At 59.6% G+C, this 227,672-nt stretch carries 213 protein-coding genes, 2 tRNA genes and 1 riboswitch (1 of these 216 running past the window's edge); of the genes, 112 read left to right on the forward strand and 103 right to left on the reverse strand.

The features are described 5' to 3' along the window. Positions 1–84 precede the first annotated feature (84 nt). On the reverse strand, positions 85–849 hold the full coding sequence (locus AC1Q5O_RS11570; protein ID WP_223614114.1) for a DeoR/GlpR family DNA-binding transcription regulator: 765 nt from the start codon (positions 847–849) through the stop codon (positions 85–87). 259 nt (positions 850–1,108) lie between these two features. Here AC1Q5O_RS11570 and AC1Q5O_RS11575 point away from each other — a divergent pair, with 259 nt between their 5' ends. Continuing rightward, the gene (locus AC1Q5O_RS11575; protein WP_492563170.1) at positions 1,109–1,546 is read left to right on the forward strand and encodes a DoxX family protein; all 438 of its coding nucleotides are present in this window, start codon (positions 1,109–1,111) and stop codon (positions 1,544–1,546) included. A gap of 56 nt (positions 1,547–1,602) precedes the next feature. Here AC1Q5O_RS11575 and AC1Q5O_RS11580 read toward each other — a convergent pair whose 3' ends face one another. Further along, a complete protein-coding gene (locus AC1Q5O_RS11580; RefSeq protein ID WP_492563171.1) occupies positions 1,603–2,118 on the reverse strand; it encodes a DUF992 domain-containing protein in 516 nt (171 codons plus the stop codon). 213 nt (positions 2,119–2,331) lie between these two features. Between AC1Q5O_RS11580 and AC1Q5O_RS11585 the strand changes: the two genes are divergently transcribed. Beyond that, on the forward strand, positions 2,332–2,730 hold the full coding sequence (locus tag AC1Q5O_RS11585; RefSeq protein WP_492563172.1) for a GNAT family N-acetyltransferase: 399 nt from the start codon (positions 2,332–2,334) through the stop codon (positions 2,728–2,730). A gap of 57 nt (positions 2,731–2,787) precedes the next feature. On the opposite strand, the gene AC1Q5O_RS11590 is transcribed toward AC1Q5O_RS11585, so the two are convergent. Beyond that, on the reverse strand, positions 2,788–3,861 hold the full coding sequence (locus tag AC1Q5O_RS11590; RefSeq protein ID WP_492563175.1) for an NAD(P)/FAD-dependent oxidoreductase: 1,074 nt from the start codon (positions 3,859–3,861) through the stop codon (positions 2,788–2,790). 125 nt (positions 3,862–3,986) lie between these two features. Here AC1Q5O_RS11590 and AC1Q5O_RS11595 point away from each other — a divergent pair, with 125 nt between their 5' ends. After that, on the forward strand, positions 3,987–4,796 hold the full coding sequence (locus tag AC1Q5O_RS11595) for an AraC family ligand binding domain-containing protein (RefSeq protein WP_492563177.1): 810 nt from the start codon (positions 3,987–3,989) through the stop codon (positions 4,794–4,796). 80 nt (positions 4,797–4,876) lie between these two features. Next, positions 4,877–5,767 carry a DMT family transporter gene (locus tag AC1Q5O_RS11600; RefSeq protein ID WP_492563179.1) on the forward strand — a complete coding sequence of 297 codons (891 nt, stop codon included), beginning with the start codon at positions 4,877–4,879 and terminating at the stop codon, positions 5,765–5,767. A gap of 30 nt (positions 5,768–5,797) precedes the next feature. On the opposite strand, the gene AC1Q5O_RS11605 is transcribed toward AC1Q5O_RS11600, so the two are convergent. Then, positions 5,798–6,823, reverse strand: a complete 1,026-nt coding sequence (locus AC1Q5O_RS11605) for a LacI family DNA-binding transcriptional regulator (RefSeq protein ID WP_492563180.1) — start codon at positions 6,821–6,823, stop codon at positions 5,798–5,800. Positions 6,824–7,132: 309 nt separating this feature from the next. Here AC1Q5O_RS11605 and denD point away from each other — a divergent pair, with 309 nt between their 5' ends. From denD to AC1Q5O_RS11655, 10 genes are all read left to right on the forward strand, one after another. Continuing rightward, positions 7,133–8,116, forward strand: coding sequence for a D-erythronate dehydrogenase (gene denD, locus AC1Q5O_RS11610; protein WP_492563181.1), 984 nt, complete (start codon positions 7,133–7,135; stop codon positions 8,114–8,116). Beyond that, positions 8,113–8,889 carry an SDR family oxidoreductase gene (locus AC1Q5O_RS11615; RefSeq protein ID WP_472462038.1) on the forward strand — a complete coding sequence of 259 codons (777 nt, stop codon included), beginning with the start codon at positions 8,113–8,115 and terminating at the stop codon, positions 8,887–8,889. Before denD ends, AC1Q5O_RS11615 begins: the two co-directional genes overlap by 4 nt. Positions 8,890–8,948: 59 nt before the next feature. Then, the gene (locus tag AC1Q5O_RS11620; protein WP_492563182.1) at positions 8,949–10,013 is read left to right on the forward strand and encodes an ABC transporter ATP-binding protein; all 1,065 of its coding nucleotides are present in this window, start codon (positions 8,949–8,951) and stop codon (positions 10,011–10,013) included. Between the two features lie 121 nt (positions 10,014–10,134). After that, positions 10,135–11,448, forward strand: a complete 1,314-nt coding sequence (locus tag AC1Q5O_RS11625) for an ABC transporter substrate-binding protein (protein WP_492563183.1) — start codon at positions 10,135–10,137, stop codon at positions 11,446–11,448. A gap of 237 nt (positions 11,449–11,685) precedes the next feature. Continuing rightward, positions 11,686–12,612 carry a carbohydrate ABC transporter permease gene (locus AC1Q5O_RS11630; protein ID WP_223614103.1) on the forward strand — a complete coding sequence of 309 codons (927 nt, stop codon included), beginning with the start codon at positions 11,686–11,688 and terminating at the stop codon, positions 12,610–12,612. Positions 12,613–12,626: 14 nt separating this feature from the next. After that, positions 12,627–13,526 carry a carbohydrate ABC transporter permease gene (locus tag AC1Q5O_RS11635; RefSeq protein ID WP_223614102.1) on the forward strand — a complete coding sequence of 300 codons (900 nt, stop codon included), beginning with the start codon at positions 12,627–12,629 and terminating at the stop codon, positions 13,524–13,526. A 32-nt stretch (positions 13,527–13,558) separates the two neighbouring features. Next, the gene (locus tag AC1Q5O_RS11640) at positions 13,559–15,361 is read left to right on the forward strand and encodes an IlvD/Edd family dehydratase (protein ID WP_472462041.1); all 1,803 of its coding nucleotides are present in this window, start codon (positions 13,559–13,561) and stop codon (positions 15,359–15,361) included. A 22-nt stretch (positions 15,362–15,383) separates the two neighbouring features. Then, positions 15,384–16,136, forward strand: coding sequence for an SDR family NAD(P)-dependent oxidoreductase (locus AC1Q5O_RS11645; protein ID WP_492563187.1), 753 nt, complete (start codon positions 15,384–15,386; stop codon positions 16,134–16,136). Between the two features lie 27 nt (positions 16,137–16,163). Continuing rightward, positions 16,164–17,003 carry a fumarylacetoacetate hydrolase family protein gene (locus tag AC1Q5O_RS11650; RefSeq protein ID WP_472462043.1) on the forward strand — a complete coding sequence of 280 codons (840 nt, stop codon included), beginning with the start codon at positions 16,164–16,166 and terminating at the stop codon, positions 17,001–17,003. Positions 17,004–17,103: 100 nt separating this feature from the next. After that, positions 17,104–18,441 (forward strand): MFS transporter, encoded by a 1,338-nt coding sequence (locus AC1Q5O_RS11655; protein ID WP_492563188.1) that lies wholly within the window; start codon positions 17,104–17,106, stop codon positions 18,439–18,441. 39 nt (positions 18,442–18,480) lie between these two features. Here AC1Q5O_RS11655 and AC1Q5O_RS11660 read toward each other — a convergent pair whose 3' ends face one another. From AC1Q5O_RS11660 to AC1Q5O_RS11670, 3 genes are all read right to left on the reverse strand, one after another. Further along, entirely contained in the window at positions 18,481–23,085 is a 4,605-nt protein-coding gene (locus tag AC1Q5O_RS11660; protein ID WP_492563190.1) for a translocation/assembly module TamB domain-containing protein, read from the reverse strand. After that, positions 23,082–25,010, reverse strand: coding sequence for an autotransporter assembly complex protein TamA (locus tag AC1Q5O_RS11665; RefSeq protein ID WP_492563192.1), 1,929 nt, complete (start codon positions 25,008–25,010; stop codon positions 23,082–23,084). Before AC1Q5O_RS11665 ends, AC1Q5O_RS11660 begins: the two co-directional genes overlap by 4 nt. Positions 25,011–25,325: 315 nt before the next feature. Beyond that, entirely contained in the window at positions 25,326–26,600 is a 1,275-nt protein-coding gene (locus tag AC1Q5O_RS11670) for a D-amino acid dehydrogenase (protein WP_492563194.1), read from the reverse strand. 215 nt (positions 26,601–26,815) lie between these two features. Beyond that, a riboswitch (glycine riboswitch) is annotated at positions 26,816–26,902 on the reverse strand. Between the two features lie 104 nt (positions 26,903–27,006). On the opposite strand from AC1Q5O_RS11670, the gene AC1Q5O_RS11675 reads away from it, so the two are divergent. Beyond that, positions 27,007–27,243, forward strand: a complete 237-nt coding sequence (locus tag AC1Q5O_RS11675) for an Lrp/AsnC ligand binding domain-containing protein (protein WP_105733984.1) — start codon at positions 27,007–27,009, stop codon at positions 27,241–27,243. A gap of 175 nt (positions 27,244–27,418) precedes the next feature. After that, positions 27,419–29,272 carry a dihydroxy-acid dehydratase gene (gene ilvD / locus AC1Q5O_RS11680; protein ID WP_223614092.1) on the forward strand — a complete coding sequence of 618 codons (1,854 nt, stop codon included), beginning with the start codon at positions 27,419–27,421 and terminating at the stop codon, positions 29,270–29,272. Positions 29,273–29,290: 18 nt separating this feature from the next. Here ilvD and AC1Q5O_RS11685 read toward each other — a convergent pair whose 3' ends face one another. Then, a complete protein-coding gene (locus tag AC1Q5O_RS11685) occupies positions 29,291–30,922 on the reverse strand; it encodes a Na+/H+ antiporter (RefSeq protein ID WP_346305268.1) in 1,632 nt (543 codons plus the stop codon). Positions 30,923–31,187: 265 nt separating this feature from the next. Here AC1Q5O_RS11685 and AC1Q5O_RS11690 point away from each other — a divergent pair, with 265 nt between their 5' ends. Continuing rightward, on the forward strand, positions 31,188–33,266 hold the full coding sequence (locus tag AC1Q5O_RS11690; RefSeq protein WP_492563199.1) for a long-chain-fatty-acid--CoA ligase: 2,079 nt from the start codon (positions 31,188–31,190) through the stop codon (positions 33,264–33,266). Positions 33,267–33,303: 37 nt separating this feature from the next. Here AC1Q5O_RS11690 and AC1Q5O_RS11695 read toward each other — a convergent pair whose 3' ends face one another. The 6 genes from AC1Q5O_RS11695 to AC1Q5O_RS11720 all read right to left on the reverse strand — a co-directional run bounded on the left by AC1Q5O_RS11695 (position 33,304) and on the right by AC1Q5O_RS11720 (position 38,682). Next, the gene (locus AC1Q5O_RS11695) at positions 33,304–33,939 is read right to left on the reverse strand and encodes a LysE family translocator (RefSeq protein WP_492563200.1); all 636 of its coding nucleotides are present in this window, start codon (positions 33,937–33,939) and stop codon (positions 33,304–33,306) included. A 120-nt stretch (positions 33,940–34,059) separates the two neighbouring features. Next, the gene (locus AC1Q5O_RS11700; RefSeq protein ID WP_492563202.1) at positions 34,060–34,437 is read right to left on the reverse strand and encodes a glyoxalase superfamily protein; all 378 of its coding nucleotides are present in this window, start codon (positions 34,435–34,437) and stop codon (positions 34,060–34,062) included. 297 nt (positions 34,438–34,734) lie between these two features. Continuing rightward, the gene (locus AC1Q5O_RS11705; RefSeq protein WP_472462049.1) at positions 34,735–35,472 is read right to left on the reverse strand and encodes an HAD family hydrolase; all 738 of its coding nucleotides are present in this window, start codon (positions 35,470–35,472) and stop codon (positions 34,735–34,737) included. Further along, positions 35,472–36,530: a M14 family metallopeptidase gene (locus AC1Q5O_RS11710; protein WP_492563204.1), complete on the reverse strand. Its 1,059-nt coding sequence runs from the start codon at positions 36,528–36,530 to the stop codon at positions 35,472–35,474. Before AC1Q5O_RS11710 ends, AC1Q5O_RS11705 begins: the two co-directional genes overlap by 1 nt. A gap of 80 nt (positions 36,531–36,610) precedes the next feature. Next, entirely contained in the window at positions 36,611–38,239 is a 1,629-nt protein-coding gene (gene pgi / locus AC1Q5O_RS11715) for a glucose-6-phosphate isomerase (protein WP_492563919.1), read from the reverse strand. 173 nt (positions 38,240–38,412) lie between these two features. Beyond that, positions 38,413–38,682 carry a hypothetical protein gene (locus AC1Q5O_RS11720; protein WP_223614085.1) on the reverse strand — a complete coding sequence of 90 codons (270 nt, stop codon included), beginning with the start codon at positions 38,680–38,682 and terminating at the stop codon, positions 38,413–38,415. Between the two features lie 254 nt (positions 38,683–38,936). On the opposite strand from AC1Q5O_RS11720, the gene AC1Q5O_RS11725 reads away from it, so the two are divergent. The 4 genes from AC1Q5O_RS11725 to preA all read left to right on the forward strand — a co-directional run bounded on the left by AC1Q5O_RS11725 (position 38,937) and on the right by preA (position 44,124). Next, positions 38,937–39,380 carry an SRPBCC family protein gene (locus AC1Q5O_RS11725; RefSeq protein ID WP_472462050.1) on the forward strand — a complete coding sequence of 148 codons (444 nt, stop codon included), beginning with the start codon at positions 38,937–38,939 and terminating at the stop codon, positions 39,378–39,380. A 124-nt stretch (positions 39,381–39,504) separates the two neighbouring features. Beyond that, positions 39,505–41,118: a GMC family oxidoreductase gene (locus tag AC1Q5O_RS11730; protein ID WP_492563207.1), complete on the forward strand. Its 1,614-nt coding sequence runs from the start codon at positions 39,505–39,507 to the stop codon at positions 41,116–41,118. A 226-nt stretch (positions 41,119–41,344) separates the two neighbouring features. After that, positions 41,345–42,802, forward strand: a complete 1,458-nt coding sequence (locus AC1Q5O_RS11735; protein ID WP_492563209.1) for an NAD(P)-dependent oxidoreductase — start codon at positions 41,345–41,347, stop codon at positions 42,800–42,802. 11 nt (positions 42,803–42,813) lie between these two features. After that, positions 42,814–44,124, forward strand: a complete 1,311-nt coding sequence (gene preA / locus AC1Q5O_RS11740; RefSeq protein WP_346305259.1) for an NAD-dependent dihydropyrimidine dehydrogenase subunit PreA — start codon at positions 42,814–42,816, stop codon at positions 44,122–44,124. A gap of 43 nt (positions 44,125–44,167) precedes the next feature. Here the strand turns inward: preA and AC1Q5O_RS11745 are convergent, their stop codons facing one another. Beyond that, positions 44,168–44,905 (reverse strand): acetoacetate decarboxylase, encoded by a 738-nt coding sequence (locus AC1Q5O_RS11745; protein WP_492563212.1) that lies wholly within the window; start codon positions 44,903–44,905, stop codon positions 44,168–44,170. Between the two features lie 292 nt (positions 44,906–45,197). Then, a complete protein-coding gene (gene rutR / locus AC1Q5O_RS11750) occupies positions 45,198–45,851 on the reverse strand; it encodes an HTH-type transcriptional regulator RutR (RefSeq protein WP_223614079.1) in 654 nt (217 codons plus the stop codon). A gap of 210 nt (positions 45,852–46,061) precedes the next feature. On the opposite strand from rutR, the gene aptA reads away from it, so the two are divergent. From aptA to AC1Q5O_RS11790, 8 genes are all read left to right on the forward strand, one after another. Continuing rightward, positions 46,062–47,393 carry an omega-aminotransferase AptA gene (gene aptA / locus AC1Q5O_RS11755; RefSeq protein WP_492563215.1) on the forward strand — a complete coding sequence of 444 codons (1,332 nt, stop codon included), beginning with the start codon at positions 46,062–46,064 and terminating at the stop codon, positions 47,391–47,393. A 15-nt stretch (positions 47,394–47,408) separates the two neighbouring features. Further along, positions 47,409–48,656 carry a Zn-dependent hydrolase gene (locus AC1Q5O_RS11760; protein WP_492563217.1) on the forward strand — a complete coding sequence of 416 codons (1,248 nt, stop codon included), beginning with the start codon at positions 47,409–47,411 and terminating at the stop codon, positions 48,654–48,656. A gap of 62 nt (positions 48,657–48,718) precedes the next feature. Beyond that, complete coding sequence (gene hydA / locus AC1Q5O_RS11765; RefSeq protein WP_492563219.1) at positions 48,719–50,173, forward strand: dihydropyrimidinase; 1,455 nt, start codon at positions 48,719–48,721, stop codon at positions 50,171–50,173. A gap of 35 nt (positions 50,174–50,208) precedes the next feature. Continuing rightward, positions 50,209–51,003, forward strand: a complete 795-nt coding sequence (locus AC1Q5O_RS11770) for an ABC transporter ATP-binding protein (RefSeq protein ID WP_492563920.1) — start codon at positions 50,209–50,211, stop codon at positions 51,001–51,003. A gap of 9 nt (positions 51,004–51,012) precedes the next feature. After that, positions 51,013–51,474, forward strand: coding sequence for a GNAT family N-acetyltransferase (locus tag AC1Q5O_RS11775; protein WP_492563221.1), 462 nt, complete (start codon positions 51,013–51,015; stop codon positions 51,472–51,474). After that, a complete protein-coding gene (locus tag AC1Q5O_RS11780) occupies positions 51,471–52,346 on the forward strand; it encodes an ABC transporter permease (RefSeq protein ID WP_492563222.1) in 876 nt (291 codons plus the stop codon). The genes AC1Q5O_RS11775 and AC1Q5O_RS11780 overlap by 4 nt, the downstream gene beginning before the upstream one ends. Beyond that, positions 52,343–53,452: an ABC transporter permease gene (locus tag AC1Q5O_RS11785; protein ID WP_492563224.1), complete on the forward strand. Its 1,110-nt coding sequence runs from the start codon at positions 52,343–52,345 to the stop codon at positions 53,450–53,452. The genes AC1Q5O_RS11780 and AC1Q5O_RS11785 overlap by 4 nt, the downstream gene beginning before the upstream one ends. A 27-nt stretch (positions 53,453–53,479) precedes the next feature. Next, a complete protein-coding gene (locus tag AC1Q5O_RS11790) occupies positions 53,480–54,466 on the forward strand; it encodes an ABC transporter substrate-binding protein (RefSeq protein ID WP_223614071.1) in 987 nt (328 codons plus the stop codon). A 66-nt stretch (positions 54,467–54,532) separates the two neighbouring features. On the opposite strand, the gene AC1Q5O_RS11795 is transcribed toward AC1Q5O_RS11790, so the two are convergent. Both AC1Q5O_RS11795 and AC1Q5O_RS11800 read right to left on the reverse strand, forming a co-directional pair. After that, entirely contained in the window at positions 54,533–57,670 is a 3,138-nt protein-coding gene (locus AC1Q5O_RS11795; protein ID WP_492563227.1) for an efflux RND transporter permease subunit, read from the reverse strand. 8 nt (positions 57,671–57,678) lie between these two features. Then, positions 57,679–58,848 (reverse strand): efflux RND transporter periplasmic adaptor subunit, encoded by a 1,170-nt coding sequence (locus tag AC1Q5O_RS11800; protein ID WP_492563228.1) that lies wholly within the window; start codon positions 58,846–58,848, stop codon positions 57,679–57,681. A 279-nt stretch (positions 58,849–59,127) separates the two neighbouring features. On the opposite strand from AC1Q5O_RS11800, the gene pncB reads away from it, so the two are divergent. Then, complete coding sequence (pncB, locus tag AC1Q5O_RS11805; protein WP_288193704.1) at positions 59,128–60,435, forward strand: nicotinate phosphoribosyltransferase; 1,308 nt, start codon at positions 59,128–59,130, stop codon at positions 60,433–60,435. Positions 60,436–60,630: 195 nt separating this feature from the next. Here pncB and AC1Q5O_RS11810 read toward each other — a convergent pair whose 3' ends face one another. Both AC1Q5O_RS11810 and AC1Q5O_RS11815 read right to left on the reverse strand, forming a co-directional pair. Further along, positions 60,631–60,900 (reverse strand): BQ00720 family protein, encoded by a 270-nt coding sequence (locus AC1Q5O_RS11810; protein ID WP_105734008.1) that lies wholly within the window; start codon positions 60,898–60,900, stop codon positions 60,631–60,633. A gap of 44 nt (positions 60,901–60,944) precedes the next feature. After that, positions 60,945–61,367 carry an Hsp20 family protein gene (locus AC1Q5O_RS11815; protein ID WP_223614066.1) on the reverse strand — a complete coding sequence of 141 codons (423 nt, stop codon included), beginning with the start codon at positions 61,365–61,367 and terminating at the stop codon, positions 60,945–60,947. A 112-nt stretch (positions 61,368–61,479) separates the two neighbouring features. On the opposite strand from AC1Q5O_RS11815, the gene AC1Q5O_RS11820 reads away from it, so the two are divergent. Further along, positions 61,480–62,418, forward strand: coding sequence for a nucleoside hydrolase (locus AC1Q5O_RS11820; protein WP_346306162.1), 939 nt, complete (start codon positions 61,480–61,482; stop codon positions 62,416–62,418). A 156-nt stretch (positions 62,419–62,574) separates the two neighbouring features. Continuing rightward, the gene (locus AC1Q5O_RS11825) at positions 62,575–63,135 is read left to right on the forward strand and encodes a L,D-transpeptidase (protein ID WP_492563231.1); all 561 of its coding nucleotides are present in this window, start codon (positions 62,575–62,577) and stop codon (positions 63,133–63,135) included. 3 nt (positions 63,136–63,138) lie between these two features. On the opposite strand, the gene AC1Q5O_RS11830 is transcribed toward AC1Q5O_RS11825, so the two are convergent. The 7 genes from AC1Q5O_RS11830 to AC1Q5O_RS11860 form a co-directional block, all read right to left on the reverse strand. Beyond that, positions 63,139–63,672, reverse strand: a complete 534-nt coding sequence (locus tag AC1Q5O_RS11830; RefSeq protein WP_492563922.1) for a DUF934 domain-containing protein — start codon at positions 63,670–63,672, stop codon at positions 63,139–63,141. Between the two features lie 5 nt (positions 63,673–63,677). Then, complete coding sequence (locus tag AC1Q5O_RS11835; RefSeq protein WP_492563924.1) at positions 63,678–64,430, reverse strand: phosphoadenylyl-sulfate reductase; 753 nt, start codon at positions 64,428–64,430, stop codon at positions 63,678–63,680. Beyond that, positions 64,423–66,093, reverse strand: a complete 1,671-nt coding sequence (locus tag AC1Q5O_RS11840; protein ID WP_492563233.1) for a nitrite/sulfite reductase — start codon at positions 66,091–66,093, stop codon at positions 64,423–64,425. Before AC1Q5O_RS11840 ends, AC1Q5O_RS11835 begins: the two co-directional genes overlap by 8 nt. A 22-nt stretch (positions 66,094–66,115) precedes the next feature. Beyond that, complete coding sequence (locus AC1Q5O_RS11845; protein ID WP_223614062.1) at positions 66,116–66,430, reverse strand: DUF2849 domain-containing protein; 315 nt, start codon at positions 66,428–66,430, stop codon at positions 66,116–66,118. 18 nt (positions 66,431–66,448) lie between these two features. Beyond that, on the reverse strand, positions 66,449–67,903 hold the full coding sequence (gene cysG / locus AC1Q5O_RS11850; RefSeq protein ID WP_492563236.1) for a siroheme synthase CysG: 1,455 nt from the start codon (positions 67,901–67,903) through the stop codon (positions 66,449–66,451). Positions 67,904–68,196: 293 nt separating this feature from the next. Further along, on the reverse strand, positions 68,197–68,892 hold the full coding sequence (locus AC1Q5O_RS11855) for a methyltransferase family protein (protein ID WP_492563238.1): 696 nt from the start codon (positions 68,890–68,892) through the stop codon (positions 68,197–68,199). A gap of 122 nt (positions 68,893–69,014) precedes the next feature. Then, a complete protein-coding gene (locus tag AC1Q5O_RS11860) occupies positions 69,015–69,413 on the reverse strand; it encodes a chlorophyllide reductase (protein ID WP_492563240.1) in 399 nt (132 codons plus the stop codon). A gap of 147 nt (positions 69,414–69,560) precedes the next feature. Here AC1Q5O_RS11860 and AC1Q5O_RS11865 point away from each other — a divergent pair, with 147 nt between their 5' ends. After that, positions 69,561–70,100, forward strand: coding sequence for a DUF2975 domain-containing protein (locus AC1Q5O_RS11865; RefSeq protein ID WP_492563242.1), 540 nt, complete (start codon positions 69,561–69,563; stop codon positions 70,098–70,100). A 10-nt stretch (positions 70,101–70,110) separates the two neighbouring features. After that, positions 70,111–70,323, forward strand: a complete 213-nt coding sequence (locus AC1Q5O_RS11870) for a helix-turn-helix domain-containing protein (RefSeq protein WP_105734015.1) — start codon at positions 70,111–70,113, stop codon at positions 70,321–70,323. Here AC1Q5O_RS11870 and AC1Q5O_RS11875 read toward each other — a convergent pair. From AC1Q5O_RS11875 to rph, 6 genes are read right to left on the reverse strand one after another with little or no spacing between them, the layout of a single operon-like run. Then, positions 70,320–70,685: a YraN family protein gene (locus tag AC1Q5O_RS11875; RefSeq protein ID WP_492563245.1), complete on the reverse strand. Its 366-nt coding sequence runs from the start codon at positions 70,683–70,685 to the stop codon at positions 70,320–70,322. The two genes, AC1Q5O_RS11870 and AC1Q5O_RS11875, sit on opposite strands and share 4 nt — an antisense overlap. Beyond that, on the reverse strand, positions 70,682–71,581 hold the full coding sequence (rsmI, locus tag AC1Q5O_RS11880) for a 16S rRNA (cytidine(1402)-2'-O)-methyltransferase (protein WP_492563247.1): 900 nt from the start codon (positions 71,579–71,581) through the stop codon (positions 70,682–70,684). The genes AC1Q5O_RS11875 and rsmI overlap by 4 nt, the downstream gene beginning before the upstream one ends. A 9-nt stretch (positions 71,582–71,590) precedes the next feature. Continuing rightward, on the reverse strand, positions 71,591–72,763 hold the full coding sequence (gene hemW, locus AC1Q5O_RS11885) for a radical SAM family heme chaperone HemW (protein WP_492563249.1): 1,173 nt from the start codon (positions 72,761–72,763) through the stop codon (positions 71,591–71,593). Then, a complete protein-coding gene (gene rdgB, locus AC1Q5O_RS11890) occupies positions 72,763–73,407 on the reverse strand; it encodes an RdgB/HAM1 family non-canonical purine NTP pyrophosphatase (RefSeq protein WP_223614054.1) in 645 nt (214 codons plus the stop codon). The genes hemW and rdgB overlap by 1 nt, the downstream gene beginning before the upstream one ends. Continuing rightward, positions 73,404–73,811 carry a VOC family protein gene (locus AC1Q5O_RS11895; protein WP_223614053.1) on the reverse strand — a complete coding sequence of 136 codons (408 nt, stop codon included), beginning with the start codon at positions 73,809–73,811 and terminating at the stop codon, positions 73,404–73,406. Before AC1Q5O_RS11895 ends, rdgB begins: the two co-directional genes overlap by 4 nt. Positions 73,812–73,823: 12 nt before the next feature. Further along, positions 73,824–74,540, reverse strand: coding sequence for a ribonuclease PH (gene rph, locus AC1Q5O_RS11900; RefSeq protein WP_223614052.1), 717 nt, complete (start codon positions 74,538–74,540; stop codon positions 73,824–73,826). Between the two features lie 137 nt (positions 74,541–74,677). On the opposite strand from rph, the gene hrcA reads away from it, so the two are divergent. From hrcA to AC1Q5O_RS11915, 3 genes are all read left to right on the forward strand, one after another. Then, positions 74,678–75,748, forward strand: a complete 1,071-nt coding sequence (gene hrcA, locus AC1Q5O_RS11905) for a heat-inducible transcriptional repressor HrcA (RefSeq protein WP_403179521.1) — start codon at positions 74,678–74,680, stop codon at positions 75,746–75,748. Positions 75,749–75,875: 127 nt separating this feature from the next. After that, positions 75,876–76,589 carry a nucleotide exchange factor GrpE gene (gene grpE / locus AC1Q5O_RS11910; RefSeq protein WP_492563253.1) on the forward strand — a complete coding sequence of 238 codons (714 nt, stop codon included), beginning with the start codon at positions 75,876–75,878 and terminating at the stop codon, positions 76,587–76,589. Positions 76,590–76,708: 119 nt separating this feature from the next. Beyond that, the gene (locus AC1Q5O_RS11915) at positions 76,709–77,362 is read left to right on the forward strand and encodes a trimeric intracellular cation channel family protein (protein WP_223614049.1); all 654 of its coding nucleotides are present in this window, start codon (positions 76,709–76,711) and stop codon (positions 77,360–77,362) included. Here the strand turns inward: AC1Q5O_RS11915 and AC1Q5O_RS11920 are convergent. Continuing rightward, positions 77,354–78,346: an adenosine kinase gene (locus tag AC1Q5O_RS11920; protein WP_492563256.1), complete on the reverse strand. Its 993-nt coding sequence runs from the start codon at positions 78,344–78,346 to the stop codon at positions 77,354–77,356. The genes AC1Q5O_RS11915 and AC1Q5O_RS11920 overlap by 9 nt on opposite strands. A 166-nt stretch (positions 78,347–78,512) precedes the next feature. Here AC1Q5O_RS11920 and AC1Q5O_RS11925 point away from each other — a divergent pair, with 166 nt between their 5' ends. Further along, on the forward strand, positions 78,513–79,229 hold the full coding sequence (locus AC1Q5O_RS11925; protein ID WP_492563258.1) for a sulfate transporter family protein: 717 nt from the start codon (positions 78,513–78,515) through the stop codon (positions 79,227–79,229). Here AC1Q5O_RS11925 and nth read toward each other — a convergent pair. Further along, positions 79,226–79,993, reverse strand: a complete 768-nt coding sequence (nth, locus tag AC1Q5O_RS11930; RefSeq protein ID WP_472462073.1) for an endonuclease III — start codon at positions 79,991–79,993, stop codon at positions 79,226–79,228. The genes AC1Q5O_RS11925 and nth overlap by 4 nt on opposite strands. Positions 79,994–80,027: 34 nt before the next feature. On the opposite strand from nth, the gene AC1Q5O_RS11935 reads away from it, so the two are divergent. After that, a complete protein-coding gene (locus AC1Q5O_RS11935; RefSeq protein ID WP_492563259.1) occupies positions 80,028–80,522 on the forward strand; it encodes a DUF2244 domain-containing protein in 495 nt (164 codons plus the stop codon). A 131-nt stretch (positions 80,523–80,653) separates the two neighbouring features. Continuing rightward, entirely contained in the window at positions 80,654–81,559 is a 906-nt protein-coding gene (locus AC1Q5O_RS11940) for a methylated-DNA--[protein]-cysteine S-methyltransferase (RefSeq protein ID WP_492563260.1), read from the forward strand. Positions 81,560–81,611: 52 nt separating this feature from the next. Here AC1Q5O_RS11940 and hisC read toward each other — a convergent pair whose 3' ends face one another. Continuing rightward, positions 81,612–82,682 (reverse strand): histidinol-phosphate transaminase, encoded by a 1,071-nt coding sequence (gene hisC, locus AC1Q5O_RS11945; protein WP_492563262.1) that lies wholly within the window; start codon positions 82,680–82,682, stop codon positions 81,612–81,614. A gap of 214 nt (positions 82,683–82,896) precedes the next feature. Here hisC and AC1Q5O_RS11950 point away from each other — a divergent pair, with 214 nt between their 5' ends. Next, positions 82,897–85,407, forward strand: coding sequence for a heavy metal translocating P-type ATPase (locus tag AC1Q5O_RS11950; protein ID WP_492563263.1), 2,511 nt, complete (start codon positions 82,897–82,899; stop codon positions 85,405–85,407). 7 nt (positions 85,408–85,414) lie between these two features. Beyond that, a complete protein-coding gene (cueR, locus tag AC1Q5O_RS11955) occupies positions 85,415–85,810 on the forward strand; it encodes a Cu(I)-responsive transcriptional regulator (protein WP_223614041.1) in 396 nt (131 codons plus the stop codon). Here the strand turns inward: cueR and AC1Q5O_RS11960 are convergent. Continuing rightward, positions 85,807–86,100: a Dabb family protein gene (locus tag AC1Q5O_RS11960; RefSeq protein WP_223614040.1), complete on the reverse strand. Its 294-nt coding sequence runs from the start codon at positions 86,098–86,100 to the stop codon at positions 85,807–85,809. The two genes, cueR and AC1Q5O_RS11960, sit on opposite strands and share 4 nt — an antisense overlap. Positions 86,101–86,336: 236 nt before the next feature. Here AC1Q5O_RS11960 and AC1Q5O_RS11965 point away from each other — a divergent pair, with 236 nt between their 5' ends. The 6 genes from AC1Q5O_RS11965 (at position 86,337) to AC1Q5O_RS11990 (ending at position 91,310) form a co-directional block, all read left to right on the forward strand. Continuing rightward, a complete protein-coding gene (locus AC1Q5O_RS11965) occupies positions 86,337–89,033 on the forward strand; it encodes a DUF4118 domain-containing protein (protein WP_492563265.1) in 2,697 nt (898 codons plus the stop codon). Next, the gene (locus AC1Q5O_RS11970) at positions 89,030–89,716 is read left to right on the forward strand and encodes a response regulator (protein WP_288195144.1); all 687 of its coding nucleotides are present in this window, start codon (positions 89,030–89,032) and stop codon (positions 89,714–89,716) included. The genes AC1Q5O_RS11965 and AC1Q5O_RS11970 overlap by 4 nt, the downstream gene beginning before the upstream one ends. Positions 89,717–89,805: 89 nt before the next feature. Further along, entirely contained in the window at positions 89,806–90,267 is a 462-nt protein-coding gene (locus AC1Q5O_RS11975; protein ID WP_492563267.1) for an OsmC family protein, read from the forward strand. A gap of 12 nt (positions 90,268–90,279) precedes the next feature. Next, positions 90,280–90,486: a glutathione S-transferase gene (locus tag AC1Q5O_RS11980; protein ID WP_346306138.1), complete on the forward strand. Its 207-nt coding sequence runs from the start codon at positions 90,280–90,282 to the stop codon at positions 90,484–90,486. Positions 90,487–90,490: 4 nt separating this feature from the next. Then, a complete protein-coding gene (locus AC1Q5O_RS11985; protein WP_464662083.1) occupies positions 90,491–90,823 on the forward strand; it encodes an ArsR/SmtB family transcription factor in 333 nt (110 codons plus the stop codon). Between the two features lie 13 nt (positions 90,824–90,836). Next, a complete protein-coding gene (locus tag AC1Q5O_RS11990; protein WP_492563269.1) occupies positions 90,837–91,310 on the forward strand; it encodes an SRPBCC family protein in 474 nt (157 codons plus the stop codon). A 16-nt stretch (positions 91,311–91,326) separates the two neighbouring features. Here AC1Q5O_RS11990 and AC1Q5O_RS11995 read toward each other — a convergent pair whose 3' ends face one another. Next, a complete protein-coding gene (locus AC1Q5O_RS11995; RefSeq protein ID WP_492563271.1) occupies positions 91,327–92,280 on the reverse strand; it encodes a DMT family transporter in 954 nt (317 codons plus the stop codon). 217 nt (positions 92,281–92,497) lie between these two features. Between AC1Q5O_RS11995 and AC1Q5O_RS12000 the strand changes: the two genes are divergently transcribed. After that, positions 92,498–92,869, forward strand: coding sequence for a hypothetical protein (locus tag AC1Q5O_RS12000; RefSeq protein WP_472462081.1), 372 nt, complete (start codon positions 92,498–92,500; stop codon positions 92,867–92,869). 22 nt (positions 92,870–92,891) lie between these two features. On the opposite strand, the gene AC1Q5O_RS12005 is transcribed toward AC1Q5O_RS12000, so the two are convergent. Then, entirely contained in the window at positions 92,892–93,497 is a 606-nt protein-coding gene (locus AC1Q5O_RS12005) for a TetR/AcrR family transcriptional regulator (RefSeq protein ID WP_492563272.1), read from the reverse strand. Between the two features lie 105 nt (positions 93,498–93,602). Here AC1Q5O_RS12005 and AC1Q5O_RS12010 point away from each other — a divergent pair, with 105 nt between their 5' ends. After that, a complete protein-coding gene (locus AC1Q5O_RS12010; RefSeq protein ID WP_492563273.1) occupies positions 93,603–94,376 on the forward strand; it encodes an NIPSNAP family protein in 774 nt (257 codons plus the stop codon). A gap of 47 nt (positions 94,377–94,423) precedes the next feature. On the opposite strand, the gene AC1Q5O_RS12015 is transcribed toward AC1Q5O_RS12010, so the two are convergent. Together AC1Q5O_RS12015 and AC1Q5O_RS12020 are read right to left on the reverse strand one after the other, a co-directional pair. Beyond that, positions 94,424–94,499, reverse strand: a tRNA-Ala gene (locus AC1Q5O_RS12015). A 164-nt stretch (positions 94,500–94,663) separates the two neighbouring features. Then, complete coding sequence (locus AC1Q5O_RS12020; RefSeq protein ID WP_105734052.1) at positions 94,664–95,053, reverse strand: TIGR02300 family protein; 390 nt, start codon at positions 95,051–95,053, stop codon at positions 94,664–94,666. 252 nt (positions 95,054–95,305) lie between these two features. On the opposite strand from AC1Q5O_RS12020, the gene aroA reads away from it, so the two are divergent. From aroA to rpsA, 4 genes are all read left to right on the forward strand, one after another. After that, on the forward strand, positions 95,306–96,661 hold the full coding sequence (gene aroA / locus AC1Q5O_RS12025; protein WP_492563276.1) for a 3-phosphoshikimate 1-carboxyvinyltransferase: 1,356 nt from the start codon (positions 95,306–95,308) through the stop codon (positions 96,659–96,661). A 5-nt stretch (positions 96,662–96,666) separates the two neighbouring features. Next, positions 96,667–97,023 carry a hypothetical protein gene (locus AC1Q5O_RS12030; protein WP_464662073.1) on the forward strand — a complete coding sequence of 119 codons (357 nt, stop codon included), beginning with the start codon at positions 96,667–96,669 and terminating at the stop codon, positions 97,021–97,023. A gap of 385 nt (positions 97,024–97,408) precedes the next feature. Continuing rightward, positions 97,409–98,065 carry a (d)CMP kinase gene (gene cmk / locus AC1Q5O_RS12035; protein WP_492563926.1) on the forward strand — a complete coding sequence of 219 codons (657 nt, stop codon included), beginning with the start codon at positions 97,409–97,411 and terminating at the stop codon, positions 98,063–98,065. A 126-nt stretch (positions 98,066–98,191) separates the two neighbouring features. Then, complete coding sequence (gene rpsA / locus AC1Q5O_RS12040) at positions 98,192–99,892, forward strand: 30S ribosomal protein S1 (protein WP_091879198.1); 1,701 nt, start codon at positions 98,192–98,194, stop codon at positions 99,890–99,892. A 70-nt stretch (positions 99,893–99,962) separates the two neighbouring features. On the opposite strand, the gene AC1Q5O_RS12045 is transcribed toward rpsA, so the two are convergent. From AC1Q5O_RS12045 to AC1Q5O_RS12055, 3 genes are all read right to left on the reverse strand, one after another. Then, on the reverse strand, positions 99,963–100,550 hold the full coding sequence (locus AC1Q5O_RS12045; RefSeq protein WP_346306129.1) for a hypothetical protein: 588 nt from the start codon (positions 100,548–100,550) through the stop codon (positions 99,963–99,965). Between the two features lie 85 nt (positions 100,551–100,635). Beyond that, the gene (locus tag AC1Q5O_RS12050; RefSeq protein ID WP_492563279.1) at positions 100,636–101,634 is read right to left on the reverse strand and encodes a zinc-dependent alcohol dehydrogenase family protein; all 999 of its coding nucleotides are present in this window, start codon (positions 101,632–101,634) and stop codon (positions 100,636–100,638) included. An 80-nt stretch (positions 101,635–101,714) separates the two neighbouring features. Continuing rightward, a complete protein-coding gene (locus tag AC1Q5O_RS12055) occupies positions 101,715–102,998 on the reverse strand; it encodes an ABC transporter substrate-binding protein (RefSeq protein ID WP_492563928.1) in 1,284 nt (427 codons plus the stop codon). 433 nt (positions 102,999–103,431) lie between these two features. Between AC1Q5O_RS12055 and AC1Q5O_RS12060 the strand changes: the two genes are divergently transcribed. From AC1Q5O_RS12060 to AC1Q5O_RS12075, 4 genes are all read left to right on the forward strand, one after another. Beyond that, positions 103,432–104,478, forward strand: a complete 1,047-nt coding sequence (locus AC1Q5O_RS12060) for a LacI family DNA-binding transcriptional regulator (RefSeq protein WP_472462087.1) — start codon at positions 103,432–103,434, stop codon at positions 104,476–104,478. Between the two features lie 113 nt (positions 104,479–104,591). Continuing rightward, on the forward strand, positions 104,592–105,578 hold the full coding sequence (locus AC1Q5O_RS12065; RefSeq protein WP_492563282.1) for a tagatose kinase: 987 nt from the start codon (positions 104,592–104,594) through the stop codon (positions 105,576–105,578). A gap of 1 nt (position 105,579) precedes the next feature. Next, entirely contained in the window at positions 105,580–106,848 is a 1,269-nt protein-coding gene (locus tag AC1Q5O_RS12070) for a D-tagatose-bisphosphate aldolase, class II, non-catalytic subunit (RefSeq protein ID WP_492563284.1), read from the forward strand. 135 nt (positions 106,849–106,983) lie between these two features. Beyond that, complete coding sequence (locus AC1Q5O_RS12075) at positions 106,984–107,952, forward strand: complex I NDUFA9 subunit family protein (RefSeq protein ID WP_492563286.1); 969 nt, start codon at positions 106,984–106,986, stop codon at positions 107,950–107,952. 57 nt (positions 107,953–108,009) lie between these two features. On the opposite strand, the gene AC1Q5O_RS12080 is transcribed toward AC1Q5O_RS12075, so the two are convergent. Continuing rightward, the gene (locus AC1Q5O_RS12080) at positions 108,010–108,816 is read right to left on the reverse strand and encodes an undecaprenyl-diphosphate phosphatase (protein ID WP_492563288.1); all 807 of its coding nucleotides are present in this window, start codon (positions 108,814–108,816) and stop codon (positions 108,010–108,012) included. A gap of 161 nt (positions 108,817–108,977) precedes the next feature. On the opposite strand from AC1Q5O_RS12080, the gene AC1Q5O_RS12085 reads away from it, so the two are divergent. Genes AC1Q5O_RS12085 through AC1Q5O_RS12095 form a run of 3 tightly spaced genes read left to right on the forward strand, consistent with a single transcriptional unit; the run spans position 108,978 to position 111,717 of the window. Next, positions 108,978–109,670, forward strand: coding sequence for a glutathione S-transferase family protein (locus AC1Q5O_RS12085; protein WP_223614022.1), 693 nt, complete (start codon positions 108,978–108,980; stop codon positions 109,668–109,670). After that, entirely contained in the window at positions 109,670–110,848 is a 1,179-nt protein-coding gene (gene queG, locus AC1Q5O_RS12090) for a tRNA epoxyqueuosine(34) reductase QueG (RefSeq protein ID WP_492563290.1), read from the forward strand. Before AC1Q5O_RS12085 ends, queG begins: the two co-directional genes overlap by 1 nt. Further along, a complete protein-coding gene (locus AC1Q5O_RS12095; protein ID WP_464663151.1) occupies positions 110,848–111,717 on the forward strand; it encodes an SDR family oxidoreductase in 870 nt (289 codons plus the stop codon). The genes queG and AC1Q5O_RS12095 overlap by 1 nt, the downstream gene beginning before the upstream one ends. A gap of 7 nt (positions 111,718–111,724) precedes the next feature. Here AC1Q5O_RS12095 and AC1Q5O_RS12100 read toward each other — a convergent pair whose 3' ends face one another. Next, entirely contained in the window at positions 111,725–112,765 is a 1,041-nt protein-coding gene (locus AC1Q5O_RS12100) for a zinc-dependent alcohol dehydrogenase family protein (RefSeq protein WP_492563292.1), read from the reverse strand. A gap of 157 nt (positions 112,766–112,922) precedes the next feature. Here AC1Q5O_RS12100 and mepA point away from each other — a divergent pair, with 157 nt between their 5' ends. The 10 genes from mepA (at position 112,923) to AC1Q5O_RS12150 (ending at position 122,463) form a co-directional block, all read left to right on the forward strand. Continuing rightward, positions 112,923–113,912 (forward strand): penicillin-insensitive murein endopeptidase, encoded by a 990-nt coding sequence (gene mepA, locus AC1Q5O_RS12105; protein ID WP_403180977.1) that lies wholly within the window; start codon positions 112,923–112,925, stop codon positions 113,910–113,912. Positions 113,913–114,066: 154 nt separating this feature from the next. After that, on the forward strand, positions 114,067–114,459 hold the full coding sequence (locus tag AC1Q5O_RS12110; protein WP_492563294.1) for a methylglyoxal synthase: 393 nt from the start codon (positions 114,067–114,069) through the stop codon (positions 114,457–114,459). A 44-nt stretch (positions 114,460–114,503) separates the two neighbouring features. Further along, positions 114,504–115,532 carry a glucokinase gene (locus AC1Q5O_RS12115; RefSeq protein WP_105734066.1) on the forward strand — a complete coding sequence of 343 codons (1,029 nt, stop codon included), beginning with the start codon at positions 114,504–114,506 and terminating at the stop codon, positions 115,530–115,532. A 165-nt stretch (positions 115,533–115,697) separates the two neighbouring features. Further along, complete coding sequence (locus tag AC1Q5O_RS12120; RefSeq protein ID WP_492563297.1) at positions 115,698–117,530, forward strand: ABC transporter ATP-binding protein; 1,833 nt, start codon at positions 115,698–115,700, stop codon at positions 117,528–117,530. After that, positions 117,527–118,351 (forward strand): 4-hydroxy-tetrahydrodipicolinate reductase, encoded by an 825-nt coding sequence (gene dapB / locus AC1Q5O_RS12125; RefSeq protein ID WP_492563298.1) that lies wholly within the window; start codon positions 117,527–117,529, stop codon positions 118,349–118,351. The genes AC1Q5O_RS12120 and dapB overlap by 4 nt, the downstream gene beginning before the upstream one ends. Positions 118,352–118,378: 27 nt before the next feature. After that, entirely contained in the window at positions 118,379–118,999 is a 621-nt protein-coding gene (locus AC1Q5O_RS12130; protein WP_403179603.1) for a 2,3-bisphosphoglycerate-dependent phosphoglycerate mutase, read from the forward strand. Positions 119,000–119,191: 192 nt separating this feature from the next. Next, positions 119,192–119,276: transfer RNA gene (locus AC1Q5O_RS12135), tRNA-Leu, on the forward strand. Positions 119,277–119,469: 193 nt separating this feature from the next. Beyond that, the gene (locus AC1Q5O_RS12140; protein ID WP_492563301.1) at positions 119,470–120,564 is read left to right on the forward strand and encodes an agmatine deiminase family protein; all 1,095 of its coding nucleotides are present in this window, start codon (positions 119,470–119,472) and stop codon (positions 120,562–120,564) included. A 109-nt stretch (positions 120,565–120,673) separates the two neighbouring features. After that, entirely contained in the window at positions 120,674–120,853 is a 180-nt protein-coding gene (locus AC1Q5O_RS12145; protein WP_288191847.1) for a hypothetical protein, read from the forward strand. 83 nt (positions 120,854–120,936) lie between these two features. Continuing rightward, positions 120,937–122,463 (forward strand): UxaA family hydrolase, encoded by a 1,527-nt coding sequence (locus tag AC1Q5O_RS12150; RefSeq protein WP_492563302.1) that lies wholly within the window; start codon positions 120,937–120,939, stop codon positions 122,461–122,463. Between the two features lie 69 nt (positions 122,464–122,532). Here the strand turns inward: AC1Q5O_RS12150 and AC1Q5O_RS12155 are convergent, their stop codons facing one another. The 6 genes from AC1Q5O_RS12155 to uxaC form a co-directional block, all read right to left on the reverse strand. Continuing rightward, the gene (locus AC1Q5O_RS12155; RefSeq protein WP_492563304.1) at positions 122,533–123,378 is read right to left on the reverse strand and encodes an ABC transporter permease; all 846 of its coding nucleotides are present in this window, start codon (positions 123,376–123,378) and stop codon (positions 122,533–122,535) included. 2 nt (positions 123,379–123,380) lie between these two features. Next, a complete protein-coding gene (locus AC1Q5O_RS12160) occupies positions 123,381–124,283 on the reverse strand; it encodes an ABC transporter permease (protein ID WP_346307870.1) in 903 nt (300 codons plus the stop codon). A gap of 8 nt (positions 124,284–124,291) precedes the next feature. Beyond that, on the reverse strand, positions 124,292–125,359 hold the full coding sequence (locus AC1Q5O_RS12165; protein WP_492563305.1) for an ABC transporter ATP-binding protein: 1,068 nt from the start codon (positions 125,357–125,359) through the stop codon (positions 124,292–124,294). A 61-nt stretch (positions 125,360–125,420) separates the two neighbouring features. Next, complete coding sequence (locus tag AC1Q5O_RS12170; protein ID WP_223614147.1) at positions 125,421–126,599, reverse strand: ABC transporter substrate-binding protein; 1,179 nt, start codon at positions 126,597–126,599, stop codon at positions 125,421–125,423. Positions 126,600–126,690: 91 nt separating this feature from the next. Beyond that, positions 126,691–128,199: a mannitol dehydrogenase family protein gene (locus AC1Q5O_RS12175; RefSeq protein ID WP_492563307.1), complete on the reverse strand. Its 1,509-nt coding sequence runs from the start codon at positions 128,197–128,199 to the stop codon at positions 126,691–126,693. Between the two features lie 23 nt (positions 128,200–128,222). After that, positions 128,223–129,623, reverse strand: a complete 1,401-nt coding sequence (gene uxaC, locus AC1Q5O_RS12180) for a glucuronate isomerase (protein WP_492563309.1) — start codon at positions 129,621–129,623, stop codon at positions 128,223–128,225. Positions 129,624–129,925: 302 nt separating this feature from the next. Between uxaC and AC1Q5O_RS12185 the strand changes: the two genes are divergently transcribed. The 4 genes from AC1Q5O_RS12185 (at position 129,926) to gshB (ending at position 133,813) form a co-directional block, all read left to right on the forward strand. Further along, positions 129,926–130,702 carry a GntR family transcriptional regulator gene (locus AC1Q5O_RS12185; protein WP_492563310.1) on the forward strand — a complete coding sequence of 259 codons (777 nt, stop codon included), beginning with the start codon at positions 129,926–129,928 and terminating at the stop codon, positions 130,700–130,702. A 33-nt stretch (positions 130,703–130,735) separates the two neighbouring features. Beyond that, complete coding sequence (uxuA, locus tag AC1Q5O_RS12190) at positions 130,736–131,926, forward strand: mannonate dehydratase (RefSeq protein ID WP_492563312.1); 1,191 nt, start codon at positions 130,736–130,738, stop codon at positions 131,924–131,926. Positions 131,927–132,398: 472 nt separating this feature from the next. Beyond that, a complete protein-coding gene (locus AC1Q5O_RS12195; protein WP_199537995.1) occupies positions 132,399–132,716 on the forward strand; it encodes a septal ring lytic transglycosylase RlpA family protein in 318 nt (105 codons plus the stop codon). A 155-nt stretch (positions 132,717–132,871) separates the two neighbouring features. Further along, positions 132,872–133,813 (forward strand): glutathione synthase, encoded by a 942-nt coding sequence (gene gshB, locus AC1Q5O_RS12200; protein ID WP_288191853.1) that lies wholly within the window; start codon positions 132,872–132,874, stop codon positions 133,811–133,813. On the opposite strand, the gene AC1Q5O_RS12205 is transcribed toward gshB, so the two are convergent. Further along, on the reverse strand, positions 133,810–134,709 hold the full coding sequence (locus AC1Q5O_RS12205) for a LysR family transcriptional regulator (RefSeq protein WP_492563315.1): 900 nt from the start codon (positions 134,707–134,709) through the stop codon (positions 133,810–133,812). The two genes, gshB and AC1Q5O_RS12205, sit on opposite strands and share 4 nt — an antisense overlap. A 146-nt stretch (positions 134,710–134,855) precedes the next feature. Here AC1Q5O_RS12205 and AC1Q5O_RS12210 point away from each other — a divergent pair, with 146 nt between their 5' ends. After that, positions 134,856–135,737: an MBL fold metallo-hydrolase gene (locus AC1Q5O_RS12210; RefSeq protein ID WP_492563931.1), complete on the forward strand. Its 882-nt coding sequence runs from the start codon at positions 134,856–134,858 to the stop codon at positions 135,735–135,737. A 150-nt stretch (positions 135,738–135,887) separates the two neighbouring features. After that, positions 135,888–137,420 carry a YifB family Mg chelatase-like AAA ATPase gene (locus AC1Q5O_RS12215; RefSeq protein ID WP_492563316.1) on the forward strand — a complete coding sequence of 511 codons (1,533 nt, stop codon included), beginning with the start codon at positions 135,888–135,890 and terminating at the stop codon, positions 137,418–137,420. 63 nt (positions 137,421–137,483) lie between these two features. Here AC1Q5O_RS12215 and AC1Q5O_RS12220 read toward each other — a convergent pair whose 3' ends face one another. The 9 genes from AC1Q5O_RS12220 to dnaK all read right to left on the reverse strand — a co-directional run bounded on the left by AC1Q5O_RS12220 (position 137,484) and on the right by dnaK (position 149,767). Further along, positions 137,484–138,107, reverse strand: a complete 624-nt coding sequence (locus AC1Q5O_RS12220) for a transglutaminase-like cysteine peptidase (protein WP_492563317.1) — start codon at positions 138,105–138,107, stop codon at positions 137,484–137,486. Positions 138,108–138,429: 322 nt separating this feature from the next. Beyond that, on the reverse strand, positions 138,430–139,707 hold the full coding sequence (locus AC1Q5O_RS12225; protein WP_492563318.1) for a polyhydroxyalkanoate depolymerase: 1,278 nt from the start codon (positions 139,705–139,707) through the stop codon (positions 138,430–138,432). Between the two features lie 193 nt (positions 139,708–139,900). Beyond that, positions 139,901–140,188 carry a DUF1330 domain-containing protein gene (locus AC1Q5O_RS12230; RefSeq protein ID WP_492563320.1) on the reverse strand — a complete coding sequence of 96 codons (288 nt, stop codon included), beginning with the start codon at positions 140,186–140,188 and terminating at the stop codon, positions 139,901–139,903. Positions 140,189–140,243: 55 nt separating this feature from the next. After that, a complete protein-coding gene (gene pyrF, locus AC1Q5O_RS12235) occupies positions 140,244–140,939 on the reverse strand; it encodes an orotidine-5'-phosphate decarboxylase (RefSeq protein ID WP_492563932.1) in 696 nt (231 codons plus the stop codon). Positions 140,940–141,036: 97 nt separating this feature from the next. Next, entirely contained in the window at positions 141,037–141,618 is a 582-nt protein-coding gene (locus AC1Q5O_RS12240) for an NADPH-dependent FMN reductase (protein WP_492563321.1), read from the reverse strand. A gap of 36 nt (positions 141,619–141,654) precedes the next feature. Then, positions 141,655–142,248 carry a phospholipid N-methyltransferase PmtA gene (pmtA, locus tag AC1Q5O_RS12245; RefSeq protein WP_492563323.1) on the reverse strand — a complete coding sequence of 198 codons (594 nt, stop codon included), beginning with the start codon at positions 142,246–142,248 and terminating at the stop codon, positions 141,655–141,657. A gap of 84 nt (positions 142,249–142,332) precedes the next feature. Beyond that, positions 142,333–143,463 (reverse strand): molecular chaperone DnaJ, encoded by a 1,131-nt coding sequence (gene dnaJ / locus AC1Q5O_RS12250; protein ID WP_223613999.1) that lies wholly within the window; start codon positions 143,461–143,463, stop codon positions 142,333–142,335. 749 nt (positions 143,464–144,212) lie between these two features. Continuing rightward, positions 144,213–147,617, reverse strand: a complete 3,405-nt coding sequence (locus tag AC1Q5O_RS12255) for a GH92 family glycosyl hydrolase (protein ID WP_492563324.1) — start codon at positions 147,615–147,617, stop codon at positions 144,213–144,215. A 233-nt stretch (positions 147,618–147,850) separates the two neighbouring features. Further along, complete coding sequence (gene dnaK, locus AC1Q5O_RS12260; protein WP_492563326.1) at positions 147,851–149,767, reverse strand: molecular chaperone DnaK; 1,917 nt, start codon at positions 149,765–149,767, stop codon at positions 147,851–147,853. 226 nt (positions 149,768–149,993) lie between these two features. On the opposite strand from dnaK, the gene AC1Q5O_RS12265 reads away from it, so the two are divergent. Beyond that, positions 149,994–151,154, forward strand: a complete 1,161-nt coding sequence (locus tag AC1Q5O_RS12265) for a zinc metalloprotease HtpX (protein WP_492563328.1) — start codon at positions 149,994–149,996, stop codon at positions 151,152–151,154. 1 nt (position 151,155) lies between these two features. Here AC1Q5O_RS12265 and AC1Q5O_RS12270 read toward each other — a convergent pair whose 3' ends face one another. Together AC1Q5O_RS12270 and AC1Q5O_RS12275 are read right to left on the reverse strand one after the other, a co-directional pair. Further along, entirely contained in the window at positions 151,156–152,145 is a 990-nt protein-coding gene (locus AC1Q5O_RS12270; RefSeq protein WP_492563330.1) for a Gfo/Idh/MocA family protein, read from the reverse strand. A gap of 68 nt (positions 152,146–152,213) precedes the next feature. Beyond that, on the reverse strand, positions 152,214–153,098 hold the full coding sequence (locus tag AC1Q5O_RS12275; RefSeq protein ID WP_492563332.1) for a LysR family transcriptional regulator: 885 nt from the start codon (positions 153,096–153,098) through the stop codon (positions 152,214–152,216). A 98-nt stretch (positions 153,099–153,196) separates the two neighbouring features. Between AC1Q5O_RS12275 and AC1Q5O_RS12280 the strand changes: the two genes are divergently transcribed. Then, positions 153,197–154,189: an aldo/keto reductase gene (locus AC1Q5O_RS12280; protein ID WP_492563334.1), complete on the forward strand. Its 993-nt coding sequence runs from the start codon at positions 153,197–153,199 to the stop codon at positions 154,187–154,189. 24 nt (positions 154,190–154,213) lie between these two features. Here AC1Q5O_RS12280 and AC1Q5O_RS12285 read toward each other — a convergent pair whose 3' ends face one another. Further along, entirely contained in the window at positions 154,214–154,999 is a 786-nt protein-coding gene (locus AC1Q5O_RS12285) for a helix-turn-helix domain-containing protein (RefSeq protein ID WP_492563336.1), read from the reverse strand. Between the two features lie 123 nt (positions 155,000–155,122). On the opposite strand from AC1Q5O_RS12285, the gene AC1Q5O_RS12290 reads away from it, so the two are divergent. Continuing rightward, positions 155,123–155,521, forward strand: coding sequence for a hypothetical protein (locus AC1Q5O_RS12290; protein WP_492563338.1), 399 nt, complete (start codon positions 155,123–155,125; stop codon positions 155,519–155,521). 203 nt (positions 155,522–155,724) lie between these two features. Further along, a complete protein-coding gene (locus AC1Q5O_RS12295) occupies positions 155,725–156,537 on the forward strand; it encodes an aspartyl/asparaginyl beta-hydroxylase domain-containing protein (RefSeq protein WP_472462128.1) in 813 nt (270 codons plus the stop codon). 93 nt (positions 156,538–156,630) lie between these two features. On the opposite strand, the gene pheT is transcribed toward AC1Q5O_RS12295, so the two are convergent. The 6 genes from pheT to infC all read right to left on the reverse strand — a co-directional run bounded on the left by pheT (position 156,631) and on the right by infC (position 162,421). Next, a complete protein-coding gene (gene pheT, locus AC1Q5O_RS12300) occupies positions 156,631–159,045 on the reverse strand; it encodes a phenylalanine--tRNA ligase subunit beta (protein WP_492563341.1) in 2,415 nt (804 codons plus the stop codon). A 95-nt stretch (positions 159,046–159,140) separates the two neighbouring features. Then, the gene (gene pheS, locus AC1Q5O_RS12305) at positions 159,141–160,223 is read right to left on the reverse strand and encodes a phenylalanine--tRNA ligase subunit alpha (protein WP_492563343.1); all 1,083 of its coding nucleotides are present in this window, start codon (positions 160,221–160,223) and stop codon (positions 159,141–159,143) included. Positions 160,224–160,358: 135 nt separating this feature from the next. After that, positions 160,359–160,760, reverse strand: coding sequence for a 50S ribosomal protein L20 (gene rplT, locus AC1Q5O_RS12310; RefSeq protein WP_091879294.1), 402 nt, complete (start codon positions 160,758–160,760; stop codon positions 160,359–160,361). 31 nt (positions 160,761–160,791) lie between these two features. After that, positions 160,792–160,992, reverse strand: coding sequence for a 50S ribosomal protein L35 (gene rpmI, locus AC1Q5O_RS12315; protein ID WP_008127399.1), 201 nt, complete (start codon positions 160,990–160,992; stop codon positions 160,792–160,794). A gap of 193 nt (positions 160,993–161,185) precedes the next feature. Next, positions 161,186–161,809, reverse strand: coding sequence for a methyltransferase family protein (locus tag AC1Q5O_RS12320; RefSeq protein ID WP_492563348.1), 624 nt, complete (start codon positions 161,807–161,809; stop codon positions 161,186–161,188). 75 nt (positions 161,810–161,884) lie between these two features. Beyond that, on the reverse strand, positions 161,885–162,421 hold the full coding sequence (gene infC / locus AC1Q5O_RS12325) for a translation initiation factor IF-3 (protein ID WP_105734100.1): 537 nt from the start codon (positions 162,419–162,421) through the stop codon (positions 161,885–161,887). Positions 162,422–162,646: 225 nt separating this feature from the next. Here infC and AC1Q5O_RS12330 point away from each other — a divergent pair, with 225 nt between their 5' ends. The 10 genes from AC1Q5O_RS12330 (at position 162,647) to AC1Q5O_RS12375 (ending at position 171,953) form a co-directional block, all read left to right on the forward strand. Continuing rightward, the gene (locus AC1Q5O_RS12330; RefSeq protein WP_492563350.1) at positions 162,647–163,438 is read left to right on the forward strand and encodes an alpha/beta hydrolase; all 792 of its coding nucleotides are present in this window, start codon (positions 162,647–162,649) and stop codon (positions 163,436–163,438) included. 23 nt (positions 163,439–163,461) lie between these two features. After that, positions 163,462–164,607, forward strand: coding sequence for a benzoate/H(+) symporter BenE family transporter (locus AC1Q5O_RS12335; protein WP_492563352.1), 1,146 nt, complete (start codon positions 163,462–163,464; stop codon positions 164,605–164,607). A gap of 216 nt (positions 164,608–164,823) precedes the next feature. Further along, positions 164,824–165,264 carry a DUF2852 domain-containing protein gene (locus AC1Q5O_RS12340; protein WP_464661988.1) on the forward strand — a complete coding sequence of 147 codons (441 nt, stop codon included), beginning with the start codon at positions 164,824–164,826 and terminating at the stop codon, positions 165,262–165,264. Positions 165,265–165,389: 125 nt separating this feature from the next. Next, the gene (locus tag AC1Q5O_RS12345; RefSeq protein ID WP_492563355.1) at positions 165,390–166,148 is read left to right on the forward strand and encodes a M48 family metallopeptidase; all 759 of its coding nucleotides are present in this window, start codon (positions 165,390–165,392) and stop codon (positions 166,146–166,148) included. Further along, positions 166,148–166,789: a YdcF family protein gene (locus AC1Q5O_RS12350; protein WP_492563357.1), complete on the forward strand. Its 642-nt coding sequence runs from the start codon at positions 166,148–166,150 to the stop codon at positions 166,787–166,789. Before AC1Q5O_RS12345 ends, AC1Q5O_RS12350 begins: the two co-directional genes overlap by 1 nt. Positions 166,790–166,853: 64 nt before the next feature. Continuing rightward, complete coding sequence (locus AC1Q5O_RS12355) at positions 166,854–167,513, forward strand: phosphoribosylanthranilate isomerase (RefSeq protein WP_492563359.1); 660 nt, start codon at positions 166,854–166,856, stop codon at positions 167,511–167,513. 17 nt (positions 167,514–167,530) lie between these two features. Next, entirely contained in the window at positions 167,531–168,781 is a 1,251-nt protein-coding gene (gene trpB / locus AC1Q5O_RS12360; RefSeq protein ID WP_346306565.1) for a tryptophan synthase subunit beta, read from the forward strand. Between the two features lie 2 nt (positions 168,782–168,783). Continuing rightward, positions 168,784–169,623 (forward strand): tryptophan synthase subunit alpha, encoded by an 840-nt coding sequence (gene trpA / locus AC1Q5O_RS12365; RefSeq protein ID WP_492563361.1) that lies wholly within the window; start codon positions 168,784–168,786, stop codon positions 169,621–169,623. 41 nt (positions 169,624–169,664) lie between these two features. Then, positions 169,665–170,582 (forward strand): acetyl-CoA carboxylase, carboxyltransferase subunit beta, encoded by a 918-nt coding sequence (gene accD, locus AC1Q5O_RS12370; protein ID WP_223613979.1) that lies wholly within the window; start codon positions 169,665–169,667, stop codon positions 170,580–170,582. A gap of 42 nt (positions 170,583–170,624) precedes the next feature. Then, on the forward strand, positions 170,625–171,953 hold the full coding sequence (locus AC1Q5O_RS12375) for a bifunctional folylpolyglutamate synthase/dihydrofolate synthase (RefSeq protein ID WP_492563933.1): 1,329 nt from the start codon (positions 170,625–170,627) through the stop codon (positions 171,951–171,953). A 47-nt stretch (positions 171,954–172,000) separates the two neighbouring features. On the opposite strand, the gene trxA is transcribed toward AC1Q5O_RS12375, so the two are convergent. The 13 genes from trxA to AC1Q5O_RS12440 all read right to left on the reverse strand — a co-directional run bounded on the left by trxA (position 172,001) and on the right by AC1Q5O_RS12440 (position 190,394). Further along, positions 172,001–172,324 carry a thioredoxin gene (gene trxA / locus AC1Q5O_RS12380; protein ID WP_105734109.1) on the reverse strand — a complete coding sequence of 108 codons (324 nt, stop codon included), beginning with the start codon at positions 172,322–172,324 and terminating at the stop codon, positions 172,001–172,003. 75 nt (positions 172,325–172,399) lie between these two features. Continuing rightward, positions 172,400–175,903 (reverse strand): double-strand break repair helicase AddA, encoded by a 3,504-nt coding sequence (gene addA / locus AC1Q5O_RS12385; protein WP_492563365.1) that lies wholly within the window; start codon positions 175,901–175,903, stop codon positions 172,400–172,402. Next, complete coding sequence (gene addB / locus AC1Q5O_RS12390; protein ID WP_492563366.1) at positions 175,900–179,043, reverse strand: double-strand break repair protein AddB; 3,144 nt, start codon at positions 179,041–179,043, stop codon at positions 175,900–175,902. Before addB ends, addA begins: the two co-directional genes overlap by 4 nt. Then, positions 179,036–179,767, reverse strand: a complete 732-nt coding sequence (locus AC1Q5O_RS12395; protein WP_492563368.1) for a nucleotidyltransferase family protein — start codon at positions 179,765–179,767, stop codon at positions 179,036–179,038. The genes addB and AC1Q5O_RS12395 overlap by 8 nt, the downstream gene beginning before the upstream one ends. Further along, complete coding sequence (tsaE, locus tag AC1Q5O_RS12400; RefSeq protein WP_492563370.1) at positions 179,768–181,279, reverse strand: tRNA (adenosine(37)-N6)-threonylcarbamoyltransferase complex ATPase subunit type 1 TsaE; 1,512 nt, start codon at positions 181,277–181,279, stop codon at positions 179,768–179,770. Positions 181,280–181,286: 7 nt separating this feature from the next. Beyond that, entirely contained in the window at positions 181,287–183,818 is a 2,532-nt protein-coding gene (locus AC1Q5O_RS12405; RefSeq protein WP_492563371.1) for a sensor histidine kinase, read from the reverse strand. A 207-nt stretch (positions 183,819–184,025) separates the two neighbouring features. Next, a complete protein-coding gene (ahcY, locus tag AC1Q5O_RS12410; RefSeq protein ID WP_223613974.1) occupies positions 184,026–185,426 on the reverse strand; it encodes an adenosylhomocysteinase in 1,401 nt (466 codons plus the stop codon). A gap of 142 nt (positions 185,427–185,568) precedes the next feature. Next, the gene (locus tag AC1Q5O_RS12415) at positions 185,569–186,366 is read right to left on the reverse strand and encodes a glutamate racemase (protein ID WP_492563372.1); all 798 of its coding nucleotides are present in this window, start codon (positions 186,364–186,366) and stop codon (positions 185,569–185,571) included. Between the two features lies 1 nt (position 186,367). Next, a complete protein-coding gene (locus tag AC1Q5O_RS12420; RefSeq protein WP_105734117.1) occupies positions 186,368–186,682 on the reverse strand; it encodes an HPr family phosphocarrier protein in 315 nt (104 codons plus the stop codon). A 13-nt stretch (positions 186,683–186,695) separates the two neighbouring features. Next, on the reverse strand, positions 186,696–187,097 hold the full coding sequence (locus AC1Q5O_RS12425) for a PTS sugar transporter subunit IIA (RefSeq protein WP_091879322.1): 402 nt from the start codon (positions 187,095–187,097) through the stop codon (positions 186,696–186,698). Between the two features lie 184 nt (positions 187,098–187,281). Next, entirely contained in the window at positions 187,282–187,740 is a 459-nt protein-coding gene (locus AC1Q5O_RS12430) for an HPr kinase/phosphorylase (RefSeq protein ID WP_492563375.1), read from the reverse strand. Then, a complete protein-coding gene (locus AC1Q5O_RS12435; protein WP_463013036.1) occupies positions 187,740–189,527 on the reverse strand; it encodes a stimulus-sensing domain-containing protein in 1,788 nt (595 codons plus the stop codon). The genes AC1Q5O_RS12430 and AC1Q5O_RS12435 overlap by 1 nt, the downstream gene beginning before the upstream one ends. Before the next feature lie 147 nt (positions 189,528–189,674). Continuing rightward, complete coding sequence (locus tag AC1Q5O_RS12440; RefSeq protein ID WP_288191879.1) at positions 189,675–190,394, reverse strand: response regulator transcription factor; 720 nt, start codon at positions 190,392–190,394, stop codon at positions 189,675–189,677. Positions 190,395–190,724: 330 nt separating this feature from the next. On the opposite strand from AC1Q5O_RS12440, the gene AC1Q5O_RS12445 reads away from it, so the two are divergent. The 5 genes from AC1Q5O_RS12445 (at position 190,725) to AC1Q5O_RS12465 (ending at position 194,759) form a co-directional block, all read left to right on the forward strand. Next, complete coding sequence (locus AC1Q5O_RS12445; RefSeq protein WP_223613969.1) at positions 190,725–191,117, forward strand: GFA family protein; 393 nt, start codon at positions 190,725–190,727, stop codon at positions 191,115–191,117. A 223-nt stretch (positions 191,118–191,340) separates the two neighbouring features. Further along, a complete protein-coding gene (locus AC1Q5O_RS12450; RefSeq protein WP_288191881.1) occupies positions 191,341–192,954 on the forward strand; it encodes a phosphoenolpyruvate carboxykinase in 1,614 nt (537 codons plus the stop codon). Positions 192,955–193,065: 111 nt separating this feature from the next. After that, the gene (gene arfB, locus AC1Q5O_RS12455) at positions 193,066–193,503 is read left to right on the forward strand and encodes an alternative ribosome rescue aminoacyl-tRNA hydrolase ArfB (protein ID WP_492563377.1); all 438 of its coding nucleotides are present in this window, start codon (positions 193,066–193,068) and stop codon (positions 193,501–193,503) included. A 109-nt stretch (positions 193,504–193,612) separates the two neighbouring features. Then, positions 193,613–194,071, forward strand: a complete 459-nt coding sequence (gene lysM / locus AC1Q5O_RS12460; RefSeq protein WP_472462146.1) for a peptidoglycan-binding protein LysM — start codon at positions 193,613–193,615, stop codon at positions 194,069–194,071. A gap of 73 nt (positions 194,072–194,144) precedes the next feature. Beyond that, positions 194,145–194,759: an alpha-ketoglutarate-dependent dioxygenase AlkB family protein gene (locus AC1Q5O_RS12465; protein ID WP_492563380.1), complete on the forward strand. Its 615-nt coding sequence runs from the start codon at positions 194,145–194,147 to the stop codon at positions 194,757–194,759. Here the strand turns inward: AC1Q5O_RS12465 and coaA are convergent. Genes coaA through hisB form a run of 7 tightly spaced genes read right to left on the reverse strand, consistent with a single transcriptional unit; the run spans position 194,746 to position 199,391 of the window. Beyond that, complete coding sequence (coaA, locus tag AC1Q5O_RS12470) at positions 194,746–195,702, reverse strand: type I pantothenate kinase (protein ID WP_105734125.1); 957 nt, start codon at positions 195,700–195,702, stop codon at positions 194,746–194,748. The genes AC1Q5O_RS12465 and coaA overlap by 14 nt on opposite strands. A 53-nt stretch (positions 195,703–195,755) precedes the next feature. Further along, complete coding sequence (locus AC1Q5O_RS12475) at positions 195,756–196,079, reverse strand: phosphoribosyl-ATP diphosphatase (RefSeq protein ID WP_223613964.1); 324 nt, start codon at positions 196,077–196,079, stop codon at positions 195,756–195,758. After that, positions 196,079–196,882 (reverse strand): imidazole glycerol phosphate synthase subunit HisF, encoded by an 804-nt coding sequence (hisF, locus tag AC1Q5O_RS12480; protein WP_346305555.1) that lies wholly within the window; start codon positions 196,880–196,882, stop codon positions 196,079–196,081. The genes AC1Q5O_RS12475 and hisF overlap by 1 nt, the downstream gene beginning before the upstream one ends. Beyond that, complete coding sequence (gene hisA, locus AC1Q5O_RS12485) at positions 196,879–197,622, reverse strand: 1-(5-phosphoribosyl)-5-[(5-phosphoribosylamino)methylideneamino]imidazole-4-carboxamide isomerase (protein ID WP_492563382.1); 744 nt, start codon at positions 197,620–197,622, stop codon at positions 196,879–196,881. The genes hisF and hisA overlap by 4 nt, the downstream gene beginning before the upstream one ends. After that, positions 197,619–198,269: an imidazole glycerol phosphate synthase subunit HisH gene (gene hisH, locus AC1Q5O_RS12490; protein ID WP_223613961.1), complete on the reverse strand. Its 651-nt coding sequence runs from the start codon at positions 198,267–198,269 to the stop codon at positions 197,619–197,621. Before hisH ends, hisA begins: the two co-directional genes overlap by 4 nt. 2 nt (positions 198,270–198,271) lie before the next feature. Next, a complete protein-coding gene (locus tag AC1Q5O_RS12495) occupies positions 198,272–198,766 on the reverse strand; it encodes a DUF2628 domain-containing protein (protein ID WP_492563384.1) in 495 nt (164 codons plus the stop codon). Positions 198,767–198,782: 16 nt separating this feature from the next. Continuing rightward, on the reverse strand, positions 198,783–199,391 hold the full coding sequence (gene hisB / locus AC1Q5O_RS12500) for an imidazoleglycerol-phosphate dehydratase HisB (RefSeq protein ID WP_492563386.1): 609 nt from the start codon (positions 199,389–199,391) through the stop codon (positions 198,783–198,785). A 204-nt stretch (positions 199,392–199,595) separates the two neighbouring features. On the opposite strand from hisB, the gene hslV reads away from it, so the two are divergent. The 4 genes from hslV to AC1Q5O_RS12520 all read left to right on the forward strand — a co-directional run bounded on the left by hslV (position 199,596) and on the right by AC1Q5O_RS12520 (position 203,106). Then, the gene (hslV, locus tag AC1Q5O_RS12505; RefSeq protein WP_105734132.1) at positions 199,596–200,150 is read left to right on the forward strand and encodes an ATP-dependent protease subunit HslV; all 555 of its coding nucleotides are present in this window, start codon (positions 199,596–199,598) and stop codon (positions 200,148–200,150) included. Continuing rightward, entirely contained in the window at positions 200,140–200,655 is a 516-nt protein-coding gene (locus tag AC1Q5O_RS12510; protein WP_492563388.1) for a GNAT family N-acetyltransferase, read from the forward strand. The genes hslV and AC1Q5O_RS12510 overlap by 11 nt, the downstream gene beginning before the upstream one ends. Further along, a complete protein-coding gene (gene hslU, locus AC1Q5O_RS12515) occupies positions 200,655–201,962 on the forward strand; it encodes an ATP-dependent protease ATPase subunit HslU (RefSeq protein ID WP_464663146.1) in 1,308 nt (435 codons plus the stop codon). Before AC1Q5O_RS12510 ends, hslU begins: the two co-directional genes overlap by 1 nt. Positions 201,963–202,137: 175 nt before the next feature. Beyond that, positions 202,138–203,106: a DUF1402 family protein gene (locus tag AC1Q5O_RS12520; protein WP_492563390.1), complete on the forward strand. Its 969-nt coding sequence runs from the start codon at positions 202,138–202,140 to the stop codon at positions 203,104–203,106. A gap of 3 nt (positions 203,107–203,109) precedes the next feature. On the opposite strand, the gene AC1Q5O_RS12525 is transcribed toward AC1Q5O_RS12520, so the two are convergent. Genes AC1Q5O_RS12525 through AC1Q5O_RS12540 form a run of 4 tightly spaced genes read right to left on the reverse strand, consistent with a single transcriptional unit; the run spans position 203,110 to position 205,858 of the window. Then, complete coding sequence (locus AC1Q5O_RS12525) at positions 203,110–203,481, reverse strand: helix-turn-helix domain-containing protein (protein ID WP_492563391.1); 372 nt, start codon at positions 203,479–203,481, stop codon at positions 203,110–203,112. Continuing rightward, complete coding sequence (locus AC1Q5O_RS12530) at positions 203,478–204,035, reverse strand: Smr/MutS family protein (RefSeq protein ID WP_492563392.1); 558 nt, start codon at positions 204,033–204,035, stop codon at positions 203,478–203,480. The genes AC1Q5O_RS12525 and AC1Q5O_RS12530 overlap by 4 nt, the downstream gene beginning before the upstream one ends. Continuing rightward, positions 204,032–205,132 carry a murein transglycosylase A gene (gene mltA / locus AC1Q5O_RS12535; RefSeq protein ID WP_492563393.1) on the reverse strand — a complete coding sequence of 367 codons (1,101 nt, stop codon included), beginning with the start codon at positions 205,130–205,132 and terminating at the stop codon, positions 204,032–204,034. The genes AC1Q5O_RS12530 and mltA overlap by 4 nt, the downstream gene beginning before the upstream one ends. Positions 205,133–205,156: 24 nt before the next feature. Continuing rightward, positions 205,157–205,858, reverse strand: coding sequence for a Tim44/TimA family putative adaptor protein (locus tag AC1Q5O_RS12540; protein ID WP_288191894.1), 702 nt, complete (start codon positions 205,856–205,858; stop codon positions 205,157–205,159). Between the two features lie 188 nt (positions 205,859–206,046). On the opposite strand from AC1Q5O_RS12540, the gene AC1Q5O_RS12545 reads away from it, so the two are divergent. Continuing rightward, positions 206,047–206,526, forward strand: a complete 480-nt coding sequence (locus AC1Q5O_RS12545; protein WP_288191895.1) for an FxsA family protein — start codon at positions 206,047–206,049, stop codon at positions 206,524–206,526. 116 nt (positions 206,527–206,642) lie between these two features. Then, entirely contained in the window at positions 206,643–207,149 is a 507-nt protein-coding gene (secB, locus tag AC1Q5O_RS12550; RefSeq protein ID WP_223613951.1) for a protein-export chaperone SecB, read from the forward strand. Between the two features lie 63 nt (positions 207,150–207,212). Here the strand turns inward: secB and dnaQ are convergent, their stop codons facing one another. The 5 genes from dnaQ to AC1Q5O_RS12575 form a co-directional block, all read right to left on the reverse strand. Next, a complete protein-coding gene (gene dnaQ, locus AC1Q5O_RS12555; protein WP_492563396.1) occupies positions 207,213–207,920 on the reverse strand; it encodes a DNA polymerase III subunit epsilon in 708 nt (235 codons plus the stop codon). Between the two features lie 80 nt (positions 207,921–208,000). Next, positions 208,001–208,585 carry a dephospho-CoA kinase gene (coaE, locus tag AC1Q5O_RS12560; protein WP_492563399.1) on the reverse strand — a complete coding sequence of 195 codons (585 nt, stop codon included), beginning with the start codon at positions 208,583–208,585 and terminating at the stop codon, positions 208,001–208,003. Then, positions 208,582–209,427, reverse strand: a complete 846-nt coding sequence (locus AC1Q5O_RS12565) for a shikimate dehydrogenase (RefSeq protein WP_492563401.1) — start codon at positions 209,425–209,427, stop codon at positions 208,582–208,584. Before AC1Q5O_RS12565 ends, coaE begins: the two co-directional genes overlap by 4 nt. After that, the gene (locus AC1Q5O_RS12570; protein ID WP_492563403.1) at positions 209,420–210,013 is read right to left on the reverse strand and encodes a Maf-like protein; all 594 of its coding nucleotides are present in this window, start codon (positions 210,011–210,013) and stop codon (positions 209,420–209,422) included. The genes AC1Q5O_RS12565 and AC1Q5O_RS12570 overlap by 8 nt, the downstream gene beginning before the upstream one ends. A 28-nt stretch (positions 210,014–210,041) precedes the next feature. Beyond that, entirely contained in the window at positions 210,042–210,863 is an 822-nt protein-coding gene (locus AC1Q5O_RS12575) for a pyruvate, water dikinase regulatory protein (RefSeq protein WP_223613946.1), read from the reverse strand. A gap of 413 nt (positions 210,864–211,276) precedes the next feature. Between AC1Q5O_RS12575 and hemE the strand changes: the two genes are divergently transcribed. From hemE to rho, 3 genes are all read left to right on the forward strand, one after another. After that, the gene (gene hemE, locus AC1Q5O_RS12580; RefSeq protein WP_492563405.1) at positions 211,277–212,308 is read left to right on the forward strand and encodes a uroporphyrinogen decarboxylase; all 1,032 of its coding nucleotides are present in this window, start codon (positions 211,277–211,279) and stop codon (positions 212,306–212,308) included. A gap of 72 nt (positions 212,309–212,380) precedes the next feature. Then, positions 212,381–212,872, forward strand: a complete 492-nt coding sequence (gene hemJ / locus AC1Q5O_RS12585) for a protoporphyrinogen oxidase HemJ (protein WP_492563406.1) — start codon at positions 212,381–212,383, stop codon at positions 212,870–212,872. A 197-nt stretch (positions 212,873–213,069) separates the two neighbouring features. Then, entirely contained in the window at positions 213,070–214,335 is a 1,266-nt protein-coding gene (gene rho, locus AC1Q5O_RS12590; RefSeq protein ID WP_091879370.1) for a transcription termination factor Rho, read from the forward strand. 5 nt (positions 214,336–214,340) lie between these two features. On the opposite strand, the gene AC1Q5O_RS12595 is transcribed toward rho, so the two are convergent. Next, positions 214,341–216,350 (reverse strand): thioredoxin domain-containing protein, encoded by a 2,010-nt coding sequence (locus AC1Q5O_RS12595; RefSeq protein ID WP_492563408.1) that lies wholly within the window; start codon positions 216,348–216,350, stop codon positions 214,341–214,343. A 74-nt stretch (positions 216,351–216,424) separates the two neighbouring features. On the opposite strand from AC1Q5O_RS12595, the gene mnmE reads away from it, so the two are divergent. The 5 genes from mnmE (at position 216,425) to AC1Q5O_RS12620 (ending at position 222,180) form a co-directional block, all read left to right on the forward strand. Next, positions 216,425–217,759, forward strand: coding sequence for a tRNA uridine-5-carboxymethylaminomethyl(34) synthesis GTPase MnmE (mnmE, locus tag AC1Q5O_RS12600; RefSeq protein ID WP_289016196.1), 1,335 nt, complete (start codon positions 216,425–216,427; stop codon positions 217,757–217,759). A 142-nt stretch (positions 217,760–217,901) separates the two neighbouring features. Further along, positions 217,902–219,770 (forward strand): tRNA uridine-5-carboxymethylaminomethyl(34) synthesis enzyme MnmG, encoded by a 1,869-nt coding sequence (gene mnmG, locus AC1Q5O_RS12605; RefSeq protein WP_492563410.1) that lies wholly within the window; start codon positions 217,902–217,904, stop codon positions 219,768–219,770. Further along, positions 219,767–220,411, forward strand: a complete 645-nt coding sequence (rsmG, locus tag AC1Q5O_RS12610; RefSeq protein WP_492563411.1) for a 16S rRNA (guanine(527)-N(7))-methyltransferase RsmG — start codon at positions 219,767–219,769, stop codon at positions 220,409–220,411. The genes mnmG and rsmG overlap by 4 nt, the downstream gene beginning before the upstream one ends. 51 nt (positions 220,412–220,462) lie before the next feature. Continuing rightward, positions 220,463–221,257, forward strand: a complete 795-nt coding sequence (locus AC1Q5O_RS12615; protein WP_472462166.1) for a ParA family protein — start codon at positions 220,463–220,465, stop codon at positions 221,255–221,257. Between the two features lie 38 nt (positions 221,258–221,295). After that, a complete protein-coding gene (locus AC1Q5O_RS12620; protein ID WP_346306704.1) occupies positions 221,296–222,180 on the forward strand; it encodes a ParB/RepB/Spo0J family partition protein in 885 nt (294 codons plus the stop codon). 79 nt (positions 222,181–222,259) lie between these two features. Here the strand turns inward: AC1Q5O_RS12620 and holA are convergent, their stop codons facing one another. Then, the gene (gene holA, locus AC1Q5O_RS12625) at positions 222,260–223,309 is read right to left on the reverse strand and encodes a DNA polymerase III subunit delta (RefSeq protein ID WP_492563413.1); all 1,050 of its coding nucleotides are present in this window, start codon (positions 223,307–223,309) and stop codon (positions 222,260–222,262) included. 533 nt (positions 223,310–223,842) lie between these two features. On the opposite strand from holA, the gene AC1Q5O_RS12630 reads away from it, so the two are divergent. Together AC1Q5O_RS12630 and AC1Q5O_RS12635 are read left to right on the forward strand one after the other, a co-directional pair. Next, positions 223,843–225,666, forward strand: a complete 1,824-nt coding sequence (locus tag AC1Q5O_RS12630) for a GmrSD restriction endonuclease domain-containing protein (protein ID WP_492563415.1) — start codon at positions 223,843–223,845, stop codon at positions 225,664–225,666. Positions 225,667–226,062: 396 nt separating this feature from the next. Beyond that, positions 226,063–227,037 (forward strand): DNA cytosine methyltransferase, encoded by a 975-nt coding sequence (locus AC1Q5O_RS12635; RefSeq protein ID WP_492563936.1) that lies wholly within the window; start codon positions 226,063–226,065, stop codon positions 227,035–227,037. Here the strand turns inward: AC1Q5O_RS12635 and AC1Q5O_RS12640 are convergent. Continuing rightward, positions 227,034–227,672, reverse strand: the 3' portion of a protein-coding gene (locus AC1Q5O_RS12640; protein ID WP_492563417.1) for a PDDEXK family nuclease. It continues 39 nt past the right edge of the window; the window shows 639 of its 678 coding nt (coding positions 40–678); the start codon falls outside the window, past its right edge — the gene reads right to left on this strand; it ends in the stop codon at positions 227,034–227,036. The two genes, AC1Q5O_RS12635 and AC1Q5O_RS12640, sit on opposite strands and share 4 nt — an antisense overlap.

The raw sequence follows: 227,672 nt of genomic DNA on the forward strand, positions 1-227,672 counted from the left end.
GCCAGCCAATATAGCACCACTGCGAAACAAATACGAAACCAAAAGAAAATATAACGCGCATCAACTCACCCGGCAAGCCGGGATTCAACGGGATGTTTCGACCAGCCGCACATCCGCGTCCGCACAAATCGTGCGGATGATCTCGCTGTCGCAGCGGTCGGTGATGAATGTATTGACCTGTGACAGATGGCCGATGCGCACCGGGGCCGTCCGCTCGAACTTGGTGGAATCGGACACCAGGATCACGTGCCGGGCATTGGCCATGATGGCCTGCGCCACCTTGACCTCGCGGAAATCGAAGTCGAGCAACGCACCGTCATGGTCGATTGCCGACGTGCCGATGACGGCGAAATCCACCTTGAACTGACGGATGAAGTCCACGGCGGCCTCGCCGACAATACCGCCATCGGAACCGCGTACCACCCCGCCGGCAATGACCACCTCAATGTCGGGGTAAACCCGCAAATTGTTGGCGACATTGATATTATTTGTGATCACCATCAGGCCTTTCCGGCCCAGCAATGCCTGACCGACCGCTTCCGTGGTCGTGCCGATATTGACGAAGAGCGAGGCATTGTCGGGAATGAGCGCGGCGGCGGCCTGACCGATCGCCTCCTTTTCGGTTGCAGCGATCAAACGCCGTGCTTCATATTCCAGGTTCTGGATACCCGACGGGAACAGCGCTCCGCCATGGATCCGGTTCAGCAGCCGCTGATCGCACAGATCGTTCAAATCCTTGCGGATGGTCTGTGGCGTCACGCTGAAATGCGCAGCGAGATCATCCACAAGCACCCGGCCATGGAGTTTGGCCATTTCGAGAATTTCAGCGTGCCGGGGCGGCAGGAACATGAGGTATACTTTCGGTTTCGTTTTTCTGAATACTATACGAAAATGAAAATGAGCGCATGTCAATTAGCAATAAAGCGAAGTTGGCAGGCGACTGTGATTTCCAACGGGCCAAATCATATGGCGGCCATCGTCGCGGTTTGAAGATGTCCGGAGCTGGCGTCAATCCTCCCGAAAATATTCCGGCCACGGTGTCGGAAATGTCTTTTTGCGTTCGTCCTTGCGATAATCTTTGGCACGCCGTGCCAAATCATAGGAGGACATGATTATGGAAAGAACCGGACCGACAACAATTTCAGCCAAGGCGCGCTGGGCAGGATGGATTCTCAGCGGCCTCGTCATCCTGTTTCTGGTGTTTGACTTCAGCATCAAACTGGTGCCGCTCGATATCGTGCTCAAGTCAATGGCCGAGCTGGGGTATCCGGAGAGTGTGACCATGGCGCGTGGACTGGGCGTTCTGCTTCTCATCTGCACGGTGCTTTACGCCGTCCCGCAAACGTCGCTGCTCGGCGCCATCTTGCTGACCGGCTATCTCGGCGGTGCCATAGCGACCCAGCTCAGGGTCGGCAATCCCCTCTTCAGCCATTTGCTGTTCGGCGTCTATCTCGGGCTTATGGTCTGGGGCGGACTTTATCTGCGCGATCCGCGCCTGCGCGCTTGCATTGCGCTCCGCCCGGCGGACGGGTCAACTGTGCGATAGCGCCGCAATGCCGGCATCCGGCCGCCGACGAACCGCGGCCGGATTTTGCCCCTGTTCTATCGTGTTGCGCGCAGCGTCAGCTGCGTTGCGCCTGCAGCGACATTCAGTCCCTGGGTGGCTTCCGCGCTGAATGGCTGCAGGCCGAAATTCTTCGATGTGCCGCCGACCAGCGCATTCGCACCGAGACCGAGGCCAACCGAGGCACCCGCCGTCACGCCGACATAATTGCCGGCAAGGGCGCCATCGCCCGCCCGGTTTCCGGCGGCGGTATAAACAACCCACTGCAGATAGGATTTCCTGGTCACCCCGATATCGACGCCAAGTTTGCCGATGCGTCCGGCATATCGTTCAACGGAACCATTGGTCCGCATGAACCTGCATTGAACAGCCTTGCTCGACCCGATCAGCATGCCAACGCCGCCATCGACGGCGCAGGACAGCGTGCCGAGACGGGTCTTGGGGCCATTCGCCGCATGGGTCTGGTGCTTGGTCTTCTGATGAAGGGGAGCGGCACCTGCGCCCGAAGCCAGAGCCATGGAAACAGCGGCAGCCATTACGATCATTGTTTTCATCATCTATCCTTATTCCGTTGCGGCCCGGCGGTTTGAATGCGCCGTCGAAACCTGAAAACAAACGTGTGCGGGCCGGTTTGGTTCCGGAAACCGGCTATTGCCGCCTGCAACCGGCATTGGCGCAACCGGCACGGCGGCATGAGGCGCGAAAACCGGCATTGAAATTTCCGTGCAATCTGCAAGGTTTGCGCAACGGAAATGCCCGGGGAGGACATGGATTTGGCTATCACGTTCCGTATTGATCCTTTCCCGTCCAATGACGAGATGAACGCGCTTTGGGAATGGGCCTGGGATGACTTCGTCTGGAAGGATTTCTCCGTCATTCTGGCTCGCAGCCTTGCCCATGTGGGGGCCTATGACGGGCAGCGGCTGATCGGGTTCGTCAACGTGGCATGGGATGGCGGTATTCACGCCTTTCTTCTGGATACCTGCGTGCATCCCAAATTCCGGCGGCAGGGCATTGCCACACGGCTGGTCAGGGAGGCTGAAAACCTGGCACGCGCTCGCGGAGCTTTCTGGCTACACGTGGATTTTGAAGCCCGGCTGACCGGATTTTACCGGGGCTGCGGATTCAGGATGACGGGAGCCGGACTGATCAAGCTGCAACCTTGATCCGGCGCATCGGTGTTTTCCCGCACAGGAGGGTCGATGCCCTGGAGCTGCGTGCGCTCACTCGTCAAACCGCGAAAGCCGGAACGGCGACAATCGTTCCTCCGGCCTGTCCGATAAAATTTCCCGGCTCAGCAGCAGGCCGACGGCAGGCGCAAGCGTCACGCCGGAATGCATGACGGCGATGGAAAGGCCATCGAGATGTCCGGCCGGCCCGACAATCGGGAACCCGTCGGCGGGGGTCGGCCGGTAGCCGATGGTGAAAAAATCCAGTGCCAGAGCATCCACATCGTCGAGGTTTGCTTTCAGGCGCGAGAACAGCGCATCCGCGGTTGCCTGCTGATCCTCACCGGGATCGCTGCCGCCAAAATCCGCGCCCGCAATGATCCGCCCTTCTGCCGTCTGGCGCATGTGCAGATCAGGGGTGATCACGATACCGTTGAGCCGTTTCTCCATTGGCTTTGAATGAACGATCAGACCCGGCGGCGTCTCCATGGGCAGGGTCACCCCCGCAGTCTGCGCCAGGGCAGCGGCCCCCGCGCCCGCCGCGAGCACCACATGGTCGGCCTTCACCTCGCCGAACGACGTAACGACGCCGGCAATGCGCCCGCCCTCCTGGACGAGCCGTGTAACGTTTGCACCAACCAGCAGCCGCGCGCCGCGCGCCTGCGCCCCGGCCAGCATGCGCTGCGCCGCGGCAACGGGCTCAACGGCGCCCTCTTCAGCAATATGCACGGCCGCATCCGGCAGTCGCGCCAGATAAGGCTCGCGCGCGGCCACGGCTTGCCGGTCGATGCGCCTTACTCCATAGCCCCAGTGCCCATGCTGCGTGACGTAGGCCGCAAGTTCATCCGGCGATAAATCCCAGCTGATGCCGCCGCACCAGTTCACTCCGATGCCGGGCAGCTCATCGTGCAGGCGCTGCCAGCCTTCCATGGCATAGCGGCGGAAGCGGAAATAGAATTCGGGATTGCCCCAGCTGGCATTGATCCATGCAAAGGATGCAGGCGTGGCGACCCCGCCGCTTTGTTCGGCAACCACCGTGACAGCCGCCCCCTGCCGCGCCAGATGCCAGGCAATCGACGCCCCGATAATTCCAGCACCGACCACGATTACATGTTTCTGTTTCGCCATGATTCATTCCTCTTGGAAAGGCCGGGACTCTCTGCGCAGGGGAATGACAGCATCATTTCCGGGCGAATGCCACCGCAAAGGCTGCGAATTTGTGATGGCGCACATCCGGTGATAGAAAGGCTGGCATGATGAAGGGCCAGTTCAGGATAATGCGCTGTACAACCGCGGGGGTGGATGCCGTCGCGGCGGCAACGCGGCACAGCTTTTCCCGGCACACGCACGAACAGTACGGCATAGGCGTCATTCACCAGGGCGCGCAAAAATCCCTGAGCGGACGGGGAATGGTGGAGGCCGGCCCCGGCGACATGATCACCGTCAATCCCGGCGAAGTGCATGACGGCGCGCCCATCGGTGATGCAGGCCGCTCTTGGAAAATGCTCTATTTCGATCCGTCCCTCATTGACGCGATGACCGCAGATATTCAGGAGCACGGCGAAAGACGCGGCGAATTTCCCCGGCCCGTCATCCAGGACATACGGCTGGCGCACCAGTTCGAGCGCCTCTTCACGGCCATGACGACCACCGGCATTCCCTCGGCCATCCGGCAGGAAGAATCGCTACTGATGCTGCTTGCCGGCGTGTTTGACGAGCCGGGCGATCCGCAGCGGCTTCCGGCAATACCCCGAGCCATTCGCCGTGCCCGCGACCTGATCGATGATCAGCCGGCACACGCGGTGACATTGGAGGACCTTTCACGGGAAAGCGGTTTGAGCCGCTTTCAGGTGGTCCGTGCCTTCGCCCGCGCCACCGGCATGACACCGCATGCCTATCTGGTGCAGCGGCGCATCGACCTCGCCCGCCGGATGATCGCCGGGGGATCAGCTCTGGCGGAAGCTGCCATTGCCAGCGGCTTTGCCGACCAGAGCCACATGACGCGCACCTTCATCCGCAAATACGGCCTGTCGCCCGGCGCCTATGCCGACGCCATGAACTGAAGCCTTTCCTGCAATTTCGTTCAAGACGAACCCTGCCCGATCCGCTGTTGTGCGCCTTCCCGAGATGAAGAGGATTGCGCATGTCCAAGCAGGTTCAAGGTTATGTTTTTCTCGCGCTCGCCATGGTACTCGTCGGCAGCACCATCATTGCCAGCAAGGTGATTGCAGCGGGCTTGCCGCCCTTCACGGCAACAGCCCTGCGCTTTGCCGTCGCCTTCCCGATATTCCTGTTGCTGATGCGACTGACGCGAACCAAGTGGCCGCGGCTTGACCGCTCTGCCTGGATCCTTCTCATCCTGCAGGCGGGCGCCGGCAGCGTCGGTTACACGACGCTGCTGATATCCGGCCTCAAACTGGCCTCGGCAACGGATGCCGGCGTCATCATCGGGACGCTGCCGGTGGTTGCCGCAGTCATCGCCATTCTCGTCCTCGGCGAACGGCCGCACCGCTTTACCCTCGTCGCCATTCTGCTGGCGACAGCAGGCGTTGTCAGCATCGCCTTCCGCCCCGGCGAAAGCGGCGCACACTCCCTGCCGGGCAATGCCCTGATCTTTGCGGCTGTCATCTGCGAAGGCCTGTTCATCCTGATCAACAAGCGCCTGAGGACGCCCATTCCGCCGCTTGCCCTTTCAACATTGATGACAGGCCTTGGACTGGCGGTGGCCGTCGTACCCGCGCTGTTCGAAATGCCATGGACGGGCGGCATGAGCATTGGATCGTTCTGGGCTGTCATCTACTACGCCATTGTTCCGACGGTTGGCGGCTTCCTGCTGTGGTATGCCGGTGCCGCCCGGGTCAGCGGCGCCGAAGCGTCGCTCTTTACCGCCGTGGCACCGGTCTCGGCGGTGATATTCGCCGTCATCTTCCTCGGGGAAACCGTCAACCGGAACCAGATCATCGGCATAGCCTGCGTGCTTCTGGCTGTTGGCGGCCTCGGGCTGCAATCCCTGAAGCCGGTCAAATCCGCCTGAGCGCGGCCGCCTGTCCGGACAGGACCGCCGTCATGCGGTTGCTCCTTCTATGATGTCGTAGCCGGTGTTGATGATGGTCTTTTCAGCCGGGCGTTCGCGGCTTTCCAGGAGTTTTTCGGCGGCGGTCTTGCCGATCAGGAATCGCTTGGAAAGGATCGTCGACAGCGGCAACGGCAAGGCCTGCCCGATATCGAGACCGTTGAAGCCGAAAATGCCCAACTGTTCCTTCGGCGTTATCCCCGCATGCATGCAATGGAAGATGCCGCCCATGGCCATGTCGTCATTGGGGAAGACGACCACATCAAGCCCCGGCGCTTTCCGGAGGATCGCCTCAAGCAGATGGCGGCCAGCCATGGTGGAGCTGCCCCCCTGCACACGCTCTTCGGCAACCAGCAGCAGACCGGCGTCCTTCAAGGCGGCCCGCAGGCCATCATAGCGGGCGCGGGCGCGATCATCGCTGGCGATGCTGTGACCGGCATAACCGAAACGGCGATAGCCACGCTGCACCAGATGTTTGCCGGTGTCATAGCCGGCTTGCCAATGCGACATGCCCACGGCGATATCAACCGGATCGCCATCGATGTCCATGAGTTCGGCGACGCGAAAACGCCCATGCTCCAGATGCCGCCGTGCGGTGGCCGTATGATGCAACCCGGCCAGAATCACCGCTGCAGGCTGCCATGCGAGAAAAGACAGAAGAATGCGTTCTTCGATCACCGGATTGTAGTCGGTGACGCCGATGACCGGCTGAAACGCTGTTTCCGTCAAAGCCGTATGGATGCCGCGCAGCACATCCGGAAACACGATATTCGACAGCGAGGGCAACAGCACGCTCATCAGCGTCGAGCCCGAGGAAGCAAGACTGCCTGCCGCCCGGTTGGGAATATAGCCAAGTTCGGCGATGGCGGCGAGGACCTTCGCCCGTGTCGCATCGGCGATCGGCCCCTTGTTGCGAACCACGCGAGAGGCGGTGATATCGCTCACACCGGCAAGCCGCGCCACGTCAGCCAAAGTCGGCGTGTCGGCATTCCGGTGCGCGTTGCGTTTGCGTGGCATGGCATGATCCCGGTGGGATTGAGCAGAATAATGATAGCGCTACCATAAATCGCTTGATGAATGCTAGTGAGTGTGCATAACTTTGTGTTAGCGCTGTCATAAGACCCGCCGGGGTTGGCAGAATGAGACGTTCTGGGAGGATCGGTTCTTGAGTTCAGCGGCAGGTATTGCAGGGATTGGCCGTGGCCCAATGGGGCCTGGCATGGCCTTTGCGCCACTGTGTCACTGCGAACCTCGCATCTTTCCCCTCGCGCATAGCGTTTGAACAAAACGGGCGACCCGCCCGCACGACAAAGAGGTTGATTGCATATGCACGTACTGGTCATTGGCGCCGCCGGGATGGTGGGCCGCAAATTGCTGGACAGGATCGCGGCTGAAGAGGGTATCCTCGGCGGCGGCATCGACACGCTGACGCTGGTCGATGTGATCGAGCCGGTGGCTCCGCGCGCCCTCGCCGGTATTTCCACGACAAAAGCGGCCGACCTTTCCGATGCCGGTGTTGCTGAAGGACTGATCGCCAGCCGCCCCGATCTGATCTTTCATCTTGCGGCTATTGTTTCCGGTGAAGCCGAAGCAGACTTCGAAAAGGGCTACAAGGTCAATCTCGACGGTACGCGTTTCCTGTTTGAAGCTATCCGGCTGGAAAGCGCCAAGGCACCTTATCGTCCACGTGTGGTCTTCGCCTCCTCCATCGCCGTGTTCGGCACGCCCTTTCCCGACAAGATCGGCGACGAATTCTTCACCACGCCGCTCACCAGCTATGGCACGCAGAAGGCCATCTCCGAGTTGCTTTTGTCCGACTACAGCCGCCGCGGCTTTTTCGACGGCATCGGCATTCGCCTGCCGACCATCTGTATTCGTCCCGGCAAGCCGAACAAGGCGGCTTCGGGGTTCTTCTCCAACATCCTGCGCGAGCCCCTGGCGGGGCAGGAAACCATTCTGCCGGTGGACGAGAATGTCCGGCACTGGTTCGCCAGCCCGCGCTCCGCGGTCGGCTTTTTCGTGCATGCGGCAACGCTGGACCTCGAAAAAGTCGGGCCGCGCCGCAACCTCTCCATGCCCGGCCTTTCCGCCCTCGTCGGCGAAGAGATTGCAGCCCTGAAACGCGTGGCGGGTGAAAAGGCGGTCAAGCTGATCCGGCGCGAACCGGACGCGACCATCCAGAAAATCGTGGCAGGCTGGGCGACGGATTTCGACACGCGGCGCGCGGCCGCACTCGGGTTCAAGGCGGAGACCGTCTTTGACGACATCATCAAGGCGCATATCGAAGACGAACTGGGCGGAACACTATGACCAACTATCAGGATTCAGGCAGAGGCAAGATCGCACTGGTGACCGGCGGCGGCACGGGCGTCGGCAAGGCGATTTCTGTGGCACTGCTCGGTGTCGGCTGGACCGTCGTCATCACCGGGCGGCGCAAGGATGTGCTCGATGAAGCAGCAAGGACACTGGCCGCCGAGACCAAGGGAACGGTCAATCCCATTGTCTCCGATGTCAGCGATCCCAAATCCGTCGCCGCACTGTTCGAAGCCGTCAAGGCGGCCTATGGACGGCTGGACCTGCTGATCAACAATGCCGGGATCAATGTGCCGAATGTCGCCATGGAAGAGGTGACGTTCGAGCAGTGGAATGCCATTGTCGGCGCCAATCTGACCGGCGCATTCCTGTGCACGCAGCAGGCGCTGAAACTGATGAAGGCACAGACGCCGCGCGGCGGGCGCATCATCAACAATGGCTCGATTTCCGCAACGACGCCGCGGCCGAATTCGGCGCCCTATACAGCAACGAAACACGCCATCACGGGCCTGACCAAGTCGACCGCGCTGGATGGGCGGCCCTTCGACATTGCCTGCGGCCAGATCGATATCGGCAATGCCACCACCGAAATGACGTCGAAGATGGCGGGCGGCGTGCTGCAGGCCAATGGCGAGACGGCAAGCGAGCCAACCATACCGGCGCACTATATCGGCGATGCCGTTGTCTACATGGCCGGCTTGCCGCTGGAAGCCAATGTGCTGTCGCTGACTGTCATGGCGACGAAAATGCCGCTGGTCGGCCGGGGATAGTATTTTCGCGCGGTGTTTTGGGAGAAGCACCGTTAGGCACATTTCAGGGAGGAACAGGCATGGCATCAGTCGAATTCGCCAATGTCAGAAAATCATTCGGGACGCATCCGGTTATCAAGGGGGTTGATATCGAGATCGCCGATGGCGAGTTCGTCATTCTGGTCGGACCGTCCGGCTGCGGCAAGTCAACGCTGCTGCGCATGCTGGCGGGGCTGGAGAATATTTCCGCCGGCGAGATCCGCATCGGCGGACAGGTGGTCAATGGTCTCGCGCCGAAGGAGCGCGACATCGCCATGGTGTTCCAGAACTATGCGCTCTATCCGCACATGACCGTTGCCGATAACATGGCCTTTTCGCTGACGCTGAAAGGTGCCGCCAAGGCCGAGATCGACAAGCGCGTCAAACCGGCAGCGGAAATTCTGGGCCTCACCCACCTGCTCGACCGGTTTCCCCGGCAATTGTCCGGCGGCCAGCGCCAGCGCGTGGCCATGGGCCGCGCCATTGTCCGCGATCCGCAAGTGTTCCTGTTCGATGAGCCGCTCTCCAATCTCGATGCGAAGCTGCGCGTCGCCATGCGTGCGGAGATCAAGGAACTGCACCAGCGCCTGAAGACAACCACGGTCTATGTGACGCACGACCAGATCGAGGCCATGACCATGGCCGACAAGATCGTCGTCATGCATGACGGCATCGTCGAACAGATCGGGGCGCCGCTCGAACTCTATGACCAGCCGGCCAATCTGTTCGTCGCCAGCTTCATCGGCTCGCCCGCCATGAACATGATCAAGGGCAGGCTGGACCCGCATGATGCGCTGAAATTCGTGACGGAGAAGGGTGTTGTCCTGCCGGTGGCCAAGGCACCCGAAAGCGCCAGGGGCCGCGCCCTGATCTACGGACTGCGGCCCGAGCACATGACGATTGCCGAGGGCGGCATTCCGGCAAACGTCGTGGTGATCGAGCCCACCGGATCGGAAACCCAGATGATCATGCGCATCGGCGGCGACGACATTACCGGCGTGTTCCACCAGCGCATCAATGCCCGTCCGGGCGAGACGGTCGGCCTGTCGATCCACGCCGAGGCGACGTATCTCTTCGACGCGGAGAGCGGCAAGCGCCTCGTCTGAAAACCACCAAGCGGCACCCGCCAGTCGGGGAGCGTGTGCCGGTCATATAAGCCCCCGGAAAGCATGGGCGGAAGCGGGAGACGTTCCGGACATGCTTGTGAAACCCCAAGGAGGAGCATCCATGACCATCAACAGACGACATCTTCTCGGCGCTTCTGCCGGACTTGTGGCCGCTGCCGGGTTGAACCGGCTGGGCCTCACCCCGGCCTTTGCCCAGGCCGCCCCCGCCTACAAGCCGGAAGCGGGCGCAAAACTGCGCCTGCTGCGCTGGGTGCCGTTCGTGCCGGCAGAAGAAGCCGCATGGCTTGCCAATACCAAGAAGTTCAGCGACGCCACCGGCGTTGAAGTGCGTATCGACAAGGAAAGCTGGGAAGACGTGCGCCCGAAGGCCGCCGTCGCCGCCAATGTCGGCTCGGGCCCGGACATGGTGATGAGCTGGTTCGACGACCCGCATCAATATCCCGACAAGCTGGTCGATGTCAGCGAGCTTGGCACCTATCTCGGCGGCGCCCATGGCGGCTGGTATCCGGGTCTCGAAGGCTATGCCAAACGGGACGGCAAGTTCATCGCCCTGCCGCTCTGCGCCATCGGCAACGCCATCGTCTACCGCGACAGCCACATGAAGGCCGCCGGCTTCAGCGAATTCCCCAAGGACACGGCAGGCTTTCTCGAGCTCTGCAAGGCCATGCACGCCAAGGGCACGCCCGCGGGCTTCCCGCACGGCAAGGCCGTGGGCGACGGCAACAATTATGCGCACTGGCTGCTGTGGAGCCATGGCGGCAAGATGGTCAACGAAAGCGGCAAGGTTGTCATCAACAGCCCGGAAACACTGGCCTCGGTGAAATATGCGCAGGAACTCTACAAGACCTTCATTCCCGGCACGGAAAGCTGGCAGGATGTCAACAACAACCGCGCCTTTCTGGCCGGGCAGATATCGCTGACCGCCAATGGCGTGTCCGTCTATTATGCGGCTAAGAAGGACCCGGCGATGGCAGCCATTGCCGACGACATGCGTTCGGTCAATCTGCCCATCGGCCCGGTCGGCCAGTCGGTCGAGCTGCACCAGGCGTCCACCGTCTCCATCTTCAAGCACACGAAATATCCGGAAGCCGCCAAGGCCTATCTGCAGTTCATGTATCAGGCCGACAACATGAATGCGTGGATCGAAGGCGCCAGTGCCTATTGCTGCCAGCCGCTGAAGGAATATGCCGCCAATCCCGTGTGGACATCCAACCCCATCCATGCGGCCTATGCCAAGGCATCGGGCAGCCTGCGGCCGAACGGCTATGCCGGACCGCTCGGAACGGCATCGGCCGGCGTGATGGCCGACTATGTGCTGGTCGACATGTATGCCACCGCCGTGACGGGACAGATGACGCCGGAAGACGCCATCGCCCAGGCGGAAAAACGCGCCAACCGTTACTACAACGTCTAGCCAAGGGGTGGAGACCGGCAGGATGACAAAGAGCGTGAATACAGGATGCTGTGAAGGGAGTGATGTTCTTCACCCCCCTCTGTCCTGCCGGACATCTCCCCCACAAGGGGGGAGATCACATCGGCATCTGCACTTTTGCTTACCCCGCAGTGGCTCAGAGCTGATTGAAACAGCAGTGAAGGCTGATCTCCCCCCTTGTGGGGGAGATGGGCGGCAGCCCAGAGGGGGGTATTCCTTATGACAGCAACAACAAAGCCACCTTCAGCCCTCGGCGCGCTGACCCGGAACAATACATTCCTGGGTTTCATGTTTCTGTTGCCGGCGGCGGTGTTCCTGCTGTGCTTCCTGACCTATCCGCTCGGCCTTGGTGTCTGGCTTGGCTTCACCGATGCCAAGATCGGCCGGGATGGGGTGTTCATCGGTCTCGACAATTACATAGCGCTTGCCAACGATTCCGTGTTCTGGATGACGGTCTACAATACGGTTCTCTATACCTTTATCGCATCGGTGCTGAAGTTCGCGCTCGGGCTGTGGCTGGCGCTGATCCTCAATGAAAACCTGCCGTTCAAGTCATTCTTCCGCGCCATCATCCTGTTGCCCTGGGTTGTCCCGACGGTGCTGTCGGCGCTGGCTTTCTGGTGGATTTACGATGCGCAGTTCTCGATCATTTCCTGGTCGCTGATCAAGCTCGGCCTGATCGATACGCCCATCAACTTCCTCGGTGACCCCAACAATGCGCGGGCATCGGTCATCGCCGCCAATGTCTGGCGCGGCATTCCCTTCGTTGCCATTTCGCTGCTCGCGGGCCTGCAGACCATTCCGCAATCGCTGCATGAGGCGGCATCGCTCGACGGCGCAACCGGCTGGCAGCGCTTCCGCTTCATCACCCTGCCCATGCTCACCCCCATCATCGCCGTGGTCATGACCTTCTCGGTGCTCTTCACCTTCACCGATTTCCAGCTGATCTACGTGCTGACCAAGGGCGGGCCGGTCAATGCCACCCACCTCATGGCCACGCTTTCATTCCAGCGGGGCATCCCCGGCGGGCAGCTCGGCGAAGGCGCGGCGATTGCCGTCGCCATGATCCCGTTCCTGCTTGCCTCGATCCTGTTCTCATTCTTCGGCCTGCAGCGCCGGAAATGGCAGCAGGGCGGACAGGATTAAGGGGGAGAACGACCATGAGCATTTCCGAACAGACCGCCACGGCGCCACTCACCGACGACGCGCAGGGCATGAGCTATCTCAACCGGCTGCCGCGGCGCATCGTCGTGCTCTATCTGCCGCTGGCCGTTTTCATCATCGTCCTGCTGTTCCCGTTCTACTGGATGGCAATCACGGCGGTGAAACCCAACTCGCAGTTGACGGACTACAACAATTACAGCCCGTTCTGGGTGGTCGGGCCGACACTCGACCATATCAAATATCTCCTGTTCGAGACCTCCTATCCCGGCTGGCTGTGGAACACGCTCGTCGTCTCGGTCTGCGCGACCGTGCTGTCGCTTGCAGCCTCGGTCTTTGCCGCCTATGCCATCGAGCGCATCCGTTTCAAGGGCTCGCGTTCCGTCGGACTCCTGATCTTCCTTGCCTACCTCGTGCCGCCTTCCATCCTGTTCATTCCGCTGGCGGTGATCGTCTTCAAGTTCGGCATCTATGACAGCAAGCTGGCGCTGATCTTCACCTACCCCACTTTCCTCATTCCGTTCTGCACCTGGCTGCTCATGGGCTACTTCCGTTCGATCCCGTTCGAGCTGGAAGAAAGTGCCCTCGTCGACGGCGCATCGCGCTGGCAAATCCTCGTCAGGGTCATATTGCCGCTGGCGGTGCCAGGACTGATCTCTGCCGGCATTTTCGCCTTCACTTTGTCGTGGAATGAGTTCATCTATGCGCTGACCTTTATCCAATCCTCGGAGAACAAGACTGTCCCGGTCGGTGTCCTGACGGAGCTGGTGCGAGGGGATGTTTTCGAGTGGGGTTCGCTGATGGCAGGGGCGCTGTTTGGCTCGCTGCCCGTCGTCATCCTCTACTCATTCTTTGTCGATTATTACGTGTCCTCGATGACCGGCGCGGTCAAAGAGTAATTGGGGCGTGCCCCCATCCAGGAGTTGCTTTCATGACCACCAACAAAACCCCGAAAAAGCTTCGCTCGCAGGAATGGTTCGACAATCCTGACAACCCGGGGATGACGGCGCTCTATCTCGAGCGCTATCTCAACTACGGCCTGACGCGGGCGGAATTGCAGTCCGGCAAGCCGATCATCGGCATCGCCCAGACCGGCTCGGACCTTTCACCCTGCAACCGCCATCACATCGAATTAGCCAAGCGGGTGCGCGACGGCATCATCGCGGCGGGCGGTATCCCTTTCGAGTTTCCGGTTCATCCCATTCAGGAAACCGGCAAACGTCCGGGCGCAGCGCTCGACCGCAACCTTGCCTATCTCGGTCTGGTTGAGGTTCTGTTCGGTTATCCGCTCGACGGCGTCGTGCTGACCATCGGCTGCGACAAGACCACACCGGCCATGCTGATGGGCGCCGCCACTGTGAACATTCCCGCCATCGCCCTCTCCGTCGGGCCCATGCTCAACGGCTGGCACCGCGGCGAGCGCACCGGCTCCGGCACAATCGTCTGGAAATCGCGCGAAAAGCTGACTTCAGGCGAAATCAACTACGACGAGTTCATGGATATCGTGGCGTCGTCGGCACCGTCCGTCGGCTATTGCAACACCATGGGCACTGCGACCACGATGAATTCGCTGGCCGAAGCACTCGGCATGGAACTGCCCGGCGGCGCTGCCATCCCGGCACCGTACCGTGAACGCGGCCAGATCGCCTATGATACCGGCAAGCGCATTGTCGACATGGTGCGCGAAGACCTGAAGCCTTCCGATATCATGACGCGCGAAGCCTTCGAGAATGCGATCGTCATCAACTCGGCCATCGGCGGTTCGACCAATGCGCCCATCCATCTGAACGCGATTGCCCGCCATCTCGATATCGCGCTCGACAATGATGACTGGCAGACCATCGGTCATGACGTGCCGCTGCTGGTCAACCTGCAGCCTGCAGGGGAATATCTAGGCGAGGATTACCACCGCGCAGGCGGCGTGCCTGCCGTCGTGGCGGAACTGCTCAAGGCGAAGCGGCTGCCGCATCCATCAGCGCTTACGGTCAACGGCAAGAGCATCGGCACCAATTGCGAGGGCGTGGAAAATCTCAACACCGACGTCATTCGTCCCTATGAGACACCGCTGAAGAAGAAGGCCGGATTCATCAATCTCAAGGGCAATCTCTTCGACAGCGCCATCATGAAAACCAGCGTGATTTCCGACGAATTCCGCGAGCGCTATCTTTCCGATCCGGACGATCCAGAAGCGTTCGAAGGCATCGCGGAAGTGTTCGAGGGCCCGGAAGATTACCATGCGCGGATCGACGATCCGAAACTCGGCCTTGACGAGAACAGCATCCTGATCATGCGCGGCACCGGCCCCATCGGCTATCCCGGCGCGGCCGAAGTCGTCAACATGCAGCCTCCGGGCTATCTCTTGAAGAAAGGCATCCATGCGCTGCCATGCCTTGGCGACGGCCGCCAGTCCGGCACGTCCGGTTCGCCGTCCATCCTCAATGCTTCGCCCGAGGCGGCGGTCAATGGCGGCCTGGCACTGGTGCGCTCCGGCGACCACCTGCGCATCGACCTGCGCAAAGGCACCGCCAACATCCTCATCGATGAGGAGGAACTGCAAAAACGACGGGACGACCTTTTGGCGGCGGGCGGCTACAAATATCCGGCCAGCCAGACGCCATGGCAGGAAATCCAGCGCGGCATGGTCGATCAGCTGGCGCAGGGCATGGTCCTGAAACCGGCGGTCGATTTCCAGCGCATTGCCCAGACCAAGGGATTGCCGCGCGACAACCACTGAGGCCAACCGTTCGGGAGGGAACATGGCGAACACCATCAGGCGCTATGAGGGGCGGCATGCGGTCATTACCGGCGGTGCTTCCGGCATAGGCTACTGGACGGCGGAGCGGATCGTGTCGGAGGGCGGCACGGTCAGCCTCTGGGACGTCGATGCAGCACGGATCGGGGAAGCAAAAGCCAGGCTCGGTGAGGGCGCGCATGGGCTGGCGCTCGATGTTTCCGACCCGGTGCAGGTGGAAAAGGCGGCGCAGGACACCGCCGCCAGCGCCGGCAGGATCGATATCCTCATCTGTTCGGCCGGGATCACCGGGCCGAACGCCAAGGTGGCGGATTATCCGATCGATCAGTGGAAGCGGGTGTTCGATATCAACCTCAACGGCCTGTTCTACTGCAACCGCTTCGTCGTGCCGTTCATGCAGAAGAACGGCTATGGCCGCATCGTCAATGTTGCGTCCATTGCCGGCAAGGAAGGCAATCCGAATGCCTCGGCCTACAGCGCGTCGAAGGCGGCGGTGATCGGCCTGACGAAATCGCTCGGCAAGGAGCTGGTGCATGACGGCATTACCGTCAATGCCATTACGCCAGCCACCGTCGATACGCCGATCCTCCAGCAGCTCAAACCCGAATTCATCGACTACATGCTGTCGAAAATACCCATGCAGCGGTTTGGTACCGTCGATGAACTGGCATCCCTGATCAGCTGGATCGCCAGCGAGGAATGCTCGTTCACGACGGGTGCCGTTTTCGACATTTCCGGTGGCCGCGCCACCTATTGATCCCCTCCCAATCAGAAAGGTTACCCCATGAAACTCGTGCGTTACGGTCCTGCCGGTCAGGAAAAGCCGGGGCTTGTCGACAAGGATGGCAAGGTTCGCGATCTCTCCGCACACGTCGGGGATATTGCCGGTGAAGCGATTTCGCCTGCGGGATTGAAAAAGCTCGCAGGCATTGATCCGGCGTCGCTGCCCGAGGTCACTGTCGACCGCTACGGACCCTGTGTCGCGGGAACCGGCAAGTTCATCTGCATCGGCCTCAACTATTCCGACCATGCGGCGGAAACGGGGGCAACCGTGCCGCCGGAACCGATCATCTTCATGAAGGCGACCTCGGCCATTGTAGGCCCGAATGACGATGTGGAAATTCCGCGCGGCTCGCTGAAGACAGACTGGGAAGTCGAGCTCGGCGTGGTCATCGGCAAGCACGCCAAATATGTCGGCGAAGACGAGGCGCTCGACCATGTGGCGGGGTATTGCCTGATCAACGACGTGTCGGAGCGGGCCTTCCAGGCCGAACGCCAGGGGCAGTGGACCAAGGGCAAAAGCTGCGACACATTCGGTCCTACCGGCCCGTGGCTGGTGACCAAGGATGAAGTAGCTGATCCGCAAAAGCTGAAAATGTGGCTGGAGGTCAATGGTCACCGCTATCAGAACGGCTCGACCGAAACGATGGTCTATGGCGTCAAATATCTCGTTTCCTACCTGTCGCAATTCATGAGCCTGCATCCCGGCGACATCATCTCGACCGGCACGCCGCCCGGTGTCGGCCTTGGCCAGAAACCCAATATCTTCCTGAAGGCCGGAGATGTCATGACACTGGGCATCGAGGGGCTGGGCGAGCAGAAACAGACCGTCGTTCAGGGCTGACAAGGAGCCGGTTTTCCTTACTATGAGAATCATCGCGCCGGATGACGGCGCGGTTCCATGGGCGTTGCGCAGCGTCCGAACGGTACTGGGAGGTCCATTCATGAGCATCGCAACATCATCCGCCCACCCGCCGCAAAAGGCGCCGGCGGGCGCCAGCAAGGTCCGCTACATCATTCTTGCCATGTGCTTTCTTGGCATAACGATGAATTACCTCGACCGGGCCAATCTGAGCGTGGCACTGCCCTATATCGATGCCGAACTCAATCTTCAGCTGACCAATGCGGAAAAGGGACTGATCTTCGGCGCCTTCTTCTGGGCCTATGACGGGATGATGCTCATTGCCGGCTGGTTCACCGACAAGGTCGGGTCACGCCGGTCATTCACCATCGCCGCGGTCTGGTGGTCGGCCTTTACCGCGCTGACGCCGCTGGCCACCAGTTTCTGGGGATTTTTTGCCGTGCGCTTTGCCCTGGGCGCCGGGGAAGCCCCCGCCTATCCCAGCGCGACCAAGGCAGCCTCCCGCTGGTTCCCGAAGAGCGAGCGGGCCTTCGCCACTGCAGTGATCGATTCCGGTTCGCGTGTCGGCACGGTGCTTGCCTTGCCGATCGTTACGGGCATTATCGCCCTGACCACCTGGCACTATTCCTTTGCCATCCTCGGCGCACTCGGTCTTGTCTGGGCCTTCTTCTGGTATGTCATGTACCGCGATCCGGCCGAACACACCGGCGCCAATGATCTCGAGCGTCAGTACATCACCGACAATGGCGGCCGCACCGATGCAACCGATGATGCGGAAGCAGTCAAGATTCGCTGGATCGACCTTTTCCGCTACCGCACCATCTGGGGCATGATGATCGGATTTTTCTGCCTGAACTTCGTCATCTATTTCTTCCTCACCTGGTTTCCGGACTATCTGAAGAATGCACGCGGCCTCAACCTGGCAGAGCTTGGTACATTCGGCATGATTCCGGGCCTGACCGCGGTGGTCGCCGCATGGAGCGCAGGCGCCTGGGCGGACCGGGCGATCCGTGGCGGTGCCGACGTCACGGCCATTCGCAAGCTCATCATGGTTGGAGGCCTGCTGGGCGGCGCAGCCATTCTGCCGGCGGCCTTGGTATCATCGCTTTACATGGCACTCATCTTCCTGGCGATTTCCTACAGCAGCCTCGCCGTAGCCGCCACGGCCATCTGGTCCCTGCCCGCCGATGTGGCGCCCAGTTCCCGTCACGTCGCATCCATCGGCGGTATCCAGAATTTTGCCTCGAACATTGCCGGTATCATCAGCCCGTTCCTGTTCGGCGCACTGCTTGACCGTTTCCACGGCAACTATACGCCCTCCTTTGCCATGGCAGCCTTCATGGCGCTGGTCGGCGCTTTCACCTATGCCTTTGTGGTCGGCCGTGCAGAACCGTTGCCGGTGCTTCCGCCAAGGACCTGAGACGGAGGAGGATATTCCCCTCCGTCCCCGCAGCGCCGCTCAATAATCTCTTTCGAAGAACACACCGGCGCCGGAGTCACCATCGCTGCCGACGGAGCCCTTGGCCTTCAGCTGCGGCGTCACGTCGAGATTGATCGTGCCCTTGGTCTTGCCGCCCGCACCTGCTTCCACGCCAAGATAGACATTGTCGCGGATATAGCGCCCGGCCTTGACGCCCGCATTGCCTTCGCTGTCGGTTGTCACGTCGAGATCGTCGAGGCCAGTGCCCTTGCGCAGACTGTCGAGCAGGGATGAGTTCGAGCCGCCGGCCAGTTCGGCCGCGGCGGCAGCCAGCCGCGCAATCTGCAATGGCGACAATTCACTGATGGAACGATTGAAGATCAGGCGGGCAAGGACCTCGTCCTGCGGCAATTCCGGCTGCGACGAGAACGCGATCTGCAGATCGGATACCCGCCCCTTGACCGTGACATTGACGGTAATGTCGCTGCTCTGGGTGCTCGCGACGAAATTGAGTTCCGGGTTGAGATCGCCGACCAGCGTGACCTGCCCTTCGGTGAAGGTGATACGCTGCCCGAGAATTTCAAGGCGCCCGCGCACCAGGTCGAACGCACCGACCGGCTGGATATCGGTTGCGGGGCCAGTCAGCCGCACCGAGCCGCCGATTTCCGTATCCAGACCCCGGCCGCGCACGAAGATCTTGTTGGGCGCGGTCACATTGATATCGAGCCGCACCACACTGGGCCGTGCGGTGGGTGTTGCCGTGGCGGGCTGGTCGGCCTTGGCGCGCTTCAGCGTCGTGGCGACTGCCTTCGGCGTCTTCTTGTGCTTGACGTCGATGACCGCCGACGAACCTCCAAAGCTTTCGGGAACGCTGATTTCCGCACGGTCGACATTGATGTTGCCGGCAATCACGGGATCGCGCGTCAAGGGGCCGTTGACGCCGAGCGCACCGGTCAGCGTGGCAACGACAAGATTGCCGTCGGCATAGCGGGCCTTGTCGAGCTTGATCTGGATGTTGGCGGGGAAATTGGCCGCTGCATCGGTGGAGATCGTACCGGTGGCGCTGACCGTGCCGCCGGTGGAAAGCCCGGCATTGAGCGTGCGGATGGTGACGGTCTGTCCTTCCATGCTGCCGAGCAGGGTAATGCGCTGCAGCCGCAGATTGGTTTCCGGATCGACCACTTCGGCACCGTTGGCCGAGAACATGCCGCGGATCAGCGGCTGCTGGAAACTGCCGGAGACGGATGCTGTGACGTCAATATTGCCCTTCGCCTGCGTGCCGCGATCGGCAAGGAAACGGTTGGCGAGGGACAAAGGGATATTGCCCGTTACATTGATGCCAAGCCCGTTTCCGGAAACCGGCACATTGCCATTGGCCGACACGGTGAAACCCTGCGGCCCGTCAGCCTTGGCCGAGGTAAGTGTCAACGTATCGTTGGCAAAGCGGCCGGCGGCGGTCAGTTGCAACGGCGACAGACCGGCGTCCTGCAAAGGCTTGGCGGAGAGGCCCGATCCCTTCAGGTCAAATTCGGCATTGGGTTTCTGCACCGTGCCGGTGATGCGGCCCCTGCCGGTGACGTTGCCCGCCAGGTTCTGATCCTTGACGACGCCGTTCAGCGCGCGCAGCGGCAGGTTGCCGAGCGTCAGATCGACGGCAAGCTGTCCCGTCGTCAGTGGAACCGAGCCTTTGGCCGACGCATCGAGCCCGTTTGCACCAGTCAGGCGCGCATCGACATTGAGCTGATCGGTGGTCGATGTGCCCTTGGCGTCCAGATTGAGGCCATCCAGTCCGGCCTTTTTCAGTACGGCGGCGGTGATCGCACGGGCCTGCATATTGAAGTTCACGTCAGGCTTGTCGCGGGTGCCGCCGATCCTGGCGGTACCGTTGATTTCACCGCCCAGTCCCAGATCGGGCTTGACCGCATTGGCGACATCGAGCGGCAGCTTCTCGATGGCAACGGCGAGGTCCAGTTTTTCGGCGACATCGCCGCGGATCGTAACCTTGCCCTTGCCGATATCCAGAATGATATCACCGAAGGAAACATTGCTGCCGGCGACATTGATGGCGGCCGGCTGGACCAGCCGGGCGGCAAGCGCACCACGGGTCAGGTCCGCATTGGCGAGCGACAGGAGAAAGCCCTTTTCCGTCGGTTCGAGCGAACCGCCAATAGCGGTTTTCGCTCCATTTTTCAGCGCGGCGTTCAGCTTGAAATCGGTGGTCTTGCCCTGCTGCGCCGCCTGGGCATCGAGGGTCGAGATATCGACACCACCGGCCGAAACCGTGGTGGCCGTGATCGTGCCATTGGCGGACGGAACCTTGAAGATGTTCTGGGCGGCCAGCGCAATCGCCGCCTTGCCGACGATGACATTGTTGGCCTTCAGCCCGTCAATATCGCCTTTGACATCGATGTTCTGGCTCTCGTCATCATGGCTCAGCGCAATGGCGGCATTCGCCTTGCCGGTCGCCTCCACGAGGAACAGGGCTGCGGCCGTCGACACGTCGCTGGAAGCGAGGGTCAGGTTGCCCTGAAGCAGCCCCTTCTTGTCCTGGGTGACATCACCGCGCAGCCGTGTGCCACCGGCAATGAACTGGATATTGCTCAGGCGTTTTTCGTCCTTGTGCAAGGCAAGTTCGGTGGCAAGATCGGCACGAATGCCGTCAAGGAACGCCAGACCGGATACCTTGCCGTCCAGCGCATCCTTCAGCAGAAGCCCGTTGAAGGAAAACGCGCCTTCGCTGAGCTTGCGCCCGGAGAGCCTGCCATCCGGAACCCCGGCATTGAACGCAAGAGCGATGATGCCGTCGCTGCCGCGCGCGCTGCCCTTGACCTTGAGCGCGCCGCTGGTCTTTTCCGACAGGAGCGCGAGGTTGGTGAGATCGAGACCGAAGTCGAAATTGGCGGCGCCTGTGGCAAAGGTGCCATTGGCCGTGACCAGCGTCTGCGGGTTTTCGACCCGGAAGTTCCTGGCGCTGAGGCCCGCTTCGCCGCGCGCAAGGCCGCCGGTGATGCGGGTTTCGCCCTCAAGCACGCGATCCGCCGCATCAATGCCAAGCGTCATGCCGGTTGCATGGCCATCCAGCATCAGATTGAAGCCACCCGTCAGCGCTTCGACAGCACCATTGGCCTTCAGATCGAGCGCGCCGGCGAGATCGCGTCCGGCAAGTTCGGAAAACGGTGCGATGCTCGATGCCGTGACCAGGATGTCGCCGTTATAGATGAACTTGTCGATGGTGCCCGCCAGCGCCGTGCTGAAGCCGTTGGCGGCAACCAGCGCCTGTTTGAGATTGACCGGCGTACCGGCCTTCCAGTCGCCGTTGATCTTCAGCTGGATCAGGTCGCCCAGCGCCTTGGCGATATCGGCGCGCTTGGCCGTGATGCCCGACACATCGCCGTTCACATCGTAGCTCAGGGAGCGGGCGGCCGGGTTGTCGAGATTTTCCGCCAGGCCTTTGGCAACGAGATTGACCGTTTTGGCGGCAAAATTGTTGGTGGTGAGGTTGGTGACGTCAAGCGTGCTCGACCAGTCATTGCCGGCACTTGCCCCGAACGCAACGGCCAGTACGGCCTTGTCGACGGTAGTCTGGCCGCCCGCAACCGGCAGAATGACCTTCTTGCCGCTGGGATCGGCAATCGAGGCATCCACTTTCAGGCGGCGCAAAAATCCATCATTGGTTGTATCGGCTGTCGCATCGACCGCAAGAGCAGCGCTCTTGATGGTCAACCGGTCAAGCGAAACACCGCCGGCATCGCGCACCACGCCATTGACAGCGAGCGCGTTATCGTTGCCGAAGAAATCCCGGAAGAGCGGCGGAACCAGCATGGCGATCGCGCCATCGACGGTTGTCTTGAACGCAAGTCCCTCGCCCTGACGGTTGATCTGCGTGCTGCCGGTGAGAACACGCTTGCCGGCGGCATCGAGTGTCAACTGCAAGGCAATATCGCTGAGCGGGCCCGATCCCTTCAGCGAAAGCGCAACCGGTGGCCTGCCTTCAATATTGAGAAGATTGGCGGCAATACCGTTCTGCGGTTCATTGAGCGACAGATCCAGATCGAGCTTCTGGCTTTCCTTGGCATAGGCCGCCTTGATCGCAAAGGTGCCGCCCGGGCCGTCAAGACGCTGCACCTTGAGGTTCGAATCCAGGGAGCCGCTATCGAGTGTCAGGCTGCCTGCCAGGGAGATTTCCGACTTCAGCCCGAAAATACTGTCGCCGAAGGCAATGCGTCCCACCTGCAAATCCTGCAGGATGACTGCAAGCGGCAACTCCGGCAGACTGAAACCCTTGGCTTCGGGTGAGGGCAGGCTGCTGGTGTCCGGCAGCGGCTTGCGGATGACATCGATGCGTTCCGCGCCGAGGCTGTTGATATCCAGACGCCCGCGCAGCAACGCCAGACGGCTCCAGACAATTTTCGCATTGGTAATGCGCAGCCAGATTCCTTCACGGTCGGCAATGGTGATGCTGCCGATATTGGCTTCCGACGACAGGACGCCCTGAATGTCGGAAATGGAAATCTGGCGATTGGGCGTCGACAGCTGTTCCTCGACGAAGCTGAGGAAATAGGACTTTTCCGCCTCGGCGCTATCCTGCGCCAAAACCGGTGCTGCAAAAAGCAGAAGGAATATGACTGCGAAAATCCGGGTCAAAACGCCTGTCCTATACCAACGTAGAATGCAAAACTCGGGTCATTTGTCCGCCGGTCGAGCGGCATGGCCACATCGAGGCGGATCGGGCCAAGGCCCGTATTGTAACGAATGCCGGCGCCAACGCCCACACGCAACTGCTGGGCAAAATCGGGGAAAGACTCTTCGCCCACATAGCCCGCATCGACAAAGCCGACGGCACCGATGGTGTTCGTGATCTTGGCGCGCGCCTCCACGGATCCCTCGACCAGCGACCGCCCGCCGATCACATAGCTTGTGCCGTTGCGCTCGACATTGACGCCGATGTTGCGATAGGCGTAACCGCGCACCGAACCGCCGCCACCGGCAAAGAACAGCTGGTCTGAAGGCAGTTCGGCAATTTCTGCGCCGACAATCGTGCCGAGTTTCAGGCGGCCGGCGAGCACAAACCGGTCGTCCTTACCGAAGCCGAAATAGGTGCGGCCCTCCGCCGTGAACTTGGTGGCGAAGTTGCCATGCTCGATTTCGTAGAACGGCGACAGCAACCCTTCCAGAAAATAGCCGCGCGCCGGATCGACCTTGCTGTTGCGGCTGTCATAGGTGAGGCCGCCCAGCAGACCGACGGTGAGAAAATCGCGCGTGCCGAAGAAATCGTCCTTGAACTGCGATTTGGAAACATTGGCGGTGAGCCTGCCAGAGAGTTCATCGGAGAAAATCTGGGTGAACCCGGCATCGGCCGTAATCGATGTCTGCGTGTAGGCGTCGAGCACCTTGCGCTCGCCAATCAGCGAGGCGATGAAATCGGTATCAGGCGTATAGACGCCGGGCTTGGTGAAACTTGCACCCAGCAGATAGCTGTATTCCGAGGGGTCGTAGGACTGACTGCCGATGCCGCCGATCTTGGCGTCAATGCGCAGCCGTTCCGCCCGGCCGAAGAGGTTGCGGTGCAGCCAGTATGTCTCGAGACCGAGACCGTCCAGCGTCGAATAGCTGCCGCCAACGCCGAAGCGGCGCAGCTTCTGTTCCTGCACCGCCACGGTGATCGGCAGCAGGCCGTTGCTATCAATCGCATCGCCTTCCTCGATCCGCGCCGAGCGGAAGACTTCGAGGCGCGACAGCCGTTTCTTGGCTCTCTCGATTTCGTCGGGATCGTATTCCTGTCCCGGCTGCAGGCCGGTGATGAACGCCACGAATTCCGGATCCATGCGCTCGGTGCCCTTGACCTGCACCGGTCCAAAACCGGCCTTGGCGCCGGGATCGGCATCGATGGTCGCGTCAACCCGGCTGGTTTCGTGGTCGGCGATAACTTCCCGGCTGACAATCCGGGCTTTTGGATGCCCCTGCTGGCGCCAGGCATCGACCACCAGCCGCTCAGCTTTGACAATGGCTGTCGAGCGGGCGATTTCGCCAGCAATGTAGCCCTGTTTCTCCGGGCTTTCGACAAAGTCTTTCGGGTCGAGCGTCGGCGGCGCCATGTTCTTGACCCGGGCCGACGCAAACAAGAATTGCGATCCGGGATCGACTGAAATGACCACCTTGGCCGGCTTGGACAGCACGGCATCCGGCGGAATATCGCTCGCCTCCTTGCCGTCGACCTGAATGCTGATGGTGCCGCCATAGCGGCCGTCCGCATAGAGCGCACCAAGTATGCGGCGATAATCTCCGCGCGCCTTGGCGAGCAGTCCAGCCGCACCGGACGCAGGCTTGTCCTTATCGGCAAACAGGCTCGATGCGCCCTCCACGAGCGCCTTGGTTTCATCGCTTGTCGAAGCAGCGGTTTCAACCGTGTATCTCTGCGGGTCGGCGATGACCGAATCCGCATCGTCCTCCTTCTTGGCACCCCAGAGATGAACGCCGAAAAGATCAAAGGCCTGGGCAGGCGAGACAAGGGCCGTAAGGGCCAGCAATGCGGCGCCGAAACAACTGGCCTGTGGGCGCTTCAAGTCCATCAACCAGCAAATTCCCTACACATCAATAAACACAAGGATACACTGCAGCGACCGTGCGCACGCTGCCTGCAATTGATAAAATTCGCCCTTCGAGCTTAAGAAAACGATAACATGCCGGGAAAAGCTGGCCAACCCGCAATGGCACCTGATCGGCCATGCAACCCGGCACTAGTGGCCATATCGCCACAAAACCGCGATACAAGCGCATTTAAATGCCAATCACTTTTTATGTGCCGCGTGCAATAGTTTGCCATGTCGGCCCAACACGACAAGGGCGCCTGAGGCAACAGGCGCTCCTTTGCGTGCAAGCCGGTTTTATTCGGCGGCGGCGAGCCATCCGCCCTGCGGGCTGGCATCGACGGGCATGGCGGCGCTGATGTGCCCGGCGACGATTTCAGCCGTAGCGGCAGACAGTGTCCAGCCGAGATGACCATGGCCGGTGTTGTAGAACACGCCGGGCCGCCTGCCAGCACCGACGCGCGGCAGCATGTTCGGCATCATCGGGCGCAGGCCGGCCCACGGCACCACATTGGACGTGTCCATGCCCGGGAACAGGTCGCGGCTCCAGTCGACCAGCGGCTTGACCCGGTCGTGGCGAATGTCGCGGTTCTCGCCATTGTATTCGGCCGTACCGGCCACGCGCAGGCGCCCCGCCCCAAGACGGCTTGTGACGATCTTTGCATCATCGTCGAGCAGGCTCACCCATGGGGCCGACTGCTGGCTCCCGGCGTCATCCAGATTGACGGTGATCGAGTAGCCCTTGACCGGATAGATGTTGACGCGGTCGCCGAGCTGGGCGGCAAATTTGCGGCTGGCAATGCCGGCGCAGATGACGATGGCGTCAAAACGCTCGGTCTCAGTCCCGGCATCGGCAACGGATGCCCTGTTCCATTCCACCACCACGCCGCCGGCGCCGTGCTTCAGTTCGGCAACGTCGGCATCGCCAATGAAGCGCACGCCGTGGCGGATGGCGGCAGCGGCAAGGCCGCGGGTGAATTTGTGGATATCGCCGGTCGAATCGGACGGCGTGAAGAACCCGCCATAGAAGGAACCGTTCATTGCCGGTTCGATGCTGCGGATTTCCTCATTGGTGACGGCCCGCCGGTCAAGACCGCCGGCTTCCAGCAGCCTGTTGACCTTGACCGCGTGGTCATAACCGTATTTCGAGCGGTAAATATGCAGGATCCCGCGCTTTTCCAGGTCGAAATCGATCTTTTCATCCGCAGCGATTTCGAACATGCGCTTGCGCGCTTCAATGGCGAGCCTGGTGGTGGCAATGGTATTTTCTTCGTAGTGCGGGATGTTCATGACGAATTCCGCCATCCAGGAATATTTGTGCCAGGAGGGTTTCGGGTTCATCAACAGCGGCGCATCCTTGCGCAGCATCCACTTCATGCCTTTGAGCACCGTGGACCAGCTGTTCCACACCTCCGCGTTGGACGCGGAAAGCTGACCGCCATTGGCGAAGGATGTTTCCATGGCCGCGTAGCGGTTGCGGTCGAACACGGTCACGGAATAGCCCTGGCGGGCAAGCGCATAGGCAGTCGTCACGCCGGTGATACCGGCGCCGATAATGGCGATATGGGTCATGATAAAACGGTCCTCAGGCAACACATGGTTTCAGTTTCGCCGTTGACAACGGCACGAAACCCCATCTGTCACGGAACCTGAGAGCTTGGCCCTTTGAGCGCCCGCCGGATGTTTGTCATCCGTGTCGTCGGCGCCTTTTTCCGGTCATGCAACCGGGCAGGGCTTTCTCCTTCGGTGGGTACGGCTTTTCAAACCATACCTCTCTCCAGATGTTCTAGACTATTCTGGTCCTTTTGCCTGAGAGTTTCCGGGGCGGTTGCTCCATCGGCGCCGGTTTTACCGGTCTCTCCCAGATAGCCTGTGCGAACGCGGGATATATATCGCAGTTGCGAGACGAGAACAACTGGCTAAGAAGCGTCGCAGCAATTATGCTGACTGAAAATCGCCCAGCCTTCCGGAGGAATTTATGAAGCCTGTCTTTCTGCAACTGCAATGCGCACCCGGCAAGACGTACGAAGTTGCAAAAACCCTGTTCGAGCGTGAAATCGTCTCGGAGCTCTATTCGACCAGCGGCGAGTTCGACCTTCTGGCAAAGATCTACATTCCGGAAGATCAGGATATCGGCAAATTCATCAACACCAACGTGCTCGATATATCAGGCATTGCGCGATCGCTGACAACGCTGACCTTCACCGCGTTCTGACAGGCGCTCGGCGGGGCGAGACATTACGTCCCGTTTCATGCGCCCGGCATCTGCCTTATGTAATCAATGCAATGAAACACGCCCCTTCAAGGCAATAAAATTCCATTCTTTTGCCATGGGAACTCTTTTTCTGTAAGAGATGCTCCCTCGCCCGTCATCAGCAGGATTTTCGACAATGCCTCCTTATCGTTCACGCACCACCACACATGGCCGCAACATGGCAGGAGCCCGCGGGCTCTGGCGCGCGACCGGCATGAAAGACGAGGATTTCGGCAAGCCGATCATCGCCGTGGTGAACTCGTTCACCCAGTTCGTGCCAGGCCACGTCCACCTGAAGGATCTCGGCCAGCTCGTGGCGCGCGAGATCGAAAGCGCCGGCGGCGTCGCCAAGGAATTCAACACGATTGCCGTCGACGACGGCATCGCCATGGGTCACGACGGCATGCTTTATTCCCTGCCGTCGCGTGAAATTATCGCCGACAGCGTCGAATACATGGTCAACGCGCACTGTGCGGATGCCATGGTCTGCATTTCCAACTGCGACAAGATCACACCCGGCATGCTGATGGCAGCGCTGCGCCTCAACATCCCCGTCGTTTTTGTCTCCGGCGGACCGATGGAAGCGGGCAAAGTCGTCTGGGAAGACAAGGAAAAGAAGCTCGACCTGGTCGATGCCATGGTTGCGGCTGCCGACGACCGCATTTCCGACGAGGAAGTGAAGGCCATCGAGCGCTCGGCCTGCCCCACCTGCGGCTCCTGCTCCGGCATGTTCACCGCCAATTCCATGAACTGCCTGACCGAGGCCCTCGGCCTCTCCCTGCCGGGCAACGGTTCGACGCTCGCCACCCATGCGGATCGCCGCCGCCTCTTTGTCGAGGCCGGTCATCTCGTGGTCGATCTCGCCCGCCGCTATTACGAACAGGACGATGAAACGGTTCTGCCGCGCTCCATCGCTTCGTTTGCCGCCTTCGAAAATGCCATGACCCTCGATATCGCCATGGGCGGCTCGACAAACACCGTGCTGCATCTGCTGGCCGCTGCGCATGAAGGCGAAGTCGACTTCACCATGAGCGATATCGACCGCCTGTCCCGCCGCGTTCCGGTCCTGTGCAAGGTGGCGCCTGCCGTTGCCAATGTGCACATGGAAGACGTGCACCACGCCGGCGGTGTCATGGGTATTCTCGGCGAACTCGACCGTGCCGGTTTGCTCGATACATCGGTCTATTCCGTCCATGCCGCCAATCTCGGCGCAGCTCTTGACCGCTGGGATGTGGTGCGCAGCAAAAACCCGTCCGTGCATGATTTCTTCAAGGCGGCACCGGGCGGCGTCCCGACACAGGTAGCCTTCAGCCAGGAACGCCGCTTTGCCGATGTCGATCTTGACCGCGAAAAGGGTGTTATCCGCAATCTTGAACACGCCTATTCCAGGGATGGCGGCCTGGCCGTGCTCTACGGCAATCTGGCGGAAGACGGCTGCATCGTCAAAACCGCCGGTGTTGATGACTCGATCCTGAAGTTCTCCGGTCCCGCCCGCATTTTCGAAAGCCAGGACAGTGCCGTTCTCGGCATTCTCAATGGCGGCATCAAACCGGGCGACATCGTGCTGATCCGCTACGAAGGCCCGCGCGGCGGACCGGGCATGCAGGAAATGCTCTATCCGACCAGCTACCTGAAATCGAAGGGTCTCGGCAAAGCCTGCGCGCTGATCACCGATGGCCGGTTCTCCGGCGGTTCATCCGGCCTTTCCATCGGCCACGTTTCACCGGAAGCGGCGGAAGGCGGCCTGATCGGTCTGGTTGAGGATGGCGATATCATCGATATCGACATTCCGAACCGCGGGATTCATCTGGCCGTCGACGATGCCGTCCTGGCCGAACGCCGCGCGAAAATGGAAGCCAAGGGCACCGCTGCGTGGAAGCCGGAGGAAAAGCGCAAGCGCAAGATCACCACGGCGCTGCGCGCCTATGGCGCCATGGCAACCAGTGCTGCCCGGGGTGCCGTGCGCCAGATTCCCGACGACTGGAACTGATCAGGGTTCAATGGATACCTACTGGAAGCGGGCTTCCAGTAGGTCGATATCCCGCACCATTTTCGTGGCAATGCTGCTTTCAAGCCGCCTTGCCCGAACCAGGCGGTGAATTTCCTGCCGTTCCGCCCGAAGGGCGGTGATGCGCAGCAGCTTCTCAATCTCCTCGCTTCGCGCCACCTCTTCGCGCTCTTCTCCGAGCTGCATGCGCCCGTCAATACGCTTGCGGTAGAGCTCCATGATGTGGTTGGCGACATCCGTATAAATATCGGCGTCGGCGCGGCCCGATGCCAGGCTGTGCTGGGCCCGCTCGATCGCCATGATTGCGGCTTCCGCGGCAGCGATACGGGCATAATCCTCTTCGCGCTGGTTTGAATCCTCGATGGGCAGGTCGATGTTGCGCAGCAGACGCGGCAGGCTGACGCTGGCCATGACCAGCGACAGGATGATCACACCGGTGGCGAGGAAAATGACGAGATCGCGGGCCGGAAACAGCGAGCCGTCGTAAAGGAACAGCGGCAGTGTCAGGATACCCGCAAGGGTGATGGCACCACGAACGCCAGCAAACGACATAGCGGCGATCAGCTGCCAGCTTGGCTTGACCACGGCCTCACCCTGCCTGCGGCGCTGCGCCATGGTCACGCGCCACGACACCCAGACCCAGAGAAAGCGCAGGGCAGCCAGAGCGGCATAAATGACCACGACATAGACCAGCAGCCACCAGGGGCTGGTCTCGCCGTGCCGCACATTCTCGACGGCACCGGAGAAAATGCCGGGCAGCTGTTCGCCGAGCAGAACGAAGATGGCGCCATTGGCGGCGAACTGCGCCGTATCCCACACCGCGGTGCGGCGCACGCGGGTCAGCGCCATGGACTGGGCCGTGTTCTCGGCATAGCTCATGGTGATCCCGGCGGCAACGGCGGCAAGGATGCCCGAGGCGTGCACATGTTCGGCCAGCAGATATGCGCCGAAGGGGATGAGCAGACTGATGAGAATCTGCGAGCCGCTCTCCTCGCCGAGCTTGCGGGCGAGGAATGCCTTGCCGCGCGTGACGCCAATGGTCACGCCGATACCGATGGCAATGCCCGCAAAAGCGAGCCAGAGGAACGTAAAGAACGCCTCGGTGATCGAGAAGCTGCCGGTCAGCATCGCGGCCACGGCAAAACGCATGCAGACGAGGCCAGATGCATCGTTGAGCAGGGATTCCCCTTCGAGAATATGCATCATGCGCGAGGGAATCGGCACGCGCGCCGCGATAGCCGAAACGGCAATCGGATCGGTCGGCGAGACGATGGCGGCCAAGGCGAAGGCCACAGGCAACGGCACGGAAGGGATCATCCAGTGCACGAAAAAGCCGACACCGATCACCGTGAAGATGACAAGGCCGAGCGCCATCTCCAGAATGATGCCCTTGTCCCGGAAGAGACCCTCCTTGGGGATGCGCCAGCCATCGAGAAACAACAGCGGCGGCAGAAACAGCAGGAAGAAAATGTTGGGATCGAGCTGCACACGGATGCTGGTAACCGAGGCAATCGCTGCGCCAAGCCCGATCTGCACCAGCGGCAGCGGTACGGCCAGAGGCAGCACGCGCACGATGGAGTCACTGACCACAACGGCCAGAAGCATCAGCAAGACGATGGTGATTGTTTCCACGGCGAATCCATTTTGATTGTCGGTGCAGGATGAAGGAAAGGCCGGTGCTTTGTCGAGGCGAACCTTGGCAACTTTGCGCCCAGATCGTGCCGATTGGGTGAATTGGTGGCAAAGCACGACAATTCCGCGACAATCAATTTTACGTTTACGTCAATGTAATACTTGCAAGCGCACCGCCTATCGCCATAGATAGAATTGTTGAGTAGCATGTTTAGGGTTGGAGGACCGTGGGCCAGCTACAAGGAAACCATCAGGGGAGGTTAATGTGGCAAAACAGACAACGCCGGTAAAAACATCCGTGACAGCCAAGCGCGCCACTGCAAAGGCAGCGCCAGCCAAAACGGCGAAACCCGCCGCCACGACTGCCAAAGCCGCCGCGAACAAACCAGCCGGTGAGGTCAAGACAACGAAAACCGCCAGTGCGGTAAAGACGGCTGCCAAGGCTGCAAGGACGGCAACAAAACCTGCCGCGAAACCCGCAGCGCCGGTTGCGAGCGAAGCCAAGATTGCGGCAAAACCCAAAGCCGCTGCCAAAGCAAACAGTGCAGCACCGGAAAAAGCGGCGGTGAAAGCGCCCGCCAAGACACCCGCGGCGAGGAAGCCCGCAGGCAAAGCCAAAACTGCGGCGCCAGCCGCCGAGGCAGCAACGGCAAAGGCGGCGTCCCTCGCCCAGATGCCCGAGCCGAAACTGTGGGTCAAATCCTATCCGGAAGGCGTTCCCGCCGAGATCGGACCGCTGCCCTACGAGAATATCAACGCGCTTTTTGCCACCGCCTACAAGAAATATGCCAACCGGCCTGCCTTTACCTGCATGGGCAAGGTAATGACCTATGCGGAGATGGATCGCAAGTCACAGGCATTCGCGGCATGGCTCCAGTCACGCGGGCTGGTCAAGGGCGACCGGGTCGCGGTGATGATGCCGAACATCCTGCAATATCCGGTGGCCATCGCTGCGATTCTGCGGGCGGGCCTGACGGTGGTCAATATCAATCCGCTCTACACACCGCGCGAGCTTGAACATCAGCTCAAGGACAGCGGTGCGAAAGCGATCATCATTCTGGAAAACTTCGCCACGACGCTGCAAAAGGTCCTGACGGCGACGCCGGTCAAACATGTCGTCGTTGCGACCATGGGCGACATGCTGGGTCTCAAGGGCCATATCGTCAATCTGGTCGTGCGCCGCGTCAAGAAAATGGTGCCGGCCTGGTCCCTGCCCGGTCATACGCCGTTCAAAACGGCGCTGGCGCAGGGGGCGGCGCTCACGCTGAAGCCGGTCGAGGTCAAGCGGGACGATATCGCCTTCCTGCAATATACCGGCGGTACCACGGGCGTTTCCAAGGGCGCCGTGCTGATGCACAGCAACATCGTGGCCAATGTCACGCAGATGCGCCTGTGGGTTGAGGTTGGCTTTCGCAAGAAGGGCCGTCCGGACAATCTGACGTTCATCTGCGCCTTGCCGCTCTATCATATTTTCGGCCTCACCGTGAATGCGATGATCAGCATGGAACTCGGCGGCAACAATGTGCTGATTCCCAATCCGCGCGACATTCCTGCCTTCGTCAAGGAATTGCAGAAAGTGCCGATCCACGTCTTCCCGGGTCTCAACACGCTCTTCAACGGGCTGCTCAACAACGAGGATTTCCGCAAGCTCGACTTCCGTCACCTGATCCTGACACTGGGTGGCGGCATGGCCGTGCAAAGACCTGTCGCCGATCGCTGGTTCGAGGTGACGCGCGGCCTGATCACCGAAGGGTTCGGCCTCTCCGAGACGTCACCGGTCGCTTCGGCCAACCGCCTGGATGCCACGGAATTCTCCGGCACGATCGGCACGCCGCTGCCCTCAACCGACTTCTCCATCCGCGATGATGACGGCAAGGAACTGCCATTGCTGGAAGTCGGCGAAATCTGCATTCGCGGGCCGCAGGTCATGGCCGGATACTGGAACCGTCCGGACGAGACAGCCAAGGTCATGACAGCGGACGGCTTTTTCCGCTCCGGCGACATGGGCTACATGGACGAGCGCGGCTACACCAAGATCGTCGACCGCAAGAAGGACATGATCCTGGTGTCCGGCTTCAATGTCTATCCTAACGAGATTGAAGAAGTCGCCATGGAGCATCCCGGTGTGCGCGAGGCGGCGGCAATCGGCGTTCCCAACGAACACTCCGGCGAAGTGGTCAAGCTCTTCATCGTGCGCAAGGATCCCCTGCTCACGGAAGAGGCGGTCAAGGCATTCTGTGCCGAGCGGCTGACCAACTACAAGCGTCCCCGGACGGTCGAATTCCGCGACGAGCTGCCGAAAAGCAATGTCGGCAAAATCCTGCGGCGCGAATTGCGCGGCTGACATCCGAGAAAGCCGCCCCCGGGGCGGCTTTTTCTTTTCAGACGTTTGCGCGCCGGTAGAGCGCAAGCGAACCGGCAAGCGCCAGCAATGCGCCGCCGCAGATGCGATCGAGCCACAGCGCGCCTGATTTCTTCAGGACGCGGACCGCCTGCGAACCGAGCAGGGCATAACCGAACATGATTGCAAAATCGAGCGTGGCGAAAATCACCGCCAGCACCGCATATTGCGGGATTTGCGGCATATCGGGCGCGATGAATTGCGGCAGGAAGGCCGAAAAGAACAGGTAGCCCTTGGGGTTGGTCACCGCAACAAGGAAGCTCTTGAGAAAGATGGCACGGGTGGTTGACGGCGGTTCGTGCGTGGCTGTGCGCAGCGACAGGTCAAGCGTTCCCTTCGAGCGCAGAAGCATGAGGCCGAGAAAGGCGAGATAGCCGGCACCGAGCCATTTGACCACCGAGAACCAGAACTCCGAGGCCGCAAGCAAGGCGCCAAGGCCAAGGGCAACCGAACCGATCAGGACGAAATCGGAAATGACCGCGCCCGCCATCCCCGCCAGGGCGCGGCGGACACCGAAGCGCGAGCCATTGGTCAAAGCCAGAAGAACCGTCGGCCCCGGCGTGGCTATGCCGACAAAAGCGACGAGAGCAAAAGCAAGAAGCGTTGTTGCGGTCATGATCATCCCTCTTGGCGCCAGATTGCGGACATCCCTGCCGCTGACATTACCCATGGCACGAAGCCGGTCAAGCGGGCGCGCATCCCTGTCCTTCACGGGGAAGGACAGGGCAGCCGGAGATTAAAGCGGCTGGCCGACATCAATGCGGTTGCCGTCGAAATCCTCGAAGACAAAGGCCCTGAGGCCATACTCCTTGTCCTTCAAACCCTTGATGATGCGCAGACCTTGTGCCCGGCAGATCGCGTGCAGGACATCGACATTGTCCACCATCATATGGATGACATTGAAGGGCGCTGCCTTGTGGCCCTTCTGCAATGTCAGGTGCAGTTCGGCATTGTCGCGTTTCAAAATCATGAACCCGACGGGATCACCATTCTGGAAGGTTCTGGAAAAGCCGAGAACGCCCGTGTAGAAATCATGGGCGCGCTGAATATCCGCAACCGGCAGCATGGCTGCGATTCGTCCGAAATGGATGGAGCGGGCGGGACTATCGTTCATGTCATAACCTCATGGCTTGAAAGCTCAGGCAGGCTTTCCCGGACGGTGCCGGTTGGAGCTGCTGCTTTTGTCGATCAGATCATGAGACGGTGCCCACCGGATTTCTATACAGCGCCTCTCTGCTCTCCTCAATATGATTCCACTGCAAATCGGCAGTGCGTGGTTCGACAGGCTCACCATGAAGGAGATGGAGGGTTGCAGGGAGCTATATCCTGCAACGTTCGTACTTGGCCTTGCAGGCAAACCAAATCCCTCATGGTGAGCCTGTCGAACCACGCACAATCTTTATGCCAGCCTTCAAATTCGCGGTGGCTCGCGTCCCGCCAGGAAATCCGGCAGATCGGCGATCGAGCCCAGAATGGCGTCGCTCAACGATGCCAGATCATCCAGCGTGCTGTTGCCCGAGAGAACGCCGACAGCCAGTCCAGCGCCGGCCGCATGGGCCATTTCCAGATCGTGGCCGTTATCGCCGACCATGGCGATGGCGCTGGCCGGAATGCCTGTCTTGGCCGCAAACAGCTCGAGCTGGTCGGCGTGGGGTTTTGCCCGTGCGACCGAATCATAACCGATGATCACTGAAAACAATGCGGTCAATCCCAAAGCCTCGGCGGTTGCCCGCGCACCTGCTTCCGAATCATTGGTGGCGATGCCAAGGATGAACCCCTGCGCCGCCAGCCGCTCCAGCGTTTCGCGCAATCCGTCGATGCCCACGGCCCGGCGCGACCCCTCGCGCACCGTATAATCATCGTAGCTGCGGATGCGCTCGCGCTTTTCCTCCAGCGTCAGTTCCGGATGCCAGAGATCAACAATGTCATTGATCGTTCCCGCCGCGACAACCGAGCCGCCGCGGAACCGTTCCATCTCCCAGTCATAGCCGCCCGCTTCGACAAGCGCGCGGGCGCGATCCACATCGCCATCCGCGGCCTTGTGCGCCAGTTCCATGGTGATGCCGAACCACGTCCGGTTGAAATCCACCAGCGTGCCATCCTTGTCAAACAGGATGGCACGGATTTCCGAAGGATGCGTGCGGGGCATCATGCTTCCAGCGAGCCCGGCCGCGCCTGTTCGGAGCGCTTGGAACCCAGGAGCTTGAGAAGGTCATCGCCCCGGCGGGTGTAACGATGGCTGCGCCGCGTGAGAATACGGCCCGCCTGCGGCGCCGTCAGCGTGATATCGCCGGAAGGATCGCCGGGAACGGTCACCACCGTGACGAGTTTTGCGCCCGCCGCGACCTCGTCGCCAATGTTCACATGGAACAGGATCATGCCGCCCTGCGGCGCACGCACCATTTCGACATTCTCGAGTGGCGTAACCGGGCCCTTGAAATCAACCGTCAGCGTGACGGCGGGATCGGTGACCACACCGCGATGCACCAGGAACCGGTACAGGCCTTCCGCATCCGCCTTGCCTGTTGCAATATCGACATCGTTCAATCCGCGGAATTCGACTGTCGTAACAGCGCGCCGCTTCACGTCACGCCTGGCTTCCGGCAGCTGCAATACCGGATGGGCACAGGCTTCCTCAAAGGCCGCATCGGCAGTGCTGTTCCAGGACAGGATCGCCGTTGACCCAAGCGCCGCGGCCAGATCGTACATCTCTGGCAGGAATGCCTGATGGATGTAGAGGTAGTTTTCGCTCTCGTCATCGCAGTGCAGATCGAGCACGATGTCGTGCGGCAAAGCGAGGCGCAGCAATTGCGCCTTCAGCCGTTCAGCCAGGGATTTCGGGCCATCGATCGGAACCAGGCCCGACGTATCGAACGTATCGAGCAAAGGGAAAGAGCGGTTGAAATTGCCGCTGGAGAAGAATTCGAAGCGGCCGAGATGCTGGTGCGACAACCACTGGGCGGAGCCGACCGGATTGGCCTGCGGGACAACGGTAATGTTACCGGCGATGCGGCCTTCCCTGCCGGCTTCTTCCAGCATGGGGATGAGGAAATGCAGCGCCGCCTGTCCGGGCAGTTCCGAACCATGGAGCGACGATTGCAGATAGGCGCTGACCGCCTTTTCATCCTTGCCGGCAAAACGCAGCACACGCAGTTCGATATGATTGCCCGGCACATCGCCGGCCAGCTGGATCGTTTCCGTCTTCATCAATGCTTTTCCAGTTCCTCACTTCCGGCCCTGGAGCAGAGGCCGGATACCCATTCTGTTCGTTATCGGGCCACTATAGCCTATTTGCCGCGACGCTTCCTCAAGTGCGCGACAAGACCTTGCGTGGATGCGTCCTTGTCCGTTGGTTTTGCCTCTCCGGAGACGATCGGCAGAAGCTCGGTCGCCAGTTCCTTGCCGAGCTCGACACCCCATTGATCGAAGGCATTGATGCCGAAAAGCTGGGCCTCGACGAAAACGCGATGCTCGTAGAGCGCGATCAGGCGGCCCAGGGAGAAGGGATCGAGTTTGTCATAGACGATGGTGATCGATGGCCGGTTGCCTTTGAAGACGCGGTGCGGCGCAATGCGGTTCACCTCGGATTTCGCCAGCTTCTTTGCCGCGAGCTGCGTCTTGGCTTCTTCCAGCGTGCGGCCCTTCATCAGGGCTTCCGACTGGGCCAGACAATTGGCCAGCAGCATCTCATGCTGGTTGTCGAGATGTGGCTCGTGGCCCTTCGCCGCGACGATGAATTCAAGCGGGATCGTATCGGTTCCCTGATGCAGGAGCTGGAAGAAGGCATGCTGACCGTTGGTACCGGGTTCACCCCAGACCACCGGGCCGGTCGGACCGGAAACCGGCTTGCCGTCGATGGTGACGCCCTTGCCGTTCGATTCCATGTCGAGCTGCTGCAGGTAGGCCGGCAGGCGGGCCAGCCGTTGATCATATGGAATCACGGCGCGGCTGGTGTAACCGGAGATGGCGCGATGCCAGTAGCCGACCAGACCCAGCATCATCGGCAGGTTCTTGGAAAGCGCCGCCTTGCGGAAATGTTCGTCCATCGCATGGGCGCCATCGAGAAACCGGCCGAAGTTCTCGGGTCCGATCGCAATCATCAATGGCAGACCGATGGCCGACCAGATGGAATAGCGGCCGCCTACCCAGTCCCAGAAGCCGAAGATACGATCTTCCGGAATGCCGAAGGCGTCGACCTTGTCGAGCGCCGTGGAAACGGCGGCAAAGTGCTTGCCGACAGCCTTTTCACCCAGCGCATCGGCGATCCATTTGCGCGCGGCGCGGGCATTGGTCATGGTCTCGATGGTGGTGAAGGTTTTCGACGCGATGATGATCAGCGTCGTCGCCGGATCGAGGTCTTTCAAGGTATCGGCGATGTGTGCCCCATCGACATTGGAGACGAAATGGGTCTTCGGCCCGTCATGATAGGGTGACAGGGCGAGCGTTGCCATGGCCGGCCCGAGATCGGAGCCGCCAATGCCGATATTGACCACATCGGTGATCGGCTTGTTCTTCGACCCCTTGATCGCGCCGGAGCGCAGGCCATCCGCATAGGCGCCCATGCGCTTCAGCACATCGTTGACGCCGGGCATGACATCCACGCCGTCAACCTTGATCGGCTTGTTGGAACGATTGCGCAGCGCCACGTGGAGCACGGCGCGGCCTTCAGTATTGTTGATTGGTTCGCCGGCAAACATCGCATCGCGCCGGGCTTCGACATGGGCTACTTTTGCCAGATCAGCAAGGAGGGAAAGCGTCTCGTCATTGACCAGGCACTTCGACCAGTCGAGGAGAAGATCATCGAGACTGAGGGAATAGCGGGAGAAGCGCTTGGGATCTTCCGTGAAGGTCGAGCGCATGTTTTTCGGCGCGCCGCTTTTGAAGTGTGCTTTCAATGCCTGAACGGAGCCACGCAGGTCGTTCGCTTTCACTGTCGCCATTTCTCTCTCCTGAAGTCACGCCTTGATCCTGACAGAGTGGAACCTGCCACCGGAATCATTTTGTTTCAATCGATTTAAAGCAGAATCTCTTCCGATTTAACATCAGGTAATCTGCGCCGCAAATCCGGGCGGAACTGCGGCGCGAAAGTTTACGAGCCCTTGATGGCTGTCAGAACGTCGTCATACGCCTTGCAGGCGTCTTTCAGATCGGTCTGGCCCTGATATTTGGTGGCCAGTTCCTGCATCTTGGCAACGATTCCCTGAGCCTTGGACGGGTCCTTGGTAATGACCTGCTGAACGGCAGCGGTGATTTCACCGGCCTTTTTGGTCAGCTCTTCCTGGGTGCAGGTGGGGGCTTTGGAACAGCCGACGAGAGCGACAGCCAGCAGCGAAATGCCGGCGACCATTTTCAATTTCATGTGCAGTCTCCCTTGATGAGATGAATGAAGTAGAAGAATAGTTGGGTCAGTACTTTGTGGCCGTCATCCCTGCGGAATCACAAAGTCTTAATCCTGTTATTACACCGCTCCTGTCCGGTCCAGCATCTTCATCGCCAGTATCATGATGTTTTGTGACAGGATTTAATACAGTGGCAGGAAGAACGAAGTTTTATAAATCATGGACAGATGAAGTCGTCTATCTTAGCTTTCTTCTTCCAGGGAGGCATTGAAACATGGATATGACCGGCGAAGAACGCATTGCAGCGCCCCGCGAAGCAGTCTGGAAGGCATTGAACGACACGGAGGTGTTGAAAGCCTGCATCCCCGGCTGCGAAAGCCTTGAGCGGATTTCCGATACGGAACTGGAAGCCACGGTCGGTGTCAAACTCGGCCCCGTCAAGGCGCGCTTCAACGGCAAGGTCGAATTGAGCAATCTCAATCCTCCGCTGTCCTACACGATCACGGGCGAGGGCAAGGGTGGTATTGCCGGTTTTGCTAGGGGTGGCGCCGATGTCACCCTGATCGAGGAAGGCGGCGAGACCGTGCTCACCTATACGGTCAATGCCGATGTCGGCGGCAAGATCGCCCAACTCGGCAGCCGCCTTATATCGTCCTCTGCCAAGAAACTCGCCACCCAGTTTTTCGAGAATCTCAATCAGGCCGCTGCCGGCACCTGACACGCCGGACAATTCGACAGGCCTGTCGCATTTTCCATAAGCCATGGCGGAATGACGTTTGGGTTTGCTACGATGAAGCCGGATATCCTGCCTGGATAAATAGATTGTGTTCAGGCTGGAATTCATGCGCGCGTTTGATTTCATCATTGTCGGATCAGGCTCTGCCGGATCGGTTGTCGCCGAGCGCTTGTCCGCCAGCGGACGCCATACGGTTCTAGTCCTGGAAGCGGGCGGGACGGACCGGCGGTTCTTCGTGCAGATGCCGCTCGGTTACGGCAAGACCTTCTACGACAAATCCGTCAACTGGATGTACAAGGCCGAAGCCGATCCGGGGCTTGGCGGCAATGCGGACTACTGGCCGCGCGGCAAGGTGCTGGGCGGGTCGAGTTCGATCAATGCCATGGTCTATATCCGCGGCGCGAGGGAGGATTTCGACGAATGGCGCGCACGCGGCAATCCCGGCTGGGGCTATGACGATGTACTGCCGGTGTTTCAGGCATTGGAAGACCATGACGGCCCCGCGAAAAGCCTTGGCCGCGGCGGACCACTGCATGTCACCGATTGCTCGCACCTGTTTCATCCGCTGGCCAATCAGATTCTGAAGGGCGCGCAGGAGGCCGGCCTGCACTACAATCCCGATTTCAATGGCGCCACGCAGGAAGGCACGGGGCCATTTCAGCTGACCACGAAAGGCGGGCGGCGCATGTCCGCCGCCAGGGCTTTTCTGCGCCCGGCGATGAAACGCCCCAATGTCACGGTTCTGACCGGCGCGATGGTGCAGCGGATTGTTTTTGAGGGCAAACGGGCTACCGGTGTTGCGTTCACCCGCAACGGCCGGACCGAGACGGTCAGGGCCGGGCGCGAAGTGATCCTGTGCGGCGGCTCCGTCAATACACCGCAACTGCTCGAACTTTCGGGCATTGGTGACGCGGCGCGCCTGGCGCAATTCGGCATTCCGCTTGTGCACGCCAACAGCCAGGTTGGGGAAAACCTGCAGGACCATCTCGGCATCAATTATACCTACCGGGCCAACGTGGCCTCGCTCAACCAGGTGCTGCGTCCGTGGTGGGGAAAACTGCGCGTCGGCATCGAATATCTGCTGCTGCGGACGGGGCCCCTGTCGATCAGCATGAATCAGGGCGGAGGCTTCTTTCGTACCGATCCGTCGCGGCAGCGCCCGAACATGCAGCTGTATTTTCAGGCCTTTTCGACCGTGCGGCCGAGGGAAGGCGAGCGCCCGATCCTGACCCCCGATCCGTGGCCGGGCTTTTCCATCGGCCTGTCCAATTGCCGTCCGACCAGCGTCGGGTCCATCCATATCCGCTCCGGCAATCCGCTCGACGCACCGACCATCGCGCCGAACGCTTTCTCCACCGGGCATGATGTTGCCGAGATGCTGGATGCGGTGAAATTCCTGCGGAAAATCGCAGCGACGCCAACCCTGTCGAAGCTGATCGTCGAGGAATTGCTGCCCGGTCCGCAGTGCCGGAGCGACGAGAATCTCATTGCCGATTTCCGCCGGCGCAGCGGCACGGTCTATCACCCGGTTTCGACCTGCCGCATGGGCCCGGACCCGGCGGTATCGGTGGTCGACGCGCGTTTGCGGGTGCACGGCGTCGAAGGGCTGCGTGTGATCGACTGCTCGATCTTTCCCAATATCATTTCCGGCAATACCAATGCCGCCGCCATGATGGTCGGGGCAAAAGGCGCAAGCCTTGTTCTCAATGATCTGATCTAGTTTTTCCCCGCGGCGCTTGCCAGATTTGCGTGGATATCCAGCCGTGCAAACGAAACGAATATGATTCAGTTTCATATTTCTTGACCGTTTGATAAAAAATTTGACCTTTTGTGAAAATCTGGCATTCTTTCCATCAACAGGTGCCGGACAAACCGGCCCATCACCAAATTGCGGCACGCCCAAAGGGAACGGGATGCTGCAGTTTCAGAAATGGAGAGGCGATTTCATGGGATCGATCGATTCTGGAATCCGTGATGTGAGGGCCGGGCGGCTTGAGTCCGATGCCTACACCGATGTTTTTTCCGATCTGCACCCGGCATTGACGCGGCATGAAGCCTTCGTCGAATCCGACCGCTGCTACTTCTGCTACGATGCGCCCTGCATGAATGCCTGCCCGACGGGCATCGATATTCCGCTGTTCATCCGCCAGATCGCCGCCGACAATCCCACCGGTTCTGCCAAGACGATTCTGGCGGAAAACATTCTCGGCGGCATGTGTGCCCGCGTCTGCCCGACCGAAACCCTGTGCGAACAGGCCTGCGTGCGTGAGACCGCCGAGGGCAAGCCGGTGAAAATCGGCCTTCTGCAGCGCTACGCCACTGACCATCTGATGGAAAAGGGCCAGCACCCCTTCAAGCGCGCCGAGCCGACAGGCAAGAGCGTTGCCGTGGTCGGCGCGGGTCCGGCCGGCTTGTCCGCCGCGCACCGTCTGGCCAAGCACGGCCACAACGTGACGATTTTCGAAGCCAGGCCGAAAGCCGGCGGCCTCAATGAATATGGCATTGCCGCCTATAAGAGCGTCGACAATTTTGCCCAGAAGGAACTCGATTTCATTCTGGAAATCGGCGGGATCACCATCGAGAACGACAAGGCGCTTGGCCGGGACATCAGCATCGATGCGCTGAAAGCCGGTTTTGATGCGGTTTTCCTCGGCATGGGATTGCCGGGTGTGAACGAGCTTGGCCTCGAAGGCGAGGATGCCGCCGGCTGCATCGATGCCGTCGACTACATCTCCGTATTGCGCCAGAGCGAAGACCTGTCGCAGATCGCCGTCGGGCGCGACGTCGTCGTCATCGGCGGCGGCATGACAGCCATCGACGTGGCCGTGCAGACCAAGCTGCTGGGCGCCGAGAACGTCATCATCGCCTATCGGCGCGGGCCGGAAAGCATGAACGCCAGCCCCTATGAGCAGGAACTGGCGCTGAAAACCGGGGTGATCATCCGCCATTGGTTGCAGCCGCGGGCGCTTACCCGCAACGCATCCGGTGAAGTCTGCGGCATCACACTGGACTATACCGCCATGGCCGACGGCAGGCTTGCCGTCACCGGCGAAAGCATCACCCTTGCCAGCGACCAGATTTTCAAGGCCATCGGCCAGACGCCGGCGGAGAGCATCTTCACCGAAGCCGGGCTTGCCCTATCGAAGGGACGTATCAGCGTCGACGACGACCGCCGCACCTCGATCCCCGGCATATGGGCTGGCGGCGATTGCATTGCTGGTGGTCAGGACCTGACCGTGGCCGCGGTGCAGGACGGCAAGCTTGCCGCTGAATCCATCCACCGGGCGCTGACGCAGCAGCCGGAGAAAGTCAGCGGCTTTGTCGAAGCCGTCATGGCGGAAAATCCGGACGGCGCATCGGCACCGGCGCAGCACCCCACCCATCCAAGCCACATCGCTGGCTGAAGGAGATCGACATGGCTGATCTTTCATCGAATTTCCTCGGCATCAAATCCCCCAACCCCTTCTGGCTGGCCTCCGCGCCGCCGACAGACAAGGCCTACAATGTCGAGCGCGCCTTCAAGGCGGGCTGGGGCGGCGTTGTGTGGAAGACACTGGGCGAAGAGGGCCCGCCCGTCGTCAACGTCAACGGTCCGCGCTACGGCGCGATCCACGGCCCGGACCGGCGCTTGCTCGGCCTGAACAATATCGAGCTCATCACCGACCGTCCGCTGGAAGTGAACCTGCGTGAAATGACCGAGGTGAAGAAGAAGTGGCCGGACCGGGCGCTGATCGCCTCCATCATGGTGCCCTGCGAGGAGAACGCCTGGAAAGCCATCCTGCCGCTGGTCGAGGCTACCGGTGCGGATGGCATCGAGCTCAACTTCGGCTGCCCGCACGGCATGTCGGAACGCGGCATGGGCGCGGCGGTCGGCCAGGTGCCGGAATATATCGAGATGGTGGTGCGCTGGTGCAAGCAATATACGCGCATGCCCGTCATCACCAAGCTGACGCCGAATATCACCGATATCCGCAAACCGGCACGGGCGGCAAAATCCGGCGGTACCGATGCCGTGTCGCTGATCAACACGATCAACTCCATCGTCTCGGTCGATCTCGATACCTTTGCGCCCAATCCCTCGATTGACGGGCGCGGATCGCACGGCGGTTATTGCGGCCCAGCCGTCAAGCCCATTGCGCTCAACATGGTTGCGGAAATTGCCCGCGATGCGGAGACGCGTGGCCTGCCGATCTCCGGCATCGGCGGCATCACGACATGGCGCGATGCGGCGGAATTCATCGCGCTCGGTTGCGGCAATGTGCAGGTGTGCACGGCGGCCATGACCTATGGCTTCAAGGTCGTGCAGGAAATGATCGACGGGCTCTCCGACTGGATGGACTCCCGCGGCTTCGCTTCCATCGAGGACTTCCGCGGCATGGCCGTGCCGAACGTCTCCGACTGGCAGTACCTCAATCTCAACTACATCACCAAGGCGCAGATCGACCAGGACCTGTGCATCAAATGCGGCCGCTGCCACATTGCCTGCGAGGACACGTCGCACCAGGCCATCACGGCGATGGTGGACGGCGCCCGGCATTTCGAGGTGATCGACGAGGAATGCGTCGGCTGCAACCTCTGCGTCAATGTCTGCCCTGTCGACAACTGCATCACCATGGTGCCGATGACCTCGGGGGTCGACCCGCGCACCAAGCTGCCGATCCAGCCGGACTACGCCAACTGGACCACCCATCCCAACAATCCGATGGCCAAGGCCGCTGCCGAATAACATTCAAAAACCCGCCGTTAAGGCGGGTTTTTTTGTCAGACCATTATCCTTTCATATAATCGTACACGACTTCCCCGAGCCCGAGGGTCAGATCGGCAATGAAATGCGTTCCCGACAAGACCTCCAGCACGGGCAGGCCCGCAACATTGGCCATGACGTGCGCATGAAGTTCGAGCGCTGCCGGTGCCGTCCAGGCACCCTTCAGATCGATATCCTGCAGGTGATACTCGACCAGTTCGCAGATGCGCGGGGTACCGTCCACATGCGGAATGATCTTGATGAGGTAATTCGGCAGCAGCATTGATTTCAATACGGCCGCATGATCGGCTGGCTTGTGCTTGTAGCCCATGGTGCCCGTCGCACAAAGCACACTGCCGTAATGCAGCGTGCCGAGGATGGTTTCTCCCTCATGGGAGATTTTCGGCTTGGCGAGTTTCTTGGGAAAGCCCCAGATCTCACGCCCGCCGGCAATCGGCGCATCATCATCGAGATACATGGAATGGACGTAGACGCCCTCCTTGCCGTTGAACCGCACCGGGATGACCTGACCGGATTCTGTGTAATCGCCAAAGCCGGTCGAATCCGGCATGCGGATGAACTCGAATTTGACAATGGGTTCGGCGATCTCAAGCGGTTCCGGTACCACCGCGCGCAGTGCTTCCGGATCGGTGCGATAGGTGATGACCACAAATTCGCGGTTGATGAAACGGTATGGACCCGGCGGATAGGACGGGTTGGTGAGCGGCATGGCGTAGGCGGAACGAACATCGGATATTTTCACGGGGGCATCTCCGGATGTCAGGGAAACTGGCTTTGATGCAAGTCAGGCGCGGCAACGGATATTGCGACGCAGCGGAACAATAGTGCAATGCACAATCCGCGTCTGTCAATTTCGTGTGAGGCAGGCGTTTTGCATCAACATCGTGCGTGGTTCGACAAGCTCACCATGAGGGATGGAAGCGGATGGCAGGGAGCTATATCCACTGCATTTCCGATTGGCCCTGCAGTCGACAACTTCCCTCATGGTGAGCTTGTCGAACCAGGCACAATCTACCTGCAATGGACCAATCCCCTCACCCGCGCGGGCGGATGCCATTGAGAATGATACTCAACACCGCCTGCGCCGTCTGCTCGCGGAAACCGGGGCGGCCAACCTGATTGCCCATGATGGCACGGACCTGCACATCGAAATCCGCATAGTGCTGCGTGGTCGCCCAGATCATGAAAATCAGGTGATAGGGATCGACCGGCGCGAGCTTGCCCTCGCCGACCCAGCGGCGGATCACCGCCGCCTTGTCGTCGACCAGCGGCTTCAGGTGCTTGCTCAGGAATTCGCTGATCGCCGGTGCGCCGTGCAATACTTCGTTGGCAAACAGCCGCGATGCCTCCGGGTGGCTCTCCGACATGCGGATTTTCAGGGTTATGTATTTGCGCAACTGCTCGATCGGGTCACCCTCGGGATCGATTTCCGCCAATGGCGCCAGCCATTCCGCCAGCGTCTCTTCGAGCAGCGTCACATAGATGTTCTGCTTGCGCGGAAAATAGTAGAGCAGGTTCGGCTTCGACATCCCCGCCTTGTCGGCAATCTGGTCGATGGTGGTGCCGCGAAAGCCATAGGCGGAGAAAACATCGAGAGCGGCATCGAGAATGAGACGGCGATTGATTTCCTGGATGCGCGTCGTCTTTTCCGGCACATCGCTCGTCTTTTTCTTCGCTGCCCTCGCCATGCCACTCATCCCTTTTTGTTATCCGGCGCGACGGGCCGTTTCGTCGCATCCCGGAACCGCTTTTATTCCCCATAAAGCGCTTGACCGGCTTCCTATGCTCTTCTAGCCTGCATTTTGACCAACTAGTCAAGTTTTTGATTGCACCACAGGTTCAATCATTCGGGAACACAAAACAAGCGGCAATGTCCGCAAACAGGAGGCGTACGTCACATGTCGAAATCGGCATTGGGATTGGGCACCAATAATCTCGACGCGTTCTGGATGCCGTTTTCGGCAAACAGGCAGTTCAAGCAAAATCCCCGTCTTCTGGTCAGCGCCAAGGACATGCATTTCAAGTCCGCCGACGGCCGCGAAATTCTCGACGGAACCGCCGGTCTGTGGTGCTGCAACGCCGGTCATTCCCGCCCGAAAATCGTCGAGGCGGTACAGAAGCAGGTTGCCGAACTCGACTACGCGCCCGCCTTCCAGATGGGCCATCCCAAGGTCTTCGAGCTGGCGGCGCGGCTTGCGGCCATGCTGCCGTCCCCCATCGATCATGTTTTTTTCACCAATTCCGGTTCGGAATCGGTCGACACGGCGCTCAAGATCGCCCTCGCCTATCACCGCGCCAAGGGCAACGGCACCAAGACCAAGCTGATCGGCCGGGAGCGCGGCTACCACGGCGTCGGTTTCGGCGGCATTTCAGTCGGCGGCATTTCCGGCAACCGCAAGACATTCGGCAACGCGCTCGGCGGCGTCGACCACATCCGCCATACCCACGATCTCGCACGCAATGCCTTCACGCGCGGCGAGCCCGAATATGGCGTCGAATTTGCCGATGACCTGGAAAAGGTGATCGCCCTGCACGATGCTTCCAACATCGCCGCCGTGATCGTCGAACCGGTGGCCGGATCGACCGGTGTGCTCATCCCGCCGAAGGGATACCTGCAGCGCCTGCGCGAGATTTGCACGAAGAACGATATCCTGCTGATCTTCGACGAAGTCATCACCGGCTTCGGCCGTCTCGGCACCCCCTTCGCCGTGGATTATTTCGGCGTGGTTCCCGATCTCATCACCACCGCCAAGGGCATCACCAGCGGCGTGATCCCGATGGGCGCGGTGTTTGCATCCAAGCAGATCTACGATGCGTTCATGACCGGCCCGGAAAACATGATCGAACTCTTCCATGGCTACACCTATTCCGGCCACCCCATTGCCTGCGCGGCAGCGCTTGCAACGCTGGATACCTATGAGGAAGAAGGCCTGCTTACCCGGGCGGCGGAGCTTTCCGATTACTGGGCCGATGCGTTGCATGCCCTGAAGGGCCTGCCGCATGTCATCGACATCCGCAACCTCGGCCTGATCGGCGCCATCGAGCTGGAACCCATACCAGGCGCACCGACCAAGCGCGCCTTCCAGGCATTCCTCGATGCCTATGAAAAGGGTGTCCTTATCCGCACCACGGGCGATATCATTGCGCTGTCGCCACCCCTGATCATCACCAAAGGCCAGATCGAGCATCTCTTCGATACGCTGGCCGACGTCCTGAAAAACCTGGCATAGTTGAAAGGCTCTCACATGGCGCTCACTGGAAATCTCAGGATCAACGGCGACCGTCTCTGGGACAGCCTGATGGACATGGCAAAGATCGGACCGGGACTGCGCGGCGGCAACAACCGCCAGACCCTGACCGACGAGGACGCCGAAGGCAGGCGCCTGTTCCAGAGCTGGTGCGAAAAGGCTGGGCTGACCATGGGTGTCGATACCATGGGCAACATGTTCTTCCGCCGCGAAGGCACCGACCCGGATGCGCTGCCCGTCTATGTCGGGAGCCATCTCGACACCCAGCCGACCGGCGGCAAATATGACGGCGTGCTCGGTGTCCTCGGCGGGCTCGAACTTGTCCGCACCCTCAACGACCTCAATATCAAGACCAAGCACCCGATTGTCGTGGTCAACTGGACCAATGAGGAAGGCACGCGCTTTGCCCCCGCCATGCTGGCATCGGGCGTCTTTGCCGGTATCCACACGCAAGACTGGGCCTACGCGCGCGAAGACGCCAAGGGCAAGACGTTCGGCGACGAGTTGGAGCGCATCGGCTGGAAGGGTGACGAGGAGGTGGGCGCGCGCAAGATGCACGCGCTGTTCGAACTGCATATCGAGCAGGGCCCGGTCCTCGAAATCGAAGGCAAGGATATCGGCGTCGTCACCCATGGCCAGGGCCTGTGGTGGCTGCAGATCACACTGACCGGCAAGGACAGCCATACAGGCTCAACACCGATGCCGATGCGCCGGAATGCCGGGCTGGGCATGGCCCGCATCACCGAACTCGTCCACACCATCGCCATGGCGCACCAGCCCAGCGCGGTCGGCGCTATCGGCCATTGCGATGTCTATCCGAACTCCCGCAATGTCATTCCCGGCAAGGTGGTCTTCACCGTCGATTTCCGCTCGCCCGACCTTGCTACACTCAATGCGATGAAGGCGGAGCTCGAGGAGAAGGCGCCGAAGATTGCCAAAGAGCTCGGGCTGGAAATCAAGATCGAGGAAGCCGGACATTTCGATCCCGTCACTTTCGACGAAGGCTGCGTGACCGCCGTGCGCAATGCGGCCGAGCGGCTGGGTTACAGCCACCGCAACATCATTTCCGGCGCGGGGCACGATGCCTGCTGGGTCAACCGGGTTGCGCCAACGGCCATGGTCATGTGTCCCTGCGTCGACGGGCTCAGCCACAATGAAGATGAAGAGATTTCCAAGGAATGGGCGGCCGCCGGCGCGGACGTCCTCCTGCATGCTGTTCTGGAAACGGCCGTGATCCAGACCTGACCGGATACCATTTCCATACAGAGCAACATGTTCGACAAAAGACCAATAAGGGGAACGGACACATGGCTACGAAAGTGATCAAAGGCGGGACCATCATTGCCGCCGACCGCACCTACAAGGCGGATGTGCTGATCGAGGGCGACATCATTGCCCAGATCGGTACGGATCTTTCCGGCGATGAGATTATCGATGCGACGGGCTGCTATCTGATGCCGGGCGGCATCGATCCGCATACCCATCTCGAAATGCCCTTCATGGGCACCCACTCTTCCGATGATTTCGACACAGGCACCGCCGCGGCGCTGGCGGGCGGCACCACCATGGTGGTCGATTTCGTCCTGCCCGGCGCCGATGGCCTGCTGGCAGCCTTGCAGGACTGGTTCCAGAAAGCAGGCAAGGCACGTACCGACTATTCCTTCCACATGGCCATCACCGGCTGGAACAAGCAGATCTTTGACGAGATGCCGAAGGTGGTGGAACGCGGCATCAACACGTTCAAGCACTTCATGGCTTATAAAGGCGCGCTGATGGTGGACGATGACGAGATGTTCGCCTCGTTCACGCGCTGTGCCGAGATCGGCGCCATGCCGCTGGTCCACGCCGAGAATGGCGACGTGGTTGCCCATCTCCAGCAGAAGCTCCTGGCAGAAGGCAACAATGGGCCGGAAGCCCATGGCTATTCCCGGCCGCCGGAGGTCGAGGGGGAAGCGGCCAACCGCGCCATCATGATCGCCGACCAGGCCGGCGTGCCGCTCTACATCGTGCACGTGTCCTGCGAGCAGGCGCATGAAGCCATCCGCCGGGCCCGCCAGAAGGGCATGCGCGTCTATGGCGAGCCGCTGGTGCAGCATCTGACGCTCGACGAGAGCGAGTACAAGAACAAGGATTGGGACTATGCGGCGCGCCGGGTGATGTCGCCGCCCTTCCGCGACAAGAGCCATCAGGACGGCCTGTGGGCCGGTCTCGCCTCCGGCAGCCTGCAAGTGGTGGCGACCGATCACTGCGCCTTCACCACGGAGCAGAAGCGTTTTGGCGTCGGCGATTTCACCAAGATTCCCAACGGCACCGGCGGCCTCGAGGACCGCATGCCCGTGCTGTGGACCAGAGGCGTTCGCACCGGCCGCCTGACGCCGAACGAATTCGTGGCCGTGACCTCCACCAACATTGCCCGGATCCTCAACATCTATCCGCGCAAGGGCGCCATCCTGCCGGGCTCCGATGCGGATATCGTCATCTGGGACCCCGAGGCATCGAAGGTGATTTCCACCAAGACACAGAAATCCGCCATCGACTACAACGTGTTCGAAGGGATCGAGGTCACCGGCCTGCCGCGCATCACCCTGTCACGCGGACAGATCGCCTACAAGGACGGCGAAGTGCTGGCGCCGACCGGCAGCGGCCGCTTTGTCGAACGCGAGGCCAATGCGCCGGCCAATCGTGCACTTTCCACGTGGAAGGAACTCACGGCACCGCGTAAGGTGGAGCGCGATCCGAAAAACATACCGGCGGGTGTCTGATGACAGTCGTCGCGCTCCGACCCAAGGCCCAGTCAATGCCAAACGCGACGCCAAAGAATGTGATCGACGTCAAGGACCTGTCCCTGGTCTTTCAGACCAATGACGGGCCGGTCAATGCCCTGTCGAACATCAACCTTGCGGTCAATGGCGGCGAGTTCGTTTCCTTCATCGGGCCTTCAGGCTGCGGCAAGACCACCCTCCTGCGGGTGATCGCCGATCTGGAGCAGCCGACGTCAGGAACCATTTCCGTCAATGGCATGACGCCATCCGAAGCGCGGCAGAATCGCGCCTATGGCTATGTGTTCCAGGCGGCGGCGCTTTATCCATGGCGCACCATCGGCGGCAATATTTCCCTGCCGCTGGAAGTGATGGGCGTGCCAAAAGCCGAACGGGCGAGCCGCATCGCCAAAAACCTTGAGCTGGTCAACCTTTCCGGTTTCGAGAAAAAATTTCCGTGGCAGCTGTCGGGCGGCATGCAGCAGCGCGCCTCCATAGCGCGGGCGCTGTCCTTCGATCCCGACATGCTGCTGATGGACGAACCGTTCGGTGCGCTGGACGAGATCGTCCGCGACCACCTCAACGAAGAGCTGCTGAAGCTGTGGGCGAAGACACAGAAAACAGTGATCTTCGTCACGCACTCCATTCCGGAAGCGGTGTTCCTGTCGACAAAGATCGTGGTGATGAGCCCGCGTCCCGGCCGCATCCATGAGATCATCGACTGCAATCTCGGCACGGAACGCACGCTCGATATCCGCGAAACACCGGAATTTCTCGAGATTGCCCACCGGGTGCGCGAGGGCCTGCGCCATGGCCATTCCTATGATGAATAGCCGGTGCGCATGATGACCACGATCCGCGCCGCCAAACTGCGTGACATGTGCGACTGCGCGGCTATCGTCAATGCGTGGATCGACGTGACGGAATGGATGCCGCGCATTCATTCGGCGGACGATGTCACGGACTATTATTGCGATACCGTCTTTTCCAGATACGAAGTCTTTGTCGCCGATGACCATGACGCGGTGGCCGGCATGGTTGCGCTCGCGCCTGACAACATGGTCAATGCACTCTACGTGCATGCCGACCGGCGCGGCAGGGGCATCGGCAAGGCACTGCTGGATCACGCCAAGCGGCAGGCCACGGGACCGGTGGAGCTCTGGACCTTTGTGGCGAATACCGGTGCCCAGTCCTTCTACAGGCGCGAAGGCTTCACCGAAGTGCGCCGCACCGATGGCGACAATGAGGAACATTTGCCGGATATTCTGTATCGCTGGCAGCCTGAAGCGGGAATGCATTCATGAACTTCATCCGCAACAGCGTTATTCCCGTTGGAACCGTTCTCCTCGCCATTCTGGCGCTGTGGTATGCCTTCGCCATTGTCCTCAATGCACCGTTCGAGCGGGACCAGGCGGCACGCGCCAATACAACGATCTCCACTGGCCAACTGATCGCCAACACGATGGCGCAGGAGCGCCCTGTTCTACCCGCGCCGCATCAGGTGGCCGAGGAAATCCGCAAGACCGTGTTCGATATCAGCCCGACATCGAAACGCAGTCTTGTTTATCATGGCGGTGTCACCCTGTCCTCGACCTTGCTGGGTTTCGGGCTTGGCACGCTGCTCGGCATCCTGCTGGCCATTGCCATTGTCCATTCGCGCACGCTCGATAAAAGCCTGATGCCGTGGATCATCACGTCGCAGACCGTGCCCATCCTTGCCATCGCGCCGATGATCATCGTGGTTCTCAACGCGGTCAATATCACCGGGCTCCTGCCCAAGGCGATGATCTCCACGTATCTGTCGTTCTTTCCTGTTGCCGTCGGCATGGTCAAGGGCCTGCGCTCACCCGAGATCATGCATCTCGACCTGATGCACACCTATAACGCCTCGAAGGCGCAGGTGTTCTGGAAGCTGCGCTGGCCGGCGTCCATGCCCTACCTCTTCACCTCGATGAAGATTGCCGTCGCCATCAGCCTGGTTGGTGCCATTGTCGGTGAACTGCCGACCGGTGCGGTCGCGGGCATCGGTGCGCGGCTGCTGGCCGGTTCCTATTACGGCCAGACGGTGCAGATCTGGGCCGCATTGATCGCGGCGGCGCTGATGGCGGCCATTCTGGTCAGCCTGATCGGACTGGTGGCCACGCTCGTCAACCGGCGCATGGGAGTACGGCCATGAGACTGTCCCGCTCCCCGCTGGCCATTGCCGCCTTCCTGCTTGCCGTTCCCGGATTGCTGATATCGTCCGGCGGTGACGTTCTCGACACCCTCAGCTATTCGACCCCGGTCATCCTGTTCGTTGCCGCTGCCGTTGCCATGTTCACGAGCGTATCGATACCATCGCTGATCGTCGTTCTCGCGCTTGTCCATGTGGTCGCCTTCTGCCTCATCGGACTGCTCCACGCCATGCCGCAGCCGCCGGGACCGTCGATCGGCTACTGGTGCATGGTGACCTCATCCTGGCTGCTTGCGTGGTTCAGCGTGCAGAATCTGGCCAGCCTGAAACTCACTTCGCCGCAGGCCCAGCGGCTGGTTAATCTCGCCCTGCCGGTGCTGTTCGGCGCGTGGCTGCTGATCCTGTGGGAAATCATTGTCCGCGGCTTTGGCGTACCGAGCATTCTGCTGCCGCCGCCATCCATGATCGCCGAGCGCATTTCCAGTTCCGTGCCGACGCTCTGGGCGGATTTTCAGCAGACCTATCTGAAGGCCGCCATTGCCGGTTACGTCATCGGTTGCGGTTCGGGTTTCCTCGCCGCCATCATTGTCGACCGGGTGCCTTTCCTGCGCCGGGGACTGCTGCCCATCGGCAATCTTGTGGCCGCCCTTCCCGTTGTCGGCATCGCGCCGATCATGGTCATGTGGTTCGGTTCCTACTGGGAATCGAAGGCCGCCGTGGTCGTCATCATGACCTTCTTTCCCATGCTGGTGAATACCGTGGCCGGACTTGCCGCATCCGGCGCGATGGAACGCGACCTCATGCAGACCTATGGCTCCAGCTACGGACAGACTCTTGTGAAGCTGCGCCTGCCCGCCGCCATGCCCTTCATCTTCAACGCACTGAAGATCAATTCGACGCTGGCCCTCATCGGCGCCATCGTTGCCGAATTCTTCGGCTCGCCCATTGTCGGCATGGGCTTCCGCATCTCGGCGGAAGTCGGCCGCATGAATGTCGATATGGTGTGGGCGGAAATTTTTGTCGCGGCGCTTGCGGGCTCGCTGTCTTACGGGCTTATTACCCTCATCGAGCGGGCGGTTACTTTCTGGCACCCTTCCTACAGAACTTAAAAAACAAGAACAGAGGAGAACTGAAACATGAAGAAGACGATAGCATTGACGATGGGTCTGGCGATGACGCTGATGGCGGGCTCGGCGCTGGCGGCCGACAAGCTGACCCTGCAGCTCAAATGGGTCACGCAAGGCCAGTTCGCCGGCTATTATGTCGCCAAGGACAAGGGTTTCTACAAGGAGGCCAATCTCGACGTGGAAATCAAGCCGGGCGGACCTGACGTTGCCCCGCCGCAGGTGATCGCCGGCGGCGGCGCCGATGTGGTCGTCGACTGGATGCCGTCGGCCCTCGCCACGCGCGAAAAGGGCCTGCCGCTCGTCAACATCGCCCAGCCGTTCAAGCGCTCCGGCATGATGCTGACCTGCCGCAAGGAGACCGGCATCACCAAGCCGCAGGATTTCAAGGGCAAGACCCTCGGCGTCTGGTTCGGCGGCAATGAATATCCGTTCCTGTCGTGGATGAACCACCTCGGCCTCAAGACCGATGGCGGCCCGAATGGCGTCACCGTCCTCAAGCAGGGCTTCAATGTCGATCCGCTGATCCAGAAGCAGGCGGACTGCATCTCGACCATGACCTACAATGAATATTGGCAGGTGATCGATGCCGGCATTCCGGCCGATCAGCTGGTCACGTTCAAGTATGAGGACGAGAAGGTCGCCACGCTCGAAGACGGTCTTTACGTGCTGCAGAAGAGCCTCGATGACCCGAAGATGGTGGAAAAGCTTGCCCGCTTCGTCAAGGCGTCCATGAAGGGCTGGGACTATGCCCGCCAGCATCCGGATGAAGCGGCCAACATCGTGCTTGAAAACGATGCGAGCGGCGCGCAGACCGAAAAGCACCAGAAGCGCATGGTGGCTGAGATCAACAAGCTGACTGAGGGCTCCACCGGCGTTCTCGATGTGGCAGCGGCCGAGCGCACCGTGGAGACACTCCTCGGCGGCGGCTCCGATCCGGTCATCACCAAGAAGCCGGAAGGCGCTTGGACAACGAAGGTCACGGACGCCGCGAAATAACGATTCGCAGCCGGAATGAACAAGGCGGGGAGCAATCCCCGCCTTTTGTTTGCATGAATAAGAATCCTATTCAGCGGGCAAGGGCGGCTGGGATACCACTTCCAGAAGTTCCCTCTCGAGCCGCGCTTCCTCTTCCGCTTTCGGCTTGGAGAAACCGGCGAGCAGGAGATAGGCAACCGGCGTCAGGAACAATGTCGAGGCTGTGGCAAGGCCGAGACCGCCGACGATGACCCAGCCAAGGGCAATGCGGGCCTCGGCGCCGGCACCGCTGGCCAGAACCAGCGGAACACCGCCGAGAATGGCGCAGAGCATCGTCATGACCACCGGGCGCAGGCGGATATTGGAGGCTTCCTCGATGGCCTGCCGCACGCTCCGGCCCTGATCGCGCAAATGGTTGGCGAATTCAACAATCAGGATGCCGTTCTTGGCCATGATGCCGACAAGCAGCACCAGCCCGATCTGGCTGTAGACATTCATGCTGGTGCCGGTGAGCACCATGGCAAAGACCGCGCAGGCCAGGCCGAGCGGGACGGTCGCCATCACGATAACCGCGCTGATGAAGCTTTCAAACTGTGCCGCGAGCACGAGCAGGATGATCAGGATGGCGAAACCGAAGGTAACGAACATGCTGGCGGAATTCTCGCCGAGCGTTGCCGCCTCGGCGAGCGGAATGAGGCGGTAGCCCGGCGGAAGCAGTGGTGCAGCCACCTCCTGCGCCACCTTGTAGGCATCACCCAAGGCAAAGTCAGGACTGAGGGCGGCCGTTATGGCGACTGACCGCATCTGCTGCTCGCGGGTCAATGCCGGCGGCACTGCCACTTCCGTCAGCTTGGCGATGGTCGCCATCGGCACGAAGCGGCCGTCGCTGGTGCGCATGAAGACATTTTCGAGATCGGTCGGGTCATTGATCGGATTGGTGGTTGAGACCAGCTTCACATCGAAACTGCGATCCTCGATGTAGACCGAACCGATCTTGTAGCCATCCAGCACCGACTGCAGCGCCTCGGCGAGGCCGGTGATGTCGATGCCGAGATCGGATGCACGCTCGCGATCAATGGACACGGAGAGCTGCGGCTGCGTCGGTTCATTGGTCAGGCGCGGCCGGTCAAAGCGTTTGTCCTTTTCCAGCGCCGACACGATCTTGGCAGCGGCCGTTCCGAGGTCGGCGTAATTGGTCCCGACAATGGCGAACTGCAGGCCGTTGCCCGCGCCGCGAATGCCGAGCGAATTGGGCTGGGCGGCAAAGACCTGGATGCCGGGAATATTGCGCACGCGCTTGGACACGTCGGCGAGGATTTCCTGCTGGCTCCGGTGACGTTCCTTCCATGTGGCAAGGCTGAGCACCATGAAACCGCGATTGGTGTTGCCGTTCTGTCCGGCGATGGAAAACGTGTTCTGGATTTCACCGGAATCGCGCATCGGCTGGATCAGCGTCTCGATCTGGCGCATCTGGTCGTTGAGATATTCAAGGCTGACGCCCTGCGGCGCCGTGATGCGCAGGAAGGCCGAAGCGCGGTCCTCGGTCGGCGTCAATTCCTGTTTAAGCAGCGAAAAGGCGCCAAAGGCTGCCCCGGCAAACAGCAGCGATGCCAGGACCACGAGCCATGGCGCGGCCAGACATCCGTGCAGCATGCGGCGATAGGCTTCGAGGAACCAGCCGCCCACCCGCCGGACAAGGCCCGGCGAATGGTTGATATCCTCGTGCTTGGCTTCGCTTGCCGAGAGCAGGCGCGAGGCGAGCATCGGACAGAGCGTGAGCGCGACGACGGCCGAGAGCAGCACGCAGATTGCCAGCACGAAGCCGAACTCGCGGAAGAGACCACCGGTCTGTCCGGGCAGGAACGAGAGCGGCACGAACACTGCCGCCAGCGTCACCGTCGTCGCGATGACCGCGAAAAACACCTCCTGCGTGCCTAGCACGGCAGCGGCGCGCGGCCCCATGCCCTGGTTGCGGCGCCGGACGATATTTTCGAGCACGACAATGGCATCGTCCACCACCAGACCCGTCGCCAGCACCAGCGCCAGCAGCGTCAGGATGTTGATCGAGAATCCGGCGAGATAGATCGCCGAGATGGTTCCGATCAGGGCGACCGGCATCGACACCGCGGGGATCAGCGTCGCGCGCAGATCCCACAGGAAGAGATAAATGATCAGGATGATGATGAAGACGGAGGCGCCCAGCGCGATTTCAACCTCGTGCACGGCACCGTTGATGAAATCGGCATCGTCACTGGTTACGCGGATATCGACGCCTTCCGGCAGGGTTTTTTGCAATTGACCGATAGCCGTCCGGACGCCTTTGGAGATATCGAGCGTGTTGGACTGCGCCTGGCGGATGATGCCAAGACCAATGCCGGTCTTGCCGTTGGCGCGCAGCGTCGATGTGCCGATATCGGGACCGAGCGTGACGGTTGCGACATCCCGGATCTTGGTGCGATCCTTGATGATGATGTTTTCGAAATCCTCCGGCGTCGACACCGGCGCGGTGGCGCGAACGACGATGCTCTGGGCGCTGCTGTTGATCTGACCGGCGGGCGTATCGAACGCCATCGTGTTGAGGGCCGTGCGGACATTGGCAACCGTCAACCCGAGGCTTGCCAGTTTGCCCTGATCGATATCGATACGGAAAATCTTGCTGCGGTTGCCGTTGATTTGCACATCCGCGACACCGGGCACCGATGCAAGCACGTCCTTGATCTGATCTTCGACCAGAACGGTCATGTCTTCGACGGCCATCGTGGTCGAGGTGACGGCAAGGCGCATCACCGCATCGGCATTGGCATCCGCCTTGACGATCTGCGGCGGATCGGCCTGCTCCGGCAGTGTGTTGGTGATGCGGCTGATGGCATCGCGCATATCGGCGGCGGCAACGTTCAGATCGACACCGTCATTGAACTCCACGGTGACGCGGCTGGTCCCGAAGGACGAGCTGGAGGAAATGGATTTGACCCCGGAAACGCGAGACACCGCGCCTTCAATCGCAGCGGTCAGCTCGCGGTCAACCGTCTCGGCAGCGGCGGCCTGGAATGTCGTCGTTACCGTCACGACGGGCCGGTCGACATCCGGCAGTTCGCGCACGTCGACGCCATAGAAGGCGGCAAGCCCGGCAACGACGATCAGGGCATTGAGCACCAGCGCCAGCACCGGGCGGCGGATGAAAAGAGCGGTGAAATTGGAGTTGGACTGTCCGTGTGAATTGCTCACGCCGCACCTCAGCCCTTTTCGCCGACGGAAGCCAGCGGTCGTGTGCCGGAATCCGTCTGGTTGGCAGGCTGGCCCTTGATCTGGACGGCACCGCCCTGGCGAACGGCCTGCACCCCTTCCGCGACGATAAGGTCACCCGGTTTGATCTCGGCATTGACGAGAACATGGGCGGCATTGCGCTGCATGATGCGGACGGGCACACGCTGCGCCTTGTTGTCCGCAATCTTCCAGATATAGGCGCCGTCCGTGCCCCACTGGATCGCCAGCGGATCGACCGTCGGATAGGTCTCGCCGGCAAATCCCATGTTCACCTGAAAGGCCATGCCTTCGCGCAGGGCATCATTCGGATTGGTGATCCTCGCCTGCACCTGCAGGGTGCGGCTATCGGGATCGATGCGATTGTCGACGGCGTTGATCGCGCCCTTGAACGTCTCGCCCGGCCGGGCAACGGAGGTGGCCGTGACGGCCGCGCCAACCTTGATGGCCGGAGCAAAGCGTTCCGGCACCCAGAAATCCACCAGCACCTCGCTGCGGTCGGCGATCGTTGCAATCTGTGTCGTCGTGGTGATGTAGTTGCCGGCACTCACGGGAAGAATGCCGACGATGCCGCCAATCGGCGCCTTGACGGCGCGGCGGTCCAGCGCGAGTTCGGCTTCGCGTACATCGAGACCGGCATTGTCCACGGCCAGTCCGGCATCGGACACCTGCACGGCGGAAACGGTGTTGGTCGCACTGAGGTTTTCCGCACGCTTCAACTTGGTCTGGGCATCCTTCAGCATGGTGCGCGCCTTGTCGGCGGCGATGCTTTCCGCCTCGGAATCAAGCCGGGCAATCACGTCGCCAGCCTCAACCCTGGTGCCTGAGGTGACCAGGATTTCCGTCATGCGTCCAGCGGCGAACGGTGTGACGGAAACGGAGCTCTTTGCCTTGCCAGTGCCGATGGCCGACAGCTTGTCATTGATCTTGGCCGCATCGGCGGCCCGCACAACCACGATCGGAACGGCCTGTCCGCTCCGTCCCTGGCCGTTGGGCGCCGCTGGTTCCTTTGCTGTGGTCAGAACCTTGTCGACACCGGCTTTTTTCAGGAGATTGGACGCGCCCGGAAAGAAATACAGCCATCCCGCGCCGGCAACGGCGAGGATAACGACAACCAGTACAAGTTGTTTCCAGACTTTCATACGTCACTCCAAAAAGGCCGGTTCCGCTATCCGCGGAGCCAGCACCACCGTATTTTTGATTGTATCCCAATGCGCATCCCGGCGCGAAAGGTTGTTTACCGACAAGAATAAAGCGCTTTGATGTCGCCGTTAATGACAAAACGGTGAGGTTACAAAGATTTAATGCAAATGCCCGCGCCCGTTTGACTGCAGAATTTAGCCGGTTATGCCCGGTTCTGCTTGATGGGCGGTTGCTGCCGTGCAACATGGCGGGCGGAAATTCCGGAAGGAGAGCATTCAATGGCGACGAAGACCGACATTGCACGCCGCGTGTTCAATCACACGTGGAAACTCGACCCCATTGTCCGCAGCCTGCTGGATACGGATTTTTATAAATTGCTGATGCTGCAGATGATCTGGGGGGTCTATCCCAAGGTCGACGCAACCTTCACGCTGATCAACCGTACCACGCGTGTGCGGCTGGGCGACGAGATCGACGAGGAAGAGCTGCGCGCGCAATTGGACCATGCCCGCACCATCCGTTTTTCCAAGAAGGAAATGATCTGGCTTGGCGGTAACACCTTCTACGGCAAGAAGCAGATCTTCGAACCGGACTTCCTCGAATGGCTGACGCATTTCCAGCTGCCGGAATACGAGCTGACCAAGCGCGACGGCCAGTACGAGCTGAATTTCCATGGCCCGTGGATGTACACGACCATGTGGGAAATCCCGGCGCTCGCCATCATCAATGAACTGCGTTCGCGGGCGGCGATGAAGAAGATGGGGCGCTTCGAACTCGACGTGCTCTATGCCCGTGCCAAGGCCAAGATGTGGACGAAGGTGGAGCGGCTGCGCTCCCTGCCCGATATCCGGATTTCCGATTTCGGCACGCGCCGCCGCCATTCGTTCCTGTGGCAGCGCTGGTGCGTGGAGGCCCTGAAGGAAGGCATCGGCGAAGCCTTTACCGGCACGAGCAATGTGCTGCTTGCCATGGACAATGATCTGGAAGCACTCGGCACCAATGCACACGAACTGCCGATGGTTCTGGCCGCTCTCAGCCGCACGGACGATGAACTGCTGAAATCACCCTACAAGGTGCTGCAGGACTGGAACCGCTACTATGGCGGCAATCTTCTCATCGTGCTGCCGGACGCTTTCGGGACCGCCGCCTTTCTGCGCGACGCACCCGACTGGGTTGCCGACTGGACGGGTTTCCGCCCGGACAGTGCACCGCCGATCGAGGGCGGGGAAAAGATCCTGTCCTGGTGGCGCTCCAGGGGCAAGGACCCGCGCGGCAAACTCCTGGTTTTCTCCGACGGGCTTGACGTCGAGACGATCGAAGAGGCCTATCATCACTTCAAGGGCAAGGTGCGCATGAGCTTTGGCTGGGGGACAAACCTGACCAATGATTTCGAGGATTGCGCGCCGCGTTTCAACGATCAGCTCAATGCCATTTCGCTGGTCTGCAAGGTCAGCGAAGCCAATGGCCGCCCGGCGGTCAAGCTTTCGGACAACCCGAAGAAGGCAACCGGCGACAAGGCTGAAATCAAACGCTATCTGGACTTGTTCGGCGCGGAAGACCGGGTAGAACAGGCCGTGAAGGTTTAAGCAGAAGAAGCTGCATTGCCATCCTGCGTGGTTCGACAAGCTCACCATGAGGGAAGTTGAGGATTGCAGCCAGACTACTCCCCTCATGGTGAGCTTGTCGAACCACGCACATTGCTGCTGCGATCTGTTTGAAATGAACAAAACCCCGCCGGCAAGCCAGTGGGGTTTTGGAAATTCAACGCGACCGGACGGCTGTTACTGCAGCATGACTGTCTGCAGCTCGTGCTCCTGCGCGCCGACAAGGATATTGTCGCGTTCATCGGAAAGCACGATGGGATCGCCATTGGCGGCAAAGAGCGCCCAGAGTTCGACACCCGGCGTCATCGGCGGCAATGCTGGGAAACTGGTGGCGAGATCGTCGGTCTTCACCTTGCGCATATAGGCGACCTGTCCGGCGCCAAGACGCGAGAATTCCAGTTCACTCAGGAAATTCTTCGAAACAGTGTTTTGCATATCAGCCTCCATATTCGGACAGTCCTTCCAAAGGCCCCGTCCTGTTAGAGCCACGATCAGTCCTGAACTGCAATGTTGATGCGTTTGACCAATCGTTCGGGTTCCGGACGGTCGAGATCGATCGACAGAAGCCCATTCTTCAATGTGGCAGCACTCACGCGCATTCCATCGGCAAGAACGAAAATGCGCTGGAACTGGCGCGCGGCAATGCCACGATGCAGATATTCCCGTTCACTTTCATCGGCCTGCCTGCCGCGGATGACCAACTGATTGTCTTCAGTCGTCACTTCCAGATCGTCATTGGAAAAGCCGGCGACCGCGAGGGTGATACGAAGCTGTTCCCGGCCGTTATCGCCATGGATGCGTTCGATATTGTAGGGCGGGTAGCCGTCACCGGATTTGGCGATACGCTCCAGCGTCTTTTCCATCGTGTCGAAACCAAGCAGCAAAGGGCTTGAAAACGGTGTCATTCGTGTCATCTGTGCAGTCCTCAGAAAAGCGACCTAAAAGAGAAACCCGGAGATGGCATTTCCCTTCTGTCCTTTGATATGGTCGATCCCGATGCAGACTTCAAGAGAATGAAAGCAAGAGATGACGCGGAAAATCATAATTGACACGGATCCGGGCCAGGACGATGCGCTGGCGATCCTTCTGGCACTGGCAAGCCCGGAACTGGACGTTCTGGGAATCACGGCGGTTGCCGGCAATGTTCCCCTGGACCTGACCAAAACCAATGCCCGGAAGATCTGCGAACTGGCGGGACGGCCGGATGTGAAGGTCTTTGCCGGTGCAGACCGGCCCCTGATGCGGGCGCTCGTCACCGCTGAAAACGTCCACGGCAAGACCGGCCTCGATGGTCCGGACCTGCCTGAACCCGCCATGCCCCTGCAGGAGCAGCATGCGGTCGATTTCATCATCGAGACTTTGCTGACGCAGGAAAGCGGCACGGTGACGCTGTGCCCGCTTGGCCCCCTCACCAATATTGCGCAGGCCCTGATCCGTGCCCCGCAGATCGCCACGCGCATCCGCGAAATCGTACTGATGGGCGGCGGCTTTTTCGAAGGCGGCAATATCACTCCGACCGCCGAATTCAACATCTATGTCGATCCGCAGGCGGCACACATCGTGCTGACATCGGGTGTGCCGATTGTGATGCTGCCGCTGGATGTGACGCACAAGGCTCTGACGAGTGCCCGGCGGATCGAACGCTTCCGGGCCATGGGAACCCGATCCGGCGCTGCGTCTGCAGAGCTGCTCGAATTCTTCGAGCGGTTCGACGAAGAGAAATATGGCAGCGATGGCGGCCCGCTGCATGATCCGAACGTCATTGCCTATCTCCTGAAGCCGGACCTTTACAAGGGGCGGCATTGCAATGTCGTCGTGGAAACGGCGTCGGACCTCACCCTCGGCATGACCGTCGTCGACTGGTGGGGCGTCACCGACAGGCCGAAAAACGCCTTTTATATACGCGATGTGAACGATGAGGGTTTCTTCGACCTGCTGATCGAACGCATCGCCCGCCTTCCCTGAGCCGAAACAGGTCCGGCAGCCCCCCTGCCGGACCTATCTCCTTGTTTCATCACAAAAAGTTGAGTCGACGTAAACCTTCAGTCAGCAATTTCCGCGCACAATCGTCCCGTGACCGGAAGGCCCGCAAGGGCTGCGCTCAAGCCTATTGGGATCGATATGCTGACACGACGGACGTTCTTCTGCGGATTGATGGTGACCGTTGCCGCGCCTCAGGCAGCTTCGGCAAAACCCAGGAAACCCTTTATCCTCAACCCGGAATACATGCCGCAGATCGTTGACTATCCGACCTATGAAGAGGCCGGAACCGTCATCATCGATCCGCGCAACCGCTTTCTCTACCTCGTCGAGGATGAATATTCAGCCATCCGTTACGGCATCGGTGTCGGGCGGGCCGGACGGGCCTTCTCCGGAACGGCGGAAGTCGGCCGCAAAGCCAAATGGCCGCGCTGGCAGCCGACAGACAACATGATCAAACGCCAGCCGGAAAAATATGCCCGCTATGCGGACGGGGTTGCCGGCGGCGGCGGCAATCCTCTCGGGGCCCGCGCCCTCTACCTCTACCGCAATGGCCGCGACACCTATTACCGCATCCATGGCACCACCGAACCCTCGTCGATCGGCAAGGCCGTCTCCAACGGTTGCATCCGCATGATCAATGACCATGTGGTCGACCTGTACGATCGCGTTCCCCTGGGAACGCCCGTGATCGTCCTCTGACGCTCAGGAGCGCGTGTCGGGCACGCGGCGCCAGCTGTAGGTGCCCGCCTTGGTGTGGGAGCCGCGGCCAGGCTGATAATAAACCGGCGTATCGTGCAGGTTGTGGCCGGCGAGGCGTGTCAGCGTCACCGCGTGGGTGACCTTCAGCGTATCGAAGCCGGTGCGCAGCATGTAGGCAACCTGATCGATCAGCACATCGCCGACCGCTCGCAGCTCGCCCTGAAACTGATGGCGATCCTTCAGAACCTCGGCCTTCGAATAGGAACGGCCATCATTGAAGGCCGGAAACTGCAGCGCAATCACCGGGATTGAACCGAGCAACGGCAGAAGCGGATCGATGCTTTCGCCAGGCGCGACGGAAACACCGATCCGCCGGTTGGTCGCATTGCGCACCCCCTCGTCAAGTCCGAGCCAGACGGCCAGCGGCAGGATGACCGCCGGGGCATCGCCTGCCTCCTCCAGCGTTTCAGCCGTGATATAGGGGTCCTCGCGGAAACCTTCGCGGCCCCACAGCTGGCTCTCGGGCTTTTCAGACATGTCATTCATAGGTTCGAATCCGTCAGGGAAATATTGCTCAGCTGGTCGGTGAGGCCAGTCAGGTGGATACCGCATTCGGTTTTATCGGTGCCTGCCCAGCGACCGGCGCGGTCATCTTCGCCTTCCTTCACCGGCGACGTGCAGGGCATGCAGCCGATGGACCGGTAGCCTTCAGCGACGAGCGGGTGCGGCGGCAATTGGTTGGCGGCCATATAGGCCTTCAGGTCGGCAGACGTCCAGCGCGCCAGCGGATTGATGCGCACGCGCGCGCCGACGGACTCGAACACCGGCAGTGCCGTGCGCGTCGAGGCCTGGAACTGCTTGCGTCCGGTCATCCAGGCGCGATACGGCGCGACAGCGCGGGCCATCGGCTCGACCTTGCGGATATAGCAGCAGCGATCCTTGTTGGTCATGGACAGCGCCCCGAAAGGATCCTCGTCTTTCAGGCTCTGCTTGAGCGGATGAATGTCCTGCACGTCGGTCAGGCCGAGCTCCTGCACGAGCTGGTCGCGGTAGCGCAACGTTGCCGGAAAATGCTTGCCGGTCTCGAGAAACAGCACCGGCAGGGCGCGATCCACCTGCGCGATCAGGTGCAGAAGCACCGAGGATTCCGCCCCGAACGAGGAAACCACGGCGATGTCCTGTTTGAAGAGCTGGCCGATCGCCAGTTCGATGATCTGCGCCGGGTCGAGATTGCCATAGCGGGCTTCAAGCGCCCGCGCTTCGTCCGCCACGGTGATCTCGTTGGTTTCAAGCAGCATTGGCAGCCTCGCTATAGAGCGCCTCCTTGAAGGGAGCAGCGCCCAGACGCCGGTAAGCCGCAAGGAAGGTTTCTTCCTTGTCCGTCCGGACTTCGAGATAGCGGTCGACGATGGTCTCGATCGCGTCGACGATTTCTTCGGAGGAGAAGCCGCGCCCGGTGATATCGCCGATGGTGCAGACCTCGTCGCCGGAGCCGCCGAGAGAAATCTGGTAGAGTTCCTCGCCCTTCTTCTCGACGCCGAGAATGCCGATATGACCGACATGGTGATGCCCGCAGGCGTTGATGCAGCCCGAGATCTTCAGCTTGAGTTCGCCGATATCGGCCTGGCGCGCCGGATCGGCAAAGCGTTCCGATATGCGCTGGGCAACCGGGATCGAGCGGGCTGTCGCCAGCGCGCAATAATCCAGACCCGGGCAGGAGATGATGTCGGTGATCAGCCCGGCATTGGCCGTGGCGAGACTGTCGGTCAGCAGCAGATCGTAAACGATGCGCAGATCGGCAATCGCCACATGCGGCAGAATGAGATTCTGCTCGTGGCTGACGCGGATTTCGTCCTGGGAGAACTGTTCGGCAATATCGGCAACCAGATCCATCTGGGCATCGGTGGCATCGCCCGGAATGCCGCCGATCGGCTTCAGGGAAATGGTCACGACGCCGTAATCCGGGTTCTTGTGCGGTGTCACGTTCTGGTCGACCCAGGCGGCAAAGGCATGATCCGCCTTGCGGGCACCGGCCAGTGCCGACCAGCCTTCCGGCCGCTGCGGCAGATGCGGCGGACGGAAGTAACTGTCGATGGCATCGACATCCGTCTGCGGCAGCTTCAGGTCGCTGTTCTTCAGCGCCAGCCATTCGGTTTCCACCTGGCGGGTCAGCTCTTCCGTCCCGGTTTCATGCACGAGAATCTTGATGCGCGCCTTGTACTTGTTGTCACGGCGGCCGTTGAGATTGTAGACGCGCATGATCGCGGTCGTATAGGTCAGCAGATCCTCAACGGGCAGGAAGTCGCGGATCTTCTTGGCAACCATCGGCGTGCGGCCCTGCCCGCCGCCGACATAGACGGCAAAACCGATCTCGCCCGCCGCATTCTTTTTCAGATGCAGGCCGATATCGTGCACCTGGATCGCAGCACGGTCGCGTTCGGCGCCGGTAATGGCGATCTTGAACTTGCGCGGCAGGTAGGAGAATTCCGGATGCATCGACGACCACTGGCGCAGGATTTCCGCGTAGGGGCGCGGGTCTGCAACCTCGTCGGCGGCTGCGCCGGCAAAGTGATCGGCGGTCACGTTGCGGATGCAGTTGCCCGACGTCTGCAACGCATGCATCTCGACTTCCGCAAGTTCGTCGAGAACTTTCGGCATGTCCTTCAGCGCGGGCCAATTGTACTGGAGGTTCTGGCGCGTGGTGAAGTGACCATAGCCGCGGTCATAGGTGCGGGCGATGTGGGCAAGCTTGCGCATCTGGCGCGACGACAATGTGCCGTAGGGGATGGCGACGCGCAGCATATAGGCGTGCAGTTGCAGATAGACGCCATTCATCAGCCGCAGCGGGCGGAACTGGTCCTCGGTGAGTTCGCCAGCCAAACGGCGCTCGACCTGATCCTTGAACTGTTCAACGCGGGCGGAAACAAACGCGTGATCAAACTCATCGTAACGATACATTCTGCGGGCCTTCGATTATCAGTTAAGCAGCGTTTGCCGCAGGCTTTTCCGCCTGCTTGCCAAGGTCGAGACGGACGGTGGGGCCGAGCTGGCGAATGCGCTCGCGCAGGCGGACCGGATAAAGATGCTCGCCGCGCTCTTCCACGTCGATGACATTGACGTCGATCACAAGGTTGGACTTGATCGCCGCCTTGCCCGCTTCCTCCAGCGCCGCCGCGGCTTCCGCGTGGCGGGCCACGAGGGCACCGTCAATGTGATCGAGCCATTCGCCATTGGCGCCAAGCCATACGGCTTCGCCATCGGTCAGACGGTTTGCAGTGAGAACTTTAACACTCATGATCATCATCCTTCGCAATCAAGCGGCATTGGATTGGAGGTGGCGCGCAGCCACCGAAGAGGTTGGGGCACGGATAGCCAGCGGCTCGGCCTTGTCGATCGCAGCACCGGCCACGGCATCGCCGATGACCACCATGACGGGACCGTCAAGGTCAGGGCGCTGTTCCAACGCCGGCAAATCCTGCAGCGTGCCATGGAACATGCGGCGATCCGCACGTCCGGCATTTTCGATCACGGCCACGCCGGTATCGGCATGCAGGCCGGCGCTCATCAGCCGTTCGGCGACGGAGGCTGCCACGCTGCGGCCCATATAAACCGCGATGGTTGCGCCCGAGATGGCGAGGCGCGCCCAATCGGGCAGCACTTCGCCTGCCATGTCATGACCCGTGGTGAACACAAGGGAGGATGCGACACCACGCAGGGTCAGAGGCAATTGCATATCGGCCGCCGCGGCAAAGGCCGAGGTGATGCCGGGAACGATCTCGAAAGGGATACCGGCGGACCGCAGCGCCGCCATTTCCTCACCGGCGCGGCCATAGACCAGCGGATCGCCGGATTTGAGGCGCACGACGCGCTTGCCTTCACGGCCGAGCGAAACCAGCAGTTCGTTGATTTCGCTCTGGCTTTTCGAATGGCAGCCCTTGCGCTTGCCGACGGAAAGCCGGGCTGCATCGCGGCGGCCCATGGAGACGACAGCCTCAGGCACCAGTGCGTCATAGACGATGACATCCGCTTCCATGAGAACGCGGTGCGCGCGCAGGGTCAGCAGATCCTCGGCGCCAGGACCCGCGCCGACCAGCCAGACATAACCTTTCGGCTCGTCCTGATTGTCGAGGAGCAGCCCGGCGGCCTGGCGGGCACCGTCGAGATCATTGTTGTAGACCTTGCCGGCCACATCGCCCGAGAAGAACGAACGCCAGAACAGACGGCGCGGCAGGCCTTTCTTCACCAGCTTTTCGACAGCGGGACGATAGGCATTGGCGAGACGGGCAAGATCGCCCAGGCGCGGCGAGAACGCCGCATCGATACGGGCGCGAATGATCTGGCTGAGCACGGGCCCCGTGCCTTCCGAACCAATGGCAATGGCAATCGGCGCACGGTTGACGATGGCGGGGGTGAAGAAATCGCAGAGTTCCGGACGGTCGACCACATTGACCGGGACATGCTGGCGGCGCGCTTCGGCGGCAATGGCACTGTCCTGCACTTCATCGCCTGTGGCAACAAAGGCCAGTTTTGCGCCCGAAAGGTGCTTTGGGGAAAAATCTTCCGCGACATGCTGGTGACGGCCCGCGCGGATGAACGCGGCCAGCTCGTGTTCCGGATGGGCCGCAACAATGCGGATCAGCGCATTCGTCTGCGCCAAAAGCCGGGCCTTGTTCAGTGCTTCTTCACCTTCGCCGACAACCACAACCACTTCATTCCGCACGCGGAAGAAGGCAGGAAAGACAGAAAGCTGATTGGCATGGATAGACATGAGCAAGACAATCCCGGTGAATGCTGGGATTATCGTTGATCGGACGGCTCTTTATAAGGAACAGAAGTGCGCCGAATCGAACGGCGGAGCATAGAATTTCTGAAAATCCGGGAACAAGCGGATTCCCTTTCCATGCATTGCAAGAAAATGCTGCCCAGCCTTTGCCGGGAATGGCAAGACGGGACAGGCAACAGCAAACGGCGCCTGTTCAAGGAACACCGATTCAATACACGACTACTTTTATCGTGTTAACGTGGAAATGCAAGCCCTTTCGCATGTCGTGCAAAAGGCCATCACCACAGCGTCGGAATGAGACGGTAACGCACCAGCTGGCAATAGGCGGTGTAACCCGGCAAATTCGCCTTGAGATATTTTTCCTCATCGAGCAGACGGGCAACGATCACCAGGCTGAGCGCGATGGCAAAGGGCAGAGACCACAGCGACCCAAGCGCGAGGGATGACGCAATGAAGGCCAGCACGCAGCCGGAATACATGGGATGCCGTACAACGCCATAGGGTCCAGTTGCGATGACCCGCTGCCCCGATTTGACCTCGATAATACTGGAGGCATGGCTGTTTTCCCGGAATGCAAGAAAGACAATCCAGGCCCCGGCGAGAAAAGCGGCATTGCCAAGGATGACCACCGAGACGGGCAAGGGCAGCCCGGTAAAGTGACGCTCGATCCCCGGCATGATGTAGGTCAGGAGGCCGACCACGGCCGCTACGGTCTGGATGCGCTTCTGCGCCGGTTCGTGCTCGGCGCCCGCCCCGGCCCTCAACCGGCTTGCGACAAGGGCGGGATCGTGTTGGAGAAAATAATAGGAAATGAAACTCGTACTGGCGCTGAAGACCAGCCAGAAAAGCCAGCCCTGCCAGAACGACAATGACCAGGCGGGCAGCATGAGCAGCAACAGAAGGATGACGATGCCCTTCGCCTGCCCCTCCCACGCCTTCCTGTGCAGGTCATGCGGCGAGAGATGCATGGACATGATCAACTCTCCTTCGGTTGCGGCGCGAGACCGGGGATATCGGACACCCCGTCTGCTTCGGCCTTATCCAGTAGAATAGAGCCGAAACCCGATTGCCGGCAACCATCGTGGTGCCTGCCGCTTCAGTCGGCGAGCGCGCACCCGGCACGCTTGATCATATCACGCACGATCAGCGGTGTGGCTGCCATCTGCTGCCACCGGCCCTTTGGCTGCGCCTCCAGCGCGCGCCGCACCGCCTTGTCATCGAGAGTGATGCGGGTTCCGCACGCTGCAAGCGGCGGGCCATCCGTTTTTGCTGCAAAGTCCATGATGATAGCCGCGGTCTCTCCCACACCGGCGAGATAGGCGGTCAGAACCTGGCTCGCAGTGGGATTGGACGATGCCTGGTCGAGCATCGCCATGACCTGCGTGACCGAAATCTGCCCCTTGGCGGTGGACGCCGCCGCCATTGAGGCGGTTGCCAATCCAAGGGTGAAAGCTATGGAAATGAAAAATGCGCTGGCCGTTCCAAGAAGGGGCATTCCGAAATCTCCTGTGTCGGTTCGAAATTCGTATCTCGAAAATTTATTATTGTAAAACGATAATTTATTGCTATTATTCCGGAAGAAAACTCACAGAGGTGCCCCATGAGCAATCGTTCTTCGCTTGATATGCCTACGACTGGACACATGCCCGCTCACCGCGCGGAGCGTATCCGGCGTCTCAGTAAAATCATGTCGGGTCTGTATCTCGCCACATCGGTGATCTTGACCGCAGGAACTCTCTACTACTGGTTTGCGACGCCGCCGGCCGATATCCTGACAGCGGCCAAGCTACCGGTTACCGGGGTGGAAAATCTTGGTTTCCCGATCCGTCTTCTTGCTTTTCTCGTTTCGATGCTGCCACTGGCAGCGTTGATCTGGGGATTAAGGCAGGCCCAACAGTGCTTCAACGGCTTTGCCAAACAGCAGTTTTTTACGGCCGAAACCGTCGGCAGCCTGCGCGCTTTCGCAATGGCGGTCTTTGTATCGACACTCCTCCAGCCTTTCGCCTATGCAGCCCTCTCGCTCATTCTGAGCTGGACCAACCCGGCCGGGCAGCGCGCACTGTCCATCGGCATCAGTTCGGACATGTGGCTCGGATTGCTGTTTGCCGGAACCATCATCGTCATTGCCTGGGTGATGCGGGAAGCCATCGCGATAGCCGATGAAAATGCCCAATTCATCTGAGGATATGCCCATGCCCATCAAAGTCAGGCTCAATGTCATGCTGGCCGAGCGCAACGTGAAATCCAAGGATCTGGCGGAACATGTCGGGATAACGGAAGCCAATCTGTCCCTGCTGAAACAGGGCAAGGTGAAAGGTATCCGCTTCGAGACCCTGGAGCGCATCTGCGACTATCTCGACTGCCAGCCCGGCGATCTCATGCGGTATGACAAGGAGGAGAGCTAGACCGTGAAAAGAGCCGGGACATGCACCGGCCAGCGCCATGGCACAATCGCCACGAGATCATACCGCAATGACAGGTTCGCATAGTCGGGTTGACGGGCGAGCCACAGATCGGCCGCCGATTCGATGCGCTTCATGGCTGTCCAGGTCACCGCGCCCATCGCCTGTTCAAGTGTCCGGCGTGCCTTCACTTCAACGATGAGCACAAGATCGCCGCGCCGGGCAATGAGGTCGATCTCGCCAAGTCTGGTCCGGTAGCGCCGCTCGACAATGCGAAAACCTTTCAGCATCAGGGCAACAGCAGCGAAATACTCGGCGAAGTGACCGCGCCTGTAGGCCGTGTGTCGCTTGCCCGCGCCTGTCATTTCATTGCAAGCAACCGCTGGTAGAGTTCACCCTTCGGCCGGCCCGTCATGCGCGATGCTTCGCCCGCTGCCTTGGCCGGCGACATTTCAAGGACAAGCGCACGCAGCAATGCATCGACATCATCGTCGGTACGGGCAATGTTCTGATCGCCCTCGGGCGGCCCGACAACAAGAACCACCTCGCCGCGGATGCGGTCCTCGCCATCGAATTCCACCGCCAGTTCCGCCAGCGGCAGGGTAACCACGGTCTCGTAGGTCTTGGTCAGTTCGCGGCACAGCGATGCCTGCCGTTTCGGGCCGAACACCTCGACCATATCCATTAGCGTGGCGGCGGCCCGATTGGGCGATTCAAAAAACACCAGCGCGGCATCCAGCGTCTTCAGCGATTCAAGTTTCGACCGGCGCTGCCCCTGTTTCGACGACAGAAATCCGGCGAAGTAAAAGCTGTCGGTGAACAGACCCGAGGCCGTCAGCGCCGCCAGAACAGAGGATGCACCGGGAATCGGCACCACACGGATACCGGCTGCCTTGGCTTCCGGCACGAGGCGCCCGCCCGGGTCGGAGACCAGCGGGGTTCCTGCGTCGGAGACCAGTGCCACACTTTTCCCGGCAAGCAGCGCTTCGATCAGTTTGGGCCCGGCTTCCCCGGCATTGTGTTCATGATAGGCATAGGGGCGGCGGGAAATGCCGTATCTGTCCAGAAGAACCCGACTGACGCGTGTATCCTCGCAGGCGATCACATCGGCCGCTGCGAGCGTTTCGATGCCGCGCAGCGTCATATCGCCAAGATTGCCGATGGGTGTGGCGACGATGTAAAGCGCCGGCTCAAGCGGCCGGGCACGAAACGCCGTGTTGCCGATCTGATAGTCCCGTTCCCTGGCTTCCCCGTCAGACACGTTGCACCCTCACGCCGCCAGATCGGCAATGACCGCATTCAGAACGATGGCGCCTTCGGGCGTCGTGCGGATGCGGCTGTTGCCGATATATTCGATCAGACCCTGTTCGGCCAAGGAAATCACGCGCTTTTCCTTGACGCCGTGGCCGGTCAACCGCTCATAGCGCGCAAGATCGATGCCTTCGACGAGCCGCAGGCCCATCAGCAGGAATTCATCGCCTTCCTGTTCCCCGCTCAGCAACTCTTCCTCGACAACGCCATGGCCATCGCTCTCGACCTTGCTGACCCAGGTTTCCGGGTGGCGTTCGGTGATCGTCACCGCACGCTTGCCGTTCTCGATAAAGCGGCCATGGGCACCGGGTCCGACGCCAACATACTCGCCATACCGCCAGTAGACGAGATTGTGCTGGGATTCGGCACCGGGTGCCGCGTGGTTGGAAATCTCGTAGGCCGGCAGGCCGCGCCGGGCCGTGACATCCTGCGTTTCCGCATAAAGCGCGGCCGCGTGATCGCCATCGGGCGTTATCAGTTTGCCGGCTTTCCACAACTGGTAGAAGGGCGTGCCTTCCTCAATCGTCAATTGATAGAGCGACAGGTGATCGGCGGCGTAGGAGATAGCGCGGTTGAGCTCTTCCCGCCATGCTTCGATGGTCTGGTCGGGCCGGGCATAGATCAGATCGAAGGACAGGCGCGGAAAAATATCGCGCGCCAGACCGATTGCCACCAGGGCTTCGTCGACATTGTGCATGCGCCCGAGCCGCCGCAGGTCAGGATCGTTCAGCGCCTGTACACCGAGCGAGACACGATTGACACCTGCCGCCCGGTAGCCGCGAAAACGGTTGGCCTCGACACTGGTCGGATTGGCTTCCAGCGTGATCTCGATGGTGTCAGGCACGGACCAGTTCCTGGCGATTTCGTTGAGGACCGACCCGACAGTCTCCGGCTCCATCAAAGACGGCGTACCGCCGCCGAGAAAAATGCTGGAAATCGTGCGCGGACCGGTGCGCTCGCGCATGGTCGCCATTTCGCGGGCGAAGGCCGCGGTAAACCGCGGCTGATCCACCGGCTGGTGACGGACATGCGAATTGAAATCACAATAGGGGCACTTGGCCATGCAGAAAGGCCAATGGACGTAAACGCCAAAGCCCCCTTCATTCTCCTGGCCGCGCAGCAATGGGGTCATCAGGCCCCCAGACAATCGCGGGCAAAATGCTGGAAAGCCCGTGCACGATGCGACAGCGCATCGGCTTCGCCGGGCTTCCAGCCATGTTTCTGCTCGGCGGTCATTTCCCCGAAGGTCGCATCATGGCCTTGCGGCTTGAACACCGGGTCGAAGCCGAAACCGGCCGTGCCGCGCGGCGGCCAGACGATCTCGCCTTCCACTTCGCCGCGATAATAATTGGCTTCACCGTCGGGCCAGGCGAGGCAGATCACGGAAACGAAGCGGCCGCCGCGATCCCTGGCGTCAGTGATGCCCCGTTCCTGCAGCGCGGTTTCAACCTTTTGCATCCCATGGGCGAAATCCCGCTTGCCATCCGGCAGTTCCGCCCAGTTGGCGGTATAAACGCCGGGGTCGCCATCCAGCGCATCGACACAAAGGCCGGAATCATCGGACAGCGCGACAAGGCCGGTCGCCTTGGCCGCCGCGAAAGCCTTGATGTAGGCGTTCTCTTCGAATGTGGTGCCGGTTTCATCCGGTTCCGGCAGACCGAGGTCGCCCGCCGACACCACTTCGAAACCGAAGGGGCCGAGCAGATCGATCATTTCCTGGATCTTGCCCTTGTTGTGACTGGCAACGAGCAGTTTGCCTTTTTCGAGTGTTCTCATGTCAGGTTCCATAAAGCCGGTTCGGCAAATTCAATCGAGTTTCCGGACGGATCGCGGAAATACAGGGAGCGGGCGCCATTGGGCCAGTCAAATTCACTTTCGATGGCGATACCATTGGCCTCAAGATGGGACTTCCAGCCGGAAATTTCATCCCGTGTTGCGCGAAAACAGACATGGCCCGGCCCCTTGGCACCGTGGGCCGGGATGGGAAGACCGCCCTTGGGCCTTTCCCTCAGCTTTTCCGCATCGAACAGGATCAGGACACCGGCGCCGCAGCGGAAAAACACCGATTCATTGCCCGCCCGCAGGATGACGTCCAGTCCGAGTATATCGGCATAGAACCGTGCAGCCACGTCGATATCGGTCACATAGAGTGCTGTTTCCAGAATACCCGATGGCTGCATGGTGTTTTCCGCTTACGAGACCGCCATTTTCTGCAGGGAAACCAGCCGGGTGATGCCGTTGCGGGCAAGCCCCATCAAGGCCAGCAGCTCGTCCTGCGAGAATGGCTCGCCTTCCGCCGTTCCCTGCACTTCGACGATACCACCTTTGCCGGTCATGACGAAGTTGGCATCGGTCTGTGCCGTTGAATCCTCGGCATAATCGAGATCAATCACGGGCGTGCCGTCGGAGATGCCGCAGGAAATTGCCGCAACATGGTCCTTCAATACCTTTTCGACCTTGAGCATCTGGCGTGTTTCCATCCAGCGCAGGCATTCGTGCAAGGCAACCCAGCCGCCGGTGATGGCTGCCGTCCGGGTGCCGCCATCCGCCTGAATGACATCGCAGTCCACGGTGATCTGCACTTCGCCCAGCGCCTGCAGGTCCACGACGGCACGCAGCGAGCGGGCAATCAGCCGCTGGATTTCCAGGGTGCGGCCGCCCTGCTTGCCGGATGAAGCCTCGCGGCGCATGCGGTCGCCGGTCGAACGCGGCAGCATGCCGTATTCCGCCGTTACCCAGCCTTTGCCGGTATTGCGCATCCAGCCTGGGACCTTTTCCTCAAGGCTGGCGGTGCACAGGACGTGTGTATCGCCAAACTTGACTAGGCACGAGCCTTCAGCATGTTTGGAAACGCCGCGCTCGAAGGAAATGGCGCGCATTTCGTCTGGGGCTCGTTTGGAAGGACGCATGGAATGACCTCTTGAAAAATATGGTTGTCCGGCCTTTTAGAGCAACGGACGCTTAAATGGAACCATGAAGCAAAAGCTTTGATGATTGGACCGACAACGCCTATATTCCCTGGCAGAGAACAAGGGCGTCGCACAGAATGAACAAGGCAGTTACTCCCGAACCATTGCAATCCCTCGACCAGCGGTCACGGGATATTTTCCGGCGCATCGTCGAGAGCTATCTCGGTGACGGCGAACCGGTGGGATCGCGCAACCTGTCGCGCATCCTGCCCGTGACGCTTTCCCCGGCGACCATCCGCAATGTCATGAGCGATCTTGAGCATCTCGGCCTTGTCTATGCGCCGCACGTGTCGGCGGGACGGCTGCCGACACAATTGGGCCTGCGGTTCTTTGTCGACGCCTTCATGGAGGTGGGCGACCTTTCCTCCGACGAGCGCAATTCCATCGAGGCGCAGGTGCGGGCGGGCGGCGACGCCCAGTCGAGCGAGAACATGCTGACGCAGGCCAGCCAGATCCTGTCGGGCATGTCGCGTGGCGCCGGACTTGTGCTTGCAACCAAAGCGGAAGGCGCACTCAAACACATCGAGTTTGTGCGGCTGGAACCCACCAAGGCGCTGGCGGTGCTGGTGACCCAGAGCGGCGACATTGAAAACCGGGTGATCGACCTGCCGCCCGGCGTGACGCCATCGCAATTGATCGAAGCATCGAATTTCCTCAATGCGCATATTCAGGGCCGCACCATCACCGAAGCGCGCGTGGAAATTGCCCGCTTGAAGGACGAAACCCAGCAGGCGCTCGATGTCCTGTCGCAACACCTGGTCGAGCAGGGACTTGCGGTCTGGGGCGGCACGGGTGGCGGCCAACCGCCCCGGCTCATCGTGCGCGGGCGCGGGAACCTTCTGGATTCCATCAACGCCGAAGCGGATCTCGACCGGCTGCGCCATCTGTTCGATGATCTCGAGACCAAGGAAGGCACGATACAACTGCTCGATCTGGCCGAAGCGGGATCGGGCGTGCGCATTTTCATCGGCTCCGAGAACAAGCTGTTTTCACTTTCCGGCTCATCTCTGGTCATCGCGCCCTATCGCGACTCGGAACAGCGGGTCATCGGCGCCCTCGGCGTTATCGGCCCCACCCGGCTGAACTATGCGCGCATTGTTCCGATGGTGGACTATACGGCGCAGCTGGTCTCACGACTGTTGCGATAGAGCGAAGGATACTGCACTGGCGCTGTGCCGCCACGCGAACTTCCTCCGCTTCGGGCATTTGCACTTGATTTTCATGGCCTAAACCTCGATATCCAGCGCACATTCGATTTATGAACGGACAGGATAGATGACTGAAGAAAAGAAACATCATGACGCACCCGATCTCGATCAGCGCGATCTGAAGAATCCGCGCGACCGTGATGCGCTGAAGCGTGCCGCCGATGATTTTCTGAAATCGCGCAAGGCAGAGGAATATGCCATGGCGCAGGAAGAGGAAGAACAGGCGGAAGCAGCCAACAGCGTCGAACTGGATGCATTGCGCGGTGAAAATGGCGATCTGCGCGATCAGCTGCTGCGTCTGGCCGCCGATATGGAAAACCTGCGCAAGCGCACCGCCCGTGATGTTCACGATGCGCGTTCCTATTCGGTCGCCAATTTCGCCCGCGACATGCTTTCGGTTTCCGACAATCTGAAGCGCGCGCTCGAAGCCATTCCGGCCGATGCCCTCGCCAATGGCGATGCAGGTTTCAAGGCACTGGCCGAAGGCGTGGAAATGACCGAGCGCTCGATGATGTCGGCGCTGGAACGCCACGGCGTCAAGAAGATCGAACCACAGGGCCAGCGTTTCGACCCGAATTTCCATCAGGCCATGTACGAAATTCCCAACGCAGACGTGCCGCACAACACGGTGCTGCAGGTGGCACAGGCCGGTTTCGTCATCGGCGACCGCATGCTGCGCCCGGCACTCGTCGGCGTTTCCAAGGGCGGCCCGAAGCAGGCTACGGGCGAAGGCCAGGCAGAGCCGGGTCCGATCAACCCGCAGGCGGAAAAAGACGCATAACCATAGCGTCATCTCAACGACAAAGGCCAGATTCCGGCGGCGGGGTCTGGCCTTTTCAATTTAGCTGTTTACGCTCCGTATTGGTCATGTTCTACCTTTTGCATGGAGGGGAACAGCCGATGACATCGATCCAGATATTCAATTATGCGGGCGTTTTCGTTTTCGCCGCGACAGGCGGCCTCGCCGCCTCGCGCCGCCAGCTTGATATCATCGCTTTCGTGTTTCTCGCTGCGGTAACGGGCATCGGCGGCGGCACCCTGCGCGACCTCATCCTCGGTGTCCCCGTCTTCTGGGTCCGGGAGCCCGGCTATATCCTCGTCTGTGCCGCGGCGGCCATCATCGTCTATTTCTCTGCCAATCTCCTGGAATCACGCTACCGGCTTCTGCTGTGGCTCGATGCGCTGGGGCTTTCGGCCTACAGCGTCATGGGCGCGGCGAAGGCGCTGGCGCTCGGCTTCAGCCCGACCATTGCCGTTGTGACAGGCATTTTGACGGCCACATTCGGCGGCGTGCTGCGCGATATCGTTTCCGCGGAACCGTCGGTGCTGATGCGGCGCGAAATCTACGTCACCGCGGCGCTTGCCGGTTCGGTCGCCTACACGCTGCTGCTGGGGCTTTCGGCGGGGCCGGAGGTTTCGGCCCTGTTCGCCGCGCTGACCGCCTTTGCGGTTCGCGGCGGCGCGCTTTACTTCGGCTGGACCCTGCCGAACTACCACAAGGTGGGCCGCACGCCTGAAGAGCTCAAGCGTGACGGCATCGTTCGATCAGAGTAACCCGGCCTGCTGGGCAGCCACTTTCAGATTTTGCGCCGGACGCGGTCCGATCTGCTGGATCACGAGCCCGGCGGTCAACGAGCCCAACCGCGCGCAATCGGTCAACGAGCGGCCATTGGTGTAGCCGAACAGGAAGCCCGACGCATAGAGATCACCCGCACCCGTCGTATCGACAAGCTCGGCGATCTCGATCGCCGGAACGGCAACGGTTTCGTCTTTCGAGACAACCACCGAGCCCTTTTCCGAGCGGGTGATGGCGGCGAGCTTGCAATCCTTGCGGATGGCATCGAGCCCCTTCTCGAAATCGTTGGTCTGGTACAGCGACTTCAGTTCCGCCTCGTTGGCGAAAACAATATCAACCGTGCCGGAACGCATCAGCTCAAGGAATTCCTCGCGGTAGCGATCCACGCAGAACGGATCCGACAGGGTCATCGACACTTCGCGCTCGTGCTCATGGGCAATCTTTGCCGACAGGCGGATGGCTTCCTTGGCCCGGGGCGGATCCCAGAGATAGCCTTCGAAATAGGTGACCTTGGCTTCCGATACCTTGGAGCTTTCCACGTCTTCCGGTCCAAGCTCGACACAGGCACCGAGATAGGTGTTCATGGAGCGCTCGCCATCGGGCGTGACGAAAATCATCGAGCGGGCCGTGGGCGGCGGCGCTTTCAACACGCGCGTATCGAAGGCGACGCCCTGCGCGCGGATATCATGGGTAAAGATGTGACCGAGCGGATCGTCAGCAACCTTGCCGAAATAGGCGGCGCGGCCGCCAAGGCTGGCAACGCCGGCCGCGGTATTGCCGGCACTTCCGCCAGAAGCTTCGATAGCCGGTCCCATGCGCTCATACAGAAATTCCGCACGGTCGGCATCGATCAGGTTCATCGCATTCTTGATGATACCGTTCTTGACGATAAAATCATCATCCGTGCGGGCGATGATATCGACAATGGCATTGCCGATGCAAAGCACGTCATAACTCGACATGAAAACTCCAGGATTGATTCAATTGCAGTTCTTGGCCTCTGGTTCGCCAAGTCCTAGCCGGAACAGCGGGCCTTGACTACCCCTAATGCGCGGGCGCGCCTTGTCTCTGCGGGACGTGCTCCTTATGTCCCAAACATTGGAAAGACCGGAAAGGAAGAACGGCACCATGATTTTTGACAGCGCCCAGGCCGCCGCAAGTCACCTGTTCCGGCCGGAATTCCGTTCTGTCCTGTGGAAGTCTCTCGGAATGACCGTGCTTCTGCTGATCGGTGCCTGGTTCGGGCTGCGGGAACTCTTTGCCTTGCTGGCATTGCCCTTTTTCGATCAATGGATGCCGGATCTGCCATCCTGGGCCGGCTGGCTTGGCTTTATCGCCGGTATATTCGCCAGTATCGCCCTGGCGCTGGGGCTGGCACTGCTGATCGCGCCAGTTTCGGCCGTCGTCGCCGGAATGTTTCTCGACGATGTGGCTGAAGTTGTGGAAAAGTCGGATTATCCGCTCGATCCGAGGGGCCGCCCGCTGCCGGTCCTGCGCTCCTTCGTGCTTTCGCTAAAATTCCTCGGCGTCATTATCCTCGGCAATATCATTGCACTGCTGATGCTTCTCATTCCCGGCGTCAACATCATCGCGTTCTTCGTGGTCAACGGTTATCTGCTCGGCCGGGAATTCTTCGAATTCGCCGCCATGCGGTTCCGCCCGGAAATGGAAGCCAAGGCGCTGCGGTCGAAACATGCAACGACGGTTTTTCTGGCCGGTCTCGTCATTGCGGCCTTCATGGCCATTCCGATCCTCAATCTTTTGACCCCGCTGTTTGCCGCCGCCATGATGGTGCACCTGCACAAGACTGTGGCTCAATCGGAACCACCCGCAGGGCTGCGCTAGAAAACCTGTGGGGGCAGCGGTACCAAAGGCGCCGGCAGCTCCGATGTCTTTTCCGCTGCCTTGCAGATATCGGCAATGACGCAGGCCGTGCATTCGGGCTTGCGGGCCTTGCAGACATAGCGGCCATGCAGGATCAGCCAGTGATGGGCGTGATAGAGATATTCCGCCGGAATGATCTTCATCAATTTGGCTTCCACCTGATCCGGTGTCTTGCCCGGCGCGAGGCCAAGCCGGTTGCCGATGCGGAATATATGCGTGTCGACGGCCATCGTCGCCTGCCCGAAAGCCATGCTGAGCACCACATTGGCGGTCTTGCGGCCGACACCGGGAAGCTTGACCAGCTCGTCGCGATCATCCGGCACCTCGCTGCCATAGTCGCGGATCAGGGCTTCCGACAGGGCAATGACGTTTTTGGCCTTGTTGCGCCAGAGCCCGATGGTGCGGATGTATTCGCCGACAGTTGCCTCGCCGAGATCGCGCATCTTTTCTGGTGTATCGGCAACCTTGAACAGGGCGCGGGTTGCCTTGTTGACGCCGACATCCGTCGCCTGGGCAGAAAGCGCAACCGCGACCAAGAGGGTAAAAGCATTGACATGCTCGAGCTCGCCCTTGGGTTCCGGCCGCTGGATCGAGAACCGGCGAAAAATCTCGTGGATCTCATCGGCGGTATAGCGTGTACCGGCGACAAGGCGCGGCCGCTTCGCCGGCTTTTCGGCGACCGCACTCACGTCAATCTGATCAAGTTTGCTCTTGGGATTTTCCATGACCCTTCTATACTCAAGCGTCATGAGCCAAACAATGAACCCAATTGACGCTGTCGCGCGCAATGAAGAGGAAATTTTCCGCGCCCTGCTGGTGCCGCACCGGTCGCTTGGCCGCAAAGGCTTTCTCATTGTCATGGCCGCGATCGGCGGATGCAGTTTTCTGACCGGTCTTTTCTTCCTGTCGCTGGGAGCATGGCCGGTTTTCGGCTTTTTCGGCCTTGATGTCCTCCTGATCTATCTTGCCTTCCGGATGAACTACACCGCAGCAAAAGCGCATGAGGAGGTCAGCGTTTCAAGAATCACGCTGCAGATCAGGCAGGTGGCGCCGTCGGGCCGGGCCAACCTGCACGAATTCAACCCGTTCTGGACACGGTTCAATGTCGCGCGGCACGCGGAAATCGGCATCACCTCCATGCGGGTGGAGGGACAGGGCAAGGCGGTGACAATCGGCTCGTTTCTCAATCCCGATGACCGGGAAAGCTTTGCCCTGGCATTCACCCGGGCACTGGCCGCAGCCAAGGGCCGGTAGTTTGCACGACGCGCAAGAATCGGGTGGCAGATCAGGCCCCTGCATGGTCATATGACACTCGACATGAATTGAAAGCCTGATCTGTCTTTGCGGTGCAACGCATCGGATCATGCCGGAATGAGGTAACCACCATGAAACCGCATGCCATCCTTCAGAACGATATTACGCCTTCGGGCAATGACTATGCCATTGTCAGCCATATCATCGAGCGGATCAGCGAGGATTATCGCGACCAGCCATCGCTCGAGGTCCTGGCCAAGGAGGCAGGACTTTCACCGACGGCCCTGCAGAAGCTTTTCACCCGCTGGGCCGGCCTGTCGCCGAAAGGTTTTCTGCAGGCCGTGACCATCGATCATGCCCGCCGCCTGCTCGACGAGGGCATGCCGCTGCTGGAGACGGCCATGGAAACCGGCCTGTCCGGGCCAAGCCGCCTGCACGACCTGTTTGTCACCCATGAGGGGATGTCGCCGGGCGATTACAAGACCCGCGGTGCGGGCCTCGTCATCCGTTACGGCTTCCATATCTCGCCCTTCGGGCGGGCCCTGGTGATGGTGACGGATCGCGGGCTGGCGGGTCTTGCCTTTGCCGATCAGGGGCATGAACGCGAAACCATGGAAGACATGACATCGCGCTGGCCCAATGCCACCTATGTCGAAGACCTTGGCGCCACGTCGCCCTATGCGGCACGGGTGTTCAACCCGGCTGAATGGCGTTCGGACCGGCCGCTGAAAGTGGTGATGATCGGCACGGACTTCCAGCTGCGTGTCTGGGAAGCCCTGCTGAAGGTGCCGATGGGCAAGGCCTGTGCCTATTCGGACATCGCCCAGGAAATCGGCTCGCCCAAAGCCTCCCGCGCCGTCGGTGCTGCGGTGGGCGCCAACCCGATTTCCTTCGTGGTTCCGTGCCATCGCGCCGTCGGCAAATCCGGCGCCCTCACCGGCTATCACTGGGGCCTGACCCGCAAACGCGCCATTCTCGGCTGGGAAGCCGGGCAGATGGGCGACGGCACGCAACTCGACATGGCCCGTTCCGGCTGATCGCCGCATCCTCCCGAGACACCCATCAAGGCCCGGCAGCAATGCCGGGCTTTTATCCTTTCAACGATGCGATCACATCGGCCAAGCCGGACAGAAGCGTCTCGCACTCTTCGTCCGTGCCGATGCTGATGCGCAGATAGTCGTGTATGCGCGGTTTCGGGAAATGCCTGACCAGAATGGCCTTGCTTCTAAGCTCGGCGGCGATCTGCGCGCCGACCAGTGTGGCATGGCGTGCAAACAGAAAATTGGCCGCCGACGGAAGAACCTCAAACTGCAGTGCGCGCAAGGCGACGGACAATCTTTCCCGGGTGGCCACGATCCGGTCGCGTTTTTCCTCGAACCATTTCGTATCTTCCCACGCGGCAACCGCTCCCGCGATGGCGAGACGGTCGAGGGGATAGGAGTTGAAACTGTCCTTCACCCGTTGCAGCGCTTCAATCAGCGCAGGCTGCCCGACGGCAAAGCCGACGCGCAGACCGGCCAGCCCGCGCGACTTTGAAAAGGTCTGGGTCACGAGCAGATTGGGGAAGCGTGCGACCAGGGGGATCGCACTTTGTGCACCAAAGTCCACATAGGCTTCATCGACCACCACGACCTGGTCGGGATGATCGGCAAGCAATGTCTCGATTTCCGCCAGGGGCAAGGCCGTGCCGGTCGGGGCATTCGGATTGGGCAGGATGATCGCGCCGCATGCCTGCCGGTAGTCGGCAATGCGGACCGCCATCGTGTCATCGAGTGGAACAGCCCGAAAGTCTATTGCGTAGAGACGGCAGTAGGTGGGGAAGAAACTGTAGGTGACATCCGGAAACAGCAAGGGCTTGTCGTGTTTCAGCAGTGCCTGGAACACGTGCGCCAGCACTTCGTCAGATCCGTTGCCGACAAAAACGTTATTGGCGTCAAGCCCATGGCTTTTGGCGATGGCTTCTCTCAGCCTGTGCGCCGTTGGATCGGGATAGAGCCGCAGCGCTTCCGTCGTCTCGGCTGCTATGGCCGCCAATGCGCGCGGTGACGGACCATATGGGTTTTCATTGGTGTTCAACTTGATCAGATCGGGCAGCACCGGTTGCTCTCCCGCGACATACGGGGTCAATGTGTGCACGAGAGAACTCCAAAAACGGCTCATCTAAATGTCCAGTACTGCGTTGGCCGGGTGATCGCGATTCAAGCGAACAGTGCGCGTCGATTCCCGTACCATGGCAAAAACAGACTCTTGCAACAATCGAAATCCCCAGCCATTGCGCTGCATTGAAGAAACTTTCGGGCAGGCCTTGACCTTCCAGTTACTGGAAGAATTACCTTTGCATCACTATCTTCCCGTACATGTCGAAAGTTCCATCATGAAACATGACCATCACGACCACGATCACGCTCATAGCACCCATGACCACAGCTGTTGCAGTACGCACGCGGCGCAGGCGGAGGTCGTGCGCGATCCGGTCTGCGGCATGCTAGTTGACCCTACGGCCGGCAAGCCGACAGCGGAGCATGCGGGCCGGGTGTTTCACTTCTGCTCGGCGGGCTGCCACAAGAAATTCACGACCGACCCGGAGCCCTATCTGACGGCGATCGATCCGGTCTGCGGCATGACCGTCGACCGGGCAACGGCAAAACACTTCCTGCGGCACGACAATGAGAAATATTATTTCTGCTCGGCCAGCTGCATGGCGAAATTCGAAAAGGCGCCGCAGGACTATCTCGGCGACAGGCCGGCGCCGATGCCGATGCCGGCGGGAACCCAATATACCTGCCCGATGCATCCGGAAATCGTCAAGGACGGCCCGGGGTCATGCCCGCTGTGCGGCATGGCGCTCGAACCCATGGGCATTCCCACCGGGGATGAAGGCCCGAACCCTGAACTCGTCGATTTCACCCGCCGGTTCTGGATCAGCGCGCTCTGTTCCATACCGCTGCTCTTCATCACCATGGGCCCCATGCTTGGCCTGCCTTTCCGCGACTGGATCGGGGAAAGCCGCGCGATCTGGCTGGAACTGGTCCTCGCCACCCCGGTTGTCCTCTGGGCGGCCATCCCCTTCTTCGAACGCGCCTGGGCATCCCTCGTCAACCGCAGTCCGAACATGTGGACGCTCATCGCCATCGGCGTCGGTGCGGCCTATGCGTTCAGTGTCGTGGCAACACTCGTCCCCGACATTTTCCCGCATGCCTTCCGCATGCATGGCGGCAGTGTGCCGGTTTATTTCGAGGCGGCGGCCGTTATCGTTACGCTTGTCTTCCTCGGACAGATCCTGGAGCTGAAAGCGCGCGAGCGCACCGGGTCCGCCATTCGCGCCCTGCTTGACCTTGCGCCCAAAACCGCGCGCCGCGTGGCAGCAGACGGGACGGAAAACGATATCCCGCTGGACGAGGTCGTGGCGGGTGACCGGCTGCGGGTCCGTCCAGGTGACAGTGTGCCGGTGGATGGCATCGTGCTGGAAGGCCGCTCGTCCATCGACGAATCCATGCTGACGGGCGAACCGCTGCCCGTTGAAAAGACTGAGAACGATCCGGTGACCGGCGGCACACTCAACCGCAACGGCACGCTGCTGATCAAGGCGGAGAAAGTGGGCGCCGATACGGTCCTGTCGCAGATTGTCGGCATGGTCGCCACCGCCCAACGCTCGCGCGCGCCCATTCAGGGCCTGGCGGACCGCGTCGCCAGCTATTTCGTGCCTGCGGTGGTTCTCGTCGCCATCGTCTCGTTCATCGCCTGGGCCTGGTTCGGACCGGAACCCGGCATGATCTACGGCCTTGTCGCGGCCGTCTCGGTGCTGATTATCGCCTGTCCCTGCGCGCTCGGTCTCGCAACGCCCATGTCGATCATGACGGCCACAGGGCGCGGCGCGCAGGCCGGTGTGCTGATCAAGGATGCGGAAGCGCTGGAACGTTTTGCCGGTGTCGATACGCTGATCGTGGACAAGACCGGCACCCTCACCGAAGGCAGGCCGAAACTCACCGACGTCATTGCAGACGGACCATTTGCCGAGGACCAGTTGCTGATTCTTGCAGCCAGCCTCGAAAAGGGCTCGGAGCATCCGCTTGCCGAAGCCATCGTCGAAGGTGCGAAAGCCCGCACTCTCACCCTGCTCAAGGCCGAAACGTTCGAAGCGGTGACCGGCAAGGGCGTTTCCGGCAGCATCGGCGGGCAGTCTGTTGCGCTCGGCAACAAGGCCATGATGCAGGACGCTGGTGCCGACATATCCGCCCTGAGCGGGAAGGCCGATGCACTGCGGACCGGCGGCAAGAGTGTCCTGTTCATGGCGGTCGACGGCAAGGCCGCCGGCATCATCGCGGTGGCCGACCCGATCAAGGCCACGACGGCTGAGGCAATCCGCCTGCTGCACAAGGCTGGCCTTACCATCATCATGGCGACCGGCGACAACAAGATCACCGCCCAGGCGGTCGCCGCCCGGCTCGGCATCGATGAAGTGCGCGCCGACATGATGCCCGAGAGCAAGAAGCGGCTGGTCGATGAGCTCCGGGCCAAGGGCGCAAAGATCGCCATGGCCGGTGACGGCGTCAACGATGCCCCGGCGCTTGCCGCGGCCGATGTCGGCATTGCCATGGGTACCGGCGCCGATGTCGCGATGGAAAGCGCGGGCATTACCCTGGTGAAGGGCGACCTCAACGGCATTGTCCGTGCCCGTCATCTCGCGGATGCAACCATCCGCAACATCAAGCAGAACCTGTTCTTCGCTTTTGTCTATAATGTGCTGGGCGTGCCGGTTGCTGCGGGCGTGCTCTATCCCGTCTTCGGCGCCATGCTTTCGCCCATGCTGGCGGCAGCGGCAATGAGCCTTTCCTCCGTATCGGTCATTGCCAATGCATTGCGGCTGCGGACACTGAAACTGTGAGGTTCCCATGAATATCGGCCATGCATCGGAAAAATCGGGCCTCCCGGCCAAGACCATCCGCTATTACGAGGATATCGGGCTGCTGAAGCCCGACCGGTCCGACAACGGCTACCGGGATTATTCGATGTCGGATGTGCACAAGCTGCGTTTCCTGCAACGCTCGCGCGGGCTTGGATTTTCCGTGGAGGAATGCCGCCAGCTTCTGGCGCTCTACGAAGACAAGGAGCGCGCGAGCTCCGATGTCAAAAGCATCGCCCGGACGAAACTGAAGGAAATCGAGCGCAAGATCACCGAACTGCGCGAACTGCAGCACACCTTGCAGCATCTGGTCGCCCATTGCCATGGCGACCAGCGGCCGGACTGCCCGATTCTGGAAAGTATTTCCGGTACGGCTGACGCTTAAGCCAGCGTGGAAACCACATCGGCCGAAATGCGCAATTCGCGCAAGGGGCGAACCACCGCTGTGGTTTCACTGTAGATCGGGTGCGCCTTGTAGGCGGCCAGCGCCTCGGCGCTTGCGAACTCGCCATAAACGACAATATCGATTTCACCCGAGATCGGATCGGTCTTGGTGTTCTTCATGACCTCGAACACGAGGGAGTGCGGAATTTCTCCAAGCCGCTTGAGACGCGTATGGATCGTGTCGACATCATCCGGATTGCGGGCGCTGAAGAATACAATATGGCGGATCACGGTCTTGTTCCTGCTTGATCGAACTGGCGCGGACTTTTAAAGCACCCGCCTTCGACGTCAATAGGTGTGCTGTCGCAGGCGGCCTCCATGACCGGCATTTTGCCGGTCCGGCACACAGTCTGCCCTGGTGGCTGCGAACACGCGGCATCCTGCCCTTGGCATTTCCACCAAGGGTGGGGTAAAGGTTCTGGCGCTCAACCGGCGCAAGCGACCTGAAAAAGCAAACTGAGGCGTATATGGCCGACCACGGTCAACAGACACGACCCGATCCTGACAAGCTGCTGGAGCTGGCCACGCGCGAATCGCGCGGCAAGCTGACCGTTTTCCTCGGCGCTGCCCCCGGCGTGGGTAAAACCTATGCCATGCTGGTGCGGGCGCAACGTCTGAAGGAAGACGGCACCGACATCGTCATCGGCCTTGCCGAGACGCATGGGCGCGCGGAAACCGCCGAACTTCTTGACGGACTGGACGTGCTGCCGCGCAAGCAGATCGGCTACAGGGGCCGCACGCTGGAAGAATTCGACCTTGACGCGGCCCTGGCACGCAAGCCGAAAGTGCTGGTCCTTGACGAACTCGCCCACACCAACGCGCCCGGCAGCCGGCACCCCAAACGTCATCAGGACATTGAAGAGCTGATCTGGCAGGGCATCGATGTCTGGACCGCGATGAATGTCCAGCATCTGGAAAGCCTGTCCGACCTGGTGACAAAGATCACCGGGGTGACTGTCCGCGAGACCGTGCCGGATGTGGTCCTCAAACGCGCCGACGAGGTGCTGCTGGTCGATCTGCCGCCGGCGGAACTGATTGCCCGGCTGAAGGAGGGCAAGGTCTACCTGCCCGGCAACGCCGAACGGGCAGCGCGGGGTTTCTTCAAACCGGCCAACCTCACCGCCTTGCGCGAGCTTGCCCTGCGCCGTACCGCCGATCGCGTCGACGACCAGATGATCGACCTCTTGCGGCAAAACGCGATCGAGGGTCCCTGGGCCACCGGCGAGCGGCTTCTGGTCTGCGTCGGACCGGACAGCCTGTCCGAAAAGGTTGTCCGCACCGCGAGCCGCCTTGCCTCCGGCCTCAACGCCCGGTGGCTGGTGGTTTCACTGACCAAGACCAGCGATGCGGGCATGGACACGGCGGCAAACCAGCGGCTTGATGAGATCCTTGACCTGGCGGAAAGGCTCGGCGCGGAAACGCGGCGCGTGATCGCCCGGGACTTTGTCGACGAGATTTTCCGCATTGCGCGGCGCGAGAATGTGACGCAGGTCGTGCTCGGCCGCCCGAAAGGCAAGCGTTTCTCCAATCCGTTCCGGCGGTCGCTTCCCGACGAGATCGTCAAACGCTTCACCGATGTCGGCGTCCACATTGTCACCGGGGACGAGCAGGACAAGCCCTATGTGCCCCCGGCGCCGCAGAAGCGCTCGGCACGCGAACTCGCCACATCCATCGCCATTCCGATAGCGGCAACAGCTGTGACGACGCTTCTGGGGCTTGGCGCCAGCGAGATCGTCCACCCGCAAAACCTTTCCATGCTCTATCTCGTTGCCGTCATCCTGTCGGCGATGTCGAGCGGGCGTTTTGCCGCCATCATTGCTGCCGGCCTGTCGTTTGTTCTCTACAACTACTTTTTCATCGAGCCGGTCCACAACTTAAGCATAGCCAAGCCGCATCAGCTGTTTTCGCTGATCATCTTTCTCGGCGTGGCCCTGATGATCGGTGATCTCGCCGGGCGTTTGCGCGACCAGGTGGCGCGATCGCGCAACCAGGCAAAAAACACGCAGGCTCTCTACGAATTCTCGCGCAAGCTATCGGGTACCGCCCGGCTGGATGATGTGCTTGTGGCTGCAGCCATGCACCTGCATTCAACGCTTGGAACGGGGGTGGTGATCCTGCTGCCGGAAGACGGCGACCTGTCGCTGCAGACCGCATGGCCGCCTGACATGACGCTCGACAATACGGACATGACAGCGGTGCGCTGGGCATTCGAGAAGAATGAACGGTCCGGGCATGACACGGGCACGCTGCCGCAGATCAGCTGGCAGTTCCTGCCGATCATGACATCGCACGGCGTTGCCGGCGTGCTCGGCCTTTCCATGACCGAGCACCCGGCCTCGCTGACGGAAAGCGAAGACCGCATGCTGGTCGCCATTCTCGATCAGACGGCGATCGCCATCGACCGTGCCCAGCTGGTGCGGGAAAATGCCAAGACGGCAGCATTGCAGGAAAGCGAAAAACTGCATGCCGCGCTGTTCTCCTCCCTGTCCCACGACCTGAAGACACCGCTGGCCTCGATCACGGGCGCCGTCACCACGCTGCGCGAGCTTGGCAGCCGCATCAAGCCGGAAAGCCACGACGATCTGCTGCTTTCCATCGAGGAGGAATCGGGGCGCCTGACCCGTTTTGTCTCCAATCTTTTCGACATGACCCGGATCGAAGCCGGTACACTGAAGGTCAAGCACAGCCCTGTCGATGCGGCGGATATCATCATTTCATCGGTCGAGCGCATGAAGCGGCTCAAACCGGGCGTCGCCATCGAGATCAGCATCGCTCCGGACCTTGCCACCGTCAGCGGGGATTCGTCCCTGCTCGGACAGGTGCTGTTCAACCTGCTCGACAATGCAGCGAAATATGGCGGCGACAGCCCGATCACCATCTACGCAAAGCAGGATGCGACGGAGGTGGCAATCAGCGTCACCGATCAGGGCAAGGGCATTCCGGCAAAGGACATTGACCGCATCTTCGAAAAATTCTACCGGCGCGTCAAAGGCGATGGCCGGGCGGCGGGAACCGGCCTCGGCCTGTCGATCTGCCGCGGCTTCGTTGAAGCCATGGGCGGCACGATCAAGGCGGAAAGTCCAGCCATCCGCAAGCGCGGTACGCGGTTTATTATCCGGCTTCCTATTTTCGATACAAGCGAGAGCGGAGATGCGACACCATGAACGAGAACCGCATTCTGGTTGTCGACGACGAGCCGCAGATTCAGCGTTTCCTGCATCCGGCACTGACGGCATCGGGCTATGACGTCATCTCCGCCGCCACGGGTGCGGATGCGGAACGGTTGATCGCCACCAGCGCGCCCGACCTTGTCATTCTCGACCTTGGCCTTCCCGACAAGGACGGCAAGGAGGTCATCAAGACCGTGCGCGCCTTTTCCGAAGTGCCCATCATCGTCCTGTCGGCGCGCGACCGGGAAGTCGAAAAGATCGCCGCGCTTGATCTCGGCGCCAATGACTACGTGGAAAAGCCCTTTGGCATCGGCGAACTGCTGGCGCGCGTGCGCACGGCGCTGCGTCAGAAAGTGGCGGGAACCAGCGTTCCCTCGCGCTTTGAAAGCAACGGCCTCGTTGTTGACATGGTCAAGCGGGTGGTGACGCTCAAGGGCGAAGCGGTGCATCTGACCCGCAAGGAATACCAGCTGCTGGTCCACCTTGTCCTGCATCCCGGACTTGTCGTCACCCATCGCCATCTCCTGGCATCGATCTGGGGAGCGGCCCACGTGGAAGACCTGCATTATCTCAGGGTTTTTGTCGGACAGCTGCGCGCCAAGATCGAGGAAGATCCCAACCACCCGCACTTCATCCGCACCGAGCCGGGGGTCGGATACCGGTTCATCGCGGAATAGAGATCGGCCGCAGCCTGAAGTTCCTGTCGACAATGGTGCCAAGCTTTGACAAGCTTCGGTCAATTCAACAACAGATTCGGGAAACGCCCATGACCTCCTTCAGCGCGACGGTTCTATGGAACCGTGCTCCAGATGCCGCATTTACCGACAACAAATACAGCCGCGCCCATGTCTGGCAGTTCGACGGCGGCGCCGAGGTGCCGGCATCCTCATCGCCGCATATTGTCCGGCTGCCCTATTCCGCCGCGGAGAATGTCGACCCCGAAGAGGCCTTCGTCGCCTCGCTTTCCAGCTGCCACATGCTGTTTTTCCTGGCGGGCGCGGCCAAGGGCGGCTTCGTCGTCGATGAATATCGCGACGCGGCAAGTGGAGAACTCGGCAAGAACGAACAGGGCAGGCTGTTTGTCAGCAAGGTCGTGCTGAAGCCGCAAGTCCGCTATGCCGGCGCGGCACCGGACCGGACAACGGAAGAACACCTGCACCACGAGGCGCATGAACAATGCTTCATCGCCAATTCCGTGCGCACCGATATCAGCGTCGATCTGGGTTAAGGGGAAAACATCATGTCAGACCTGAAAATCAGCGACGCGGTCAACACCACCTGCCCCTGGTCGGGCGACCCGATCAGCGAAGACAGCCTCACGCTCTACAAGGGCGCGGTTGTCGGCTTCTGCAACCCGGGCTGCCGTGACAAGTTCGAGAAAGCCGTCAATCACTTCGAGGAAGCCCTGGCGCGCACGTTGACAAATCCGGCCATCGGTATTACTTAAGCATATGCTTAACCAACAAGCCTCACTCGATCTTATGTTTCAGGCGCTGGCGGACCCGTCCCGGCGCATCATGGTGGAACGGCTGAGCCGCGGCCCGGCCTCGGTCAGTGAATTGGCGAAGCCTCTGACCATGTCCCTGCCCGCCGTGGTGCAGCATCTGCAGGTTCTCGAGAACAGCGGCCTGATCCGCACGGAGAAGGTCGGCCGCGTGCGCACATGCCACATCGAATGGACCGCCATGCGAACGGCCGAGCAATGGATGGATGAGCGGCGCAAATCATGGGAGCGCCGGCTCGACCGGCTGGGCGAGTTTCTCGCCGAAGACGGCAATCAGTAACCGGAGCGAAAGCATGACGAAGAGATCTGTCAAACACGATACATTCACCATCGAGCGCAGCTATGCGGCCGCCCCGGAACGCGTCTTCTTTGCGCTCAGCGACAAGACCGCCAAGAGCAAATGGTTTGCCGGCCCCGATGATTGGGGCGTCGCCCGGTTCGAGATGGATTTCCGGATCGGCGGCCGCGAGACCAACAGCGGCGGACCGAAAGGCGGGCCGGTGCACAGGTTCGAGGCCATCTATCAGGACATCGTCCCTGACCAGCGCATCATCTACAGCTATGACATGTATCTCGACGACAGGCGTATTTCCGTTTCACTCGCGACGATGGAACTCAAGCCGGAAGGCACCGGCACAAAGCTCGTCTTCACCGAGCAGGGCGCCTTTCTCGACGGATATGACGAGCCGGGACAACGCCAGCGTGGTACGGAAGAGCTGCTCGACGCTCTCGGCGCATCGTTGAAAGGCGCGCCTGTCAACGCCTGACGGGGCGTTTTCTGCCTCAGACCGGATCGCCGGAACCGGTAACGATGGCTTCCGCCGGTTCCGCCTTCATCCGCCCCTGCCGCTTCAGCTGCTGTTCGCGGAAGAAGATGAACAGGCCCGACGCCACGATAAAGCCTGAACCGATCAGCATGGGCAGGCGCGGCACGTCGCCAAACACCAGCCAGCCGAACACGATGGCCCAGAACAGAAGCGTGTATTGCAGCGGCGCAACGGTTGCCGCATCGGCCATCTTGAGCGCACGGTTGACGAGCATGTGCGCCAGCATGGCGACAACACCGAGCACGGCGAGCAGAACCAGATCCCTTGGGCTGACCGGTTTCCAGTCGAAATAGAGCGAGGCGGCGCCCGCAAGGCCGGCACCGACGATCTGCCAGAACACCAGCGTCGTATCGGGCGTGCCGCGCAGCGAACGGCCGAGCAGCAGCATCAGGGCGAAGGTCATGCTGCCCAGAATGGAAATGATGGCCTGTGGCGTGAGGGCCTGCGACGACGGCTCCAGGGCAATGACGACGCCGATGAAACCGACGATGATGGCGCTCCAGCGGCGCCAGCCGACGGGCTCCTTCAGCACGAGCGGCGAGATCGCGGCGACATAGATCGGGGCAGCCAGCCAATAGGTCATGACATCGGCCAGCGGCAGATAGACGACGGCAAAGTAGAAGGCGAAAATTTCCGCCGTCGACGCGGCAACGCGGGCAAGCTGCAGGATGGGGCGGTCCACCTGCAGGATTTTCTTCGGTCCCGAATACCAGAGGAATGGCGCGAGAATGATCAGGGCGGCGACACTGCGGACAAAGACGACCTGACCGACGGAATAGGTCGATACCAGCCATTTGCCCATCACATCGTTCAGGGCGAACATCAGCATGCCCAGCAGCATCAACAGGACGCCGGTGCGCGCCAGGGATGATTCGGGCGTTCCGGAAAGGGCAACCGGGCGGGCAGACATGGGAGCTTCCTCGATTCTGATCTTTTTCAGAATGGTTTGATCGATTTTCTCGCGCTAATCCAGTCGAAAACAGCAAACGCCGCACGGGCCCGCGAAATAGTCTCCGGCGAGGGCAACCTACCTATTTTTTGCTAGCGGCGGTGCTCTGGCACAAATCCGAATTCGAGACTATAGATTTGCACAGACTGTCATGTCTGTTCAGAGAAAGAATGCGCTCATGCCACAGGTTTCGCAGCTGTTCTTCAAATCCGCGACGATCTTGTTTCTACTGGGTATCATCATGGGGCTGCAAATGGGGATATCGGGCGATCACAGCGCCTTTCCCGCCCACGCCCATCTCAATCTTCTCGGTTGGGTCAGCAGCGCGATATTCGGCACCTACTACGCGCTCAACCCGGCAAAGGCCGCCGGACGCCTGCCAATGCTTCAGTTCATTGTCTACACCGTGGGTGTCGTTGTGATGATACCGCCGCTGTATTTCCTGTCGCTTGGCAATGCCGCGATGGAACCGCTGGTCGGCATCGGCTCGATGATCGTGTTCGCTGGCGTGCTCTTGTTCACGGCGGTGGTTTTCTCGCGACAGGCCTGACAAGCGGCTCAGCGTCTGAACTCTAGGGCAAAAGCTTTTCCAACTGCACCGCGCAATCGCGCAGCGGCAGCGCGCTCTGGCTGGCCTTGGCCATCGCCATGGCGCCGGAATAGGCGGCGATCACCAATGTGGCCAGCGCCCCGGCCTGCCGGGGTGCGAGTGCCGGATCGTCATCCTGGAATCTCTGTGCAAGCACCCCGACCCAACGCTCAAAGATGGCGTTGGACGCATGGCGAAAATCAGGATCAGCCAGCGAAAGCTCGATGGCGAGATTGTTGAGCGGGCATCCCGTCACCGCCTGATGACGCTCCAGTTCGCCGGCCACGGCGGAAAAAAACGCCAGGACGCCAGTCTTCGGCCGGTCTGCCCGCAGCACCGGCTCGATCGCGGTTGCGTTGACCTCGCGCGCCACCCGTTCTTCTATGACGGCAAGCCCCAGGGCCTTCTTGGTGGGGAAATGATGATGCAAGGCACCGCCTGTCGCCCCGGCCGCCTGAACGACATCCTGAACGCTCGTCGAATGATAGCCGCGCCTTTGGAAAAGGTCCGCTGCCACATCGAGGATGCGTGAACGCATTCCCTGCGGATCATTGACCCTCTTCGGCTTTCCGATCGAATCCTTTGCCATGTCAGCCCCTCATGCCGCCGCAGACTAACAAGTTGACAAAAACAGGACAACCGGTTTTATTAAAAACAGGATGACCGGTCTGTTTTATGGGGAGGATTGAACGAGATGCCCGAATTGATGCAATCAAAGGCTGTTCAGCGGACCGCGGCGGCGGGGAGGCATTTCAGTTCCATCGTCGAACTCAGGCGCTATACGCTTCATCCCGGCCGCCGTGACGACCTCATCGACCTGTTCGACACCCATTTTCTGGAAAGCCAGGAAGCCTGCGGCATGACCGTCATCGGCCAGTTCCGCGATCCGGATGATCCCGACGCCTTTGTCTGGCTGCGTGGCTTTGAAGATATGGCAACCCGGTACGGGGCGTTGACCGCGTTCTATGACGGCCCGGTCTGGCGCGCGCACCGCGACAGGGCAAACGGCACCATGATCGATTCCGACAATGTACTGCTGCTTCACCCCGCCGAATCATCCAGCGGGTTTTCGCTTCCAGCCGCCCGGCCGGCATCGCCGACCGAAGCAGCGTCACCGGCGGTGTTTCAAGTGGTCACCTATCAACTCAAGCGGCCTGCGGACCAGGGCTTCCACAGCTATTACAGCACGTCCGTCGCGCCGCTCCTGCAAGGACGAGGCGACAATCCGGTTGCCGTCTTCACATCCGAGCACGGCGAAAACACGTTCACCCGGCTGCCCGTGCGGCAAAATGAAAATGTGCTGGCGGTCTTTTCCCGGTTTGACGATGAGTCCGCACGCAAAACCCATAAGGCGGCACTGGAGAACGACGCGGCATGGCTGTCGGAGCAGACACGGCTTGCAGCCTATCTCACCGGCAAGCCACTCGTGACACGCCTGCTGCCGACTGCGCGCTCGCGGCTGCGCTGAAGCGGCAACCATGTGCCGTGGACAAAATTCTGAAATCACTGAAGATTTGGTGGAGCCAAGCGGGATCGAACCGCTGACCTCTTGCATGCCATGCAAGCGCTCTCCCAGCTGAGCTATGGCCCCATTCCATTAGCCGGTTTCGGCTAAGCCGGATAAATCCGGCTGGACAGTCGAACGGTTGGGAACCGTTCCGAGGCGGGTACATATCGCCCGCCGCAGAGAAGATCAAGGTCTATTCGCCGGATATTTCCGTTATTTTTCGGAAGAGCGAAAGACCTTGTTCAAAATCAGTTTTCGTCGTCTTCGCCGATGCCGCCGCCGAGGATATCGGTAACGTCGTCATCTTCGTCTTCCTCGTCTTCGGCAAGGAACGTGTCATCATCATCGGCATCATCGACATCCACATCGACGTCGTCGCCCAGATCCGGCACGTCGCCATCGACATCGCCATCGGCTTCTTCAAGCGAAACGAATTCCGGCTTTTCCAGAACGACATCGAGTTCTTCGGTCTCGACCTCTTCCTCTTCCTCACGCGCGGAAGGAACAGTCGAATCAAAATAGCTGAGCGGATAGCTCTTGCCCGTATAAGGGGAGACGATCGGATCGCGGTTCAGATCGTAGAATTTCTGACCTGTTTCAGGGTCGACTCGCTTGGTACCAAGTTTTGGATTTACCACGTTATGCCTCGTCTTCTGGCTGCGCCTGCATCCGGTATGCCATCGTCCAACCGTTTATGCCAGCGCTCATCAAATGGATTTCTGGTCCCATAAACGCAATTCAGCGCATTTGTCAAAGCCAAAACGACGCGAGATTGCCGTTCGGCCGAACTATGCATTTGCGAGATGACCGGACGAACAAGCTGTGTTAGGAACGCCGACGCCTACAGGCTCGAGATGAAACACCAATTTTCCTTGTGATTGATCGTACTCATGTCCCATTCCGCATTGCCCAAGCCCGCCACCGCCCGCCGTTCCAAGGCCCTGTCCGGAGATATCCGGATTCCCGGAGACAAATCGATATCGCATCGCTCCTTCATGTTTGGCGGCCTCGCCTCGGGCGAGACCCGCATCACCGGCCTGCTGGAAGGCGAGGACGTGATCAACACCGGCCGGGCCATGCAGGCCATGGGTGCGAAAATCGCGAGGGAAGGCGATGTGTGGATCATTCAGGGCACCGGCAATGGCTGCCTGCTGCAGCCGGAAGCGCCGCTCGATTTCGGCAATGCCGGCACGGGCGCCCGCCTCACCATGGGTCTCGTCGGCGTCTACGCGATGGAAACCACCTTCATTGGCGACGCCTCCCTATCCAAGCGCCCCATGGGCCGCGTGCTTAATCCCCTGCGGGAAATGGGCGTTCAGGTGACTGCATCAGACGGTGACCGCATGCCGCTGACACTACGCGGCCCCAAGGTTGCCGCCCCCATTACCTACCGGGTTCCGATGGCTTCGGCACAGGTCAAATCAGCCGTGTTGCTGGCGGGCCTCAACACACCGGGCATGACAACGGTCATCGAACCGGTCATGACGCGCGACCATACGGAAAAGATGCTGCAGGGGTTTGGCGCCAATCTTTCCGTCGAAACCGACAAGGACAATGTCCGGCACATCCGCATCGAGGGCCAGGGCAAGCTCACCGGCCAGATCATCGACGTGCCCGGCGACCCGTCGTCGACGGCGTTTCCGCTGGTGGCGGCACTGCTCGTGCCCGGCTCCGATATCACCATTCGCAATGTGCTGATGAACCCGACCCGTACGGGCCTCATTCTGACCTTGCAGGACATGGGCGCCAGTATTGAGGTTCTCAATGCCCGCCTTGCCGGCGGCGAGGATGTCGCGGACCTGCGCGTGCGCGCCTCCGAGCTGAAAGGCGTGATCGTCCCGGCTGACCGGGCGCCCTCGATGATCGATGAATATCCCGTGCTCGCCGTCGCGGCGGCCTTCGCCACCGGCGAGACCGTGATGAACGGCCTCGAGGAATTGCGGGTCAAGGAATCGGACCGCCTTTCGGCCGTTGCCAACGGCCTCAAGGCCAACGGCGTCGATTGCACGGAAGGCCCGGAAACCCTGAGCGTACGCGGCCACCCGGATGGCAAGAACCTCGGAGGCGGCACGGTCGAGACCCATCTCGATCATCGCATTGCCATGAGCTTCCTCGTCATGGGCCTCGTCGCAGAAAAACCCGTTACCGTCGATGACTCCACCATGATTGCCACGAGCTTTCCGGAATTCATGGACATGATGAGCGGCATGGGTGCCGAGATTTCCGTGCAGGAAACACCAGCCTGATACCGATGAGCGCGCTTTTTTCCGCCCTGACGGTTTACGCCCTTTATATGATGTCGAGCGTTCCGTTCGTCGTCTGGGCGGGACGAAGCGCCTATCGCGGCACAATTTCCAGTGGATCATCGCAGCCATGGCCCGGCATTTTGAGTTCGATCATGCGGGTCGTTCTTCCTTTGCTCCTGATCTTCCTCTATGCGTGGAATGTCTCCGATGGTTCCCGGCCGGATGTGTCCGTGCCTGAGACTGCGGGAACAAGCGATTGGATGCCCTATCAGTTTCTGCTTCTGCCGCCCGCGTTCGGATCAATCGTCGGTTATGGCATAGGCTTCCTCATGGGCGCAAAGGCAAGAAACAGAGAGCGATGATCGAACCTGCTGTCCATTTGCAGACTGCGTTGACAACGGCTCCCCTGCAGGCAGGGAGTGCCTGATGTTTTTCCTGCTCACCTCCCTGGTCATTGTTGGCGTTGCCTACGCCATTGAACGGTTTGCGCTGAAAATCCGCTTCGGGCTCTTCGCCCTGCTGTTCTGGCTGTTCGTCTTCCAGTTTGCCCTGATATTCGCCATCGATGCGCTGCTGCAGAACATGTCCGCCTATCTGCCGGCATGGCTTTCCGCACTGGCGACCACGGTAGGCGGGTTCGCGTTCGTCACGATCGGCATCACGCCGCTGATCACCCTCGTCCTTGCCGCGGCCTATCTGCTGTTCGCCCTCGGCAACTGGCTGTTTGACCGCGATGAAAAGGACGATATCCACGCGCCGGCGCCGTCTTTCACCATTGCCATCGACGGACCGGCTGCATCGGGCAAAGGCACGCTGGCCCGGCGGATCGCCGATTATTACGGCTATCATCATCTTGATACCGGGCTGACATACCGCGCGGTTGCCAAGGCGCTGCTCGACCAAAACATGGCGCTCGACGACGAATTTCTGGCGGAAAAGGCGGCACGCGGTATCGATCTGTCGAAACTCGACCGGGCAGCCCTGTCCACGCATGATGTGGGCGAAGCGGCTTCCAAGGTTGCCGTCATGCCCGCGGTCCGGCGGGCGCTGGTTGCCGCCCAGCAGGCTTTTGCCCAGCGCTCCCCCGGCACCGTGCTCGACGGGCGCGACATCGGAACGGTGGTCTGCCCGGGCGCGCCGGTCAAACTTTACATCACCGCCTCCCCGCAAGCGCGGGCGAAGCGGCGGTTTGACGAAATCAAATCCTCGGGCGCGGCCGTCCAGTATGAGGAGATTCTGGCCGATCTTACCCGCCGCGACGCCCGCGATATGGGCCGCACGGACTCGCCATTGAAGCCCGCTGCCGACGCGCACTTGCTAGATACGACGGAAATGGATATAGAGACCGCGTTTCTTGCTGCCAAAAAACTGATTGATCAGGCTTTGGTGGGAAACAGGCATTAAACCAGCATCTGCTACCAGTCCATGCACCGGATTGCCCGCATAGGGCGGATTGGCCCGCAGATGAACCGCAACACGAACCACCGGTGCTGTGTCCGATGACGATGTCCGGACACACCAGGAGTATTTATGTCTCAAGCCAATCCAACGCGCGAAGATTTCGAAGCTCTTCTCGCCGAGTCCTTTGCCACCAATGACCTTGCTGAAGGTTATGTCGTCAAGGGCCGTATCGTCGCCATCGAAAAAGACATGGCGATCATTGACGCCGGCCTCAAGGTTGAAGGCCGCGTACCGCTCAAGGAATTCGGCGCGAAAGCCAAAGACGGCTCGCTGAAGCCTGGCGATATCGTTGAAGTCTACGTCGAGCGTATCGAAAACGCCCTCGGCGAAGCTGTTCTGTCGCGTGAAAAAGCACGCCGCGAAGAGAGCTGGGTCCGTCTTGAAGAGAAGTTCAACCGCGGCGAGCGCGTCGATGGTGTCATCTTCAATCAGGTCAAGGGTGGTTTCACCGTCGATCTCGACGGCGCCGTCGCCTTCCTGCCGCGTTCGCAGGTCGACATCCGTCCGATCCGCGACGTTACCCCGCTGATGCACAACCCGCAGCCCTTCGAAATCCTCAAGATGGACAAGCGTCGCGGCAACATCGTTGTTTCGCGTCGTACCGTTCTTGAAGAGAGCCGTGCTGAACAGCGCTCTGAAATCGTCCAGAACCTTGAAGAAGGTCAGGTCGTTGAAGGCGTCGTCAAGAACATTACCGATTACGGTGCGTTCGTTGACCTCGGCGGCATCGATGGTCTGCTGCACGTGACCGACATGGCATGGCGCCGCGTCAACCATCCGTCGGAAATCCTGAACATCGGCCAGACGGTCAAGGTTCAGATCATCCGCATCAACCAGGAAACACATCGTATTTCGCTCGGCATGAAGCAGCTCGAAAGCGATCCTTGGGATGGTATCGGTGCGAAGTACCCGATCGGCAAAAAGATCACCGGTACGGTTACGAACATCACCGACTACGGTGCATTCGTCGAAATCGAGCCAGGCATCGAAGGCCTTATCCACGTTTCCGAAATGTCCTGGACAAAGAAGAACGTGCATCCGGGCAAGCTGCTCTCGACCACGCAGGAAGTCGAAGTCGTTGTTCTCGAAGTGGATCCGGTCAAGCGCCGCATCTCGCTGGGCCTCAAGCAGACCCTCGACAACCCATGGACGACTTTCGCAGACAAGTTCCCTGTCGGCACGATCGTCGAAGGCGAAGTCAAGAACAAGACCGAATTCGGCCTGTTCATTGGCCTCGATGGCGATGTGGACGGCATGGTTCACCTCTCCGACCTCGACTGGAACCGTCCGGGCGAACAGGTCATCGAAGAGTACAACAAGGGTGACGTCGTCAAGGCGCAGGTTCTCGATGTTGACGTCGAGAAGGAACGCATCTCGCTCGGCATCAAGCAGCTCACAGGCGACAAGGTCGGTGAAGCAGCAACCTCGGGTGAACTGCGCAAGAACGCCGTTGTAACCGTTGAAGTCACGGGGATCACCGATGGCGGCCTCGAAGTCCGTCTGGTTGACCACGATCTCGACTCGTTCATCCGTCGTGCGGATCTTTCCCGCGATCGTGACGAACAGCGTCCGGAACGCTTCACGGTTGGCCAGAAGGTCGACGCCCGCGTCATCGCCTTCGACAAGAAGACCCGCAAGCTGCAGGTCTCCATCAAGGCGCTGGAAATCGCTGAAGAGAAGGAAGCCGTTGCACAGTACGGTTCGTCCGACTCCGGCGCTTCGCTGGGCGACATCCTCGGTGCCGCTCTGAAGAAGCAGGAAAAGAACTAAGCTTCTCCTGACGTTCTGACTGAAACGAAACCCGCCGGTCCCAGGACCGGCGGGTTTTTCTTTGCCGTTTTCAGATCGTGTCGAACTGGATCAGGATGAAGACGAGCTGACAGACAAGCGCCAGGCTGAGGAACAGCCACTGCATCCTCTGCTCGCGCAGATAGGCAGCGGCACCGCAGACACTGATCAGGAAAAGATTGCGCAGGGGATAGACAGGTCCGAGCGAATGAAAATGCTCCCGGCCCTTCATCGCCGTGTCGGCGAAATCGACCAGGAAGATCGCCATCAACAGACCGAAGAACCAGGCGCGCCGCGACATGAAGTAGTTTTCGTAGCCGGAATACCCGTCCATGCTGTCGGGAAAAAGCATACCGCAGGCCAGAAAGTGCAGGCTGGCGTAAAAAATGACGAAGAGGTAGGCCTCGAACTTCCACACCAAAGTCTGGTGCAGGTAAAATTCAAACCACCAGAAATGCACCACGGTCAGAAAGGTGAAGAATACCCAGCCAAGATGAATCGGATAAATATTCTTGCGCAGCGGATGCTGAATGATGCGGGCGACACCGGTGAGCAGCCGGGAAATACTCAGGCCCAAAATGATACCGATGATCACACGCACATGGGTAAAGACTTCCGGGCTCGGAATATTGCCGTCCATTGTATGTTCCCCCTCAATTGACCGATTCTGACCGGTCCGGGGTTATGCTACCCAAGTCTTAACCCGAAGCAAACCTCTGGAAGATTTATTCTGCCGAGAATTGTACTTTCATGGTCTGCGGCGTTGCTGCCCCTTTCGCGAGATAGGGAAGAATGTCATCCAGCGGCAGGTGATGGGAGACAAGCCTTGCCATGGTTCCGTTGTCGCGCTGCAATATGGCCAAGGCGTCGGGAATATTGCGGTTGAGCGAGTGGGAGCCGACGAGACTGATCTGGCGGCGGAAAATTTCGAACGGGGCGATCTGAATGCGTGCGTCCGGCGCGCTGACCCCGAAAACCAGCGCCGTTCCGCCATCGGCCGTGTAGGCGATCATCTCTTCCACCACCCTGGCGATACCCGTTGCATCGGCGACAAAATCAAACGCCTTCGCCTGCTTCCCAAGCGCAGCCGAGCCGGATACCATCGGCTTGAGGCCGAGCGATTGGGCAAAGCTCAACCGGTCCTCATTGATGTCGGCAATGCTGACATCCTCGACGCCCTCCGCTTGCAGCGACAGGGCCATCAGCAAGCCGATCGGGCCCGCGCCGAAGACAAGGGCGTTTTTGGCACGTACGGCATGGGCATTGCCGAGCCCGTTGAGCACGCAGGCCAGCGGTTCGGCAAGCGCTGCAATGTGAAAAGGCAGATGGCCGATGCCATGCAGGTGCGCGGTGTTGACCGTACTGTACTGCGCGAAGCCGCCGTTGCGCGAGACGCCATAGGCTTCAAGGCGGTCGCACAGATTGGTCAATCCCTTGCGGCAGGACCGGCATGTGCCGCAGGGAATGTTGGGATCGATGGCCACACGGTCGCCGGGACGCACATCCGTGACATCGTCCGCGATCATTTCGACGATACCGGCATATTCGTGGCCGGGAACAAGCGGAAAGGCGCCGTTACCGTATCGCCCATGCAGCACGTCGATATCCGTATGACACAGACCGGATGCCATCACCCGGACCAGCGCATGGCCGGGCGCAAGTTGCGGCTCATCAAGATCGGCGAGACCGGCAATGCCGAGGCCAGTGAATTGAATGGCTTTCATGGCAAATCCATCCTGTTGCAGAGAGCGCTGGCTTGCAGTATGCCGTGGCCCGCACATTCCATGCGGGCCACGGCAAGAGGCTATTTGATATAACCGGCGCGGGTCATGATCTGCTCCACCTGCCGCTGCCCGGAATCCAGCGCCTGGTCGACGGTTTGCGTGCCCGCGAGTGCCGACGATATCAGCTGGCCGACCGTCGTACCGAACGCCTGGAATTCGGGAATGGCCACGAACTGCACGCCGGTATAGGGCACAGGATCTTTCGTCGGCTTTGTCGGGTCGGCCGCCATGATGGATTTCAGAACCGTTGCGGCAAACGGCGCGGCCTTCTGATAGTCCGGATTGTCATAGGTGGATTTGCGTGTTCCCGGCGGAACCGCAACCCAGCCTTCACTGGCGGCAACCCGCTTGACGTACTCCTTCGACGTCGCCCATTTCAGGAAGGATTTCGCCGCGTCGACTTTCTTCGACGTGGCGGGAATGGCCAGGGTCCAGGCCCAGGACCAGCCGGCGCCGTTGGCTGTCACCTGAACGGGTGCCCGCGTGAACGCCACCTTGTCCGCCACCTTGCTTTGCTTGGGATCGAAAACACGGCCGGCCGCCGATGTCGCATCAATCCACATGGCGCAGTGGCCCGTGGCAAACAGCGCCTGGTTTTCATTGAAACCGTTCGAGGTCGCACCGGGCGGGCCATACTTCTTCATCAGATCGACATAGGTCGCGATGGCCTCTTTCCACGGCGCCGAGTTGATCTGCGGTTTCCAGTCCATGTCGAACCAGCGCCCGCCATAGGTGTTGATCATGGTTCCGAGGAACGCCATGTTCTCGCCCCACCCGGCCTTCCCGCGCAGGCAGATGCCGTACTGCTCTTTCGACTTGTCGGTCAGCTTGGCGGCAAACTGCTTGATCTGGTCATAGGTGGGCTGATCCGGCATGGTCAGGCCCGCCGCATCGAAGAGATCCTTGCGATAGAGCGTGAACGAGCTTTCCGTATAAAACGGGACCGCATAGAGCTTGCCGTCGACGGTGAGGCCCTTTTTGATCGGATCGAGCAGATCGGCGTAATCATAATCGTCGCCGAGGTCATCCACCGATGCCAGCCATCCGGACTTGCCCCAGATCGGCTCCTCGTAGCCGCCGATGGTCAGGATATCGAACTGGCCGCTTTTGGTGGCAATATCGGTGGTCACACGCTGACGCAGCACGTTTTCTTCCAGGACCACCCAGTTGAGCTTGTTGCCGGTCGCCTTCTCCCATTCGGGCGACAATTTCTGCATCACGATCATATCGGCATTGTTGACGGTCGCGATGGTCAATTCTTCTGCAGACGCAGTGCTGGCAAGAGCGCCGGTGGCGGCGGTCATGAGCAGCAGGTGCGTTGCCCTCCTCAAGGTAACGCTCATTCTCTCCTCCTCCAAGGTTAAGTCTACGAACTTTACGCACGTAAACTTAAAATAAGTCATACCAAAATATTCGCAGGTCTGTATACAAGAATCTGCAGGGCGGATTTCTGCCGAAGCAGTGACCTTCGCCATGGCCGGCGTGCTTCCACTATCGCCGGCAGGGAACATTGCCGGGTGCCGAACGTTACAGGAGCGAAAGTTTGACATGATCCAGAATTGTTGTGGTTCAATCAAAAACTTGACGCATGTGATCGGCTCTGTAAATTTTTGATTGGCCTCGCGGGTTGCGGGTGCCAGGCATGCAAACGGAAAGACCGATGAAATTGTCTCACGACATTTTCTTCACAAGCACGGCGATGTCTCCTAAAACAGGCGAATCGGTCGTGAAAAGGGAATGCACGCGGTGAAAAAGACGATCAGAACAATGGAAGACTTTTCCGCGTTTGTCGGCCTGTCGCGGCCCACCGTGTCGAAATACTTCAACGACCCCAGCTCCGTGCGCAAGAAGACTCGCGACATCATCGAGGCTGCGGTCAAGCAGTCCGGCTTCCGCCCGAATATTTTCGCGGTCAATCTCAATCGCCGCCGCACCAATATTCTCGGCATCATCATCCCGAATTCAACAGATCCGTTCTACACGGCCCTGACCCGTCGGATCGAAGGCATCGCCGAACAGGCGGGTTATCTCGCCTTCGTTCTCAGTTCCGACGGCAAGCCGGAACTGGAAGAGCGCGCCATCGAAACCTTCAAGTCGATGAATGTCGCAGGGTCGATCATCGCGCCGCTCGGCGTACAGTCGCACCAGGAAAAACTGCTGAAACTGGGCGAGTCCATCCCCATGATCTATGTGGACTCACCCCTGGATACGGTTTCGCCCTTCGTCGGCACCAACAACCGGCAGAGCTTCCAGCTTATTGTCGATTATCTCACCCGCTCCGGCGATGCGCCCTGCTATTTCGGCATGCCGCCGGTCAACAGCAACGCATTTGAACGGCGCGAGGCCTATTGCGAAGCGATGGACAGCCTGAAGCTTGAGCCCCGCGTCATCGAAGTAGAACAGGCCGCCGACTGGGATTTCGAGAAATCTGCGTTCGATGCCACGACCCAGATCCTGCGCGATGGCGGCTTTCCCACCAGAACCGTGCTCTGCGCCAATGACCGTGTGGCTTTCGGCGTGATTGCCGCCGCCTTCCAGGCCGGCGTGAAGGTCGGGCGCGGCGAGGACTGCGATCTGCGCGTCGCCGGCCATGACGATCAGCCCCTGTCGCGCTACATGTGCCCACCCCTGACGACGGTCGCCCAGAACTACAACGAGATCGGCAGACTGGCGGCGGCCCTACTGTTCCACAAGCTCGGCGAACACCAGGACTCGAAATTCGAGTTGCCTGCCAATGAACGGATATTGCTGAACGCCGAGATCATGCTGCGCATGTCAGCCTGATGCAAAACTTGTCGCGCGTAAAGATTTATTTGTTGACACGGAAATAATAGAGCTTATCTGTTTGTGCCGAGCGCGTTGACGATTCAAGCGCGAGACAACAGGCAGACAGCGACATGACGGTTGACGTGACCCCTTCCTCCCTGGCCCCGGAGAGCCTTGGCCCGACCATTACCGTTGGCGAAATCCTCGTCGAGATCATGGCCACCACGATCGGCAAGGGATTCCTCGACGCCCAGTCGCTGATCGGACCTTTTCCAAGTGGTGCGCCGGCTATCTTTATCGACCAGGTCGCCAAACTCGGCGGACAGGCCGGTATCATTGCCACGGTCGGCAATGACGATTTCGGGCGCCTGAATGTCGAACGGCTGCGCCGGGACGGTGCCGATGTCTCGGCCATCGCCGTCAGCCCCGATTATCCCACGGGCAGTGCATTTGTCCGCTATGCCGATGATGGCACGCGCGATTTCGTCTACAACATCGCCCGCAGCGCCGCAGGCAACATCGACCTGAACGACAGCGCCAGGGTCCTGATCGCACGCGCCGGTCATTTGCATGTCATGGGATCAGCGCTGTCGATCCCAGCGGTTTGGCCGATCATCGACTATGCCCTCCGGGAGATCAAGCAGCGCGGCGGCACGCTCTCGCTCGACCCCAACATGCGCAAGGAATTGGCCGCCGGTGACGAGACCGGACGCCAGTTCAAGGCTCTCGTGGCGGCGAGCGACCTGCTCCTGCCATCGGGCGACGAGCTTTTCGTGGCCTGCCCGGCGGCCACCGAAGACGAAGCGATCAAAGAGCTCCTCGCCTCCGGCATTGCGGAAATCGTGGTGAAGCGCGGCCAGCATGGCTCGGCGCTGTACACCAAGGCGGGCAGTGTCAGCCGCCCGGCATTCCTCGTTGATGAAATCGACCCGACCGGCGCCGGCGACTGCTTCGGCGCCACCTATCTCACCTGCCGCCGTCTCGGCCATGCGGCGGCGCAGGCGCTCGATTATGCCAATGCCGCCGGCGCCCGTAACGTGACCCGCCGCGGCCCCATGGAAGGCACATCGGCCTTCCCGGAACTCGACCAGTTCATCGCTGCGACACCAAGGAAGTAAGATGTTCAAGTCCCTCGCCCAGTTGGCCACGGCGCACCGCAATGGTGACAATGCCGGTATCACATCCGTCTGCTCCGCCCATCCGCTTGTCATCAGGGCGGCCCTGCGGCGCGGCAAAAAGCACGGACAGATCGTCCTCATCGAGGCAACGTGCAACCAGGTCAACCAATATGGCGGCTATACCGGCATGACGCCGGTCGATTTCGTCGTCTTCGTCGAAGCGATTGCCCGCGAAGAAGGCTTTGACCGCAACAATCTCATTTTCGGCGGCGATCATCTCGGCCCCAATCCATGGCGCAAGCTGCCGGCGGAAGAGGCCATGGCCAAAGCCGAAGCCATGGTCATCGACTATATCCAGGCCGGCTTCACCAAAATCCATCTGGACGCCAGCATGGGCTGCGCCGGGGAGCCGCCGGCGCTCGATGACGAGGTTACGGCCCAGCGCGCCGCACGGCTCGCCAAGGTCGCCGAGCATGCGGCAGCGGCAAGCGGCTTTGCTCTGCCCAATTACATCATCGGCACGGAAGTACCGGTTCCGGGCGGCGCGGACCATGAACTCACCGAGGTCACGCCCACCAGCCCGGATGCGGCACGCCACACCATTGCCGTGCACCGCGCACGCTTTGCCAGCGAAGGACTTCAGGCTGCCTTCGACCGCGTCATCGGTATTGTCGTGCAGCCCGGCGTCGAGTTCGGCAATGAGAATGTCGTCGAATACCGGCCGGATCAGGCCGTGGCGCTGACGAAACTCTTGGCGCACGAACCGCAATTCGTGTTCGAAGCCCATTCCACCGACTACCAGACCGTGCAGTCGCTTTCCGCGCTCGTGCGCGACGGGTTTCCGATTCTCAAAGTCGGCCCCGGCCTGACCTTTGCCCTGCGCGAAGCGCTCTACGGGCTCGACCTGATCGCGTCGGAACTGGACAAGGCTTACGGCGAACGCCCGCTTGCCCGCGCCATGGAACGCCTCATGCTGGAAAAGCCGGGGCATTGGGCGTCGCATTACCACGGAGCGGACGATGCCCTGCATGTTCAGCGCCACTACAGCTACAGCGACCGCATCCGCTATTACTGGACCGAGCCGGAAGCCATGCAGGCCGTCAACGCGCTCATGGCTGCTCTGGCCGGGCGTGACATTCCCGAAACGTTGCTGCGGCAGTTTTTGCCCGATCTTGCCGTTCATCCCGCGGACCGCAGCAATCCGGAAGCCATCCTGATTGCCGCCGTCGACCGGGTGCTTGCGGATTATTCCGCTGCCTGCGGCTGGTAACGGGCGCCCGGCACAATCCCGTCCGGCCAAGCGCGGCAACGCGCCGCGAGACCTGCTGTCGATCCACTCTTTGCCTTCGCGGCAAAAGGCTTTAAACAGCAGGGGAATATTGGACGATTTCCATAGGAGTGCCAGATGACAATCACGAAGCCAAAACTTGTCACGATTTTCGGGGGTTCGGGTTTTGTCGGTCGTCACGTCGTGCGGGCCCTGACCAAGCGCGGCTATCGTGTTCGCGTCGCCGTGCGCCGGCCCGACCTTGCTTTCCATCTGCAACCCCTCGGCGGTGTCGGCCAGATTCAGGCCGTTCAGGCCAATCTGCGTTACCGCTGGTCGATCGACCGTGCCGTTGCCGGGTCCGATCACGTCATCAATCTCGTCGGGATTGCCTATGAAAGCGGTGCCCAGCGCTTCAGCACCGTGCATGAATTCGGCGCCCGCGCCGTGGCCGAGGCTGCGCGCGCTGCCGGCGTTCCGCTGACCCACATGTCCGCGCTCGGTGCCGATGCGCACTCGTCCTCGCTTTATGCCAGCACCAAGGGCCGCGCCGAAGCGGCCGTGCGCGAGACATTGCCCGATGCGGTGATCATCCGCCCGTCCATCGTGTTCGGACCGGAAGATGATTTCTTCAACCGCTTTGCCGGCATGGCCCGCATCTCGCCCTTCCTGCCGCTGATCGGTGGCGGCAAGACCCGGTTCCAGCCGGTTTATGTCGGCGATCTCGCAGAGGTGTTTGCCCGCTCCGTCGATGGCTCGCTCAATGCCGGACAGGTCTATGAACTCGGCGGTGCCGAAGTGCTGACGTTCCGCCAATGCCTGCAGGAAACGCTGCGTATCATCGGACGCAAGCGCATCCTGGTCTCCATTCCATGGTGGGTTGCCAAGATTCAGGGCTCTGTTCTCGGCCTTCTGCCGAAACCGCTTCTGACCAAGGATCAGGTGGTGCTGCTGCAGAAGGACTCCGTTGTGTCCGAAGCGGCAAAGAAGGAAAATCGCACGCTGGAAGGCCTCGGCATCCAGCCGCAGACAATCGAGACGATCCTGCCGTCCTATCTCTGGCGCTTCCGTGCGCAGGGGCAGTATTCGAGCCAGAAACCCGCCTGATTCCAGCGGTACAGACTTAAAGAAAAACCCCGGCTTCGACCGGGGTTTTTTGTCTTCCTACTTCGCCAGGATAAGCGCGATCAGGCCGACCGTACCGACGATCACCCGCCAGTAGGCAAACAATGCAAAACCGTGCCGCGAGACATAGTCCAGAAGATACCGCACGACGAAGACGCCCGATATGAAGGCTGCGACAAAGCCGATGGCGATCAGCGATGCATCGTTGAGCGTCAGCACATCGCGGTTCTTGAAGAGGTCGTAGGCAAAGGCGCCCGCCATGGTCGGCATCGCCAGGAAGAAGGAGAACTCGGCCGCCGAGCGCTTGTCCGCGCCGAGCAGGAGCGCACCGACGATGGTCGAGCCGGACCGCGAGGTTCCGGGGATCATGGCGAGGCACTGGATGAAACCGATCTTCAGGCACAGCGACAACGGATAGTCCATCACATTGGTGTAGCGCGGCTTCAGGTCCAGCCGGTCCACCCAGAGCAGAATGATTCCGCCGACAATCAGCATGATGCAGATCAGCATCGGCGATTCAAACAGCACCGCCTTGATGAACCCATGCGCCAGCACGCCGATGACGACGGCCGGCAGGAACGCGACGAGAATGCCGGCGACGAAACGCCGGGTGCCCGCATCGCTAGGGAGGTCCCGGGCAATTTTCAGCAGGCGGCCGAAATAGACGGTGAGAATGGCCAGGATCGCGCCAAGCTGGATCAGAACCTCGAATGTCTTGCCGTTTGATTCAAAGCCGAGGAAGCGTCCGGCCAGCAGCAGATGCCCTGTGGAGGAGACCGGTATAAACTCTGTTAACCCTTCCAGCAATCCGAGAAAAAGGGCTTCGACAATTGTCTGCGATTCCATGATTATGACTTCCGATGGTGATCCCGGTCAGGATGATCACATGCTGTTTGCTTGTCTCACGCCGCAGTTGCGCCTATAGGTTCGCATAGACTCAAGGGCGGCCGAGCAATACGCTGCCCCCCGATAAAATGCCAGTTCGAAAGATTTATGAAACACCTGCCATGTTGACGCTTTTCCATCATCCGATGTCCACCGGTTCGCGCTATGCCCGGCTTATCCTCAACGAATACGATATTGAAGTTGAGCTGATCGAGGAAAACAGCTGGTCGAGACGCAAGGAGTTTCTGGCGCTCAACCCTGCCGGGACGCTGCCTGTGCTGCTGGCGGAAGGCGATGTTCCCGTTGCCGGCGCCACGGTGATTTCCGAATATATCGATGAGACGCGCGGCGCCCTGAAGCGCAGCCGCCGCCTGTTTCCCGAGGATTCGCTCAACCGCGCCGAAGTGCGCCGTCTCGTCGACTGGTTTCTGATCAAGTTCGAAAACGAAGTGACGCGGCATATGGCGCGCGAGCGCATTTTCAAGCTGCACATGACCGCCGAACAGGGCGGCGGCGCACCGGATTCCACCGCCATCCGGGCTGCCCGCGCGAATATCACCCAGCACATGAAATATATCGACTGGCTGACCGCGACGCGCAACTGGCTGGCCGGCCCGACCCCGAGCTATGCCGACATGGCCGCGGCCGCGTCGATTTCCATTCTCGACTATCTCGGCGAGATCAAGTGGTCGGAATACAAGGCCGCCCGCGACTGGTACACGCGCATGAAATCGCGCCCGTCCTTCCGCCCGTTGCTGTCCGACCGCGTGCGCGGCCTGCCGCCATCATCGCATTACGGCGATCTGGATTTCTGATGCTGCCCGCGGATGCAAAAGCCGCGACACGTTCAGGGCCAAAGGCGCAGCCGCAGCGGCTGAAGCAATTCATCATTGAGGAGGCGCGGGCCGCAGGCTTCGAGCTTGTCGCGATTACACGGCCGGATGCCATTCCGCTCGCCGAAGAGCGCTTGCGCCACTATCTGGAAAAAGGCCGCCACGCCAGCATGGCCTGGATGGCGGAAACCGCCGAGCGCCGCGCCGACCCCCGGACGCTGTGGCCCGATGTGCGCTCGATCATCGTGCTGGCGATGAACTACGGCCCGGACAGCAATCCCCTGGACATCCTCGCCCGGAAGAACAAGGCGGCCATCTCCGTCTATGCGCAGAACCGTGACTATCACGATATCATCAAGGGCAAGCTGAAGGGCGTCGCCAGCCGGTTTGCGTCGCGGGCTGCCGGCGAAAACGTCAAGGTGTTCGTCGACACGGCACCGGTGATGGAAAAGCCGCTTGCCGAGGCGGCCGGTCTGGGCTGGCAGGGCAAACATACCAATCTCGTCAGCCGCAGCCATGGTTCCTGGCTGTTCCTGGGCACGATCTTCACCACGGCGGAACTCGAGCCGGACGGACGCGAAACCGATCATTGCGGCACTTGTCATGCCTGCCTCGACGTCTGCCCGACCAATGCCTTTCCGGCGCCGTATCAGCTCGACGCCCGGCGCTGCATTTCGTATCTGACCATCGAACACAAGGAGCCCATTGCGCCGGAATTCCGCAAGGCCATGGGCAACCGCATCTATGGCTGCGACGATTGCCTCGCGGTCTGCCCGTGGAACAAATTTGCCGGGATGGCGCGGGAAGCCAGGCTGCAGGCGCGCGACGATCTGAAAGCCCCGGACCTGGCAACCTTCCTCACGCTTGACGATGCCGCGTTCCGCACGCTCTTCTCCGGCTCGCCGGTCAAGCGCATCGGCCGGGACCGCTTCCTGCGCAACGTGCTCATTGCCAGCGGCAATTCCGGACAACCCGGTCTGGTTGCGTTGGTCGAGCGGCATCTCGACGATCCCGCGCCCATCGTGCGTGGTGCCGCCGTCTGGGCGCTCGGGGAGCTTGTCGATACGGCGCATTTTGCTACGCTGCAAATACGCTATGCTGCGCAGGAAGGCGATGCCAGCGTACTGACCGAATGGCGCAATGCAGGAAAGAAACAATGATGCGGATTTTTCTCTTCGGGGCCGGTTATTCCGCCCGGGCTTTTGCCCGGATCATGGCCGGCACAACGGATTTCATCGGCGGGACGACACGCGACAACGACAAATTCGCGGCGCTGAAACAGGATGGTATCACACCATTCCTGTTTCAGGGCACCCATGCATCGCAGGAAATCGTCGGCGCCCTGGAACAGGTGACCCACATCGTCATTTCGACGTCGCCGGGGCAGACCGGCGATCCCGTTCATGCGCAATTCGGCGAGACGATCCGCTCCGGCATGCCGAAACTCCAATGGATCGGCTATCTCTCCACCGTCGGCGTTTATGGTGATTATGGCGGTGCCTGGGTCGATGAAACCACGCCGTGCCATCCGGTATCGGCGCGCTCTGTCGAACGGGTCGATGCCGAAAATGACTGGCAGAAACTGGCCGATGAACACAAGGTGCCGCTGGCGATCCTGCGGCTCGGCGGCATTTACGGGCCGGGACGCAATGCGTTCGTCAATCTTGCCAATGGCACGGCGCGCCGCCTCAACAAGACGGGACAGGTGTTCAACCGCATTCATGTGGACGATATCGCCAGGGCCTTGCGCTTTCTCGCCGAACGCAACGAGGGCGGCGTGTTCAACATCACCGACGACGAACCCGCACCGCCACAGGATGTGGTCGCCTATGCCGCCGAGCTGATGGGCATCGAACCGCCGGCCGAAACCCATTTCGAGACCGCGGAACTGACGCCCATGGCGCGCTCCTTCTACGGCGAGAACAAGCGCGTCTCCAATGCACGCATCAAGAAACTGGGTTTCGCCTTCCGCTATCCCGACTATGGAACGGCTTTTTCGATGATGTGGCGCGACGGAAGCTGGCGCTAGCCACGCTCTAAAACTTCGTGACCACGCTGATGCCGGTTCCCTCGAACCGGTCCATCGCCATCAGGGCCGCCGGCGCTTCATCGAGGGCGATCCGCTTGCCGATCAGCTTTTGCGGGGCCAGCTTTCCCTGCTCCAGCATGTCCATCAGCGCCTTGTAGCGAAAGGCCTGCATGCCATGGCTGCCAAGGATTTCCAGCTCATAGGCGATGACCTTGTCCATCGGGATCGGCGCGCGGGCGTGATCGCCCAGCATCAGGCCGACTTGCACGTGGCGGCCGCGGCGGCGCAGATTGGCGATGGAATTGAAACAGGTCGAGGGATGGCCAAGCGCATCGATGGAGACGTGGGCCCCGCCCCTGGTGATCTCCTTGACGGCCCCGACGATATCCCGCTGCTGCGACCCGTTCACCGTGGCGACGGCGCCCAGTTCCCGGGCGAAGGCAAGCTTTTCCGCAGTCAGGTCGACCGCGATCACATTGGCGCCCATGGCCGTCGCGATCATGATCGCCGACAGGCCGACACCGCCGCAACCGTGGACAGCCACCCATTCGCCGGGCTTCACCCTGGCCTGATCGACCACCGCCCGGAATGAGGTCACGAACCGGCAGCCGAGGCTTGCCGCCGTGGCGAAATCCAGCGTATCGGGCAGGCTGACCAGATTCGTATCGGCAAAATCCACCGCGACATATTCGGCAAAGGAACCCCAGGCGGTGAAGCCGGGCTGGAACTGATGTTCGCACACCTGATGATTGCCGGAGTTGCACTCGAAACAATGGCCGCATCCGCCGACAAACGGTACGGTGACCCGGTCGCCGATCTTCCACTGGGTGACATGGCTGCCGAGAGCCTGAACCGTTCCGGCAAGTTCGTGGCCGGGCACGTGCGGCAACTGGATATCGGGGTCGTGACCCATCCAGCCGTGCCAGTCACTGCGGCACAGTCCCGTTGCTTCGACCTTGATGACAACGCCCGTCGAGGCCGGGACCGGATCGGCCACCGTATGGATTGACGGGGCTTGGCCGAATTGCTCGAAGACGACTGCTTTCATGACATGGCTTCCATTCGAATCAGGTCGAGGCACGCACCTCGTTGCCATATTGCGACTTTCGCGCGAATCTGGCCATCATAAAGCCCGGATTCCCGCTGCAAATTTGCGGGAATTGCCTCTCGTTTGGTGGACAGTGGTCATGAAATCAAGAACCCTGATGCGTCTTGCACTAACGGCGCTCCTGTCTTTTTCCGCAGCGACGACCGTTTTTGCCGAGGATGGTCCGGCCAAACAGCTCTTCGGCGCGGTCAGGCTGCCGACACTCGGCACCGCGCAATCGACGGGATTTTACGCCAAGGGCTGCCTTGCCGGCGGTGTGGCGCTGCCGGTCAACGGCCCGACCTGGCAGGTCATGCGCCTGTCGCGCAACCGCAATTGGGGGCATCCCCGCATGATCGCCCTGCTGGAGCGGCTGTCGCATGACGCCGCCGCCAAGGACGGCTGGCCGGGTCTGCTGGTCGGCGACATCTCGCAGCCGCGCGGCGGCCCCATGCTGACAGGCCACGCCTCGCATCAGGTCGGTCTCGATGCGGATATCTGGCTCACACCCATGCCCAATTACCGCTTCACCAACGACCAGCGCGAAAAGGTGGAAGCGAGGTCCATGCTGAAGGGCGACACGCTCTATGTCGACCCGGACAGATGGACGCCCGCCCATGCGGCGCTTTTGAAACGGGCCGCGAGCTATGACGAGGTGGAACGCATCTTCGTTCATCCGGGCATCAAGAAAAAACTCTGCGAGACCGTGCAGGGCGATCGCAGTTGGATGGCCAAGATCCGCCCCTATTGGGGACACTTCTATCACTTCCATGTCCGCATCAAATGTCAGCCCGGCTCGCCCAACTGCAAGCCGCAGGAGCCGATCGGCACATCCGACGGTTGTGACAAATCGCTGGCCTGGTGGTTCACCGACGAGCCATGGCGCAAGGCACCCGAACCGGAGAAGCCGGTCAAGCCCAAGATCATGATGCTGTCGGACCTGCCGAAGGCCTGCGCGCAGATCCTGGATGCGCCGGGTCCGCAATCGGTCGATCAGGTCACCTATGGGCTTGGGGCAAAGGCCGCGGCGGGCAGCGATGTCCCGGCGGTCGTGCCGGACCAGCCATCGGCCGTGCCCTTGCCCAAGCAGCGGATCAAGACGAAATAGGCGTCCGGACCGCCTCCGGCCGGCATGCGGGCCTGGCGGCGATAGTGGCAAGGCAGCACCGGTTCAGGTCTTTTTTGTCTGCGGTCTTTTCAGGCGGGCGCGAATTGAGTATAGGGTTTCAATCGATTTAAGACCAGGACCAGAGCAGTTCTTGATGCAGCAGCCTTTTCGCCTCGCGCTGATCGCCCATGACCAGAAAAAGGATGACATGGTGGCTTTCGCGCGCGCCTATGAGAGCCTGCTCGCGCCCTGCACCATCGTCGCCACCGGAACCACCGGCAGACTGATCATGGAGTCCTGCCCGTCGCTGCAGATCACGCGGGTCAAAAGCGGCCCGCTCGGCGGCGACCAGCAGATCGGTGCACTCATTGCCGAAGGCCTGATCGATGGTCTGATTTTCTTTGTCGACCCGCTGTCGCCCATGCCGCACGACGTGGACGTGAAGGCGCTGATGCGGCTCGGCATCGTCTATGACATTCCTATGGCCTTGAACCGGGCAACCGCCGAGGTTCTTGTACAAAAGAAGGGTTTGCTGCGCGCCGATTGACGGTTAAGCATGACGCAGCACGATTGAGATTGGGGACGGAATTTATGGTTACTTCTGCAGACACCGATTGCATCATGAAATTTCCAATCCTGGTTGGAGATATCGGTGGCACCAATGCGCGTTTCGCCATTCTTGTCGATGCCTATGCGGAACCGAAAGAGTTCCCCATCATCCAGACGGCTGATTTCGAGACCATCGACGAGGCCATCCAGAACGCCATCCTCGACCATACATCGATCCAGCCGCGCTCCGCGGTCCTGGCCATTGCCGGGCCGGTGGAGGGCGACGAGATCGACCTGACCAACTGTGCCTGGGTGGTCAAGCCGCGCCAGATGATGGAAACGCTAGGCCTTTCCGACATCACCGTGCTCAACGATTTCGAGGCGCAGGCGCTGGCCGTCGTCTCGCTGGAACCCAAGCATCTGGAAAAACTCGGCGGCGGCGCCGGAGACCCGCATGGCAGCCGTGCGGTCCTCGGACCCGGCACCGGCCTTGGCGTTGCCGGCATGGTGCGCTCGCGCAACAGCTGGGTTCCCGTACCGGGTGAAGGCGGCCATGTGGACATCGGCCCGCGCACGGCGCGCGATCTCGAGCTCTTCCCGCACATCGAACACATCGAGGGGCGCATTTCCGGCGAACAGCTGTTGTGCGGCCGCGGCCTGCAGAACATTTACCGCGCGATCTGCAAGGTTGCCGGAACGCCGGCCACGCTGCAGAGCCCTGCCGACATCACCGCGGCCGGCCTTTCCGGCGAATCCGCCGAGGCAAAGGAAACCCTGTCGCTGTTCGTCACCTATCTCGGCCGTCTTGCCGGTGACTTTGCGCTGACCTTCATGGCGCGCGGCGGTGTCTATCTCGCTGGCGGCATCGTCCAGAAAATCGTGGAGCCGCTGAAACACCCGTCTTTCCGTGAAGCCTTCGAAGACAAGGCACCGCATCGCCAGATCCTGACCGAGACGCCGGTCTATATCATCACGCATCCGCTTGCGGCACTCAGCGGGCTGTCCGCCTTCTCGCGCACGCCGACCCGCTTCGGCGTGGCAACCGAGGGCCGCCGCTGGCGCAAGGATTAGACTTTTCGCGGAGACAGAAGGGCAACACCCGCCCTGTCCGTTCACGACGATGGCCAAAACCGATAGGCAAGGCGGATCAATAAGGTTATAGGGTCAGCTTGAAGAAGGGCGCGACCACTCGAAACCGTTGCCTGAACGCTTGATACGAACGAGTTGCCGTCCGTCATGAATGATCAGACCAAGAAGAAGAAAATCGATCCGAACGAAGCGCGCCGTGTCATCGGGCGTGTTTTGAGCGAAAATCTTCGGGACCACAGATCATCCTATGCCATCGCCCTTGCCGCGATGCTGGCCGTTGCACTCACCACGGCGTTCGTGGCCTATATCTTCAAGGACGTGATCAACAAGATCTACTACGAGCGGCGCGAGGATCTGATCCTCCCGATCAGCTTCGGCATTCTGGCTGCCTTCGTCATCCGTGGTGTTGCGACCTACACCCAGTCGGTCGTCATGGCGAAGATCGGCAACAATATCATCGCGCGCTACCAGCATCGCATTTTCGATCACCTGATGAAGCTCGGCCTCGATTTCTATCACGATACGCGATCGGCCCAGCTTGCCGCGCGGATCAACCAGAACGTCGCCGGGGTTCGCGAGCTCATGGACATCACCGTGACGACGGTCGGCAAGGACATTCCAACGCTGATTGCCCTGGTGAGCACCATGGTCATCCTCGATCCGCTCCTGTCGCTGTTTGCGCTGCTGATCGGACCGCCGGTGATTTTGACCGTGCGCTATCTGGCCAGGCGGCTGCGCAGCATCCATCGTGAATCAGTGCAGGTGAATTCGCATCTCCTCGGCGCCATGCAGGAGGCGACACAGGGCATCGCCATCGTGAAGGCATTCACGATGGAAGACCAGTTGCGCAACAAGATCAGCCACCTGATCACCCGCGCCGAAGAGCGGGCGAACAAGATTGCGCGCGTTTCCGAGCGCACGACGCCGATTACCGAGCTGATTGCCGGCATCGCCATCGGATCGATGATCATCTACACCGGCTACCGCGCCGTCATCAACATGGAGCCGCCCGGTGCCATGTTCGGTTTCATGACCGCCGTGCTATTGGCCTACGATCCGGTCCGGCGCCTGGCGCGGGTTCAGGTAGGCTTGGAGCGATCCCTGGTCAATGCGCGCATGTTCTTCGAGATTCTCGATGTGGAGCCGCGTCAGGCGGACAGTATCGGTGCTGTGCCCATTACCGTCCCGACAGGCGAAGTCCAGTTCGACAATGTGCGCTTCAGCTACGGCAACGACGTGCCCGTGCTGCATGGCATCAGCTTTACCGCCGAAGCCGGCAAGACCACGGCCATCATCGGCGCGTCCGGGGCGGGCAAATCGACCCTGATCGGCCTCATCCAGCGCTTCTACGATATCGACAGCGGCCGCATTCTCATCGACGGGCAGGACATTGCCTATGTCAGCAAGAAATCCCTGCGCCAGTCGATCGCCTATGTCTCGCAGCAGCCCTACCTGTTCGAGGGCACCATTGCCGACAACATCCGCTATGGGCGTCCCGATGCCACCGACGAAGAGGTGATCGAGGCGGCAAAACTGGCCAATGCCGACGAGTTCATCCGCCTGCAGCCGCAGAGCTACGGCACCGAGGTCGGCGAGAACGGCGCGACCCTTTCCGGCGGCCAGCGCCAGCGTCTTTCCATTGCCCGCGCCCTTGTCCGCAACGCGTCCATTCTCCTGCTCGACGAGGCCACCTCGGCCCTCGACAATGAATCGGAGAAGCGCGTGCAGCAGGCGCTGGAACACGTGATGCAGGGCCGCACGACCATCGTCATCGCCCATCGCCTGTCGACCATCGTCAATGCCGACCATATCGTCGTCATGGAAGCGGGACGCATCGTCGAGGAAGGCGTGCACGAAACCCTGCTCGGGGTGCCGAACGGCATCTATGCACGCTTCTATCAGTTGCAGGGCAAGGAAGAGTCGACCATCATCGACGACAGTGACATGCAGCCAGCACCAGTGACAGGAACAGCCGAATGAGCGGGACATCGGAAATGAAGCTTGCAGTTGTCGGCGCCGGCGGCCGCATGGGCCAGACGCTGATCCGCGCAATCCAGGCCATCGACGGGGCCGTGCTTGCCGGTGCGATCGAGCGCCCTGGTTCACCGCATATCGGCCTCGATGCGGGCGAACTCGCCGGGGTCGGCCATCTCGGCATCCCCGTCACCGACGACGCGCTGTCGGTCTTCGTCGGCGTTGAAGGCGTGCTTGATTTCACCGCTCCGGCCGCGACGGTCGCCTTTGCCGAACTCGCCGCCCAGGCGCGCATCGTCCACGTGATCGGCACAACCGGCTGTTCGCCGGAGGACGATGCCAAGATCCGTGCGGCGGCGCGGCATGCGGCCGTGATCAAATCGGGCAATATGAGCCTCGGCGTCAATCTCCTCGGCGTGCTGGTCAAGCAGGCCGCCAGGGCGCTGGGCGCGGATGATTTCGACATCGAGATTCTGGAAATGCACCACAAGCACAAGGTCGATGCCCCGTCCGGCACGGCATTGCTTTTGGGCGAGGCAGCCGTCGCAGGCCGCAATGTTTCGCTGGCCGATCACAGCGTGCGCGTGCGGGACGGGCATACCGGACCGCGCGAAGACGGCACGATCGGCTTTGCCTCGCTGCGCGGCGGTTCCGTCGTCGGCGATCATTCGGTCATCCTGGCCGGACCGGGCGAGCGCATCACCCTGTCCCACTACGCGGAAGACCGCACGATTTTTGCCCGCGGCGCCGTCAAGGCGGCGCTTTGGGGCAAGGGCCGCAAGCCGGGCCTCTATTCCATGCTCGACGTGCTTGGCCTCAACACCTGACTTTTCCCGTTCAACAGGAGTATTGCAATGTCCGGAACCCTCGTCCTTGTCCGTCATGGCCAGAGCGAATGGAATTTGAAGAATCTGTTTACCGGCTGGCGCGATCCGGGCCTGACCGAGCTTGGCCACAGCGAAGCCAAGGCCGCAGGTCAGCGGCTGAAGGCGAAGGGCCTGCATTTCGACATCGCCTACACATCCGTCCTGTCGCGCGCCCAGGTGACCCTGCAGCACATCCTTGACGAAGTTGGCCAGCCGGCGCTCGAGACGATCCGCGACCAGGCGCTGAACGAACGCGACTATGGCGACCTTTCCGGCCTCAACAAGGACGATGCGCGCGCCAAGTGGGGCGAGGACCAGGTGCATATCTGGCGCCGCTCCTACGACGTGCCGCCGCCCGGCGGCGAGAGCCTGCGCGATACGGGCGCCCGTGTCTGGCCCTACTACCTGCACGACGTGCAGCCGCATGTGCTGCGCGGCGAGACCGTTTTGGTGGCCGCGCACGGCAATTCGCTGCGCGCCCTCATCATGGCGCTGGAAGGCTTGACCAGCGAAGAGATCATTGCGCAGGAGCTGGCGACGGGCGTTCCGATCATCTACACGCTCAACGCTGATTCGACGGTTGCATCCAAGGAAATCCTGACCGCCTGATCGGCCGCTGTTTCCCTGTGATTCGCATGAACCCGCGCCGGAACACCGGTGCGGGTTTGTTGTTTGTGCTGGTCTTTTCACCCTCATTTGCCGGTCTTTGCCGCAACAAGTGCAACGGAATGAGAATAGGTCGATAAATACCCGACAAATGGATTGACAGAGTTCCGCCCGCCCCTTACATGAGACCCCGCTGCCCAGATGGCGGAATTGGTAGACGCGCACGGTTCAGGTCCGTGTGCCGCAAGGCGTGGAGGTTCGAGTCCTCTTCTGGGCACCATTCCCATTCTTCCGACGTATACCAACGTCCATGGATGATCAGAAAAGCCCCGGTTTTCCGGGGTTTTTTCTTGTCTATCGTTCACCCGCGTTCATGATGCTTCGGCAACCGCCCTCATCCGCATCACCAAAAGGCCACACATGGCCCCGATAGACGCGGTCTGACAGTGTGAATGGAACCGAAGGGGATAAACATGGCAGTCCGTCGCAACCTATTGAAAGCGGCCGTCGCTATCGGATTCACCGGAATGATCGGCAGAGGCGCAACCATGGCATTTGCCGCCGACAACAGCTGGCGCATGCCCGACGAGGGCGATCCGCACAGGGCGACGTGGATGGCGTTTGGCCCCAGTGAAGACGTATGGGGCAAGAAACTCCAGCGCGGCGCGCAGAACAACCTTGCGACGATCGCCAAGGCCATCTCCGCGCACGAACCGGTCAACATGCTTGTGCGGGCGGAAGACCGGGAGACGGCCGAGCGCCTGTGCGGCGATGCGGTGACATTGTTCGTGCACGAAATCGACGATCTGTGGATGCGCGACACCGGACCGGTATTCGTCAAGAACAGCGCCGGCCAGCTGGCCGGGGTTGACTTCAACTTCAACGGCTGGGGCAACAAGCAGGAACACGGCGGCGACGCGGAAGTTGCGGAATTTGTCACCGGCAAGACGAAGGTGGAGACACTGCGCACCAAACTGGTGCTGGAGGGCGGCGGCATCGAAGTCGATGGCAAGGGCACGGCAATCATCACCGAGAGCTGCGTTTTGAACAAGAACCGCAATCCCGGCGTGGGCAGGGAACAGTGTGAGGAGGAGCTGGGACGCCTTCTCGGGCTGAAGAAGATCATCTGGCTGCCGGGTATCAAAGGCAAGGACATCACCGATGGCCATACGGATTTTTATGCCCGCTTCGTCAGCCCGGGTGTCGTCGTTGCCGGCCTCGACACTGATCCGACGTCCTATGATCACGCGGTGACCAAGCGGCACCTTGAACTGCTCAAGGAAGCGACCGACAGCTCGGGGCAGAAATTGCAGGTGGTCGTCATTCCCGGTCCCGGCAGCGTGCGGCCGCAGTTCGAGAACAAGGAATTTGCAGCGGGCTATATCAACTTCTACCTGTGCAACGGCGCTGTCATCGCTCCTGAATTCGGCGATGCGAAGGCTGACCGCTTCTGCCGTGACGCGTTGCGGGATATCCTGCCGGGACGCCAGATCGTGCAGCTCAATATCGATGCGATCGCCGCCGGCGGTGGCGGCATCCACTGCACGACCCAGCAGCAGCCTGCGTGACGGCATTCCGGCGCCCGCAGGCGCACGCTGTATTCCCTGTAAATCTGTTTTCGCAAGATCGCCGGCATGCGGTACACTGGGCTCAAAGGTTTCAGCGGAGTATCAACGCATGATCCGGCTTGTCATCATTCTCGCACTGCTCATTCTCGTCCTGTTCCTGATCTACAGCATCGTCAACAGCATCCGCACCAAGCACATCGACTGGACCGGCATCGGCGTCACGCTCGCCTTGATCATGCTTGCCCTCTATCTGCGCGGCGTGACGGGTATCGGCGGCGTCGGTTTCTGAAAATCGGGTGCTTTGTGGTCACCTTGACACATTGCAACCTCTCGTCCGGCGAATTAATATATCAGTCCACTCAGGAGACTTTTATGGACACGCTTACATCCCCACGCCATCTGCGCCTGCACACCTCCGACAATGTGGTGGTGGCGGTGGATGCCTTTCAGGCCGGACAGCACGTGGAGGACGTGACCGTCAAAGACCGCGTGCCGCGCGGCCATAAACTTGCATCAAAGCCCATTGCGCTGGGGGAACCTGTGCGCAAATTCGGCCAGATCATCGGCTCGGCGTCGAAACCCATTGCCCCGGGCGAATGGGTGCACGAACACAATCTCGATTTCAGCAGCTTTGCCCGCCAGCCGGACAGCAGCCACGAAACCCATGCGGGCGGCATTCTGCCGGTTGAGCAGCAGGCGACATTCCAGGGTTTCCGCCGGGCCAATGGCCGCGCGGGCACCCGCAACTACATTGGCGTTCTGACCTCGGTCAACTGTTCGGCATCGGTCGCCCGCTTCATCGCTGAAGCGGTGCAGCGCTCAGGAATCCTCGATGACTACCCGATGATCGACGGCATCATTCCGCTGGTGCATGGCGGCGGCTGTGCACTCGACGTCAAGGGCGAAGGCTATGAGGTGCTCAAGCGCACCCAGTGGGGCTATGCCACCAACCCGAACATTGCCGCCGTGCTGATGGTCGGCCTTGGCTGCGAAGGGTTTCAGATCGGCCGCTGGAAGGAAGCCTACAACATCGTCGAAAGCGATACGTTCCGCAGCCTGACCATTCAGGAAGTGGGCGGTACGCGCAAGACCATGGAGGCAGGCATTGCCGCCGTGCGCGACATGCTGCCGACTGCGGCCAATGTGAAGCGCGAGACCATCCCGGCATCGGAACTGATGTTGGCGCTGCAGTGCGGCGGGTCGGACGGCTATTCCGGCATCACCGCCAATCCGGCGCTGGGCGCGGCGGTCGACCTTCTGGTCAAGCAGGGTGGCACCGCCATCCTGTCGGAAACGCCGGAGATTTACGGGGCCGAGCATCTTTTGATCGAACGCGCGTCCAACTCGGAAGCGGTGACGCGGCTGCAATCCATCATTGCCTGGTGGGAGGATTACACCGCCCGCAACAGGATGGAGATGAACAACAATCCCTCCCCCGGCAACAAGGCGGGCGGATTGACCACCATTCTGGAAAAATCGCTGGGTGCGGTCGCCAAGTCGGGCACCACGCCGCTGGAGGCGGTCTATGGCTACGCCGAACCGGTGACGGCGCGCGGCCTCGTGTTCATGGACACACCCGGCTACGATCCCGTCTCCGCCACGGGGCAGGTGGCGGGCGGCGCCAACATCCTCTGCTTCACCACCGGGCGCGGTTCGGCCTATGGCTGCAAGCCGACGCCGTCGATCAAGCTTGCCACCAACACCCCGATGTATACCCAGATGATCGAGGACATGGACATCAATTGCGGCGATGTGCTCGACGGCGTGTCGATCGAGGACAAGGGCCGCGAAATCTTCGAGCAGGTGCTGCGGGTGGCCTCGGGCGAGCGCAGCAAGTCCGAACTTCTTGGCTATGGCGATGCGGAATTCGTGCCCTGGCAGATCGGCGCGACGATGTAATCCGGGCTTTGATAACAGCAAAAACGGGAGCCGATGGCTCCCGTTTTCATATCCGGAGCATGATCTGGATCAGGCGGCCGATTGGTGCTGCTTGGCCCGGGCGACGATCTGGGTCGGATTGACGAAGCGCAGCGCGATGAGCAGCCAGACCAGCGTCGTCACCATGTAGACCACCGCCATGGCATCGATCGACTGCACGGCGCGCACGCCGGACGCGAAGACCGAATAGTACAGCGCAACGACCAGCGTCTGGCTTGTCGGGCCCGCCGTGAGGAAGGTCAGCTCGAACATCGCCACCGTGCGCACGAGAACCAGCAGCAGCGAGGCGAGAATACCCGGCAGCAGCATCGGCATGAGCACGTGCAGGAACAGACGGAACGTGCCGGCGCCGAAGACGCGGGCCGCCGCCTCCACCTTGGGATCGATCTGCTCGATGAACGGAATCATCACCAGGATGACGAAGGGAACCGTCGGCACCAGATTGGCCAGAACCACGCCCCAGAACGTACCGCCGACCCCCGCCTGATAGAGAACCGTGGCCAGCGGAATGCCGAAGGTGATCGGCGGCACCAGCAGCGGCAGCAGGAACAGCAGCATGATGAGCTTCTTGCCCGGAAATTCGCGCCGCGCCAGCGCATAGGCCGCCGTGACCCCGAGCAGGCCGGAGAGGGCGACCACCGTGAAGACGATCTGGAACGTGACGATCAGGACGTCGCTGAGCTGGAATTCGGCCCAGGCGGTAAAATACCATTTCGTCGTCCAGCCGGCCGGCAGCCAAGTGCCGAGCCAGCGGGTTCCGAAGGAGGAGATGATCACGGTTGCGATCATCGCCAAGAGGTTGACGATGAAGAAGCCGACCACCACCCAGACGGCGGTGATCCAAAGCTTTGCGCCAATGGTTGTATCGCGGATCATGGTCAGCCCTTTCCGCCGGCGGTCGAGCCGCGATAGAAGAGATTGCGAATGGCAAGGATCGCCACGACGATGGTGAGCTGTACGGTTGCCATGATCATGGCGATGGCCGAGGCCATGGAATAATCATACTGCTCGAAGGCCGCCTGATAGGCGGCGATGGAGATGACGCGGGTCGGACCCGCCGGAGCGCCGAGCAGCACCGCCGACGGGAACACCGCAAAGGCCTGTACGAAGGACAGGCAGAACGCGATGGCCAATCCCGGTATCAGCAGCGGCAGCAGGACAAAACGGAAGCGCTGCCAGCTCTTTGCGCCATGCGTCGCCGCCGCCTGTTCCAGCGCCGGATCGATGCCGGTGACGTAGGACAGGGTCAGGAGAAAGGTGAAGGGAAAGCCGGTGATGATCAGCGAGGAAAACACACCCCAGTAATTGTTGGTGAGCTTCAAGGGCCGGTCGATCATCCCGAACAGCATCAGCGTCCGGCTGAACCAGCCCTGCGGCCCGAGATAGTTCAAAAGCCCTTCGGCAACGAGCACCGTGCCAAGCGTCACGGGAAGAACCAGAATGGTCGTCAGCAGCCGCTGGCGGGTCATCAGGCGCACGCGGAAGGCAATGGGCAGCGCCAGGGCGATGCTGATGACCGTCACGGGAACGGCGAGCCAGAGCGTGGTCAGGATGGTATCGTAGAGGAAGGGATCGGAGAAGAACTTCTGGTAGTTGGCAAACATCCCGCCTTCCTTCGGCGTGAAGGACAGGACCAGCCCGTAAATGAACGGATAGACAAACACGGCCAGCAGGAACAGCACGGCCGGGAGAACGAGGATCGTCACGCCGTCAATGCCGCGCAGGGCGAGGCGCTGGCGCAGCGACAACCGGTTATAGACGGGGGGAGCGGAGACAGCCATGCCGGGCCTCACGCGGCGAAGGCCAGCGCACGCGCCGGATCGATTGCGAGCCAGATGGAACTGCCGAGCGCCGCCGTCTGCGGCGCGTGGAACACCAGTTCCAGCCCTTCGGCGGTGCGGGCCGTACCGACGAATTCGCGGCCGCGGTATTCGATGGTCTCGACCACGGCTTCCACCGTGTGTTCCGAGCGCTGGCCTGCTTCCACATCGTCGGCGCGGGCAGCGACGACAGCCGCGTCGCCGATTTTCAGACTGTCGCGCGCGGTGCCGCTGAGCGTGGCTTTGCCCACGGAAACGCTGACGCGCGCGCCGTCGACAGAGACAACCTTTCCGGTCAGCCGGTTGCGGTAGCCCATGAACTCGGCGACATCGAGATGATCCGGCCGTTCATAGAGATCGCTCGGCGCCCCCACCTGCCGGATTTCGCCATCGCGCAGGACAACGATACGGTCGGCCAGCGACAGAGCCTCGTCCTGATCGTGGGTGACGTAGATCGTCGTTGCCCCGAGCTGGTTGTGGATGCGGCGGATTTCGGCACGCATCTCCAGCCGCAGCTTGGCATCGAGATTGGACAGGGGCTCATCCATCAGCACCAGCGGCGGCTCGATGACAATGGCGCGGGCGATAGCCACGCGCTGCTGCTGGCCGCCGGAGAGCTGGCCCGGCAGTTTATGTCCCTGACCCTGCAGGCGCACCAGATTGAGCGCTTCCTCGACCCGCTTGTCGGCTTCTGCCTTGGCGACACTGCGCATCTTCAGGCCGAAGCCGATGTTCTGGCGCACCGTCATGTGCGGAAACAGCGCATAGTTCTGGAACACCATGCCGAAACCGCGATCCTCGGGCTTCAGCGTGTCGATGCGCTTGTCATCGATGAATATGCCGCCGCCCGTCGTGGCGAGCAGGCCGGCGATGCAATTGAGCGCGGTGGATTTGCCGCAGCCGGAGGGGCCGAGCAAAGCGATGAATTCGCCCTTGCGGATGGAAAGCGACACGTCCTTCAACGCATTGTGCGAACCGAATGCGCGGCTCATGCGGTCAAGACGGATTTCCTGGAATGGCGATGACGCCAGCAGCATTGGATACCTCATAATTGCGCGCCATCCGGGTTCCCCCGGATGGCGCTATTGTATGGATCGATCAGGACTTCTTGCCGGCGACTTCTTCGTCCCAGCGGCGGAAGGCGACAACCATGGCGGCGGGATCGAGCGGAACCTCGATCGGGTTGTTGGCAATCCAGTCGGCATATTCCTTGCGGCCGAATTCGGCCAAGGCATCCTGGCTTTCCTTCGGCGCCATGGAAAGCGGCACATCCTTGACTGCGGGACCCGGGTAGAAATAACCCTGATCGTAGGTATAGGCCTGCTGTTCCGGCGTGAGCAGGAAGCTCATGAGGTCGAGCAGTACGGCGAGCTTTTCCTCGGCAATGCCCTTCGGCACGCACATGTAATGCGCATCGGCAACCCAATGGAAACCCTTCAGCGGTGCGACGGCAGCTTCCTTCGGCACCACGCCGAGCACGCGCGGATTGATATCCCAGCCGGTGGTGGAGACCGTCATGTCACGCGTGCCTTCGCCGAGCTCCTTCATCAGCGCGCCGGTGCCGGTCGGGTAATACTCGATATATTTGTGCAGTTCCTTCAGATAGGCCCAGGTCTTGTCCCAGCCCTTGACCGGATCGTGCGGATTGCTGTCACCGAGCAGATAGGGCAGCCCCATCAGGAAAGTCCGCCCCGGACCGGAATTGGCCGGACGGGCATAGAGGAACTTGTTCGGATTTTCCTTGGCCCAGGCCAGAAGCTCCTCGACGGTCGTCGGGACCTTCTTCACCCGGTCCGGCATGTATTCAAGCAGCGGCCCGGAGGGATAATAGGTCACGACGACGCCGTGATCCTTGCCCAGCGCCAGCATGCGGTGCGCCGGCTCCTGATAGATGGCCTTCAGATCGGGCAGCGATGCGGAATGATCCGGCAGCAGCTTGACCCACAGATCCTGCTCCAGTCCGGCGGACAAGGCGTCGGTTCCGGTCAGCACCAGATCGATATCGAGCCGGTTGGCCGCCTGCTGCGCCTTCAGCTTCCCCGGAAGTTCCGGCGCAGGCGCCTTGGTGAAGGTGATCTTGGAAACGAGGTTGGGCTTGGCAGCAGCATAGTTCTCGATGGCCTTCTGCGTCAGGGCGAGATTGCCCGCGACGTCGGCAACATTGAGCGTTACCGGGGATGTCGGCAATGCCAGTTTCCCCTGTGCAAAGAGACGTGTTGCCGGTAGCGTTGCCAGAACGGCCAAACCGCCAATGGCTTGCCTGCGCGTGATGCGGATCATTGTCTTCCTCCCAATTGTTCCCGGTTTAGCGATCGGTGGCCATCCTCCAGCCACTCATTTTGTCACTTGATATATTAATCTATCAGTTTCAGATAGCAAGCGCTTTCGCCCCGCCGCAAAACCCGGCCACCGTCCGGGCTGCGCCCTCATCCATCAATTCCGTCAAAGCCTTGCCGACGGCTTGGCAAAACGCCGTGCTTTCGGGCAGATCGCTGCCGAAAATCTGCTCCATGCCGAGATAGGCCTGCAAAAGAGCCGGTGCCGATGTCTTGCCGGCGATGCGGGCCTTGAATTCACCGGCCAGCGGGTCGCGCACATCGATCGGATTGCCCCGTTCATCGATTCCGGTGGCATAGCGCATCCAGCCGGCAACACCCAGCGCCAGCCGGTCAAAGGGGGCATTCTCCCGCAGCCGCACGCGAATGGTGTTGAGCAGCCGCTGCGGCAGCTTTTGCGACCCGTCCATGGCGATCTGCCATGTCCGGTGCCGCAGCGCCGGATTGCGGAAGCGCTCGCGCAGCTGCTTCTTGTAGGCGTCAAGGTCGAAGCCGGGCAGCCCCGGCAGCGTCGGGGTGATCTCCTCATCCATCATTTGTTCGATCAGCGCGGCAAAACCTTCTCCCGCCATGGCGTCGGATACGGTTTCATGGCCGGCGAGATAGCCGAGATAGGCCAGCGTCGAATGGCTGCCATTGAGCAGGCGCAGTTTCATCAGTTCGAACGCGTCGACATCGGCGACGAAGGTGACACCCGCCTTTTCCCAGGCCGGGCGCCCGGATGGAAAAAGATCCTCCACCACCCACTGGCTGAACGGTTCCGTCATGATCGGCCAGCGGTCGGCAAGCCCGGTATCCCGGGCGACAGCGTCGCGGTCCGCATCGGTCGTGGCGGGCACGATCCGGTCGACCATCGTCGAGGGAAAGGCCACGCTATCCCCGATGAAGGCACCGAGCTCCACATCCCGCAATGCGGCGAAGCGCGTGACCACCCGCTTCAGCGTCTGCCCATTGGCCGGAAGGTTGTCGCAGGACAGAAGCGTGAAAGGTGCGGTGCCGCTGGCGCGGCGCCGGGCCAGGGCCTCGACGATAAAGCCGATGGCCGAGCGAGGCGTTGCAGGATTGGCCAAGTCATAGACGATATCCGGATGATTTTCATCGAGCGAGGCGGAGGCGGGGGAATAGCAATAGCCCTTTTCCGTGATCGTCAGCGAGACGATCCGCACCGCCGGACTGCTCATGGCGTCCAGCAGGGCCTGCGGATTTTCCGGCGCGACCAGCACATCCCCGATGCTGCCGATCACACGATAGCTGCTGCCGCCGCCATCGCGCACGGCCACCGTATAGAGCCCGCCCTGGGGCTGCAGTGCGTCGCGCGTATCGGCGCTGCGCAGCGATGCACCCAGAATGCCCCACCGGGTATCGCCCGATGCAAGCACGCTGTCCGTATAGACGGCCTGATGGGCGCGGTGAAAGGCACCGATGCCCAGATGCACAATGCCGGTTTCAACCGCGCTGCGCTCATAGGCCGGGGTTGCAACGCCGCCGGCAAGCTGCGGCAGGCTGGCGGGTGAAAGACAGGTCTGGTCGGCGTGAGCCATTGGGCAATCTCGTCTGTTCTGTTTCAAAGACGGTAGGCTTGTTTGGCCAGCCGGTAGCTCAGGTCGTGGGCAATCGTGTGCGCCTCATCCTCGTCCAGCCGGTGATCGGCGACAAGCCGTGCGAGATAAGCGCAATCCACCCGGCGAGCCATGTCGTGCCGGGCGGGAATGGACAGATAGGCCCGCGTGTCATCGTTGAACCCGACGGTGTTGTAGAACCCGGCCGTCTCGGTGGTCAGTTCGCGGAAACGGCGCATGCCTTCCGGGCTGTCATGGAACCACCATGCCGGTCCGAGCCGCAGGGCGGGATAATGCCCGGCAAGCGGCGCCAGTTCACGGCTGTAGCTGGTCTCATCCAGCGTGAAGAGAATGAGGGTCAGTTGCGGATTGTTGCCGAACGCGTCGAGCAGCGGTTTAAGCTCCTCGACATAGCCGGTCGAACGCGGAATATCCGCCCCCTTGTCGGGACCGAAACCGGCGAAAACCCTGGCATTGTGATTGCGGAAGGAGCCCGGATGCAGCTGCATGACCAGCCCGTCATCAATGCTCATGCGCGCCATTTCGGTCAGCATCTGGGCGCGGAACAGATCGGCATCCGCATTGGAAACATCGGGCCGCAGGACCCGCTCGAACAGCGCCGCGGCGTCAGTGACGGGCAGATCGGCGGTGCGCGCGCTGGGATGGCCGTGATCGCTTGAGGTGGCGCCCCGGGCCTTGAAATAGGCACGCCGGTTGCGGTGCGCCTCGAGATACCCCTTGTAGTTCAGCGACGTGCCGGCAAGGGCAATGAGCCTTTCCACATTCGTGCGGAAATCCGCCCGCGACGCATCGATCACCGCATCGGGCCGGTAGGCGGGAATGACACGCCCGTCCCAGCCCGACTTTCGGATGATGTCGTGGGCCGCGAGGTCATCCGTCGCCGCATCGGTCGTCGAGATCACCTCGATGCCGAACTGCTTGTAGAGTGCGCGCGGGCGCATCGCGGGATCGCCGAGCTTGTCGGCAATACGGTCATAGAGCAGGTCGGCATTGCCTTCGTTCAATCGCTCCGTGATGCCGAAAACCGTTTCCATTGCATGCTCGAACCACAGGCGCGACGGCGTGCCGCGAAACAGGTACCAGTGTTTGGCAAACAGCCGCCAGATCGTGCGGCCGTCGGTTTCGACAGGCCCGCCATCGTGACGCGGCACACCCAGATCCTCGAGCTTGACACCTTGAGAATACAGCATGCGGAAAATATAATGGTCGGGCTTGACGAAGAGACTGGCCGGATCGGGGAAAGCCTCGTCATGGGCGTACCACAGCGGGTCCGTATGACCGTGCGGCGAGATGATGGGCAGGCGCTCGACGTCCGAAAAAAGCCGCCGCGCGATGGAACGGGCATCGGCTTCGATGGGGAAAAGTCGATCTGGGTGGAGAGGCATCGTCGGTCCTTGCTGTCATCTTCCGCACCGGCCGATACACCATACGCTGCGTGTACCGGAGCCGAAGCCGTGAAATTGCCCCTGTCGAGGCGCTTTTCGCATCGCGCGAGCCGCCTTGGGTGTCTTGTGAACATTCGGCTTTTGCGATCTTGGCGAAGAGTAAATAATAATATATTAGTATGTCAACTGGATCGATGTGCCCTGAAATCGTTTCATTCGCGGCTTTGGCACTATGATTTCGCGCGGAATTCTACCATTCATGACGGTGGATTCATCCGCGACACAGGAAATGGAGCGCTGGAATGGCAGCACAGAACCGGGGAGAAAAAAGTTTGGCCGTGGCGACACCGGCCGAACCCATCGCCTCAGCACGAGACAATGCGACGCGTTTCGCCAAATCCGGCACGCGCGGCGCCCCAGCCGGACGCATGACGACAGCCACGGCGATTTACCGCGAACTGCATGCTGCCATCGTTTCCATGCAGATGACCCCCGGCACCGCCCTCAACGAAAAAGTCTTGACGGAACGCTTTGGCGTCAGCCGCACCCCGGTTCGCGAAGCGCTGATCCGGCTGGTGGAAGACGGGCTGGTCGATGTCTTTCCGCAGTCGGGCACCTTTGTTGCCCGCATCCCGGTTGCGCTGATCCCGGAGGCCGTGGTCATCCGGCAGGCGCTGGAAGGCGCGACCGTCGAGCGGGCTGCGGCGGTTGCCAGCGCCAAGGATGTGGAATGGCTGGACGAGATTCTGGCGCGCCAGCAGTTTTTTGCCGACCGGCAGAACATGAGTGCCTTCCACGAAGCCGACGAGGCCTTTCACGAGGCGATTGCCGGCATCGCCGGCCATCCCGGCATCTGGCACTATCTGAAGCCGGTGAAAGTGCAGATCGACCGTGCCCGCCGCATGACGCTGCCGGCCCTCGGCCGCATGGAGAACGTGCTTGCCGAGCACAGGATCATCCGCAATGCCATCGAAATTCATGACGTACCGGCCGCCTGCGCGGCAATGAAGCAGCATTTGAATGCCGTCATTCCCGATATTGATGAACTGAGAAAAAGCCACCCGGGCTCATTCGTCTGAACCCGGCGATTACACGAAATGACGGAGGACTGAATGCGTCAGGCATGGAGATGGTTTGGGCCAAAAGCCGGTGTCACGCTGGACAATGTGCGCCAGGCCGGGGCGACCGATATCGTATCGGCGCTGCACGAGGTACCGATCGGTCAGGCCTGGACCGAAAAACAGGTGCATGAACGCAAGTCGCTCATCGAAACCACCCCCGCCGGGCGTATTCCCCTGACCTGGTCGGTGGTCGAGAGCATTCCGATTCCCGATGCGGTCAAACGCCTCGGTGGTGCGGCGAAGCACGAAATCGCCGCCTGGATTGCCAGCATGGAAGCGCTCGCAGCCAATGACATCCGTGTCATCTGCTACAATTTCATGCCCGTTGTCGACTGGTGCCGCACCGACCTCGATTATGTCACGCCGACCGGTTCGACCGCGATGCGCTTCGACCACAACACCTTTGCCGTGTTCGACCTGCACATCCTGCAGCGGACGAATGCGGAAGCGGCCTATTCGCCGGAGGACCGCGCCATCGCTGCGGCGCTCTACGCCGGGATGAGCGGACGGGAAATCGCCGACCTCACCCGCAATATCGCCAGCGCGCTGCCCGGCTCGACAACCGAGCCGCTGACCATCCCCGCCTTCCGCGACAAGCTCGAAGCCTATTCCGGCATCGACGCCGGCAGACTGCGCCAGCATCTGATCGAATTCCTCGAAGCCGTCACGCCCGTGGCTGACGATCTCGGCGTCAAGCTGACACTGCATCCGGATGATCCGCCCCGTCCGCTTTTCGGCCTGCCGCGCATTGCCTCGACGGAGGCCGATTATGCCGCCCTGTTCGACGCCGTTCCATCCCCAGCCAACGGCATGTGCTTCTGCACGGGAAGCCTTGGCGTTCGGGCCGACAATGATCTGCCTGCAATCGCCCGCCGCTTTGCCTCGCGCATCCACTTCTCCCACCTGCGCGCCACCACCCGGGAAGGCGACGGCCGCAGCTTCCATGAGGCGGCGCATCTGGAAGGCGATGTGGACATGGTCGCCGTGCTGAAGGAATTGCTGGCGGAAGACCGCAAACGCGACCGGTCCGGCAGCATCATCTTCCGCTCCGATCACGGTCACCGCATGCTGGACGACCTGACGAAAGAGGTCACGCCGGGTTATCCCGCCATCGGCCGCCTGCGCGGCCTGGCCGAACTGCGCGGTATCATCCACGCGCTGGATGCCGGGGCCCTCGCCTGAATTCCGATCAAGCGCCGATATCGAGGCAAACCCCGGCATGCGGTGCCGGGGTTTTTCATTTTCAATCGTTAATTCCGCTTAACACATTTGGCCCGAAACCGGGGATTTCAGAGTCTTCGTTTAGGCTTTCGTTCAGTATTGATCACATTACCGCCATATTTCAAAGGGAACGGCGGCAATAGTTCCATGGATGCAAGCATCCTTGATCACGTTTTGAGTCATAATAAGACAAATTTTTTGAATGACTTGGCTGATCTTGCGGGATTTGCTCACTGATATTTCCCTTTCGGGCCACCTCGAGGACACATTTACCCAAAATAGAATGGATCACTCACTCACGTGATGATCTACTTGCCCATGATCATTCTTATGCGTGCGTCTTCAGTCTGGCAGTACCTGCCGCGGGCCGTTTTAAAGTGCGAATTTCAATATGGTCTCCATTGCAAGTATCCGTAAGGTACTTACTGCAACCATGCTTCTTCTGATGTTTGGTATCGTTTCGGCGAACGCCGGTTCTGCCTGTGGCGGTGCCTCCTGGTACGCGCTTCATTCCAAGACGGCTTCCGGCGAGCGCATGAACCCCTCCGCTCTCACCGCCGCGCACCGCACCCTGCCTTTCGGTTCCAAGGTGAAGGTTACCAACCAGCGCAACGGCAAGTCGATCGTCGTGCGCATCAACGACCGCGGCCCGTTCATCAAGGGCCGTGTGCTCGATCTTTCCAAGGGCGCTGCGAACCGTCTGGGTTTCGTTGGCGCGGGCCATACCAATATCTGCATGGCCAAGCTCTGATAGACCTTCCCGCGCATCCCCGCCGGAAGGCAGGGATGCGGCCTCTTCGCGCTATTCTGCCCTCTACAATATCTTGATCGCGGTGCAGGATTGACCTTGACCATTGAACGTGACATCGCCATGTCAGCACTCCTAATCCTGTCGGGGGACGTTCCATGGCATTGAAAGTCGCGGTCCAGATGGACCATATCAATTCGATCCGCATCGCAGGCGATACGAGCTTTGCCCTGTGCCTCGAGGCGCAAGCCCGCGGCCACGCGCTCTATCACTACACGCCGGACCGGCTCAGCATGCGCGACGGCATCGTTCGCGCGCGGGTGGAAGAACTGCAGGTCCGCGATGTGGAAGGCGACCACTTCACCCTGGGTGAACCGGTTTCCCGCGACCTGTCCGAGATGGATGTGGTGCTGCTCCGGCAGGACCCGCCCTTTGACATGAACTATATCACGACGACGCATCTGCTCGAGCGCATCCATCCGAAAACGCTTGTCGTCAACGATCCGGCCTGGGTGCGCAACAGCCCGGAAAAAATCTTCGTCACCGAATTCCCCGACCTCATGCCCGATACGCTGATCACCAAGGATCCGCAGGAGATCGTGGCCTTCCGCAAGGAGTTCGGCGACATCATCCTCAAGCCGCTCTACGGCAATGGCGGCGCCGGCGTGTTCCATCTTGCCGATGGCGACCGCAACCTGACATCGCTGCTGGAAATGTTCGGCCAGATGTTCCGCGAGCCAATCATTGCGCAGCGCTATCTCAAGGATGTGCGGGCCGGTGACAAGCGCATCATCCTGATCGACGGCGAGCCGGTCGGCGCGATCAACCGCGTGCCGTCGGAAAGCGATGCGCGCTCCAACATGCATGTGGGCGGCCGGGCCGAGAAGACCGAACTGACGGAACGCGAGCGCGAGATCTGCGCGCGCATCGGCCCGTCCCTGCGGGAGCGCGGCTTCATTCTCGTCGGCATCGATGTCATCGGCGACTACATGACCGAAATCAACGTGACCTCACCGACGGGCATACGCGAAGTCAAGCGCTTCGGCGGCGCCGATATCGCCGCGCTGTTCTGGGACGCTGTCGAGGCCAAGCGGCGCTAACTGCGCCGTTCCCGTTCCATCGCCTCAAGGATATCGACAAAGGCGCGCACGCGCGCCGGCCTGTATTTGGCCGGCGGATAGACCGCGTGAATGCCGCCGGCCGGCAATGACCAGCCGGGCAGCAGGCGCACGAGCCGGCCGGCCGCAACATCCTGCACCACCTGGTAGTCCGGCATGACGGCGAGCCCGATACCGGCGAGGACGCAGACATAGCTTGCCTCGGTGCCATTGGCGCTGACAACGGACTTGCCCATCACAACCACCTTTTCATCGCCTTTTGCAAACAGCCAGCGCAACGGTTCCTTCAGCGCCCCGTTGGCGATCCATTTCGCCGCTTCGAGCGCACCGGGATGCGCAACGCGACCGATCTGCCCGGCATAGGCGGGCGAACAGACGAGATGCTGCTCGAACGTGCCGATCCGCCGGGCCTGTGCGCTGGAATCCTCCAGCCAGCCGACGCGGATGGAGAGATCAAGCTCATTGTCGACCAGATCGAATTTGACATCGGTGAAGGTGAGATCGGCCTGCATCTGCGGATGGCGCTGCAGATAAAGCGCCAGAGCCGGCGCCACAACCTTTGCGCCATAATCCAGCGGCGCTGTCAGCATCAGGGTCCCGACGGGTGTTCCGGTCTCGGACGACACCTCCTCGATCGCGTTTTCGGCCTCGCGCAGCACGACGATGCAACGTTCGTAGAAACGCCGCCCCGCCTCCGTCGTCCGCAGCCGCCGTGTCGTGCGGATCAAGAGCGCCGAGCCCAATTCTTCCTCCAGCTTCGACACCTGATGGCTGACGACGGCCTTGGCGACACCCAGCCGGTCGGCGGCGGCGGTGAACGATCCCATATCCACCACGGTGACGAAATAGATGAACCTGTTGAAACTGACCGCGGGCATGACGCGCCTTATTATACGAAATAATCATACAGTCTGTCATTTTGATCGGGATTTTTCAAGAAACCCGTCCATGTCACTATACGCCCCACAGTGAGAAACGGAGCGAGGACCGAGACGTGCGAACCCTTCTGACACGACGCGATACGATGAAATCCCTTCTGGCAGCCGGTGCCGTGGCGGCTCTGCAGCCGCTGGGCGCCATTGCGGCCAGGTCCGCCCCCACGCTGGCATGGACCTATTTCCAGGCGGATGAGAACGGGTTCCGCCGCACCCCCGTGCTCCTGACCGGCGAGAAGGAAGCGATCCTGCTCGATGGCGGGTTCACGCTCTCCGATGGACGCGCGATTGCCGATGCGATCAAGGCGACCGGCAAGACCCTGACAACGATTTACGTCAGCTGCAGCGACCCCGATTACTATTTTGGCCTGCGTCCCGTCGTCGATGCCTTCCCCAAGGCAAAAGTCCTTGCGGCGCACGCCACCGTGGACGCCATCAAGGGCAACGTACAGGGCAAGCTCGACATCTGGGGGCCGCAGCTCAAGGACAATGGACCGAAGGTGCTGGCGGATGTCGTCATTCCGGAAGCCTCAGACCTGTCTTCGCTCGACCTGGAAGGAAACAGAATCGAGATCGTCACCATCAAGGATATGAAGGATCGCCGCTATCTCTGGGTGCCCGGGCTTGAAGCGGTTTTCGGCGGCGTGCTGGTTTCCTCCGGCGTCCATGTCTGGGTTGCAGACGAGCCGGCCGTGGAAGACCGGAACAAGTGGATTGCCGCGCTTGACGAAATGGCGGCGCGCAATCCCCGGATCGTCGTGCCGTCGCATCAGGTTGCCGGTGCCCCGCAGGGACTCGCGGCGGTAAAATTCACCCGGAACTATCTCGAGACGTTCAACGCGGAAGTCGGGAAAGCCAAGACCAGCGGCGAACTGATCTCCGCCATGAAGGCGCATTACCCCGACCTGCTCGATGTCTCATCGCTTGAACTGGGCGCCAAGGTCGCCAAAGGCGAGATGAAATGGGGCTGATGGCCCCCCGCTGAACCGCATCGCGCCGAATTCCATCCCCGGCGCGATCCGGCCGTTCTCCTAACGTTCTTGTCATGCCGCACAAATTATGATGAGGTGCCGTTATTGGCACTGTTCATTTTTTAGATGCGGTATTTTAGGGAACGATTGATGGTCACCCGCGCGCGCACCGTCGCATTTCAGGGCATTGAGGCCCAGCCTGTCGATGTGCAGGTGATGATCGCCCCCGGCAAGATGGGAATCCATATTGTGGGCCTGCCCGACAAGGCCGTGGCTGAAAGCCGCGAGCGCGTGCAGGCGGCGCTGCATGCCTCCGGCCTGTCCCTGCCGCCCAAGAAGGTCACCGTCAATCTCGCGCCGGCGGACCTGCCCAAGGAAGGCAGCCATTACGACCTGCCGATCGCCATGGGCCTGATGGCCGGGCTCGGCGCCATTCCCGCCGATGTGCTGGAGGCCTATGTCGTTCTCGGCGAACTGTCGCTCGATGGCACGATCACCCATGTGGCCGGGGTTCTTCCTGCCGCGATCTCCGCCAACCGGCAGGAGCGCGGCCTGATCTGCCCCGCCCCCTGCGGACCCGAGGCTGCCTGGGCGGGCGCGCAGATCGATATCCTGGCGCCGCGCAGCCTGATCAGCCTCGCCAATCACTTTCGCGGCCATCAGGTGCTGTCGCGCCCTGAACCGTGCCTGCAGATCAATGCAACCGATCTGCCCGATCTGGGCGATATCAGGGGGCAGGAAGGCGCCCGGCGCGCGCTGGAGATTGCTGCCGCCGGGGGTCACAATCTCCTCATGATCGGGCCGCCCGGCGCGGGAAAATCCATGCTCGCGCAACGGCTTCCATCCATCCTGCCGCCGCTGCTGCCGCACGAATTGCTTGAGGTGTCGATGATTGCTTCGGTCGCCGGCGAATTGCCGGGCGGCAGGCTCACCGACCGGCGGCCGTTCCGGGCGCCACACCATTCCGCCTCCATGGCCGCGATGGTCGGCGGCGGCATACGCGCCCGCCCCGGTGAAGTCTCCCTCGCCCATCGCGGCGTGCTGTTTCTGGATGAATTTCCCGAATTCGCGCCCCAGGTGCTCGACTCCCTGCGCCAGCCACTGGAAAGCGGAGAATGCGTGATCGCCCGCGCCAATCACCGTATTTCCTATCCGGCGCAAATCCAGCTCGTCGCCGCCATGAACCCCTGCCGCTGCGGCATGGCCGGAGAACCGGGACACCGCTGCGCCCGGGGGCCACGCTGCCGCCAGGATTACCAGGCCCGCATTTCGGGTCCGCTGCTTGATCGCATCGACCTACGCATCGACGTTCCCGCCGTCAGCGCCGCCGATCTCATCCGCCGCCCCGTTGCCGAAAGCAGCGCATCGGTCGCACTGCGCGTTGCTCGCGCCCGGGACCTGCAGAGACGCCGCTACGAACAAATGGGATCGCCCGCCGTGACAGTGAACGCCCATTGCCCCGCGGCGTTGATCGAGGAGGTTTCCCGGCCAGACAAGCCCGGCCAGGCACTGCTGCAGCAGGCTGCCGAACAGATGCGCTTTTCCGCACGCGGCTATCACCGGATTCTCAAGGTGGCGCGGACATTGGCCGACCTTGACGGGGCCGAAGCCGTCGGGCGCATTCACGTGGCTGAGGCCATTTCCTACCGGATGGCACAGGACGCAGCCAACGAGGCAGCGTGAAATGTACAAAAGCAAATGCCGGACCTTCGCGGTCCGGCATGTCTTGATTGCCTTGGTGACGGTTTAGTGAACCGAGCCGACCAGGATATTGCTTGGGGCTTCGATGCTGACCCAGCGGCCGGTATTGTTCGTGGCCTGGCGCTTCAGGTAGGTGTACTCGGTTTCCGACCAGTTCTTGACGCTGTCGGCAAGGTTGTCGAGGATGAAATCGCCGGTATCGGTGCGCACCGTCAGAACCGCATGGCCTTCGCCATCGGGCTTGCGCACAACGGTGATCAGCAGATCGGCCGGGGAAACGCCCGCCTGCATCAGTTCACGGCGCTTTTCCAGGACATAGTCTTCGCAATCGCCGACATTGCCGACCTTGTCGGGATAGCCCCAGTATTCCTCGACGCCGTAAATTTCCATGTCCGTCAATGGCTTGACCGTCTGATTCACGTGGCTGTTAACGTTGACGATCAGCTCCCAGAAATCACGCGTCATCTTGGCCGGCGCAACATTGCGGCTGCGGATCGAGCACTCATCCGGCAGGCGCTTGCAGAATTCATAATGGCCGATCGGCTGGGATGTCAGACCGCCGGTCTGCATGAAAGCTTCAGCTGCGGAGGCGGAATTTGCGATGAGTGCGCCAGCGAAAAGTGCCGCCGCAACCCCCATCGACCTCAAAATCTTTATCGCTCCGAACATGCTTTACTCCGAACCCAACCAGCCTTCGTTAACAAAACGTTAATGGCCGGGAGGGATATGAGTCAATCACAATGGCGCCACGATCCCGCCATTGTTAATATATGGTTAAAATTTGAACTTCCTAGATTTTGACGAAAATTTGAAGGTTGTAGGCGGCGGAAGCTCACAACCGCAGGACGATGACGCCCTTGTTGACCGCCTGCGGGAGGTACGCGGCCATGTCAGTAACGATTTGAATTCATTGCGTTTTATTGATGAACGGAAGAAAACTGCCGGAAGATTCGGTCTTCCGGCATGGCTGTCCGATAATCGGACGGCGTGTTCAGCTGCGTGCGCGTCTACCGATCGGGGTGACATTGCTCTTGCGGTTGGCCTGAGCATGGTCGTTAACGAATTGGACGATACGTGGTGCAATTTCAGCACGGAAACGCGATCCGTTGAACACGCCGTAATGGCCGACCTTGGCCTGCAGATGATGCATGCGCATGGCGTCAGGGATGTTCACACACAGCGTTTGGGCGGCCTTGGTCTGCCCGACACCGGAAATGTCATCGTTCTCGCCCTCGACCGTCAACAGCGCGACTGTGCGGATCGACGCGGGATCGACCAGCTTGCCCCGGTGGGTCATCTCACCCTTGGGCAGGGCGTGGCGGACAAAAACCGTATCGACTGTCTGCAGGTAGAATTCCGCAGTCAGATCCATCACCGCCAGATATTCGTCGTAGAACTCGCGGTGCTTGTCGGCGGAATCGCCATCTTCCTTGACCAGATGCATGAAGAATTCCTTGTGCGCCGTGATGTGGCGATCAAGATTCATGCTCATGAAGCCGGAAAGCTGCAGGAAGCCGGGATAGACGTCGCGCATGAAGCCGGCATGCGGCCATGGCACCGACATGATGACATTGTCGCGGAACCAGTCGATGCCCTTCTCCTCGGCCAGGATATTGACCGCGGTCGGGTTCTTGCGTGTATCGATCGGTCCGCCCATCAGCGTCATGCTGGACGGCGCAAACCGGTCGCCATTGGCTTCCATGACCGACACGGCGGCGAGAACCGGGACCGATGGCTGGCAGACCGCCACCACATGGGTGTCTTCGCCCAGCGCGTGGAACATGTCGATGACATAATCGATGTAATCATCCAGATCGAAACGGCCGGCGGTCAGCGGCACAGTGCGCGCATCGACCCAATCGGTGATGTAGACGTCCGCATGGGGCAGCAGGGCTTCGACGGTGCCGCGCAGCAGCGTGGCATAGTGGCCGGACATGGGCGCAACCACCAGAATCTTCGGGTCCGCAGCACGCTTTGACGACAGCGCGCGCTTGAAGTGGATCACGTTGCAGAACGGCTTTGACCAGACGATCTTTTCGCGGATTTCCACTTCCTCGCCGTCCACGACGGTCGTCGGAAGATTGAAAACCGGCTTGCCGTAGGTGCGCGTGGTTCGTTCGAACAGCTCGCAGCCCGCGGTAATGGACCGGCCTATAATCGTCTGCGAAAACGGATTGAGCGGATTGTCGTAGAACAGCTTGGTTGCATCCGCGAGGGCCCGGTAGGGCTGGAGAGCGGCATGATTGAGTTCATAAAGCTGGTAAAACATTCCACTGTCCGATCATATCAACACAACGGCGATCTCACAAACATGATCATCAAAGATGAAAATGTTCTTGATGGGAGAATGACCCTAGCCGGTTTGATCGATATTGCAATGCAACAAACGGATTAGTGAAAAGAAAGATGTTCACAATTTCCTGTGCAGGCGCAACATGAATTGCGCACTGCACAGGTAAAGATCAGGCGCCTTCGACAATGACCATTTCGCCGTCGGCATATTGCTGCCGGATGAGCTTGGCCGCCTGGTATTCCGCTGAGTTGTAGCAATCGAGGGCATGCTGCACCGATGGGAACTCGATCACCACATTGCGGCCGCGCGCCGTGCCTTCCAGTTGATGAAACGTGCCGCCACGTGCCAGGAAATGTGCGCCGAACCGTTCGAAGGCCGGCTTCGCCGTCGTTATGTAACCCTTGTAGCCCTCCGCATCGCGAACATCGATGCGCGCTATCCAATATCCCTTGGCCATACATCCTCCACATCATGCATTGTCCGGTGACTCACCCGGACCGCGGCGGATTTGATCAGACGCCCGCCATTTCGGCAAGGATCGCTTGTGCCGCAGTCCTGGGATCGCCGGCGGCAACGATGGGCCGGGCAACTACGAGATGGCTCGCGCCGGCGCGTAGCGCATCGGCAGGCGTCATCACCCGCTTCTGGTCACCCACGTCGGCCCCCTTCGGCCGGATACCCGGCGTGACGACGGCAAGGTCCGGCCCGACAATCTTGCGCACGGCGGAGGCTTCGGCTGCCGAACAGACGATGCCGCCCATTCCCGCATGCAGAGCCTGTTCGGCACGGATCAGCACCAGCGTGTGCGGATCGTGCTCGTAACCGGCATCAATCATGTCCTGCTGGTCCATGGAGGTGAGGACCGTGACGCCGAGCAGGCACAGGTCCGAACCGCGCGCAGCTTCCACGGCCGCCTGCATGGCCTTGGGGTAGGCATGCAGCGTCAGCATGGAAACGCCCATCTTGACGATATTCTCGACGCCCTTGGCGACGGTATTGTCGATATCGAGGAGCTTCATGTCCAGAAAGACTTTTTTGCCGGACTGGACGAGTTCCGAGGCAAATCCAAGGCCGCCGGCAAAGGCCAGCTGATAGCCGATTTTGTAGAAGGATACCGTATCCCCGAGCGTACCGACGATATCGCCCGCCGCCTTCAGGTCAGGCACATCGAGGCCTACGATGAGGCGATCGCGCAAAGCCGCTTCCATCATGACAAACCACCTTTTCCGTTGATCGCCATCCCATGGCACACCAGCGCCTGATAGGAAAGATCACAACGGCAAAAGGACGGGTAAAAACCGCCTGTCAGCGCGATTTTGCCAGCCGTGCATGGTCGATCAGCGATTGGCAGACCCGTTCCATGGACCGTGCGGTCCGTTCATCATGAAACGAACCATCGCTGGCGAAGGCCTCATGGGCATGGGCCACGGAACATTGTTCGCTGATGATCAGCGTTCCGACATTCATCAGGACGGAGCGCAGGTGGTAGAGCCCGCGGACACCGGCAAAATTGCCGTCGGAGGATGAACAAAGCGCGACGATCTTGCCGGCATAGGGCCGCAAAGGCTTTTCGCCATCACGCGAAATCCGGCTGACCCAGTCGATGGTGTTCTTCAAGAGCGGCGGGATCGACGAATTGTATTCGGGCGATGCGATGAGAATGCCGTCATGGGCGGCGAACAGCCGCCCGAGCTTCATGGCATTCTCCGGTATGCCTTTTTCCTTCTCCAGATCCTGATCCATGATCGGCAGCGGGTAGTCGATGAGGGCTATGCGTGTCACGTCGGCGCCCAGTGCTGCCAATGTCCGGGTGGCGACATCGGCGACCTGGCCGCTGAAAGCACCGGTACGGTTCGAACCTGCGAAAACGAGGATCTTCGGCAGCATGGGGTTCCCTCTGTGGGTCAGACAATGAAAGGCAAATCAGGCGCGGCGGTAAATCCACAGGCGGGCGGGCGGAACATTGCGGATGATGAAATCGAGGTGTTCGATCTTGTAATTGCCGCGGCCGGCGGGAACCGGCGACATCGGACCGTAGGTGATCTGGACGATCGGGCGGCCATGCGGCACGCGGCGCAGCAGGTCCTCGATGATCTTCACCCGGTCGCCGACCGGAAAATTCAGCAGCGGCACCGCCGAAACGACCGAATCAAACATCTGGTCCTTGTGACCGCCGAGCGTCTTGTCGAGGTTGAACGCGTCGCCCTCGATAATCTTCACGCCGGGGAAATCCGCGCGCAGATGCGCGGCGAAATCCGAGGAATATTCGACGCAGAACAGATTGTCAGGCGTAACGCCGCGATTGAGAATCGCCCGCGTGATCACGCCGGTGCCGGGTCCAAGTTCGAGTACCGGCAATCCGGAATGCGGATTGACGACGCTGGCCATCCGGCGCGCGGTGATGGAACTGGTCGGCAGAATCGAGCCCACGGCCTTCGGTCCATGCATCCAGCCTTTGAAAAACCGGATCTCCTCGCCGAATTTTTCAGCGAGTTTTTTTCCCAGTGGTCGTGTCATTCCCATCCTCCCGTCGCAGGTAGACAAATTTATGACGCAACTCGTGGCGGAAGCAAGGCCAGTTGTCTTAAATCCGTAACAAATTTACTCGCTGAGTCCCTCGAAGAATTCCTTCATGCGGGCAAAAAAGCCTGACGATTGCGGGCTGTTGTCCTGGGACGACACGCGCTCGAACTCTTCCAGCAACTCGCGCTGGCGCTTGTTGAGATTCTGCGGCGTCTCGATGGCAATCTGGATATAGAGATCGCCCATGGCGGGCTGTCGCAAAACCGGCATGCCCTTGCCCTTGAGGCGGAATTGCTTGGCGTTCTGCGTGCCTTCGGGGATCTTGACCCGTGTCTGCGTACCGTCAAGCGTGGCCACCTCGAACTGGCCGCCCAGTGCCGCTGTGGTCATGGAAATCGGCACCTTGCAGTAAAGGTCGGATCCGTCGCGCTGGAAGAATTCATGCGGTTTCAGCGACAGGAAAATATAGAGATCGCCGGATGGCCCGCCGCGCACGCCCGCTTCGCCTTCGCCGGTCAGCCGGATGCGGGTGCCGTCTTCGATACCAGCGGGAATGTTGACCGAGAGCGAACGCTCCTCGGTGATTCGGCCCTGGCCGGAGCACTTCGTGCAGGGATCCTTGATGGTCTGGCCTCGGCCATGGCACGTCGGGCAGGTCCGCTCGATGGAAAAGAACCCTTGCGCCGCCCGGACACGGCCGGAACCGCCGCAGGTGTTGCAGGTGACGGGGGATGTGCCCGGCTTGGCGCCGCTGCCGGAACATTCATCGCAGGTGATGGATGTCGGCACGCGAATCTGCGCCGTCTTGCCCGCATAGGCCTCTTCCAGCGTGATTTCCATGTTGTAGCGAAGATCGGCACCGCGCTCGCGTCCGCCGGAGCGGCGCTGGCGCCCGCCACCCATCATCTCGCCAAAAATATCCTCGAAAATATCGGCAAAGCCACCGGCGCCGCCAAAACCGCCGCCGCCTCCGCCCATGCCGCCATTTTCAAACGCCGCGTGACCGAACCGGTCATAGGCCGCGCGCTTGTTGGGATCTTTCAAGGTTTCATAGGCTTCGCCGATTTCCTTGAATTTGTGCTCGGCGTTCTCATCGCCCGGATTCTTGTCGGGGTGATATTGCATCGCCAGTTTACGGAAAGCGCTTTTCAGCTCTTTCTCATCAGCGCCTCTCGCTACGCCGAGGGTTTCGTAATAGTCAGCCTTCATCCAAACACTCGTTCCATGAAATCAGAGAGCCTCACGCAGAGGCTCGTTTTAGACCGGTATTTAGGTGTTCAGCGCCCCGAATGCCATAGTCTACTTGGATTGATTCGTTCCACCTGGCGCATATTTGCGCATTATTGCGTTTGTGTGGCAATCCTTCCACGCTTTTATGCACGTGAGAAAACCAAAATGAGCCGACCCGCCGCCGCCTGAAGGCTGGCGCACCGCGATTATCCGCCTGTGTTGACCTGTGTCATTGCTCATGACCGGCCTTTCCCGTTGCCACGCCCGCAATTGCGTCTGGCTGTTGAAAGAGGGAAAGACGGGCGGTCCCTGGAACGCGGGTCTTGGGGTATGCGGTATGCGATGCTTGCGATCCAAGGACCACCCGCTCCGGCGATTTTTGAGGAGTTTGCCTTGTTCTGCCCATTCCCTCGCGAGGAATGGAGGCAGAGAGGAGAAACCTCCCCGGCCGCACAGGTTTTCCTCCCCGCGAGGCCGAAGCGCCGATCCTTTCCCGGCTTTCGAAAGTTTCCGGAAGCATTCCCGCCGGAAAGGACACATTGAGAATAACTTGGGTTGGGACGTGTTGGATAAGTTGGCGTGATTTTTCTGATGACGCGTTGCAGAGCTGTCGCGCGCCCTTCGACAAGCTCAGGATGAGGGAGGTGGATGAGTGCTGGGAGCCACCGCTAGGCACAAACAAAGAGCCCGGCGCTGGGCCGGGCTTTTGTGACGCCAACGATCTACACTCAAGTCGGCGGAACGGCAGGCGTCGGCGTTGTATCCGGTGTGCCGAGAAGCTCGAATTCTGCGATCGAGAGAGCCTTGGTGCCAGTAAATTCCAGCCGGTATCTGGCATAGGTAGCTGGCGTCTTGAGCGCGAACGGCCTCGTCTGCTGGCGCCACTCAAAGACCTGCGCTTCACGGGTATCGAGCGCCACCCAAGTCTTCCCGTCATTCGAGCCTTTGAGCGTCCAGCCTGCCGGATCCTCTCCGGTTACATCAGCCGAAGTCAATGTATAGAGCGATACCGTATCAATTGTTGCTGAGGTCTCTTTGCGGGCCTCAAGCCAGCCGGCCGCGCCCGCGGGATTTTCCCACTTCGTGCTTGAGGTCCGGTCGAAGACTTCGGCCTTGTTGGCGTCCGTGCTCGCCGCGACGATGTAGGCGGCGGGCAGCAGGGATTTCAGCGGCGTTGGCTTCTTCTCACCTTGCGTAATAGATGACGGTACGTCGTTGGGTCCGCTGCCCCACAGCGATGGATTTGGTCCCATCTCGAAATCAAGCACCGCGCCTTCTGCCAGTTCTGCGTGCAGGAGATAGTTGCGCTTCATTGCCTTGCCGTTCAGTTTCAGGCTCTGAACATAGCGATTGCTGCTGCTGACATTGGGCGCGTTGATGATGATCTTCTTGCCGTTTTCCAGGGTGACACTCATGTTCTGGAAATAGGGCGCGCCGATTGCATATTCCGGACGCCCTACGCTCACCGGATATATGCCCATGGCACTGAGTATGTACCAGGCGGATTGCTCGCCATTGTCCTCATCGCCGATATAGCCCTCGCCGATGGAATTACCGGCTGCGTCGAACCCGGAGAAGTAGAGCTTATCCATGACATCCCGCAGATAATTTTGGCCGTTGGCTGGTGCGCCGGCATAATTATACATGTAGATGGAATGGTGCACGGGCTGGTTCGAATGCTGATACTCGCCGACGCCAGCCAATTCATCGACCTTTTTGGCTTCGAGTATCTCGTGGATGACTGTCCAGTAACTGCCCCTGTCAGTGTCTGGGCGGGTCTTGAAGAATTTATCGAGCTTGTCCTTCAGCTTCCGCCGCCCGCCGTAGAGGTTGGCGAGACCTTGACCATCTTGTGGCGCAAGAAACGCATAGGACCAGGCGTTACCTTCCGTATAGCCATGGCCCCAACTTTGCGGCGAGCCCGGACCGGGTTGCCAATTGCCGTCCGTACCCTTGGAGCGGAAGAATCCGCCGGACCATACATCAGTTGAAGTTCCGTCGAAGATATACGGGTAGCTGATCGCCCGATTCATGAAATAGACGTAGTCATCGTCCTTCTTCAATTCCTTCGCCATTTGGGCGATGCCGAAATCGTTGAGGTAGGCCTCCAGCGACCACGCGACGGATTCGTTGTTGTCAGTCTTGTAGCCATAGAATACCGATGTATCCATGCCTTTACGGCCCTTGCTATCCTCCTTGCTAACGGATGTTGCATTGCGCAGCATCGAGGCATAGGCGGCATTGACGTCAAAGTTGCGAACGCCCTTCATATAAGCATCGGCGAAAATGATGTCGGAACTCGTCGCCACCATGCTGTCCTTGTAACCTGGGCCAGACCAGCGGGTGACCCAACCGCCATCCTTGAAACCATTGACGAAGCCGTCGATCATCAGCCCTGCCTGCGTGGGCATTAGCAGCGAATAAAGCGGCCAGTTGGTGCGGTATGTGTCCCAGAAGCCGTTATTGACCCATATCTTTCCGGTCTTTTCTTCAGGTGGATCGGTATAAGGGCTCATATATCTCGGCTGGCCATCCACATTCTCCCAGGCAGAATTTGGATAGAGAAAAGCGCGGTACATATTGGAATACAGGATGATCTTCTGATCCTCCGTCGCACCCCCGACACGTATCCGGCCAAGTTTTTCCAGCCATGCTTCCTCAGCGCTATCTTTGATCTCCTCGAAGGTCTTGGTTCCTATCTCCGCGGCCAGATTGGCCTTGGCTTGTTCGACGCTGATGAACGAGGTAGCGATCCTCATACCAACAGACTTGCTGCTGTTCGCCACATCAAACTGAACCCACAACCTGCCCGAATCTGCATTCTCTGATTTTGTCACTGGAGCATCGAAGACGGCATAAAAAAACATTCGCGGTGAACCGTGATCGGTAAATCCCGAGATTGCGCCATTATCTGGGTCGTACGCAAAGGTGCCATCGCCACCCATCGTGCTGAACAGCAGGGTCAGGACTTTTTTGTCAGCCGGAACCGTCACACGGAAATAGGCAGCATGGTCCGTAGGCGTAATTTCGGTTTGCGTTCCGTTGTCCAGTGTCAGGCTGTAATAATGCGCATGGGCAATCTCATTCTTGCGGTTAAATTCCTGCGCTACATCATGGAGACTTGAGACTGCCTCTGGCTCAATCGGCATGATGCCAAGTGATTGCCGGTTGCCGATCCACGGGCTCGGTTCGTGAACGACGGCAAAGGCCCGGACCGTATCAATCCGATTTCCGCCCTCACCTGTCTCGAACTGATAAAACCAGTTCGCATCTGAACGGTTGACCGGGCTCCACATATTAAAACCGAAGGGAACAGCCGTTGCTGGAAAAGTATTCCCTCGTGTAAAGTCGCCACTCGATAGAGCACCGCGCATCGTGTTGACGTAATCGGCGAGGCTGAGGCGGGTCCTGTTGAGCGCAAGTATCGCCTTGTCGAACACCGCCAATTCCTTCTGGAGCGGCTTCGCATTGCCCAAGAGCGCAGAAGACATATCCGTGATCTTGCCCGAAAGTTCCGCCACTTGCGCAACTGTTGCGTCTGCTGGCAGTTTATGGATGGCGTCCAGAACACCATCCGCTTTTGCAAGCGTTGCCACCACATCCGCCTGCTTGGCTGCGATATTTCTTTCCAAGGTTGCAAGCTTTTGCAGGTAACCATCGACAATGGCCAGATCCTCGGTCGACACTTTAGATTTGCCTGCCTTGGCCGCCCGGGCTTTCAACGCCAAAGTTTGCTTTGTCATGCTATCAAGCGTCGCTACTGCGGGGAGCGTCTTTTTCAACTCGGCTTGAAGCGTTGTTACGTGCGGTTGCATCGCTTCGAGTTCTAGCGTCTTTGTAATCTGCGATAGTGAAGACAGCGCTTGTTGAAGTTCAGCGATCTTCCCATCAGCAGCACCGCTGGCTTGAGCGATCAGACTTGCCAAATTCGTATTGGCATCCATTGCAGCTTCCGTATTAGCGTCTTTCAATCCCTCGATTTGGCTTCCAAGCGCATCAATGCGGCCATTCAGTTGATTGATAAAGGTTCCTTCCGACGTGACGGCGTCAGGCTTCTTGTTCTCGCCATCGTTGCAGCCTGAAAGCGTGGTGCAACCCAACAATGCAATGTAAACAGCCTTTCTGAAAATCATATAATCCTCCCAAATTATCCGACTGCCGAAGTACCGTGGCAATACCTGACACGGGTAGATCGCTCTAAAGCCCGGGCTTACGACAACCGTGGCCCAGCGGCTGTTAAACCGATTGAAATTCGGGGTATTTCATAGGCTTCCGGCGAAAGCGGGACAATTATGCGATGGTCTAACAGCTCAACAAAAAAGCCCGGCATTTCTGCCGGGCTTTTCATCATAGTGTGTGCTGCGGATTATGCAGACTTCTTCTTGCCGTTTTCGTCGATTTCTTCGAAATCAGCGTCGACAACATCCTCGTGGCCCTTGGCTGCGGCTTCGGTCTTTTCACCTTCGCCTTCGGCAGCCTGGGCTGCTTCATACATGGCCTGACCGAGCTTCATCGAGACTTCAGCGAGGGTCTGCGTCTTGGCCTTGATGACTTCGGCGTCATCACCTTCGGCCGCAGTCTTCAATTCGGCCAGAGCCGTTTCGATTGCCTGCTTGTCCTCGGCCGAAACCTTGTCGCCGTAATCCTTCAGCGACTTTTCCGTCGAATGGATCAGGGCTTCCGCCTGGTTCTTCGACTCGACCGCCTCGCGGCGCTTCTTGTCGGCCTCGGCATTGGCTTCAGCATCCTTGACCATCTTTTCGATATCGGCATCGGAAAGACCGCCGGATGCCTGGATGCGGATCTGGTGTTCCTTGCCCGTGCCCTTGTCCTTGGCCGACACGTTGACGATACCGTTGGCATCGATGTCGAAACCGACTTCGATCTGCGGAACGCCGCGCGGTGCGGGCGGAATGCCCACGAGGTCGAACTGGCCAAGCGCCTTGTTGTCGGCAGCCATTTCACGCTCGCCCTGGAAGACGCGGATCGTCACGGCGGACTGGTTGTCCTCGGCCGTGGAGAAAGTCTGCGACTTCTTCGTCGGGATCGTCGTGTTGCGGTCGATCAGGCGGGTGAACACGCCGCCGAGCGTTTCGATGCCGAGGGACAACGGCGTCACGTCGAGCAGCAGGACGTCCTTGACATCACCCTGCAGAACGCCGGCCTGAATGGCTGCGCCCATGGCAACAACTTCATCAGGGTTCACGCCCTTGTGGGGTTCCTTGCCGAAGAAGGCCTTCACGACTTCCTGGATCTTCGGCATGCGGGTCATGCCGCCGACCAGAACCACTTCGTCGATTTCACCGGCCTTGAGGCCCGCATCCTTGAGCGCTGCCTTGCAGGGCTCGACGGTGCGCTGGACCAGATCATCGACCAGGCTCTCGAACTTGGCGCGCGACAGCTTCATGGTCAGGTGCTTCGGACCGGAGGCATCGGCCGTGATGAACGGCAGGTTGATTTCGGTCTGCTGGGCCGACGACAGTTCGATCTTGGCCTTTTCCGCAGCTTCCTTGAGGCGCTGCAGGGCAAGCTTGTCGTTCTTCAGGTCGATGCCCTGTTCCTTCTTGAACTCGGCCGCAAAATATTCGACCAGGCGCATGTCGAAGTCTTCACCGCCAAGGAACGTATCGCCATTGGTCGACTTCACTTCGAAAACGCCGTCGCCGATTTCCAGAACGGAAACGTCGAACGTGCCGCCGCCCAGATCGTAGACGGCAATGGTCTTGCCTTCCTTCTTGTCGAGGCCATAGGCCAGGGCAGCTGCGGTCGGCTCGTTGATGATGCGCAGGACTTCCAGACCGGCGATCTTGCCTGCATCCTTGGTGGCCTGACGCTGGGCATCGTTGAAGTAGGCAGGAACGGTGATGACGGCCTTCTCGACCTTTTCACCGAGATAGGCTTCCGCCGTTTCCTTCATCTTCTGCAGAATCATCGCGGAAATCTGCGAAGGCGAATATTTCTGGTTGTGAACTTCCACCCATGCATCACCATTGTCGCCTTTGACAATGTGGTAGGGCACAAGCTTCTTGTCCTTTTCAACGGTCGGATCGTCAAAACGGCGTCCGATCAGACGCTTGACCGCAAAGACAGTTCCTTCCGGATTGGTGACAGCCTGGCGCTTGGCCGGCTGGCCAGCAAGGCGCTCATCGCTATCCGTGAAAGCGATGATCGACGGCGTCGTGCGCGCACCTTCCGCATTTTCAATGACCTTCGCGTTCTTTCCGTCCATGACGGAGACGCAGGAATTGGTCGTACCCAAATCGATACCGATAACTTTAGCCATTATACTTCTCTCCATTCAGCAGGCTGCCGGGACCTCTGCCGAGCATTCCATTCAGCAGCCCCTAGGGGGGTTAAACAATACAAGACGACCACAGCGAGCCGAACTTGCGTGTTGTGGGCTATATAAGAAGGCTGAAATTACCATGCAAGTCAGAAGCTGCGGCATTTACACGCCTAATTGCCTTAAAAGACTCGGCAAACCGGCTTTTTAGCGCCATATATCGCCTATGACCGATGATGCACTCCACTTCAACCTTCCCGAACACCGGCGCAGCCAGCTGATCAATATGCTGCATACATGGCTGCTTCTTGCCGGAAGCCTGGCATTGCTCGTCGTCTGCGCTTTTACGCTGGCGGGGCCCGTCGGCATTATCTACGCCTTTGTTTTCGGCGCAATAAGCCTTGTCGCCATACGGCGCATCAGTCCTCAGATGGTACTCAAAATGTATAAAGCAAGGGCTGTAACACGCGCAGAGTTCCCACAAGGGCTTGCCATCGTCGAGGAACTATCCCGCCGGGCCGGCCTGCCACGCCCGCCCGAACTCCACGTCATCCCCTCCCGGATGATGAATGCCTTTGCGGTCGGCCGGAAAGACAATTCCGTGGTCGCGGTGACGGACCAGCTGATTCGGGTGCTGACGGCGCGCGAACTCACCGGCGTGCTGGCGCATGAAATCAGCCATATCCGCAATGAGGACCTGAAGGTCATGGCACTGGCCGACACGGTGTCGCGCTTCACCTCGCTGATGTCGACCATCGGCATGGTATCGCTGCTCTTCAACATCACATTCCTGGCCAGCGGCGCGCATGCGCAGGTGCCGTGGCTGGGTGTCCTCGTGCTTTTGGTTGCACCGACCATCGGCGGCCTGCTGCAGATGGCGTTGTCGCGCACCCGGGAGTTCGATGCCGATCTCGGTGCATCCCTGCTGACGGGCGACCCGGACGGGCTGGCCCAGGCCCTGACGAAACTGGAAAAGGCCCAGGGCAGGCTGTGGGAAAATCTCATTCTGCCGGGCGGACGCATTCCCGATCCGTCGATCCTGCGCACGCACCCATTGACGGAGACCCGCGTGGCGCGACTGAAGGCCCTGAAGGATGCATCGGGTGTGGTTGCCCGCGGCGAAGCACTGCCGGATGACATCCTCGCGACGCTCATGGTCAAGCCGCAGGACCGGATACGCACCCGCCCTTCACCGGTTCCGCAGATCGGCCGCCAGCACGGGCGATGGAATTCCAGCAATCTGGAAATCCTGTCGCTGCTCAACACCCAGTCCGGCAGGCCGGTGGTATCCGGCCCGGAAGCCGAGTGCGAAGCCTGCCCGCGAAGCCTCAACACCCCGGATGGCGACCCGCACGTACATGTGGCACGCGGCGGCGTGTATTGGTGAACTAGGAAACGGCTTCCCAATTGCCGGTTTCCCCGGCGCGATAGATCGCATCGATGAGCTTCTGGTTGAGCACCGAGCTTTCCAGCGAAAACACGGCCGCGTCTTCACCCTTCGCCGCGCGGGCAAAGGCCTCGATCTGCAGGCGATAATGGTTCACGTCGCCGAAACTCCATTCGGTGGCACCCGTGTGGGTCTTGTCATGCAGCGTGATGCGGGCATGGTCATACTTGCCGGTGTTGAACGGTCCATGCACCTCGATAAACCCTTCATCGCCGTGGAAGACCATGGACTGGCGCGCGGCCAGCTGTGTGGCAACATAGAAGGACAGCTCGAAACCATCGAAATCGGCGCGCACGCTGGCATAGCAGTCCGTGCCGAAATCCGCATCGCGCTCGACATTGGCCGAAACCCTGACCGGCTCCTTGCCGGTGACGAAACGGGTGACAACCGTTGGATAGACACCGATATCCGGCAGTGCGCCGCCGCCGAGCGACAGCTGGTTGCGCATATTGCCCGCATCCCTGTTGAAATAGCTGAAGGCACCCTGCACGTGACGTAGGCGGCCGATGGCACCGCCGGCGATCAGTTCACGCACTTTCAGCCATTGCGGATGATAGGTCACCATGAACGCCTCGGCGATGAGAACGCCATGGGTGTCGCGGGCACGCTGCAAGGCTGCGATTTCGCTAGCATGCAGCGAAATCGGCTTTTCGCACAGCACGTGCTTGCCCGCTTCGGCGGCTTTCAACGACCACTCCACATGCTGCGAGGTGGGAAGCGGTATGTAGACGCCGTCAATATCGGCTGATGCCAGCATGGCCTCATAGGAGCCGAAAGCATGCGGCGCGCCGAATCGCCCGGCGACGGCCCGCGCTTTCAAGAGGTCGCGGCTGGCGATACCCGACAGGACGGAGTTCTCCGCGTCGCATATGGCGGGGATGACCGCCGTGACCCCGATTTTCGCTGTCGACAGAACACCCCAACGGAACATGATGACCTCTCCTCTTTGTCGTGGTGCAACCTAGACAAGACGGCGCTGAATGGGAAGAAGCCGCGGGTTCAGACTTTGAAAAAATCGATGAAGGCACGCAGGGCCGGGCGCATCTGGCGGCGGCTCGGATAATAGAGATAGACCCCGGGGAACGGGGCACACCAGTCATCGAGCACACGGAGCAAACGCCCATCGGCAATGGCTTCCGGCGCCATGTGTTCCAGCAGGAAGGCCACGCCAGCGCCGTCCAGCGCGGCCTGGATGACCAACCGGTCGTCACCGAGAATCAGCGGGCCGTTCACGTCCATGACGATTTCCTCGCCGTCCTTCTCGAACTCCCAGCGATAGACCTGCCCGCTGGCAAAACGGCGGCGCACACAGAGATGACCGGCAAGATCGTGCGGGTGCAGCGGTATCGGATGCCTGTCAAAATAGCCCGGCGCCGCAACGATGTTCGCCCGGATCGGATCGCTCATGCGCACCGCAATCATGTCCGGTTCCAGACTCTCACCCAGCCGCATGCCCGCATCAACGCCAGCCGCAACAATATCATTGAATGGCTCTTCGACGCGCAGCTCCAGCGTGACACCGGGATAGGCCGCGGCGAATGCAGCGATGCGCGGGGCCAGAAGCCTGTGCGCGGCAAAGGGCGGAACACTCAGCCGCAGGGTTCCGGCGATGCGGTTGTTGGCTTCCTTGGCCGCATCGAGCGCCAGGTCGATTTCCGCCAGGGCCGGACGCAGCCGCTTGAGCAGCAGCGCACCTTCTTCCGTCACCGCGACGCTGCGCGTGGTGCGGGCGAGAAGACGGACGCCAAGGTTCTGTTCCAGGGTTGAAATGGCGTGGCTGACAGCCGACGGCGCAATGCCCAGCTCCCTGGCGGCATCCCTGAAGCCGCCACAGGCTGCAACGGCGGCAAAAACGGAGAGTTGAGGCAGGTATGATCGGTCCATTGATCTATTATATAGAACAACCTGTGAAAAAATATGGGAATTATCGAACACTGATCCACAATCTAGGTTTCCGTCATCACAGCAAAAGGAGATCGGTGATGGAAAAGCGTAAACTCGGTGAACTCGATGTATCGGCCGTGGGTCTCGGCTGCATGGGCATGACCTTTGCCTATGGCGGACAGGACGAGGCCGACGCGATCCGCACGCTGCATCGTGCCGTGGATATCGGCGTGACCTTTTTCGACACAGCGGAAGTCTATGGCCCGTTCGACAATGAAATTCTTGTCGGCAAGGCCCTGAAGGACCGCCGCGACAAGGTGGTGATCGCCACGAAGTTCGGCTTCAAGATTTCCGACGAGGGCGTAGGCCCCTCGCGCATGGTCGGCGTCAACAGTCACCCGGAACATGTGAAAGCCGTTGCGGAAGCGTCTCTCGGACGGCTCGGCATCGAGCAGATCGACCTGTTCTACCAGCACCGGGTTGACCCGACTGTTCCCATAGAGGACACGGTTGGCGCGATGGCCGAGCTGGTCCAGCAGGGTAAGGTAAAGGCGCTCGGCCTGTCCGAGGCCAGTGCCGCCACGATCCGCCGCGCCCACAAGGTGCATCCGATTGCCGCCGTGCAGAGTGAATATTCGCTGTGGAGCCGCGAGCCGGAAGACGAGGTCTTTGCCGTCTGCCGTGAACTTGGCATCGGCTTTGTCCCCTACAGCCCGCTCGGCCGCGGCCTCCTCACCGGCACGATCAGCAAGCCGGATGAATTGGGTGCCGATGACTGGCGCAAGACCCTGCCACGGTTCCAGCCTGACAACATGGACGCCAATGCAGCGCTGATCGCCACATTGAAGGACCTGGCCGCGGACAAGGGCATCACACCGGCACAACTGGCGCTCGCCTGGGTGCTGCACCAGGGTGATTTCATCGTGCCGATTCCGGGTGCCCGCAAGATCAGGCATCTGGAGGAAAATGCCGCGGCAGCCGACGTCTCTCTCTCGCCGGCGGACCTGAAAAAGATCGGCGATGCGCTCTCACCCACGCGGGTTGCGGGCAACCGCTATTCGGATGCAGCGCTGGCTCTCGTCAACGGCTGATACCGGCTACGGGGCGCTGCGCGATCAGCGCCCCGCACTTTCCGCAATGGCCCGCGTTGCGTCATCCGCCGGAAAATACTGCTCGATGAATATGCCCTCGGTCAGCACCTCCTGCGCCGAGCCGAATGCTGTCAGCGTGGTGATCCAGCTGGTAACGGCATCGCCAAGATGCAGTTGCACGGTTATAACCGGCGGCGGGTTGCGCTCGCTCTGATCATTGCGCAACAGCGCTGATACTTCCGGATCGATTTCATATTGTGCGATGCGCCGCGCCAGCGCGCTGTGTGGACCGTAAAGCCTGGCTTCGTTGCGGGCACGCTTCAGGAACAGCAGGGCGACATCCGGCCAGTTGGCGATGGAATGGCGCACGGGGCCCGGCTCAAGCACCAGCGCCAGAATATTGACACCCGGCGCAATCGGAATGCCCAGCGCTTCGGCCAAGCCCATGAAGCCAACATTGGCAACGAGAATGTCGTGATCCGCATTGAAGGCCACCGCCGGCCACGGCACATGCCGCTCAAGGATCATGTGGAGCGTGTCGCGGATCAGTGGCGGCAGTCCGGCAACACCTTCGCGTTCCGCCGAGAGGTAGCGCGGCGCAAAACCGGCCGCACCGAACAGCTCATTCTGAATCTTGAACGGCAGCTCCAGCGCTTCGCAGATGCGGATGATCATGCCCTCCGACGGCCTTGCCCGTCCGGTTTCGAGAAACGACAGATGTCGCGACGAGATACCGGCTTCCAGCGCCAGATCCATCTGGCTCATATGCCGGTGCGAACGCCATTGTTTCAGATGATCGCCGAATTCCATCACCGCTCCTGATTCCCGCCAGACTGGCGCGGATGCTTCGCAATATCCATTACTCCAGAGGTAATTGTTTCGATTACCTTATGCCGACACTCTCCGTTCATCAACACAACGAAGGAGAATGACATGACCAAAATCACCTTGAAAAACGGGTTGACGATCAACGCTGTCCTCACCGGCATCACCGGGCTCGGCCTTGCACTGTTTGCCGAACTGGCGGCAGAATATCTCATCCCCGGCGCGCCGGTCTGGCTGATCGCGGCACTGGGTATCGCGCTCGTGCTGTTTGCCGCCGATGTCGCCCTGATCGCCCGATGGAAAGCCCAATCGAAACCATTGGTCGGTTTCGTTTTCATCGCCGACCTCGCATGGGTCATCGGCGTTCCGGCGATTCTTGTGGGGATGCCATCCGCCTTTACCGCCCTCGGCATCGCCGCCAGTCTGGCCGTCACGGCCGTGGTTGCCTGCTTTGCCCTGATCGAATGGCGGGGGCTCAAAACGATGGGAGCGGCAAAAGCGATCTAGCGCCCGGCTTTTGTTGACACCAGAATTCAGATTATAGAGCCTCGCGCTTGACAGACGGTACGGTGTGAGGCCTATTTCACGCCGTTGCCGGGGCCGAACACCGCCTGGGCAACGCTGCAATGTGCAGGCAATTTATTTGTTCTAACACGCCAAACCACCCCTGTTCGCTCATCGATGGTCAGGCCTTCTGAAGCTGGAATACAATGGAAAAAGCAACAAAAAAGTCGATTAGACGCTGGGCTGTCGGTTTGGTTCTCCTGGCAATTCTTGCCTATTTCGTTCCCTATCTCGTGATCTTCTACCTGATCTGCGGCATCTATGACCTGTCCCGCAACAAGAATATCGACCTGCAGATGGTCGAACAGTATTTCTGGGGCAACGGCCTGTTCACCTGGATCCTGTCACCGCTGAACATCGTTCTCGATATCCTGTCGCTGCCCTATATCAACAAGGGCGTCTACAAGCTGGAAGATCTGCCATCCGACTATCAGGCGGAGGTCAAGCGCCTGATCACCGCGACACAGAAGGAAGATCTGGTCGGCAAATTGCAGTCCCGCGCGGAACAGCAGGCCCGCAGCATGTTCTTCTTCAAATGGTATGGCAAAGACCAGCCCAGCTTCGTCAACGTGCCGTCCTTCTACGAAAAATATAATTTCGTGAAGACCATCGGCGTGTCGGTGTTCAACAAGAAGAACTCGACGTCAAAACATTTTGGCCCGATCCGCGCCACCATCCGTGTCCTCTACAACATCAACGACATGAATGACCGCACGGCCTATATCTGGTGCGGCGACACGACGAGCTACTGGAAGGACGACAAGCTGTTCATTTTCGACGACACGCTGATGCACCAGTCCGTCAACCAGACCGACCAGACGCGCTATTGCCTGTTCGTCGACATTCTCCGCCCGTCCCATCTGCCCGGCCTCTATGCCGCCATCGTCTCGTTCATGGGCCTGATCCTCAAGGGCAGCAATTCGATCTTCTACAAGAACTGGAAAGTCATCCAGAAATAGGTTCTGGTTTCAGACCGAATGAAAAGGGGCGCCGTGCGCCCCTTTTTTGTATCCGGATTTTTGCCGGCAAAGCCATGCCGCGTGGTTCGGTCTTTACCCGCGCAACACGGCGCCCGTCTGTTTGCCCACGCTTTCAACAATCCGTCTGGTCAGCGCATCGAGATCCTCGTCATTGAGCGTGCGCTCCTGCGGCTGGATCGCAACTTCGATGGCAACGGATTTCTTGTCGGCGCCCAGCGAAGGGCCTTCGAACAGATCGAACACCTGAACGCCCGTGATCAGCTTCTTGTCGCCGGCCAGCGCCGCACGAACGATCGAAGCCGCATCCACCGCCTTGTCGACGACGAATGCAAAATCACGCCGTACGGTCTGGAAATCCGACAGTGTCAGCGGCGGCTTGGTGCGTGTCGCCTTCTGCTTCGGCTCGGGGATCGCATCGATGTAGATTTCGAACCCGCACAGCGCGCCCGATACATCGAGCGTTTCCAGCGTCTTCGGGTGGAACTCGCCGAATGTACCCAGAATGACCTTCGGGCCGAGCTTGATCGTGCCGGAACGGCCGGGGTGATACCAGGCCGGACCGCCACTCTCGATCTGCAGCTTGTCGACGGGCGCACCGCAGGCTTCAAGCACGGCAAGGGCATCAGCCTTGGCATCGAACACGCCGACCGGCGCGGCATTTCCGGCCCAGTGGCGGCCGGAACCGTCCAGCTTGGCCGTACCGCGGCGCACGCCGGCAGCAACGCGGCGCTGGGTTTCCGGCGTATTGCCTTCGTAGGTGCCCGACACCTCGAACAGGGCAAGATCATTGAAGCCACGATCCGCATTGCGCTGCGCCGCAGCCAGCAGGCTTGGCAACAGCGAAGGGCGCATATCCGACATATCGGCGGCAATCGGATTGGCGAGCTTCAGCGACGGCTGGCCGCCGCCGAACAGTTTTGCCTGTTCTTCCGAAATGAACGACCAGGTGACGGCTTCCATCATCCCGCGCGAGGCCAGCGCCCGCTTGGCGTTGCGGGTGCGTATCTGCAGGGTGGTCAGGATCTTGCCGTTGACAGCAGCATGGCTTTGCAGCGGCTGCGGATCGATACGGTTGACGCCATGGATACGCATGACTTCTTCCACCAGATCGGCCTTGCCGTCGACATCGGGACGCCAGGACGGAACCAGCACATCCACCACCTCGCCCGTGCCTTGCGGCTGGAAGCCGAGACGGCTGAGAATGTCGAGGCTTGTCTCGACCGGCACATCGATACCGGTGAGGCGTTTGACCTCCGCTGCCGGGAATGTCACCGACTTCGGCGTGTGGCCCTTATAGCCGACAACCTGGGTTTCGGAAGGCGCCCCCCCGCACAGATCGAGGATCATATGGGTGGCAAGCTCGAGGCCCGGCTCCATGAATTCCGGATCGACACCGCGCTCGAACCGGTAACGCGCATCGGTGATAATACCGAGATTGCGGCCGGTGCGTGCAATGGTCATGGCATCCCAAAGGGCGGACTCAACCACGACATTCGTCGTGTTCTCATCGCAGCCGGAATGTTCACCACCAAGGACGCCGGCAAGCGACTCGACACCGTCCGCATCGGCAATCACGCCGATTTCAGGGTTCAGCGTGTATTCCTTGCCATTGAGACCAAGGATCGTCTCGCCGTCCCGCGCCCAGCGCACGGTGAGGTTGCCCTTGACCTTGTCGGCATCGAACACATGCAGCGGACGGCCGCGATCGAACGTCATGTAGTTGGTGATATCGACCAGCGCATTGATCGGACGCAGGCCGATGGCCATCAGGCGCTGCTGCAGCCATTTCGGGCTCGGTCCGTTCTTCACGCCCTTGACCGTGCGCAGGGCGAAACCTTCGCACATCGGCACGCGGTCGCCGAAATCCAGCGATACGCTGACGGACGGGCTGCCCGCGCCTTTCACCGGCTCGACGGCATTGCTTTTCAGCGTGCCGAGCCCGGCCGCGGCCAGATCCCGGGCAACGCCGTAAATGCTGGTGCAGTCGGGACGGTTCGGTGTCAGGTTGATCTCGATGACCGGGTCATCCAGCCCGGCATAGGCCGCAAAACTGGTACCGACAGGGGCGTCAGCCGGCAGATCGATAATGCCGTTGTGCTCGTCCGACATCTGCAGCTCGCGCTCCGAGCACATCATGCCGTGGCTTTCGACGCCGCGAATCTTGCCGACCGAAAGGGTAACATCAATACCGGGGACGTAGGCACCCGGCGCTGCGAACGCACCGATCAGACCGGCACGGGCATTGGGGGCGCCGCAGACGACCTGCAACGGCTTGCCGTCGCCGGTATCGACGGTGAGCACCTGCAGCTTGTCCGCATCCGGATGGCGGGCAGCGGTGAGCACCCTGGCGATGACAAAGGGCTTCAGTGCCGCCTTGTCATCCAGCGATTCCACTTCAAGACCGATCATGGTCAAGGTATCGACGATCTCGCCGAGCGAAGCCTCGGTCTCGAGATGATCTTTGAGCCAGGAGAGGGTGAATTTCATGATTTCACTCGTTTCTCGATTTCAGCGTTTGAGGGTTTCGACAAGGCGAAACCGCTCGCATAAAAGTTCCATGTCAGGCGAAAGGCCGTATCCGATCACGCGCTCAGGCCGCCGAACAGGGTCGGCATGTCGAGCGGGCGGAAGCCGTAATGCTGCAACCAGCGCACATCGGCATCGAAGAAGTCGCGCAGGTCCGGCATGCCATATTTGAGCATGGCGATGCGATCGATGCCCATACCCCAGGCAAAGCCCTGATACTCGTCCGGATCAAGCCCGCCATGGCGCAGGACATTCGGATGAACCATGCCGCAGCCGAGGATTTCCATCCAGTCCGTGCCCTGGCCGAACTTGACCTCATTGCCCGACCGGTCGCACTGGATATCGACTTCCAGCGACGGCTCGGTGAACGGGAAGAAGGACGGACGGAAGCGCATCTGCAGGGATGGTACCTCGAAGAAAGCCTTGCAGAACTCTTCCAGCACCCACTTCATGTTGGCGACATTCGCCGTCTTGTCGATGACCAGCCCCTCGACCTGATGGAACATCGGCGAGTGGGTGGCATCGGAATCCATGCGGTAGGTCTTGCCAGGGATGACGATGCGGATCGGCGGCTTCTGCTTCTCCATCGTGCGGATCTGCACCGGGCTCGTATGGGTGCGCAGGAGCTTGCGCTCGCCATTCTCATCCGGGTTGAAGAAAAACGTGTCGTGCATCTCCCGCGCCGGGTGGCCTTCGGGAAAATTCAGCGCCGTGAAATTGTAATAGTCGGTCTCGACATCCGGGCCTTCTGCAATTGAAAAACCCATGTCGGCGAAAATCGCCGTGATTTCGTCTACCACCTGGCTGATCGGATGGATGCGCCCGCGCTCGGCCGGCGCGGCGCGCACGGGCAAAGTGACATCCAGCTTTTCCTTTTCGAGGCGCTCGGCAATCGCCGCATCCTTGAGCATGCTCTTGCGGCTGGCCAGCGCATCGGTGACGCGGTTCTTCAGACCGTTGATGGCCGGTCCCTGCGTCTGGCGCTCTTCCGGCGACATGGACCCCAGCGATTTCAGCTTTTCCGAAATCGAGCCCTTTTTGCCAAGCGCAGCAACACGGACAGCCTCGATGGCCGCTTCGTCATTCGCTGCCTCAATCTGCGCGACCAGCGCGCTTTCCAGTTGTACCAGATCGTCCATGCTTCTCACCTGTTTCGCGTCTCGAGCGATTATGCGATCAATTCAATGCAGAAAATTGAAAAACCCGCGCCAGCCGAGCCAGCGCGGGTTTCCCAAGTCTATAATTCCGAATGTGCTTTGGGAGCGGCGGCTGGCTTAGTGGACAGCGCCTTCAAAAGCATTCGGTGTGGTGTTCTTCAGGTATTCCAGTGCCTTCTTGGCGGAAGCCACGAGTGCACCGAATGCTGCTGGCTCGTGGATCGCGAGATCCGACAGAACCTTGCGGTCAACCTCGATACCGGACTTGCTCAGACCGTCGATGAAACGGCTGTATGTCAGGCCATGCTCACGCACGGCAGCATTGATACGCTGGGTCCAGAGCGCGCGGAACGTGCGCTTCTTGTTCTTGCGGTCGCGGTAGGCGTACTGCTTCGAACGATCGACGGCAGCCTTTGCAGTCTTGATGGTATTCTTGCGGCGGCCGCGGAAACCCTCAGCCTGCTTCAGAACTTTTTTATGCTTGGCGTGGGACGTAACGCCCCGTTTGACACGTGCCATGATATGATCTCCTTAAAACGTCGCTGTCGGCTTAAAGGCCGTTGGGCAAGAACTTCTTCACGATTTTCGCATCGGCATCGGCGAGAACCATTGTGCCACGTGCGTCACGAATGAATTTGTTCGAACGTTTGATCATGCCATGGCGTTTGCCAGCGGCGGCGGCTTTAATCTTGCCAGTCCCAGTGATTTTGAACCGTTTCTTGGCGGCCGATTTGGTCTTCATTTTGGGCATTTTGCTACTCCTATTTCTAGGGTTCCCGTCACTCCGATGGAGCCTGAACCCTTCTGATTTCACTTCAGACCGACCAAAGTCTGAAAGCATGCAAAACCGCCACGGCATGCCCTGCCGGGCGGTTTGAACGCGGCCTTATACCCAGAAGCCGGAAAAAGCGCAACTGCTGAATCGTCTTCGATTCCGCAAAAAATCAGTAAAACCGAAAGAAGACGGGCAGAATATTGACCGATTGCAGATATTCGGCGAACTCAAGCAGGGGGTAGGAAATGAAAAAGACCAGTCCGTCCGCCAGCGTCTTGTACAGCATCGAAGACTTGACGCTCAGAACATCCGATTCCCGGTACAGCCTGAGATTGGGGAAGAACCGCGGTACTTGGCGTTTATAGGCAAGGTATGTCTCGCCGAAAACGGTCTCCAGATAACCTTCCTCGGCGATGATGACAAAATGGAAGGCTATATAGCAAAGCACCGCCAGGATCAGGGCGACGGTCAGGCTGCCCGTCATCATGCCAATACCGAAAGCCCCCACGGTGCTGAACACGTAAAGAGGGTTGCGGCTCATCGAATAAGGCCCCAGGCGGACGATTTCGGAACTCTTGCGCCCGCCGATGTAGAGCGTGCACCACATGCGGCCAAGGATTGCCAGAACAATCACACCGATGCCGAAATCCTCGATATATTCGTGGGTCCAGTTATCGGCCCAGGCGGATCGAACAGTCAACAAAGCGCCGAGAATCAGAAAAATGACGACTGCCAGCACAATTCGGCGGCGCCGCTGAAACCGGGCCATGTCCTTTGGAGATGTGAGCGCCATGTCAGCCCTTAAATCCGGATCGCTCAAGACAAAAGCCGCCCGAAGGCGGCCTTGGTTTCAAACTGTCGTTCAGCTTTAGCGTGGCGCCAGCACCATCATCATCTGGCGGCCTTCCAATCTTGGCTCGGCCTCAACTTTGGAAATATCGACCGTATCTTCCTTGACCCGGTCGAGCAGCCGCATTCCGAGTTCCTGGTGCGCCATTTCGCGACCACGGAAACGCAATGTCACCTTGACCTTGTCACCTTCGTCGAAGAATCGCTTGATAGCCTTCATCTTCACATCATAGTCATGCGTGTCGATGTTCGGTCGCATCTTGATTTCTTTGATTTCGACTGTTTTCTGCTTCTTGCGCGCCTCGGCAGCCTTCTTCTGTCCCTGGTACTTCAGTTTCCCGAGGTCAACAATCTTGCACACCGGCGGCTCGGCATTCGGCACGATCTCGACGAGATCGAGTCCGGCCTCATCGGCCATGGCCAGCGCGGCCTGAATCGTGACGATACCGTGGTTTTCACCTTCGGCATCGATGAGCTGTACCTGGGGTACCCGGATATCGCGGTTGGAACGCGGTCCATCTTTCTGGACCACCTGTGCTCTAAAGGGTCGGCGAATGGCAGTAGTCTCCTTGAATTATTTCGGTCCCGCAAATAGCACCGTCGGGGCCAGCCTGCAATGCTTTGTCTGCAGCGGTTAGCTCAATAACATCTTTTCACGGATAAATCATCTGGTTCAGATATAGGAATATTCGCATTCTATACAATGTGGTTTCCAGTTGAATGGGTTTCATCATCGAATTTTGCATGGCAAAAGCAAGCGGCACATCCTGGAGACTGACACATGACGGCCCACCCGCCGGTATTCCTCACCCTCAACGACATCGAGATCGCCGTGCGCCACCGCGAGGGCGCTGAGCCCGGCATCGTCTGGCTCGGCGGTTACCGTTCGGACATGCTCGGCAGCAAGGCCGAGTGGCTGGATCAGTGGGCTGAAGCCAACGGTCATGCATTCCTGCGTCACGATTACTCCGCCCATGGCGAGTCGGGTGGTGCGTTTCGCGACGGCACGATATCCCTCTGGCTCGAACAGAGCCTTGCGGTCTTCAAAAAGTTTTCGTCGGGGCCGCAAATCCTCGTCGGTTCATCCATGGGCGGCTGGATCGCCCTGCGCATGATCGGAGAACTGCAAAAGGCCGGTGAACACAGTCGCGTTGCCGGGCTGGTCCTGATTGCGCCCGCACCGGACTTCACGTCCGAGCTGGTCGAACCCGAATTGACGCCGGACCAGCGCCGCCAGCTTGCCGAACGGGGTTATATGGAAGAACCTTCCGAATATGCCCCCGAGCCCTATATCTACACCAAGGCCCTCCTGGACGATGGCCGGACCAATCAGGTGCTCAAGGGGGTGATCCGGACCGGCTGCCCCGTGCACATCCTGCAGGGGATGGAGGACAGGGATGTTCCCTACACCCATGCCCTGCGGCTGGTTGATCACTTGCCGGTTGACGACGTGACGATTACGCTGGTGCGCGATGGCGATCATCGTCTGTCACGCCCGCAGGATCTGGAGCTTCTCACCCGCACCGTGGCTTCGATGGTTAACCGCTCGAAAACCCGCCTGCCCATTCTGTAAATCCTCCCAACAGGTTTCATCCCATGCGCTCCTCCGTGATTGCTTCTGCCGTCGTCGCCGCCATTGTCGGGTTTGGCGGCACGCTCGCACTGATCATCGCGGCGGCACAGGCGCTTGGCGCGACACAGGCGCAGACGGCAAGTTGGGTGACGGCGCTTTGTCTTGCCATGTTTATCTCGACGGGTTTTCTCAGCTGGCGTTACAAGATGCCGATCATCACGGCATGGTCGACGCCGGGACTGGCCCTGATCGGGGCCAGCACGGGCTTTACCATGCAGCAGGGTGTCGGCGCCTTCATCGTCACAGCCATCGCCATCATCATCACGGGACTGGTCAAGCCGGTTTCCGGCCTTGTTTCCAAAATTCCGGCATCGATTGCCTCCGGCATGCTGGCTGGCGTCCTGTTCGCCTTCCTCATCGGCGCTGCACGAACGATCCCCGTCGATCCGATCTTCGTCCTGCCTTTGGTGCTTCTCTTCTTCGTCATCCGCCTGTTCAATCCGGCCATGGCAGTCCTCGCCGTGCTGTTCGGCGGCATTCTCTTCGCCTTCCTCAGCGGCCGTGTTGCCAGCGTACCGGATATCAGCCTCTCGACACTCACCCTCATCATGCCGGTCTTCGACACACGGGCGATCATCGGCATTGCCCTGCCGCTTTATCTCGTCACCATGGCGTCGCAGAATCTGCCCGGTTTTGCCGTGCTTCGTGCCGCCGGTTACGAGCCGCCGACGTCGGCGGCATTGCAGGTAACAGGGCTCCTTTCATTGCTGACGGCACCCTTCGGCGCACATACGAGCAACATGGCCGCCATCTCAGCGGCAATCTGCACCGGGCCGGATGCCCATCCGGATCCGGCGCAGCGCTGGCTGACCGGCCCGTTCTACGCGCTGTCCTACCTGATACTGGCCATCTTCGGCGCTTCGCTGGTGGCGCTGTTTGCCGTCCTGCCGGCACCCCTGATCGCGCTGGTCGCCGGTCTCGCCCTGATCGGCGCCTTTGCCAATGCGCTGACGATCGCGTTGAAGAATGAGACCGAGCGGCTAGCCGCCGTCGTCACCTTTGCCGTGACCGCATCGGGCATTTCCATTGCCGGAATCGGCGCTGCCTTCTGGGCGCTGGTGGCAGGCCTGCTTGTCGTTGCCTTCGATCACGCAAAGAAACATATCTGATTCCAAACCCTTACCGCATTCGAGCCCGACATTTCTTGAAAAGCCGCAATCCGTCTCCCATGTCGTAAACAATCGACCAATACTGCGCCGTGCGCCCTGCAGGGCGCACAAAGGACGCAGTATAACTTTTGGATTGGCACATGATCCTTATCCAAAAACCATTCCGGTTTTTGGGGTCATGTGCGGGTCGGGCTTTCGTGAGAAGGAAGGGCTTTTATGAACAATGCTGCTTTGATCCGGCCGGGCTGGACCCCAGCAACCATCGCCCTGATGGTTATTGGTTTCATGCTGTTCTGGCCGCTTGGTTTCGCCATGCTCGCTTACATCCTTTGGGGTAACCGGCTGGATGGTTTCAAGCGCGACGTCAGCCGCGCTACCGATGGCTTCTGCGGCGCATTCCGTCGCGGCAAGGGTCCGTCCTTCGGACGCGGTTCGTTCGGCACAGGCAATGTCGCCTTCGACGAATGGCGCGAAAAGGAACTGGAGCGCCTGGCCGAGGAACGCCGCAAGCTCGAAGAGATGCGCGCCGCGTTCGAGGACTACGCGCATGAACTGCGCCGTGCCAAGGACCGGGAAGAGTTTGACCGCTTCATGGCTGAACGCAATGCCGCGGCAAAGAAGCCGTCTTCGGGCGCCAACGACGCCGAAGAGGAATAACACCATCCTGCGGACGGTTCCCTCCAGTCCTGTCCGCATTTCTCCAGCGAAGCGGCGCCGGAGCGATCCGGCGCCGCCTCTGTTTTGTCTCACGGCTTTCACCCGAATCAATTAAAGTCCCGCCCATGATCCTTTCGCTGTTCCGAAGCCCGCCGAAAAAATCCGCGACGCTGAAAGCCGAGCGGAGCTACGAGGTTGCGGGCCGTGTCCTGCCGTTGCGCGTGATGGAAAACCCGCGCGCAACGCGTCTTACCCTGCGCATCGATGCAGGCGGCAAGGGTTTGCGGATCACCGTGCCGCCGGGGATGCCGGCGCGCGAAGTCGACAAATTCCTGGCGCGTCACGAGGGCTGGATCGAGACCCGCATTGCCAAGATGCCGGACCAGCCCAAAGTGCGGCCGGGGGTCAAGATTCCGATCCGCGGCGTCCCGCATCTCATCGTGCATGAACCGGACAAGCGTGGAACTGTAAGACAGGAGAACGGCGCGGAGGGTCCGCGATTGATCGTCCATGGCGACCGGCCGCATCTGGCGCGCCGGGTCGGTGACTTCCTCAAACGGGAAGCACGGCACGATCTGGACATGCTGGTGGCGCGGCACACCGCAACGGTCGGACGACGGGCCAAGATTATCCGCCTCAAGGATACCAAAAGCCGCTGGGGCTCCTGCACCTCGGACGGCACCCTCTCCTTTTCCTGGCGCATCATGATGGCGCCGCCACCGATCATCGACTATCTCGTGGCGCATGAAGTTGCCCATCTGAAAGAGATGAACCACGGACCAAAATTCTGGAAGCTTTGCGGCGAGCTCTGCCCGGATACGGAACGCTGCAAGGCCTGGTTGAAGCGCAACGGCAGCGCCCTTCAGGCGATTGATTTCAGCTGATGCCGGAACCAGTCACGCCTGCCATAGAAGCGGCCGCCCGAATCCTCTGGAATTTCCATCTCGTCTATGACCCGCTGGGCCCGGCCGACCTGATCATCGGCCTCGGCAGCTACGACCTGCGCGTGGCCGACCGCTGCGCCGATCTGTGGCATCAGGGGCTGGCCACCAAAATCCTGTTCACCGGCAAGGCCGGCAACTGGACCAACCATCTCTACACAACGAGCGAGGCGGAAGCATTTGCCGCGCGCGCCATTGGCGCTGGCGTCCCGGCCGACGCGATTCTGATTGAACCGAACGCGACCAATATCGGCGAGAATATCCGGTTTGCGCGGGAAATGGCTGGTGATACGGTCAAGCGCGTCATCATCGTCACCAAACCGCAGACGCAGCGCCGGGCCTTCGCGACGGTGCGCGCGCAATGGCCGGAGATAAACGCCGCGGTGACGGCACCATTGCACGGCTTTCAGGATCAACCGATCACGACCTATCCGCTCGACCGACTGATCCATGAGATGGTTGGCGACGTCAAGCGCATCGTCGACTATCCGGTCAAAGGCTTTCAGATTGCGCAATCGGTCCCTCCGGCTGTCGCAGATGCGTTCGATTTCCTTGTCAAAGCGGGCTATGACCACCACCTTTAGTATCGAAGGATAAACCGCGCAAAATCCTCGACTCTTGCGCGTTTTCGTGGCACTGGCACCGGTTATGAGCCTTGATATCAAAATATGCGGATTAAAGACCGACGAAGCCGTTGCGGCAGCGCTGGATGAAGGCGCGTCGCATATCGGTTTTATCTTTTTCCCCAAAAGCCCGCGCAACGTCGATGCGCAGACCGCTGGCCGCCTGCGCCGCGCCGCAGTCGGTCGGGCGAAGGCCGTTGCCGTCACCGTAAATGCAGACGACGCAACGCTTGATGCGATTGTTGCCGAGATGCAGCCCGACATGCTGCAGCTGCATGGCGACGAAAGTCCGGCCCGTGTCAGCGCCGTGAAGCAGCGCTACGGATTGCCTGTCATCAAGGCCCTGGCGCTGCGCGAACGCCGCGATCTTGACGCGATTGCCCCCTATATCGGCATTGCCGACGGCTTTCTCTTCGATGCCAAACCACCCAAGGGATCGGACCTTCCGGGAGGAAATGGCGTGTCTTTCGACTGGCAAATCCTCGGCGGCCTTGACGCCCCGGTCAATTACATGCTTTCCGGGGGCCTCAACGCCGGTAATATTGCCGAGGCGCTGGAAGCGACGAATGCGCGCGGCATCGATATTTCGTCCGGCGTCGAGTCCGCACCGGGTGTAAAAGATGTTAGCCTGATCAGAGAATTTTTCCGGGTTGCGCGCGCCGCCAAAAGCGCTGATGTGGCCTGAACAAACGGAGCGGAACGGTGGACAAGGCGGTAGAACCCAATTCATTCAAGACAGGCCCCGACGAAGAGGGCATGTTCGGTATTTTCGGCGGGCGTTTCGTTGCTGAAACCCTGATGCCGCTGATCCTTGAATTGCAGCAGGCCTATGACGACGCCAAGAATGATCCGGCCTTCAAGGCCGAGCTGCGTGAATTGTCCACCAATTACGCCGGGCGCCCGTCAAAACTCTATTATGCCGAAGGTTTGACCAGGCATGTCCGCCAGCTGGCGAAAGACAAGGGTCTTGATGGCGGCGCGAAAATCTACTTCAAGCGCGAAGACCTCAACCATACCGGCAGCCACAAGATCAACAATTGCCTTGGCCAGATCCTGCTGGCAAAGCGCATGGGCAAGACCCGCATCATCGCGGAAACCGGTGCCGGCCAGCACGGCGTTGCCTCAGCGACGGTCTCGGCCCGGTTCGGCCTGCCCTGTGTCGTCTATATGGGCGCAACCGACGTCGAACGGCAGGCACCCAATGTTTTCCGCATGAAGCTGCTGGGCGCTGAAGTGAAGCCCGTCGCCTCCGGCCACGGCACGTTGAAGGATGCGATGAACGAGGCGCTGCGCGACTGGGTCTCGAATGTCGATGACACCTACTACCTCATCGGCACCGCTGCAGGCCCGCATCCCTATCCGGAACTGGTGCGCGATTTCCAGTCGGTGATCGGCGAGGAAGCACGCGCGCAGATCCTCGAGCGTGAGGGCCGCCTGCCCGATACGATCATTGCGGCCGTCGGCGGCGGTTCCAACGCCATCGGCCTGTTCCACCCCTTCCTTGACGACAAGAGCGTCGAAATCATCGGCGTTGAAGCCGGCGGCCGCGGCCTCGACGGCGAGGAGCATTGCGCCTCCATGAGTGCCGGCAGCCCGGGCGTGCTGCACGGCAACCGCACCTATCTGCTGCAGAACAAGGACGGCCAGATTCTCGATGGCCACTCGGTTTCCGCCGGTCTCGATTATCCGGGCGTCGGGCCGGAGCATTCCTGGCTGCGCGATACCGGCCGGGTTTCGTATGTACCGATCCTCGATGACGAGGCTCTCGATGCGTTCCAGCTGACGACACGCGTCGAAGGCATCATTCCCGCGCTTGAATCGGCCCACGCCATTGCCCAGGCGGTGAAAATCGCACCGGAAATGGCACAGGACAAGATCATGATCGTCAACCTGTCGGGTCGCGGCGACAAGGATGTGCATACGGTCGGCAAACTCATGGGCATGGAGATTTAAGCATGGCGACCCGTATCGACAGAAAATTTGCCGCGTTGAAGGCGGAGGGGCGTCCGGCGCTGGTGACCTATTTCATGGGCGGCGATCCGGATTATGAGACCTCGCTGAAGATCATGAAGGCACTGCCCGGTTCCGGTTCGGATATCATCGAGCTCGGCGTTCCCTTTTCCGATCCGATGGCCGACGGCCCGGCAATTCAGACAGCTGGCCTGCGTGCCCTGAAAAAGGGCATGTCGCTGACAAAGACGCTCGCACTCGCTGCAAGCTTCCGCGAGAGCGACAACACCACGCCCATCGTGCTGATGGGGTATTACAATCCGATTTATATCTATGGTGTCGACCGCTTCCTCAGGGATGCGGTGGCCTCCGGTATCGACGGCTTGATCATCGTCGACCTGCCGCCGGAAATGGATGCGGAACTGTGCATTCCCGCCATCAAGGCCGGTATCAACTTCATCCGGCTGGCCACACCGACGACGGATGAGAAGCGTCTTCCCAAGGTGCTGCAGAACACATCCGGCTTTGTCTACTACGTCTCGATGAACGGCATCACCGGTTCTGCCCTGCCCGATACGAGCAGGGTGGCGGATGCGGTCAAGCGCATCAAGCAGCATACGGACCTACCGGTTGTAGTCGGGTTCGGCGTCAAGACCGCAGAGCAGGCCAAGGTGATCGGCACCGCGGCGGATGGCGTTGTCGTCGGCACCGCAATCGTCAATGCCGTTGCCAATACAATCCGTCCGGATGGCTCGCTTGTGGCCGATCCGGCCGAAGCCGTCGCCACGATGGTGCAGGGACTTTCCAGCGGCGTGCGCGCCGTGCGCCTTGCAGCGGCGGAATAGAAGCCCTAAATCACAATACCGACGAGAGAACAGGACCGATCATGAACTGGATCACAAATTACGTCCGGCCGAAGATCAATTCGATGCTTGGTCGCCGCGAAATGCCCGAAAACCTCTGGATCAAGGATCCGGTTTCGGGTGAGATGGTCTTCCATACGGATCTGGAAAAGAACCAGTGGGTCGTGCCGTCGTCCGGCCACCACATGCGCATTCGTGCCAAGGACCGCCTTCGCTACTTTTTCGATGATGGCGCCTACGAATTGCTGGAACAGCCGAAAGTAGTCACCGATCCGCTGAAGTTCCGCGACGAAAAGCGCTATATCGACCGCCTGAAGGAACATCGCGCCAAGTCCGGCGTCGAAGACACGATCATCAACGCGCTGGGTACCATCGAAGGCCTGCCGATTGTGGCAACGGTTCAGGATTTCAGCTTCATCGGCGGATCGCTGGGCATGGCGGCAGGCGAAGCCATCATCAAGGCGTTTGAAACGGCAATCGCCCAGAAGCGGCCGCTCGTTCTGTTCGCTGCCTCCGGCGGCGCCCGCATGCAGGAAGGCATTCTTTCGCTGATGCAGCTGCCGCGCACCACCGTTGCGGTGGAAATGCTGAAGGAAGCGGGCCTGCCCTATATCGTGGTCCTCACCAACCCGACCACGGGCGGCGTCACCGCCTCCTACGCCATGCTAGGCGACATCCATATTGCCGAGCCGGGCGCGCTGATCGGCTTTGCCGGACAACGTGTCATCGAGCAGACCATTCGGGAAAAGCTGCCGGAAGGCTTCCAGACCGCCGAATACCTGAAAGCCCATGGCATGGTCGACATGGTCGTGCCGCGCACCGAACTCAAAGCCACCATTGCGCGTCTGTTGAAGATGCTCATGGGCGAAAAGGCCACCGAGGTTCCCGTTGCCAAACCGAATGGCGCGGCGCTGCCGGCAACGATTGAAGCCGAAGCTTGATTCAATTGATGGTTCTGGAGGCCTTTGCCGTTGGCTTTGTCTGTGTCGTCGAAGGCTGAGGCGATTATCGAGCGTTTGCTCGGGCTTCACCCGAAGGGTTTTGACCTGTCGCTGGGGCGCGTCACGCGTCTTCTCCATGCCTTGGGCAATCCGCACCTGAAAATGCCTCCCGTCATCCACGTGGCGGGCACCAACGGCAAGGGGTCATGCGTTGCTTTCTCCAGGGCGCTTTTGGAAGCTGCCGGTTATACGGTGCACGTGCACACCTCGCCGCATCTCGTTCACTGGTATGAACGCTACAGACTGGGTGCACCGGGCGGCGGCAAGCTGGTCGACGATGAAACCTTTGCCGACGCCCTCACCCGAGTCGAGGAAGCCAATGCCGGTCAGGCCATCACCGTTTTCGAGATACTGACCGCCGTCACCTTCGTCCTGTTTTCCGAACATCCGGCCGATGCCGTGATCCTCGAGGTCGGGCTTGGCGGACGTTTCGACGCCACGAACGTCATTCCGGAACCTGCGGTCAGCGTCATCATGCCGATCTCGCTCGATCACCAGCCCTATCTCGGCGACCGGGTCGAACTGATCGCGGCGGAGAAAGCCGGGATCATCAAGCCGGGCTGTCCCGTTGTCATCGGTGCGCAGGAAGAAGAAGCGGCACGCATGGTGCTGATCGAAACGGCCGAGCGGCGGGATTGCCCCTTTGCCGTCTACGGCCAGGATTTTCTTGCCTTCGAAGAACGCGGCCGGATGATCTATCAGGACAATACGGGCCTCCTCGACCTGCCCTTGCCGGCCTTGCTCGGCCGGCATCAATTGTCCAATGCCGCAGCCGCCATCCAGGCGGTGAAGACGGCGGGTTTCACGCTGCCGGATTATGCCATCGAAACGGCCATGACAACCGTCGAATGGCCCGCCCGCATGCAGCGCCTGATCAAGGGCAAGCTGGTCGAGCTGGCAGTACCCGGTTCGGAAATATGGCTCGATGGCGGCCACAACCCCGGTGCAGGCCTGGTGATCGCCGAGGCGATCGCATCGCTGGAAGACCGCAGCCCGCGGCCGCTTTTCCTGATCACCGGGATGATCAACACGAAAGACCCCATCGGCTATTTCGAAGCCTTCACCGGCATGGCGCGGCATGTCTATACGGTGCCGATCCGCTCCAGCGATTCCGGTATTCCGCATGAACAGCTGGCGATTGCCGCCGGCGATGCCGGCCTTTCCGCCGAGCCGGTGCACTCCGTCGAGAATGCGCTGAAAATATTGCGGGACAGCTGGGACAAGTCCGAGCCCGCACCTCGCATTCTCATCGGCGGCTCGCTGTATCTCGCCGGCGACGTTCTGGCCGAAAACGGCACCCCGCCGCAATAAAAAACCCGGCACGAATGCCGGGTTTGATGAATGTCTATGACTTCGGCTTATGCGGCTGAATTACGGATCCAGTCGCTGAGCTTGCTCTTGGGAGCAGCGCCAACCAGATTGGCAGCCAGTTCGCCATCCTTGAACATCAGCAATGTCGGAATGGAACGTACGCCGAACTGGGCTGCAAGTTCCGGATTCTCGTCGATGTTGACTTTGGCAATCGTGACCTTGCCAGCCATTTCCGAAGCGATTTCTTCAAGGGCAGGGGCGATCATCTTGCAGGGGCCGCACCACTCGGCCCAGAAATCAACAACAACAGGCTGACCTGCCTGAAGTACATCGGACTGGAAATTGCTGGTGTCGATCTTGACGGTAGCCATCGGCTTTTCCTTATCGGTTATTGAATGTTGCCCATCATGTGGTGAGTCTACCCACCCGCGTCAAGCTCGGTCATCTCACGATGCGGTGAGACGGGCAAGGGCGGCCTGCATCTCATTCACCGGAATATCGATGAGATGGGGCCCTTCGGTGAACAGCAGGGCAGCCTCCACGCTCTTTCCAGGATAAAGCGGCTCCAGCAATTGCCGGTAGAGTGCCAGCTGCGCCACATAGGCGTCGGGCACCTCTTTCAGGTTGCGTGGCGCCGGGCGGTTGGTCTTGTAGTCGACGATCAGCACCCGGTTTTCGTTCACCGCGAGCCGGTCAATGACGCCGGATACGGCATGATCCTTGCCGCGCAGATGCAATGTGCCCATGACTGCGATTTCCGCGAGGGAACCGGGCGCGAAGACCGGCGCGAAGCGCTGATCGTCCATGACGGCGAATGCCGATTGCAGGGCGCTTTCGATTTCTTCCGGCTTCCAGTCAAAGGCAGCGCGGGAGAGATACCGTTCGGCGGCAGCGTGGCGGTGAGCGGCGGGCAGATTGGGCAATGTCTGCAACAGTGCATGGATGACTGTACCGCGCCGGATCGCAAAGGTGGGATCGGTGCCCTCCGCGCCGAGAACCGGCGAGCCGGTGACCAGCGGCTCTTCCGCCTCGGGCTCGATCAGAAGAGACACGCCGGACGGCGCCAGCGGGCGCGGCAGCCCGGCCTCCCTTGACATCGGCACACGATACCGGGACGGGAAAGGCATAACCGATGCCGCCGGCACCAATTCCGGCTCCTGCACCGGACCACCGGTCTGCGCAGTCTCGCGGTAACGTTTTGCGACGACACCTTCAACCGGATGATCGAACGGTTCGCTTACATCCGTCAGCGCAGCATCGACAAGACCGTGCCAGGTATCCGGAGACTGGCGGGCACCACGATAGCCGCAAACGATCAGACGATCTTCCGCGCGGGTCATTCCGACATAGAGGAGACGACGGTATTCCTCTTCTGACCGTACCTTCAGGCTGTCGACGATGGCGCCGGTAAAGGCGGTAGCATAGGATTTGGACGGCACGAAAAGGAAGCCCTTTCCCTGCCATCCCTCTTCTTCCCTCATTGGAAACGACAGAAGATTGGGCGTTCGCCCGCCTGACGAGGCCGAACTGCCGGAATCAACCAGGAATACCACCGCAGCTTCAAGCCCCTTGGCCGCATGCACGGTCATGATGCGCACTTCATCACGGCTCTGGTCGAGTTCGCGCTTGATCTCGGGGGTGGCCGCTTCCAGTGTTTCAAGAAAGGCCTGCAGTCCGGGAAGACCGGTCTTTTCCGTGGCGATGGCATAGTTCTGGAATTCGTCGATGACGTCGCCAGCCTCGTGCCCAAGCCGCGCCAGAAGCTCACGCCGTGCACCACCACTGCCAAGAATATCCGCGTAGAATTCGAACACCGGCACCGTATCGGCACGGTTGCGCCACTCCTGCAGGCGCTTGGCGACGACCGCCAGCGCAGGATCGCTCTTGGCCCGGATCGTCAGGCGCTGATGCAGGGTTTCGTTTTCCGCCCGCCCGTGCGCCAGATGGAAAAGCTGGTCATCGCCCCATTTGAAGATCGGGCTCTTGAGCAGTGCCGCCAGCGACAGGTCATCGGAGGGCAAGAGCATGAAACGGCCAAGCGCCATCAAATCCTTGACGGCGATATGGTCCGTCAGTTTGAGCCGGTCGGCACCGGCCACCGGCACATGGCGCTTCTTCAACTCACGCGACAGGGCGGGCATGAACTGATCGCGCTTGCGCACCAGAACCATAATATCGCGCGCCTGCAGACACCGGTTCTTGCCTTCGATGATTTCGCCGTTTTTCAACCAGAGATCGATGGTCCGGGCGATCTGTTCGGCAAGGCGAACCGGCGGGGCGGGGAGACTGTCGACCGGCGTGCGCCAATCCTCCTCCTGTTCCGTGGTTTCGGGTGTCAGCATATCCCAGATCTGCACTTCACCGGGATCGCCGGACCGGATCGCCGTGTGGACAGTCGCCCCGTGATCGGCACCAAAGCCGCGATTGGCTTCAGGCCGCTTGAACACTGCATCCACTGCGGACAGTACGTCGGGTACGGAGCGGAAGGAGAAGTTCAGATTGACCCTGGAGAAACTCAGTTCGGCATTTTCGGCGTTTTTCTGGGTTGCCTTGCCATGGCGGGCGAAATCTTCCGGGATGGCGCCCTGGAAGGAATAGATGGACTGCTTTTCGTCACCCACGGCGAACAGGGTACGCCGGACCGTGCGCGCGGTACTGCCGGAAAAAAACTCCTCGCTGAGCAGGCGGATGACCCGCCACTGGTTGGGGCTGGTATCCTGCGCCTCATCGACCAGAATGTGATCAATGCCCTTGTCGAGCTTGTACTGCACCCACGGCCCGGCATCCTGCCGCGCCAGCAGTGCCACCGTGCGCACGATCAGATCATCGAAGTCGAGCAGGCCCCGCGCCCTTTTCATCTGCTGGTAACGGCCGATCAGATCGTCGATCAGCACCAGTGCCGACAGGGTCAGCCGGATCTGCCGCAGCTGCTTCAGGCGGTCCAGGCCGCTGAAAACCCTGTCCGCTGCCCGGTCATAGCGTTCGATGAAATCGGGAATGCGGTCGGTCACGCCTTTCGACGCGACATAGCTGCCGCTCTTGGGATCGCCTGTCGCTTTGAGAAAGGCGGCGCGCAGCACCTCTTCACGCTGATCGATTTGATCATTCACCCTGGCAAACCGCAGCAGGAGCGCAAACTCCTGGGCTCGCGAAGCGCCCTTCGGCACCGCCATGATATCGTCCAGCGCACCCTGCGGGAATTCCGGAACCGGCCAGAGGGTGGACAGGATATCGTCCTCCGTCTCCTCGCCGGTAAAGCCAAACTGGGCAAAGAAGAGGGGACGCCGCAGCGCATCATGACCCACGTCACGAATGAACTGGGTCAGGTCATGGCGCTTGTTGACGGCTTCATCGAGCAGTTCCTGCAACCCGAATTCGCCGGCCGCGTCCAGGACATCGTTGAAGGCAGCCGCAAGTTCGACATTGCCGTCAAGCCGCGCTTTCTGCAGCAGCTGGCGGCGTGCTTCCCCCACCAGCGCCACCTGCATCATGTCATCCATCAGTTCGAAATGACCGGCGATGTTCGCTTCCAATGGAAACTGATGCAAAATGGCCTCGCAGAAGGCGTGGATCGTCTGGATCTTCAGCCCCCCCGGCGTTTCCAATGCCCGGGCAAACAGGCGGCGCGCCTGCGCCAGCCGCGCGGGTCCGGGACGCTTGCCGTCGATTTTCTCGATCGTTTGCGCCAGTGCCTCCTCATCCATGGTTGCCCAATCGGAAAGCCGGGCAAAGACACGGTTCTGCATGACGGCTGCTGCGGCCTTGGTATAGGTCAGACATAGTATTTTCGACGGATCGGTGCCGTCGAGCAGAAGGCGGATGACGCGCTCGGTCAGAACGTGTGTCTTGCCTGACCCGGCATTGGCGGACACCCAGACTGAATCCACCGGATTGGCGGCACTGTTCTGGTCGGCAATGGTTTCCCTGGGGATGTTGAGCGGCTTTTTCATTCCCCGCCCTCCCCGCCATCGTCAGCGCCACCCGCCGACCATTCCAGTACCCGCGCGAGATGATCATAATCCCCCGTCAGATCGCTTTCCTTGAACGGCAGGGCGCGCGACAGATAACCCTTTTGCGGATCGTGATAGGCAACAAGCAGTTCATTCAAGCGGAGCCACGCAAGCACACCGAGCTCAGGCGCAGTCTTTTCGCTCTTGCTGGCCGCTGTTCCCACCTTGAGGATCGATTCAGGATCCACCCGGCCGTTTGGCCGCAAGCGTATATAGAGCAGATCCGAGGCCTGACGCGCACCGACTTCGTGAAAGGCGCCGCGGGCGAGAAGCGCCGCTTCCAGCGCCAGCTGCGGCGAGAGCAGCACATGGGCCTGCTTGCGCGAGGGGGTGGAACCGGTCTTGTAATCGATGATTTCAACGGTTCCGTCCCGCATCAGATCAACACGGTCGGCACGGCCGGAAAGCGTGACGCCCGACGCCTCGACCGGGATTTTCTTCGAGGCGATTTCCGGATGGCGCTCGGCCAGCAGCGCCGCCCGTTCGCGCTCCCATTGCAGGAACTCGGGCACAAGGTTCAGGAAACGCGGCCACCACACCGCATCGATTTCCTCCGGCAAGGCGATGTCATCGAAATAGCGCCGGCCAATCTCCGAAAGCCGGGCAGCCGCATCGGCACGAACCGGATCGATACCCTGTTCGGTGAAATGCGCCAGAATGTTGTGAAACAGCGAGCCGCGCTCCGCCGCATCGGGATCGCGGATCAGCGGCTCGATGGGACGCAGGCGCAGGATGCGACGGGCGAAGATCGCGTAGGGATCGCGCCGCAGGGTTTCGATTTCCGTGACGGAAAAATGCTTTGGCCGCGCCTCGAGCGGCGGCTTCGGCTCCGGCCGTTTGACAAAGTCCTCATCCGGCGCATCGTCGATATCCCGGGCCCAATGCAGATATTGCGCACCGCGTGCGCGCAATTCATCACCTGCCTTCTTGCCAAGCACCGTTTCCAACCGCTGCAACCAGCGCGATGCAACGGTTGGCGCATTGGCCGAGCGCTGCGCCCGGCTGAGAATGACCCGCTCCATGCCGAGCGCCATCTGGAAATCATGCGCCGCAAGGCCGGTGCGCCGTTCCGGCGGTTCCAGGTTGATGACGGCTTTCATCGGCCGGGACATGAAGGGATCATTGCGGGTTTTGCCCGGCCAGGACCCCTCATTCAGCCCGCCGATGATGACGGTATCGACGGTCTGCAGGCGCGCTTCCAGTGCACCCCAGATGAACAGGCGCGGATGGGCACCGGCCTTGGGTTTCACCACCTCCCCCGCCATCAGGGCTTCGATCATTGCCGGCCATTCAACCGGCTTGAAATCGAGACCGGAATCGGCGGAGACGAGATTGCGCAGAAAGGCGGCGAACTGTTCTCCGGCAGCGCCGGTATAAAGCCCCGATATATCACCCCTGTCATCGCGGACCAGATTTTCGAGGCTGGCAATTGTCGCCCGGACGATATCCGATATTTCCACGGATTCGCCGACCTGCGTGAAGGCACTGAGCTCAAGCATGCATTGCCCGAGCGCCGCGCAGACGATCCGCGCGGCCTCAATGCGCTGCGCGGAGATCTGGCGCAGCCAGGCAGGCTCGAAGGGTGACGCACTGCCTTCGGCAAGACGCCGCTCAAAGAATTCAGCCAGTCCTGCCAGAGTCGCGCGTCCGGTGCCGCCGCGCAGGGCAATGAGTTCAATGGTTTCCGCCGCCTGCCGGACGGCGTTGCGGTCCATGGCGAGCCGCGTCAACGGATGCTTGAGCAAGGCCAACAGCACGACAGGGTCACCCGGATTGAACACCGTTTCCAGTGTGAGGCGCAACAGCGTTGCCGGCTGCGTCTCGCGCAGGGCGTGACCGCCGGAATCATCGGCGGCAATGTTGAAACGCGCAAGTTCACTGGCCACACGCCGGGCGAGATCCCGATCCGCCGTAATGAGCGCCGCCGTCTTATCGGGTGTTTCAATGGCATCGCGCAGGGCGATCGCCACTGCCAGTGCTTCCTCGCGTTCGTTGGCCGCCTCGATCAGGGCGACGGGCGCGACCGCCGCGGAAAACGCGTTGCTTTCCCGGTTGATAGCACTCCACGCCTCGCTTGTTTCGGCAGGGCGCATGGCTTCCGCCAGCAGATGCTCGCGTGCCCGCTTCTGCGGGCTGACCGTGCCAAGACGGACAACGTCCTGGCGCAGGACGCCAAGCTCGGCCAGAAGCTTCCTCAGGCCGAATTGCGGATGACCAAAGATGGACGGATTATCCTGCGTGTTGGCCAGCACCTGCCAGCTGATCTCATCCATGTCGCGATCAAGCCCCGGCAGGACCACCGCACCTTGCGGCAGGGCGGCGATTGCGCTGAGAAGATGTGCTGTGGCCGGGATCGAGCCGGTGGAACCCGCGGCGATAACAGGGCCATCGGGTGGGTTGCGCAGAAGCCGCTCTGCTTCAAGTTCGATCAGCTGATTGCGGTGGGCGGCGGGATTGGACCGGTGCCGCTCATTGAGAATATCCGGCCAGAGACTGGTGACGATGTTGAGGAAATCCAATGTCACCTGCCACCACTCCGGCAGTTCCTCCGAAATGATGTTCGACAGCGTGCTCCAGCCGCTTGCCTCTGTCTCCACCTGATCCATGAGCCCGGCCAGATCACGCGCCAGCCAGATGGCATCCGCCGTGGTCGCCGGAATGGCAATGTCCTCATTGCCGAACAGGGCACGGACATGCTGCGGCAGACGCTCCCGCCACGGCCGCACGAGCCGTGCAAGCAGAAGCAGCCGTTCCGTCGAACTGACCGGCGGCAGCAGATCGAAAAACGCGTCCGACCCCATATCGAACATCGCTGCATCTTCATCCACGTCACCGAGCGGCCGGATGACGGGAAGGATCGCGGATTTCACCGGACTCTTTTCAACAAGCAGCGAGCGCAGGGTCCGCGCCGCGCGGCGGGTCGGCACATAAATCGTCGCCCCGGCAAGCGCCAGCGGATCGGCGGGATTGGCCGGAAAACCGGGAATGAGATTGCCGGACAGAATCGCGTCGACCAGAGCGGGAAGAAAGGGGTCGCCGGGCGCTATCGAGAAAATGCGTGGACTGTGGCGCTCAACCATGGGTCTCCTGCCCGAGGCCGGCAATCACGGCTTCCGCCTCTCCGATCGCCTCGGGCGTGCCGACGGTCAGCCAACGGCCCTGCATCGGCATCCCGAAGAGACGCCCGGCACTGATGGCTTCATCGAAATAGCGATTGAGCGACGCGCGCGCCACCGGCTTTCCTTCAAAGAGACGCGGATGCGTGATCGCAGCCCCGGCATAAATATAGGGCGATGCGTCACCTTCGCGGAAGCGCTGCAGCCTTCCCTGGGCATCCACGGTGAAATCGCCGCGGCCTTCATAGCCGGTCGCCTGATCCATGCGTGCCACCATCACAAGAATGTCCATCTTCGAAGCATCCCATGCTTCGGCGAGACGGACAAGATTGGGACGAGGCCCGTCGATCCAGAATGTATCGGCGTTGAGAATGTAAAAGGCGCCCTGACCGATCAGGGGCAGGGCCTTGACGATGCCGCCAGCCGAATCGAGCAGTTCAGTCCGCTCGTCCGATATGGCGATTGCCGGCGAGCGCCGCGATCCGAGATGCTGTTCCATCTGGTCGGCGAGATAGTGAACATTGACCACCGCGCGGGCAACACCTGCCGCATTGAGAGCATCAAGTCCCCAATCGATCAATGATTTGCCGGCTACCTTTACCAGCGGTTTTGGCATCGTATCGGTAATGGGACGCAAGCGCTTTCCGAGGCCCGCAGCCAGAAGCATCGCCGTATCGGGTATGGTCATTCACTGCAACTCCAGGGAAAGAAGGTCCATCTTTTCGCACCATTCACGGACAGGCGTCAGCGACGGATGGCCGAGAGCGCCGGCCAGATAAGCCTGAATGCGCGGAAGGTGCTTGAGATAATAGGGTTTGCCGTCCCGTTCATCCAGCCGCACGAAGATTCCCAGAATCTTGGCATTGCGTTGCGCCGCCATGATGGAAAAGGCCTCCAGAAAGGCGATTTCATTGAAAGAACTGTCGCGGGACCGCCGTTCCTCGATATAAGCGGCCAGCAGGTATTGCTGAAGTTCAGGCTCGACCGTTACGCGCGCATCGAGCACCAGAGACGCCACGTCATAGGCGGATGGGCCAATCATCGCATCTTGAAAATCGAGAAGCCCGACGCGGTCGATGCCGCTGGCCTCGCTGCGCCAGAGAATGTTGGGGGAATGGAAATCGCGCTGAACGAGACTTTCCTCCGAAGAACGAAGCCGACTAAACACCTGATCCCAAGCGCCAACGTAGGCCGCCTTCTGTTCCGGCGCCAGCCGGAAGCCCGCCATCCGCGGAACATACCAATCGGACAGAAGCTCCACTTCGATCATCATGGCGTCGCGGTCGAAATCATGGATATGATGGGTATAGCCTTTGGCAATCTCGACGTCGCGCGCCCAGGTGCGCTCATGCATGCGCGCCAGCAGCCGCACGGACGCCTCGTACCGTTCGACGATGGGGGCGCCATCCGCATCGAGTATGCCTTCATTTCCAAGATTCTCGAGCAACAGGAAGCCGTTGTCGAGATCGTCGGACATGATCTGCGGAACATAGAAGCCATTGGACCGCAAGAGATGGTTGACCGCAACGAACGCCGTCACCGACTGGGAAAGATGGGCGATCTGCATATAGGTCCTGCCATCGCGCAGGATCGGTCCGCCGGGATTATAGGGCGAGTTCATGAGGATCAGCGGACGCTCGCAGCCGGTATCGATGGTCTCGTAGCCGCGTGCAGAGGCATCGCCAAGCAGATAGCGGCGGTCTGCGTCGGCATATCCCGCGCGGCCAAGGAATGTGCGTATGGCGAGCGAGCGCTGCAGCCTTGCAAGGGCGGCGTCTTCCCCCTCAATCTCGACCGTGCGGCCATTGCCATCATGGAGCAGATTGATGCGGATCGCCGGCTTGGCCAGCACCTCATCGGCCCGCTCCGGCCATTCCACCAGAACTGCGCCGTCCTCCAGTGCTTCGTCCAGCCCAAGCTCGTCGATTTCTTCGCTGGAAGACAGTCGGTACAAATCCACGTGACTGATCGGCAAACGCAGTTCCGGATAGGATTGCACGATCGTGAAGGTGGGGCTTGGAACCTCATAGGCACTGTCATTGGCAATGGTGCGGATCAGCCCGCGGGCCAGCGTCGATTTTCCGGCCCCCAGATCGCCGGACAGCGTGACAAGATCACCCTTGACCAGCGCCAGCCCGATGTCCTGACCAAGCCGTTCCGTGTCTTCTGCCGTTGCAAGCTGGAGTGTCAGGGACGTCATGGGCGCCTTATTCAGCAGCGATGCTGAAGGTGCGTGCTTCCAGCGGGAACCGGCAGGTCACCAGCGTACCCCTGCCCGCGGCACTGCTGATATCGACCTTGCCGCCATGCAGCTCCACAAAGCCTTTGACGATGGAAAGGCCAAGACCGGCACCGCGCTTGCGGCCACCGTTCGGATAGGGCTGGAACCGCTTGAAAATACTGTCGAGCACATAGTCCGGCATGCCAGGTCCGTTGTCCTGAACGCTGAAAACCATCTCATTCTGTTCCCGCCCGCAGGTCAGTGTAATCGTGCTGCCTTCGGGGGCGTAATTGGCGGCATTGCTGAGAAGATTGGCAAGCACCTGCTTGACACGGCTGGCATCGGCACGGAAAGAACCCGCGCCGGATGCAATGCGGGTGTCGAGCAGGATGTTATGCTCCTTGAGGCGTTCGGCTACTTTTTCAGAGGCAGTGGCGACGGCATCGGCGACGGAGACGTCACTGATGTCCAGCTCCATGATACCGGCATCGACCGTGGCAAGATCGAGAATATCGTTGACGATGGTCAGCAGGACCGAGGACGATGTGCCGATATGGTCAAGATAATCGCGCTGACGCTCGTTGAGCGGGCCGGTCATCGGCGTCTGCAAAAGCTCGGTAAAGCCCATGATGTTGGTCAGTGGCGAACGCAGCTCGTAGGAGACATGCTGGACGAAATCGTTCTTCAGTTCATCCGTGCGCTCCAGCGCCTCGTTCTTTTCCTTCAGCGCCCGTTCGACCCGCACGGAATCCGTCACGTCAACGAAGGTCAACATGGTCTGGCCGCTCGGCAGCGGCGCTGAGGCAAAATAGAGGATTTTTCCGGTCGTCAGCTCGACATGACCTGACAGGGACTCCCGTTTGTCGTCAAAGCCTGTGACGGTCGTCACAAAGCTTTCCCATTGGGTCGCATCGGAAACCGGCTCGCACAGGCGGCGGATCGCCGAGATATGCATGCCTTCGGCGACCTGTTCGGCTTTCAGTGACCAGAGCGATGCAAAGGCGGGATTGGACAGGCGAATCTTGCCATCGGAACCGAACACCGCCACACCTTCGGCCAGATGGTCCAGCGTCTGCCCCTGTACCTTGATCAGCGTGTTGTAGCGGCTTTCCAGCTGCAGCTTTTCCGTCAGGTTCTCGAAAACCCAGGTGACGCCGCCCTTGGGCTGCGGATTGACGATGACGCGCAAGGTGCGGCCGTCGGTCAGATGCCACAAATGCTCCTGCGATTCGACCGAATGATAGGCCGAAAGCATGGAATCCTTCCAGCGGCGCCAATCCGGCTGTTCCGGCAATGTGCCGTCGCTGCGGAAGCGGTCGAGCAGCATGGCATTGTCGGGCCGGCTTTCCAGCAGCGAGGTTTCCAGCCCCCACAGCTTGGCAAATGCCTGGTTGAAGAATTGCAGCTTTCTGTTCGCATCGAACATGGCGACTGCCGAATTCAACTGGTCCAGTGTGTCCGAGTGATTGAGGACGGTGCGCTTGAATTCCTCGCGCACCAGTTCAATGTCGCTGACATCATTGGCCAGACCGGCGGAACCGGCGCTGCTCGCGACATCCGTGACCCGGAACACGTGACGATCGCCGCCGACCACCGTCGACAGTTCATCATGGAAAGGCCGGCTTGCCGCCTTCTCGCGCTCGATACGCTCGCGTGCCTGCACCCCGAACAATTCGCGTGTCTCAGCCACGGCAACATGGACGTCACTGACATCGACCGCCTTGGCATAGGCCATGTTGACCCAATTGAGCTTGCCGCTCCTGTCGCGGCTCCAGGCCGGCATTTCCAGTTGTTCCAGCAGTCCTCGCAATGTGGTCAGGGTTTCGTTGAGCTGATAGTTTTCCGTCTTCAGCAGCGCCTGGGTGGCGCGCGCCTCGCCCAAGCTGATGAAACGAACAATGGCATAGCCGCCGGACGTGCGGCCCTGGACCTCCAGTGGCGTTCCCTTCGACGTCTCGACAACGATATCGAAGGCGCGCGCCTTGCCGCGCAGGGCCTCGACAGAGCGATCGAGCAACGTTGCGGAATCAATGCGCAACCAGCGGCCAAAAGCCAGAAACAGCGAGCGGTCTTCGGGAACACCGATTTCCTGCGGCAGGCTGCCGACGAGATTGGGCGCCGTGGAGTTGCCTTCCCACACAACCACCCGTTGATCCTTCAGATTGAGCAGCGCTTCGCCGCGCTGAACCGCGACATTGAGATCGGCGACCTTGTCGCGCAACTGGCGATTCTCGCTGGCAATGCGGCTGCGCTCGCGGATCAGCCAGCCCGCCGACAACAGGGCCGCGCCCATCGCGCCGAGGAACATGGCAAACTGGATGACTTCGAACGTGCCGAATGCAACCCCGAATGGGGTGTTGATCTTGCCAAGCGGATCATCGGCATGGGCGGCGGAAGACATGGCGCCAAGGATAGAAACAGTCGAGCCGGCTCCCGCCAGCACAGTCCGCAGTTTCTTCAGCACCCGCTTTCCGCGTGTTGCCTCTTTCCCGCGAACATCCCCATCACCAATCTTCATATCAACCGTCGTCGCCCCATCCTGACAGATATCTCATGTTCCAACCCATCTGATTGATCCAACCATTTGGCCCATCTGGAAGAAAGCTATCCCGAATCACTACAATAAACCCTTGACGAATCGACGGGAAGAACTCCGCGCAAAAAAGAAAGCCGAAGAATTTGTCAATCCTTCGGCTTCCATATATTGTGTGTACTGGTTAACAGATTAATATCTGTAGTGGTCCGACTTGAAAGGACCATTCGGTGTGACACCGATATAGGCAGCCTGTTCGTCCGAAAGGGTCGTCAATTTCGCACCAAGCTTATCGAGATGCAGGCGCGCCACCTTTTCATCGAGATGCTTCGGCAGGACGTAGACCTCATTCTTGTACTGCTCGCCGCGGCTGTAGAGCTCGATCTGAGCCAGAACCTGGTTGGTGAACGATGCGGACATGACGAAGCTCGGATGTCCCGTTGCGTTGCCCAGATTGAGCAGACGGCCTTCAGAGAGAAGCAGCATGCGCTTGCCGTCCGGGAACGAGATCATGTCGACCTGCGGCTTGATGTTGTTCCACTTGAGGTTGCGCAGTGCCGAGACCTGGATCTCGTTGTCGAAGTGACCGATGTTACCGACGATCACCATGTCCTTCATCTTGCGCATGTCATCGAGCTTGATGACATCCTTGTTGCCGGTCGTGGTGATGATGATGTCGGCGGTCGGTGCTGCATCTTCAAGCGTGACCACTTCGAAACCGTCCATCGCAGCCTGCAGCGCGCAGATCGGATCAACTTCCGTGACCTTGACGCGTGCACCGGCACCGAGGAGCGACTGGGCCGAACCCTTGCCCACGTCACCGTAACCGCAAACCACGGCAACCTTGCCGGCCATCATGACGTCGGTGGCGCGGCGGATACCATCCACCAGCGATTCCTTGCAGCCATACTTGTTGTCGAACTTCGACTTGGTGACGCTGTCGTTGACGTTGATTGCCGGGAAAGGCAGGAGGCCCTTCTTCTGCAACTGGTACAGACGGTTCACACCGGTTGTCGTTTCTTCCGTGACACCCTTGATCGCATCGCGCTGCTTGGTGAAGAAGCCCGGCGTTTCCTTCATGCGCTTCTTGATCTGGGCAAAGAGGATCTCTTCTTCTTCGCTGCCCGGATTGGACAGAACGTCTTCACCGGCTTCGGCGCGCGCGCCGATCAGGATATACATGGTGGCATCGCCGCCATCATCGAGGATCATGTTGGAAGGCTGGCCATCCGGCCACTGGAAAATCTTGTCGGTATAGGTCCAGTATTCTTCCAGCGTTTCGCCCTTGACAGCGAAAACCGGGGTTCCGGTGGCTGCGATCGCCGCTGCCGCATGATCCTGCGTCGAGAAGATATTGCACGATGCCCAGCGCACGGTTGCGCCCAAGGCCTGCAGCGTTTCGATCAGGACCGCGGTCTGGATCGTCATATGAAGCGAACCGGTGATGCGCGCGCCCTTGAGCGGCTTGGACGTGCCAAACTCTTCGCGGCTGGCCATCAGGCCCGGCATTTCGGTTTCGGCGATTTCAATTTCCTTGCGGCCCCATGCGGCCAGCTCAAGGTCCTTGACTATAAAATCCTGTTTATCGGCCATCTGTTGTCAGCTCCGTCTTTGTTTTTCGGTCCAGCCGCCATTCCGAGACGACCGGAGGTTGCTGTTGACTATCAGATTAGGGCGGGGCGCACAATGGGATATAAAGAAATCCTTATGCGTGCATATCCGAAGGGCGGTTGTTTTATTGCAATGGCAGCGAAACAGGACTGACAGGCAGGGCGATCCCCAGTTTTGCCAGCATCGCCCGGAATGCATCCAGCGTATATTCGGCGCTTTCGGTGGCAATGGCGATGGTGGTGCCGCTGCCCTGCGTCCCCGCGCCGATGGTCTGCACGATCGCCTCGGCCGGATCCAGGAACCGGCAGGACGGACGGCTGGCCTCAAAATAGGAACGGAGCCACGGCAGGTGCGTGCTCGACAAGGTAAGCACGTCGACATCTGGATGGCTGCGAAAAACCGCGCCGAGGAAATCATCGACCTTTTGCCGGGTCGCGGCGACATTGAACAGAAAGTCGCCATTCTCGACGAGGTCGACCATGGGCGAGGCATCGATCAGGGCGACGGCATCGGGATCACCGGTATGCCTGCCGACGAACTGCCGCAACTGCGGGCTTCCCGTCATCGACTGCACGCCCATGATGCCGACCTTGCCGGTTTGCGTCGTCGCAAGGGCTTCCGCCAGCGGCGGCACAACCCCGAAGAGCGGCACGTTCACCATGGATTTCAGGTCATCCATCACGGTTATCGACGGCACGTTCGAAGCGACGATAATGGCCGAGGGGCCATGCGCCATCAAGAACCGCATCGTCCGGTCCATGACGGACAGCAACGCGCTGCGCGGTTTTCTCCCATAGGGAAAGCTGGCGCGATCGGCGAAATAGAGGATATCCTGCCTGGGAAGCCGTCGCCGGAGCAGATCGACAATGGCATAGCTGCCGATCCCCGCATCAAAGACAGCAATCGGGCTGACGAGCGTCACATCAGGCTTCTTCGCCGAACTTATCGGCGATGAGTGCCCCGAGGGCCATCATCACATCGCTGGCCTGCCGGCCTGAAGCGCTGACCTTGATGCAGCAGCCCGGCGAGGCTGCAAGCATCATCAACCCCATGATGGAGGTTCCACCCACGGTCATGCCGTCTTTCTCGACGCGCACATGGGCGTCGTAACCATCGACGAGCTGGACGAATTTGGCGGAAGCGCGCGCATGCAACCCGCGCCGGTTGATGATCTCGAAAGATGCAACCAGCGCATTGTCCGGATCAAACGTGCCGGTCGTTTCTCCTGTCAGGCGCATGCGTGTTCAACCTCTATTTGGCTGTCAGCACCTGACTGGCCACATTGATGTATTTGCGTCCGGCATCCTGCCCCTCGCGCAGCGACGCCGCCATGTCATTGGTGACGCGTACACTCGACAGCTTGATCAGCATGGGCAGATTGACGCCGGCGATAACCTCGATCCGTCCTGATTCCATCACTGAAATGGCCAGATTGGAAGGAGTACCGCCAAACATATCTGTCAAAATGATGACGCCATTGCCGCTATCGGCACGCGCCACCGCATCGACAATGTCGCGCCTGCGTTGCTCCATATCATCATCGGCACCGATTGAGACGGTTTCCAAATATTCCTGCTGACCGACCACATGCTCAACAGCATGATGAAATTCCTCGGCCAGTCTTCCGTGCGTCACAAGCACGAGTCCGATCATTCTGAAACTGCTCCTGTTGCGCCAGCCCATTGGGTTTAGGCTTTTTTCTGCGCATTGAATGCCCCACTTGGCAGGTGTCGCATTTTGGCAGGACGAATCGCGAAGGCAAGCGGAAAAATGACTTGTGCGTGACTGTCAGTCATTTTATCGCAGGTCGTCTGTGCAACTTATTGAGTTACAACAATTATTTTTTCCATACCTGCTGAAACAGCCTGGCTTCGATGGCCCGGCAGGCAGCATCTATCTCCCATTTTGGCAGAATTAGATGCCCGATTGCGACGCCTTGCAGATGCGTTGCTGCATCTTCGCCAAACCGAACCGATTGGTTCGGTTCGACCAGATCAACCAGGAGATGGAGAATGGCACTTTCCTCGAAATCCGCCCGATGCAATCCGGAACCGCGCACTTCCAATCCACCCCGCAAAATGCCGGGAGCCGTGCAGAGCAGACGCCCCGACTTCTCCCCAACGGCGCATTGATCATCGCTGATCAAGGCGGCAAATATACCTCTGTAAGACGCGCGGTCCATCAGCGCCCGTACGACGGAGGATTTTCCCGAACCGGAGGCGCCACGGATGAGGACGCCGTGCTCGCCCACAAGCACGGCACTGCCATGGATCAATTCACCTTCGTCGTCCCGCATCAGATCTCGGCCGGGAGAATCGCGGTGAAGCGGGCACCGAGATAGTTGTCGGGATCATTGGGATCGATAATGTTCTCCGCATTCAACGTGCCGCCATGCGCCTCGATGATCTGGCGGCTGATGGAGAGTCCAAGGCCAGAATTCTGACCGAAAGCTTCGCCTGACGGGCGATCCGTGTAGAAGCGTTCGAAAATGCGGTCGATCTGTTCGACGCGAATGCCCGGACCGTTGTCTTCAACCAGAATACGCACCCGGTCGCCCATATGCTGCAGTGAGACGGTGATAATGCCATGCTCTTCCGGCACGAACGAACGCGCATTCTCGATCAGATTCGAAACGACCTGGCCGAGACGCAGATCATGGCCGACCACGAAGAAGCCCTTCTTGTTGGTCGGCAGCTTGCCGACGACAAATTCGATCTGCGTATCCTTCTTGTTGCGTCGCACTTCGCGCGCAGCGGTCACGAGATTGCCCAGCAGGAACTTGAGATCGACATGTTCGGAATCTTCGCGTGCCAGCTCCGCATCGAGACGTGACGCATCGGAAATATCCGTGATCAAGCGATCCAGCCGGCGCACATCGTGCTGGATCACATCCATCAGGCGCTTGCGCGAATCATCATTCCTGGCCAGCGGCAGCGTCTCCACGGCGCTTCGCAGCGAGGTCAGCGGGTTTTTCAATTCGTGGCTGACATCGGCGGCAAAGCTCTCGATCGATTCGATGCGGGCATAGAGCGCATTGGTCATGTCGCGGATGGAGGTGGAGAGATGGCCGATTTCGTCCTGGCGTTCGGAAAAATCCGGAATTTCCTCACGATTCTTCACGCCGTGACGCACCCGGTCCGCCGCCGCCGCAAGACGGCGCAGCGGATTGGCAATGGTCGATGCCAGAAACAATGAGAGAATGGCCATAACCAGCGCGGCAACGGTAAACACCCGGATAATGGCATAACGTTCGCCCTGCACGATCTTGTCGATATCGCCGCCTTCCGTGGAAAGCAGAAGCACCCCAAGAACAGCGCGGAAGCGCTGGATCGGGACCGCAACTGAAACAATCTGCTCGCCCTTTTCCGTCATGCGCACGAAGGTGGCGGGCTGTCCCGTCAAGGCTTTCACAATTTCAGGAAAGGAAGCGCCATTGCCGCCGGGTTGTTCCTGATAGATCGGCAGATCGCTCCGGCGCAGCAGCCGGGTCATCCGGTTGGTCAACCGCTCGAGAAAACTCGGCTCATCGCCATCGATCGGCGGCAATTCGTACCTCAACACCTGCCCGCGGGAGTAGAGATGGCGTGAATCCAGCAAAAGATTCGAATCGCGGTCATAAATGCGTGCCCGGGTGCGGGTCGGCTGGATCAGCTGGCGCAGGACAGGCGCCACGCGCTCGGGATTGATGGGAAAATCGAGATTATCCAGCACATCGGGCGACGGCGTTATGCTCTGTCCAGCCTGCAATTCCAGCAATTTTTCAGGGTCGACGGTGATGGAATTCGTATCGACCGTCGCTTCCGACGCGATGGCGGCCGCGATGATCTCGCCCTGCGTCATCAGGCTTTCAACGCGGGCGTCGATCAGCCCGTCACGGAACTGATTGAGATACATGATGCCGGACAAAAGCACCGCAAGACCGGCAAGGTTGAGAAAGAGAATGCGGCGGGTCAGGCTGGAAAACAGGTAATTGCCGAAGAGCCGATTGAGCGGCTGCAGCAACCGCCTCAAGGCGAGCGAACGCTTCCGGCGCATGACGGCGCTCTTGCGCGTAACATTGCTGCCCTGGAGTCCGGCTACCATTTCTGCCTCAGAGTATCGTAAATTGGGCTGTCTCATCGCACTCAAAATGCGCTGAGACAATCTTATTGTACCGCGGATCACGCATGGTTGACATTCCTACGCGTGATCGCCCGCCCATTTACACGCAAACAACAGGAACAATCAGAATCAAGTTTCGCGGAAGCGATACCCGACACCATAGAGTGTTTCGATCATATCGAAGTCATCGTCGACAACCTTGAACTTCTTGCGCAGGCGCTTGATGTGACTGTCAATGGTCCGGTCATCCACATAGACCTGTTCGTCATAGGCTGCATCCATCAGCGCATCACGGCTTTTGACGACGCCCGGACGCTGCGCCAGGGAATGCAGGATAAGGAACTCGGTGACCGTCAGGGTCACCGGCTCACCCATCCAGGTGCAGGTATGCCGTTCCTGGTCCATGACAAGCTGACCGCGCTCCAGCGACTTGGCCTGAGGGCTGCCAGGCTTTGCCACACCTTCGCGCGCAGCGACCCGGCGCAGCACCGCCTTGACGCGCTCGACCAGAAGCCGCTGCGAGAACGGCTTTGTAATGAAGTCATCGGCGCCCATCTTGAGGCCGAAGAGCTCATCGATCTCGTCATCCTTGGACGTCAGGAAGATCACCGGCAAATCGGATTTCTGGCGCAGGCGACGCAGGAGCTCCATACCGTCCATCCGCGGCATCTTGATATCGAAAATGGCCAGATTGGGCGGACGTGCCATCAACCCATCGAGTGCAGACGCGCCATCGGTGTAGGTCTCGACGCGGTAACCTTCCGATTCAAGCGCAATCGATACGGACGTCAGAATGTTGCGATCGTCATCAACGAGCGCAATGGTCTGCATTGCGGGTACTTCCCTCATGCCCTGCTTTTCCTTGTTTAAAAGGTTAAATCCGACCGTGCTTGTGCCGGACAAATTGGGTACAAAATGTGGCACAGATCAAAACTCGTGTCACCCTTTGTGATTTCCGCATGACGGCCGCAGGCAATTGCCCGCGTCATCTGCAGTGATTTCTTCCCGGTATATGACGACAAAAGTGCATGCCATTACCGGGTAACAAGCTGCTTGTATAAACCTATTCGGGGATACACGCCTTGGGTGTATTTGGTTTCTGGCCCTTGGCGGTCAATTGCCATGACAACGCTGTTCGTCGTAAACATTCCACCCGCTCGACTTCAGAGGAGGTGCAGCATGGACCGGTTCACCGGTGGTTGCCTGTGCGGCAACGTTCGGTTTGTAGCGTCAGGGCTCCCGTATCGGGTCGGCCTTTGTCACTGTCTCGACTGCCGCAAGCATCATGGAGCCCTTTTTCATGCGTCGGCGATATTCCCCCGGGATGCGGTGACGATCGACGGTGAAACGCGCGACTACGCCGGGCGGTTTTTCTGTCCCCGCTGCGGCTCGTCCATATTTGCGTGCACCGCAGACGAAATCGAAGTGAACCTCGGCTCGCTGGATGCCCCCGACCAACTGAAGCCAACCTATGAACTCTGGACCGTCCGTCGCGAGTCCTGGTTGCCACCATTTCCGCTCGCGAAACGATACGACCGTGATCGCGACACAGCGAGCCGTTTCGAGGAATAGGTCGCACGACCGGCGCGCGGACGAAACCAGTGGTAGCGCTGCCCTGTGGATTTTGCCGATTTAAAACGATTTAAAAGAAATTTAAATTCTTTAAATCGATTAAACATTTGATACTGCTCATTTTTTCTGCTTTTGACCAGATGTAACCGCATTCATGCTGGAAGATGCATGAGGCGGCACATCTGAATTCGACCCCTGAACCTTCTTAAACAACGGCGGACACATGACTAGAGAGACCGGTATCCATAACGCGGCGATCGCGCTCGGCACCTCAGGCTTGAAGGAGCTTTCGGCGGTCTATTATAATTTCGGGGCCGCTGAGCTCTATGAGGAGACATTGCGGCGCGGCGAAGCGCAGCTGACCGCACAGGGAGCGCTGGTCGCAAGAACAGGCCAGCACACCGGCCGCTCGCCGAAGGACAAGTTTGTCGTGCGCGATGCATCGACGGAAAATCACGTCTGGTGGGACAACAATGCCCCGATGACCCCGGAAGCTTTCGCCCTGCTTTATGCGGATTTTGCCGAGCATGCCAAAGGCAAGGAAGTGTTCGTCCAGGACCTCATCGGCGGTGCGGACACTGATTACAGCCTGAACACGCGCGTTATCACCGAATTCGCCTGGCATTCGCTGTTCATCCGCAATCTTCTGATCCGGCCGGATCGTGATGCGCTGGCAAGTTTCGTGCCCAAGATGACAATTATCGACCTGCCGTCGTTCCGCGCCGACCCCAAGCGGCATGGAACACGCACGGAAACGGTCATTGCCGTCGACCTGACGCGGATGATCGTTCTCATCGGCGGTTCGGCCTATGCCGGCGAAATGAAGAAATCGGTTTTCACCGCGCTGAACTATCTCCTGCCTGCAAAGGGCGTCATGCCCATGCACTGCTCGGCCAATGAAGGTCCGGCTGGCGATACAGCCGTCTTTTTCGGCCTTTCCGGCACTGGCAAAACAACACTTTCGGCTGATCCGTCGCGGACATTGATCGGCGATGACGAACACGGCTGGGGCGAGCACGGCGTTTTCAACTTCGAGGGTGGCTGCTATGCCAAGACAATCCGCCTTTCGGCCGAAGCAGAACCGGAAATCTACGCAACGACGCAGCGTTTCGGTACGGTGCTTGAAAATGTCGTGCTTGATGAAAACCGGGTTCCGGATTTCAACGATGGCTCCCTGACTGAAAACACCCGCTGCGCCTATCCCCTGGATTTCATCCCGAATGCATCCAAGACCGGCAAGGCAAGCCATCCGAAGAACATCATCATGCTGACGGCGGATGCTTTCGGCGTCATGCCGCCCATTGCCAAGCTGACACCTGCACAGGCCATGTACCACTTCCTGTCCGGCTACACCGCAAAGGTCGCCGGCACGGAACGCGGTGTTACGGAACCGGAAGCCACCTTCTCGACCTGCTTCGGTGCGCCGTTCATGCCCCGCCACCCCTCCGAATACGGCAATCTGCTGCGCCAGCTCATCGCCGAACACGGCGTTGACTGCTGGCTGGTGAACACCGGATGGACTGGCGGCGCCTATGGCACAGGCAAGCGCATGCCCATCAAGGCAACCCGCGCGCTTCTGACCGCAGCGCTCGACGGTTCGCTCAAAGGTGCCGAGTTCCGCACCGATCCGAACTTCGGTTTTGCCGTGCCTGTGGCCGTTCCAGGCGTGGACGAAGCCATTCTCGATCCGCGCTCGACCTGGGCGGACAAGCAGGCCTATGACTTGCAGGCCAAGAAACTGGTTGACATGTTCGTCGTCAACTTCGGCAAGTTTGAAAGCCACGTCGATAGCGATATCCGCGCTGCCGCGCCGCACACGCCGGTTGCTGCCGAATAATCCAACGCCCGTTGCGCGATCGAGGCCCCGCTGTTTACCAGCGGGGCCTTTTGCTTTTCCATGCCTGGAAAGAACCTTTCCGCCCGGAAAAGATTAGGGTACCAATCCCCTATGGACGAGAACCGCAACCAAATCAAAATCACCAACCGGATCTTCATTCAAGAGGATGATCTTGAGGAGAGTTTTATTCGTTCGGCGGGTCCCGGCGGCCAGAACGTCAACAAGGTCTCAACCGCCGTGCAGCTGCGTTTTTTTGCGGCACGGGCTGGATTGCCCGAGGATGTACTGGCGCGGCTGCTGAAACTGGCCGGGCAGAGAGGCACCAAGGACGGCGATGTGCTTATCGAGGCCAGCCGCTTTCGCACGCAGGAGCGCAACCGGGAAGATGCGCGCGAGCGCATGGTTGCATTGATCGCCAAAGCGGCAGAACCGCCACCGCCGCCACGCAAGAAAACCAGGCCGACAAAAGGATCTGTCGAGCGCCGTCTCAAAGTAAAAGCAGGACGATCCGATGTGAAAAAGATGCGTGGACGAGTCAAAGGAGATTAGGGTCAGGAACAGAACGTGAGCGACTGTCGTTATTCTTTGCTTTTCAAGATCGATGGGGAATGTAACAACGCTATTCGTCGGTTTGAACAATCAACAAGGAGAGCCAGACATGGGACTATTCGATTTTGTTAAATCAGTCGGCAAGAAAGTCGGCATCGGCAATGACGAGCCCCAGGCGGGCGATTTGAAGAAAGAGCTCGATTCGCACAATCTCGGAACGGACAAAGTTGACGTCGTCATCGAAGGTGACAAGGCTATCCTCAAGGGCAGCGTTACCAACCAGGAAATTCTGGAGAAGGCCATCATTGCCGTTGGCAATTCGCTGGGCGTTTCCAAAGTCGACACGGGTGCGTTGACCGTTGACAACACAACCACCGGTTCTGTGGCCAAGGATCCCGTCTTCTACACGGTCAAGAGCGGCGACAATTTGTGGAAGATCGCGGAAGCGGTCTATGGCAAAGGCAAGGGCGTGAAGAACACCGCAATCTTCGAAGCCAACAAACCCATGCTGACCAGCCCGGACAAGATTTATCCCGGCCAGGTTCTGCGTATTCCGTCCATCGACTGATAGCGCCGATTTCTGCAAAGACCCGGCTTGTCCATAAGTCCGGGTCTTTGCCTCCCTCCCGTCAGGTTATGTCATGCTCCAGCTTGCGCCCGGCATTCGCTACTTCCCCGATTATCTCGACCTGACCGAACAGGCCGCCCTTGTGGACGAAATCAGGTCCATCGTTGCCGAGGCACCGCTTTATATTCCCGCCATGCCGAAAACCGGCAAGGAAATGAGCGTTCGGATGACCAATTGCGGCGCGCTCGGCTGGGTAACGGACAAGGAACGGGGTTACCGCTATCAGGCCGTTCACCCTGTTACGCAAAAACCCTGGCCTGCAATACCGTCACGCCTGTTGACCCTCTGGGAAAAGGTCGGAAACTACCCGCTGGCTCCGGAAGCCTGCCTCGTGAATTTTTACGCTGAAACGGCCAAGATGGGATTGCATCAGGACCGCGATGAGCAGAATTTCTCCGCCCCCGTTGTCTCCGTATCACTTGGTGACAGCTGTCTCTTCCGCTTCGGCGGCGTGCAACGCAGCGAGAAGACCCAATCCATCCGCTTGAAAAGCGGCGATGTCATCGTACTGGGAGACGAAGGCCGGCTGGCCTTCCACGGTGTTGACCGGATCTATCCCGGCACGTCGACGCTGCTGAAAACCCCGGGCCGGATCAACCTGACATTGAGGCGGGTCACAGCTTCCTGAGCGCCACTTCCTCGATGAGGTGATTGCCACCCTTGCGCAAGATCAGGTCGGCGCGCGGCCGGGTCGGCAGGATGTTTTCCTTCAGGTTCTTCAGATTGATGCTGGTCCAAAGGTTTTCGGCAATGGCGAGAGCCGAATCATCCGAGATCGTGGAATAGCGATGGAAGAAGGAGCTGGGGTCCTTGAACGCGGTTTCGCGCAACCGCATGAAACGGTTGATGTACCATTTGTGGATCTGGTTTTCGTCCGCGTCGATATAGATCGAGAAATCAAAAAAGTCAGACACGAACGGCACCATCTTGCCGTCTTCCGGCAGGTCGCGGACCTGCAGCACATTGATACCTTCGAAAATCAGGATGTCGGGAGCATCAACGGTCTGGTATTTGCCCTGCAGCACATCATAGGTCAGATGCGAATAGAGCGGCGCATTGACATTGCGCTGACCGGCCTTGATCTGCGACAGGAAGCGCAAAAGCATGCCGACGTCATAGCTCTCTGGAAAACCCTTGCGCTCCATCAGGCCCTTTGAGCGCAAAACCTCGTTCGGGTAGAGAAACCCGTCCGTTGTCACCAGATCGACCTTGGGGCTCGACGGCCAGCGGGCAAGCAGTTCCTTCAGAATGCGCGCTGTTGTCGATTTTCCCACGGCCACCGAGCCTGCAATGCCGATGATGAACGGCGTCTTGAAGGCATCGCCGGTGTTGAGGAACTGCCGCCGCTGATAGAACAGCAGCTGGCTTGCCTCCACATGGGCCGACAAAAGCCGCGACAGCGAGAGGTAAATCCGGTTCACCTCATCAAGATCGATGGGGTCGCCGAGCGACCGCAGGCGCTTGACCTCGTCATAGGTCAGCGTCATCGGCGTGTCGGCACGAAACTCCGCCCAGCGCTCCGCGCTGAAAAACCGGTAGGGTGAAAATTCGCTGGGTGCCAACTGATCCATGACGTCCCCATCCCTTTGCCGTTCAATCGCCTGTGATTTAAACATGGATGCGCTCAACCATGTCCACGGGCGGCTTTTTCTTCAAGTCCGGTCTGTGCCGTACGCCGTTCGAGCTCCGCCAGGACGTCATCAAGCCTGACGCCGGAAAGTCCAAGAACAACAAGAAGATGATAGAGCAAATCGGCGCTTTCCGAAACAACACCTTGCGTGTCGCCGGATACGGCGGCGATAACGGTTTCAACCGCCTCTTCGCCCAGCTTCTGGCTCGCCTTCCCGATGCCCTTGGCATAGAGGCTGGCGGTATAGGATTTGGTATCCGATGACGCCGCGCGTTGCGCGACGATCCGTTCCAGATCCGCAAGAGTGAAGCTTGTCATCACGCAACTCCGGTGAATGGGCGAATGGGGTCAAGCCGCATCGGGATACCGGCCGCGGCCATATGGGCTTTCGCCTCGCCAATCGTGTAGGTGCCAAAATGGAAGATGGATGCGGCGAGCACGGCGGTGGCATGACCTTCGAGAATGCCTTCGACCATGTGATCGAGATTGCCGACACCACCCGACGCGATCACGGGCACGCGCACCGCATCGGCAACAGCCCGGGTCACCGGAATATCATAGCCAATCTTGGATCCGTCGCGATCCATCGATGTCAGAAGGATTTCGCCGGCACCGAGATCGACCACCTTGCGGGCAAACTCAATCGCGTCGATGCCGGTTGCCTGCCGGCCGCCATGGGTGAAAATCTCCCAACGATCGGTCTCACCCGGTTTTGATACTTTCTTGGCATCAATTGCCACGACGATGCACTGGTTGCCGAACTTGTCCGCAGCCTCGGCGATGAATTCAGGGTTCTTCACCGCTGCGGTATTGATCGAGACCTTGTCCGCACCGGCAAGCAGCAGCTTGCGGATGTCGGCAACCGTGCGCACACCGCCGCCGACGGTCAGCGGCATGAAGCACTGTTCGGCCGTGCGCGCGACAACGTCAAAGATGGTTTCGCGGTTGTCGGACGAGGCCGTGATGTCGAGGAAGCAAAGCTCATCGGCACCGGCGGCGTCATAGGCCCTGGCCGCTTCGACGGGATCGCCGGCATCGATGAGATCGACAAAGTTCACGCCTTTGACGACACGTCCGTCCTTCACGTCGAGACAGGGAATAACACGGGCTTTGAGGGTCATGCGGCGCGCTCCCTGGCTTCCCGCAACACCGTCAGGGCCTCGTGCGGATCGATGCGCCCATCATAAAGCGCCCGGCCGGAAATGGCCCCCTCCAGCTTGCGGGCATCCGGCATGGTCATGCGGACGATATCGGCGATGGAAGCAAGACCGCCTGACGCAATCACCGGTATCGACACCGCCTCCGCCAGTTGCAGCGTTGATTCCCAGTTTATTCCAGCCAGGACACCATCGCGGTCAATATCGGTGTAGATGATTGCCGCGACCCCTGCCCCTTCGAATTTTTGGGCAAGTTCAGCAACACCCAGGGTGGAGGCTTCAGCCCAGCCTTCAACTGCCACCTTGCCGCCCTTGGCATCAATACCAACGGCCACCTTTCCGGGGAACCTCTTGCACGCTTCAATCACGAGCGCCGGGTCGCGCACCGCGACCGTCCCGAGAATGACGCGGGAAAGCCCCTTGGCCAGCCAGTTTTCGATGTGGTCCAGGGTGCGGATGCCGCCGCCAAGCTGAACGGGATTTTTCGTTGCCTTGAGAATGGATTCGACTGCCGCACCATTGACGGACTGGCCGGCGAAAGCGCCATTCAGATCGACCACATGCAGCCATTCAAATCCTTGATCTTCAAAGGATTTTGCCTGCGCGGCCGGATCTTCGTTATAAACGGTCGCCTGCTCCATATCACCGAGCTTCAGCCGCACGCACTGGCCATCTTTCAGATCAATCGCGGGAAACAAAATCATGGCTGCCACCTCAGAAAATTGGCGATGAGAGCAAGCCCCAGAGCCTGGCTCTTTTCCGGATGAAACTGCGTGCCAGCCATATTGTCATTGGCAACGGCGGCCGTTACCGGCCCGCCGTAATCGGTCACTGCCAGTACATCATTCTCGATTTCAGCGTCGAGAAAATAGGAATGCACGAAATAGGCATGCAGCCCATCCGGGCCGGTCCTGATTCCATCAAACAGCGGGTGCGGCCTGGTGAGCCGAAGGGTGTTCCAGCCGATCTGCGGAATTTTCAGCGTGGGATCGGACGGCACCATTTCGCGGACATCGCCCTTGATCCAGTCGAAACCGGCAGAGACGGTCTTTTCCAGCCCGCGCGATGACATGAGCTGCATGCCGACGCAAATGCCGAGAAACGGTCGTGCCTTCTCCACCGCAACCTCATGGATCGCTTCAGGCATGCCCGGCACCGCATGCAGCCCGCGACGGCAATCCGCATAGGCGCCAACCCCCGGTAAAACAATGCGATCGGCGGTACGGACCCGTTCAGCGTCGGCGGTCAAATCGATGGTGGCGGCGATGCCGCTTTCCCGCGCCGCCCGTTCAAACGCTTTCGTGGCAGAGCGGAGATTGCCCGACCCGTAATCTATGATAGCAACACGCATGATCAACGCTCTCCCCGGTAACCGACAAGCCCCAGCATGCCACCGGCAACCGGCTTTCCCGGCGCAGGGGCGGGTGAAGGCACAGCCAGATCGATTGCCGGCAGAACCGGCTCAGGGTCTGCCATGAACGCCTCACCATGGAAATAGACCGTCTCGGCATCGGCAGCAGAGCGCGCATCGATGATCGCTGTCTGATCAAAACCGCGCCGTTCAAGGGCCCTTATCCGCCAATTGTTGGCTTCGAATGCCACCAGCAGGGCAAGCAGCGCTGCGACGATTTCCGCAAGGCTGCCGTGCCCCGTATAGGAACCGACAATGGAGATGGCTGCAACAGCCGCAAACACCAGAGCCGCTTCGAACCACAGACGATTGAACAACAGCCAGGGAACCGGCAGGAAAAACGCGATGAGTGCAAAACCATCCCGGATGAAGACGGTCTTGTCATCTTGCCGCTGGTTGCCCTGCAACGGCGGTACCAAAACAATGTAACTGGTCATATCCCAGCCCTTCTTCTCAGCCGTTCAACGAACCCTTGGTTGAAGGGATGACGCCCTTCTGGCGCGGGTCCGTCTCGATGGCCGTGCGCAGGGTGCGCGCGACCGCCTTGAAACAGGTTTCGGCGATATGGTGGTTGTTGGCACCATAGAGATTGGACACGTGCAAGGTGATGCCCGCATTCTGCGCCAGCGCCTGGAAAAATTCGCGCACCAGCTCCGTATCGAATGTGCCGATCTTCGGGGCGGAAAACTGCACCTGCCAGACCAGGAAAGGACGGCCGGAGACGTCCAATGCTGCGCGCGTCAGTGTTTCGTCCATGGCAAGGTCGAGCGAAGCATAGCGGTTGATACCGCGCCGGTCGCCAAGCGCCCTGGCAATCGCCTGGCCGATGGCAATGCCGGTATCTTCGACCGTGTGGTGATCATCGATATGCAGATCACCCTTGGCCTTGATATCCATATCGATCAGCGAATGGCGGGACAGCTGTTCCAGCATATGGTCGAAAAAACCCACTCCGGTGGAAATGTCAAACGAGCCCGTTCCATCCAGATCGACCGAAACGGCAATGCTGGTTTCCTTGGTGGTCCGCTCTACTTTCGCAGTCCGCATGCTGGCACTGGTCATCCCTGTTTCCCGTCGTCTGGGTTTCGCAAAAACGGCATTAATGCTGGCCTTCTAGATCAGGATTGACGAATCTCCAAATGCTTTGATGGCGCAGGTTCAACTCCAGATTTGCAATTCCAGAGCGGCATCATACATAAGTTGCACAGAAGGGGTTCGATCTGCTGCCATTTGGGGCATAGTCGGACCTGCTTGAAGGAGAATCGAATGCAAGAACACAACCCCTCCACCATGTATGGCACCACGATCGTCACGGTCCGCAAGGGCGGCAAAGTGGTCATCGCAGGCGACGGCCAGGTCAGCCTTGGCAACACGGTCATGAAAGGCAATGCGCGCAAAGTGCGCCGTATCGGCAAAGGCAATGTCATTGCCGGATTTGCCGGTGCGACCGCCGATGCCTTCACCCTGCTCGAACGGCTTGAAAGCAAGCTGGAGCAGTATCCCGACCAGTTGATGCGCGCCTGCGTCGAGCTTGCCAAGGACTGGCGCACCGATCGTTATCTGCGCCGCCTCGAAGCGATGATGCTGGTGGCCGACAAATCCATCACGCTTGCGCTGACCGGCAATGGCGACGTGCTTGAACCGGAACACGGTATCATGGCCATCGGCTCGGGCGGCAACTATGCCCTGGCAGCCGCGCGTGCGCTTGTCGACACCGACAAGACCGCCGAAGAGATTGCCCGCAAGGCCATGGAGATAGCCGCCGATATCTGCATCTTCACCAATACGAGTGTAACGCTCGAGACGATCGATGCCGAGTGAGCCATCCTACCGCTTCAGGCCGTTGGAGCCGGCTGATCTGGATCTGATTTCAGGTTGGCTGGCTGAGCCGCACGTGGCGCAATGGTGGGGCGATGATCCCAAGGAAGAGTTCAACGCCATTGCGGCGCATATGGACAGCATATCCGTCGAGCCGTTCATCATCATGCTGGATGAACGGCCCATCGGCTACCTGCAAACCTATGATCCGCATTTGGAAGATGATCATCCCTATCAGGATCAACCAACAGGCACGCTGGGCCTTGATCAGTTCATCGGCGAACCGGATCTGCTCAATGCAGGACATGGGTCGCGCCTGATCAACGAGTTTGTTTCCCTGCTCTTCGAAGAAGGTGTGCCGCGCGTGATCCTAGATCCGGACCCGGCCAATGCGCGCGCGATCAAAGCCTATACCAAGGCGGGTTTTATCCCTTTCGATACCCGCACATCCATTTACGGCCCTGCCCTGATGATGGCACGGGACAATCCAGATGAAATGAGACCATGATGACAACCTTTTCTCCCCGCGAAATCGTCTCTGAACTCGACCGGTTCATTATCGGCCAGAAGGACGCAAAACGTGCTGTCGCCATTGCCCTGCGCAACCGCTGGCGCCGCCAGCAGCTCGAAGGCCAGATGCGCGAAGAAGTCATGCCCAAGAACATTCTGATGATCGGACCCACCGGCGTCGGCAAGACGGAAATCTCCCGTCGCCTGGCCCGTCTGGCCGGCGCGCCGTTCATCAAGGTGGAAGCCACCAAATTCACCGAGGTCGGTTATGTCGGCCGCGATGTTGAACAGATCATCCGCGATCTGGTTGAGGTTGCCATTGGCCTCGTTCGCGAAAAGAAGCGCGAAGATGTCAAGGCGAAAGCCCACCTCAATGCGGAAGAACGCGTTCTCGATGCCCTCGTCGGCAAGACGGCCAGCCCGGCAACCCGGGATTCGTTCCGCAAGAAACTGCGCGATGGTCTGATCGATGACAAGGAAATCGAAGTCGAAGTGGCTGACACCGGTTCGGGCATGCCCAATTTCGAACTGCCGGGCATGCCAGGCGCCAATATCGGCGTGCTCAATTTGAGCGACATGCTGGGCAAGGCCATGGGCGGACGCACCAAGACCGTCAAAACAACGGTCAAGGAGTCCTACGGCGTTCTGATCAATGACGAGTCCGACAAATTGCTCGATCAGGACCAGATTACGCAGGAAGCACTGCGTTCGGCGGAAAATGACGGCATCGTCTTCCTCGACGAGATCGACAAGATCGCCGCCCGTGACGGCGGCATGGGTGCCGGCGTGTCGCGCGAAGGCGTGCAGCGCGATCTGCTGCCGCTCGTCGAAGGCACAACCGTTGCAACAAAATACGGTCCGATCAAAACCGACCATATCCTGTTCATCGCATCCGGTGCCTTCCACGTGTCCAAGCCATCGGACCTTCTGCCGGAATTGCAGGGCCGCCTGCCGATCCGCGTGGAACTGAGCGCCCTGACGCGCGATGACATGCGCCGGATCCTCACCGAGCCGGAAGCCAGTCTGCTCAAGCAGTACATTGCCCTTCTGGCAACGGAAGAGGTGAAGCTTGAAATCACCGACGATGCGATCGATGCACTGGCCGATATCGCCGTTGATCTCAATTCGACGGTCGAGAATATCGGCGCACGCCGCCTGCAGACGGTCATGGAGCGCGTGCTGGACGACATCTCGTTCAACGCCCCTGATAAGGCTGGCGCCGAATATACCATCGACGCCAAGTATGTGCGTGAAACGGTCGGTGATCTCGCCAAGAACAGCGACCTGTCGCGGTTCATCCTCTAACCGTGTGACAGATAAGCATCGCTCCGGGCTTATTTACCGATGCCCCCTCGACTTCCGAGGGGGCATTTTTTATTTTCGCGCACCTCCGGCTGGAACCTGTTAAGGGAGGTTGTGCTTAAGCATCTCCCCGGACGGGCCACCGTTCATCTGACTTGATCGAAATTCTGGGCTGACAATGAAACGACATCTGATCCTTTTCGCGACCACCTGCCTTCTTTCACTGTCCGCCGCCCTTCACCCAGCCTCGGCCGTGATCGTTGTGCCGGAAGGCAATCGCAATGCGACCCAGCCCAATATTCCCGTCGCTTCGATCAAGCGGACGGGCGAGCTGAATACAACGCATGAAGCGAAATACCAGAAAATCTACAACCTGCTGAAATCGGACCCGAAGCTGCGTTCGAAGATATCGAGCGTTGCCAGAACCTATGGCATCGATCCGGTTCATATCGTTGGCGCCCTTGTCGGCGAACACACCTATAATGTCGATGCTTACGACCGTCTCCAGACCTACTATGTCAAGGCTATTTCCTATGTAAAGCAAGGGCTTAGCTTTGATTATCAGGGTGAAAGCATTGGCGACTTCATCAAGCGCCCGCAATTTTCCTCCTGCGCACAGTACAGGGACAGCCTGCGTCTGTGGACCTGCCGCGAAGGTGTGTGGGAATCGGACTTCCGCGGCAAGACGGCCGGCGGCAAACGCTTTCCCGATAACCGGTTCGCTGCGGTGTTCTTCCAGCCCTTCTATGCCGGCCAGACCTTTGGCCTTGGCCAGCTTAGCCCGTTGACGGCACTGCAGATGACGGACATGGTCAATCGCTATTCGGGTTTGCCGAAACTGGATGCGGACCATGCCACGGATGTCTACAAGACAATCATGGACCCGGACTTCACCCTTCCCTACATGGCGGCAACCATCAGGGAATCCATCGATGTCTACCGGCGGGTAGCGGATTTCGATATTTCAAAAAATCCGGGAATCACCGCGACGCTCTACAATACGGGCGGCGCCGATGCACGCGCGCGGGCTCTGGCCAAGACCAATGCAGGCCGTGCCGCGGCCGGACAGCCGCCGCAACTTCCGGAAGAAAACTACTATGGCTGGCTCGTCAACAACAAGCTCGATCAGTTGAAAGCCCTGTTTTAAGGCTCAACGCCGCCGCTTGCTGGCGGATCGCTTTATCTCGCCAATCAGGGATTGAACGACCTCCGCCTTGAGGTCGCGGATATGCGCCGCAACCAGGTTGGCCAATTCCGTCGATGCAGGCGGCAGGCCGGCGGTGTCAATCGTGATGCGCGGATGCGAGATCATGGCCAGCCGCTGCAATTCCTCGGCCTCGTCCCAGATGATGTTGAAATACTGGATGATGCGCTGCAGCTTGTCCCATGTCGGCTGTCCGCGCCTTCCGTGCTCCAGCGCCGAGAGATAGGCGGCCGAAACCCCGATGGCCTTCGCCATTTCTTTCTGGGAGATGCCGCGCTCGTCCCTAAGCTGGCGCAGCTTTTCACCGAACGGCGTCATGACACCTCCGGCAGCCGGCGCATGCGGACATAGATGGCACCCGTCCCGCCATGATTGCGGGCCGCATCTTCATAGCCATTGACCAGCACGCGGAACGGCGGCGTGGTAAACCAGAGCGGAACCGCCTGACGCAGAACCCCATCGCTTCCCATGGACGTTCCCTTGCCGGTGATGACAAGCACGTGGCGCAGCTCGCGCTGGTGTGCGCGGCGGAGAAAGCCGAGAAGCAGGCCGTAGGCCTCGCTTTGCGTCAGTCCGTGCAAATCGATCCGGCCTTCAATGACCACACGTCCGCGCGATATCTTCTTGTGGGTCGGACGGTCGATCGGATGCAGCCGATGCGCAGGTATCGCCGGTTTAGCCGGAGCCGGCACTGGCATTGTCTTCGACTTGATCTTTTCGGGTGCCGATGGCGTGACTGCCGGCTGATCCTGCACCGCGTCGAGCAGAAATTCCATCTTGTCCTTCCCCTTCAGGGGCCGGGTGGATTTTGCGACTTTCTCCCAGAGAATCCGGTCTTCAATGTTGGTGAACTCGTCCCTGGACCGCTTCATGCCCGATCCGCCAACAATGACCGGGGTACAAGCGCATAAAAAACGGCGTCGTGACGAATGCCTCCCGCGATGTCACCTGCCGCGTCGCCGGAGCCGGCAAAAAGGTCGCCGCGTGCCGGTCCTACGATGGCGGACCCGGTATCCTGCGCAATCATCAGCCGCGCAAACCCCTTTCCCCCGAACGCTTGCAAGGCAGGTGCCGAGATATAGAAGGGCGTACCGAAGGTATGCAGCAGCCGGTCGACAGCAAGGGAACGTCCGCCTGTCAGCGGCACCTTGGCTGCCGCAATCGGCCCCAGCGCGGCATCGTCGACCGCAGCTTCGCGAAAGAAAATATAGGATTGGTTGTTCCACAACAGGCTTTGAACCTGGTCAGGATTGTCAGCAAGCCATGCGCGGATAGCCCGCATCGACATTTTATCCAGCGGGATTTCACCGCGATCCAAGAGGATTTTTCCGACGCCGGTAAATCGGTGACCGGTCTTCGCCGCGTAGGTGATGCGGCGCAGGCGACCGTCAGTCATCTTCAACCTGGCGGCGCCCTGAACGTGAATGAAGAAGGCATCGACCGGACTTTCGACAAAGGCTATTTCCAGATTTTGCCCGTCGAGTGCACCGCTCTCAATGGCAGCGCGGTCAAAATACTCGGCAATCCTTGTCGGAGTTTGCCGGGCGAAAGCGAAATAGGGATCAAAACCCGTAGGCCGATTGCTGTCGTCCACATCCACCAGATCATTCGGGCGGCTGAGAAAAGGAACCGTGTAGCGTTCCGTTCGAACCGGAGAAGCAACCACCTCAGGTTCATAGAAACCCGTGACAAAACCATGTCCCGTCTCGGGGTTTTCTAGGCGTGCCGGACGGAACCATTTTTCAAAAAAACGCCGTGCCTCTTCGTCACTTTCGACCAATGTTTCACGTGAATCAGCGAAAATGGGTGCTAAAGCCGCAAAGGAGATGCCCAGCGATCCGCTTTTATAGGGCTTTTCCAGAACCCTGCTGGCAGAACGCACAAAGGCTTGAAACGCTTCAAGCTGGTTGTCATTCTCCCAACCGGGGCAATCGGTGAATGCCACCGGTTTGAAGAGAGGGGAAAGCATGGTCTGGCGCTCGCGACAGGAGAATCAATCTTCGGCTTCGGTCGCGACGAGTTTCCAGTTCGGATCCTTCGAACGGGTATCCCGCGCATAGGTCCAGACATCCTTGACTTCAGCCACCGCTTCCTTGTCGCCGTCGATCACGTTGCCGTCCTTGTCCAGGGTTGCCGAAATCAGCTCGCTGACGACGCGCACTGTCACGTGCGCTTCCGTGCCCTTCATTTCAGCGCCGGTAATGTCGGCCTTGTTGATGCCGACGAACGAGGATTGCACCTTTTCGCCGCGCGATTCACGATCGGCGATGGCTGAAACGAAACCATCAAATACTTCGCGGGACAGGAGCGATTTGAGCGTCTTGCGATCACCATCGGCAAAGGACATGACGATCATCTCATAGGCCATCTTTGAGCCTTCAAGAAACTTCGCAGGATCGAATGCCGGATCGGCGTTCTGGATGGTGCGAAGGCCTTCGTTCAGCGGCGTACCGGGTTTCGCCAGCGCATCCACCTTCTCAAACTGGTTTTCCTTCGGCTCGCCGCGCCGCGGCAGCGACACGACATTATCGCCGGGTTTGGCCTTGTCTTCGACCTCGGCTGTGCGCGATGATGCGTACGGATTGAATGGCGGACGCTCGTTGCCGGTGCGGCGACCAAGGACCTTGCGCAGCTGCAAAAAGATCACCACTGCTGCCACGAAGAAGAAAATCGTTCCGAAGTCCAGATATTCCATGTCGCCTGCCATTCATCCCTAAATTCAGTCGGCCGTTCATTGTACGGCCATTGCGCTTTTGTCGAATTACCAAAACATATAGATTGCTGAAGGCAATCATACAAATGCTCATGTTCATACCTATATAGGCATGAAATTGACGCCGGGTATGGATTATAACCGGATATGTCCTTCGAAAGGTAAATTAGTTGCGATCCTCTCTTGTGCCCCTGTTCCTGCTTGCACTGCCATTTCTTGAAATTGCCGGCTTCATTGTGGTTGGCAGCAAGATCGGTGTTCTGGCAACACTCGGCCTGATCATCCTGTCGATGTTCCTCGGTGTTTTTCTGTTGCGCCTGCAGGGATTTGGCATCCTGCAGAAAATCCGTTCGGAAACCGCCGCCGGCCGGACACCGAGCCGCGAACTCGTGCACGGCGTCATGCTGTTCTTTGCCGCGTTCCTGCTGATCGTTCCCGGCTTCATCACGGACATTATCGGCCTGCTTTTGTTCATACCCGCCATTCGCGATATTGGCTGGCGTTTTGTCCGGAGCCGCGTGGTCGTGGTCAATCCTGCAGCAACGGGCCATTCCCGGCCGGGTCGCTCCGCTGATCGCGTCATTGAACTTGACCCGGAGGATTATTCCAGGAAATCCGACCCCAACTCGCCATGGAGCCCGAAAGAATAGCGTGCGTGCATCAGGACGGTTCCTCCCGGCTTGCCTCGCTGGGGCTCTCATGCTAGCCAGCCATCATTCATTCGATAACCGCCGAAGCGGACGCAACGAGAGAAGGTTTCCAGACAATGGCTCAAAAGCCTGATGAAAATGCCGAAAACGGCAATGAAGCGACCAATGGCAATGGGAGCGTCCAGCAGCAGACACTGAACATTCTTGCTCAGTACGTGAAGGATTTGTCCTTCGAAAGCCCAGGCGCGCCTCTGTCGCTACGCCCACGGGACAAGGCTCCCGGCATCAGCATCAACGTGAATGTCAACGCCAATCCGATTGCCGAGAACGATTTCGATGTCGTTCTGACCCTCACGGCCCGTGCCGGTGAAGGCAAGGAAGTTCTGTTCAACGCGGAGCTCGTCTATGGCGGCGTTTTCCGTCTGGAAGGCTTCCCGCAGGAACATCTCCTGCCGCTGCTTTTCATCGAATGTCCGCGCCTGCTCTTCCCGTTCGCCCGGCAGATCATTGCGGAAGCAACCCGCAATGGCGGCTTCCCGCCGCTGATGATCGACCCGATCGACTTTGCACAGATGTTCCAGCAGCGCATGGCTGAAGAACAAGCCAAGTCGATGGTCAGCTAAGCCAACGGTTCTACTGGATAGCAAAAACCCGGGTTCGACCCGGGTTTTTTGTTGCCGCGATTTTTACCGTGCTGCTATCCGTTCGTTCCAGATCGCTTTTTCGCCAATCTTTTCGACCAGCTTTTCGTGCGCCTGCTTTTCCGAATCGGTGAGGCGGGATGGCAGCGGTACCGCGCGGCGCGCAATAACAACAACCGTTTCCGTATTGGCGGATTGCTTGTTGTCTGACTGTTCGGCAACGGTCAGACCGAGCGCTGCCTGTTTTCCGCCGATCAGTTCGATATAAACTTCCGCCAGCAACTGCGAATCGAGCAACGCGCCGTGCATCGTGCGGTGACTGTTGTCGATGCCGTAACGACGGCACAGGGCATCCAGGGAATTTGGGCCCATCGGATGTTTGCGGCGCGCGAGTGCCAGCGTATCGATAACCCGGTCATTGCTGATGGGGGGGTGCCCCAGGCGGTTCAGCTCGGCATTGATGAAGCCCATATCGAATGTGGCGTTGTGGGCGATCAGCTTTGCCCCGTCGATGAATTCGAGAAAACCGTCGACGATTCCGGCAAAGACCGGCTCATCCTTCAGGCGGTCATTGCTGATGCCGTGAACGGCCAGCGCATCCGGGTGGACCTGTTTGCCATCCGGATTGATGAAAACATGAAATGTGTTGCCGGTCGGGAAACGATTGACCAGTTCCACCCCGCCAATTTCGATGATGCGATCATCCAGCCGGTCGAGCCCTGTTGTTTCCGTATCGAATATGATCTCACGCATGGAATCTTCCTTTGACCCAAATTTCATGAATTGACCGGCCAGCGCAAGGCCGGAGCAGCGGTTTCCCCGCTTTCCGCCTGTCAGGAACCCGTGAGAATCCGGATTATCTCGTTGATCTCGGCCCGCGTCGCATCAAATGTCTGGTCCGTGTTGACGACAAAATCGGCACGGGCACGTTTCTCGGCGTCGGGAGTCTGGCGCTCAAGAATTGCTTCGAGTTTTTCGGGGGTCATGTCGGCCCTGGCCAATACCCGCCTTTTCTGCACATCTGCCGGTGCGCTGACAACAAGGATCTTGTCCACCCGCTTATCCCCGCCGGTCTCGAACAGCAGCGGAATATCGATAACGGCAAGCTTCGCACCTCGGGATTGAGCGCCATCGCGGAACGCGTTCTCTTCGGAGCGAACCATGGGGTGGATAATCGATTCAAGCTTCCGAAGTGCCTTGGGATTGCCAATGACCGCTGCCGAGAGCCTAGCGCGATCCACCACGCCGTTTTCCGTCGTTCCGGGAAAAGCCGCTTCAATCAAAGGGGCCGCCGCGCCGGAATATAGCCGGTGAACCGTTTCATCGGCGGAATAGACCGGAACGCCCGCATCCATGAACATTTGCGCGGCTGTCGATTTACCCATGCCGATCGATCCGGTGAGACCCAGCACGATCATTTTGCTTTCCCCGCCGCCATATCGGCCAGAATGAGATTTCGCAGCTCTGCCGTTACATCCGGCCGTTTGCCGAACCAGTGTTCGAAGCCCGGTACGGCCTGGTGCAGCAACATGCCCAGTCCATCGGCGGTTTCGAGACCGCGGAAGCGTGCTGCGCGCAAAAGCGGCGTTTCCAACGGCACGTAGACAATGTCGGTCACCAGCGCATCCGAATCAGCCTGGGTAAGGTCAATCACCAGCTCGTCTTTACCCGACATGCCGAGCGACGTGGTGTTTACAACCAGTGACGCGCCCTTCAGCAATTCCGGCACGGCGTCCCACCCATGGGCACCTCCGGAAATTCCAAACCGGTCTGCCAGTTCCTGCGCCCGCTCCATGGTCCGATTGACGATCCTGATGTCGGTGAAACCGCGCTGCTTCAACGCAAAGATCACTGCCCGGCTTGCTCCGCCCGCACCCAGCACCAAAGCGCTCTTGCGCTCACTCCAGCCGGGGCTCAGCGAGTCCAGATTTGCCAAGAACCCGTAAGCATCCGTATTACCGCCATGCAGAATGCCATTCTCGAACCAGAGCGTGTTCACCGCACCGATTTCTTCGGCGGCAGAATCACGCTTCCCACACAGGGAAAAAGCCACTTCCTTATGCGGGATGGTGACGTTACCGCCGACAAACCCATTGTCATTCAACGTGCCGATAAAGCCGGCAAAAGCGTCCGGTGCAACCTCTATCGCCCGGTAGGAGCCGTCCAATCCGAATTGCCTGAGCCAGTAACCGTGGATGAGCGGCGAGCGTGAATGACGGATGGGATAACCCGTTACGAAAGCGCTGGGATGATCAGCCATCGATCGCACCCTCCCGGCGCAGTTCATTCAGCAACGGCAATAGCGGGAGGCCGACAATGGTAAAATAATCTCCGTCTACCTTTTCGAACAGCTGCACGCCTTCGCCTTCATACTGATAGGCGCCGACACTTTGCAGAGCGACGGCACCAACCCGTGCCAGGTGCCGTCCAATGAAAGCCGGATCGAGATCACGCAATGTCATGCGCGCCACCGAAACGTGCCGCCACACCGTCTGCCCGCCCTTGACCAGAACAATCGCGCTGTTCAGGTGATGAGTCCTACCGGAAAGCCTGAGCAGTTGCCGACGCGCGGCCTCCATATCGGCAGGCTTGTGCAAAACCTCGTCGCCCAAGGACAGGGTTTGATCCGAACCGATCACCAATGCGTCCGGGTTGCGCTCACTGACATCGAGCGCCTTTGCTTCGGCCAGAACAAGCGCGACGTCCTCCGGCGTTGCACCGCTCTTATAGAGAGGCGCTTCTACCGCCCGCTCATCGATATTGGCTGACTGTGCGGTAAAAGCGATGCCGGCGTTTTTCAGGAGCATCGCGCGGAACGGACTTTTGGAAGCAAGAATAATCTGCATTTGTGTTCTTCTCTGATTAACAATGCGGCTATCGCCCCTGGGAACGCAGGGCGAGAACCGCCGCCGCCGTTTCTTCAATGGAACGGCGTGAGACGTCTATCATAGGCCAATTATAGCGATGGCAAATCTGCCGCGCATAGGAAAGCTCTTCAATAATGTTGGCCCGGTCAAGATAGTGATCCGTATCGAAGCCCGGGGTTGCCCCGAGAATGCGATGCTGGCGCACCTGTGAGATCCGCTCTGCCGAGGCAATCAGGCCAACAATCAGCGGCCGCTCCGCATTGATAATCACATCGGCAATGGGCACACCGGGAACGATGGGCACATTGGCGGTCTTGATGCCGCGATTGGCGAGATAAATGCTTGTCGGGGTTTTCGACGTCCGTGAAATGCCGATCAGAATGACATCGGCTTCTTCGATATCGAGCGGCAGCTGGCCGTCATCATGCTCCATGGTGAAATTCAGCGCATCGATGCGGCGGAAATATTCCGCATTGAGCACATGCTGTGCCCCAACCCGCCGTCCCGCCGGAGCACCGAGATAGGACTGGAATATGCTGAGGACCGGTTCAAGAACGGACACGCAGGGAACGCCAATCGTCGCGCAGCTTTCATCGATCATTGCCGCCAGCCGTTTGTCCACAATGGTATAAAGGACAATGCCAGGTTCTGCATCGATACCTTCAAGCACCTTTTTGATCTGCTTTTCCGTGCGAATGAGCGGGTAAACATGTTCAATGGCGCGCGCATGCACATATTGCGCCGCGGCTGCGCGGCCCGCCGCTAGGAGAGTCTCTCCGGTCGCATCAGAAATCATATGAAGATGGAAGTAGTTGACTGGCTTTGTCACAGAAAACTCGACTCCCTGTTGATGACTGGGGAGAATTCTCCCGGTTTTGAACAAGCAATGGCAGCCATGTGAATCATTGGCAAGTCATCCACAGCGAGCCCACTTGTGGATGACTCTTCCGCGCACCGCTGCGATCTGGGGATTGTTGCGACTCTTCGTCCGTTGTTCCCCGCATTCCCACATGGATATCCACAGATCGATATTATTCAACAGACTGATAATAAACGGAATTTTACTTTATTACCGCTTTTCCTGAAATTTGCTTTATGGTTTTCCCTGTTTCGCATCGCTCCGGTTGCCTGTGGGAAAAAGTTGGCAATCTGATAATTCCCGATACAAACAGACTCTAAGAATCAGAAAATCAGAAAATATCCAATTTTCTTTTTTGTAAGACAAAGCTGGAGAGAGACGGAATGGTCCGCAAAGTGATGAAAGTCCTTAGAGGCGAGACAGTTTTTCCGCCTCCCATCTGGATGATGCGCCAAGCTGGACGCTATCTTCCTGAATACCGGGAAGTCAGGAAAAACGCCGGAAGTTTTCTGGATCTCTGCTATTCGCCGGATCTCGCCGTCGAAGTGACGCTGCAGCCGATCCGCCGTTTCGGATTTGATGCGGCAATCTTGTTTTCCGATATTCTTGTCGTGCCGCATGCGCTTGGCCGTGATCTGCGCTTTGAAGAGGGCAGAGGCCCTTTGATGACGCCGATTGATGCGGATGGCATTTTCTGGCTTGAACCCAATGGGGCTGTGGAACGCCTGGAGCCTGTCTACGAGACGGTTCGGCTGCTCCGGCATCAACTGCCACAGGAAACCACCTTGCTTGGCTTCTGTGGCGCTCCATGGACCGTGGCGACCTATATGATAGCGGGTCATGGAACACCGGATCAGGCACCGGCCCGCCTCTTCGCCTACCGCTATCCGGATGCCTTCCAGAAACTGCTGGACGAACTCGCCGATGTTTCAGCGGAGTATCTGATCCGCCAGATCGATGCCGGTGCTGACGCGGTGCAGATTTTTGATTCCTGGTCTGGTGTTCTCGACGAAGCCTGCTTCGAGCGGTTCTGTATCGCTCCCGTGGCCAGGATCGTCAAAAAGGTGCGTGCATCCCACCCGGATGTCCCGATCATCGGTTTCCCCAAGGGCGCCGGCGCGCTTTACGTGAACTATCGCGAACGCACCGGGGTGACAGCCTTGGGCCTCGACTGGACGGTGCCGCTGTCGCTGGCGTCTTCACTTCAAGGTGGAGGAGCAATTCAGGGCAATCTTGATCCCTTGCGTGTTGTTGCTGGCGGCCGGGCGCTGGATGAAGGCGTGGATGCCATTCTTGACGGGCTGGGTCATGGCCCGCTGATCTTCAATCTTGGTCATGGCATCACACCCGATGCTCCCGTGTCCCATGTGGAACAGATGGTTGCGCGCGTGCGGCAGGCAACGGCCAGGAACTGACGCGCTGAAAACCGGGGATTGATTATGAGCAGCAACGAGATGCCGGTCCAAAATTCAAACAAGACAGCATCGATGGCAAAGGCGACCGGTATTGCTCTTGCCTTGGTTGTTGTGACCCTGGTCTATCTCTATCCCGACAACGCCTATCTCTGGGTGAAGGCATTGCATGTGATTGCCGTCATCTCCTGGATGGCCGGGATGCTCTATCTGCCGCGGCTGTTCATCTATCATTGTGCCGCCGAAAAAGGCTCCGTCCAATCGGAAACGTTCAAGGTGATGGAGCGCCGGTTGCTCAAGGCTATCATCAATCCGGCCATGATGGTGACATGGGCCGCCGGACTTTGGCTCGCGTGGCGAACGGTTGCCTATATGGACGGCTGGTTTCATGTGAAATTCCTGGCCGTCCTGATCCTTTCCGGCATCCACGGCTACTTTTCCAAGGCTGTCCGCATGTTCGCTGAGGATAGAAACGCAAAGCCTGCCCGTTTCTGGCGGATGATGAATGAAGTGCCAACGGTTCTGATGATCATTATCGTGATCATGGTCATCATAAAGCCATTTTGACTCATCATTTTATTTTCTGCCTGATATCAATACCACTCATGAAACCCCTTGCCCTTGCAGTCATGATTGGCTAGATAGGGGCTCTTCTCTGGAAATACCGCCATAGCGATCTTCAGCCATTCATACATGGCACTGCATTCCGGCATCGTCATTTCCCTTCCCCATTTCAAACCTATAAGATTAAGAGTTCCGCACACATGCAGGAAATGAAACTACAAGAACTCAAGAACAAGACGCCGGTTGATCTTCTGGCGTTTGCTGAAACACTGGAAGTCGAAAACGCCAGTGTCATGCGCAAACAGGAATTGATGTTTGCGATCTTGAAGAAACTGGCCTCCCAGGATGTCGAAATTATCGGCGAAGGCGTGGTCGAGATATTGCAGGATGGCTTCGGCTTCATGCGTTCTGCCAATGCAAACTATCTCCCAGGCCCCGACGACATCTATATCTCCCCATCGCAGATTCGGCGGTTTTCGCTGAAAACCGGTGATACCGTTGAAGGTCCGATCCGTGGGCCCAAGGAAGGTGAGCGCTATTTCGCCCTTCTCAAGGTCAACACCATCAACTTCGAAGACCCGGAAAAAATCCGCCACAAGATCCACTTCGACAATCTGACACCGCTCTATCCGAATGAGCGTTTCAAGATGGAGCTGGAAAATCCGACCACCAAGGATTTGTCAGCCCGTGTCATCGATCTGGTGGCACCTCTCGGTAAAGGCCAGCGCGGTCTCATCGTCGCTCCGCCCCGTACCGGTAAAACCGTTCTCCTCCAGAACATTGCCCATTCCATCACTGCCAATCATCCCGAATGCTATCTGATCGTTCTTCTGATCGATGAACGTCCGGAAGAAGTCACGGATATGCAGCGTTCCGTAAAGGGCGAAGTGGTCTCCTCCACATTCGATGAGCCGGCGTCCCGCCACGTTCAGGTGGCCGAAATGGTCATCGAGAAGGCGAAGCGCCTTGTTGAACATGGCCGCGATGTGGTCATCCTGCTCGATTCCATTACGCGCCTTGGCCGCGCCTACAACACCGTGGTGCCGTCATCCGGCAAGGTTCTGACCGGTGGTGTCGACGCCAACGCGCTTCAGCGCCCCAAGCGCTTCTTCGGTGCGGCACGCAACATCGAGGAGGGCGGATCGCTGACGATCATCGCGACAGCTCTTATCGATACGGGCAGCCGCATGGACGAAGTTATCTTTGAAGAATTCAAGGGTACGGGCAATTCGGAAATCGTGCTCGACCGCAAGGTTGCCGACAAGCGCATTTTCCCGTCCATGGATATTCTGAAATCCGGCACCCGCAAGGAAGACCTGCTCGTACCGCGTCAGGATCTGCAGAAGATCTTTGTCCTGCGCCGTATTCTGGCCCCGATGGGCACCACGGATGCGATCGAGTTCCTCATCGACAAGTTGAAGCAGACCAAGACCAACGGCGAATTCTTCGATTCGATGAATACGTAACAGTCCTAGGATTGCGGTTTGAGCAGCGCTGCCAGCGCCTCGGCTGTTTCCACAGGCGCCAGACACACGAACCCGCGGCAGAGATAGGCCGCGGGTTTTTTTATGATGATTGCTCCGCTGCCGGGCACCAACTCGATTGTGGTGTTTTCTCCAAACTCCATCCAGATATCGGTACGGCGCGGATCCGGATAATCGTTTGCAAGCTGCAGGAGCGGATGGCTTTTGTCCGGAGTGACCAGGACAAGCTTCATCGGTTCCAACAGCAGGCTTGCGCTGTTGAGAACACCAGCCTGGCCATAACGTTGTTCAAGCACACGACCGAGCGCGTTTTCAGCGAGTTCCTCGGCCCGCTGTTGTAGTGCGTAGTCCGATGTTGCCGTTGCCAGACGCGAGATGGCTTCGATGATCTGCCCGGTGGCACTCGGTATGGCCTCATCCTGATCACCGCGCACGCGGATGATGACATCGGTGCTGTCGGTGGCGCTGAGGGCATGATTGCCATCTTCCGTAAGATGCCAGCGATCGAGAGACTGGAGCCAAAGAGCCGCGTCGTCGAGAAACGCTTTGTCCTGCGTCGCTTCGTGGAGGGAGACGGAGGCATTGATCATGGATGCATAATCCGATGACAAGCCGGGAAAAAGGCGGGATTGTTCCAGAACGGAATGCGGCAGACGTCCATCAACCATCGATTCGGATATGGAACGATATGCGCCCAATGCCAGATCCAGCCAATCCTTGCGCTGGAATAACCGCGCCGCTTCCGCGAGCGCACGGATCATCAGCCCGTTCCAGTCGGTGAGTGACTTGTCGTCGCGATGGGGGTGGACCCGGTTTTCGCGGCGGTTGAAAAGTATCTGCCTGGCCTTTGCCAAATGTGCCTCGGTGTCTGCATCTGATAAGCCGGGCGAGGTCAGGCGATTGAGAATGGTTTTGCCTTCCCAGTTTCCCTCTGGACGGACATCGTAAACCGTACGAAAGATATCGAAATCCGGCGTCGTCGGAATTTCATCCGCGGACCAAACGTAGAACCGGCCCTCTTCACCCTCACTGTCGGCATCCAAGCTCGAGGCAAAGCACTGACCATTCGCCAGCATTTCGCGCTCGAGCCAACCGACAGTTTCTTCGATTCGCAGGCGGAACAATTCATCTTTGGTTTCAGCATAGGCATACGTCGCGTGACGGATGAACTGGGCATTGTCGTAGAGCATCTTTTCAAAGTGCGGGACAAGCCAGCGATCATCGACGGAATACCGGGATAGCCCGCCGCCGAGATGATCGTAGATGCCGCCCTGCAGCATCATTTGCAGGCTCTTGAGAAAGGCATCCCGATGCTGGACATTTCCGGTGCGCAGCCAGGAAAGCCAGAGTGTGTCCATGAAAGGCGCATTGGGAAATTTGGGAGCGCCGGTCAAGCCGCCTTTCTGCATGTCGATCATGCCGGATATATTGGCGGAAAACTGATCAAAGATATATTTATCCAGCGCGGCCGGGCCCGCTTGGGCGTCAAGGCGGGCGCTGACATGGCTGGTTAAGGCATCGACGTTCTGGGTGACACGCGCGCGGTCTTCGCGCCATACCCTGTCGATCGACTGCAACACGTCGACAAAACCAGGGCGGCCATAGCGTGAGTTCTTGGGAAAATAGGTTCCGCCCCAAAACGGCTTTGCCTCCGGTGTAAGAAACATCGTCAGCGGCCAACCCCCCTGCTCTCCCATCGCACCAAGAGCTGCCATGTAGATCTGATCGATATCCGGCCGTTCTTCCCTGTCCACCTTGATATTGACGTAGTGGGCATTCATCAGGTCAGCAACGTCGCCATCTTCAAAGCATTCGTGTGCCATGACATGGCACCAGTGACAGGCAGCGTAACCAACGGACAGCAGAATGGGCTTGCCCGTTTCTTGTGCTTCCGCGTGCGCAAGCTTTCCCCATGGTCGCCAATGCACCGGGTTGCCGGCATGCTGACGAAGATACGGGCTGGACTCGTTCCCGAGCAGATTGGCTTGCTGATACATTGGATTACTCCGCTCTTCCCGAATGCCGGCTTGAGGGTTATCAAGACATCCAGTGTAGCCGTGGATAAATGCAAATGAAACAGAACCAGAATTTCAGCGAGACTATTTTTGCCCTGTCCAGTGGGCGGCTTCCGTCTGGTGTCGCCGTGATCCGCATGTCCGGATCGAAGACTCGATTCGTTATCGAAACAATTTGCGGTAACCTTCCTCAGCCACGGCAGGCTGAGCTGCGTACGTTCCGCGATGCGCTCGGTAGTCCTGTTGATCGGGGACTCGTGTTGTTTTTCTCCAATCCCCATAGCTTTACCGGTGAGGATTGCGGCGAGTTTCAGCTGCACGGCGGTCGCGCGGTTGTCGATGCAATGATTTCGCTTCTCTATACCTTTGACAATTGTCGCTTGGCCGAACCCGGTGAGTTCACGCGGCGCGCCTTTGCGAATGGAAAATTCGATCTGACGGTGGCTGAAGGTCTCGCGGATCTGATCGCCGCTGAGACTGATGGTCAACGCCGCCTGGCACTGCAGATCGCATCCGGTTCGCAAGTTCAGCTCTACTCATCCTGGCGCACCGAGATGATCCGCGCGCGCGCCTTGATTGAAGCGGAACTGGATTTTGCCGACGAATCCGACGTGCCCGGTTCCGTATCGGATCAAGTCTGGTCATCGATGCGTGATCTTGCGGAAAAGATTGAACATCACGTAGCCGATGGGAAACGTGGCGCGATGGTGCGCGATGGCTTCCGTGTCGTCATTGTTGGTGCGCCGAACGCCGGCAAATCGAGCCTGCTGAATGCCCTGGCGGGTACCGATGTGGCGATTGTCTCCGATGAACCGGGAACGACACGTGACCTGATCGAAATCAAACTCGATCTGGGAGGCCTGCCCGTCCTTGTCACCGATACGGCGGGTCTCAGGGAAACCGAGGGCAAGGTGGAACAGATAGGCATTGAACGGGCACTTGATCGCGCGCACGCCGCGGATCTGGTACTGTTGCTGACGGATATGGCGAACCCCCTTCCGGCACCATTCGTCGAGCTGGATGCAATCGATACGCTGCGAATTGGAACGAAGCTGGATGTTGTCGAGAGAACGACATCCGATAGTTATGATCTAAAAGTTTCAATCCGTTCGGGTGAGGGTTTGAATGATCTGATAGCGGCTTTGCGATCCAGGGCCGAATCTGCAGCCGGGAATCTCTCTGATCCGCTTCCTACTCGCCGCCGTCATATGGAGTTACTCGCCGAAACGAGCCGGGAAATCAATCACGCTGTGGCTGACGTAGCCGCGCCGCTGGAGGTTCGGGCTGAGTATCTACGCCGGGCCTCCCATGCATTGGGCCGGATTACCGGAGACGTGGATGTCGAGGATATTCTCGATGTGGTATTCTCACAGTTCTGTATAGGCAAATGATTCACGTGAAACATTGAAACTATAACGGTAATTTGTGCGTGCGAATTGTTTCACGTGAAACATTGTTCTTTGACTCACACTTGACTCAGGGCGTTGATTTGCTCATCAAGACACTGAATTCGAATCTCGGAAAGTTTGGCTCGTGGAAGACAATTTTGACGTCATCGTCATTGGTGGTGGACACGCCGGCTGTGAAGCCGCAGCGGCCTCAGCACGCTATGGCGCGCGCACGGCGCTGATAACACACAAGGCCGATACAATCGGTGTTATGTCCTGCAACCCCGCCATAGGCGGTCTTGGCAAAGGTCACCTCGTCCGGGAGATTGATGCGCTCGATGGCCTGATGGGCCGCGTTGCCGATGCCGCTGGTATTCAGTTCCGACTTCTCAACCGGCGCAAAGGCCCTGCTGTGCGCGGCCCGCGCACCCAGGCGGACCGGAAGCTCTATAGGCTGGCGATGCAGGCGGCGATTGCGGAACAGGAGAACCTGACGGTCGTTGAAGGTGGCGCCAACGATCTGGTTATTCACGACGGAAAGGTTGCAGGCGTTCAATTGATGGATGGCCGCGTTTTCTCCTGTGGTGCTGTAGTCCTGACGACGGGAACATTTCTTCGCGGCTTGATCCATATCGGTGAAAAGAAGATACCAGCAGGGCGAATGGGCGAGGCCCCTGCCCTTGGTTTGTCGGGTACCCTGACGAGACATGCATTCGCTTTGGGTCGGTTGAAGACAGGCACGCCGCCGCGGCTGGATGGCCGCACGATCGATTGGTCAGGGCTTGACGTTCAATCTGCGGACGAGGACCCGCTGCCGTTTTCACTGATGACGGATGTCATCACCAACCCGCAGATCGACTGCGGGATCACGCGCACGACACCGGAATCGCATGCCATCATCCGCGCGAATCTGCATCGCTCCGCGATGTACTCCGGATCGATTGAAGGCATTGGCCCGCGCTATTGTCCGTCTGTGGAAGACAAGATCGTCAAATTTGGTGACCGGGATGGCCATCAGATATTCCTGGAGCCCGAGGGTTTGGATGATCAAACGGTCTATCCCAATGGAATATCAACATCCCTGCCCGAGGACGTGCAGCTGGAAATACTCAAGTCCATACCGGGTCTCGAGCGCGCAACTATGCTGCAGCCGGGTTACGCCATTGAGTATGACTATATTGATCCGCGCGAGTTGGATCGAAGCCTGCAGGCGCGTCGCATCGGCGGCCTGTTTCTCGCGGGGCAGATCAATGGAACAACGGGATATGAGGAAGCGGCGGCACAGGGTTTGCTGGCGGGACTGAATGCGGCGCGGCTATCCGGCGGCGGCGAGCCCATGATCATTCATCGGACCGAAGCCTATATCGGGGTGATGATCGATGATTTGACATCGCGCGGCGTGAGCGAGCCCTATCGCATGTTTACGTCGCGTGCGGAATTTCGGCTTTCCCTACGGGCCGACAACGCCGACGAACGTCTGACGCCCATGGCGGACCGATTGGGGATACTGGGTTCGGATCGACGGGATCGCTTCGCGGCACGGACGGATCAATTGGATGCGGCGCGTCACCTGGCAAAGCGCTTGACCATCACACCAAATGCGGCAGCGGCCGTGAATCTGCATCTCAATCAGGATGGCGTTCGCCGTTCGGCGTACGAACTGCTTGCCTTTCCTGAGATAGACCTGGCGCGTTTGCGGCTGATCTGGCCGGAACTGGCTGACATTAACGGTCGTGTGGCGGAGGCTCTGGAGATCGAAGCGCAGTACGCGGTTTATCTCGAACGCCAGAAGGCTGACGTTGCCGCGATGGAACGCGAAGAAGCGCTGCTCATACCGCAGGGCATTGATTTTTCGGTGGTTTCCGGCCTGTCCAATGAGCTGAAGCAGAAGCTGAAGCAGCGCCAGCCGCGTTCGATTGCGGAAGCCCAGCGTATCGATGGCATGACGCCGGCTGCACTTGCCCTCATTATCACCCAAATTCGTCGCAACACTGTCGCAAGAGACGTGGCGTGAGCGATTGGCGGGAGAAGAAGCTGCGTGGGGTTATCCCCAATGTTTCACGTGAAACAGTCAAGGACCTTATTGACTTCGAAGATCTGTTTCGAAAGTGGTCAAAGGCGATCAATCTCGCCTCCCCTGCCACGCTGGATGAGTTGTGGGAACGGCACATTATCGACAGCGCACAGCTCCGCCCGCTTATGCCTGAGGCCAAGCGCTGGCTTGATCTCGGTTCAGGCGGCGGTTTTCCGGGTGTTGTTCTCGCTATTCTCCTGAAGGAAACGGAGGGTGCGGCGATTGATCTTGTCGAGAGCAATGGCAAGAAGGCTGCGTTTTTGCGCACCGCTCTGGGCCAGTTTCACACTCCTGGAACGGTGCATCCAGTTCGGATTGATGCGGTTTGGTCGAAAATCGCCGCACCTGATGTTGTTACGGCCCGTGCACTTGCGCCGTTGAAGGAACTTTTTGCGCTGACAGAGCCCTGGCTGACGAACGGCGCAACGGCACTTTTTCAAAAAGGTCGGGATTATCGCCGCGAGATCGAGGAAAGCCGTGACGGCTGGTCATTTGATCTGGTACAACATGCCAGTGTGGTCGATGTTGAGTCGGTGGTGTTGCAGATCAGCAATGTGCGGCGCAACCAAGCGGCGAAATAGGCCATTTTTCATTTTATCGCCGATAGTAATGGTTTGCTCGGGAAAACAGTGATGAACAGTCAGACTCGTATCATTACCATAGCCAATCAGAAGGGCGGCGTGGGGAAGACCACAACTGCCATCAACCTGGCTACGGCGCTTGCGGCCATTGGCGAGAATGTCCTGATTGTCGATCTTGATCCTCAGGGCAATGCCAGCACCGGGCTGGGCATCGATCGCAAGAATCGCGAATTGTCGTCCTATGATGTTCTGATGCAAACCGCTTCCGTGGATGAGGCCGCCATTGCGACAGCCGTTCCCAACCTGTCGCTGATTCCGTCAACGCTCGACCTTCTGGGGGTTGAGATGGAGATTGCCGGTTCTGCCGACCGTGCCACGCGTTTGCGCAAGGCATTTCGTGGCGATAATGCAGTATCGCCTTTTACCTATATTCTGATCGATTGCCCGCCATCGCTCAATCTCCTGACCATGAATGCCATGGCAGCGGCCGATTCAGTGCTTGTGCCATTACAATGTGAGTTTTTCGCATTGGAAGGATTGAGTCAGCTGCTCGAAACCGTCAACCAGGTACGGACAGCGCTTAATCCGGCCCTGAACATTCAGGGTATTGTACTGACCATGTTTGACGGCCGAAACAATCTGGCAACACAGGTTGTTGACGATGTCCGTTCGTTTATGGGCGACAAAGTCTACCGCACGGTCATTCCGCGCAACGTACGTGTCTCGGAAGCACCCTCCTACGGTACCCCTGCCATTCTGTACGACCTGAAGTGTGCGGGCAGCCAGGCTTATCTGCAGCTGGCGTCGGAAGTTATTCAAAGGGAGCGACACTTGCGTGCTGCTTGATCGATTCGAATACGAAACATTTATGAGAGCCTATGACAATGAATGAAGATCCGTCAAAAAAGCGCCTCGGTCGAGGTCTTGCTGCGCTCATTGGAGAGATGGACCGTCTGCCGGAAGAAAATGTTCCTCCGCGCATCGCCACTTTGGATCGTCAGGTTCCCATTGAATTTGTCACGCGCAATCCGCGCAATCCCCGGCGTTTGTTCACGGAAGCCGATCTGGAGGATTTGACCCAGTCAATCCGCGAACACGGCATTGTTCAGCCTGTCGTGGTTCGACCCGTCAAGGATTCCGCGGATCGCTATGAGCTGATCGCCGGCGAGCGGCGCTGGCGTGCGGCGCAACGTGCCGGTCTGACCACTGTTCCCGTGATCATTCGCGAAGTCGATGACCGGGTCGCGCTTGAGCTGGCGATCATCGAGAATGTTCAGCGCGCCGATCTCAATCCGATTGAAGAAGGCATGGGCTATCAGCAACTGATTGATGATCATGACTATACGCAGGCGGACTTGGCCCAGGTTATCGGCAAGAGCCGAAGCCACGTGGCCAATACATTGCGGTTGCTGAAACTGCCGGAAACGGTTCGCGACCACATCACGAATGGCGCTCTGTCGGCTGGACATGCACGTACGCTGATCACCGCGGAACATCCGGATGTCCTGGCCGAGCGGATCATTCGCGACGGCCTATCTGTTCGTCAAGCGGAAGCACTGGCTCAAGGCGGCGGCAAACCGGCTGCTCCGAAAGTCAAGGCGGACAATGATGAAAACAAGGACGCGGATACGCGGGCACTGGAAAAACTGCTGTCGGACGTGACTGGCATGCGTGTAACGGTCAATCATCAGGCCAAGGGCGGAGACGTGCGTATTCATTACGCAACGCTGGAGCAGCTGGATGAGATCTGTCGCCGCCTGCAAAGCTAAGTTGCAAGCGATAAACCGTTTTAATTCAAATGGTTAGCATGCTCTTGGGTCTTGCAAGGGCGGCAGGGATGCACGTTACCTAACGGCCGCTCCGCCCTGCCCGGGCGGCTTCTGCAGCCAGAGCGATCAGTGACTGACGAATGATTGGTATGGAAAGTGTCGCGTTGCGGCGGCTTTCCAGCACCGTTTTCTGCAACCGTTCGATGGCGCGGGCGCAGCTTTGTGTTGTCCAACGCTGCAATGCCGTTTCCACCAGCCGTCGCCGTGAGAAAAACACCGGCGGACGCGCGGATGCCACAGCCGATCCGGCATTCTTGCCCTCGTTTTCCATGCCGTAACGCAGGCTTTGCAATGTCTGGAACTGGCGTATTGCGGAACTCAGGATCAGAAAGCTCGAAGACCCGGAACCGATAACCCGATCGAATGCATGGGTAAAATCCGTCAGATTGCCCGTCATCATGGCATCGACAATTGTCTCGTAGGACGTGGCGCTGACATCGCCGATGATATCGCGGACATCCTCAATGGTTACCCGTTCGCGGCCGTGGGCATAAAGACAGATTTTCTCAAGCTCGGCGCGCGTGGCCAGCCGATCTCCCCCAAGGCTTTCTTTCAGCAGATTGCGGGCATCCAGCGTGATCTGCAGCTTGTTGCGGGCAAGCATGTCATCAATGGTTGCGTCTATGCCCTTGGCATCATCGCTGTAGCAAGGCAAAGCCATGGCGCTTGCGCTCTGCTCGACAATGCCGCGCAGACCTGCACCCTTCTTGAGGTCGCCCGCCTCGATCAGGATGAATGTGTAGACGGGCGGTGATTTGGTCAGATGCGTTACGGCATCGGCCAATCCCTTCTGTCCGGCTGCGTTACGGACCCAGATCAGGCGCTCGCCGCCAAACATGGAAATGGTGTTGGCCTCGTCGGACAGCCGCCCCGGCTCTGCCTGAACATCATCGGCATCGAGGCGGATGACGGCAAAGGGATCGTCCTGGGCGAGTCCGGTCAGCTTGATAAAGACGCCGGCCCGTTCGCTCACCAGCCCCTTGTCGGGGCCGTAGAGCAGTACGATCGGATAAGCCCTGTCGAGCCTCTTCAGGAAGGAATCAACCTCGTGTGCTTTCTTCTGTGCCATGTCGAAGGGTTTAGCGCATTGAACGCGGATTGCAATTGCGGGCCCTTTACCGGCTGACACAATCACCCATCAAGGAGACCGCATCGTTGCCAGCCGCAGTGAATATCGGGCAATCAAAGGTTTTTGACGACAATAGCGCAGTCAGGCTGAAAAGCAAAAAGGCCCGGTAAAAACCGGGCCTTTTGAACTTCGAACAACTGGAGCGGGAGAAGGGATTCGAACCCTCGACCCCAACCTTGGCAAGGGAGAAATTGAGCCGTTTAATGTGTTCGTAAGAGTGGACAGCAACGTACTCGGTTCCTTGCTACACCGGAATTCCAATAAACAGGATTTTGAATTCCCGTAGTGATTGGATACGCCATCGTAATAGTGGAGACCCGGATCAATGCGGCAGACCGTAACCGAGAAGTAACCAGCATATTTAAACGCTGGTTAGTAAGTGGAATTTTCTAGGCTTAGAGTGAACTCGTGCGGTAGAAAACATCGGAGAGTAGTCGGGGAAGTTGACTCGTGTTTGAAGGCAAATGTGTCCAATGAGTATCATGCAACAGTCTAGTAAGGCACAAGACAGAACGTTGGGCGTTTGGTTTCATCATATTCAGCACGGTATGGTGAAGCTTCCACGTTTTCAACGCTTCGAAGCGTGGGATCGTGGCCGAATAACAAGCTTCTTAAACACGGTTATCAACAATCTGCCCGTCGGCGTCACGCTTGCCTTGGAGGTGGCTGGAGTTGAAAAATTTGACTCAAGGTATATCGCGACTTCGAATCCTCCTCAATCCAGCGTGGTTTCACAACATTTACTTGATGGCCAACAAAGGTTAACGGCTTTTTGGCGATCGTTACACAATAACTACGAATGGGAAACGTACTTTATTTATATTCCTAGCTTTGATCTAGATGAAAACAAGGTGGGGGAAGTTGAGATTGAAGTACGTTGTATTCCGCGCTGGCTAAACCGATCGAAGCTTAGGATGCCTCGCTGGGCAGATGACGAAACACAGTGTCTCAAGAGAGGTCTGATTCCCCTTTCGTTACTGCGCCCCGGTGAAATATCTAGCGAGATCGACACGTGGTTAAACCGAGCAACAAAGTTATTGGAGCCACTTGATGACGACCCAAATGCACTAGCCAAATACAAAGCTTACACAGCGTTACGTGACGGCATTAAGAGCGAGATTGTCACGCTTCGTGAACGGGTTACACATTTTAATCTTCCTTATCTCTCTCTCCCAGCGGAAACGGGTAAAGATATCGCGTTACAAGTATTTATAAATATGAACACCAACAGTAAACCGTTGTCACTATACGATATTATTGTCGCTGAAGTAGAAAGCGTCGCTGAGAAATCGCTTCATTCGCTTGAATCCGCTCTCAAGGATAACTGTCCCGACGTCTCCCGTTTTGGAAATCTTTCGGACTTAATTTTATCCACGTCTGCTCTTCTCCAAGACAAAATCCCCAGTACCCGCGGAATGATTGAGATGGATAAGGGGCAACTTTTAACAAATTGGCCAAAGCTAGAGCGAGGCTTACAGCGAATGGTCGCATTCCTAGAAGAGCAGGGCGTCTTCGACCAAGCAAGACTACCGACAAATGCCGTTCTTGCGGTGACCGCTGCTGCGTATGAATTCATTCCTGAAAACGGTGACTATCTGGCGAAAGCCGAAAAGCTACTCCGCAGTTATTTATGGTCGTCCTTCTTTACAGACAGATACGAAAACAGTGCCACCTCAAGAGCATTTGCCGATTTCAGAGCGCTGAAATTGCTGCTTAAGACGCCAAATTTCCTAGAAAATCAAAAAGACAGTGTCCCCGCTCTAGATCGCAAGAACCATCCTCTCGCTGATGTTGATTCTCTAATAGTGGCTGGGTGGCCGAAAGGTGCCGGTATCGAGGCCAGAGGCATCCTTGCCGTGACAACCTATCTTGGAGCTATGGACTTCGCTGATCATAAGAAAGCAACATATGAGAGCATCCAAAAACGTGAGTATCATCATATTTTTCCTGATGCCCTGCTTTCAGAAGTTGGCATTCAAAGCAACTTTGCATTGAACTGTGCTTTGATCACATGGAAGACAAATAGGATTATAGGCAGAAAAGACCCTCTTGATTATCTTCAAGAGCGAATAGACTTGGCGGATGAGGGTGTCGTTAGGGAGCGATTGGCATCCCACCTTATCCCTTTTGAATTGCTAAGCGAAGCACATTACGAAAACCTTGTTGGCCCAGATTTGAAAGCTAAGCTTTCTATTGATTTTAACAGATTTTTGCGCTCTAGAGCCGAATTGGTGGTGAAAGCCATTTCATATCTCGCTGAAGGCAAAAACGTGTCTCTGGAGGTTATTTGGGGGTGAACCGTTGAAGCTACATTTGCTTCTAGCGCCGGTTTCCACGGGCCGGGAGACTTTACCGCAAGACACTATATTGATTCGATAGCCTTTTTTCGTTTATTTTTTTTGTCAAGGTCGTTCCAATGCCACGCCTAGTGATGCATTGTGGAACATAAATTTGTTGGCAGAAATACGGAATTGGGAGATTTTAAGTTGGGTTCTACACCAAAACTCCAACCTTATGGGGCTCGAGGCACTTCAACCCCATGGTACAGAGGATGGGACCTAACCGAATCAGAGCGAGATCGATTTCGTCAGACATCCAGAATAGCAAAAGAAGCCAAAGCTCGCGCTTTGCGAGGCGACTGCGTATTGCCCAAACACCCAATTCCGGTAGCTCGCCTCGCTCCATTGGAACTTATGCCATTACTACCGTCAAATAACCTCCGCGCTTTGAGCTTGTTTAGTGGTTGTGGAGGATTGGATCTTGGATTTGAAAGAGCTGGTTACACTCATGTCGCTTCCTACGACATATTGAAGGAAACTTCAGAAGTCCTATCTGTAGCGCGCCCTAATTGGGAGGTTTTCAGCGGTGCTGCTGGTGACGTCACAAAAGTTGATTGGCGACCGTACAAGAACAAAGTTGATGTCTTGCACGGTGGCCCGCCCTGTCAACCATTTAGTCATGCAGGAAACCGCAAGGGTGCGGATGACGTTAGAGATATGGTACCCGAGTTCGTCCGGGCCGTACTTGCGATCGTTCCTAAAGCGTTTGTTATGGAGAATGTTTCGGGGCTGGCAACAAAGAAATTTGTTGATTATCTGGAAGCCGTTTTTTTCCAACCGCTCTCACTAAAATTCACAATTAAGACGTTCATATTGCAAGCTGAGGATTTTGGTGTTCCTCAGCGCCGAAAGCGAATATTTTTCGTGGGCTTCCACAAGGCTCGATATGCAGCAAAATTTGAAGCACCCCAGAAAACGCACTCTTGGAAGCAATCGTTTGGCACTAATCTCCCTAAAACAATGGGAACTAGAGAAGCGTTGGGGCTGCCCCAAATTGGCTACGATGACATTGCGCCTACTATCCGTAGCGGATGGACAGGACCGCGCCATACTACAAGTGTTGTAAACAGCGCCACAGCGATGAAGGATTGGAATAGTCTTCAAATTTGGCCAAACGGCGTTGCCGCGACGAGGGACGCAGCTGCAGCGTTTGTTGCCAAAGACGGACATTTTAGGCTTTCAGTTCCCGATTGCATGGTTTTGCAAGGATTTCCCGATGATTGGCCAATCAAGCCACCGGTATATAAGGCCTTAGGTTTAATTGGAAATTCTGTTGCTCCTCCGGTTGGATATGCGGTGGCCAAAGCCGTGCAAGATGCGTTGCTTTAAAGGGGTGCCTCTTTCAGGTGCAGCCAATTTCGAATTAGCTTTCTCAATGTCTCAGCATGCTCCTCTTTGATATCTGGCTGATTGTTAAAATAAGAAGCTTGGATATGTGGATTGTTAAGCGTAGATCCTCGCTCGATGACATACCTTACTCGATCTTTAAAAATTTCCAGCATTCTAGCTGGCGAGTATCCGTCCTTTAAATCCATCGCATCAAGATATTTCTTGGCAGTATATTGCTTTTTATGAAGCTTCTTCGCATCCTCTAAAGTGTAAAGTTCCTTTGCACCCACCACATGGTGAAGCGCTTCCAGGTTACAAAAACCGGAACAGATTTCTGCGATCCTAAAATCAGGTTCAATGTAAGACCAAATCTGCTCAATCCATGGTGACATGTCGTCTGGAGTTGCGTATTTGCAGTTAGCTAATTGGCCGGACTTATCGTAAAAAGCTATTATCCAATGCTTCCCCCGCCACTTCTCAATATGGTTGCGGCCTAGGTCCCTTACCGTACTTAATCCTCCCTTGGCAGTTGTAACGGACTTCAGCTCAAACTCGATAAGTTGCCCATCAAGATTTAGAATTGCGTCAGTACCATGACGAACCCGATCTGGTTCTTGCTTAAGGTTAAATCGTTG

The organism is Phyllobacterium sp. MT110 (assembly GCF_058792715.1).

Excerpts from the sequence above, each read along its gene's own strand:
- AC1Q5O_RS11570 (WP_223614114.1), bottom strand. The coding sequence starts at position 849 with ATGTTCCTGCCGCCCCGGCACGCTGAAATTCTCGAAATGGCCAAACTC.
- AC1Q5O_RS11575 (WP_492563170.1), top strand. The coding sequence starts at position 1,109 with ATGATTATGGAAAGAACCGGACCGACAACAATTTCAGCCAAGGCGCGC.
- AC1Q5O_RS11580 (WP_492563171.1), bottom strand. The coding sequence starts at position 2,118 with ATGAAAACAATGATCGTAATGGCTGCCGCTGTTTCCATGGCTCTGGCT.
- AC1Q5O_RS11585 (WP_492563172.1), top strand. The coding sequence starts at position 2,332 with ATGGATTTGGCTATCACGTTCCGTATTGATCCTTTCCCGTCCAATGAC.
- AC1Q5O_RS11590 (WP_492563175.1), bottom strand. The coding sequence starts at position 3,861 with ATGGCGAAACAGAAACATGTAATCGTGGTCGGTGCTGGAATTATCGGG.
- AC1Q5O_RS11595 (WP_492563177.1), top strand. The coding sequence starts at position 3,987 with ATGATGAAGGGCCAGTTCAGGATAATGCGCTGTACAACCGCGGGGGTG.
- AC1Q5O_RS11600 (WP_492563179.1), top strand. The coding sequence starts at position 4,877 with ATGTCCAAGCAGGTTCAAGGTTATGTTTTTCTCGCGCTCGCCATGGTA.
- AC1Q5O_RS11605 (WP_492563180.1), bottom strand. The coding sequence starts at position 6,823 with ATGCCACGCAAACGCAACGCGCACCGGAATGCCGACACGCCGACTTTG.
- denD (WP_492563181.1), top strand. The coding sequence starts at position 7,133 with ATGCACGTACTGGTCATTGGCGCCGCCGGGATGGTGGGCCGCAAATTG.
- AC1Q5O_RS11615 (WP_472462038.1), top strand. The coding sequence starts at position 8,113 with ATGACCAACTATCAGGATTCAGGCAGAGGCAAGATCGCACTGGTGACC.
- AC1Q5O_RS11620 (WP_492563182.1), top strand. The coding sequence starts at position 8,949 with ATGGCATCAGTCGAATTCGCCAATGTCAGAAAATCATTCGGGACGCAT.
- AC1Q5O_RS11625 (WP_492563183.1), top strand. The coding sequence starts at position 10,135 with ATGACCATCAACAGACGACATCTTCTCGGCGCTTCTGCCGGACTTGTG.
- AC1Q5O_RS11630 (WP_223614103.1), top strand. The coding sequence starts at position 11,686 with ATGACAGCAACAACAAAGCCACCTTCAGCCCTCGGCGCGCTGACCCGG.
- AC1Q5O_RS11635 (WP_223614102.1), top strand. The coding sequence starts at position 12,627 with ATGAGCATTTCCGAACAGACCGCCACGGCGCCACTCACCGACGACGCG.
- AC1Q5O_RS11640 (WP_472462041.1), top strand. The coding sequence starts at position 13,559 with ATGACCACCAACAAAACCCCGAAAAAGCTTCGCTCGCAGGAATGGTTC.
- AC1Q5O_RS11645 (WP_492563187.1), top strand. The coding sequence starts at position 15,384 with ATGGCGAACACCATCAGGCGCTATGAGGGGCGGCATGCGGTCATTACC.
- AC1Q5O_RS11650 (WP_472462043.1), top strand. The coding sequence starts at position 16,164 with ATGAAACTCGTGCGTTACGGTCCTGCCGGTCAGGAAAAGCCGGGGCTT.
- AC1Q5O_RS11655 (WP_492563188.1), top strand. The coding sequence starts at position 17,104 with ATGAGCATCGCAACATCATCCGCCCACCCGCCGCAAAAGGCGCCGGCG.
- AC1Q5O_RS11665 (WP_492563192.1), bottom strand. The coding sequence starts at position 25,010 with ATGGACTTGAAGCGCCCACAGGCCAGTTGTTTCGGCGCCGCATTGCTG.
- AC1Q5O_RS11670 (WP_492563194.1), bottom strand. The coding sequence starts at position 26,600 with ATGACCCATATCGCCATTATCGGCGCCGGTATCACCGGCGTGACGACT.
- AC1Q5O_RS11675 (WP_105733984.1), top strand. The coding sequence starts at position 27,007 with ATGAAGCCTGTCTTTCTGCAACTGCAATGCGCACCCGGCAAGACGTAC.
- ilvD (WP_223614092.1), top strand. The coding sequence starts at position 27,419 with ATGCCTCCTTATCGTTCACGCACCACCACACATGGCCGCAACATGGCA.
- AC1Q5O_RS11695 (WP_492563200.1), bottom strand. The coding sequence starts at position 33,939 with ATGACCGCAACAACGCTTCTTGCTTTTGCTCTCGTCGCTTTTGTCGGC.
- AC1Q5O_RS11700 (WP_492563202.1), bottom strand. The coding sequence starts at position 34,437 with ATGAACGATAGTCCCGCCCGCTCCATCCATTTCGGACGAATCGCAGCC.
- AC1Q5O_RS11705 (WP_472462049.1), bottom strand. The coding sequence starts at position 35,472 with ATGCCCCGCACGCATCCTTCGGAAATCCGTGCCATCCTGTTTGACAAG.
- AC1Q5O_RS11710 (WP_492563204.1), bottom strand. The coding sequence starts at position 36,530 with ATGAAGACGGAAACGATCCAGCTGGCCGGCGATGTGCCGGGCAATCAT.
- AC1Q5O_RS11720 (WP_223614085.1), bottom strand. The coding sequence starts at position 38,682 with ATGAAATTGAAAATGGTCGCCGGCATTTCGCTGCTGGCTGTCGCTCTC.
- AC1Q5O_RS11725 (WP_472462050.1), top strand. The coding sequence starts at position 38,937 with ATGGATATGACCGGCGAAGAACGCATTGCAGCGCCCCGCGAAGCAGTC.
- AC1Q5O_RS11730 (WP_492563207.1), top strand. The coding sequence starts at position 39,505 with ATGCGCGCGTTTGATTTCATCATTGTCGGATCAGGCTCTGCCGGATCG.
- AC1Q5O_RS11735 (WP_492563209.1), top strand. The coding sequence starts at position 41,345 with ATGGGATCGATCGATTCTGGAATCCGTGATGTGAGGGCCGGGCGGCTT.
- preA (WP_346305259.1), top strand. The coding sequence starts at position 42,814 with ATGGCTGATCTTTCATCGAATTTCCTCGGCATCAAATCCCCCAACCCC.
- rutR (WP_223614079.1), bottom strand. The coding sequence starts at position 45,851 with ATGGCGAGGGCAGCGAAGAAAAAGACGAGCGATGTGCCGGAAAAGACG.
- aptA (WP_492563215.1), top strand. The coding sequence starts at position 46,062 with ATGTCGAAATCGGCATTGGGATTGGGCACCAATAATCTCGACGCGTTC.
- AC1Q5O_RS11760 (WP_492563217.1), top strand. The coding sequence starts at position 47,409 with ATGGCGCTCACTGGAAATCTCAGGATCAACGGCGACCGTCTCTGGGAC.
- hydA (WP_492563219.1), top strand. The coding sequence starts at position 48,719 with ATGGCTACGAAAGTGATCAAAGGCGGGACCATCATTGCCGCCGACCGC.
- AC1Q5O_RS11770 (WP_492563920.1), top strand. The coding sequence starts at position 50,209 with ATGCCAAACGCGACGCCAAAGAATGTGATCGACGTCAAGGACCTGTCC.
- AC1Q5O_RS11775 (WP_492563221.1), top strand. The coding sequence starts at position 51,013 with ATGATGACCACGATCCGCGCCGCCAAACTGCGTGACATGTGCGACTGC.
- AC1Q5O_RS11780 (WP_492563222.1), top strand. The coding sequence starts at position 51,471 with ATGAACTTCATCCGCAACAGCGTTATTCCCGTTGGAACCGTTCTCCTC.
- AC1Q5O_RS11785 (WP_492563224.1), top strand. The coding sequence starts at position 52,343 with ATGAGACTGTCCCGCTCCCCGCTGGCCATTGCCGCCTTCCTGCTTGCC.
- AC1Q5O_RS11790 (WP_223614071.1), top strand. The coding sequence starts at position 53,480 with ATGAAGAAGACGATAGCATTGACGATGGGTCTGGCGATGACGCTGATG.
- AC1Q5O_RS11800 (WP_492563228.1), bottom strand. The coding sequence starts at position 58,848 with ATGAAAGTCTGGAAACAACTTGTACTGGTTGTCGTTATCCTCGCCGTT.
- pncB (WP_288193704.1), top strand. The coding sequence starts at position 59,128 with ATGGCGACGAAGACCGACATTGCACGCCGCGTGTTCAATCACACGTGG.
- AC1Q5O_RS11810 (WP_105734008.1), bottom strand. The coding sequence starts at position 60,900 with ATGGAGGCTGATATGCAAAACACTGTTTCGAAGAATTTCCTGAGTGAA.
- AC1Q5O_RS11815 (WP_223614066.1), bottom strand. The coding sequence starts at position 61,367 with ATGACACGAATGACACCGTTTTCAAGCCCTTTGCTGCTTGGTTTCGAC.
- AC1Q5O_RS11820 (WP_346306162.1), top strand. The coding sequence starts at position 61,480 with ATGACGCGGAAAATCATAATTGACACGGATCCGGGCCAGGACGATGCG.
- AC1Q5O_RS11825 (WP_492563231.1), top strand. The coding sequence starts at position 62,575 with ATGCTGACACGACGGACGTTCTTCTGCGGATTGATGGTGACCGTTGCC.
- AC1Q5O_RS11830 (WP_492563922.1), bottom strand. The coding sequence starts at position 63,672 with ATGTCTGAAAAGCCCGAGAGCCAGCTGTGGGGCCGCGAAGGTTTCCGC.
- AC1Q5O_RS11840 (WP_492563233.1), bottom strand. The coding sequence starts at position 66,093 with ATGTATCGTTACGATGAGTTTGATCACGCGTTTGTTTCCGCCCGCGTT.
- AC1Q5O_RS11845 (WP_223614062.1), bottom strand. The coding sequence starts at position 66,430 with ATGAGTGTTAAAGTTCTCACTGCAAACCGTCTGACCGATGGCGAAGCC.
- cysG (WP_492563236.1), bottom strand. The coding sequence starts at position 67,903 with ATGTCTATCCATGCCAATCAGCTTTCTGTCTTTCCTGCCTTCTTCCGC.
- AC1Q5O_RS11855 (WP_492563238.1), bottom strand. The coding sequence starts at position 68,892 with ATGTCCATGCATCTCTCGCCGCATGACCTGCACAGGAAGGCGTGGGAG.
- AC1Q5O_RS11860 (WP_492563240.1), bottom strand. The coding sequence starts at position 69,413 with ATGCCCCTTCTTGGAACGGCCAGCGCATTTTTCATTTCCATAGCTTTC.
- AC1Q5O_RS11865 (WP_492563242.1), top strand. The coding sequence starts at position 69,561 with ATGCCCGCTCACCGCGCGGAGCGTATCCGGCGTCTCAGTAAAATCATG.
- AC1Q5O_RS11870 (WP_105734015.1), top strand. The coding sequence starts at position 70,111 with ATGCCCATCAAAGTCAGGCTCAATGTCATGCTGGCCGAGCGCAACGTG.
- AC1Q5O_RS11875 (WP_492563245.1), bottom strand. The coding sequence starts at position 70,685 with ATGACAGGCGCGGGCAAGCGACACACGGCCTACAGGCGCGGTCACTTC.
- hemW (WP_492563249.1), bottom strand. The coding sequence starts at position 72,763 with ATGACCCCATTGCTGCGCGGCCAGGAGAATGAAGGGGGCTTTGGCGTT.
- rdgB (WP_223614054.1), bottom strand. The coding sequence starts at position 73,407 with ATGAGAACACTCGAAAAAGGCAAACTGCTCGTTGCCAGTCACAACAAG.
- AC1Q5O_RS11895 (WP_223614053.1), bottom strand. The coding sequence starts at position 73,811 with ATGCAGCCATCGGGTATTCTGGAAACAGCACTCTATGTGACCGATATC.
- rph (WP_223614052.1), bottom strand. The coding sequence starts at position 74,540 with ATGCGTCCTTCCAAACGAGCCCCAGACGAAATGCGCGCCATTTCCTTC.
- hrcA (WP_403179521.1), top strand. The coding sequence starts at position 74,678 with ATGAACAAGGCAGTTACTCCCGAACCATTGCAATCCCTCGACCAGCGG.
- grpE (WP_492563253.1), top strand. The coding sequence starts at position 75,876 with ATGACTGAAGAAAAGAAACATCATGACGCACCCGATCTCGATCAGCGC.
- AC1Q5O_RS11915 (WP_223614049.1), top strand. The coding sequence starts at position 76,709 with ATGACATCGATCCAGATATTCAATTATGCGGGCGTTTTCGTTTTCGCC.
- AC1Q5O_RS11920 (WP_492563256.1), bottom strand. The coding sequence starts at position 78,346 with ATGTCGAGTTATGACGTGCTTTGCATCGGCAATGCCATTGTCGATATC.
- AC1Q5O_RS11925 (WP_492563258.1), top strand. The coding sequence starts at position 78,513 with ATGATTTTTGACAGCGCCCAGGCCGCCGCAAGTCACCTGTTCCGGCCG.
- nth (WP_472462073.1), bottom strand. The coding sequence starts at position 79,993 with ATGGAAAATCCCAAGAGCAAACTTGATCAGATTGACGTGAGTGCGGTC.
- AC1Q5O_RS11935 (WP_492563259.1), top strand. The coding sequence starts at position 80,028 with ATGAACCCAATTGACGCTGTCGCGCGCAATGAAGAGGAAATTTTCCGC.
- AC1Q5O_RS11940 (WP_492563260.1), top strand. The coding sequence starts at position 80,654 with ATGAAACCGCATGCCATCCTTCAGAACGATATTACGCCTTCGGGCAAT.
- hisC (WP_492563262.1), bottom strand. The coding sequence starts at position 82,682 with ATGAGCCGTTTTTGGAGTTCTCTCGTGCACACATTGACCCCGTATGTC.
- AC1Q5O_RS11950 (WP_492563263.1), top strand. The coding sequence starts at position 82,897 with ATGAAACATGACCATCACGACCACGATCACGCTCATAGCACCCATGAC.
- cueR (WP_223614041.1), top strand. The coding sequence starts at position 85,415 with ATGAATATCGGCCATGCATCGGAAAAATCGGGCCTCCCGGCCAAGACC.
- AC1Q5O_RS11965 (WP_492563265.1), top strand. The coding sequence starts at position 86,337 with ATGGCCGACCACGGTCAACAGACACGACCCGATCCTGACAAGCTGCTG.
- AC1Q5O_RS11970 (WP_288195144.1), top strand. The coding sequence starts at position 89,030 with ATGAACGAGAACCGCATTCTGGTTGTCGACGACGAGCCGCAGATTCAG.
- AC1Q5O_RS11975 (WP_492563267.1), top strand. The coding sequence starts at position 89,806 with ATGACCTCCTTCAGCGCGACGGTTCTATGGAACCGTGCTCCAGATGCC.
- AC1Q5O_RS11980 (WP_346306138.1), top strand. The coding sequence starts at position 90,280 with ATGTCAGACCTGAAAATCAGCGACGCGGTCAACACCACCTGCCCCTGG.
- AC1Q5O_RS11985 (WP_464662083.1), top strand. The coding sequence starts at position 90,491 with ATGCTTAACCAACAAGCCTCACTCGATCTTATGTTTCAGGCGCTGGCG.
- AC1Q5O_RS11990 (WP_492563269.1), top strand. The coding sequence starts at position 90,837 with ATGACGAAGAGATCTGTCAAACACGATACATTCACCATCGAGCGCAGC.
- AC1Q5O_RS11995 (WP_492563271.1), bottom strand. The coding sequence starts at position 92,280 with ATGTCTGCCCGCCCGGTTGCCCTTTCCGGAACGCCCGAATCATCCCTG.
- AC1Q5O_RS12000 (WP_472462081.1), top strand. The coding sequence starts at position 92,498 with ATGCCACAGGTTTCGCAGCTGTTCTTCAAATCCGCGACGATCTTGTTT.
- AC1Q5O_RS12005 (WP_492563272.1), bottom strand. The coding sequence starts at position 93,497 with ATGGCAAAGGATTCGATCGGAAAGCCGAAGAGGGTCAATGATCCGCAG.
- AC1Q5O_RS12010 (WP_492563273.1), top strand. The coding sequence starts at position 93,603 with ATGCCCGAATTGATGCAATCAAAGGCTGTTCAGCGGACCGCGGCGGCG.
- aroA (WP_492563276.1), top strand. The coding sequence starts at position 95,306 with ATGTCCCATTCCGCATTGCCCAAGCCCGCCACCGCCCGCCGTTCCAAG.
- AC1Q5O_RS12030 (WP_464662073.1), top strand. The coding sequence starts at position 96,667 with ATGAGCGCGCTTTTTTCCGCCCTGACGGTTTACGCCCTTTATATGATG.
- rpsA (WP_091879198.1), top strand. The coding sequence starts at position 98,192 with ATGTCTCAAGCCAATCCAACGCGCGAAGATTTCGAAGCTCTTCTCGCC.
- AC1Q5O_RS12045 (WP_346306129.1), bottom strand. The coding sequence starts at position 100,550 with ATGGACGGCAATATTCCGAGCCCGGAAGTCTTTACCCATGTGCGTGTG.
- AC1Q5O_RS12050 (WP_492563279.1), bottom strand. The coding sequence starts at position 101,634 with ATGAAAGCCATTCAATTCACTGGCCTCGGCATTGCCGGTCTCGCCGAT.
- AC1Q5O_RS12055 (WP_492563928.1), bottom strand. The coding sequence starts at position 102,998 with ATGACCGCCGCCACCGGCGCTCTTGCCAGCACTGCGTCTGCAGAAGAA.
- AC1Q5O_RS12060 (WP_472462087.1), top strand. The coding sequence starts at position 103,432 with ATGCACGCGGTGAAAAAGACGATCAGAACAATGGAAGACTTTTCCGCG.
- AC1Q5O_RS12065 (WP_492563282.1), top strand. The coding sequence starts at position 104,592 with ATGACGGTTGACGTGACCCCTTCCTCCCTGGCCCCGGAGAGCCTTGGC.
- AC1Q5O_RS12070 (WP_492563284.1), top strand. The coding sequence starts at position 105,580 with ATGTTCAAGTCCCTCGCCCAGTTGGCCACGGCGCACCGCAATGGTGAC.
- AC1Q5O_RS12075 (WP_492563286.1), top strand. The coding sequence starts at position 106,984 with ATGACAATCACGAAGCCAAAACTTGTCACGATTTTCGGGGGTTCGGGT.
- AC1Q5O_RS12080 (WP_492563288.1), bottom strand. The coding sequence starts at position 108,816 with ATGGAATCGCAGACAATTGTCGAAGCCCTTTTTCTCGGATTGCTGGAA.
- AC1Q5O_RS12085 (WP_223614022.1), top strand. The coding sequence starts at position 108,978 with ATGTTGACGCTTTTCCATCATCCGATGTCCACCGGTTCGCGCTATGCC.
- queG (WP_492563290.1), top strand. The coding sequence starts at position 109,670 with ATGCTGCCCGCGGATGCAAAAGCCGCGACACGTTCAGGGCCAAAGGCG.
- AC1Q5O_RS12095 (WP_464663151.1), top strand. The coding sequence starts at position 110,848 with ATGCGGATTTTTCTCTTCGGGGCCGGTTATTCCGCCCGGGCTTTTGCC.
- AC1Q5O_RS12100 (WP_492563292.1), bottom strand. The coding sequence starts at position 112,765 with ATGAAAGCAGTCGTCTTCGAGCAATTCGGCCAAGCCCCGTCAATCCAT.
- mepA (WP_403180977.1), top strand. The coding sequence starts at position 112,923 with ATGCGTCTTGCACTAACGGCGCTCCTGTCTTTTTCCGCAGCGACGACC.
- AC1Q5O_RS12110 (WP_492563294.1), top strand. The coding sequence starts at position 114,067 with ATGCAGCAGCCTTTTCGCCTCGCGCTGATCGCCCATGACCAGAAAAAG.
- AC1Q5O_RS12115 (WP_105734066.1), top strand. The coding sequence starts at position 114,504 with ATGGTTACTTCTGCAGACACCGATTGCATCATGAAATTTCCAATCCTG.
- AC1Q5O_RS12120 (WP_492563297.1), top strand. The coding sequence starts at position 115,698 with ATGAATGATCAGACCAAGAAGAAGAAAATCGATCCGAACGAAGCGCGC.
- dapB (WP_492563298.1), top strand. The coding sequence starts at position 117,527 with ATGAGCGGGACATCGGAAATGAAGCTTGCAGTTGTCGGCGCCGGCGGC.
- AC1Q5O_RS12130 (WP_403179603.1), top strand. The coding sequence starts at position 118,379 with ATGTCCGGAACCCTCGTCCTTGTCCGTCATGGCCAGAGCGAATGGAAT.
- AC1Q5O_RS12140 (WP_492563301.1), top strand. The coding sequence starts at position 119,470 with ATGGCAGTCCGTCGCAACCTATTGAAAGCGGCCGTCGCTATCGGATTC.
- AC1Q5O_RS12145 (WP_288191847.1), top strand. The coding sequence starts at position 120,674 with ATGATCCGGCTTGTCATCATTCTCGCACTGCTCATTCTCGTCCTGTTC.
- AC1Q5O_RS12150 (WP_492563302.1), top strand. The coding sequence starts at position 120,937 with ATGGACACGCTTACATCCCCACGCCATCTGCGCCTGCACACCTCCGAC.
- AC1Q5O_RS12155 (WP_492563304.1), bottom strand. The coding sequence starts at position 123,378 with ATGATCCGCGATACAACCATTGGCGCAAAGCTTTGGATCACCGCCGTC.
- AC1Q5O_RS12160 (WP_346307870.1), bottom strand. The coding sequence starts at position 124,283 with ATGGCTGTCTCCGCTCCCCCCGTCTATAACCGGTTGTCGCTGCGCCAG.
- AC1Q5O_RS12165 (WP_492563305.1), bottom strand. The coding sequence starts at position 125,359 with ATGCTGCTGGCGTCATCGCCATTCCAGGAAATCCGTCTTGACCGCATG.
- AC1Q5O_RS12175 (WP_492563307.1), bottom strand. The coding sequence starts at position 128,199 with ATGGCTCACGCCGACCAGACCTGTCTTTCACCCGCCAGCCTGCCGCAG.
- uxaC (WP_492563309.1), bottom strand. The coding sequence starts at position 129,623 with ATGCCTCTCCACCCAGATCGACTTTTCCCCATCGAAGCCGATGCCCGT.
- AC1Q5O_RS12185 (WP_492563310.1), top strand. The coding sequence starts at position 129,926 with ATGGCAGCACAGAACCGGGGAGAAAAAAGTTTGGCCGTGGCGACACCG.
- uxuA (WP_492563312.1), top strand. The coding sequence starts at position 130,736 with ATGCGTCAGGCATGGAGATGGTTTGGGCCAAAAGCCGGTGTCACGCTG.
- AC1Q5O_RS12195 (WP_199537995.1), top strand. The coding sequence starts at position 132,399 with ATGCTTCTTCTGATGTTTGGTATCGTTTCGGCGAACGCCGGTTCTGCC.
- gshB (WP_288191853.1), top strand. The coding sequence starts at position 132,872 with ATGGCATTGAAAGTCGCGGTCCAGATGGACCATATCAATTCGATCCGC.
- AC1Q5O_RS12205 (WP_492563315.1), bottom strand. The coding sequence starts at position 134,709 with ATGCCCGCGGTCAGTTTCAACAGGTTCATCTATTTCGTCACCGTGGTG.
- AC1Q5O_RS12210 (WP_492563931.1), top strand. The coding sequence starts at position 134,856 with ATGAAATCCCTTCTGGCAGCCGGTGCCGTGGCGGCTCTGCAGCCGCTG.
- AC1Q5O_RS12215 (WP_492563316.1), top strand. The coding sequence starts at position 135,888 with ATGGTCACCCGCGCGCGCACCGTCGCATTTCAGGGCATTGAGGCCCAG.
- AC1Q5O_RS12220 (WP_492563317.1), bottom strand. The coding sequence starts at position 138,107 with ATGTTCGGAGCGATAAAGATTTTGAGGTCGATGGGGGTTGCGGCGGCA.
- AC1Q5O_RS12225 (WP_492563318.1), bottom strand. The coding sequence starts at position 139,707 with ATGTTTTACCAGCTTTATGAACTCAATCATGCCGCTCTCCAGCCCTAC.
- AC1Q5O_RS12230 (WP_492563320.1), bottom strand. The coding sequence starts at position 140,188 with ATGGCCAAGGGATATTGGATAGCGCGCATCGATGTTCGCGATGCGGAG.
- pyrF (WP_492563932.1), bottom strand. The coding sequence starts at position 140,939 with ATGGAAGCGGCTTTGCGCGATCGCCTCATCGTAGGCCTCGATGTGCCT.
- AC1Q5O_RS12240 (WP_492563321.1), bottom strand. The coding sequence starts at position 141,618 with ATGCTGCCGAAGATCCTCGTTTTCGCAGGTTCGAACCGTACCGGTGCT.
- pmtA (WP_492563323.1), bottom strand. The coding sequence starts at position 142,248 with ATGACACGACCACTGGGAAAAAAACTCGCTGAAAAATTCGGCGAGGAG.
- dnaJ (WP_223613999.1), bottom strand. The coding sequence starts at position 143,463 with ATGAAGGCTGACTATTACGAAACCCTCGGCGTAGCGAGAGGCGCTGAT.
- AC1Q5O_RS12255 (WP_492563324.1), bottom strand. The coding sequence starts at position 147,617 with ATGATTTTCAGAAAGGCTGTTTACATTGCATTGTTGGGTTGCACCACG.
- dnaK (WP_492563326.1), bottom strand. The coding sequence starts at position 149,767 with ATGGCTAAAGTTATCGGTATCGATTTGGGTACGACCAATTCCTGCGTC.
- AC1Q5O_RS12265 (WP_492563328.1), top strand. The coding sequence starts at position 149,994 with ATGACCGATGATGCACTCCACTTCAACCTTCCCGAACACCGGCGCAGC.
- AC1Q5O_RS12270 (WP_492563330.1), bottom strand. The coding sequence starts at position 152,145 with ATGTTCCGTTGGGGTGTTCTGTCGACAGCGAAAATCGGGGTCACGGCG.
- AC1Q5O_RS12275 (WP_492563332.1), bottom strand. The coding sequence starts at position 153,098 with ATGGACCGATCATACCTGCCTCAACTCTCCGTTTTTGCCGCCGTTGCA.
- AC1Q5O_RS12280 (WP_492563334.1), top strand. The coding sequence starts at position 153,197 with ATGGAAAAGCGTAAACTCGGTGAACTCGATGTATCGGCCGTGGGTCTC.
- AC1Q5O_RS12285 (WP_492563336.1), bottom strand. The coding sequence starts at position 154,999 with ATGGAATTCGGCGATCATCTGAAACAATGGCGTTCGCACCGGCATATG.
- AC1Q5O_RS12290 (WP_492563338.1), top strand. The coding sequence starts at position 155,123 with ATGACCAAAATCACCTTGAAAAACGGGTTGACGATCAACGCTGTCCTC.
- AC1Q5O_RS12295 (WP_472462128.1), top strand. The coding sequence starts at position 155,725 with ATGGAAAAAGCAACAAAAAAGTCGATTAGACGCTGGGCTGTCGGTTTG.
- pheT (WP_492563341.1), bottom strand. The coding sequence starts at position 159,045 with ATGAAATTCACCCTCTCCTGGCTCAAAGATCATCTCGAGACCGAGGCT.
- pheS (WP_492563343.1), bottom strand. The coding sequence starts at position 160,223 with ATGGACGATCTGGTACAACTGGAAAGCGCGCTGGTCGCGCAGATTGAG.
- rplT (WP_091879294.1), bottom strand. The coding sequence starts at position 160,760 with ATGGCACGTGTCAAACGGGGCGTTACGTCCCACGCCAAGCATAAAAAA.
- rpmI (WP_008127399.1), bottom strand. The coding sequence starts at position 160,992 with ATGCCCAAAATGAAGACCAAATCGGCCGCCAAGAAACGGTTCAAAATC.
- AC1Q5O_RS12320 (WP_492563348.1), bottom strand. The coding sequence starts at position 161,809 with ATGGCGCTCACATCTCCAAAGGACATGGCCCGGTTTCAGCGGCGCCGC.
- AC1Q5O_RS12330 (WP_492563350.1), top strand. The coding sequence starts at position 162,647 with ATGACGGCCCACCCGCCGGTATTCCTCACCCTCAACGACATCGAGATC.
- AC1Q5O_RS12335 (WP_492563352.1), top strand. The coding sequence starts at position 163,462 with ATGCGCTCCTCCGTGATTGCTTCTGCCGTCGTCGCCGCCATTGTCGGG.
- AC1Q5O_RS12340 (WP_464661988.1), top strand. The coding sequence starts at position 164,824 with ATGAACAATGCTGCTTTGATCCGGCCGGGCTGGACCCCAGCAACCATC.
- AC1Q5O_RS12345 (WP_492563355.1), top strand. The coding sequence starts at position 165,390 with ATGATCCTTTCGCTGTTCCGAAGCCCGCCGAAAAAATCCGCGACGCTG.
- AC1Q5O_RS12350 (WP_492563357.1), top strand. The coding sequence starts at position 166,148 with ATGCCGGAACCAGTCACGCCTGCCATAGAAGCGGCCGCCCGAATCCTC.
- AC1Q5O_RS12355 (WP_492563359.1), top strand. The coding sequence starts at position 166,854 with ATGAGCCTTGATATCAAAATATGCGGATTAAAGACCGACGAAGCCGTT.
- trpA (WP_492563361.1), top strand. The coding sequence starts at position 168,784 with ATGGCGACCCGTATCGACAGAAAATTTGCCGCGTTGAAGGCGGAGGGG.
- accD (WP_223613979.1), top strand. The coding sequence starts at position 169,665 with ATGAACTGGATCACAAATTACGTCCGGCCGAAGATCAATTCGATGCTT.
- trxA (WP_105734109.1), bottom strand. The coding sequence starts at position 172,324 with ATGGCTACCGTCAAGATCGACACCAGCAATTTCCAGTCCGATGTACTT.
- addA (WP_492563365.1), bottom strand. The coding sequence starts at position 175,903 with ATGAAAAAGCCGCTCAACATCCCCAGGGAAACCATTGCCGACCAGAAC.
- addB (WP_492563366.1), bottom strand. The coding sequence starts at position 179,043 with ATGGTTGAGCGCCACAGTCCACGCATTTTCTCGATAGCGCCCGGCGAC.
- AC1Q5O_RS12395 (WP_492563368.1), bottom strand. The coding sequence starts at position 179,767 with ATGACCATACCCGATACGGCGATGCTTCTGGCTGCGGGCCTCGGAAAG.
- tsaE (WP_492563370.1), bottom strand. The coding sequence starts at position 181,279 with ATGACGTCCCTGACACTCCAGCTTGCAACGGCAGAAGACACGGAACGG.
- AC1Q5O_RS12405 (WP_492563371.1), bottom strand. The coding sequence starts at position 183,818 with ATGAAGATTGGTGATGGGGATGTTCGCGGGAAAGAGGCAACACGCGGA.
- ahcY (WP_223613974.1), bottom strand. The coding sequence starts at position 185,426 with ATGGCCGATAAACAGGATTTTATAGTCAAGGACCTTGAGCTGGCCGCA.
- AC1Q5O_RS12420 (WP_105734117.1), bottom strand. The coding sequence starts at position 186,682 with ATGCGCCTGACAGGAGAAACGACCGGCACGTTTGATCCGGACAATGCG.
- AC1Q5O_RS12425 (WP_091879322.1), bottom strand. The coding sequence starts at position 187,097 with ATGATCGGACTCGTGCTTGTGACGCACGGAAGACTGGCCGAGGAATTT.
- AC1Q5O_RS12430 (WP_492563375.1), bottom strand. The coding sequence starts at position 187,740 with ATGCGGGACGACGAAGGTGAATTGATCCATGGCAGTGCCGTGCTTGTG.
- AC1Q5O_RS12435 (WP_463013036.1), bottom strand. The coding sequence starts at position 189,527 with ATGGTAGCCGGACTCCAGGGCAGCAATGTTACGCGCAAGAGCGCCGTC.
- AC1Q5O_RS12440 (WP_288191879.1), bottom strand. The coding sequence starts at position 190,394 with ATGAGGGAAGTACCCGCAATGCAGACCATTGCGCTCGTTGATGACGAT.
- AC1Q5O_RS12445 (WP_223613969.1), top strand. The coding sequence starts at position 190,725 with ATGGACCGGTTCACCGGTGGTTGCCTGTGCGGCAACGTTCGGTTTGTA.
- AC1Q5O_RS12450 (WP_288191881.1), top strand. The coding sequence starts at position 191,341 with ATGACTAGAGAGACCGGTATCCATAACGCGGCGATCGCGCTCGGCACC.
- arfB (WP_492563377.1), top strand. The coding sequence starts at position 193,066 with ATGGACGAGAACCGCAACCAAATCAAAATCACCAACCGGATCTTCATT.
- lysM (WP_472462146.1), top strand. The coding sequence starts at position 193,613 with ATGGGACTATTCGATTTTGTTAAATCAGTCGGCAAGAAAGTCGGCATC.
- AC1Q5O_RS12465 (WP_492563380.1), top strand. The coding sequence starts at position 194,145 with ATGCTCCAGCTTGCGCCCGGCATTCGCTACTTCCCCGATTATCTCGAC.
- coaA (WP_105734125.1), bottom strand. The coding sequence starts at position 195,702 with ATGGATCAGTTGGCACCCAGCGAATTTTCACCCTACCGGTTTTTCAGC.
- AC1Q5O_RS12475 (WP_223613964.1), bottom strand. The coding sequence starts at position 196,079 with ATGACAAGCTTCACTCTTGCGGATCTGGAACGGATCGTCGCGCAACGC.
- hisF (WP_346305555.1), bottom strand. The coding sequence starts at position 196,882 with ATGACCCTCAAAGCCCGTGTTATTCCCTGTCTCGACGTGAAGGACGGA.
- hisA (WP_492563382.1), bottom strand. The coding sequence starts at position 197,622 with ATGATTTTGTTTCCCGCGATTGATCTGAAAGATGGCCAGTGCGTGCGG.
- hisH (WP_223613961.1), bottom strand. The coding sequence starts at position 198,269 with ATGCGTGTTGCTATCATAGATTACGGGTCGGGCAATCTCCGCTCTGCC.
- AC1Q5O_RS12495 (WP_492563384.1), bottom strand. The coding sequence starts at position 198,766 with ATGACCAGTTACATTGTTTTGGTACCGCCGTTGCAGGGCAACCAGCGG.
- hisB (WP_492563386.1), bottom strand. The coding sequence starts at position 199,391 with ATGACCAGTGCCAGCATGCGGACTGCGAAAGTAGAGCGGACCACCAAG.
- hslV (WP_105734132.1), top strand. The coding sequence starts at position 199,596 with ATGCAAGAACACAACCCCTCCACCATGTATGGCACCACGATCGTCACG.
- AC1Q5O_RS12510 (WP_492563388.1), top strand. The coding sequence starts at position 200,140 with ATGCCGAGTGAGCCATCCTACCGCTTCAGGCCGTTGGAGCCGGCTGAT.
- hslU (WP_464663146.1), top strand. The coding sequence starts at position 200,655 with ATGACAACCTTTTCTCCCCGCGAAATCGTCTCTGAACTCGACCGGTTC.
- AC1Q5O_RS12520 (WP_492563390.1), top strand. The coding sequence starts at position 202,138 with ATGAAACGACATCTGATCCTTTTCGCGACCACCTGCCTTCTTTCACTG.
- AC1Q5O_RS12525 (WP_492563391.1), bottom strand. The coding sequence starts at position 203,481 with ATGACGCCGTTCGGTGAAAAGCTGCGCCAGCTTAGGGACGAGCGCGGC.
- AC1Q5O_RS12530 (WP_492563392.1), bottom strand. The coding sequence starts at position 204,035 with ATGAAGCGGTCCAGGGACGAGTTCACCAACATTGAAGACCGGATTCTC.
- mltA (WP_492563393.1), bottom strand. The coding sequence starts at position 205,132 with ATGCTTTCCCCTCTCTTCAAACCGGTGGCATTCACCGATTGCCCCGGT.
- AC1Q5O_RS12540 (WP_288191894.1), bottom strand. The coding sequence starts at position 205,858 with ATGGAATATCTGGACTTCGGAACGATTTTCTTCTTCGTGGCAGCAGTG.
- secB (WP_223613951.1), top strand. The coding sequence starts at position 206,643 with ATGGCTCAAAAGCCTGATGAAAATGCCGAAAACGGCAATGAAGCGACC.
- dnaQ (WP_492563396.1), bottom strand. The coding sequence starts at position 207,920 with ATGCGTGAGATCATATTCGATACGGAAACAACAGGGCTCGACCGGCTG.
- coaE (WP_492563399.1), bottom strand. The coding sequence starts at position 208,585 with ATGATCGTGCTGGGTCTCACCGGATCGATCGGCATGGGTAAATCGACA.
- AC1Q5O_RS12565 (WP_492563401.1), bottom strand. The coding sequence starts at position 209,427 with ATGGCTGATCATCCCAGCGCTTTCGTAACGGGTTATCCCATCCGTCAT.
- AC1Q5O_RS12570 (WP_492563403.1), bottom strand. The coding sequence starts at position 210,013 with ATGCAGATTATTCTTGCTTCCAAAAGTCCGTTCCGCGCGATGCTCCTG.
- hemE (WP_492563405.1), top strand. The coding sequence starts at position 211,277 with ATGGTCCGCAAAGTGATGAAAGTCCTTAGAGGCGAGACAGTTTTTCCG.
- hemJ (WP_492563406.1), top strand. The coding sequence starts at position 212,381 with ATGGCAAAGGCGACCGGTATTGCTCTTGCCTTGGTTGTTGTGACCCTG.
- rho (WP_091879370.1), top strand. The coding sequence starts at position 213,070 with ATGCAGGAAATGAAACTACAAGAACTCAAGAACAAGACGCCGGTTGAT.
- AC1Q5O_RS12595 (WP_492563408.1), bottom strand. The coding sequence starts at position 216,350 with ATGTATCAGCAAGCCAATCTGCTCGGGAACGAGTCCAGCCCGTATCTT.
- mnmE (WP_289016196.1), top strand. The coding sequence starts at position 216,425 with ATGAAACAGAACCAGAATTTCAGCGAGACTATTTTTGCCCTGTCCAGT.
- AC1Q5O_RS12615 (WP_472462166.1), top strand. The coding sequence starts at position 220,463 with ATGAACAGTCAGACTCGTATCATTACCATAGCCAATCAGAAGGGCGGC.
- AC1Q5O_RS12620 (WP_346306704.1), top strand. The coding sequence starts at position 221,296 with ATGAATGAAGATCCGTCAAAAAAGCGCCTCGGTCGAGGTCTTGCTGCG.
- holA (WP_492563413.1), bottom strand. The coding sequence starts at position 223,309 with ATGGCACAGAAGAAAGCACACGAGGTTGATTCCTTCCTGAAGAGGCTC.
- AC1Q5O_RS12630 (WP_492563415.1), top strand. The coding sequence starts at position 223,843 with ATGAGTATCATGCAACAGTCTAGTAAGGCACAAGACAGAACGTTGGGC.
- AC1Q5O_RS12635 (WP_492563936.1), top strand. The coding sequence starts at position 226,063 with ATGCCATTACTACCGTCAAATAACCTCCGCGCTTTGAGCTTGTTTAGT.